204 protein-coding genes, 2 tRNA genes and 1 pseudogene (1 of these 207 running past the window's edge) are annotated in these 229724 nt (G+C 72.2%); 78 read left to right on the top strand and 129 right to left on the bottom strand.

Features of this window, described 5'->3' with window-relative positions:
• Positions 1-521 precede the first annotated feature (521 nt).
• Positions 522-1517 (top strand): tryptophan--tRNA ligase, encoded by a 996-nt coding sequence (trpS, locus tag HW130_RS11965; RefSeq protein WP_177149491.1) that lies wholly within the window; start codon positions 522-524, stop codon positions 1515-1517.
• Positions 1518-1571: 54 nt separating this feature from the next.
• On the opposite strand, the gene proC is transcribed toward trpS, so the two are convergent.
• The 6 genes from proC to HW130_RS11995 form a co-directional block, all read right to left on the bottom strand.
• Positions 1572-2381, bottom strand: coding sequence for a pyrroline-5-carboxylate reductase (gene proC, locus HW130_RS11970; RefSeq protein WP_177149492.1), 810 nt, complete (start codon positions 2379-2381; stop codon positions 1572-1574).
• Positions 2382-2483: 102 nt separating this feature from the next.
• Positions 2484-3221 carry an ABC transporter permease gene (locus tag HW130_RS11975; RefSeq protein WP_177149493.1) on the bottom strand — a complete coding sequence of 246 codons (738 nt, stop codon included), beginning with the start codon at positions 3219-3221 and terminating at the stop codon, positions 2484-2486.
• Positions 3218-3985 carry an ABC transporter ATP-binding protein gene (locus HW130_RS11980; protein ID WP_177149494.1) on the bottom strand — a complete coding sequence of 256 codons (768 nt, stop codon included), beginning with the start codon at positions 3983-3985 and terminating at the stop codon, positions 3218-3220. The genes HW130_RS11975 and HW130_RS11980 overlap by 4 nt, the downstream gene beginning before the upstream one ends.
• A gap of 77 nt (positions 3986-4062) precedes the next feature.
• A complete protein-coding gene (locus tag HW130_RS11985) occupies positions 4063-4818 on the bottom strand; it encodes a class I SAM-dependent methyltransferase (RefSeq protein ID WP_177149495.1) in 756 nt (251 codons plus the stop codon).
• A gap of 25 nt (positions 4819-4843) precedes the next feature.
• Complete coding sequence (locus tag HW130_RS11990) at positions 4844-5371, bottom strand: hypothetical protein (protein ID WP_177149496.1); 528 nt, start codon at positions 5369-5371, stop codon at positions 4844-4846.
• A gap of 31 nt (positions 5372-5402) precedes the next feature.
• Positions 5403-5711, bottom strand: coding sequence for an SH3 domain-containing protein (locus HW130_RS11995; RefSeq protein WP_177149497.1), 309 nt, complete (start codon positions 5709-5711; stop codon positions 5403-5405).
• A gap of 151 nt (positions 5712-5862) precedes the next feature.
• On the opposite strand from HW130_RS11995, the gene HW130_RS12000 reads away from it, so the two are divergent.
• Positions 5863-8016, top strand: a complete 2154-nt coding sequence (locus tag HW130_RS12000; protein ID WP_177149685.1) for a serine/threonine-protein kinase — start codon at positions 5863-5865, stop codon at positions 8014-8016.
• 36 nt (positions 8017-8052) lie between these two features.
• Here HW130_RS12000 and ilvD read toward each other — a convergent pair whose 3' ends face one another.
• From ilvD to HW130_RS12020, 4 genes are all read right to left on the bottom strand, one after another.
• On the bottom strand, positions 8053-9906 hold the full coding sequence (ilvD, locus tag HW130_RS12005; protein ID WP_177149498.1) for a dihydroxy-acid dehydratase: 1854 nt from the start codon (positions 9904-9906) through the stop codon (positions 8053-8055).
• Between the two features lie 129 nt (positions 9907-10035).
• Positions 10036-10662 (bottom strand): TetR family transcriptional regulator, encoded by a 627-nt coding sequence (locus HW130_RS12010; RefSeq protein ID WP_177149499.1) that lies wholly within the window; start codon positions 10660-10662, stop codon positions 10036-10038.
• 30 nt (positions 10663-10692) lie between these two features.
• Positions 10693-11538, bottom strand: coding sequence for a sugar phosphate isomerase/epimerase (locus tag HW130_RS12015; protein ID WP_177149500.1), 846 nt, complete (start codon positions 11536-11538; stop codon positions 10693-10695).
• A 22-nt stretch (positions 11539-11560) separates the two neighbouring features.
• Entirely contained in the window at positions 11561-12493 is a 933-nt protein-coding gene (locus HW130_RS12020; RefSeq protein ID WP_177149501.1) for a Ppx/GppA phosphatase family protein, read from the bottom strand.
• Between the two features lie 40 nt (positions 12494-12533).
• Here HW130_RS12020 and HW130_RS12025 point away from each other — a divergent pair, with 40 nt between their 5' ends.
• Positions 12534-13385, top strand: coding sequence for a hypothetical protein (locus HW130_RS12025; RefSeq protein ID WP_177149502.1), 852 nt, complete (start codon positions 12534-12536; stop codon positions 13383-13385).
• Positions 13386-13495: 110 nt separating this feature from the next.
• Here HW130_RS12025 and HW130_RS12030 read toward each other — a convergent pair whose 3' ends face one another.
• Positions 13496-15169, bottom strand: a complete 1674-nt coding sequence (locus HW130_RS12030; RefSeq protein ID WP_177149503.1) for a hypothetical protein — start codon at positions 15167-15169, stop codon at positions 13496-13498.
• A 205-nt stretch (positions 15170-15374) separates the two neighbouring features.
• Here HW130_RS12030 and radA point away from each other — a divergent pair, with 205 nt between their 5' ends.
• On the top strand, positions 15375-16769 hold the full coding sequence (gene radA / locus HW130_RS12035) for a DNA repair protein RadA (protein ID WP_177149504.1): 1395 nt from the start codon (positions 15375-15377) through the stop codon (positions 16767-16769).
• Positions 16770-16850: 81 nt separating this feature from the next.
• On the top strand, positions 16851-18002 hold the full coding sequence (disA, locus tag HW130_RS12040; RefSeq protein ID WP_177149505.1) for a DNA integrity scanning diadenylate cyclase DisA: 1152 nt from the start codon (positions 16851-16853) through the stop codon (positions 18000-18002).
• Between the two features lie 78 nt (positions 18003-18080).
• Here disA and HW130_RS12045 read toward each other — a convergent pair whose 3' ends face one another.
• Positions 18081-18890, bottom strand: coding sequence for a hypothetical protein (locus tag HW130_RS12045; RefSeq protein ID WP_177149506.1), 810 nt, complete (start codon positions 18888-18890; stop codon positions 18081-18083).
• 176 nt (positions 18891-19066) lie between these two features.
• On the opposite strand from HW130_RS12045, the gene HW130_RS12050 reads away from it, so the two are divergent.
• The 6 genes from HW130_RS12050 (at position 19067) to cseC (ending at position 24340) form a co-directional block, all read left to right on the top strand.
• Positions 19067-19720, top strand: coding sequence for a phosphatase PAP2 family protein (locus HW130_RS12050; RefSeq protein WP_177149507.1), 654 nt, complete (start codon positions 19067-19069; stop codon positions 19718-19720).
• A gap of 175 nt (positions 19721-19895) precedes the next feature.
• Complete coding sequence (locus tag HW130_RS12055; protein ID WP_177149508.1) at positions 19896-20810, top strand: A/G-specific adenine glycosylase; 915 nt, start codon at positions 19896-19898, stop codon at positions 20808-20810.
• A gap of 168 nt (positions 20811-20978) precedes the next feature.
• A complete protein-coding gene (locus tag HW130_RS12060; protein ID WP_177149509.1) occupies positions 20979-21551 on the top strand; it encodes a SigE family RNA polymerase sigma factor in 573 nt (190 codons plus the stop codon).
• Positions 21539-22204 (top strand): hypothetical protein, encoded by a 666-nt coding sequence (locus HW130_RS12065; protein ID WP_177149510.1) that lies wholly within the window; start codon positions 21539-21541, stop codon positions 22202-22204. The genes HW130_RS12060 and HW130_RS12065 overlap by 13 nt, the downstream gene beginning before the upstream one ends.
• Before the next feature lie 66 nt (positions 22205-22270).
• On the top strand, positions 22271-22972 hold the full coding sequence (cseB, locus tag HW130_RS12070) for a two-component system response regulator CseB (protein WP_177149511.1): 702 nt from the start codon (positions 22271-22273) through the stop codon (positions 22970-22972).
• A gap of 36 nt (positions 22973-23008) precedes the next feature.
• Positions 23009-24340 carry a two-component system sensor histidine kinase CseC gene (gene cseC, locus HW130_RS12075; RefSeq protein WP_177149512.1) on the top strand — a complete coding sequence of 444 codons (1332 nt, stop codon included), beginning with the start codon at positions 23009-23011 and terminating at the stop codon, positions 24338-24340.
• A 159-nt stretch (positions 24341-24499) separates the two neighbouring features.
• Here the strand turns inward: cseC and HW130_RS12080 are convergent, their stop codons facing one another.
• Positions 24500-25207, bottom strand: coding sequence for a M23 family metallopeptidase (locus tag HW130_RS12080; RefSeq protein WP_177149513.1), 708 nt, complete (start codon positions 25205-25207; stop codon positions 24500-24502).
• 543 nt (positions 25208-25750) lie between these two features.
• Here HW130_RS12080 and dacB (HW130_RS12085) point away from each other — a divergent pair.
• Positions 25751-27352 (top strand): D-alanyl-D-alanine carboxypeptidase/D-alanyl-D-alanine-endopeptidase, encoded by a 1602-nt coding sequence (gene dacB, locus HW130_RS12085; RefSeq protein WP_177149514.1) that lies wholly within the window; start codon positions 25751-25753, stop codon positions 27350-27352.
• An 80-nt stretch (positions 27353-27432) separates the two neighbouring features.
• Here dacB (HW130_RS12085) and HW130_RS12090 read toward each other — a convergent pair whose 3' ends face one another.
• On the bottom strand, positions 27433-29958 hold the full coding sequence (locus tag HW130_RS12090) for an ATP-dependent Clp protease ATP-binding subunit (RefSeq protein WP_177149515.1): 2526 nt from the start codon (positions 29956-29958) through the stop codon (positions 27433-27435).
• Positions 29959-30389: 431 nt separating this feature from the next.
• On the opposite strand from HW130_RS12090, the gene HW130_RS12095 reads away from it, so the two are divergent.
• Positions 30390-30950: an SCO3374 family protein gene (locus HW130_RS12095; protein WP_177149516.1), complete on the top strand. Its 561-nt coding sequence runs from the start codon at positions 30390-30392 to the stop codon at positions 30948-30950.
• Here HW130_RS12095 and HW130_RS12100 read toward each other — a convergent pair.
• The 10 genes from HW130_RS12100 to HW130_RS12145 all read right to left on the bottom strand — a co-directional run bounded on the left by HW130_RS12100 (position 30929) and on the right by HW130_RS12145 (position 38828).
• Complete coding sequence (locus HW130_RS12100; protein WP_177149517.1) at positions 30929-31264, bottom strand: Lsr2 family protein; 336 nt, start codon at positions 31262-31264, stop codon at positions 30929-30931. The genes HW130_RS12095 and HW130_RS12100 overlap by 22 nt on opposite strands.
• A gap of 144 nt (positions 31265-31408) precedes the next feature.
• On the bottom strand, positions 31409-31936 hold the full coding sequence (locus HW130_RS12105; protein WP_177149518.1) for an amino-acid N-acetyltransferase: 528 nt from the start codon (positions 31934-31936) through the stop codon (positions 31409-31411).
• A 9-nt stretch (positions 31937-31945) separates the two neighbouring features.
• Positions 31946-32341, bottom strand: coding sequence for a BlaI/MecI/CopY family transcriptional regulator (locus HW130_RS12110; RefSeq protein WP_177149519.1), 396 nt, complete (start codon positions 32339-32341; stop codon positions 31946-31948).
• 101 nt (positions 32342-32442) lie between these two features.
• Positions 32443-32616, bottom strand: coding sequence for a hypothetical protein (locus HW130_RS12115; RefSeq protein ID WP_177149520.1), 174 nt, complete (start codon positions 32614-32616; stop codon positions 32443-32445).
• Between the two features lie 14 nt (positions 32617-32630).
• A complete protein-coding gene (locus HW130_RS12120) occupies positions 32631-33287 on the bottom strand; it encodes a hypothetical protein (RefSeq protein WP_256356043.1) in 657 nt (218 codons plus the stop codon).
• Between the two features lie 100 nt (positions 33288-33387).
• Positions 33388-34185, bottom strand: a complete 798-nt coding sequence (locus HW130_RS12125; protein ID WP_177149521.1) for a type III pantothenate kinase — start codon at positions 34183-34185, stop codon at positions 33388-33390.
• Positions 34185-35192: a carboxylating nicotinate-nucleotide diphosphorylase gene (gene nadC, locus HW130_RS12130; protein ID WP_177149522.1), complete on the bottom strand. Its 1008-nt coding sequence runs from the start codon at positions 35190-35192 to the stop codon at positions 34185-34187. Before nadC ends, HW130_RS12125 begins: the two co-directional genes overlap by 1 nt.
• Positions 35189-36889: an L-aspartate oxidase gene (locus tag HW130_RS12135; protein ID WP_177149523.1), complete on the bottom strand. Its 1701-nt coding sequence runs from the start codon at positions 36887-36889 to the stop codon at positions 35189-35191. The genes nadC and HW130_RS12135 overlap by 4 nt, the downstream gene beginning before the upstream one ends.
• Entirely contained in the window at positions 36886-37911 is a 1026-nt protein-coding gene (gene panC, locus HW130_RS12140; RefSeq protein ID WP_177149524.1) for a pantoate--beta-alanine ligase, read from the bottom strand. Before panC ends, HW130_RS12135 begins: the two co-directional genes overlap by 4 nt.
• Complete coding sequence (locus HW130_RS12145; RefSeq protein WP_177149525.1) at positions 37908-38828, bottom strand: Rossmann-like and DUF2520 domain-containing protein; 921 nt, start codon at positions 38826-38828, stop codon at positions 37908-37910. The genes panC and HW130_RS12145 overlap by 4 nt, the downstream gene beginning before the upstream one ends.
• Before the next feature lie 118 nt (positions 38829-38946).
• Between HW130_RS12145 and HW130_RS12150 the strand changes: the two genes are divergently transcribed.
• Complete coding sequence (locus HW130_RS12150; protein ID WP_309140411.1) at positions 38947-40110, top strand: beta-eliminating lyase-related protein; 1164 nt, start codon at positions 38947-38949, stop codon at positions 40108-40110.
• Between the two features lie 35 nt (positions 40111-40145).
• Here HW130_RS12150 and HW130_RS12155 read toward each other — a convergent pair whose 3' ends face one another.
• A complete protein-coding gene (locus HW130_RS12155) occupies positions 40146-40358 on the bottom strand; it encodes a hypothetical protein (protein ID WP_177149527.1) in 213 nt (70 codons plus the stop codon).
• Between HW130_RS12155 and HW130_RS12160 the strand changes: the two genes are divergently transcribed.
• On the top strand, positions 40357-41463 hold the full coding sequence (locus HW130_RS12160) for a DUF5937 family protein (RefSeq protein WP_256356044.1): 1107 nt from the start codon (positions 40357-40359) through the stop codon (positions 41461-41463). The two genes, HW130_RS12155 and HW130_RS12160, sit on opposite strands and share 2 nt — an antisense overlap.
• Positions 41464-41485: 22 nt before the next feature.
• On the opposite strand, the gene HW130_RS12165 is transcribed toward HW130_RS12160, so the two are convergent.
• Together HW130_RS12165 and HW130_RS12170 are read right to left on the bottom strand one after the other, a co-directional pair.
• A complete protein-coding gene (locus HW130_RS12165) occupies positions 41486-42163 on the bottom strand; it encodes a response regulator transcription factor (RefSeq protein WP_177149529.1) in 678 nt (225 codons plus the stop codon).
• 32 nt (positions 42164-42195) lie between these two features.
• Positions 42196-43395, bottom strand: a complete 1200-nt coding sequence (locus tag HW130_RS12170; protein WP_177149530.1) for a sensor histidine kinase — start codon at positions 43393-43395, stop codon at positions 42196-42198.
• A gap of 90 nt (positions 43396-43485) precedes the next feature.
• Here HW130_RS12170 and HW130_RS12175 point away from each other — a divergent pair, with 90 nt between their 5' ends.
• Positions 43486-44517, top strand: coding sequence for an SAM-dependent methyltransferase (locus HW130_RS12175; RefSeq protein WP_375256528.1), 1032 nt, complete (start codon positions 43486-43488; stop codon positions 44515-44517).
• Positions 44514-45656, top strand: coding sequence for an NADH-quinone oxidoreductase subunit D (locus HW130_RS12180; protein ID WP_177149531.1), 1143 nt, complete (start codon positions 44514-44516; stop codon positions 45654-45656). The genes HW130_RS12175 and HW130_RS12180 overlap by 4 nt, the downstream gene beginning before the upstream one ends.
• A 53-nt stretch (positions 45657-45709) precedes the next feature.
• Here the strand turns inward: HW130_RS12180 and HW130_RS12185 are convergent, their stop codons facing one another.
• The 4 genes from HW130_RS12185 to HW130_RS12200 all read right to left on the bottom strand — a co-directional run bounded on the left by HW130_RS12185 (position 45710) and on the right by HW130_RS12200 (position 49227).
• Positions 45710-46726, bottom strand: a complete 1017-nt coding sequence (locus HW130_RS12185; protein ID WP_177149532.1) for a hypothetical protein — start codon at positions 46724-46726, stop codon at positions 45710-45712.
• A gap of 83 nt (positions 46727-46809) precedes the next feature.
• Positions 46810-47787: an ABC transporter substrate-binding protein gene (locus HW130_RS12190; protein WP_177149533.1), complete on the bottom strand. Its 978-nt coding sequence runs from the start codon at positions 47785-47787 to the stop codon at positions 46810-46812.
• A gap of 58 nt (positions 47788-47845) precedes the next feature.
• A complete protein-coding gene (locus HW130_RS12195) occupies positions 47846-48529 on the bottom strand; it encodes an ABC transporter permease (RefSeq protein WP_177149534.1) in 684 nt (227 codons plus the stop codon).
• Positions 48529-49227: an ABC transporter permease gene (locus tag HW130_RS12200; protein ID WP_177149535.1), complete on the bottom strand. Its 699-nt coding sequence runs from the start codon at positions 49225-49227 to the stop codon at positions 48529-48531. Before HW130_RS12200 ends, HW130_RS12195 begins: the two co-directional genes overlap by 1 nt.
• A gap of 141 nt (positions 49228-49368) precedes the next feature.
• Between HW130_RS12200 and HW130_RS12205 the strand changes: the two genes are divergently transcribed.
• Positions 49369-50541, top strand: a complete 1173-nt coding sequence (locus HW130_RS12205; RefSeq protein WP_177149536.1) for an ABC transporter ATP-binding protein — start codon at positions 49369-49371, stop codon at positions 50539-50541.
• 33 nt (positions 50542-50574) lie between these two features.
• Here the strand turns inward: HW130_RS12205 and HW130_RS12210 are convergent, their stop codons facing one another.
• Positions 50575-51684, bottom strand: coding sequence for an esterase family protein (locus HW130_RS12210; RefSeq protein ID WP_177149537.1), 1110 nt, complete (start codon positions 51682-51684; stop codon positions 50575-50577).
• Between the two features lie 188 nt (positions 51685-51872).
• On the opposite strand from HW130_RS12210, the gene HW130_RS12215 reads away from it, so the two are divergent.
• The 6 genes from HW130_RS12215 (at position 51873) to HW130_RS12240 (ending at position 57101) form a co-directional block, all read left to right on the top strand.
• On the top strand, positions 51873-53729 hold the full coding sequence (locus tag HW130_RS12215) for a phosphatidylglycerol lysyltransferase domain-containing protein (RefSeq protein ID WP_177149538.1): 1857 nt from the start codon (positions 51873-51875) through the stop codon (positions 53727-53729).
• A gap of 275 nt (positions 53730-54004) precedes the next feature.
• Positions 54005-54862, top strand: a complete 858-nt coding sequence (gene folP / locus HW130_RS12220) for a dihydropteroate synthase (protein ID WP_177149539.1) — start codon at positions 54005-54007, stop codon at positions 54860-54862.
• Entirely contained in the window at positions 54859-55305 is a 447-nt protein-coding gene (locus HW130_RS12225) for a nuclear transport factor 2 family protein (protein WP_177149540.1), read from the top strand. The genes folP and HW130_RS12225 overlap by 4 nt, the downstream gene beginning before the upstream one ends.
• 195 nt (positions 55306-55500) lie before the next feature.
• The gene (gene folB / locus HW130_RS12230) at positions 55501-55860 is read left to right on the top strand and encodes a dihydroneopterin aldolase (RefSeq protein ID WP_177149541.1); all 360 of its coding nucleotides are present in this window, start codon (positions 55501-55503) and stop codon (positions 55858-55860) included.
• On the top strand, positions 55857-56507 hold the full coding sequence (gene folK, locus HW130_RS12235; protein ID WP_177149542.1) for a 2-amino-4-hydroxy-6-hydroxymethyldihydropteridine diphosphokinase: 651 nt from the start codon (positions 55857-55859) through the stop codon (positions 56505-56507). The genes folB and folK overlap by 4 nt, the downstream gene beginning before the upstream one ends.
• 105 nt (positions 56508-56612) lie before the next feature.
• A complete protein-coding gene (locus HW130_RS12240; protein WP_177149688.1) occupies positions 56613-57101 on the top strand; it encodes a DUF3180 domain-containing protein in 489 nt (162 codons plus the stop codon).
• A 25-nt stretch (positions 57102-57126) separates the two neighbouring features.
• Here HW130_RS12240 and folE read toward each other — a convergent pair whose 3' ends face one another.
• From folE to dacB (HW130_RS12270), 6 genes are all read right to left on the bottom strand, one after another.
• A complete protein-coding gene (folE, locus tag HW130_RS12245; RefSeq protein WP_177149543.1) occupies positions 57127-57732 on the bottom strand; it encodes a GTP cyclohydrolase I FolE in 606 nt (201 codons plus the stop codon).
• A 110-nt stretch (positions 57733-57842) separates the two neighbouring features.
• Positions 57843-59876, bottom strand: coding sequence for an ATP-dependent zinc metalloprotease FtsH (gene ftsH / locus HW130_RS12250; RefSeq protein ID WP_177149544.1), 2034 nt, complete (start codon positions 59874-59876; stop codon positions 57843-57845).
• A gap of 188 nt (positions 59877-60064) precedes the next feature.
• A complete protein-coding gene (hpt, locus tag HW130_RS12255; RefSeq protein ID WP_177149689.1) occupies positions 60065-60604 on the bottom strand; it encodes a hypoxanthine phosphoribosyltransferase in 540 nt (179 codons plus the stop codon).
• 40 nt (positions 60605-60644) lie between these two features.
• Positions 60645-61688 carry a tRNA lysidine(34) synthetase TilS gene (gene tilS, locus HW130_RS12260; RefSeq protein WP_177149545.1) on the bottom strand — a complete coding sequence of 348 codons (1044 nt, stop codon included), beginning with the start codon at positions 61686-61688 and terminating at the stop codon, positions 60645-60647.
• A 211-nt stretch (positions 61689-61899) separates the two neighbouring features.
• Entirely contained in the window at positions 61900-63054 is a 1155-nt protein-coding gene (locus tag HW130_RS12265; RefSeq protein WP_177149546.1) for a zinc-dependent metalloprotease, read from the bottom strand.
• Positions 63055-63224: 170 nt separating this feature from the next.
• Complete coding sequence (gene dacB / locus HW130_RS12270; protein WP_177149547.1) at positions 63225-64625, bottom strand: D-alanyl-D-alanine carboxypeptidase/D-alanyl-D-alanine-endopeptidase; 1401 nt, start codon at positions 64623-64625, stop codon at positions 63225-63227.
• A gap of 97 nt (positions 64626-64722) precedes the next feature.
• Between dacB (HW130_RS12270) and HW130_RS12275 the strand changes: the two genes are divergently transcribed.
• Together HW130_RS12275 and HW130_RS12280 are read left to right on the top strand one after the other, a co-directional pair.
• Complete coding sequence (locus HW130_RS12275) at positions 64723-65217, top strand: inorganic diphosphatase (protein ID WP_177149690.1); 495 nt, start codon at positions 64723-64725, stop codon at positions 65215-65217.
• A 139-nt stretch (positions 65218-65356) separates the two neighbouring features.
• Positions 65357-67024, top strand: a complete 1668-nt coding sequence (locus HW130_RS12280) for a threonine/serine exporter ThrE family protein (RefSeq protein ID WP_177149548.1) — start codon at positions 65357-65359, stop codon at positions 67022-67024.
• Between the two features lie 96 nt (positions 67025-67120).
• Here the strand turns inward: HW130_RS12280 and HW130_RS12285 are convergent, their stop codons facing one another.
• Positions 67121-67813: a VTT domain-containing protein gene (locus HW130_RS12285; protein ID WP_177149549.1), complete on the bottom strand. Its 693-nt coding sequence runs from the start codon at positions 67811-67813 to the stop codon at positions 67121-67123.
• Positions 67814-68015: 202 nt separating this feature from the next.
• Positions 68016-68774, bottom strand: a complete 759-nt coding sequence (locus HW130_RS12290) for a MerR family transcriptional regulator (protein WP_177149550.1) — start codon at positions 68772-68774, stop codon at positions 68016-68018.
• 85 nt (positions 68775-68859) lie between these two features.
• On the opposite strand from HW130_RS12290, the gene HW130_RS12295 reads away from it, so the two are divergent.
• Positions 68860-70278 carry a glutamate decarboxylase gene (locus HW130_RS12295; protein WP_177149551.1) on the top strand — a complete coding sequence of 473 codons (1419 nt, stop codon included), beginning with the start codon at positions 68860-68862 and terminating at the stop codon, positions 70276-70278.
• A 9-nt stretch (positions 70279-70287) separates the two neighbouring features.
• Here HW130_RS12295 and HW130_RS12300 read toward each other — a convergent pair whose 3' ends face one another.
• The 5 genes from HW130_RS12300 to HW130_RS12320 all read right to left on the bottom strand — a co-directional run bounded on the left by HW130_RS12300 (position 70288) and on the right by HW130_RS12320 (position 74359).
• A complete protein-coding gene (locus HW130_RS12300; RefSeq protein WP_177149552.1) occupies positions 70288-70929 on the bottom strand; it encodes a PadR family transcriptional regulator in 642 nt (213 codons plus the stop codon).
• 55 nt (positions 70930-70984) lie between these two features.
• Entirely contained in the window at positions 70985-71203 is a 219-nt protein-coding gene (locus HW130_RS12305; RefSeq protein ID WP_177149553.1) for a hypothetical protein, read from the bottom strand.
• Between the two features lie 42 nt (positions 71204-71245).
• Entirely contained in the window at positions 71246-71797 is a 552-nt protein-coding gene (locus HW130_RS12310; protein ID WP_177149554.1) for a DinB family protein, read from the bottom strand.
• Positions 71798-71910: 113 nt separating this feature from the next.
• Positions 71911-73368 carry an aldehyde dehydrogenase family protein gene (locus HW130_RS12315; RefSeq protein ID WP_177149555.1) on the bottom strand — a complete coding sequence of 486 codons (1458 nt, stop codon included), beginning with the start codon at positions 73366-73368 and terminating at the stop codon, positions 71911-71913.
• A gap of 91 nt (positions 73369-73459) precedes the next feature.
• On the bottom strand, positions 73460-74359 hold the full coding sequence (locus HW130_RS12320) for a helix-turn-helix transcriptional regulator (RefSeq protein WP_177149556.1): 900 nt from the start codon (positions 74357-74359) through the stop codon (positions 73460-73462).
• A gap of 324 nt (positions 74360-74683) precedes the next feature.
• On the opposite strand from HW130_RS12320, the gene HW130_RS12325 reads away from it, so the two are divergent.
• Positions 74684-75178 (top strand): ATP-binding protein, encoded by a 495-nt coding sequence (locus HW130_RS12325; protein WP_177149557.1) that lies wholly within the window; start codon positions 74684-74686, stop codon positions 75176-75178.
• A 45-nt stretch (positions 75179-75223) separates the two neighbouring features.
• On the opposite strand, the gene HW130_RS12330 is transcribed toward HW130_RS12325, so the two are convergent.
• The 5 genes from HW130_RS12330 to rpmG all read right to left on the bottom strand — a co-directional run bounded on the left by HW130_RS12330 (position 75224) and on the right by rpmG (position 77433).
• A complete protein-coding gene (locus tag HW130_RS12330) occupies positions 75224-75460 on the bottom strand; it encodes a DUF397 domain-containing protein (RefSeq protein WP_177149558.1) in 237 nt (78 codons plus the stop codon).
• Between the two features lie 171 nt (positions 75461-75631).
• Positions 75632-75874 carry a 30S ribosomal protein S18 gene (gene rpsR / locus HW130_RS12335; protein ID WP_177149559.1) on the bottom strand — a complete coding sequence of 81 codons (243 nt, stop codon included), beginning with the start codon at positions 75872-75874 and terminating at the stop codon, positions 75632-75634.
• Between the two features lies 1 nt (position 75875).
• Entirely contained in the window at positions 75876-77009 is a 1134-nt protein-coding gene (locus HW130_RS12340) for a GTP-binding protein (protein ID WP_177149560.1), read from the bottom strand.
• On the bottom strand, positions 77009-77263 hold the full coding sequence (locus HW130_RS12345; protein ID WP_177149561.1) for a type B 50S ribosomal protein L31: 255 nt from the start codon (positions 77261-77263) through the stop codon (positions 77009-77011). Before HW130_RS12345 ends, HW130_RS12340 begins: the two co-directional genes overlap by 1 nt.
• A gap of 5 nt (positions 77264-77268) precedes the next feature.
• On the bottom strand, positions 77269-77433 hold the full coding sequence (gene rpmG, locus HW130_RS12350) for a 50S ribosomal protein L33 (protein WP_030361075.1): 165 nt from the start codon (positions 77431-77433) through the stop codon (positions 77269-77271).
• Positions 77434-77494: 61 nt separating this feature from the next.
• On the opposite strand from rpmG, the gene rpmB reads away from it, so the two are divergent.
• The 7 genes from rpmB (at position 77495) to HW130_RS12385 (ending at position 82809) form a co-directional block, all read left to right on the top strand.
• The gene (gene rpmB / locus HW130_RS12355; RefSeq protein WP_177149562.1) at positions 77495-77731 is read left to right on the top strand and encodes a 50S ribosomal protein L28; all 237 of its coding nucleotides are present in this window, start codon (positions 77495-77497) and stop codon (positions 77729-77731) included.
• Complete coding sequence (gene rpsN, locus HW130_RS12360) at positions 77731-78036, top strand: 30S ribosomal protein S14 (RefSeq protein WP_177149563.1); 306 nt, start codon at positions 77731-77733, stop codon at positions 78034-78036. Before rpmB ends, rpsN begins: the two co-directional genes overlap by 1 nt.
• Before the next feature lie 86 nt (positions 78037-78122).
• On the top strand, positions 78123-78584 hold the full coding sequence (locus HW130_RS12365) for a hypothetical protein (RefSeq protein WP_218183442.1): 462 nt from the start codon (positions 78123-78125) through the stop codon (positions 78582-78584).
• A gap of 451 nt (positions 78585-79035) precedes the next feature.
• A complete protein-coding gene (locus tag HW130_RS12370) occupies positions 79036-79785 on the top strand; it encodes a FadR/GntR family transcriptional regulator (RefSeq protein WP_177149565.1) in 750 nt (249 codons plus the stop codon).
• A 53-nt stretch (positions 79786-79838) separates the two neighbouring features.
• Positions 79839-80606: a (Fe-S)-binding protein gene (locus HW130_RS12375; protein ID WP_177149566.1), complete on the top strand. Its 768-nt coding sequence runs from the start codon at positions 79839-79841 to the stop codon at positions 80604-80606.
• Positions 80603-82162 carry a LutB/LldF family L-lactate oxidation iron-sulfur protein gene (locus HW130_RS12380; protein WP_177149567.1) on the top strand — a complete coding sequence of 520 codons (1560 nt, stop codon included), beginning with the start codon at positions 80603-80605 and terminating at the stop codon, positions 82160-82162. The genes HW130_RS12375 and HW130_RS12380 overlap by 4 nt, the downstream gene beginning before the upstream one ends.
• The gene (locus tag HW130_RS12385) at positions 82159-82809 is read left to right on the top strand and encodes an LUD domain-containing protein (RefSeq protein WP_309140412.1); all 651 of its coding nucleotides are present in this window, start codon (positions 82159-82161) and stop codon (positions 82807-82809) included. The genes HW130_RS12380 and HW130_RS12385 overlap by 4 nt, the downstream gene beginning before the upstream one ends.
• A gap of 55 nt (positions 82810-82864) precedes the next feature.
• On the opposite strand, the gene HW130_RS12390 is transcribed toward HW130_RS12385, so the two are convergent.
• On the bottom strand, positions 82865-83986 hold the full coding sequence (locus HW130_RS12390; protein ID WP_309140413.1) for a DUF2786 domain-containing protein: 1122 nt from the start codon (positions 83984-83986) through the stop codon (positions 82865-82867).
• 95 nt (positions 83987-84081) lie between these two features.
• Here HW130_RS12390 and HW130_RS12395 point away from each other — a divergent pair, with 95 nt between their 5' ends.
• Complete coding sequence (locus HW130_RS12395) at positions 84082-84861, top strand: ABC transporter ATP-binding protein (RefSeq protein ID WP_177149568.1); 780 nt, start codon at positions 84082-84084, stop codon at positions 84859-84861.
• Entirely contained in the window at positions 84855-86987 is a 2133-nt protein-coding gene (locus HW130_RS12400; RefSeq protein ID WP_177149569.1) for an ABC transporter permease, read from the top strand. The genes HW130_RS12395 and HW130_RS12400 overlap by 7 nt, the downstream gene beginning before the upstream one ends.
• 47 nt (positions 86988-87034) lie before the next feature.
• Here HW130_RS12400 and HW130_RS12405 read toward each other — a convergent pair whose 3' ends face one another.
• Complete coding sequence (locus tag HW130_RS12405) at positions 87035-87697, bottom strand: lipoprotein (RefSeq protein WP_177149570.1); 663 nt, start codon at positions 87695-87697, stop codon at positions 87035-87037.
• 111 nt (positions 87698-87808) lie between these two features.
• Here HW130_RS12405 and HW130_RS12410 point away from each other — a divergent pair, with 111 nt between their 5' ends.
• Positions 87809-88369, top strand: coding sequence for a sugar O-acetyltransferase (locus HW130_RS12410; RefSeq protein WP_177149571.1), 561 nt, complete (start codon positions 87809-87811; stop codon positions 88367-88369).
• A 48-nt stretch (positions 88370-88417) separates the two neighbouring features.
• Positions 88418-90076, top strand: coding sequence for a bifunctional 3'-5' exonuclease/DNA polymerase (locus tag HW130_RS12415; protein ID WP_177149572.1), 1659 nt, complete (start codon positions 88418-88420; stop codon positions 90074-90076).
• A gap of 171 nt (positions 90077-90247) precedes the next feature.
• Here the strand turns inward: HW130_RS12415 and HW130_RS12420 are convergent, their stop codons facing one another.
• On the bottom strand, positions 90248-91156 hold the full coding sequence (locus tag HW130_RS12420) for a zinc-binding dehydrogenase (protein WP_177149573.1): 909 nt from the start codon (positions 91154-91156) through the stop codon (positions 90248-90250).
• 284 nt (positions 91157-91440) lie between these two features.
• Between HW130_RS12420 and HW130_RS12425 the strand changes: the two genes are divergently transcribed.
• Entirely contained in the window at positions 91441-92160 is a 720-nt protein-coding gene (locus tag HW130_RS12425; RefSeq protein ID WP_177149574.1) for a ScbR family autoregulator-binding transcription factor, read from the top strand.
• A 69-nt stretch (positions 92161-92229) separates the two neighbouring features.
• Here HW130_RS12425 and HW130_RS12430 read toward each other — a convergent pair whose 3' ends face one another.
• Together HW130_RS12430 and HW130_RS12435 are read right to left on the bottom strand one after the other, a co-directional pair.
• Positions 92230-92994: an SDR family oxidoreductase gene (locus HW130_RS12430; protein ID WP_177149575.1), complete on the bottom strand. Its 765-nt coding sequence runs from the start codon at positions 92992-92994 to the stop codon at positions 92230-92232.
• A 97-nt stretch (positions 92995-93091) separates the two neighbouring features.
• On the bottom strand, positions 93092-93790 hold the full coding sequence (locus HW130_RS12435) for a ScbR family autoregulator-binding transcription factor (RefSeq protein WP_177149576.1): 699 nt from the start codon (positions 93788-93790) through the stop codon (positions 93092-93094).
• A gap of 146 nt (positions 93791-93936) precedes the next feature.
• On the opposite strand from HW130_RS12435, the gene HW130_RS12440 reads away from it, so the two are divergent.
• Complete coding sequence (locus tag HW130_RS12440) at positions 93937-94926, top strand: ScbA/BarX family gamma-butyrolactone biosynthesis protein (protein WP_177149577.1); 990 nt, start codon at positions 93937-93939, stop codon at positions 94924-94926.
• A 94-nt stretch (positions 94927-95020) separates the two neighbouring features.
• Here the strand turns inward: HW130_RS12440 and HW130_RS12445 are convergent, their stop codons facing one another.
• The 10 genes from HW130_RS12445 to wrbA all read right to left on the bottom strand — a co-directional run bounded on the left by HW130_RS12445 (position 95021) and on the right by wrbA (position 106914).
• The gene (locus HW130_RS12445; RefSeq protein ID WP_177149578.1) at positions 95021-96409 is read right to left on the bottom strand and encodes an aldehyde dehydrogenase family protein; all 1389 of its coding nucleotides are present in this window, start codon (positions 96407-96409) and stop codon (positions 95021-95023) included.
• The gene (locus HW130_RS12450) at positions 96409-97506 is read right to left on the bottom strand and encodes a phenazine antibiotic biosynthesis protein (protein ID WP_177149579.1); all 1098 of its coding nucleotides are present in this window, start codon (positions 97504-97506) and stop codon (positions 96409-96411) included. The genes HW130_RS12445 and HW130_RS12450 overlap by 1 nt, the downstream gene beginning before the upstream one ends.
• 136 nt (positions 97507-97642) lie before the next feature.
• Entirely contained in the window at positions 97643-98392 is a 750-nt protein-coding gene (locus tag HW130_RS12455; protein ID WP_177149580.1) for a DsbA family protein, read from the bottom strand.
• 207 nt (positions 98393-98599) lie between these two features.
• On the bottom strand, positions 98600-99688 hold the full coding sequence (locus HW130_RS12460; RefSeq protein WP_177149581.1) for an LLM class flavin-dependent oxidoreductase: 1089 nt from the start codon (positions 99686-99688) through the stop codon (positions 98600-98602).
• 278 nt (positions 99689-99966) lie between these two features.
• The gene (gene aroC, locus HW130_RS12465) at positions 99967-101151 is read right to left on the bottom strand and encodes a chorismate synthase (protein ID WP_177149582.1); all 1185 of its coding nucleotides are present in this window, start codon (positions 101149-101151) and stop codon (positions 99967-99969) included.
• A 2-nt stretch (positions 101152-101153) separates the two neighbouring features.
• Entirely contained in the window at positions 101154-102368 is a 1215-nt protein-coding gene (locus HW130_RS12470) for a 3-hydroxybenzoate 6-monooxygenase (protein WP_177149583.1), read from the bottom strand.
• A gap of 133 nt (positions 102369-102501) precedes the next feature.
• Complete coding sequence (aroA, locus tag HW130_RS12475; protein ID WP_177149584.1) at positions 102502-103770, bottom strand: 3-phosphoshikimate 1-carboxyvinyltransferase; 1269 nt, start codon at positions 103768-103770, stop codon at positions 102502-102504.
• Complete coding sequence (locus tag HW130_RS12480; protein ID WP_177149585.1) at positions 103770-104513, bottom strand: SDR family NAD(P)-dependent oxidoreductase; 744 nt, start codon at positions 104511-104513, stop codon at positions 103770-103772. Before HW130_RS12480 ends, aroA begins: the two co-directional genes overlap by 1 nt.
• 289 nt (positions 104514-104802) lie before the next feature.
• Positions 104803-105852 (bottom strand): DUF6081 family protein, encoded by a 1050-nt coding sequence (locus HW130_RS12485; RefSeq protein WP_177149586.1) that lies wholly within the window; start codon positions 105850-105852, stop codon positions 104803-104805.
• Between the two features lie 444 nt (positions 105853-106296).
• Positions 106297-106914: an NAD(P)H:quinone oxidoreductase gene (wrbA, locus tag HW130_RS12490; protein WP_177149587.1), complete on the bottom strand. Its 618-nt coding sequence runs from the start codon at positions 106912-106914 to the stop codon at positions 106297-106299.
• Between the two features lie 426 nt (positions 106915-107340).
• Between wrbA and HW130_RS12495 the strand changes: the two genes are divergently transcribed.
• Positions 107341-108225 carry a shikimate dehydrogenase gene (locus tag HW130_RS12495; protein ID WP_309140414.1) on the top strand — a complete coding sequence of 295 codons (885 nt, stop codon included), beginning with the start codon at positions 107341-107343 and terminating at the stop codon, positions 108223-108225.
• A 162-nt stretch (positions 108226-108387) separates the two neighbouring features.
• On the opposite strand, the gene HW130_RS12500 is transcribed toward HW130_RS12495, so the two are convergent.
• The 13 genes from HW130_RS12500 to HW130_RS12560 form a co-directional block, all read right to left on the bottom strand.
• Positions 108388-109587: a transposase gene (locus HW130_RS12500; RefSeq protein ID WP_309140415.1), complete on the bottom strand. Its 1200-nt coding sequence runs from the start codon at positions 109585-109587 to the stop codon at positions 108388-108390.
• A 400-nt stretch (positions 109588-109987) separates the two neighbouring features.
• A complete protein-coding gene (locus HW130_RS12505; RefSeq protein WP_218183444.1) occupies positions 109988-111106 on the bottom strand; it encodes a 3-dehydroquinate synthase in 1119 nt (372 codons plus the stop codon).
• On the bottom strand, positions 111103-111666 hold the full coding sequence (locus HW130_RS12510) for a shikimate kinase (protein ID WP_218183445.1): 564 nt from the start codon (positions 111664-111666) through the stop codon (positions 111103-111105). Before HW130_RS12510 ends, HW130_RS12505 begins: the two co-directional genes overlap by 4 nt.
• A complete protein-coding gene (locus HW130_RS12515) occupies positions 111650-111982 on the bottom strand; it encodes a hypothetical protein (RefSeq protein WP_177149588.1) in 333 nt (110 codons plus the stop codon). The genes HW130_RS12510 and HW130_RS12515 overlap by 17 nt, the downstream gene beginning before the upstream one ends.
• 195 nt (positions 111983-112177) lie before the next feature.
• Positions 112178-114061, bottom strand: a complete 1884-nt coding sequence (locus tag HW130_RS12520; protein WP_177149589.1) for an anthranilate synthase family protein — start codon at positions 114059-114061, stop codon at positions 112178-112180.
• Positions 114058-114717, bottom strand: a complete 660-nt coding sequence (locus tag HW130_RS12525) for an isochorismatase family protein (RefSeq protein WP_177149590.1) — start codon at positions 114715-114717, stop codon at positions 114058-114060. Before HW130_RS12525 ends, HW130_RS12520 begins: the two co-directional genes overlap by 4 nt.
• A gap of 36 nt (positions 114718-114753) precedes the next feature.
• Complete coding sequence (locus HW130_RS12530) at positions 114754-115539, bottom strand: 2,3-dihydro-2,3-dihydroxybenzoate dehydrogenase (protein ID WP_177149591.1); 786 nt, start codon at positions 115537-115539, stop codon at positions 114754-114756.
• Between the two features lie 218 nt (positions 115540-115757).
• Entirely contained in the window at positions 115758-116936 is a 1179-nt protein-coding gene (locus HW130_RS12535) for a 3-deoxy-7-phosphoheptulonate synthase (RefSeq protein ID WP_177149592.1), read from the bottom strand.
• A gap of 365 nt (positions 116937-117301) precedes the next feature.
• Positions 117302-117838: a hypothetical protein gene (locus HW130_RS12540; RefSeq protein ID WP_177149593.1), complete on the bottom strand. Its 537-nt coding sequence runs from the start codon at positions 117836-117838 to the stop codon at positions 117302-117304.
• Between the two features lie 313 nt (positions 117839-118151).
• Positions 118152-119393 (bottom strand): hypothetical protein, encoded by a 1242-nt coding sequence (locus HW130_RS12545; protein WP_256356045.1) that lies wholly within the window; start codon positions 119391-119393, stop codon positions 118152-118154.
• Between the two features lie 68 nt (positions 119394-119461).
• The gene (locus tag HW130_RS12550; protein ID WP_177149594.1) at positions 119462-119971 is read right to left on the bottom strand and encodes a SigE family RNA polymerase sigma factor; all 510 of its coding nucleotides are present in this window, start codon (positions 119969-119971) and stop codon (positions 119462-119464) included.
• Positions 119972-120048: 77 nt separating this feature from the next.
• Positions 120049-122982 (bottom strand): BTAD domain-containing putative transcriptional regulator, encoded by a 2934-nt coding sequence (locus HW130_RS12555; RefSeq protein WP_177149595.1) that lies wholly within the window; start codon positions 122980-122982, stop codon positions 120049-120051.
• Positions 122983-123515: 533 nt separating this feature from the next.
• Positions 123516-123740, bottom strand: a complete 225-nt coding sequence (locus HW130_RS12560; protein ID WP_177149596.1) for a hypothetical protein — start codon at positions 123738-123740, stop codon at positions 123516-123518.
• A 169-nt stretch (positions 123741-123909) separates the two neighbouring features.
• On the opposite strand from HW130_RS12560, the gene HW130_RS12565 reads away from it, so the two are divergent.
• On the top strand, positions 123910-126462 hold the full coding sequence (locus HW130_RS12565; RefSeq protein ID WP_177149597.1) for a polysaccharide lyase family 8 super-sandwich domain-containing protein: 2553 nt from the start codon (positions 123910-123912) through the stop codon (positions 126460-126462).
• Positions 126463-126483: 21 nt separating this feature from the next.
• On the opposite strand, the gene HW130_RS12570 is transcribed toward HW130_RS12565, so the two are convergent.
• The 14 genes from HW130_RS12570 to HW130_RS12635 form a co-directional block, all read right to left on the bottom strand.
• A complete protein-coding gene (locus HW130_RS12570; RefSeq protein ID WP_177149598.1) occupies positions 126484-127176 on the bottom strand; it encodes a histone deacetylase in 693 nt (230 codons plus the stop codon).
• Between the two features lie 238 nt (positions 127177-127414).
• Positions 127415-131956, bottom strand: a complete 4542-nt coding sequence (locus tag HW130_RS12575; protein WP_177149599.1) for a trypsin-like serine protease — start codon at positions 131954-131956, stop codon at positions 127415-127417.
• A 1-nt stretch (position 131957) separates the two neighbouring features.
• A complete protein-coding gene (locus tag HW130_RS12580) occupies positions 131958-132302 on the bottom strand; it encodes a trypco2 family protein (RefSeq protein WP_309140416.1) in 345 nt (114 codons plus the stop codon).
• A 212-nt stretch (positions 132303-132514) separates the two neighbouring features.
• Positions 132515-132591, bottom strand: a tRNA-Thr gene (locus HW130_RS12585).
• Between the two features lie 130 nt (positions 132592-132721).
• Positions 132722-134251 carry an alpha/beta hydrolase gene (locus HW130_RS12590; RefSeq protein WP_177149600.1) on the bottom strand — a complete coding sequence of 510 codons (1530 nt, stop codon included), beginning with the start codon at positions 134249-134251 and terminating at the stop codon, positions 132722-132724.
• Positions 134252-134359: 108 nt separating this feature from the next.
• Positions 134360-135565 carry a DNA polymerase III subunit delta' gene (locus HW130_RS12595; protein ID WP_177149601.1) on the bottom strand — a complete coding sequence of 402 codons (1206 nt, stop codon included), beginning with the start codon at positions 135563-135565 and terminating at the stop codon, positions 134360-134362.
• A 403-nt stretch (positions 135566-135968) separates the two neighbouring features.
• Complete coding sequence (tmk, locus tag HW130_RS12600) at positions 135969-139136, bottom strand: dTMP kinase (RefSeq protein ID WP_177149602.1); 3168 nt, start codon at positions 139134-139136, stop codon at positions 135969-135971.
• A 140-nt stretch (positions 139137-139276) separates the two neighbouring features.
• Positions 139277-142123, bottom strand: coding sequence for a type I DNA topoisomerase (topA, locus tag HW130_RS12605; RefSeq protein ID WP_177149603.1), 2847 nt, complete (start codon positions 142121-142123; stop codon positions 139277-139279).
• A gap of 223 nt (positions 142124-142346) precedes the next feature.
• Positions 142347-142544, bottom strand: a complete 198-nt coding sequence (locus HW130_RS12610) for a hypothetical protein (protein WP_177149604.1) — start codon at positions 142542-142544, stop codon at positions 142347-142349.
• 271 nt (positions 142545-142815) lie between these two features.
• Positions 142816-144327, bottom strand: coding sequence for a class I SAM-dependent methyltransferase (locus HW130_RS12615; RefSeq protein ID WP_177149605.1), 1512 nt, complete (start codon positions 144325-144327; stop codon positions 142816-142818).
• Between the two features lie 152 nt (positions 144328-144479).
• Positions 144480-145067, bottom strand: a complete 588-nt coding sequence (locus HW130_RS12620) for a small secreted protein (protein WP_177149606.1) — start codon at positions 145065-145067, stop codon at positions 144480-144482.
• A gap of 191 nt (positions 145068-145258) precedes the next feature.
• The gene (locus HW130_RS12625; RefSeq protein ID WP_177149607.1) at positions 145259-147667 is read right to left on the bottom strand and encodes a sodium-translocating pyrophosphatase; all 2409 of its coding nucleotides are present in this window, start codon (positions 147665-147667) and stop codon (positions 145259-145261) included.
• Positions 147668-148100: 433 nt separating this feature from the next.
• Entirely contained in the window at positions 148101-148535 is a 435-nt protein-coding gene (locus HW130_RS12630; protein ID WP_177149608.1) for an ATP-binding protein, read from the bottom strand.
• 93 nt (positions 148536-148628) lie between these two features.
• Positions 148629-148982, bottom strand: coding sequence for an STAS domain-containing protein (locus tag HW130_RS12635; RefSeq protein WP_003967428.1), 354 nt, complete (start codon positions 148980-148982; stop codon positions 148629-148631).
• Between the two features lie 78 nt (positions 148983-149060).
• Here HW130_RS12635 and HW130_RS12640 point away from each other — a divergent pair, with 78 nt between their 5' ends.
• Positions 149061-151754 (top strand): DEAD/DEAH box helicase, encoded by a 2694-nt coding sequence (locus HW130_RS12640; protein WP_256356047.1) that lies wholly within the window; start codon positions 149061-149063, stop codon positions 151752-151754.
• 145 nt (positions 151755-151899) lie between these two features.
• On the opposite strand, the pseudogene HW130_RS12645 reads toward HW130_RS12640, so the two are convergent.
• From HW130_RS12645 to ssd, 7 genes and pseudogenes are all read right to left on the bottom strand, one after another.
• Positions 151900-152160 (bottom strand): annotated as a pseudogene (locus tag HW130_RS12645) (Rv3654c family TadE-like protein); the annotation flags it as partial.
• A complete protein-coding gene (locus HW130_RS12650; protein WP_177149609.1) occupies positions 152157-152660 on the bottom strand; it encodes a TadE family type IV pilus minor pilin in 504 nt (167 codons plus the stop codon). The gene HW130_RS12650 and the pseudogene HW130_RS12645, both read right to left, overlap by 4 nt.
• The gene (locus HW130_RS12655; RefSeq protein ID WP_177149610.1) at positions 152647-152901 is read right to left on the bottom strand and encodes a DUF4244 domain-containing protein; all 255 of its coding nucleotides are present in this window, start codon (positions 152899-152901) and stop codon (positions 152647-152649) included. The genes HW130_RS12650 and HW130_RS12655 overlap by 14 nt, the downstream gene beginning before the upstream one ends.
• 52 nt (positions 152902-152953) lie before the next feature.
• Entirely contained in the window at positions 152954-153748 is a 795-nt protein-coding gene (locus HW130_RS12660; protein ID WP_177149611.1) for a type II secretion system F family protein, read from the bottom strand.
• Entirely contained in the window at positions 153745-154578 is an 834-nt protein-coding gene (locus HW130_RS12665; RefSeq protein ID WP_177149699.1) for a type II secretion system F family protein, read from the bottom strand. Before HW130_RS12665 ends, HW130_RS12660 begins: the two co-directional genes overlap by 4 nt.
• Before the next feature lie 14 nt (positions 154579-154592).
• Entirely contained in the window at positions 154593-155741 is a 1149-nt protein-coding gene (locus HW130_RS12670; protein ID WP_177149612.1) for a TadA family conjugal transfer-associated ATPase, read from the bottom strand.
• The gene (ssd, locus tag HW130_RS12675) at positions 155738-156841 is read right to left on the bottom strand and encodes a septum site-determining protein Ssd (RefSeq protein ID WP_177149613.1); all 1104 of its coding nucleotides are present in this window, start codon (positions 156839-156841) and stop codon (positions 155738-155740) included. The genes HW130_RS12670 and ssd overlap by 4 nt, the downstream gene beginning before the upstream one ends.
• A gap of 473 nt (positions 156842-157314) precedes the next feature.
• On the opposite strand from ssd, the gene HW130_RS12680 reads away from it, so the two are divergent.
• Positions 157315-158205, top strand: a complete 891-nt coding sequence (locus HW130_RS12680) for an HAD family phosphatase (RefSeq protein WP_177149614.1) — start codon at positions 157315-157317, stop codon at positions 158203-158205.
• A gap of 335 nt (positions 158206-158540) precedes the next feature.
• On the opposite strand, the gene HW130_RS12685 is transcribed toward HW130_RS12680, so the two are convergent.
• Complete coding sequence (locus HW130_RS12685; protein WP_177149615.1) at positions 158541-159371, bottom strand: oxidoreductase; 831 nt, start codon at positions 159369-159371, stop codon at positions 158541-158543.
• 103 nt (positions 159372-159474) lie between these two features.
• On the opposite strand from HW130_RS12685, the gene HW130_RS12690 reads away from it, so the two are divergent.
• Complete coding sequence (locus HW130_RS12690) at positions 159475-160461, top strand: ATP-binding protein (protein ID WP_177149616.1); 987 nt, start codon at positions 159475-159477, stop codon at positions 160459-160461.
• 59 nt (positions 160462-160520) lie between these two features.
• Here the strand turns inward: HW130_RS12690 and HW130_RS12695 are convergent, their stop codons facing one another.
• Positions 160521-161813, bottom strand: a complete 1293-nt coding sequence (locus tag HW130_RS12695; protein WP_177149617.1) for a hypothetical protein — start codon at positions 161811-161813, stop codon at positions 160521-160523.
• Between the two features lie 297 nt (positions 161814-162110).
• Here HW130_RS12695 and HW130_RS12700 point away from each other — a divergent pair, with 297 nt between their 5' ends.
• The 6 genes from HW130_RS12700 (at position 162111) to HW130_RS35870 (ending at position 170181) form a co-directional block, all read left to right on the top strand.
• Positions 162111-164450: a bifunctional SulP family inorganic anion transporter/carbonic anhydrase gene (locus HW130_RS12700; protein WP_177149618.1), complete on the top strand. Its 2340-nt coding sequence runs from the start codon at positions 162111-162113 to the stop codon at positions 164448-164450.
• Between the two features lie 252 nt (positions 164451-164702).
• Positions 164703-166658, top strand: a complete 1956-nt coding sequence (acs, locus tag HW130_RS12705; RefSeq protein ID WP_177149619.1) for an acetate--CoA ligase — start codon at positions 164703-164705, stop codon at positions 166656-166658.
• 251 nt (positions 166659-166909) lie between these two features.
• A complete protein-coding gene (gene nhaA / locus HW130_RS12710) occupies positions 166910-168304 on the top strand; it encodes a Na+/H+ antiporter NhaA (protein ID WP_177149620.1) in 1395 nt (464 codons plus the stop codon).
• 40 nt (positions 168305-168344) lie between these two features.
• Positions 168345-168836 (top strand): phage holin family protein, encoded by a 492-nt coding sequence (locus HW130_RS12715; protein WP_177149621.1) that lies wholly within the window; start codon positions 168345-168347, stop codon positions 168834-168836.
• Positions 168837-168912: 76 nt separating this feature from the next.
• On the top strand, positions 168913-169842 hold the full coding sequence (locus HW130_RS12720; protein WP_177149622.1) for an alpha/beta fold hydrolase: 930 nt from the start codon (positions 168913-168915) through the stop codon (positions 169840-169842).
• A 150-nt stretch (positions 169843-169992) separates the two neighbouring features.
• Complete coding sequence (locus HW130_RS35870) at positions 169993-170181, top strand: hypothetical protein (protein WP_256356048.1); 189 nt, start codon at positions 169993-169995, stop codon at positions 170179-170181.
• Between the two features lie 28 nt (positions 170182-170209).
• Here HW130_RS35870 and HW130_RS12725 read toward each other — a convergent pair whose 3' ends face one another.
• The 3 genes from HW130_RS12725 to nth form a co-directional block, all read right to left on the bottom strand.
• Positions 170210-171409, bottom strand: a complete 1200-nt coding sequence (locus HW130_RS12725) for a MarP family serine protease (RefSeq protein ID WP_177149623.1) — start codon at positions 171407-171409, stop codon at positions 170210-170212.
• 116 nt (positions 171410-171525) lie between these two features.
• On the bottom strand, positions 171526-172248 hold the full coding sequence (locus HW130_RS12730) for a CoA pyrophosphatase (protein WP_177149624.1): 723 nt from the start codon (positions 172246-172248) through the stop codon (positions 171526-171528).
• A gap of 58 nt (positions 172249-172306) precedes the next feature.
• Entirely contained in the window at positions 172307-173194 is an 888-nt protein-coding gene (gene nth, locus HW130_RS12735) for an endonuclease III (protein ID WP_177149625.1), read from the bottom strand.
• Between the two features lie 248 nt (positions 173195-173442).
• On the opposite strand from nth, the gene HW130_RS12740 reads away from it, so the two are divergent.
• Complete coding sequence (locus tag HW130_RS12740; protein WP_177149626.1) at positions 173443-174117, top strand: Crp/Fnr family transcriptional regulator; 675 nt, start codon at positions 173443-173445, stop codon at positions 174115-174117.
• Positions 174118-174180: 63 nt separating this feature from the next.
• On the opposite strand, the gene HW130_RS12745 is transcribed toward HW130_RS12740, so the two are convergent.
• The 5 genes from HW130_RS12745 to HW130_RS12765 form a co-directional block, all read right to left on the bottom strand.
• Positions 174181-175065, bottom strand: coding sequence for a prohibitin family protein (locus tag HW130_RS12745; protein ID WP_177149627.1), 885 nt, complete (start codon positions 175063-175065; stop codon positions 174181-174183).
• Positions 175066-175225: 160 nt separating this feature from the next.
• The gene (locus HW130_RS12750; RefSeq protein WP_177149628.1) at positions 175226-176065 is read right to left on the bottom strand and encodes an MBL fold metallo-hydrolase; all 840 of its coding nucleotides are present in this window, start codon (positions 176063-176065) and stop codon (positions 175226-175228) included.
• Entirely contained in the window at positions 176062-176925 is an 864-nt protein-coding gene (locus HW130_RS12755; RefSeq protein WP_177149629.1) for an NUDIX domain-containing protein, read from the bottom strand. The genes HW130_RS12750 and HW130_RS12755 overlap by 4 nt, the downstream gene beginning before the upstream one ends.
• 321 nt (positions 176926-177246) lie before the next feature.
• Positions 177247-177717, bottom strand: coding sequence for a RidA family protein (locus HW130_RS12760; protein ID WP_177149630.1), 471 nt, complete (start codon positions 177715-177717; stop codon positions 177247-177249).
• Positions 177714-177875 (bottom strand): DUF4177 domain-containing protein, encoded by a 162-nt coding sequence (locus tag HW130_RS12765; protein ID WP_005314434.1) that lies wholly within the window; start codon positions 177873-177875, stop codon positions 177714-177716. Before HW130_RS12765 ends, HW130_RS12760 begins: the two co-directional genes overlap by 4 nt.
• Positions 177876-177994: 119 nt before the next feature.
• On the opposite strand from HW130_RS12765, the gene HW130_RS12770 reads away from it, so the two are divergent.
• Positions 177995-178957, top strand: a complete 963-nt coding sequence (locus tag HW130_RS12770) for an ArsA-related P-loop ATPase (RefSeq protein WP_177149631.1) — start codon at positions 177995-177997, stop codon at positions 178955-178957.
• Positions 178954-180264 carry an ArsA family ATPase gene (locus HW130_RS12775; protein ID WP_177149632.1) on the top strand — a complete coding sequence of 437 codons (1311 nt, stop codon included), beginning with the start codon at positions 178954-178956 and terminating at the stop codon, positions 180262-180264. Before HW130_RS12770 ends, HW130_RS12775 begins: the two co-directional genes overlap by 4 nt.
• Before the next feature lie 205 nt (positions 180265-180469).
• On the opposite strand, the gene HW130_RS12780 is transcribed toward HW130_RS12775, so the two are convergent.
• Positions 180470-180814, bottom strand: coding sequence for a WhiB family transcriptional regulator (locus HW130_RS12780; protein ID WP_177149633.1), 345 nt, complete (start codon positions 180812-180814; stop codon positions 180470-180472).
• 392 nt (positions 180815-181206) lie between these two features.
• Between HW130_RS12780 and HW130_RS12785 the strand changes: the two genes are divergently transcribed.
• Positions 181207-183432, top strand: coding sequence for a transglycosylase domain-containing protein (locus HW130_RS12785; protein WP_177149634.1), 2226 nt, complete (start codon positions 181207-181209; stop codon positions 183430-183432).
• 72 nt (positions 183433-183504) lie between these two features.
• On the opposite strand, the gene HW130_RS12790 is transcribed toward HW130_RS12785, so the two are convergent.
• Positions 183505-183969: a GatB/YqeY domain-containing protein gene (locus tag HW130_RS12790; protein WP_177149635.1), complete on the bottom strand. Its 465-nt coding sequence runs from the start codon at positions 183967-183969 to the stop codon at positions 183505-183507.
• Positions 183970-184217: 248 nt separating this feature from the next.
• On the opposite strand from HW130_RS12790, the gene mptB reads away from it, so the two are divergent.
• The 12 genes from mptB to HW130_RS12850 all read left to right on the top strand — a co-directional run bounded on the left by mptB (position 184218) and on the right by HW130_RS12850 (position 196829).
• Positions 184218-185672, top strand: a complete 1455-nt coding sequence (gene mptB / locus HW130_RS12795; protein ID WP_177149636.1) for a polyprenol phosphomannose-dependent alpha 1,6 mannosyltransferase MptB — start codon at positions 184218-184220, stop codon at positions 185670-185672.
• Positions 185669-186907, top strand: a complete 1239-nt coding sequence (locus HW130_RS12800; RefSeq protein ID WP_177149637.1) for a glycosyltransferase 87 family protein — start codon at positions 185669-185671, stop codon at positions 186905-186907. The genes mptB and HW130_RS12800 overlap by 4 nt, the downstream gene beginning before the upstream one ends.
• A gap of 21 nt (positions 186908-186928) precedes the next feature.
• Positions 186929-187867, top strand: coding sequence for a metallophosphoesterase (locus HW130_RS12805; protein ID WP_177149638.1), 939 nt, complete (start codon positions 186929-186931; stop codon positions 187865-187867).
• A gap of 130 nt (positions 187868-187997) precedes the next feature.
• Positions 187998-188071, top strand: a tRNA-Pro gene (locus HW130_RS12810).
• A gap of 168 nt (positions 188072-188239) precedes the next feature.
• Entirely contained in the window at positions 188240-189958 is a 1719-nt protein-coding gene (locus HW130_RS12815) for an alpha/beta fold hydrolase (protein WP_177149639.1), read from the top strand.
• Between the two features lie 337 nt (positions 189959-190295).
• The gene (locus HW130_RS12820) at positions 190296-190787 is read left to right on the top strand and encodes a hypothetical protein (RefSeq protein ID WP_177149640.1); all 492 of its coding nucleotides are present in this window, start codon (positions 190296-190298) and stop codon (positions 190785-190787) included.
• Positions 190788-190829: 42 nt separating this feature from the next.
• Entirely contained in the window at positions 190830-191522 is a 693-nt protein-coding gene (locus HW130_RS12825) for a class F sortase (RefSeq protein WP_177149641.1), read from the top strand.
• Between the two features lie 88 nt (positions 191523-191610).
• On the top strand, positions 191611-192006 hold the full coding sequence (locus HW130_RS12830) for a molybdopterin-binding protein (RefSeq protein WP_177149642.1): 396 nt from the start codon (positions 191611-191613) through the stop codon (positions 192004-192006).
• 124 nt (positions 192007-192130) lie between these two features.
• Positions 192131-192943, top strand: a complete 813-nt coding sequence (gene modA / locus HW130_RS12835) for a molybdate ABC transporter substrate-binding protein (protein ID WP_177149643.1) — start codon at positions 192131-192133, stop codon at positions 192941-192943.
• 100 nt (positions 192944-193043) lie between these two features.
• The gene (locus tag HW130_RS12840; RefSeq protein ID WP_177149644.1) at positions 193044-195056 is read left to right on the top strand and encodes an ABC transporter permease; all 2013 of its coding nucleotides are present in this window, start codon (positions 193044-193046) and stop codon (positions 195054-195056) included.
• Between the two features lie 252 nt (positions 195057-195308).
• Positions 195309-195884: a TerD family protein gene (locus HW130_RS12845; RefSeq protein ID WP_177149645.1), complete on the top strand. Its 576-nt coding sequence runs from the start codon at positions 195309-195311 to the stop codon at positions 195882-195884.
• Between the two features lie 246 nt (positions 195885-196130).
• Positions 196131-196829 (top strand): 4'-phosphopantetheinyl transferase superfamily protein, encoded by a 699-nt coding sequence (locus HW130_RS12850; protein WP_309140419.1) that lies wholly within the window; start codon positions 196131-196133, stop codon positions 196827-196829.
• 78 nt (positions 196830-196907) lie between these two features.
• Here the strand turns inward: HW130_RS12850 and HW130_RS12855 are convergent, their stop codons facing one another.
• A complete protein-coding gene (locus HW130_RS12855) occupies positions 196908-197963 on the bottom strand; it encodes a CdaR family transcriptional regulator (protein WP_177149646.1) in 1056 nt (351 codons plus the stop codon).
• Between the two features lie 224 nt (positions 197964-198187).
• On the opposite strand from HW130_RS12855, the gene HW130_RS12860 reads away from it, so the two are divergent.
• From HW130_RS12860 to HW130_RS12870, 3 genes are all read left to right on the top strand, one after another.
• A complete protein-coding gene (locus tag HW130_RS12860; RefSeq protein ID WP_218183451.1) occupies positions 198188-198889 on the top strand; it encodes a hypothetical protein in 702 nt (233 codons plus the stop codon).
• Positions 198890-199128: 239 nt separating this feature from the next.
• Positions 199129-200958, top strand: a complete 1830-nt coding sequence (locus tag HW130_RS12865) for a prolyl oligopeptidase family serine peptidase (RefSeq protein ID WP_256356049.1) — start codon at positions 199129-199131, stop codon at positions 200956-200958.
• Positions 200959-201165: 207 nt separating this feature from the next.
• Complete coding sequence (locus tag HW130_RS12870; protein WP_177149647.1) at positions 201166-201924, top strand: SURF1 family protein; 759 nt, start codon at positions 201166-201168, stop codon at positions 201922-201924.
• Between the two features lie 161 nt (positions 201925-202085).
• Here HW130_RS12870 and HW130_RS12875 read toward each other — a convergent pair whose 3' ends face one another.
• From HW130_RS12875 to HW130_RS12905, 7 genes are all read right to left on the bottom strand, one after another.
• On the bottom strand, positions 202086-203168 hold the full coding sequence (locus tag HW130_RS12875; RefSeq protein WP_309140420.1) for a hypothetical protein: 1083 nt from the start codon (positions 203166-203168) through the stop codon (positions 202086-202088).
• 71 nt (positions 203169-203239) lie between these two features.
• Positions 203240-203902 carry a SigE family RNA polymerase sigma factor gene (locus tag HW130_RS12880; protein ID WP_177149648.1) on the bottom strand — a complete coding sequence of 221 codons (663 nt, stop codon included), beginning with the start codon at positions 203900-203902 and terminating at the stop codon, positions 203240-203242.
• A gap of 323 nt (positions 203903-204225) precedes the next feature.
• Positions 204226-205278 (bottom strand): aspartate-semialdehyde dehydrogenase, encoded by a 1053-nt coding sequence (locus HW130_RS12885; protein WP_177149649.1) that lies wholly within the window; start codon positions 205276-205278, stop codon positions 204226-204228.
• Positions 205275-206546, bottom strand: coding sequence for an aspartate kinase (locus HW130_RS12890; RefSeq protein ID WP_177149650.1), 1272 nt, complete (start codon positions 206544-206546; stop codon positions 205275-205277). The genes HW130_RS12885 and HW130_RS12890 overlap by 4 nt, the downstream gene beginning before the upstream one ends.
• Positions 206547-206783: 237 nt before the next feature.
• Positions 206784-207443, bottom strand: coding sequence for a DUF5063 domain-containing protein (locus HW130_RS12895; RefSeq protein ID WP_177149651.1), 660 nt, complete (start codon positions 207441-207443; stop codon positions 206784-206786).
• Positions 207436-208035 carry a recombination mediator RecR gene (gene recR / locus HW130_RS12900; protein WP_177149652.1) on the bottom strand — a complete coding sequence of 200 codons (600 nt, stop codon included), beginning with the start codon at positions 208033-208035 and terminating at the stop codon, positions 207436-207438. The genes HW130_RS12895 and recR overlap by 8 nt, the downstream gene beginning before the upstream one ends.
• 92 nt (positions 208036-208127) lie before the next feature.
• The gene (locus tag HW130_RS12905; RefSeq protein ID WP_177149653.1) at positions 208128-208463 is read right to left on the bottom strand and encodes a YbaB/EbfC family nucleoid-associated protein; all 336 of its coding nucleotides are present in this window, start codon (positions 208461-208463) and stop codon (positions 208128-208130) included.
• A gap of 324 nt (positions 208464-208787) precedes the next feature.
• Between HW130_RS12905 and HW130_RS12910 the strand changes: the two genes are divergently transcribed.
• The gene (locus HW130_RS12910; RefSeq protein WP_177149654.1) at positions 208788-209537 is read left to right on the top strand and encodes an SLATT domain-containing protein; all 750 of its coding nucleotides are present in this window, start codon (positions 208788-208790) and stop codon (positions 209535-209537) included.
• A gap of 64 nt (positions 209538-209601) precedes the next feature.
• On the opposite strand, the gene HW130_RS12915 is transcribed toward HW130_RS12910, so the two are convergent.
• The 5 genes from HW130_RS12915 to HW130_RS12935 form a co-directional block, all read right to left on the bottom strand.
• A complete protein-coding gene (locus HW130_RS12915) occupies positions 209602-210483 on the bottom strand; it encodes an SGNH/GDSL hydrolase family protein (protein WP_177149655.1) in 882 nt (293 codons plus the stop codon).
• Positions 210484-210776: 293 nt separating this feature from the next.
• Entirely contained in the window at positions 210777-211724 is a 948-nt protein-coding gene (locus HW130_RS12920) for a class I SAM-dependent methyltransferase (RefSeq protein ID WP_177149656.1), read from the bottom strand.
• A gap of 139 nt (positions 211725-211863) precedes the next feature.
• The gene (locus tag HW130_RS12925; RefSeq protein WP_177149657.1) at positions 211864-212514 is read right to left on the bottom strand and encodes a hypothetical protein; all 651 of its coding nucleotides are present in this window, start codon (positions 212512-212514) and stop codon (positions 211864-211866) included.
• Between the two features lie 121 nt (positions 212515-212635).
• Positions 212636-215068, bottom strand: a complete 2433-nt coding sequence (locus tag HW130_RS12930) for a dolichyl-phosphate beta-glucosyltransferase (protein WP_177149658.1) — start codon at positions 215066-215068, stop codon at positions 212636-212638.
• Complete coding sequence (locus HW130_RS12935; RefSeq protein WP_177149704.1) at positions 215065-215829, bottom strand: GntR family transcriptional regulator; 765 nt, start codon at positions 215827-215829, stop codon at positions 215065-215067. The genes HW130_RS12930 and HW130_RS12935 overlap by 4 nt, the downstream gene beginning before the upstream one ends.
• Before the next feature lie 102 nt (positions 215830-215931).
• Here HW130_RS12935 and HW130_RS12940 point away from each other — a divergent pair, with 102 nt between their 5' ends.
• A complete protein-coding gene (locus HW130_RS12940) occupies positions 215932-216381 on the top strand; it encodes a hypothetical protein (RefSeq protein WP_177149659.1) in 450 nt (149 codons plus the stop codon).
• Between the two features lie 30 nt (positions 216382-216411).
• Here HW130_RS12940 and HW130_RS12945 read toward each other — a convergent pair whose 3' ends face one another.
• Complete coding sequence (locus tag HW130_RS12945) at positions 216412-217425, bottom strand: GlxA family transcriptional regulator (protein ID WP_177149660.1); 1014 nt, start codon at positions 217423-217425, stop codon at positions 216412-216414.
• 113 nt (positions 217426-217538) lie between these two features.
• Here HW130_RS12945 and HW130_RS12950 point away from each other — a divergent pair, with 113 nt between their 5' ends.
• The gene (locus HW130_RS12950; protein ID WP_177149661.1) at positions 217539-218474 is read left to right on the top strand and encodes an NADP-dependent oxidoreductase; all 936 of its coding nucleotides are present in this window, start codon (positions 217539-217541) and stop codon (positions 218472-218474) included.
• Between the two features lie 54 nt (positions 218475-218528).
• Here the strand turns inward: HW130_RS12950 and HW130_RS12955 are convergent, their stop codons facing one another.
• Entirely contained in the window at positions 218529-220292 is a 1764-nt protein-coding gene (locus HW130_RS12955) for a VCBS repeat-containing protein (protein WP_177149662.1), read from the bottom strand.
• A 903-nt stretch (positions 220293-221195) separates the two neighbouring features.
• Positions 221196-222551, bottom strand: a complete 1356-nt coding sequence (locus HW130_RS12960; RefSeq protein WP_177149663.1) for an aspartate aminotransferase family protein — start codon at positions 222549-222551, stop codon at positions 221196-221198.
• 157 nt (positions 222552-222708) lie between these two features.
• Between HW130_RS12960 and HW130_RS12965 the strand changes: the two genes are divergently transcribed.
• The 3 genes from HW130_RS12965 (at position 222709) to HW130_RS12975 (ending at position 225634) form a co-directional block, all read left to right on the top strand.
• Positions 222709-223302, top strand: coding sequence for a DJ-1/PfpI family protein (locus HW130_RS12965; protein WP_177149664.1), 594 nt, complete (start codon positions 222709-222711; stop codon positions 223300-223302).
• The gene (locus HW130_RS12970; RefSeq protein ID WP_177149665.1) at positions 223299-223817 is read left to right on the top strand and encodes a MarR family winged helix-turn-helix transcriptional regulator; all 519 of its coding nucleotides are present in this window, start codon (positions 223299-223301) and stop codon (positions 223815-223817) included. The genes HW130_RS12965 and HW130_RS12970 overlap by 4 nt, the downstream gene beginning before the upstream one ends.
• Before the next feature lie 101 nt (positions 223818-223918).
• Entirely contained in the window at positions 223919-225634 is a 1716-nt protein-coding gene (locus tag HW130_RS12975) for a serine/threonine-protein kinase (RefSeq protein WP_177149666.1), read from the top strand.
• Positions 225635-225725: 91 nt separating this feature from the next.
• On the opposite strand, the gene HW130_RS12980 is transcribed toward HW130_RS12975, so the two are convergent.
• Entirely contained in the window at positions 225726-227066 is a 1341-nt protein-coding gene (locus tag HW130_RS12980) for a S1 family peptidase (protein WP_177149667.1), read from the bottom strand.
• Positions 227067-227200: 134 nt separating this feature from the next.
• Between HW130_RS12980 and HW130_RS12985 the strand changes: the two genes are divergently transcribed.
• The gene (locus HW130_RS12985) at positions 227201-229048 is read left to right on the top strand and encodes a serine/threonine-protein kinase (RefSeq protein ID WP_177149668.1); all 1848 of its coding nucleotides are present in this window, start codon (positions 227201-227203) and stop codon (positions 229046-229048) included.
• 201 nt (positions 229049-229249) lie between these two features.
• On the opposite strand, the gene HW130_RS12990 is transcribed toward HW130_RS12985, so the two are convergent.
• Positions 229250-229724, bottom strand: the final stretch of a protein-coding gene (locus HW130_RS12990) for an NAD(P)/FAD-dependent oxidoreductase (RefSeq protein ID WP_177149669.1). Its footprint extends 728 nt past the window's final position; 475 of the gene's 1203 nt are visible here — the last part of the coding sequence; its start codon lies beyond the right edge, outside the window — the gene reads right to left on this strand; it ends in the stop codon at positions 229250-229252.

Below are 229724 nucleotides of genomic sequence, written 5' to 3' on the forward strand. Positions count from 1 at the left end.
GCGCTTCCCTTTCCGGCGGACCCGACTCTATCAGATCCTTTCGGGCCTGATTCCCAGTCAGAGGGGGTTGCCTTCCCGGCCGTTGGGCCGTTCCGACGAGGTGAGACTTTAGCGGAATCCCAGCCCCCGACGCTAATCGGGGTCTCACTCGTTCGAAGGTCGAACGCGGATTCCTCATTCCGCGAAAACGCACGCAAGAGACGGGCGCCAGAAAGTCTGTCGCTCGCTCGAGTGGGTCTTGCGGAATGGTGTCCGGGGACCAGCCTGAGCCGGTGCTCACGTCGGACAACTCGGAGAACACTACGGATGGCGGATCCCGGTGTCAACTCGGACCCCGGCCGCGTAGGCTGAGCCGCATGACCACGCGCACGTGCCTCAATCTCTGGTGGGCCGCCTGACGGCGGCCGGCACCTGCGCATGCTCTTCAACGGCCGCCGCTTCGGCGGCCGTTCGCGTATCCCCGCTCCGGGGGTCCGGCCGCGGTAGCGGCGGCTCCGACCCGACACGGAGTGGAGTACGGAATGAAGCGGATCTTCAGCGGCGTCAAGCCGACCGGGCACCTGACCCTCGGCAACTACCTCGGGGCGATGCGACGCTGGGTCGAGATCGACCAGCACCGGTCGGACTCCCTGTTCAGCGTCGTCGATCTGCACGCGCTGACCATCGAGCACGATCCGGCGCGGGTGCGCAGGCTCAGCCGGCAGGCAGCGACGCTGCTGCTGGCCGCGGGGCTGGATCCGGAACTGTGCACGCTCTTCGTACAGAGCCATGTGGACGAGCACGCGCGGCTTTCGTACATCCTCGAGTGCACGGCCACCGACGGCGAGCTGCGCCGCATGATCCAGTACAAGGAGAAGAGCGCGCGGGCTCGGGAGTCCGGGCAGAGCGTGCGGCTCTCGCTGCTCACGTATCCGGCGCTGATGGCGGCGGACATCCTGGCGTACCGGACCGACGAGGTGCCGGTCGGTGAGGACCAGACCCAGCATGTGGAGCTGACCAGAGACCTCGCGGTCCGGTTCAACCAGCGGTACGGGCACACCTTCACCGTGCCGCGGGTGACGCATCCGCCGGTGGCCGCGCGCGTCATGGATCTGCAGGACCCCACGTCGAAGATGGGCAAGTCCCACGAGGTCGGCGCCGGGATCGTGTATCTGCTCGACGAGGCGGACGTGGTGCGCAAGAAGGTCATGCGTGCGGTCACGGACAGCGGGTGCGAGGTCGAGTACGACCGGGAGGAACGGCCCGGTGTCACCAATCTGCTGGAGATCATGGCGGCCTGTACCGGGCGCGATCCGAGGGAGCTGGCCGGGAAGTACGGCTCGTACGGCGCGTTGAAGAAGGACGTCGCGGACGCGGTGGTGGAGGTGCTGCGGCCGGTCAGGGTGCGCCACGCCGAGCTGGCGGCCGACCCGGCGTACATCGACGAGGTGCTGCGAAAGGGCGCCGACCGGGCCAGAGGGATGGCGCGTCCGACGGTCGACACCGCCTATCGCGCGATCGGGTTGCTGCCGGCCTGAAGCGGTGAGCGCGGGCCGCCGCCGTTCATGGCGGGCGGCCCGCGTTCGAGGCGGTCAGCCGTTGCCGGAGGCGAGCTCGCGGCTGCGGTCGCGGGCGGCTTCCAGGGCGGCGATGAGGGCCGCGCGAACGCCGTGGTTCTCCAGTTCCCGGATGGCGCTGATCGTGGTGCCGGCCGGGGACGTGACGGCCTCGCGGAGCTTCACGGGGTGTTCGCCGCTGTCGCGGAGCATCACCGCGGCGCCGATGGCGGCCTGGACGATGAGGTCGTGTGCCTGGGCGCGCGGGAGGCCGAGGAGGATGCCGGCGTCGGTCATCGCCTCGACGAGGAAGTAGAAGTAGGCCGGGCCCGAGCCGGAGAGCGCGGTGGCCGCGTCCTGCTGGGACTCGGGGACGCGCAGGGTCTTGCCGACGCCGCCGAAGATCTCCTCGGCGTGCACGACGTGCTCGGTGGTGGCGTGGCTGCCGGCGGAGATGACGGACATGCCTTCGTCGACGAGGACGGGGGTGTTGGGCATGACGCGGACGACGGGGGTTCCCGCGGCCAGACGCTGCTCGATGGAGGAGCACGTGATGCCGGCCGCGGCGCTGATGACGAGCCGGTCGGCGGTGACGTGCGGGGCGAGCTCGTCGAGGAGCTTGCTCATGTCCTGGGGCTTGACGGCCAGGATGAGGGTGTCGGCACGCTTGGCCGCCTCGGCGTTGGTGACCGCTTCGACCCCGTAACGGGTGCGGAGCTCCTCGGCACGCTCGGGACGGCGGGCGGTGACCAGCAGATCGGCGGGGTGCCAGCCGGCGCGGATCATGCCGCTGAGCAGGGCCTCGCCGATCTTGCCCGTACCGAGGACTGCGACTGTCTGGGTCATGGCTCTGTTCACCTCGCCGGTCGGGATGCGTGCGCTCACATCCTTTCACCGGGGGCGGTGACGTGCCGTGGCCGTCCACGTGGCGGGCACGGCCGGGACGGTTCAGGCGGTGCGGCGGCGCAGGGTGGCGGCGCCGAGGGCGAGGACGAGGACGGCGCAGGCGGCGACGACCAGGACGTCGCGGAGGAAGGCGGCGGTGGTGTCGGTGTGGAGCAGGACCTCGTTCATGGCATCGACGGCGTACGACATGGGCAGCACGTTCGAGACGGCTTCGAGGGCGGGCTGCATCTGGTCGCGGGGGGTGAACAGGCCGCACAGCAGCAGCTGCGGGAAGATCACGGCCGGCATGAACTGGACCGCCTGGAACTCGGAGGCGGCGAAGGCGGAGACGAACAGGCCGAGCGCCGTGCCCAGCAGCGCGTCGAGGAGTGCGACCAGGAGCAGCAGCCAGGGCGAGCCGACGACGTCGAGGCCGAGGACCGACAGGGCCAGCGCGGTGGCGAGGATGGACTGGACGACGGCGACGAGGCCGAAGGCGATGGCGTATCCGCCGATGAGGTCGCCCTTGCCGAGGGGCATGGCGAGCAGTCGTTCCAGGGTGCCCGAAGTGCGTTCGCGCAGGGTGGCGATGGAGGACACGAGGAACATCGTGATGAGCGGGAAGATGCCGAGCAGCGAGGCGCCGATGGAGTCGAAGGTGCGCGGGCTGCCGTCGAAGACGTAGCGCAGCAGCAGGAGCATCAGGCACGGCACGAGCAGCATCAGGGCGATGGAGCGCGGGTCGTGGCGGAGCTGGCGCAGGACGCGGGCGGCTGTGGCGAGGGTGCGGGCTGTGCTCATCGGGCGTCCTCCTGGAGGGCGTCGGCCTCGTCGACCAGGTGGAGGAAGGCCGCTTCGACGGTTTCGGTGCGGGTGCGGGCGCGCAGGTCGTCCGGGGTGTCCTCGGCGAGGATCTCGCCGTCGCGCATGAGCATGAGCCGGTGGCAGCGCTCGGCCTCGTCCATGACGTGGGAGGAGACGAGGATCGTCGCGCCGCGGTCGTCGGCGAGGCGGTGGAAGAGGTCCCACAGGTCGCGGCGCAGGACGGGGTCCAGGCCGACGGTGGGTTCGTCGAGGACGAGGACCTCGGGGGTGCCGAGCAGGGCGACGGCGAGCGAGACGCGGCTGCGCTGACCGCCGGAGAGGCGGCCGGCGAGGGAGTCGGCGTGCGAGGTGAGGTCGACGTCGGCGACGGCGCGCGCGACGTACTCCTCGCGGGCGTCCTGGCGGGCCCGGCCGGGGAGCAGGACGGAGGCGAAGTAGTCGAGGTTCTGCCGGACGGTGAGGTCGTCGTAGACGGAGGGTGCCTGGGTGACGTAGCCGATCCGGGAGCGCAGTCCGGCGTCGCCGGCCGGGCGGCCGAGGACCTCCAGGGTGCCGGTGACCTCGGCCTGGGTGCCGACGACGGCGCGCATGAGGGTCGATTTGCCGCAGCCGGAGGGCCCGAGGAGTCCGGTGATGCGGCCGGACAGGACGGTGAAGTCGAGGCCGCGCAGGACGGTGCGGCCTCCTCGTACGACGGTGAGGCCGCGGGTCAGGACCGCGACGCCAGAGGAATTCATCATGTGATGAATAATGCGCCTGGCGGTGTCCGGGCGTCAAGGACAGGGGAAGCTCGGGGTGGGGCCCGTCGGGACGGGGCTCAGGCGGGGCGGCGGGTGACCGTGAGGTCGACGGCGTAGGCCTCCTCGACCGATCCGTCCGGGAACAGCCGCAGCAGCCCGGCCCGCTCGCGATCGAGGAAGGCGCGGGCCGCGGCCTTGCCCGCCACCAGGAACAGCGAGTGGCTGCCGAGGTTGGCGAGGTGGGTGTCGAGGGGGACGCGCCGGGTCCAGTACAGGCGGTGTTCGGCGCAGGGCACGCCGTCGGGCAGGGCGCGGGCGGCGCCGGGCGCGCCGTGTGCCGCGCCGCCGAAGTCACGCCTCAGCCGCTCCTCCTGGGCGGCGATCCAGGGGACGTCCCGGTCCGCGACGTTCCACCACAGGGCGAGCGCGCCGCCGGGCCGCAGGACTCGCAGGGCCTCGGGGAGGGAGCGGGCGGGATCCGTCCAATGGAAAGACTGGGCGTAGGTGAGGAAGTCGGCGCTCGCGTCGGCGAGGGGGAGGGCGTCGCCGACGCCGCGGACGAGGGGCACACCGGGCAGCGACCGGCGGAACCGGTCGGCCATCGCGGCGCCCGGCTCCACGGCGGTGACCCGAGCGCCGCGCTCGCGCAGCAGCCGGGTGGCGATACCGGTGCCGGCGCCGACGTCCACGGTCCGGGCACCGGTGAGCGGGCGGCCGGACAGTTCCTCGACGGCGTCGAAGAGGGCGGGCGGATAACCGGGGCGGGCGGCGTCGTACTGGTCCGCCGCGGTCTCGAAGGAGAGGGCACGCCGGGACCGATCGGAATCCGTCATGCCTCTCATCCTTCCCCGGAGGCGGCTAGTTGCGCCGGGTCCTGCCGTTCCGGCGGGAGCGGGCCGCCGGGTTGCCGGAGCGGCTGCCGCGGCGCTTCTCGTACTGCCGGAGCGCCGTCTCGTACTCGGCGCGGCGCAGCTGCTCGCCGGGGGCTTCCGTCAGGCAGCGCAGGGAGTAGGCGATGAGGGAGCCGATGAAGCCGATCGCCTTGAGGCTGCGCAGCGAGTCCTCGGAGGGGGAGCCGTTCGGCCGCCGGCCGAAGCTCTCCCAGGTCTTGCGGAAGGCGATGGCGCTGCAGACGGCGAACATGACGACGACGAGGACGTTCACGAAGCCGCCGACCTCGGCGATGGCCAGGCCCTGGTAGGCGAAGCGCAGCACGAGCGCGGCGGCGAAGGCGGTGACGAGCGCCCCGGCGCCGACGGCGGCCCGGCGCAGCCCGTAGCCCCCGTCGTGCTCGACCCAGGTGGTGCCGAAGTAACGGATGGGCTCGGGCCGCGGGCCGGTGCCGCTGCCGGTGCTGTCGCCGGGGTTCTCGGTGTGCTCGCTCACGGGTCGATTATCCCCGCGGCGAGGGTGAGGGTCAGGAGCAGCGGATGGTGACGTAGCCGTCGCTGCCCGTCTGGACGTAGGCGTCGGAGACGAATTCGCCGTTGGCGATGTTGTCCCAGATGTTGGTGGTGCCGTAGGGGCCGGTGATCGTCTCGCCCGGCTTCTGGCAGTTGATCGGGACGCTCGCGCCGTACGGCAGCACCCGGATGACCGGGTACTGGGTACCGGGGCCGGAGCGCACGTTCAGCCGCACGCCCGGTGCGACCGGGTAGCGCTTGACCGTGAAGGTCTCCACGGCCTCGGTCCCGGCCTGTTCGCCCTGTACTTCCTCAACAGCCATCGAGTTCTCCCCCGTTGATGCACGTCTGATGCACGTCGTGTGAAAGCGGCGTGGCTCGCCGCGCGCAGGCTAGCAAGCCATGGCCGGATCGTACGCATCATCGACTAGGCTCCGAGCGTCGCGCGTGCGCACCATCAGACGGGGGTGGGAGATGCCACCGCTGCGCAGTACCGGGTGGTTCCCGGAAGCGGAGCATCCGGAGTATGCCGGGCAGTACCGGCTCGAGGCCTGCCTCGGCAACGGCGGCATGGGCGTCGTCCACCTCGCCACCTCCGCTTCGGGCCTGCGGCTCGCGGTCAAGGTCATTCACGCCGAGCACGCCTCGGACCCCGAGTTCAGGGCGCGTTTCCGCCAGGAGGTCGCCGCAGCCCGCCGGGTCAGCGGCGCGTTCACGGCACCGGTCGTGGACGCCGACCCCGACGCCGAACGCCCGTGGATGGCCACGCTGTTCATCGACGGTCCGACGCTGTCGGACCGGGTCAAGCGGAACGGTCCCCTGGCCGCGCCGGAGCTGCGCAGGGCCGGCGCGGGGCTCGCCGAGGCGCTGCGTGACATCCATCGCGCCGGCGTGGTGCACCGGGATCTCAAACCCAGCAATGTGCTGTTGGCGCCTGACGGACCGAAAGTCATCGACTTCGGGATCTCCCGTCCCGCGGACAGCGATCTGCGCACGGAGACCGGGAAGCTGATCGGGACACCGCCGTTCATGGCTCCCGAGCAGTTCCAGCGCCCGCGTGAAGTCGGGCCCGAGGCCGATGTGTTCGCGCTGGGCGCCGTGCTCGTGCACGCGGCGACCGGCCGAGGCCCGTTCGACTCCGACAGCCCCTACATCGTGGCGTACCAGGTCGTGCACAACGAGCCCGATCTGGCGGGCGTGCCGGAGGATCTCGTACCGCTGCTGCGCAGGTGCCTGGCCAAGGACCCGCGGGAGCGGCCCACGCCGTACGAGCTGATGGTGGCGCTGCGCGCGTCGTCGCCGTCGTCGGGGTGCGACACCCAGGCCTACATACCGGCGCAGCGCGGACCGGAGCAGCGGGAGAGGCGGCTCCCCGCGGCGGAGGAGTCCGCCGCTCCCGGAGGGAAAGCCGGTGCCAAGCGCCGCGGCCGGGCCCGGTGGGCGGCCGTCGCCGCCGGCCTGGTGGTGCTGGCCGCCGGTGCGGTCGTGACCGCCACCGCCACGTCGGACGATCCGGGACCGGGCCGCGCGAAACCGCGCGCCGAGCAGTCCTTCCGCCCCTGGAGCGTGGCACTGCACCGCGGCGGCGGCGAGAACCGGACCCCGGTGTGCACCGGGGCCGGCCCTGCCCTCTTCTGCACGGCTCCCGGCACCGGAGCCGTACGGCTCGACCCGGCCGACGGCAGCACCGACTGGTCGGCAAGGAGCGCGGGTCCGCGGACGGCCCGGGGACAGGGCGACGCGGGTCAGGAGCCCGTACTCGCGGGCGGCCTGCTGCACGTCACCACGGCGGGCGGCGACCGCTACGAGGCGCTCGACCCCGCGACCGGCGCGGTGCGGTGGGACCTCGACATCTCCGCGTACGCCACGGTGCGTCCGCTCGGTGACGTCGTGCTGCTGGTCACAGAGGGCGGGCAGGTGCGGGCCGTCGACGCCGCGACGGGCGCGGACCGGTGGCGGAAGCGGCTCGGCGGGCCGGGCACGCAGTGGGTCCGGGCCGCGGACGGCGAGGGTCCCGCGTTCGACGCGACGCTCTCCGCGGACGGAAGGACCACACACGTCGGCGCGATCGACCCGGCGAGCGGCCGGCGGCTGTGGAGCGAGCGGCTCCAGGGCTCGCTGGCCCCGGCGGGGGCCGTGGACGGTTCGCTGTATCTGCTCTCGTCCGACGCGGACGGGTTCACCGACGCCGTGGTCCGTGTGGACACGGCGTCCGAGGACCGCGCCGTCAGCCGTGTCCCGCTGGCCGCCCCGGTCGACCAGGCGCAGGCCACGGTCGCCGGGTCCGTCGTCTACCTGTCGGGCGCGGGCGGTTCGCTCCTCGCGGTCGACACGTCCCGGTCGGCCGGGGACGCGCAGCTGTGGCGCCTGGAGACCGCAGTGACCCACCTGTCACGGCCGGCGGCCGACGACCGCTCCGTGTACGTGTCGGCCGGTGACGGGCGCCTGCTCGCCGTCGACGTCGCCCGCGGCACGCTGACCGGCCAGACCAGGCCCCGGATGGACGACGGACGGTTCACGTACGCGGCCCTGCTGCCCGCCCCCGTCACCGCGCCCGGCACGGTCTTTGCCACCGCCCCCGACGGGTCCGTCTTCGCCGTCGACGCGAAGGACCCGGCGCGCTGGTGAGCGCGCCGGGTCCCCGGTGACTGCGATACGGGCGGGTCAGCCCAGCTTGGAGACGTCCCGCACCGCGCCCTTGTCCGCGCTCGTCGCCATCGCCGCGTAGGCGCGCAGCGCCGCCGAGACCTTGCGTTCGCGGGACTTCGGGGCGTACGCCCCGCCCAGCGCCTGCTCGCGGCGGGCCAGTTCGGCCTCGTCGACCAGCAGCTCGATCGAGCGGCCCGGGATGTCGATGCGGATGCGGTCGCCGTCCTCGACGAGGGCGATGGTGCCGCCGGACGCGGCCTCCGGGGAGGCATGGCCGATCGACAGGCCGGACGTGCCGCCGGAGAAGCGGCCGTCGGTGATCAGGGCGCAGGTCTTGCCGAGGCCGCGGCCCTTGAGGAAGGACGTCGGGTAGAGCATCTCCTGCATGCCGGGGCCGCCCTTGGGGCCCTCGTAGCGGATGACGACCACGTCGCCGTCCGTGACCTGCTTGTTGAGGATCTTCTCGACGGCCTCCTCCTGCGACTCGCAGACGACCGCCGGGCCCTCGAAGGTCCAGATGGACTCGTCGACGCCCGCCGTCTTCACGACGCAGCCGTCGACGGCCAGGTTGCCCTTCAGCACCGCCAGGCCGCCGTCCTTGGAGTACGCGTGCTCCGCGGAGCGGATGCAGCCGCCCTCGGCGTCCTCGTCGAGGGTGTCCCAGCGCTCGGACTGGGAGAAGGCCTCGGCGGAGCGGACGCAGCCGGGGGCCGCATGCCACAGCTCGACGGCCTCCGCGGACGGGGAGCCGCCGCGCACGTCCCACGTCTTCAGCCAGTCGGCGAGCGACGGGCTGTGGACGCTGTGCACGTCCTCGTTCAGCAGCCCGGCGCGGTGCAGCTCGCCCAGCAGGGCGGGGATGCCGCCGGCGCGGTGGACGTCCTCCATGTAGTACGTGCGGTTCTTCGCGACGTTCGGCGCGACCTTGGCGAGGCACGGCACCCGGCGCGAGACGGCGTCGATCTCGTCCAGACCGAAGGGGACGCCCGCCTCCTGGGCCGCCGCCAGCAGGTGCAGGATCGTGTTGGTCGAGCCGCCCATGGCGATGTCGAGGGCCATGGCGTTCTCGAAGGCGGCCATGGTGGCGATGTTGCGCGGGAGGACCGACTCGTCGCCCTGGGCGTAGTAGCGGTCGGTGAGCTCGACGACCGTACGGGCGGCGTTCTCGTACAGGGCGCGGCGGGCGGTGTGGGTGGCCAGGGTCGAGCCGTTGCCGGGCAGGGACAGGCCGATGGCCTCGGTCAGGCAGTTCATCGAGTTGGCGGTGAACATGCCGGAACAGGAGCCGCAGGTCGGGCAGGCGTTCTCCTCGATACGGAGCATGTCCGCGTCGGAGATCTTGTCGTTGACGGCGTCCGACATCGCGTCGACCAGGTCGAGCGTGCGGACCGTGCCGTCGACCAGGGTGGCCCGGCCGGACTCCATCGGGCCGCCGGAGACGAAGACCGTCGGGATGTTCAGGCGCAGGGCCGCGTTCAGCATGCCCGGGGTGATCTTGTCGCAGTTGGAGATGCAGATCAGGGCATCGGCGCAGTGCGCCTCGACCATGTACTCCACGGAGTCGGCGATCAGGTCGCGCGAGGGCAGCGAGTAGAGCATGCCGCCGTGGCCCATGGCGATGCCGTCGTCGACGGCGATCGTGTTGAACTCGCGCGGGATGCCGCCCGCCTCGCTGATCGCCTGGGAGACGATCCGGCCGACCGGCTGGAGGTGGGTGTGGCCCGGCACGAACTCCGTGAAGGAGTTGGCGACGGCAATGATCGGCTTGCGGCCGATGTCCGCGCCCGGTACACCGGAGGCCCGCATAAGGGCGCGGGCGCCCGCCATGTTGCGGCCGTGGGTGACAGTGCGGGACCTCAGCTCGGGCATCGTCGCTCGCTCCTCGTCGTGATGGGTGTACCTCTCTCGAGCGTACGCCGCGGCTCCAAGATCTGGACAGCGTGTCCGGAATGCGGGACGCCCGGCTCAGTCCTCGGTCGGCTCGGTTTCCCGGTCCGCTCAGACCCCGGTCGGGCCGGGGTCCGTGAGGTAGCGCTGCAGCGTGGGCGCCACCATCCGCACGATCTCCTCCGTGTCCACCGAGGCCAGCGGCTCCGCCTTGATCACGTAACGCAGGATCGCGATACCGATCATGTGGGACGCGGCGAGTTCGGCACGGAAGGTCGGGTCCGGTACGTCGAGGTCGCCCGCGACCCGCTCCAGCAGCCGCCGCAGGACGAACCCGCGCAGCACCGTCGCCGCCGCCTCGTGGGTCAGCGCGGAACGGATGATGGCGAGCAGCGGGGCACGGGTCGCCGGGTTCTCCCAGACGCCGATGAAGTAGCGGGCGAGCCGCTCGCCGATGCCCTCGGTGCTCGTGCCGAGGATCACGGGGATGGCCAGCGCGGGCTCGAAGGAGACCTCGATCGCCGCGGCGAAGACGTCGTCCTTGGTGCCGAAGTAGTGGTGCACGAGCGCCGCGTCGACCCCGGCGGCACGCGCGATCCCGCGCATCGTCGTCTTGTCGTAGCCGCGCTCGGCGAACTCGGTGCGCGCCGCCTGGAGGATCCGCTCGCGGGCGCCGGGCCCCTCGTCGGCCGCCTTGCGGGCCGGCCGCCCGCGCCGCCGGGGCGCCGCGCCGGTCATCGGGCCGTACCGGTCATCGCGCCGTGCCCGTCACCGCGTCCTACCGGTCCCGCCGTGGACGCGCGACGAGGCCGCGGAGGCCAGGTGCAGCCGCGTGAAGGCCAGTGCCTCCGCCAGGTCGGCCTCGCGTTCGGCGGCGGACATGGCGCGCCGCGTGTTGACTTCGATGACGACGTGGCCGTCGAAGCCGTTGCCGGCCAGGCGCTCCAGCAGTTCGGCGCAGGGCTGGTCGCCGCGGCCGGGCACCAGGTGCTCGTCCTTGGCGGACCCCTTGCCGTCGGCCAGGTGCACGTGGCCGAGCCGGTCGCCCATCCGGTCCACCATTGCCATCGTGTCGGTCCGCGAGGTCGCCGTGTGCGACAGGTCGATCGTGAAGTGCCGGTAGTCGTCCTTGGTGACGTCCCAGTCGGGGGCGTACGCGAGCATCTCCCGGTCCCGGTAGCGCCAGGGGTACATGTTCTCCACGGCGAACCGGACGTCCGTCTCGTCCGCCATGCGCCAGATGCCGCGGACGAAGTCGCGCGCGTACTGCCGCTGCCAGCGGAACGGCGGGTGCACGACCACCGTGGAGGCCCCCAGCTTCTCGGCGGCGGCCTGCGCCCGCTGGAGCTTGACCCACGGGTCGGTGGACCAGACCCGCTGAGTGATCAGCAGGCACGGGGCGTGGACGGCGTGGATGGGGACCTGGTGGTAGTCGGAGAGCCTGCGCAGCGCCTCGATGTCCTGGCTGACGGGGTCCGTCCAGACCATGATCTCGACCCCGTCGTAGCCGAGGCGCGCGGCGACCTCGAAGGCGGTCGCCGTCGACTCCGGATAGACGGAAGCCGTCGACAGGACAACCTTCGCATCCGGGATGCGCACGACTGGTTCTGCCACGGAGACAGCCTAAAGGCACGCGCTAGGCGGTCGGCAGATGGTCGAGGCGCCGCAGGATGACGCCCTCGCGCAGCGCCCAGGGGCAGATCTCCAGTTCCTCGGCGTCGAAGAGGTCCATCGCCCCCTCCGCGACCAGGGCTCCTGCCAGCAGCTGACGGGCCCGGCCCGGGGAGACGCCGGGCAGGCCGGCGCGCTGCTCCACCGTCATGGCGGCGAGCTTGGGCACCCAGCCGACGAGTGACGAACGACTCAGCACGCGCTGGACGTAGAGGCCCTCGCCGGAGCGGGCCGCACCCGCGATGCGGGCCAGCTGCTTGAAGGTCTTGGAGGTGGCGACGATGTGGTCCGGCGGGCCCAGCCGGCTGAATTCGCCGACGACACGGGCGATCTCGGCGCGCACATGGCGCCGCAGCGACTTCACGTCCCGCGGGTCCGGCGGGTCGCCGGGCAGCAGTCCCACGGTCAGCCGGCTCGCGCCGAGCGGCAGGGAGACGGCGGCGTCGGGCTCCTCGTCTATGCCGAACGCGATCTCCAGCGAGCCGCCGCCGATGTCGAGGACCAGCAGCTTCCCGGCCGACCAGCCGAACCAGCGGCGGGCCGCGAGGAACGTGAGACGCGCCTCCTCCGCGCCCGTGAGGACCGTCAGCTCGACCCCCGTCTCGGCCTTGACCCGGGACAGGACCAAGTCCGCGTTGGTCGCCTCGCGCACGGCGGAGGTGGCGAAGGAGAGGACCTCTTCGCAGCCCTTGTCCTCGGCGGCCTGCAACGCGTCGGCAACGGTGTGGACCAGCCGCTCGATGCCCTCCTCGCCGATGGCACCGCCCTCGTCGAGCAGCTCGGCGAGACGCAGCTCCGCCTTGTGGGAGTGCGCGGGAAGGGGGCGGGCGCCGGGGTGGGCGTCCACCGCCAGCAGGTGAACCGTGTTCGAACCGACGTCGAGGACTCCGAGTCTCATGGACGGAACGCTACTGCGGTCGCACGCATACGCTGGAGCCGTGCCAAAGACGAAAAAGGCGAAGCCGGGCAAAGCAGTGCCCGCTACGAAGTCCGAGCGGCCCGACAACCCCGACAAGCGCTCCACGAAGAAGACCGAGCCCGACGAAAAGGGCCTGGACTTCCCCCGAGCATGGGTGGAGTTCCCCGACCCCGCCGACGACGAACAGGTCTTCCGGTGCGACCTGACGTGGCTCACCTCACGCTGGAGCTGCATCTTCGGCAGCGGGTGCCAGGGAATCCAGGCCGGGCGAGCGGACGACGGCTGCTGCACGCTGGGCGCGCACTTCTCCGACGAGGAGGACGAACAGCGCGTGGCGGAGCACGTGGCACGTCTGACGCCGGACCTGTGGCAGTTCCACGACGTCGGCACCGGGACCGGCTGGGTGCAGCAGGACGAGGACGGTGAGCGCCAGACGCGCCGCTGGGAGGGCTCGTGCATCTTCCAGAACCGCCCGGGCTTCGCGGGCGGTGCGGGCTGCTCGCTGCACATCCTCGCGCTGCGCGAGGGCCGGGAGCCGCTGGAGACCAAGCCGGACGTGTGCTGGCAGCTGCCGGTGCGGCGCACGTACGAGTGGATCGACCGGCCGGACGACACCCGCGTGCTGCAGGTGTCGATCGGCGAGTACGACCGCCGGGGCTGGGGCCCGGGCGGGCACGACCTGCACTGGTGGTGCACGTCGGCGACGTCGGCGCACGGCGCGGGCGAGCCCGTGTACGTGACGTACCGCCCGGAGTTGACCGAGCTGATGGGCAAGGCGGCGTACGACGTGCTGGTGGAGCTGTGCGAGGCACGTCTGGCGTCGTCGCTTCCGCTGGTGGCGCCGCACCCTGCGGACCCGAAGCCCCGCTGACGGGCGGGCCGGGCGGGCGGCGGCCCGCCCTCGGCACCCGGCTGCCGGGCCGCACGCCCCCCGGTGCGCGCAGTGCCGGGCGGACGCCGCGGAGGACCGTTTCGACCGGGTCAGTCCGAAGGCGGCGGGGTCGCCGGCTCGGACGGCGGTTCCGACGCGGGCGGTGACGTGGGCGGGTCGGACGGGTCGGGCGAGGACGGCGGCGGCGAGGTCGGCGGCGTCGGGTCCGGCGAGGACGGCGGCGGGCTGGAGGGCGGCGGACTCGACGGCGGTGTGGGGGTCGGGTCGGGCGAGGAGGGCGGCGGGCTGGTCGCCCCGCGGCCGTGGATCGCCACGACCGCGCCGGCCGGCTCGATGCCGACCTGCGCGCGCCAGTAACCGGACGGCTCCCGCGAGGAGTCGACGGTGAGGTACAGAGTGACCGTTTCGCCGGGGTAAAGAGTGCCGGACGAGCGCGTGGTGCGCAGCCAGGGCACGTCCGTCCACAGCGACCAGTCGACCGGGGCGCCGCCGGAGGCCATGAGCGTGATGACGGTGGTGTCCCCGGCGGGCTGCGCCTCGACCGTGAGCCTGCCCGGGCCCCGCCCGGAAGCGGAGGGCGGGGCGGGGGTGCCCGTGCTGATCACCTCTACGGAGACCTCGGACGTGTGGCGGGCGGCCGTGAAACGGGGGTCGGGCGTCGCGCTCGCGTTGCCCGCGTGCTCGTAATGGCCGTACGGGTCGCCCTCGGCCGAGCCGACCTGGTCGCCGGCGCTGATGGCCGGCCCGCGATGGCCCTCACCGGTCAGCGGCGCCCCCCGGTACGCCGCCCACAGGGCGAGCACCGGTGCGGCCACGACGGTGGCAACGACCGTGGTGGTCACCACGCGGGCGCGCATCCGGTCGCGCCGGGCGGCGTGGTCCTTGGGATCGAGCGGGAAGCCGTCCGGGCCGAAGCGCGGGGCACCGGCGCGGGCGCGGGGGACGTGGCGCATCGCGACGTACGCGGCGGCGCGCGGCGCCTCGACCAGGGGCAAAGCGGCCGGTGTGACGGACGAGCCGGGCCAGGGCCCCCGGGCGCCGGCGCGCTCGGCGGCGCGACGGCAGCGGGGGCAGTCGTCCACGTGACGCACGAGCTCGCGGCGCAGCGCGGCCGAGAGCAGGACGCGGTTGTCGCCGGTGAGCCGGGCGACGGCCGGGCAGTTGCCGGTCTCGACGACGGCGAGCGCGGCCCGGGTGCGCTCCACCTCGCAGGCCGCGGCGGCCAGCAGCTCGCGGGCCGCGACCTCGCCGAGGCCGAGGACCGAGGCGACGGCGGCCGGGCCGAGGCCGTGGCGCACGGCCAGTTCGAGGGCCTCGCGCTGCTCGGGGGTGGTGCCGGCGGCCTCGGGCCAGGCCAGCAGGGCCAGTTCGGCGCGGCGGCGCTCGGCGGCCTCGGGGGCGACGCGGGGCGCGGGCTCGCCGCCCGCGGCGGGCCGTCCGGTGTGGGAGCCCTGGCGCCTGCGGCGCTGCTCGCTGAGCCGGCGCAGACAGGCCCAGCGCGCGAGCGCGTACATCCAGGCCCTCCGCTCGGCCTCGCCGGACGGGCAGCGTCCGTGCTGCCGTTCGGCGATGGCGAGGACGTCACCGAGGACCGCCGTCGCCGCGTCGTGGTCGCACAGCACGGAGAGGCAGTAGGTGAACAGGCCGTCGAGATGCGGCTCATAACGCGCGGGCGGTCGCTCGGCGGACGGACGGGGCGCGCGACGGTGCGCGCGGTGTGCGCCGGTGATGTGGGTAGGGGATTCCAGCCTGCTGCTCGTCACTCCGTGACCGTAGGGGCAGCGCCGGACCCTGTTCGTACCCCTTGAGCACTTTTAATCCATACGGGTGAACCGTTCCTTCTAGGGAGGACAGAAGGGACAGGTTCCGCGCCCCGGGTGCCCACTGTTTCGCGCTGTGCGCCGGGCAGCGGCCCTCCGGCAGCGGGCGCCGGGCAGGGCTGTCAGTGGGCCCCGCTACGGTTTGCGCATGGCTGCCCGTACGAAATCCGCGAAGGACCGGCCGTCCTACCGCTGCACCGAATGCGGCTGGACCACCGCGAAGTGGCTCGGCCGCTGCCCCGAGTGCCAGGCCTGGGGCACGGTCGAGGAGTACGGCGCCCCCGCCGTCCGCACCACGGCCGCCGGCCGGGTCTCCACCGCCGCGCTGCCCATCGGTCAGGTCGACGGCCGGCAGGCGACCGCGCGCTCCACGGGCGTGGACGAGCTCGACCGGGTCCTCGGCGGCGGTCTCGTGCCGGGGGCCGTCGTGCTGTTCGCGGGCGAGCCGGGCGTCGGCAAGTCCACGCTGCTGCTCGACGTCGCGGCCAAGGCGGCGAGCGACGACCACCGCACGCTGTACGTGACGGGCGAGGAGTCCGCGAGCCAGGTCAGGCTGCGCGCCGACCGGATCAGGGCCCTGCACGACCACCTCTACCTGGCGGCGGAGACGGACCTGTCCGCGGTCCTCGGCCATCTGGACGCGGTCAAGCCGTCCCTGCTGATCCTCGACTCCGTGCAGACGGTGGCCTCCCCCGAGATCGACGGCGCGCCCGGCGGCATGGCCCAGGTCCGCGAGGTCGCGGGCGCCCTGATCCGCGCCTCCAAGGAGCGCGGCATGTCCACGCTGCTGGTGGGCCATGTGACCAAGGACGGCGCCATCGCGGGTCCCCGGCTGCTGGAGCATCTCGTCGATGTGGTGCTCCACTTCGAGGGCGACCGGCACGCCCGCCTCCGCCTCGTCCGCGGCGTGAAGAACAGGTACGGGGCGACGGACGAGGTCGGCTGCTTCGAGCTGCACGACGAGGGCATCACCGGCCTGGCCGACCCCTCGGGCCTGTTCCTCACCCGCCGCGACGAGCCCGTCCCCGGCACCTGTCTGACGGTCACCCTGGAGGGCCGCCGCCCGCTCGTCGCCGAGGTGCAGGCGCTGACGGTCGACTCCCAGATCCCCTCCCCCCGGCGCACCACCTCGGGTCTGGAGACCTCGCGGGTGTCGATGATGCTGGCCGTCCTGGAGCAGCGGGGCCGGATCTCCGCGCTCGGCAAGCGCGACATCTACAGCGCGACGGTCGGCGGTGTGAAGCTCTCCGAGCCCGCGGCCGACCTCGCGATCGCCCTCGCGCTGGCGTCGGCGGCGAGCGACACCCCGCTGCCGAAGAACCTGGTCGCGATCGGCGAGGTGGGGCTCGCCGGCGAGGTCAGACGGGTGACGGGCGTCCAGCGGCGGCTCACCGAGGCGCAGCGTCTCGGCTTCACCCACGCCCTGGTGCCCTCCGACCCGGGCAAGATCCCGGCGGGCATGAGAGTCACGGAAGTCGCCGACATGGGAGATGCTCTGCGGGTGCTCCCACGCGTCCGCCGGAAGGCTCCCGACGGCGCCTGAGGCGTACGCCCCCCGGGGCGACGAGGCTCGCCGGTAGACTTTGCCCTGGTCTCGCCCACCCGTACGAGCCGGAGGAGTGCAGTGGCAGCCAAGGACGGGGCAGCAGCACCCGGAAAGTCCGGCCAAGGCACGGGCAACGAAGCGCTGATCCGCGCCGCCCTGAGCGCGGTCGCCCCGGGCACCGCCCTGCGCGACGGCCTGGAGCGCATCCTGAGGGGGAACACCGGTGGACTGATCGTTCTGGGCATGGACAAGACCGTCGAGTCGATGTGCACCGGCGGCTTCGTGCTGGACGTGGAGTTCACCGCGACCCGGCTGCGCGAGCTGTGCAAGCTGGACGGCGCGCTGATCCTCGACAAGGACATCTCCAAGATCCACCGGGCCGGTGTCCAGCTGGTCCCGGACGCCTCCATCCCGACCGAGGAGACCGGCACCCGCCACCGCACCGCGGACCGGGTCTCGCGCCAGTGCGGCTTCCCCGTGGTGTCCGTGTCCCAGTCGATGCGGCTGATCGCGCTCTACGTGGACGGGGAGCGCCGTGTCCTGGAGGAGTCCGCCGCGATCCTGTCGCGGGCCAACCAGGCGCTGGCCACCCTGGAGCGCTACAAGCTCCGCCTCGACGAGGTCGCGGGCACGCTGTCGGCGCTGGAGATCGAGGACCTGGTCACCGTCCGGGACGTCACGGCGGTCGCGCAGCGTCTGGAGATGGTGCGCCGGATCGCCACCGAGATCGCCGAGTACGTGGTGGAGCTGGGCACCGACGGCCGCCTCCTCGCGCTCCAGCTCGACGAGCTGATCGCGGGCGTGGAGCCCGAGCGCGAGCTGGTCGTCCGCGACTACGTGCCCGAGCCGACGTCCCCCAGAGCCGCGCCCGGGAGGGGCGGCCAGCGCTCGCGCACGGTGGACGAGGCGCTGGCGGAGCTGGACGCCCTCACGCACACCGAGCTGCTCGAACTGCCCGTCGTGGCACGGGCGCTGGGCTACAGCGGCTCGCCCGAGACCCTGGACTCCGCGGTCTCGCCGCGGGGTTACCGCCTGCTGGCGAAGGTGCCCCGGCTGCCGGGTGCGATCATCGAGCGGCTCGTGGAGCACTTCGGCGGACTGCAGAAGCTGCTGGCCGCCAGCGTGGACGACCTCCAGGCCGTGGACGGCGTCGGCGAGGCGCGGGCGCGCAGCGTGCGCGAGGGCCTGTCGCGGCTCGCGGAGTCGTCGATCCTGGAGCGGTACGTCTGAGACGTGTACCGGCGAGGGGCCTCACGACCTTGTCGTGAGGCCCCTCGCCCGTGTCCCGGCGGCTCTGCGGCCGGCCGTTCAGTCCTTGTCGAGGCGGAACGACGCGGGCAGCACCTTCACGCCCGGGAACGTGACCTCGACGAGGTAGGTGCCCGGAGCCGCGCCGCCCGGGGACGTCGTCGGGCACTGCGGCGCGCTGCGCTTCCTGTCCCACTGGACGGTGTGCGTGATCGTCCCGTTGCCGGGGACGCTCAGGAACCGGGACGGGGCCGTGCGCGGGCAGTGGCCCGAGGACCACACGTCCTTGTCCTCGCTGTCGGTGACGGTGAACACCGCGGCCTTCGGTCCGAAGTCCGCCTTGCAGGTCGTGGGCGACGAGTTGGCGACGACGAGCCTGAACGCGGGCTTCTCACCCGGCGCGTAGGACACCTCCGTGGTGCTGAGGGTCAACCGCAGTGCGCCGGGCGCGCAGTTGGGGAGTGCCGAACCGGCCGGGACGTGTACGCCGGGGGCACCTGGCGAGGCGCCGCCCGTCGTGCCGGAGCCACTCGTGGTGGCACCGTCCCCGCCGCTCGCGCCGCCGGGGCTCGCGGAGCCGTCGCCGGAGCCCCCCGCACCGCCGGAACCGCTCGTACCGTCGCCCGACTCGTCGCGCCCACCGGGCTGTTGGCTGATGGCGGGGCCGGACTGATCGGGTCCGGGAGTGATCGAGTGGGCGGGGGCCGGGCCCTTGCCGTCCGCGGTGTTCTTGCCGTCGTCGTCCCCGCCGGACGTGACGGCCCACACGATCAGCACCGCGAGCAGCGCGACCAGTGACGCCGCGACTGCCCTCCGTCGCCAGTAGATGGAGGAGGGAAGCGGCCCGATCGGATTGCGCAGAGATCCCACGGACCGAACTCTACGAGAGATCGTGCCCGACTCCCGCCCCACCCGCCGCCCTGGGCACGAAGTTCTGCTGATCATCATCATGGGCCGCGTCCCGCAAGGCCATGACTCGCGTCGGAAGTCGCTCGGGACGATCGCGAAGGGTGACCGAACCGCCTGGGACGATACGGTCCGTGACCATGGACAGCAGCATCACACGCGCTCTCTACCGCGACATCGTCGACTTCGCCCACACCACGCCCACCTGGGTGCGGCACCTCGCCGAACTCTGGACGGAGGCAGGACTGTTGCTCTTCGGCGTGCTGTTACTCGTCGCCTGGTGGCGGTCGCGCACCGGTGAGCTGCGCGCGATAGCCCTCGCCGTCCTCGCACCGCCGGTGACGGCGGCCGGCTACGTGGTCAGCGAATCCCTCAAGTCCCTGGTGGACGAGGAGCGTCCGTGCCGCACGGTCACGGAGGCCGCCGCTTCGCTGGTGCCCTGTCCGCCGTACGGCGACTGGTCCTTCCCGAGCAACCACTCGGCCATCGCCGGGGCCGCGGCCGTGGCGCTCGCGATCGCGTGGCCGCGGATCGCAGTGCTGACGGTGCCGATGGCACTGCTCATGGCCTTCTCCCGCGTCTTCGTCGGAGTCCACTACCCGCACGACGTGCTGACGGGCCTGGTGGTCGGCGCGTTCGTCGCGGCGCTCTGCGCGACGGCACTGCTGCGCCCGGCCCGGGCGCTGCTCGGCGCCATGCGCGCGAGCCGCACGGGAATCGTGCTCTGGTTCGCGGGCCCCGGCCCTGCCCCGCGGCCCGCCCACAAGACGACGCACGCCGTCCGCGTGCCGTGACGCGGGGCGTGCGCGAGGGCGCCCGCTCCCCGCAGGCCCGGCGTGCGCGCTCCCTGGGGTGCCCGATCGCCGCACCCGGCCCGCCGGGCAGGCCCTCCGCGGCCGCCGCGCGGGGCCGCCCGGGGCGGGTGCATGCGTCCCCCGGCCGCCGGGGCATGCCAGGATCGTGCGTGCCATGACTGTCACTCATGATTCCCAGACGCCCGACGCCCTCGACCCCGAAGCCCTCCACGTCCCCGTCATCGCCTGGTTCGACCGGCACGCGCGTGACCTGCCCTGGCGCCGCCCGGAGGCCGGCGCGTGGGGCGTGATGGTCAGCGAGTTCATGCTGCAGCAGACCCCGGTCTCCCGGGTGCTCCCGGTGTACGAGGAGTGGCTGGCCCGCTGGCCGCGCCCCGCCGACCTCGCGGCGGAGGCTCCCGGCGAGGCCGTCCGCGCCTGGGGGCGGCTCGGCTACCCGCGCCGCGCGCTGCGACTGCACGGTGCCGCACGGGCCATAGCGGAGCGGCACGGCGGCGAGGTGCCGCGCGTCCACGCGCAGCTGCTCGCCCTGCCGGGCATCGGCGAGTACACGGCGGCGGCGGTGGCCTCCTTCGCGTACGGCCAGCGGCACGCGGTGCTGGACACCAACGTGCGGCGGGTCTTCGCCCGCGCCGCGACCGGCATCCAGTACCCGCCGAACGCGACGACCGCGGCCGAACGCCGCCTGGCCCGCGCTCTGCTCCCCGACGAGGAGGGCACCGCGGCCCGCTGGGCGGCGGCGTCCATGGAGCTCGGCGCGCTGGTGTGCACCGCACGGAACGAGGACTGCGGCCGCTGCCCGATCGCCTCGCGGTGCGCCTGGAGGCTCGCGGGGAAGCCCGCGCACGACGGCCCGGCGCGCCGCGGCCAGACGTACGCCGGCACGGATCGCCAGGTACGCGGCCGGCTGCTGGCGGTCCTGCGCGAGGCCGCGACACCCGTACCGCAGTCGGCGCTGGACGCGGTCTGGGACGAACCGGTGCAGCGCGCCCGGGCACTCGACGGGCTCGTCGCCGACGGTCTCGTCGAGCCTCTGGACGGCGGCCTCTACCGGCTCCCCCTCGGCTGAACCAAAAGCTGTACCCCGTCACCACCGCATCTCAAACATCGCCTGTTACACAACCGATGGACGGCCGTGCGTCGCCCGAGGGCTGCTCCGCACAGCGCCGTGACAACCCGTCCGTAGCTTCTGTCACGCAACGACACACGGGGTTTCACGGGGACGGAGGCGGTTGGAATGGCGCACGGCGAGGTGCTCGAATTCGAGGAGTACGTACGCACCCGGCAGGAGGCGCTGCTGCGCAGCGCCCGGCGCCTCGTCCCCGACCCCGTCGAGGCCCAGGACCTCCTGCAGACGGCGCTGGTGCGCACGTACGGCCGCTGGGACGGAATCGCGGACAAGTCGCTCGCGGACGCGTACCTTCGCCGCGTGATGATCAATACGCGCACCGAGTGGTGGCGTGCCCGCAAGCTCGAAGAGGTACCCACCGAGCAGCTCCCGGACGCGAGCGTCGACGACGGCAGCGAGCAGCGCGCCAACCGCGCCCTGCTGATGGACGTCCTCAAGGTGCTGGCCCCCAAGCAGCGCAGCGTGGTCGTGCTGCGGCACTGGGAGCAGATGAGCACCGAGGAGACCGCCGCAGCGCTGGGCATGTCGGCGGGTACGGTGAAGAGCACGCTGCACCGGGCGCTCGCGAAGCTCCGCCAGGAGCTCGAGTCGCGGGACCTGGACGCCCGCGCCCTGGAGCGCGACGAGTCGCGGCGTATTCACCAGCAGGGCGAACGGGAGCGGGAGCGGTGCGCGGCCTGACAGGCAGAGGCAGCGGGACACGGGTGGCGGGCAGTACGGCGACGGCCGGGCTGGTCGCCTTCGCCCTGTTGGCCGCCGGCTGTTCCACCGGGGGCTCGGGGGTGCAGGACGAGGGGGCCGCCCCGTCCGACCACGCGGGCAAGGCCACGCCCTCACCGGCGTCGTCCGGGAGCGCCGGACAGTTCACGAAGGCGGTCGACGCGGTGGAGCTGCTCAAGAACGACCCGAAGGTCAGCGCCCGGGTCAAGGCGGACCTGCGGCCGTGCGCCAAGGACTCGTACCCGGTCGACACCTCGTACGGAGTCCTCACCGGCAGCTCCGCCCCCGATGTCGTGGTGAACGTGATGACCTGCGCCGACGCCGTCGGCATGGGCACCTACGTGTACCGGGAGAACGGCGACACGTACGAGAACGTCTTCGCGGTCGAAGAGCCCGCGGTGTACTCGGCGATCGACCGGGGCGACCTGGTGGTGACCAAGCAGGTGTACGCCAAGGGCGATCCGGTGGCCGAGCCGTCCGGCGAGGAGGTCACCACCTACCGCTGGTCCGCCGGAAAGTTCACCCAGCAGTTCTGGGTGCGCAACGAGTACAGCCGGTCGGTCGGCGAGGGAGAGGTCGTGGCCACGGACGTGCCCGCCCCGAGCGACAACTGACCCCCGCCTGCCCGCTGAGACGTGTCCGCAGAGAAACGATCCCGAACGAGAGCTGAGAAAAGACGGATGGCCGAGACCCATGTCCTGTTCGTCGAAGACGACGATGTCATCCGCGAGGCCACCCAGCTCGCGCTGGAGCGCGACGGCTTCACGGTCACGGCCGTGCGCGACGGGCTCCAGGGCCTGGAGGCGTTCCGGGCCGACCGGCCGGACATCGCGCTGCTCGACGTGATGGTGCCGGGCCTGGACGGCGTCAGCCTGTGCCGCCGCATCCGCGACGAGTCGACGGTTCCCGTGATCATGCTGTCGGCGCGCGCGGACTCCATCGACGTGGTGCTCGGCCTGGAGGCCGGCGCCGACGACTACGTGACGAAGCCCTTCGACGGCGCGGTCCTCGTGGCCCGCATCCGCGCGGTGCTGCGCCGCTTCGGACATGCGACCGGCGGTGCGGCCGAGGCGTCCGCCGGGCAGCGGGAGCAGGACGGCGTGCTGGTCTTCGGGGACCTGGAGATCGACACCGAGGGCATGGAGGTCCGCAGGGGCGGCAAGCAGGTCGGTCTGACGCCCACGGAGATGCGGCTGCTGCTGGAGTTCTCGTCGACGCCCGGTACGGTGCTCTCCCGCGACAAGCTGCTGGAGCGGGTCTGGGACTACGGCTGGGGCGGTGACACCCGCGTCGTGGACGTCCATGTGCAGCGGCTGCGGACCAAGATCGGCCAGGACCGCATCGAGACGGTCCGCGGCTTCGGTTACAAGCTGAAGGCGTGACGCAGGCCGTATGAGCTCCGGACAGGACCCCGTCGGATGAGACGCCCCTCCCTGCGCATCGGGCCCCTGCGCACCGGCGTCCGGTGGAAGATCAGCATCGCCATCGCCGGCGTCGGCGCCCTCATCGCCATGGCGCTGAGCCTGGTCGTGCACAACGCGGCGCGCGTCTCCATGCTCCGCAACGCCCGTGACGTGCAGATGGACCGCATCCTGCTCGCCCAGCGCTGGTACGAGACCTCCAAGAACCGCGATCCGCGCTTCAACAGCAAGATCAACGACTCGGCCCTCCCCGACGAGTTGCAGGAGCTGATGCGCGAGAACCGGCGCGGCAGTTACGTCGACGACAGCGGCGAGACGCCCGAGATCTGGGCCGCCGTGCCGCTGGCGAACGGCGACGTGCTCTCCCTGCGCACCGAGTTCACCGGGCGCAGCGCCACCGTGATGAAGGACCTCGACCGGGCGCTGATCATCGGCTCGGTCTCCGTCGTGCTGGTCGGCTCCGCGCTCGGCGTGCTCATCGGCGGTCAGCTCTCGCGCCGGCTTCGCAAGGCGGCCGCGGCCGCCGGCAATGTGGCGCAGGGCAACACCGACGTACGGGTCAGGGACGCCATCGGCGGGCTCGTGCGCGACGAGACGGACGAGCTGGCCCGGGCCGTGGACGCCCTGACCGACGCGCTGCAGTCCCGCATCGAGGCGGAACGCCGGGTCACGGCCGACATCGCGCACGAGCTGCGCACGCCCGTGACGGGTCTGCTGACCGCGGCGGAGCTGCTGCCGCCCGGCCGTCCCACCGAGCTCGTACGGGACCGGGCGCAGGCGATGCGCACGCTGGTGGAGGACGTGCTGGAGGTGGCGCGGCTCGACAGCGCTTCGGAGCGGGCCGAGCTCCAGGAGATCCAGCTCGCGGAGTTCGTCGGGAGGCGGGTGACCACGCTGCACCCCGAGGCCGAGATCCGGGTCGTCCACGAGTCCTGGGTGAACACCGACCCCCGGCGCCTGGAGCGCATCCTGGGCAATCTGCTGACCAACGCCGTGAAGTACGGCAAGGGCCCCATCGAGGTGACCGTCGAGGGCCGTGTGGTGCGCGTACGGGACCACGGGCCCGGGTTTCCCGAGGCGCTGCTGCGCGAAGGGCCGAGCCGGTTCCGTACGGGCGCGAGCGACCGGGCGGGGACGGGCCACGGCCTGGGCCTGACGATCGCGGTCGGCCAGGCGCGGGTGCTGGGCGCCCGCCTGACCTTCCGCAACGCGGCCCCGGAGGGCTCGACGCCGCTGGGCGCCTCGGGCGGGGCGATCGCGGTGCTCTGGCTGCCGGAACACGCCCCGACGAACACGGGCAGCTTCCCGATGCTCCCCCTGGACGCCTGACCGGCACGGATCGGGCGGGGCGGGGCTCCCGCGGCAGGCTGTGGGACCCCGAACGACGGCGAGGGCGACCCCGAGGACAGCGTGATGCCGTCCTCCGGGTCGCCCTCGATCCGATCGCCCGGCCGCGCCATGCCCGGGGCCGAGCCCTTCGGGGTGGCGTCAGATGGTGACGCCGACGGTGCGCAGGAAGGACACCGGGTTGAGCGCCGAGCCGTAGTTCGGGGTCGTACGGATCTCGAAGTGCAGGTGCGGGCCGGACGAGTTTCCGGTGTTGCCGGACTTCGCGATCGTCTGGCCGGCCTTCACGGTCGAGCCGATGGAGACCTTGATCGTCGACAGGTGGGCGTACTGCGAGTACTTGCCGTTGGCGTGCTTGATCACGACGGCGTTGCCGTACGCGGGGCCGTCGCCGCCACCGTTCGGGCCGGCCTTGACGACCGTACCGGCGCCGGCCGCCTTGACGGGGGTGCCGACCGGAACGGCGAAGTCCTGGCCGGAGTGCTTGGCGGACCACATGGCGCCGCCCTGGGCGAAGCTCGCGGTCAGCGTGTACTTGTTGACGGGCTTGACCCACGCGGCCGGCTTCTTGGCGGCCTTCTTGGCCGTGGCCTTCTTCGCGGCCTCGGCCTTGGCCGTCGCGGCCTTCGCCTTCAGCTGCGCGGCGACCTTCGCCTGGGCGTCGGCCTGGGCGGCGACGGCGGACGCGGCGTCCACGACGGCCGGCTTGGCGGCCTTGCCCGCATCGGCGGAGGCGACACCCGCACCGGCTCCGACGACCATCACGGCGCCCATTCCGGCGGCCACGACGGCCCCACGGGTACGGAGCAGGGACGGGCGGAGACGGTGGATCACGGTGCGCTTCGACATACGGGAGAACCTCCGGGCATGAATGGACCCGGCGTGCTCGCCGGGCTGGCTCCACATTGGTAACCCGGCCCCCCAAGACACCTCAAATGCCTCAACTACGACATCACGTCGTAGCGAAGCCCCTGTGAACGGCATCTCTTGACGCCCTTGGAACGCACACACCGAGGCCCGGAACGAGGTCGATATATCCCTATAGGTCGGGGTTTAGCCGCATGTCGGGGCCTTGTCCGCCCCTTGCGGACGAGATTCAGGGGGTCACGGACCGACGAAGGGGCGAAAGTCCCCGCCCGCAGGGGACCGAACACGCACGCTCCGGCTGCCACAACGGCACTATTCCGTCTAGTAGGTCCGATTCGTCCTGTGCGCCTTGTCACGGCCAGGGCCCGTCCGGAACCTCCGGATCGTGACCCAGGCCACGGACTCGGGGTCTCCACGGGGTGGCGAAGAGCGCCCGGAATGCGGCATTTCGCGGTGACCGGGGCCACACGACACGGCCCGAGGCGTCCTTCCGGAGCGGGTGCGCTTGCGGGATCCTCCCGTGGCATGAGCAGACCCGTGAATCCTGTGAACCGCCGCCCCGGTCTCCGCCGCGGCTGGATCTGGACCGCCGTCGCCGGACTCGCCTGCACCCTCACCCTGAGCTCCCCCGCGGGGGCCGGCCCCGCGGACACCGGCCTGGGGAACGCGATCGACACGATCCTCTCCGACGCCCGCCTCGACGGCGGAGCGGTGAGCGTCGTGATCGCCGACGCCACCACCGGGGAGCGCCTCTACCGGCGCGACGCGGCCGACCGCCTGATGCCCGCGTCGAACACCAAGCTCCCCACGTCCGTCGCCGCCATGGCCCTCCTCGGCCCGGACCACCGCTACACCACCGACGTCCTCACCACCGGGACCCGCCTCGGCTCCACCCTGCACGGCGACCTCTACCTGCGCGGCAGCGGCGACCCCACGACGCTCGCGAAGGACTATGACCGCCTCGCCGCCGACCTCGCCGCGAGCGGGATCCGGCGGGTCACCGGACGTCTCGTCGCCGACGACACCCGATTCGACGACCAGCGCCTCGGCCGCTCCTGGGCGGCCGACGACGAGTCCTCGTACTACTCGGCGCAGATCTCCGCGCTCACCCTCGCGCCCGACACCGACTACGACTCCGGCACGGTCGTCGTCGAGGCCGGGCCGGGCGCCCGCCCCGGCGACCGGCCGACGGTGAAACTGACCCCGCCGAACGACTACGTACGCCTCGACGTCCGGGGCACGACCGTGGAGCAGGGCCGCCCCGACACCCTTTCGGTCGAGCGCCGCCACGGCACCAACACCATCACCGTCAGCGGCGACATCCCCCTCGGCGCGAACCCCACCAAGGAGTGGATCACCGTCTGGGAGCCCACCGGCTACGCCGCCGCCGTCTTCGCGGACGCGCTCGCCGCCCACGGCGTACGGATCGCGGGCAGCCCCCGCCTGGGCCGCCCCACCCCGCCCGGTGCCCGCGTGCTCGCCTCGCACCGCTCCATGCCGCTCAAGGAGCTGCTGCACCCCTTCATGAAGCTCTCGAACAACATGCACGCCGAGGCCCTGACGAAGACGATCGGCGCCCGGACCTCCGGCCACGGCACGTGGGACGCGGGCCTGAAGGCCATCGGCGCCCATCTGGCGAAGGAAGGCGTACGGACCGGATCCCTGCGCCAGGCCGACGGCTCCGGCCTGTCCCGGATGAACCTCTTCCCGGCCGAGGAGCTGGCCACCCTGCTGCTCTCCGTGCGCGACGAGCCCTGGTACGCGAACTGGTACGCGTCCCTGCCCGTGGCCTGCGCCCCGGACCGCGCGGTCGGCGGCACCCTGCGCTCCCGGATGTGCTCCACGCCCGCGGCGCTCAACGCCCGAGCCAAGACGGGCTCGCTCACCGGCGCCTCGGCGCTGTCGGGATACGTCACGGACGCGGGCGGCCGGGAACTCGTCTTCAGCGTCGTCCTGAACGACTACCTGGCGTCCTCGGTCAAGAGCATCGAGGACGCGGTCGTCGTGACGCTGGCGTCCTCGGACACCGCGAAGGGCACGATCACGACCGCCCGCCCCACCGGCGCCCGCGCGGTGGAACCGGACGCCGCCCTCGAATGCTCCTGGCGCAAGCCCGCGCGCTGCTGAGCATGCGCGGACGAAAAGGGCCCGGCCCCGGACCTGAGGTCCGGGGCCGGGCCCCACACGTCAACCGGCCCGCAGGGCCGTCACGCGTCCTTCGACAGGTTCGGCCCCGTGCCGCCGGCCGCCTGCTCGATCGGCGGGACGTCCGGCAGAGCCGACTTCTCCTCGCCGCGGAAGGTGAACTTCTGCTGCTCGCCCTCGCCCTCGGTGTCCACGACCACGATGTGACCGGGGCGCAGCTCGCCGAAGAGGATCTTCTCCGACAGGATGTCCTCGATCTCGCGCTGGATCGTCCGGCGCAGCGGCCGGGCGCCCAGGACCGGGTCGTAGCCCTTCTTGGCGAGGAGCGACTTGGCCGTGGAGCTGAGCTCGATGCCCATGTCACGGTCCTTGAGGCGCTCGTCCACCTTGGCGATCATGAGGTCGACGATCTGGATGATGTCTTCCTCGGTGAGCTGGTGGAAGACGACCGTGTCGTCGACACGGTTGAGGAACTCGGGCCGGAAGTGCTGCTTCAGCTCTTCGTTGACCTTGACCTTCATCCGGTCGTAGTTCGACTTGACGTCGCCCTGGGCGGCGAAGCCCAGGTTGAAGCCCTTGGAGATGTCCCGGGTCCCGAGGTTGGTCGTCATGATGATGACCGTGTTCTTGAAGTCCACGACGCGGCCCTGGGAGTCGGTCAGACGACCGTCCTCCAGGATCTGCAGAAGGGAATTGAAGATATCGGGGTGGGCCTTCTCGACCTCGTCGAAGAGGACGACGGAGAACGGCTTGCGGCGCACCTTCTCGGTGAGCTGGCCGCCCTCTTCGTAGCCCACGTACCCGGGGGGCGAACCGAAGAGACGGGAAACCGTGTGCTTCTCGCTGAACTCCGACATGTCGAGGGAGATCAGCGCGTCCTCGTCGCCGAAGAGGAATTCGGCGAGCGTCTTGGAGAGCTCGGTCTTACCGACACCGGAGGGGCCGGCGAAGATGAACGAACCACCGGGGCGCTTCGGGTCCTTCAGACCGGCGCGGGTACGCCGGATCGCCTGGGACAGTGCCTTGATGGCGTCCTTCTGGCCGATGACGCGCTTGTGGAGCTCGTCCTCCATGCGCAGCAGACGCGAGGACTCCTCCTCGGTCAGCTTGAAGACCGGGATGCCGGTGGCCGTGGCGAGGACCTCGGCGATCAGCTCGCCGTCGACCTCGGCGACGACGTCCATGTCGCCGGCCTTCCACTCCTTCTCCCGCTTGGCCTTCGCCGCCAGCAGCTGCTTCTCCTTGTCGCGGAGAGAAGCCGCCTTCTCGAAGTCCTGGGAGTCGATCGCGGACTCCTTGTCCCGGCGCACGCCGGCGATCTTCTCGTCGAACTCGCGCAGGTCCGGCGGCGCGGTCATCCGGCGGATGCGCATCCGGGAACCGGCCTCGTCGATCAGGTCGATCGCCTTGTCCGGCAGGAAGCGGTCCGAGATGTACCGGTCGGCCAGGGTGGCGGCCTGGACCAGCGCCTCGTCCGTGATGGAGACCCGGTGGTGGGCCTCGTAGCGGTCGCGCAGACCCTTGAGGATCTCGATCGTGTGCGGCAGCGACGGCTCCGCGACCTGGATGGGCTGGAAGCGGCGCTCCAGGGCCGCGTCCTTCTCCAGGTGCTTGCGGTACTCGTCGAGCGTGGTGGCGCCGATGGTCTGCAGCTCGCCTCGCGCCAGCATCGGCTTGAGGATGCTCGCGGCGTCGATCGCGCCCTCGGCGGCGCCCGCACCCACGAGGGTGTGGAGCTCGTCGATGAACAGGATGATGTCGCCGCGGGTGCGGATCTCCTTGAGGACCTTCTTCAGGCGCTCCTCGAAGTCACCGCGGTAGCGGGAGCCGGCGACCAGCGCACCCAGGTCGAGGGTGTAGAGGTGCTTGTCCTTGAGGGTCTCGGGCACCTCGCCCTTGACGATGGCCTGCGCCAGGCCCTCGACGACCGCCGTCTTGCCGACGCCGGGCTCGCCGATGAGCACGGGGTTGTTCTTGGTACGGCGGGACAGCACCTGCATGACCCGCTCGATCTCCTTCTCGCGCCCGATGACCGGGTCGAGCTTGGACTCACGAGCGGCCTGGGTGAGATTCCGGCCGAACTGGTCGAGGACGAGGGAGGTCGAGGGAGTGCCCTCGGCCGGGCCGCCGGCCGTGGCGGCCTCCTTGCCCTGGTAACCGGAGAGCAGCTGGATGACCTGCTGCCGCACCCGGTTGAGATCGGCGCCCAGCTTCACGAGGACCTGGGCGGCGACGCCCTCGCCCTCGCGGATCAGGCCGAGCAGGATGTGCTCGGTGCCGATGTAGTTGTGGCCCAGCTGAAGAGCCTCCCGGAGCGACAGCTCCAGGACCTTCTTGGCACGGGGCGTGAAGGGGATGTGCCCGGACGGGGCCTGCTGGCCCTGGCCGATGATCTCCTCCACCTGCTGGCGGACCGCCTCGAGCGAAATCCCGAGGCTCTCCAGGGCCTTAGCGGCGACACCCTCACCCTCGTGGATAAGGCCCAGGAGGATGTGCTCGGTGCCGATGTAGTTGTGGTTGAGCATCCGGGCTTCTTCCTGAGCCAGGACGACAACCCGCCGCGCGCGGTCGGTGAACCTCTCGAACATCGTTAATCGCTCCTCAGAGCGGTCAGGCAGTAAGGGGTCGGTCCCCTCCCTGTCCTTCCGCAGCTTAGTCCCGCAAGCGGGGACCGCTCATTCCAACTGCCGACACCCGTCTGTGGCCTCCTGACCCCTGAACGCCGACAATTGCTCCAACCCGATGGTGCGAGACGATGTTCCCGCAGGCCAGGCAGTTACCCCCACCAGCAGTACGCCGATGGCGAACGTGAGCCGGCCTGGCGAGCGTGTCGCCCCTCCCCACTAGGAATGTCTTACCCGCTGCCACGGACAGTCCATGCGGCGCGCTGCCGTTCCCTCAGCTACGGGCGAACAACCTTGCGCCGGTGCACGCGTCCGGAGAGTGCCGATTCGCCCACGGTGTGCGACGAAACGTCCACGCTGCGTAACTCAGGAAGGCGGTACGCAGTTCCCCGGACATGGTCCTCGCCGTCCCGCATCCCCGCGCGCCCCTCGAAGACGGCGCCGCGCAGTGGTACCGCAGCGCACTCGGCTGGGCGGTGTCCGACGGCTCACCCCCCGAGCTGCTGACCGGACGGGATTTCGACCTGCTGGAGCTGCCCGCGGAGGCCGGGGCCGCCGTGCTGCGGCTGACGGACCGCACCGGGCCCGTGGCCGTGCAGGGGCGCAGGATGCGGCTGCTGGTGGCCGCCGGGAGCGCGGAGGAGCTGCCGGGGCTGCTCGACTGGCTCGAATGGGGCGGGGTCGATCTCGACCTGACCGCCGTGGGCGAGGGCGGGCGCATGGCCGCCCCGCCGCCGCCCGGACGCGGCGACGTCCGGGGAGCCGCCCGCTGGCTGCGCCCTCCGGGGCGCTGGAGCCGGCTGCCGGCTCTCGCCGCATTCGGGGACAGTGGGGATGCCCCCGACCTCGTGCGGCTGGTGGACACGGCGGCCACGGAGTGCCACCGCGTCCGACTGCTGCGTGCCGGACGCGCGCGGGTGCAGCCGACGGGAACTCAGCCGTTCGCCTTCTCGTAGGCCTCGCGGACGGTCGCCGGGACGCGGCCGCGGTCGTTGACCTCGAAGCCGTTCGCCTTGGCCCAGGCGCGGATCTCGGCGGTGTCCTTGTTGCCGCCGGTCGCCGCGCGGCCCTTGCCACGGCCGGTCGCCGCGCGACCGCCGGTGCGCCGGCCGTTCTTCGCGTAGGGCTCGAGGAGGCTCCGGAGCTTGTCCGCATTGGCGGTGGTGAGGTCGATCTCGTAGGTCTTGCCGTCCAGAGCGAACGTCACCGTCTCGTCCGCCTCGCCACCGTCGAGGTCGTCGACAAGAAGGACCTGAACCTTCTGTGCCACCGGATTTCCTTTCATCGAAAATGCAGTACGCGGAAAGGAAACCGCTTTTCCCTGGAAAACACAAACCCTCGGCAGAGGTTCAGAACCGCGAGAACGCGGGAAACGTGCGCGATTCGGACATAGAGATCCGGGCTCTTGCGGCGATCACAGGTGCAGAAGCATCCGGCTGTTGCCCAAGGTGTTCGGCTTCACTCGTTCGAGCCCCAGGAACTCGGCGACACCCTCGTCATAGGAGCGCAGCAGCTCGGCGTAGACATCCGTGTCCACCGGAGTCTGCGTCTCGCCGATCTCGACGAAGCCGTGCTTGGAGAAGAAGTCCACTTCGAAGGTGAGGCAGAAAACCCGGCGCACTCCCAGCCAGCGGGCGGTCTGCAACAGCTTGCCCAGCACCTGATGACCGATGCCGTGCCCCTGGAAGGCCGGGTCCACGGCGAGTGTGCGCACTTCGGCGAGGTCTTCCCACATCACATGGAGGGCGCCGCAGCCGACAACCCTCGCGTCCGCGTCGCGTTCCGCGACCCAGAACTCCTGGATGGCTTCGTAAAGGGTGACCGTCGCTTTGTCGAGCAGGATGCCTTCGCTCATGTACGGGTCCACGAGACGGCGGACGTCCGGCACATCGCTGGTCCGGGCCCGCCGGACGGTGATGGCATTTGCTGCGGCATAAGGCATGGCCCGACGCTATCGCCCCGCGGCTCCGGGGCCGTCGGCAGCCTCGCCGCCCTGAACGATGTGCATGGCGGCTTGCAGCTGCTCGCGCTGCTCGGGCGACATCATCCCGAAGAAGGCGACGAGTGCGGCGGCGGGGTTGTCGCTCTGGGACCAGGCTTCGTTCATCAGTGCGGCCGAGTAGGCGGCCCGGGTCGAGACGGCCGTATATCGATAGGCGCGGCCCTCGACTTCCCTGCGCACCCAGCCCTTCTGATGGAGATTGTCCATTACCGTCATGACGGTGGTGTAGGCGATGGACCGTTCCTGCTGGAGGTCTTCCAGGACTTCCCTGACCGTGACCGGCCGGTTCCATTGCCAGACCCGAGTCATGACGGCGTCTTCGAGCTCTCCCAATTGACGGGGCACATTGCCACCATAGTGGGAGATCTGTGAGTCATCGCCTATTGATGGAGCAAAAAGGACGTACGGCCGTAAATCTGCCGTACGTCCTCGTTGTGCTGCTCGGGTCAGGCGTCGGACCCGGCCTGCTTCGCCGACTCGGCGCGGGCGAGCGCGGCGTCCACCGCCGCGTCCTCCTTGGCCTTGTTCGAACCGCCCTGGCTCTTGACGATCGTCACGACCAGACCGATGAAGAAGGCGGCCATCACCACCGGGGGCACGAGCGCGGAAACGTAGTCCATGCCCTCCAGAGTAGCTATCCGGCGGCGCGCTGCTCCGGCGGGGGCACCGGCTTGCGGCGCGGCGGGAAGACCTCCGAGGGCTTCGGCACCGGCCGCTCGTCCGGGGCGGGCGGCGCGGGCTTCGGCTGCTGGGGCTGCTGGGGCTGCGGCTTGCTCTTCGGGTCCTCGGCGGCACGTCCGCCGGGCAGCGCCATGAGCCGGGCACGCCGGACACCCGTCGGCGCCGGCACGTGCACGGCCGGCGCGGGGACGCCCGGCGCGGGGACGGGCTGCCGGGCGAGCCGGGCCTGCACGGACTGCCCGGCGAGCGCCAGGCAGCGCCGGAGCACGGCGGCGGCCACCGGATGGCCGCGCAGAGCGCGCAAGGCGGCGAGATCGTCGGTCAGGGGCTCGTGGCCGGCGGCCAGCGCTTCCTGGAGGAGCTCCAGATAGCCGGTGGCGGAGCCGGGCAGGGCAGCGCGGTAGCGGGCGAGATCGGCGACGAGGAAGTCCCGCAGCCGGCCCGCCTCGCGCACGGCCTCGTCGACGGAATCGGCCAGTCGCAGGCAGTCCCTGACGTCCTCTTCGGCGAGGGGAGCGGGATGGAGGGCGGCGGCGAGGGCGCGTCGGAGCACTCGCAGCTCGTCAGCGCCGAACGCCATGCCGCCGTGGGATCCGTATGGCGTGGGCATGGCCCGACCATACGAGCCGACGGCACAAATTCCTTTTAATGGTACGAACGCGGGCGTTGCGCCCAGGGTGGTGCCGGTTCCCGGCCACGGCCCCGGGCCGTCACAGGCGCGAGACGTTCCGCTCGTAGACCAGGCGCAGACCGATCAGTGTCAGCCACGGCTCGTGCTCGTCGATCGCCGACGACTCGCCCAGCACCATCGGCGCCAGACCGCCCGTCGCGATCACCGTCACCTCGTCCGGGTCCTCCGCCAGCTCACGCTTCATCCGGTGGACCACCCCGTCCACCTGGCCGGCGAAGCCGTAGACGATGCCCGCCTGCATCGCCTCGACCGTGTTCTTGCCGATCACGCTCCTGGGGCGGACGACCTCGATCTTGCGCAGCTGGGCGCCCTTGACGCCGAGCGCGTCGACGGAGATCTCGATGCCGGGGGCGATCACGCCGCCCACGTACTCGCCCCGCGCGCTCACCGCGTCGAACGTCGTCGCCGTGCCGAAGTCCACCACGATCGCGGGACCCCCGTAGAGGTCGACCGCCGCGGCCGCGTTGATGACGCGGTCCGCGCCGACCTCCTTGGGGTTGTCCGTCAGGACCGGGACGCCGGTCTTGATGCCGGGCTCGACGAGGACCGCCGGGACGTCGCCGTAGTAACGGCGGGTGACCTCGCGCAGCTCGTGCAGAACCGAGGGGACGGTGGAGCAGATGGCGATGCCCTCGATCCCGTCGCCCAGCTCCTCGCCCAGCAGCGGGTGCATGCTCATCAGGCCCTGCAGCAGGACGGCGAGCTCGTCCGCCGTGCGGCGCGCGTCGGTGGAGATGCGCCAGTGCTCGACGATCTCCTCGCCGTCGAAGAGGCCCAGCACGGTGTGCGTGTTGCCGGCGTCGATGGTGAGCAGCATCAGGCGTCGACCTCGCGGAGGTCGAGACCGATGTCGAGGATCGGGGACGAGTGCGTGAGCGCGCCCACCGCGAGGTAGTCGACGCCCGTCTCGGCGTACGCGCGGGCGTTGGCCAGGGTGAGCCGGCCGGAGGACTCGAGGATCGCGCGGCCGGCCACGAGCGTGACGGCCTCCTCGGTCTCGGCCGGGGTGAGGTTGTCCAGCAGGATCAGGTCGGCGCCCGCGTCGATGGCCTCGCGGACCTGGTGCAGCGTGTCGACCTCGACCTCGACCGGGATGTCGGGGAAACGGTCCCGCACGGCCTTGAACGCCGCAGCGACCCCGCCCGCCGCCACCACGTGGTTGTCCTTGACCAGTGCCGCGTCGGACAGCGACATCCGGTGGTTGACGCCGCCGCCGCAGCGCACCGCGTACTTCTCCAGGGCGCGCAGGCCGGGCGTCGTCTTGCGGGTGTCGCGCACCTTGGCCTTCGTGCCTTCGAGGGCGTCGGCCCAGGCGCGCGTCGCGGTCGCGATGCCGGAGAGGCGGCACAGGATGTTCAGTGCGCTGCGCTCGCCGGTGAGCAGGTCGCGCGTGCCCGCGGTGACGGAGAGCAGCTTCTGGCCCGCCTCGACGCGGTCGCCGTCCTCGACGTGCCGCTCGACCTCGAAGTCGGAGGTGCACACGATCGACAGGACGGCCTCGGCTACCCGCAGACCCGCGACCGTGCCGGCCTCACGGGCCGTGAAGTCGCCGGTGGCCACGGCGTCCTGTGGGACGGTCGCCGCGCTGGTGACGTCCACGCCGCCGTCGAGGTCCTCCTCGATGGCGAGATGGGCGATGTCCTCGACCTGCACGGGGTCCAGACCGGCCGCGGCCAGCAGCTCGGCGAGCGCGGGGTCGAGGCCGCTCTCGTACGTCTCGTCGGCACAGCCGCAGCCGTCGCCGCAGCCCGTGCCGGCGGCGGGGGCGCCGATCTGGATCAGCGGTACGTCCACGGGTTCCGGACGTTCTTCGGGCGTGGTCACGGTTGCGGCTCCCTGGGGGCGATGGGCGTTACGGGCGGAAAGGCTTCACTGGGGGTACGCCGTGGGACGAGGCGGCGGTCGGGCGTGAGGCGCACTGTGATGTGACGGCGCCAGCCGGCGTCGTCGCGGTCGGGCTGGTCCTCACGCCAGTGGCACCCGCGGGTCTCGGCGCGCTCGCGGGCCGCGGCGACGAGGACCCGGGAGACGAGGAGCAGGTTGGTGGCCTCCCAGGACTCGACGCCGGGCTCGGCCGCCTTGGGCCCGTCGGCGTCGTGGGCCGCGTTGAGCGACAGCGCCTCCAGGGCGTCGGCCGCGTCGTCGAGGCTGGCCGCTGTCCTGATCACGCCTGCGCCGTGGGTCATGATCCGCTGGACCTCGTGGCGCTCCTCGGGGGCGAGCAGCGGGACGGTGTCGCCGGCCGCCTCCTGGGGCGCACCGGCGCGGGCGTCCGCGCGGGACGCGATGTCGGCCGCGATCCGCTCGGCGAAGACCAGGCCCTCCAGGAGGGAGTTGGACGCGAGCCGGTTGGCGCCGTGGACGCCCGTGCAGGCCACCTCGCCGCAGGCGTACAGGCCCGGGACCGTGGTCCGGCCGTGCAGGTCGGTGCGGACGCCGCCGGAGGCGTAGTGGGCAGCCGGGGCGACCGGGATCGGCTCGGTCACCGGGTCGATGCCGTGGGCGCGGCAGGCGGCCAGGATCGTGGGGAACCGGTTCTCCCACATCTCCGCGCCGAAGTGGCGGGCGTCCAGGTACATGTGCTCGGCGCCCTGCTCCTGCATCCGGCGCATGATGCCCTTCGCCACGATGTCGCGCGGGGCGAGCTCGGCCAGCTCGTGCTGCCCGGCCATGAAGCGGATCCCGTCCGCGTCCACGAGGTACGCGCCCTCCCCCCGGACCGCCTCGGACACCAGCGGCTGCTGGCCCTCGCTGTCCCGGCCGAGGAACAGCACGGTGGGGTGGAACTGCACGAACTCCAGGTCCGAGACCTCGGCTCCGGCGCGCAGCGCGAGCGCCACGCCGTCGCCGGTCGAGACGGCGGGGTTGGTGGTCGCCGAGAAGACCTGGCCCATGCCGCCGGTGGCGAGCACGACCGTGGGGGCGTGCACGGCGCCCACGCCGTCGTGCTGGCCCTCGCCCATGACGTGCAGCGTGATGCCGGCCGTGCGGCCCTCGGCGTCGGTGAGCAGGTCGAGGACCAAGGCGTTCTCGATGGCGCGCAGTCCCTGGTCGCGGACCGCGTCGACCAGGGCGCGGGAGATCTCGGCGCCGGTCGCGTCGCCGCCCGCGTGCGCGATGCGCCGGCGGTGGTGGCCGCCCTCGCGGGTGAGCTCGATCTCGCCGGACGACGGGTCGGTGTCGAAACGCGCGCCGGTGGCGATCAGCCGCCGTACGGCGTCGGGGCCCTCGGTGACCAGGGTGCGTACCGCCTCCTCGTCGCACAGCCCCGCGCCCGCGACGAGGGTGTCGTCGAGATGCTGCTCGGGTGTGTCCCCCTCGCCGAGCGCCGCGGCGATGCCGCCCTGTGCCCAGCGGGTGGAGCCGTCGTCGAGGCGGGCTTTGGTGACCACCACGGTGCTCAGACCGGACGCGGCGCACCGCAGGGCTGCGGTGAGGCCGGCGACTCCGGAGCCGACCACGACGACATCGGCCTCGATGGCCCAGCCGGGGGCGGGGGCGGTCAGCCGTATTCCGGTCACTGCTGGGCTCCGAACGTCAGCGGAATGTTGTCGATCAGGCGGGTCGTGCCGACCTTGGCGGCGACGGCGAGGATCGCCTCACCGGTGTGGTCGTCGGGGACCTCGGCGAAGGTGACGGGATCGACGAGTGCCAGGTAGTCGAGCACGAGCGGCGGGTCTGCCTGGGCGGCCTCGTCCAGCACAGTGCGGGCCGCGGCCCGCACGGCGTCCGCGCCGCCCGGCGGGGCGGCCTGCGCGACCGCGTGGGCGTCGGCGGCGGCCCGGGCCTCGCCCATCGCGGACAGCGCGGCGGCGCGGGCCGGGGCGGCGGGGACCGCCTCGGCACGCGCGTGCAGCGCCTGCTGTGCGGCGAGGCGGTCACGGGCGGCGAACAGCGCGTGGGACAGGGCGAGCGCGGTCCGCCGCTCGGCGGGCGAGAGGTAGGCGTTGCGGCTGGAGCGGGCGAGGCCGCTCTCCTCGCGGACGGTGGGCACGCCCACGATCTCCACGGGGAAGTTCAGGTCGCGGACCATGCGGCGGATCAGGGCGAGCTGCTGGGCGTCCTTCTGGCCGAACAGCGCGACGTCCGGCGAGGTGAGGTGCAGCAGCTTGGCGACGACGGTGAGCATGCCGTCGAAGTGGCCGGGGCGCGTCCGGCCCTCCAGCACGCCGCCCATGGGGCCCGCGGTGATGCGCACCTGCGGCTCGCCGCCCGGGTAGACCTCCTCGACGGACGGGGCGAACACCACGTCGGCCCCCGCCTCCTGGGCCACGGCCAGGTCCGCGTCCAGCGTGCGCGGGTAGCGGTCGAGGTCCTCGCCCGCGCCGAACTGCAGGGGGTTGACGAAGACGGTGACGATGACGAAGCCCTTGTCGCCGACGTGCTCACGGGCGGCCCGGACGAGCCCGGCGTGGCCCTCGTGGAGGGCGCCCATGGTCATCACGACGGCGGTGCGGCCGGGGACGGCGTGGTGCTCGACGACGTACCCGAGGTCCTCCCGCGTCGGCACCAGCTCGACGTCGCGCCTGGTCTTACGGCTCATCGCAGGTCCCCCTCCGCGAGGACGCCCAGCAGGTCTTCGGCGAGCTCCGGCTTGAGCATGCCGTGTGCGAGGGCCCGGTCCGCGGTCGTACGGGCCATGGCCAGATATCCGGCGACGGCGCCGGGAGCGTGCTTGCGCAGCTCGGCGACGTGCGCCGCGACGGTGCCCGCGTCGCCGCGGGCGACGGGGCCGGTCAGGGCGGCGTCCCCCGAACGCAGCGCGTTGTCCAGGGCCGCGCCGAGGAGCGGGCCGAGCATACGGTCGGGGGCCGCGACCCCGGCCGCGCGCAGCAGCTCCATGGACTGGGCGACCAGGGTGACGAGGTGGTTCGCGCCGAGCGCGAGGGCCGCGTGGTACAGCGGGCGGGCCGTCTCCTCGATCCACTCGGGCTCGCCGCCCATCTCGATGACCAGCGCCTCGGCCGCGAGCCGCAGCTCCTCGGGCGCGGTCACGCCGAACGAGCAGCCCGCGAGCCGCTGCACGTCCACGGCCGTACCCGTGAACGTCATCGCCGGGTGCAGGGCGAGCGGCAGCGCCCCGGCGCGGGTCGCCGGGTCGAGCACCTTGGCGCCGAACCGGCCCGAGGTGTGCACGAGCAGCTGTCCCGGCCGCACGGCTCCGGCGCCGGCCAGGCCGTCGACGAGGCCGGGCAGCGCGTCGTCGGGGACAGTGAGCAGCACGAGCTCGGCACGGGCGAGCACCTCGGCGGGCGGCACGAGGGGCACGTCCGGGAGCAGCTCGGCGGCCCGGCGCACGGAGGCGTCCGAGACGCCCGAGACGGCCACCGGCCGGTGCCCTGCCAGCTGGAGCGAGGCGGCGAGGGCGGGGCCGACACGGCCCGCCCCGACCACGCCCACGGTCAGCCGGGCGGGGCGGTCCCGCGGGTCGAGCGGTTCCTGTGGTGGTGTGGCGTTCACGCGGCGGTGCCTTCCGTTCCAGTCCGCGGGGGGTACCGGACGATTTCTCGTCACGATGCTACGCCAGCGTTTCCGCCGCCCCCGCAGTTGTCCACAGGCTGTGGGCGATGATCGGACCGTGACGGATACGAGTGAGCACAACGAGCACGGCGAGCGGCGACGCAGACTGGCGGCGTGGCGCACGTCGGAGCGCGTGCTGTGGCGGACCTCCGCCGAACTGCGCGTGGGGGACGGCCTTGCGGCGCTCACCTCGGGCGCCGCCGACGTGTACGACCCCGACGAGCCGGTCGACATGTACGGCGACGGGGTCGTGGCGGAGCTGGAGCGGCGCACGGCCGCCCTGCTGGGCCTTCCGGCGGCGGTGTACTTCCCGACCGGGACGATGGCGCAGCAGGTGGCCCTGCGCTGCTGGGCCGGCCGCACCGGCAACCAGGCGGTGGCGCTGCATCCGCAGGCGCATCCCGAGGTGCACGAGCGCTCGGCGCTCTCGGTGGTCAGCGGTCTGCGCACGATCCATCCGACGAACCGGCCGCGGCTGCCGACGGCCGACGAGGTGGCCGAGTGCGACGAGCCCTTCGGCACGCTGATGCTCGAACTGCCGCTGCGGGACGCGGGTTTCGTCCTGCCGTCGTGGGACGACCTGGTCACCGTCGTGGAGGCGGCGCGCGCACGTGATGCGGTGGTGCACTTCGACGGCGCGCGTCTGTGGGAATGCGCCCCTCACTTCGGCCGCCCGCTGGACGAGATCGCGGCGCTCGCGGACAGCGTGTACGTGTCCTTCTACAAGTCCCTGGGCGGCATGGCGGGTGCCGTGCTCGCGGGGCCCGAGTCGCTCGCGGACGAGGCGCGCGCCTGGCGCCACCGGTACGGCGGCCAGATGTACCAGCAGTACCCGGCGGTGCTGTCCGCCCTCATCGGCCTGGAGCGCGAGCTGCCGCGCCTGCCGTCGTACGTCGCCCACGCGAAGGTGGTCGCGGCAGCGCTGGCGGACGCGCTCCGCGAGGCGGGCGTCCCCTGGTCGCGCGTCCATCCGCCCGTCCCGCACACGCACCAGTTCCAGGTGTGGCTGCCGTACGGGGCGGACGCGCTGAACGAGGCGGCGCTGGCGCAGTCGGAGGAGACGGGGGTGACGCTCTTCCGCCGTTGGTTCGCGGACGGCTGTCCGCCCGGGGTCGCGATGACGGAGATGACCGTGTCGTCGGAGGGTCTGGAGTGGACGGCCGGGGACGTGGCGGACGCGGTGGGCGAGTTCGTGCGCCGGCTGGGTGACGGCCGGCCATGACCGCGGGGGCGCCGTCGGTCGGGGGAGGACGGACGTCAGCGGCGGGCCGGCCGGGGGCGCAGCAGGCGGGTGACCGCCCGGCGGACGCGGCCCTCGGCCGGACGGCAGGCGGCCACGCGCCGAAAGCGGCGGTACTCGCCGATCTCGCGGATCACCTGCCGGTCGTGCCGTCCCGGCTGGGGCGGGACCTGATCGCCCCGTACGGCGGCGCGGTAGTTGTCGATCATGTACTGGTGCATCGCGTTCATGCCCTCACGCTGCGTCCGCGCCCCGGCATCGTCTTCGAGATCTCCCCCCCTCGCCGAGCTGGGCGTGGCGCTGCACGCGCTCGCTGAGCCCGGTCATCATCCCGGGCTGCACGGCTGGGCCACCGCGACCGCCGCCGGGCTCAAGCCGGACCTCGCCGACCGGCTGCACGACGCCGACTTCCTGTGGCGGACCACGTTCTCGGACGTCTTCATGCCGTTCGCGGGGGTGCCCGGCGGCGCCGGTCGTACCGGCGCGACCGTCGCCGAGGAGCTGGACCTGCTCGACCGGCTGGACGACGAGCGCTTCGTCGCCTCGGCGCTGGAGTTCACCTGCGCCTCCACGTACGGGACAGGCAGCCCGTCCCCGCTCACCGATCCCGCCCGCCGCGAGCGCGCGCTCGACCTCGCCGCCACGCGGGGGCCGCGCCAGCTCGACTTCACCCGGCGGCTGCTGGACGACCCCGTGTCCATGCGCGCCTGGGTGCGGCGGCTGCTGGAGGACTGCGACGAGGCGTTCTTCGCCGACACCTGGCGCCGCGTCGCCCCCCAACTCGCCTCCGACGCCCGCCACAAGACCGACGTGCTGCGCCGCAAGGGCCTCGCCGAGGCGCTGCACGCGGTCTCCCCGGCACTGACGCTGGACGACGCCCAGGGCAGGATCAGCGCGGACAAGCTGGCGGACGGCCGGACGACCGCCGTCGACCCGGCGGTGGGCGCGGGCCTCACCCTCGTCCCGTCCAGTTTCGGCTGGCCGCACCTGATGGTGCTGCACGCGCCGGGCTGGCGGCCCGTCGTCCACTACCCCGTCGGCGCCCCGGACCTGCCCGGCCCGGCCTCGGTCGAGCTGCTCACGAGACGCATGGAGGCGCTGGCCCACCCCCTGCGGATGCGACTGTGCCGCAACCTCGCGCGGGCCGCGTACACGACGAGCGAACTGGCGGACGGGTTCGGCATCACGGCGCCCGAGGTGTCCCGGCACCTCTCCGTGCTGAAGAAGGCGGGGCTCATCTCCACCCGCAGGCGCGGGCGTTACGTGCTCCACCAGCTGGACGTGACCGCCGTGGCCCGCCTCGGCAGCGACTTCCTGGAGACCGTGCTGCGCTAGGGCCTTGGTGACAGCACGGCGCTCAGAACTGTCCGCCGCCGCCCGCGCGCACGAGGCCCGTCTCGTACGCCAGCACCACGACCTGCACCCGGTCGCGCAGGCCGAGCTTGGTGAGGATGCGGCCGACATGGGTTTTCACGGTGGCCTCCGAGAGCACCAGCCGGGCCGCGATCTCGCCGTTCGACAGGCCCTGCGCGACGAGCAGCATGACCTCGCGCTCCCGGTCGGTGAGGCGCTGCAGCTCCTTGTGCTGCGGCTCCGCGCCGGAGCTCGGCAGCATGGGCGAGAACCGGTCGAGCAGCCGGCGCGTGGTGGACGGCGCGACGACCGCGTCGCCGCTGTGCACGGAGCGGATGGCGCCGAGCAGTTCGCCCGGCGGCACGTCCTTGAGCATGAAGCCGCTGGCACCTGCCTTGAGTCCGGAGAAGGCGTACTCGTCGAGGTCGAAGGTGGTCAGGATCAGCACCTTCGGCGCGTTCGGCTCGGCGCAGATGCGGCGGGTGGCCTCGACACCGTCGAGGCGCGGCATGCGCACGTCCATCAGGACGACGTCCACGGCGGTGGAACGCAGGTTCTCGATCGCCTCCGCGCCGTCCCCGGCCTCGGCGACGACCTCCATGTCCGGCTGGGCGGCGAGCACCATGCGGAATCCGGTGCGCAGGAGCACCTGGTCGTCGACGAGCATCACTCGGATCGGCATCACGGTCGGCTCCTCGGCCTGTAGGGGGCTGGTCAGTGGGCGGGCTTGAGCGGCAGCAGAGCACTGATCCGGAAGCCGCCGCCCGGCCGCGGGCCGGCATCCAGCGTGCCGCCGACCATACCCACGCGCTCCCGCATGCCGATCAGTCCGTGGCCGCGGCCGTCCGCGCCGCCGTCCTCGTACAGCTCGTGCGACGAGCCGCGTCCGTCGTCCTCGACGAGCAGGCCGAGACCGTCGTCGAAGTAGACGAGCCGCACGCTGGCACCGGCCTCCGGGCCACCGTGCTTACGGGTGTTGGTGAGGGCTTCCTGCACGATGCGGTACGCGGTGAGCTCGACGCCGCTCGGCAGCGGCCGCGGCGTGCCCTCGATCTTGAAGTCGACGGTCAGCCCTGCGGCTCGGACGTGCTCGACCAGTTCCTGGATCTGCTCGACGTCCGGTTGCGGCACGTATTCGCCGCTCTCCGGGGCGTCCCCGGTGCGCAGCACACCGAGCAGGCGCCGCATCTCGGCGAGCGCCTGCCTGCCGGTGGAGGAAATGGTCTCCAGCGCCTGCTTGGCCTGGTCGGGCGCGGCGTCGAGCACGTAGGCGGCACCGTCCGCCTGGACGACCATGACGGAGACGTTGTGGGCGACGACGTCGTGGAGCTCGCGGGCGATACGGGCGCGTTCGGCCGCGACGGCGACCTTCGCCTGCGCCTCGCGCTCCTTCTCGAGCCGCGTCGCCCGCTCCTCGAGCTGCGCGAAGTAGGCGCGCCGGGTGCGTATCGAGTCGCCGAGGACCCAGGCGAGGGCGAACGGCAGGCTCATGACCACGGTGACGAAGATCCGGCCGAGGGTGCCCTGCTCCTCCGCGGGCCAGCGGATCTGCGCCAGCGTGGCGGCGGACAGGCCGCCGATCAGGGCGAGCCGGGAGGCCCAGCGCGGACCGTCGTGCGCGGCGACCGTGTAGATGATGACCATCATCGCGAAGTCGGCCGGGTTGACCTCGACGTCCAGCACCAGCTGCGCGATTCCCGCGAGCGCCGCGAGGACCAGCATCTTCTCGGGCATACGGCGGCGCAGCGCGACCACGACGCTCAGCACCAGGACGACCCCGACCGCCGTGATCCGGGGCCCCGCGCCGACGGGCTCCTGGACAGCCCACATCATGGCGAACCCGAAGAGCACGACGGCCCAGAAGCAGTCGACGCCCGTCGGGTGTCTGCGGAGGAAGTCGTAGAGGCGCTGCACGTGACCAAGCGTAAGGAAGGGAGATAGGTGCCGGAGTCAACCGGAGGGGCGATCCGGTAGACGAAGGCGTACTCCGCAAGGTGGAGACTGGTGCGCGTGACGTATGAGACCTCTGCCGGGCCCCCTGCCGTGGACTCCGGCCTGCGCGGGTGGCGGGCCGCGACCGAGGCCGCGCTCTACGGGCCGGACGGCTTCTACCTGCGCCCGGAAGGCCCCGCCGGGCACTTCCGTACGTCCGTGCACGCCTCCCCGCTGTTCGCCTCGGCCGTCGCGCGGCTGCTGCTCGACGTGGCGGACGCGTACGGGATCGACGAGCCGGCGCTCGTGGACATGGGCGCGGGCCGCGGCGAACTGCTCACCGGCGTGCTGGCCGCCCTGCCCCCCGGCTACCCGGTGCGCGCCTGCGCCGTGGAGCGGGCGGCGCGGCCCGCCGGGCTCGATGCGCGCATCGCATGGACGGACACGCCCCCGGACGGGGTGCGCGGGCTGCTGTTCGCGAACGAGTGGCTGGACAACGTCCCCGTCGACGTCGCCGAGGCGGACGAGCAGGGCACGGTGCGCCGGGTGCTGGTGGACTCCGCCGGGCAGGAGCGGCTCGGCGACGAGGTCGACGGCGACGACGCCGCGTGGCTGGCCCGCTGGTGGCCGCTGACGGAGCCGGGGTCCCGGGCGGAGATCGGCCGGCCGCGCGACGAGGCGTGGGCGCGGGCGTCCGGCCGGGTGGCGTCGGGCCTCGCGGTGGCCGTCGACTACGCGCACACGGCCGGCGCCCGACCGCCCTTCGGCACGCTGACGGGCTTCCGGGACGGCCGGGAGGTGCGCCCGGTCCCGGACGGCAGCTGCGACATCACGGCCCATGTGGCGCTGGACGCGTGCGCCGCCGCGGTGCCGGCGGCCCGGCTGCTGACGCAGCGCGAGGCCCTGAACCGGCTGGGCGTGAGGGCCGGGCGGCCGCCGCTGGCCCTGGCGTCGTCCGACCCCGCGGCGTACGTCCGCGCCCTGTCGCGGACCGGTGAGGCGGCGGAGCTGACGGCGCGGGGCGGCCTGGGCGACTTCGGCTGGCTGGTGCGGCGGATCGGGCCTGAGCGGCCCGGCGGGCCTCTGTCAGACTGGTGCGCATGACGGAGACCACGGTCGGCATCGGCGGAGCGGCGGAGAGCACCGACATGGTGCTCAACATCGGTCCCCAGCATCCCTCCACCCACGGTGTGCTGCGGCTGCGCCTCGTGCTGGACGGCGAGCGCATCCGGCACGCGGAGCCGGTCGTCGGCTACATGCACCGCGGCGCCGAGAAGCTCTTCGAGGCACGCGACTACCGCCAGATCGTGGTGCTCGCCAACCGCCACGACTGGCTCTCCGCCTTCTCCAACGAGCTCGGCGTGGTCATGGCCGTCGAGCGCATGCTCGGCATGGAGGTGCCGGAGCGGGCGGTGTGGACCCGCACGCTGCTCGCCGAGCTCAACCGGGTCCTCAACCACCTGATGTTCCTCGGGTCGTATCCGCTCGAACTGGGCGGTATCACCCCGGTGTTCCACGCCTTCCGCGAGCGGGAGGAGCTCCAGCACGTCATGGAGGAGATCTCCGGCGGCCGGATGCACTACATGTTCAACCGCGTCGGCGGCCTCAAGGAGGACCTGCCCGCCGGCTGGCTCGGCCGGGTCCGGCACGCGGTGGCCGACGTCCGTTCGCGGATGGACGTCTACGACCGGCTGGTCCTCGGCAACGAGATCTTCCGCGGCCGCACCCGCGGCGTGGGCGTCCTGTCGGCGGAGGCCGTGCACGCGTACGGGGTGAGCGGACCCATCGCCCGGGCGTCGGGCGTCGACTTCGACCTGCGCCGGGACGAGCCGTACCTCGCGTACGGGGAGCTCCAGGACACCCTCTCGGTCGTCACCCGCACCGACGGCGACTGCCTGGCCCGCTTCGAGGTGCTGCTGGAGCAGACGCACAACGCGCTGGACCTGGCGGACGCCTGCCTCGACCGGATCGCCGAACTGCCGCCGGGCCCGATCAACCAGCGCCTGCCCAAGGTGCTCAAGGCGCCCGAGGGCCACACCTACGCCTGGACCGAGAACCCGCTCGGCATCAACGGCTACTACCTGGTGTCCAAGGGCGAGAAGACGCCGTACCGGCTCAAGCTCCGCTCGGCGTCGTACAACAACATCCAGGCGCTGGCCGTGCTGCTGCCGGGGACGCTGGTCGCCGACATGGTGGCGATCCTCGGATCGCTGTTCTTCGTCGTCGGCGACATCGACAAGTAGACGCGGAAGGCCGCCCTGCGCGGGCGGCCTTCCGATCGGGTCTTTCCTCGGCGCTACGAGACGGCGTTGCGCAGGTGGGCCACGTCCAGCTGCTCCGTCTCGTCGTGGGCGGTCAGATCGATGACCTTGCCGATCGCGCGGGGGTCCTTCATGCGCACGGCCGCGAGGGCTTCTTCGCCCACCACGTCGGCCAGGTCCTCGTGCTGCACGGCCTCGATCGCCTTCTGTGCGGGCTGCGGGTCCTCCGGCGCGGAGCCGGTGCCGGTGCCCGCCCCCGTGCCGAAGAAGTCGAAGCCGCCCTCGGGGCGCTTGGCGCGCGCACGCTCGGCACTGTAGGGAACGATCGCCGACGCGGCGGGCACGGAACGGCGCGCGGGCAGGGCGGACGCCGGACGGGCGTGCTGCCCGGTCCCGGCGCCCGCCGCGTGCTTCCCCTGCGGTTCGTCCGCCTCCTGGGACCGCTCGGCCAGATCCCGGGCGCGCGCCTCCTCGACGGTGCGCCTGGCCTCCTGGGCCGCGGCGTTGCGCGACAGTTCCTCCAGCGCCTTGGCGGCCCGCAGGTACGTGGCCGGGGTGGGCGTCGAACCGGCCGGGGGCAGGGCCTTCGAGGGCGCGGCCGCCTCGATCGCGAGCTGCCTGCGGCCCTCCAGGGCGCTGGCCCGCTCCGTCTCGGCGTTCGCGTACCGCCGGAGCAGGGCGGCGTGTTCGCCGCGGAGCCCGGCCAGCTCGACCCGCTTGGCACGCAGCTTGGCGTCGAGCTTGATGCGCAGTTCGCGCGACTCCTCGATGTCCGCCTCGAGCTCCGCTATGCGCTCCTCGGTCTTCCACTGGTCGCCGGCGCGGGCGCGCGTGAGCTCCGCGACCCGGCGGCCGGCACTCCGGTCCCAACTGCGCATGAGGACCGCACCGGTGACAGCGGCGGCAGCGGCGGCCGCCACCAGGGTGCGCAGCACGACGGCATCCCCGACGAGCCACGCGCCGGCGGCGCACAGTACCGACGCTCCGGCCACGGCCGAGGGCGGCAGCAGTTTGTGCAGGGGCGGGGAATGACGGTGGCGTCCACGTGGCATGGCCCGAAATTTACCGTGCGTAGGCAGGGAATGGGGTGTCGGCCCGGCAAATCTCTGGTCGAGAACTCCGGGCCGGCACGCCTCTACTTCTCGATCAAGCCCTTCGACAGGAGATAGCCCTTCGCGGCGTCCTCGGGCTTCGCACGCTCGGCGTCCACCGTGCGGTTCAACTCGGCGAGATCCGCGGTGGTCAGCACCTCGGTGAGATCGCCGAGGACTTCGGCGATCTCCTTGTCCCCGGCATCCCGCGCATTGACCAGCGGAAGGACGTTGTCGGCGTTCTGGAGCTTCTTGTCGTCCTCCAGCAGGACGAGCCCGAAGCCTTCCAGCGTGGCGTCGGTGGTGGTGGTCAGGACGAGCTGGTCCTCACCGTCCTTGACGGCCTGCTTGGCCTGCGGCGTCCCGACCCCCTTGGGGTCCACGCCGGCGACATCGATTCCGTACGTCTTCTTCAGACCGGGGGCGCAGAAAGGCCGGACCTCGCACTCGTCGCCCGCCGCGATCTTCACCTTCAGCTTCGACTTCCCAAGATCCGAAAGCGTCTTGAGCTTGTTCTTCTCGGCGAATTCCCGGGAGACCGCGAACGCGTTCTGGTCGACGGCCTCGCCCGCGTCGAGCACCTTCAGTCCGCGCGGCTCGGCGAGCGCGGTGAGCGCGGCGACGGTGGCGCCGACATCGCTGGAGGCGACGGGCTTCTCCTGCGGCGCCTTCGGCCCGTTCACCTTCGCGTTGAGGAATTCGGCGACGGTGGCCGCGTATTCCGGCACCACGTCGATCTCGCCCTTCTCCAGGGACGGTTCGTACAGCTCGCGGTTCTTCACCGTGGTGACCGACGTCTCGTATCCTGCGTCGGCCAGCAGCTGGGCGTAGAGCTCGGCGAGCACCTTGGACTCGGTGAAGGCCGCCGCGCCCACGACGAGCGTGCCCTTCTCCCCGGATCCGCCGGCCGATGCGGCGCTGTCCTTCTCCTGCTCCAGGCTTTCGCCGCCGCACGCGGCAAGAGAACCCACGAGGGCCACCACACCGAGTACCGCGCCCGCGACGCGCGAGGTCTTGCTCATCAGGTTCTCCGTCCTTGCGACCGACACATCGAAAAAGGGTCCATCCGCTCCCGCCGTATCAGCCGGTCCGCGCCGTCGCGGCCCTGCGCAGCGGGTTCAGCAGCCGGTCGGCGGCGACCAGCAGCACCTCCACGAGGAGCGCGAGCACGGCGGCGAGCAGCGCGCCCGCCACGACCTGAGCGGTGTTGTACGTGTTGAAGCCGGCGGTGATGATCCGGCCCAGGCCGCCTTGGCCCACCATCGAGGCGATCGTCGCCGTGGCCACCACCTGGACGGCAGCCGACCGCAGCCCGGTCATCAGCAGGGGGTAGGCGAGGGGCAGCTCCACCCGGAGGAAGAGCTGGCCGCCCGACATGCCCATCCCCCGCGCGGCCTCGACCACCGCCCGGTCCACCTCCCGCATCCCCACGTACGCGTTGGTCAGCAGCGGGGGCACGGCGAACAGCACCAGCGCGATGATCGTCGGCAGGTAGCCGGCGCTGCGCAGCGGCGTGAGCATGAAGAGCGCGAGGACGGCGAAGACGGGGATCGCCCGGCCCGCGTTCGAGATGTTGACCGCCAGGGCGCCGCCCCTGCCGATGTGTCCCAGCCACAGGGCCACCGGGAGGGCGATCGCGCAGGCCAGGGCGAGCGCCACGCCGCTGACGTACACATGCTCGCCGAGCCGGTGCCAGGCGCCGCTCTCGCCCGACCAGTTGGCCCCCGTGGTGAGCCAGGTCCACGCGTCGGCCGGCACAGCCATCAGACCCTCGCCTCCGCCGCGCGCACGCGGGTCCAGGGGGTGAGCAGCCGCTGCGCGCCGAGCAGCAGCAGGTCCGCGAGCGCCGCCAGCAGCACGCACAGCACGGATGCGGTCAGCACCTGCGCCTTGAAGGTGGTCTGCACCCCGTCGTCTATGAGATTGCCCAGGCCGCCCTTGCCGACGAGGGCGCCGACCGTGGTCAGCGCGATCGTCGACACCGTGGCGATGCGCACGCCCGCCATCAACGCGGGGAGGGCCAGGGGCAGTTCCACCTCCCACAGCAGGCGGACCGGTCCGTAACCCATGCCGCGGGCGGCCTCACGGGCCTCGGCGGGCACCGCCCGCAGCCCGGCCAGGATGTTCCGCACGAGGATGGTGAGGGAGTAGAGCACGAGGCCTGTCACGACCAGTGCCGCGGACAGCCCGAAGAAGGGCAGCAGCAGCGAGAACATCGCGAGCGAGGGGATCGTGTAGAGCAGGGTCGTCAGGCCGAGGACCGGTCCGGCGAACCGCGGCCGGGCGCGCACGAGCAGCGCGAGGGGCAGCGCCACCGCGAGTCCGATCAGCACCGAGGCCACGGTGATCCAGACGTGCTGGACCGTCGCGTCCGTCAGCTCCTCGCTGCGGCTGCGCAGATACTCCGCGCAGAACCAGTCGTTCGCCGCGAGGCAGCTGCTCGCGGACTGCTCCGCACTCATCCCTCCCCAACCTCCCCCGGAACACCGGATCAATGCCGGCGGTCCACGGATTCGACCCTAACCCTCGCCACTGACAATCGCCGGGGACCGGCACATTGCCGCAACATGGCTTTCACACATGCGCCGTCACAATGGGGAGCCATGATCCGTTTCGACAACGTCACCAAGCGGTACGCCGACGGCACGACCGCCGTGGACGACCTCTCCTTCGAGGTCGCCGAGGGTGAACTGGTCACGCTGGTGGGTCCCTCGGGCTGCGGCAAGACGACCACGATGAAGATGGTCAACCGCCTCATCGAGCCGAGCAGCGGCCGCATCCGGGTGGGCGGACAGGACATCTCCACCGTCGACCCCGTCGCGCTGCGGCGCCGCATCGGTTACGTGATCCAGCAGGTGGGCCTCTTCCCGCACCGGACCGTCCTCGACAACACGGCCACCGTTCCCCACCTGCTCGGCACCGGCCGCGCCAAGGCCCGTGCACGCGCCGCCGAACTGCTCGACCTCGTCGGCCTCGACCCGTCCGTCCACGGCGACCGCTACCCCGACCAGCTGTCCGGCGGCCAGCGCCAGCGCGTCGGCGTCGCCCGCGCGCTCGCCGCCGACCCGCCCGTGCTGCTGATGGACGAGCCCTTCGGCGCGGTCGACCCCGTGGTGCGCGAGCACCTGCAGAACGAGTTCCTCAGGCTCCAGTCGCAGGTGCGCAAGACGGTCCTGTTCGTCACGCACGACATCGAGGAGGCCGTACGGCTCGGGGACCGCATCGCCGTCTACGGCCAGGGCAGGATCGAGCAGTTCGACGCTCCCGCCACCGTGCTGGGCGCGCCCGCCAACGACTACGTGGCCGACTTCGTCGGCGCCGACCGGGGGCTCAAGCGACTGTCGGTCACCCCCATCGAGGAGGGCGATCTGGAACAGCCTCCCGTGGTGCACCTGGGCGATCCGCTCCCCCGCGAACTCGGCTCGCGCTGGGCCGTGGTCCTGGACGGGGCGGACAACCTGCACGGCTGGATCTCCGCCGAACAGGCGCGGCACAGCGGTTCGGTGCGCGAGCACGCCCGGCGCATGGAGGCGTGGCTGCCGGTCGGCGCCTCGCTCAAGCATGCGTTCGCCACGATGCTCCAGCACGACGCGGGCTGGATCGCGGTGATCGACAAGGAGGAGACCGGCCGCTTCCTCGGGGTGCTGACCCCGGCCCGGCTGCACGAGGCGCTGCGCCGCTCGATCGACGCGGACGCCCACGACATCGCGCGCGCGGACGTCACCCTGGAGTCGATCGGCACGGTCCCGCCGCCGCTGTCCGTGGACAAGCCCTGACGGCGGCGGGCCGCTGGGCGCGTCGTGCGGGGGTCACGTCGCGCTGAGCCGTCCGCTCAGCCACTCCAGGGCCGGCGGGATCTCCCGCCGCCACGTGTTGAAGTTGTGACCGCCGCTGTCGAGCACGATCGACGACACCCGCGCGGGCGCCTTGACCTTCTCGATGAAGGCGAGGGTCCCCTTCAGGTTGCCCTCGCCCTGCCGGGACGTCGTGACCAGGAACGACGACCTGCCCTGCGGCAGATGGTCCAGGCTCCACAGCAGGTCGGCCCGCTTCCGCGCCCGGTCGTCACCGTGGAAGAGGTCGCCTGTGGTCGGGTCCTCCGCGGCCTTGTAGTACGCGGACAGGCCGGCGCCCGCCGCGAACTGCCCGGGATGGTGCAGCGCGATCTTCAGGGCGCAGTAGCCGCCCGTGGAGTTGCCGATGAAGCCCCAGTTCCGCGGGGCCGTGCCCACCCGGTAGGTCTCCGAGACCGCCTTCGGCAGGTCCGTCGCGAAGAACGTCTCGGCCTTCGGCCCGCCCGGCACGTCCACGCACTCGGTGTCCCTCGGCGGCGCGACGGTCGGCCGCAGCATCACCAGGATCATCGGCTGCATCCGGCCCTGTCCGGCCAAACGGTGTGCCGTGGCGGGGTACTTGAGGCCCTTGAGCAGGTTCTCGGCCGTGCCCGGGTAGCCGGTGAGCACGACGGCCGCGGGGAAGGTGCGTTTCCGGTACTTCTCCTGGAAGTACTCCGGCGGCAGGTAGACGTACGCGGGGCTGTCGATCCCCGACGTCGCGCCCGACACGACGACCTTCTGGATCTGGCCGCCCGTCACCGCACGGGAGGCGCCCGGCACGTCGGGCGCGCGCCTCTCGACGACCTCGATGCTGCTGCCCGCCGCGTGGTCCTCGACCACACCCGTCTCCCGCTCCTGCCCGAAGAGGTCGGCCCAGGAGCCGTAGAAGAGGAAGGAGTTGTTGGCCGTGAGGGCGACGGCGGCGAAGAGCGCCAGCTGCGTGGCGAGCAGCAGCCCGATGCGCCCGGCCACCGGACGCAGCCCCCTGCGGGCCAGCCTGGGCCACAGCCACACGGTGGCGGCGAACAGCAGCACGGCTGCGGCTATGGCGAAGGCCAGGACTTTGTTGCTGGTCAGACCCATGGTGGCGAGTGCTTTCTGCTACGGGCCGGCGTCGGTGATCCGCGCCCGGCACGGCGCCGGTTCGCCGAGAAATTCCCGGCGGCGGATGAACCCGCCTCCGGGAAGTGCCGTCCTAGAGAGCGCACATCGTCCGGGGCCGACCGACCTGTGGCCCGGACGCACGATCTCTCGCGGAGTCACGGGAAGCGATGTCTGCAACGGTAGATGGGGACAAATCAGCATTGGTTCCGAAACGGGCGACGCATCGGGCGATGAACCGGGTACGCCGCGTCCTGCGCGGACCCCGCCCGGAGGCGGTACCCGCGCTCGTCGGCTCGGCCTGCACCCTCGTCGGCCTGATCGACATCGCGGCCGGGGTCTTCCCGCGGTTCCGTCACAGCAGGATGCACACCCTCGCCGAGGTGCTGCCCGGAGCCCTCGGCCCGTTCGCCGCCGCGCTCTCGCTCAGCACCGGAGTCCTGCTGCTCCTGCTGGCACACGGCATCAAACGCCACAAGCGGCGCGCCTGGCGGGCCGCGGTGATCCTCCTGCCGGCCGGGGCCGTCGCCCAGTTCGTCTACCGCCACTCCGTCGTCGGCGTCCTTCTCTCCCTGGGCCTGCTCACCCTCCTGCTGCGCCACAGGGGCGAGTTCGCCGCCCTTCCCGACCCTCGCAGCCGCTGGCGCGCACTGGCCAACTTCGTCGTGATGGGCGCCGGTTCGCTCGGCCTCGGACTGGTGATCGTGAGCGCCCACCCGGGCAGGATCGTCGGCAGCCCCGGCCTCACCGACCGCCTCGAACACGTCATGTACGGGCTGGCCGGCTTCGAGGGCCCGGTCGACTGGACCGGCAACGTCCCGTGGACCGTGGGCTACTCGCTCGGCTCGCTCGGCCTGCTGACCGCCGTCACCACGATCTATCTGGCCTTCCGTCCCGAGCACCCCGCCGCCCGCCTCACGCCCGACGACGAGCGCCGGCTGCGCGCCCTGCTGGCCACGCACGGCGGCCGCGACTCGCTCGGCCACTTCGCGCTCCGCCGCGACAAGGGCGTCGTCTTCTCGCCCAGCGGCAAGGCCGCCGTCTGCTACCGCGTCGTCTCCGGCGTGATGCTGGCCAGCGGCGACCCGATCGGCGACGTCGAGGCATGGCCGGGCGCCATCGAGCGCTTCATGGACGAGGCCAGGGCCCACTCCTGGACGCCCGCCGTCATGGGCTGCTCGGAGACCGGCGGCGAGGTCTGGACGCGCGAGACCGGCCTCGACGCGCTGGAACTCGGGGACGAGGCGGTGGTGGACGTCGCGGATTTCTCCCTGACCGGGCGCGCGATGCGGAACGTACGCCAGATGGTCAAGCGCATCGAGCGAGGCGGCTACGAGACCCGCGTACGGCGCGCCCGTGACCTCACCGACGAGGAGCTGGAACGGATCCGCCGTGCCGCGGCCGACTGGCGCGGCACCGACACCGAGCGCGGCTTCTCGATGGCGCTCGGCCGGATAGGCGACCCGGCCGACGGCGACGCCGTGATCGCCACCGCCCACAAGGCCGACGAGCACGCCCCGTACGGCGATCTGAAGGCGATCATCCACTTCGTTCCCTGGGGGGACGACGGCATGTCCCTGGAACTGATGCGCCGCGACCGCTCCGCCGATCCCGGCATGAACGAACTGCTCATCGTCGCCGCCCTCCAGGCCGCCCCCGCCCTCGGCATCGAGCGGGTCTCCCTCAACTTCGCCATGTTCCGATCGGCGCTCGCCCGCGGCGAGAAGATCGGCGCCGGCCCGGTGCTGCGAATGTGGCGCGGGCTGCTCGTCTTCCTCTCCCGCTGGTTCCAGATCGAGTCGCTGTACAAGTTCAACGCCAAGTTCCGGCCGCGCTGGGAACCGCGTTTCGTGGTTTTCCGCAGCACCCGCGACCTGCCCCGCATCGGCTTCGCCGCGATGCAGGCGGAGGGCTTCGTGCACCTCAAGCCGCCCCGCCCGTTCGCCCGCCGCCGCGCGGCACGCGAGCCGCGCCCCTGCGCCCACCTCACCCGCCGCGCCGAACAGCACGAGGTCCGCGCCGCCTGACCACGCCCGGGTGCGCCCGGCGACGAGGCTGGGCCCTTCGAGCCTGGCGACCGGCCCCCGCGACCGGCCCGGCCACGATCCGCCGGGCAGGCCCAGGTCCTCTCTTTCGGATCAGGCCGGATCAGTGAGTGGGGGTCCCCACGCCCGCAGGGCGTAGGGGGAGCGTGACGAACAACGCTGGGGGCACGCCGTGCCCGAAGGGCTACGGGGGAGAGGTGCGGTGCCAGGGCACGTGAGCCCGACGAGATCCGAAAGAGAGGGCCTAGGCTGGCCACATGAGTACGTTGCGCGGACGGGGTACGGCCGACGGCCTGCCGGAGTGGGATCGCTGTGCGGTCATGGGGGTCGTCAATGTGACGCCCGACTCCTTCTCCGACGGAGGCCGCTGGTTCGACACCACGGCAGCGATCAAGCGCGGCCTGGACCTGGTCGCCCAGGGCGCCGACCTGGTCGACGTCGGCGGCGAGTCCACCAGACCCGGAGCGACCCGCGTCGACGAGGCCGAGGAGCTGCGCCGGGTCGTCCCGGTCGTCCGCGGGCTCGCCGCCGAGGGCGTGGTCGTCTCCGTCGACACCATGCGCGCCTCCGTCGCCGAGCAGGCGATCGCCGCCGGTGCCGTCCTGGTCAACGACGTCAGCGGCGGTCTCGCCGACCCCCGCATGGTCCCCGCCGTCGCCGACACCGGCGCCCCGTTCGTCGTCATGCACTGGCGCGGGTTCAGCGAGGACATGAACAGCCGCGCGGTGTACGGCGACGTCGTCGCCGAGGTGGTAGCCGAGCTGCGGGAGCGCATGGAGGCGGTCGTCGCGGGAGGCATCGCGCCCGAGCGCATCGTCGTCGACCCCGGTCTCGGCTTCGCCAAGATGGCCGAGCACGACCTCGCGCTCGTGGCCCGTCTCGACGAGCTGCGCGCCCTCGGCCGCCCGGTCCTGGTCGCCGCCTCCCGCAAGCGGTTCCTCGGCCGGGTACTCGCCAAGGAGGGCGCGACGCCGCCGGCCAGGGAACGCGACGCGGCCACCGCCGCCGTCTCCGCCATCGCCGCCCACGAGGGCGCCTGGGCCGTACGGGTCCACGAGGTGCGGGCCACGGCCGACGCCGTGCGCGTCGCACGCGCCGTCGAGGGCGCCCGGTGAGCCCTACCGACACGGAGCTGGTCGAGAAGGCCAACACCGCCTTCTACGAGGCGATGGAGCAGGGCGACTTCGAGGAACTGTCCACGCTCTGGCTGGACGAGGACATCTCCTGCGTCCACCCCGGGTGGCCCGTCCTCTCGGGCCGCGGCGAGGTCCTGCGCTCGTACGCGCTGATCATGGCGAACACCGAGTACATCCAGTTCTTCCTGACCGACGTGAAGGTGAGTGTGGTCGGCGACACGGCGCTCGTCACCTGCACCGAGAACATCCTCAGCGGCGGTCCCGCCGAGGAGGCGGGCGAACTCGGGCCGCTCGTCGGCCAGCTGGTCGTCGCCACCAATGTGTTCCGCCGCACATCCGACGGTTGGAAGATCTGGTCACATCACGGTTCCCCCGTACTGACCGAAACCGAGGGCGAAGAGGACGAGGACAGCCCCTCGTAAGTGGGTAAGCGCCCCACAGGAGGTTCATGGCCTCCTCCCCCGGGTATACGCGGCTACCCCAGCCCACGCGGTTCCCCCGGGACCCGTGGGCATGTCGTGTCGGTGCTCGCAGGTAGATTCGAATGCGGGTACCGCGCCATCCGCACGTGGCCGGGAGCCCGCATCCCGCTCGTACAGAAAGCAGGAGTGATTCGCGTGGATCGTGTCGCGCTGCGCGGCCTCAAGGCCCGCGGGCACCATGGCGTCTTCCCCCGGGAGCGGGAGGAGGGCCAGACCTTCATCGTCGACCTGGTGCTCGGCCTGGACACCCGCCCGGCGGCGGCCGACGACGACCTGGCGAAGACCGTGCACTACGGCGTGGTGGCGGAGGAGGTCGTCGCGGTCGTCGAGGGCGAGCCGGTCGACCTGATCGAGACGCTGGCCGAGCGCATCGCCCAGCAGTGTCTGAAGCACGACGGCGTCGAGGAGGTCGAGGTGGTGGTGCACAAGCCGGACGCCCCGATCACGGTGCCCTTCGACGATGTGACCATCACGATCACCCGGAGCCGCGTATGACCAGGCCCACCCGTCACCCGGTCACCGCCCCCCAGGCAGCCGCTGCCCGGCGCCCGGTCCATGGCGACCCCACTGTGCAGCCGGTGCCCACCTCCGTGGTGGATCAGGTGGACGCCGCCGACATCACGCTGTCCAACCCCAAACAGGCGGTGATCTCGCTCGGCTCCAACCTGGGCAACCGCCTGGAGACTCTCCAGGGCGCGATCGACGCCCTCGAGGACACCCCGGGTCTGCGGGTCAAGGCGGTCTCCCCGGTGTACGAGACGGAGCCGTGGGGCGTCGAGCCCGGCAGCCAGCCGTCCTACTTCAACGCGGTCGTCGTGATCAAGACGACCCTGCCGCCGTCCTCGCTCCTGGAGCGCGGCCAGGCCATCGAGGAAGCGTTCGACCGCGTCCGCGACGAGCGCTGGGGCCCGCGCACGATCGACGTCGACATCGTGGCGTACGCGGACGTCGTCTCCGACGACCCGGTCCTCACCCTCCCCCACCCGCGCGCCCACCAGCGCGCTTTCGTGCTCGCTCCCTGGCACGACGTCCAGCCCGGGGCCCAGCTGCCGGGCCACGGCGCGGTCGCCGAACTGCTCGCGGGCATAGGCGTCGCCGGCGTGCAGCCCCGGGCCGACCTGGAACTGCGGCTGCCCGAGTAGTCGTTAGGCTCGTACGGGACGATCGCGTGCGCGGCGTCGTCCCGTACGGGACGACGCGTGCGGGATGCCCCGTACGACACCACAGCTGAAGGGCGGCTCTTAGCGGTGAAGCAACTACGGCTCGGTGTGCTGGCCGGACTCTTCGCCGCGGCAGGAGTCCTCTCCTGGGGCGGCGCCCGTCTGTGGGACTCCCTGGGCACCCTGCCGAGCGTGCCGCTGGCCGCGCCCATCGTGCTCGGGGTGATCGCCGCCGTCCTCGCCGCCACGGCCCTGTCGCTGCGCGCCCGGCTGAAGGCGCAGCGCGAGCGCCGCCCGGGGGCGAAGGGCGTCGAACCGCTGATGGCGGCGCGCGCCGTGGTCTTCGGCCAGGCGAGCGCACTGGTCGCGGCGCTGGTGAGCGGGATGTACGGCGGCACGGGCGTGTTCCTGCTCGGCTCGCTCGATGTGCCCGCCCGCCGGGACCAGGCGATCTACGCCGGGGTCTCGGTGGTGGCGGGCATCGCCGTGATCGCGGCCGCGATGTTCCTTGAGCGCGTCTGCAGGCTGCCCGAGGACGGCGACGACGACACCGACCAGGCGGCCCGGGCGGTGTGATCCGCGGCGCCGGCGGCGAGAGCCGTCAGCGCGCCATGATCAGGCTCATCGCCTCGTTGCGCGTCGCCGCGTCCCGCAGCTGGCCGCGCACCGCCGAGGTGATCGTCTTGGCTCCGGGCTTGCGGATGCCGCGCATCGACATGCACATGTGCTCGCACTCGACGACGACGATCACGCCGCGCGGCTCCAGGATCTCCATCAGCGAGTCGGCTATCTGGGTCGTCATCCGCTCCTGGACCTGCGGGCGGCGGGCGTAGACGTCCACCAGCCGGGCCAGCTTCGACAGGCCCGTGATCTTCCCGGTCGTCGAGGGGATGTAGCCGACGTGCGCCACGCCCCGGAAGGGGACCAGGTGGTGCTCGCACGTCGAGTACACCTCGATGTCCTTGACGAGGACCATCTCGTCGTGGCCGATATCGAACGTGGTCGTCAGCACGTCCTCCGGCCGCTGCCACAGCCCGGCGAAGATCTCCTTGTACGCCCGCGCCACCCGCGCCGGTGTCTCCTGCAGCCCCTCGCGGTCCGGGTCCTCGCCCACCGCCAGCAGCAGCTCGCGTACGGCGTTCTCCGCCCGCTTCTCGTCGAACTCGGCGATCGCGCGCTCGCCTTCCAGCGTCACCGGGTCGGTCATCTGTGCCTCGTTCCTCTTGCTCGGGCTGCGGACATACGAAAATGCCGCGTCCCCCAGGCTAGAACCTGGGGGACGCGGCATTCATTCCGGGGCGGCGCCGAGCCGGCGGCTCAGGCCTCCGGGCGCTCCTCGGGGACCGCCTCGACGGTCTCCGTCGGGACCGCCTTGGTCACGTCCGCCACTGTCGGCGTGCTGCCGTTGGCACCGTTCGTCAGGGCGAGCTCCTTGGGAGAGAGCACCGGCGGACGGGTGGAGGGCGTACGGCGGGAGGAACCGGTCCACGCCGGGCGGGCCGGGCGCTTCACGATCGGGGCGAAGATCTCCGCGATCTCCTCCTTGCCGAGGGTCTCCTTCTCCAGCAGCTGGAGGACCAGGTTGTCGAGGACGTCGCGGTTCTCGACGAGGATCTCCCAGGCCTCGTTGTGCGCCGTCTCGATGAGCTTCTTGACCTCTTCGTCGACGAGCGCCGCGACCTCTTCCGAGTAGTCGCGCTGGTGCGCCATCTCGCGGCCCAGGAAGGGCTCGGTGTTGTCGCCGCCGAACTTGATCGCGCCGAGCCGCTCGGTCATGCCGTACTGCGTGACCATCGCGCGGGCCGTGGCCGTGGCCTTCTCGATGTCGTTCGCCGCGCCCGTGGTCGGGTCGTGGAAGACGAGCTCCTCGGCCGCGCGGCCGCCCAGCATGTACGCCAGCTGGTCGAGCATCTCGTTGCGCGTGGTGGAGTACTTGTCCTCGTCCGGGAGCACCATCGTGTAGCCGAGGGCCCGGCCGCGGGACAGGATCGTGATCTTGTGGACCGGGTCGGAGTTCGGTGAGGCCGCCGCGACCAGGGCGTGTCCGCCCTCGTGGTACGCGGTGATCTTCTTCTCCTTGTCGGACATGATCCGGGTCCGCTTCTGCGGGCCGGCCACGACGCGGTCGATCGCCTCGTCCAGCATGTGGTTGTCGATGAGCTTCTTGTCGCTGCGCGCGGTGAGCAACGCGGCTTCGTTCAGCACGTTCGACAGGTCGGCGCCGGTGAAGCCCGGCGTACGGCGTGCCACGGCGGACAGGTCGACGTCCGGGGCGACCGGCTTGCCCTTCTGGTGGACCTTGAGGATCTCCAGCCGGCCCTGCATGTCGGGACGGTCGACGGCGATCTGCCGGTCGAAGCGGCCCGGACGCAGCAGCGCCGGGTCGAGGATGTCGGGCCGGTTGGTGGCGGCGATCAGGATGACGCCGCCCTTCACGTCGAAGCCGTCCATCTCGACGAGCAGCTGGTTCAGCGTCTGCTCGCGCTCGTCGTGGCCGCCGCCGAGACCCGCGCCGCGGTGCCGGCCGACGGCGTCGATCTCGTCGACGAAGACGATCGCCGGAGCGTTCGCCTTGGCCTGCTCGAACAGGTCCCGGACACGGGAGGCACCGACACCGACGAACATCTCGACGAAGTCGGAACCGGAGATCGAGTAGAACGGGACGCCCGCCTCGCCCGCGACGGCGCGCGCGAGCAGCGTCTTGCCGGTGCCGGGCGGGCCGTAGAGCAGCACGCCCTTGGGGATCTTGGCGCCGACGGCCTGGAACTTGGCCGGCTCCTGGAGGAACTCCTTGATCTCGTGGAGCTCCTCGACCGCCTCGTCGGACCCGGCCACGTCGGCGAAGGTCGTCTTGGGGGTGTCCTTGGTGATGAGCTTGGCCTTGGACTTCCCGAAGTTCATCACTCGGGAGCCGCCGCCCTGCATCTGGTTCATCAGGAAGAGGAAGACCACGACGATCAGGACGAAGGGCAGGAGCGAGAGCAGCACCGAGACGAACGGGCTCTGCTTCGACGGCGAGACCGTGTAGCCCTTCTCGATCTCACCGGCCTCGAACTTCTCCTGCAGCTTGTCGGCCAGGTCGGCGCCCTGGGTACCGATGTAGCTGGCCTGCACCTTGGTGCCGCCGTCGACCTTCTGGCCCTTCTTGAGCTCGATCTTGATGATCTGCTCGTCGCCGGTGGTCAGCTTTGCCTGCTTGACCTGGTTCTTGTCGATCGCCTGGACGACCTCGCCGGTGTCCACCGTCTTGTAGCCGCCGGACGAGCCGACGACCTGCATCAGCACGACCACGGCGAGGACGGCCAGCACGATCCACATGACCGGCCCACGGAAGTATCGCTTCACGTCCATCCATACGGAGCGGATCCGCTCCGTCCCTCCTGCCCGTAGGTAAATGCTGCTGTGGGGACTTGCTATGAGACTGCTATGAGAAAAGACAACTGTTCTTCGGACGGTACCTCAGCATTGTCACCGGAGACCGCCTTCCCATGCTCCAACGGCGGAAAGGCGGCCTGGGTTCCCCGGGACGTGCCGGTGCCTCAGCCCCCGTAGACGTGCGGCGCGAGCGTGCCGACGAAGGGGAGATTGCGGTACTTCTCCGCGTAGTCCAGGCCGTATCCGACGACGAACTCGTTCGGAATGTCGAAGCCGATCCACTTCACGTCGATCGCGACCTTCGCGGCGTCCGGCTTCCTCAGCAGCGTGCAGACCTCCAGGGAGGCCGGCTCGCGCGAGCCGAGGTTGGTCAGCAGCCACGACAGTGTCAGGCCCGAGTCGATGATGTCCTCGACGATCAGGACGTGCTTGCCCTTGATGTCGGTGTCCAGGTCCTTGAGGATCCGGACGACGCCGGACGACTGCGTGCCCGCGCCGTACGAGGACACGGCCATCCAGTCCATCGTGACGGGGGTGGCGAGCGCACGCGCCAGGTCCGCCATCACCATCACGGCGCCCTTGAGGACACCGACGATGAGCAGGTCCTTGCCCGCGTACTCCGCGTCGATCTTGGCGGCAAGCTCGGCGAGCTTGGCGTCGATCTCTTCCTTGGTGATGAGCACCGACTGAAGGTCGCTGCCCATGTCCTTCTCGTTCACCCGCGTCGCTTTCTGTCTCGGCGGTTCAGCCTTGCCGAATGACCAGTCTGCCACCCTGGCGACGCGCCTCGACCCGGCCGGGCAGATTGATGGCCCGCTGACCGCGCCAGCCGGTGATCAGCCGGTCGACCTCTTCGACGTGTCGGGCGAACAGGGAACCGGCCGGCGCACCGGCCTCGATGGCGGCCCGGCGCAGCACCCGGCGCCGTACGGCGGCGGGCAGGTCGAAGAGCTTGGCGCACTCCAGGGCGCCGCTCTCGTCCCGTACCCGGGCGGCCGCGTCCGCGGCCCAGCCGTCGAGCGCGTCCGCGTCGTCGCGGGAGAGGCTCGCGGTACGGGCCAGGGCTTCGACGACGCCTTTGCCGAGCGCCTTCTCCAGAGCGGGCAGGCCCTCGTGGCGCAGCCGGGAGCGGGTGTAGGCCGGGTCGGCGTTGTGCGGGTCGTCCCAGACCGGCAGCGACTGGACCATGCAGGCCTTGCGGGCGGTCTGGCGGTCGATCTGGAGGAAGGGGCGGCGGTAGCGGCCGTTCGTCCCCGAGACGGCGGCCATGCCGGACAGCGAGCGGATGCCGGAGCCGCGGGCGAGACCGAGCAGAACGGTTTCCGCCTGGTCGTCACGGGTGTGGCCGAGCAGCACGGCCGAGGCGCCGAGGCGCTCGGCGGCCTCGTCGAGCGCGGCGTAGCGGGCGTCGCGGGCGGCGGCCTCGGGCCCTCCCTCGCGGCCGACGCGCACGGCGACGGACTCGACGGGGTCGAGGTCCATGGCGGTGAGGCGGGCGACGACGTCGGCCGCGCGCTGCGCGGAACCGTCCTGGAGGCCGTGGTCGACGGTGATGCCGCCGGCGCGGACGGAGAGTTTGGGGGCCTCGAAGGCGAGGGCGGAGGCGAGCGCCATGGAGTCGGCACCGCCGGAGCAGGCGACGAGGACGAGCGGGCGCTGTCGCGTGGCGCGGGCGGCGGCTTCGGCGGTGTCGGTGTCTTCGGTGTGCTCTGCGTGCTGTGCGAGGACTTCGTGGAGTACGCGGCGGACCGCCAGGCGTATCGCCGCGACCGCAGGATGGGGACCCATGTCCGGTGCCCTTCGTGAAGTTCGGGAGGGGTGTCTCGGTCCGAGGTGAACGAGAGCGACGGGAAATCAGTCACTCAGAGTGCGTCGATGGTGACAGAACCGAGCCAATGCCCGAGCATTGCACGCCTGCCCAACACCCCACGGTCCCTCGGACGGGTGATTGGCGGGGCGCCCTTCTGCCCGTCATGGACCCGTCGTTCACGACACTGGCCTACGGTGCACCCTCGGCCTTGCGGTGCACCCGTGCGACCCAGTCCGCCGGTTTGGCGATCTCCGCCTTGGTCGGGAGCGTGTTGGGGGACGTCCAGACCCGGTTGAACCCGTCCATCCCCACCTGGTCCACCACGGAGCGCACGAAACGCTCGCCGTCGCGGTACTGCCGCAGCTTGGCGTCCAGGCCGAGCAGCTTGCGCAGCGCGAGGTCGAGGCGGCTCGCGCCACGGGCCCTGCGCTGCTGGAACTTCTCCCGGATCTCGGTCACGGAGGGCACCACGTCCGGTCCGACGCCGTCCATCACGTAGTCGGCGTGGCCCTCCAGCAGGGACATGACGGCGGTCAGCCGGCCGAGGATCTCGCGCTGGGCGGGCGTCTGGACCAGTTCGACGATGGAGTGGCCGCCCTCGTCGTCCTCGCCCTCGGGGCGGGCGCCGACGAGCGACTGCGCGGCCTCCCGGAACCGTTCGAGGACGGTCATCGGGTCCATCTCGGTCTCGCCCAGGAATGACTGGATCTCGCCCTCGAGATGGTCGCGCAGCCACGGCACGCCGGTGAACTGGGTGCGGTGGGTCTCCTCGTGGAGGCAGACCCAGAGCCGGAAGTCGTGCGGGTCGACCTCCAGCTCGCGCTCGACGTGGACGATGTTGGGGGCGACGAGGAGCAGCCTGCCGCCGCCGTTGCCGTTCGGGTCGGCCGGGTCGCCGGCCGGCAGGTCGCGGGTGGCGGGGGCGAAGGTCTCGTACTGCCCGAGGACCCGCGAGGCCAGGAACGACAGCAGCATCCCGAGCTCGACGCCGGTCACCTTGCCGCCGACCGCGCCCAGCACCGCGCCGCCCGGCGTGCCGGACCGGCGCTCCTGCATCTTGTCCAGCAGGGGGCGCAGCAGTTCGCGGAAGCCCGCGACGTTCGCCCTGATCCAGCCGGCCCGGTCCACGACGAGGACGGGGGTGTCCTGCGGCTGCGAGCCCGCAGGGATCATCGCCGTGAAGCCGCGCACGTGCTCCTCGGAGGCCTTGGCGTGCCGGCGCAGCTCGGCGACGACGGCTCGCGCCTCGTCACGGCTCACGTCGGGACCGGGCCGCACGAAGCGGGTCGCGGTCGCCGCGGCGAGGTTCCAGTCGACCATCTCGGCACCACCGATGCTCGTCATGCGTCAACCGTACGTTCTCGACCGCCGGGACGTGCAGGTGTCGGGTGCCCCGTCGGCCGCGCCCCTGACCGCGCCGGAGTGCGGGCGTCCGCGGTGTCCTGCGCGTGCCGCCCGCCCGCCGGACGCACGCGGAACGAAGGGCCCGCCCGGGGTGGATGCCGGCCGGGCGGCTACTTCGCGAGGGCCGACGCCAGGCGGTCGAGGGCGTCCTGCGCCGCGCCCCGCGAGGGAGTGCCGCCGGCGAGGAACGCGAAGCCGAGCAGACGGCCGCCCGGGGCGACGACGGTGCCGGCGAGGGTGTTGACGCCGGTCAGCGTGCCCGTCTTGGCGCGGACGAGGCCGGAGCCGGCCGAGGAGGGTGCGTAGCGGTCCTCCAGGGTGCCGGTGAAGCCCGCGACGGGGAGGCCGGTCAGGACCGGGCGCAGTTCGGGGTGGGCCGGGTCGCCCGAGCGGGCGAGCAGCGCCGTCAGGAAGGCGGCGGAGACCTTGTCCTGCCTGCTGAGGCCGCTGCCGTCGGCGAACCGGGCACCGGCCAGCGGCAGCTGGAGACGGCGCAGCTGTCCGGTCACGGCCCGTCCGGCGCCGGCGAAGTCCGCCTTCTCGCCGGTGGCTGTCGCGGTCTGCCGGGCGAGCGACTCGGCTATGTCGTTGTCGCTGCTGGTCAGCATCCGCTCGACGACCGCCGAGAGGGGATCGGAGAGGACCTGCGCGAGCGGGACGGCCTCCGCGGCCGCCCGGCCGGGCCGCGGGACGCCGCTCACGTCCACGCCCCGCTCCTCCAGCATCGTGGCGAAGACGCGGGCGGCCTCGCCGGCCGGGTCGGCGGTGCGGGTCGCGGCGCCGGTGCTCCGCGGGTCGTTCCGCCCCTGGTCGACCATCAGGGCGCTGACCGGGGCGATGTTGTCGTTGGGTCCGATGGGGTGCAGCAGGGGGCCGGTGTAGAGCGAGGTGTCGTGGACCAGGCGGACGGCGCCGGCGCCGCGGCCGCGCAGGGCGCGGGCGGTGCGGTCGGCGAGCGTGGCCAGACGGCCCCGGTCGAGAGTGGCGTCACCGCCGCCGACGAGGGTGATCTCCTTCGCCCCGGCGGTCGCGACGACCGTGGTGGCTATGCGGTGGTCGGGTCCGAGCGCGGTCAGAGCGGCGGCGGCCGTGGCTATCTTCACGGTGGACGCGGGGGTCATGGGCGCCGTCGCCCCCTTCCCGTACAGCCGCTCCCCCGTGCCGAGGTCGACGACGCAGGCGGTCGGCGACGGGCCGAGGCCCGGGGCGCCGAGCAGCGGTCCGAGGGCCTTCGCGAGGTCGGCCGGGGCGGTGGGGGCCTTCGCGGACGCGGTGCGCGGGCCGCCGGCGGCGGCGAGCACGACAGGGGCGCTGGGCGCGGGGGCGGGGCGCCGGGGTGCCGGCCGCCCGTGATGTACGCCACCCGTACGCCCGTGGGCCACCGCCCACTCCTTCTCGGCCTTACGCTGGCCCGAGTCCCAAGGACCCGCCGCGGCCACCGCCCCGGCGGCGAGGGCGAGGCCGGCAACGGCGGCGCCCGCTGCGAGCTGCCACGTCGTGACCTTCGGCACCCCGCACCAGCCCCTTTCGCGATCACCCAAGTGCGTGAGGGACACTTAATCACCGTCAATCACGTCTTGCTATGTCTTGATCATGGAGGAGCCACCCGTGGAGTTCGACGTCACCATCGAGATCCCGAAGGGTTCGCGGAACAAGTACGAGGTGGACCACGAGACCGGTCGGATCCGCCTGGACCGTCGACTCTTCACCTCGACCAGCTACCCGGCGGACTACGGCTTCGTCGAGAACACCCTCGGCGAGGACGGCGACCCGCTGGACGCGCTGGTCATCCTCGACGAGCCGACCTTCCCGGGCTGCCTGATCAAGTGCCGCGCCATCGGCATGTTCCGGATGACGGACGAGGCGGGCGGCGACGACAAGCTGCTGTGCGTGCCGGCGTCCGACCCGCGCGTGGAGCACCTGCGCGACATCCACCACGTGTCCGAGTTCGACCGCCTGGAGATCCAGCACTTCTTCGAGGTCTACAAGGACCTGGAGCCCGGCAAGTCCGTCGAGGGCGCCAACTGGGTCGGCCGCGCCGAGGCCGAGGCCGAGATCGAGGCCTCCTTCAAGCGCCTGGAGGCGCACGGCGGCGCGCACTGACGCCGCTTGCACGAACCCCTGACGCGGGCGGGACACCTCGGTGTCCCGCCCGCGTCGCGTAGCAACCCTTGGGCGTGCCCATACTGGGCAGGAGGGCCGGACACAGGGCTGGTACGAGAGGGAGCGAGGACGGCGACATATGGCGGAGCCCGAGGGTCCGGAAGACCGGAAGCCTCAGTCCGACGAGGCGCACAGCGCCTTCGCTCCGCCCACCGGGGTGGAGCAGCCGGGAGCACCGGAAGAGGATCACCCCAGCTCGGAGTTCGCGGTTCCCGAGGGGCTGCTGCCGGAACCGCCGCCGGAGCCGGAGGGGTCGGCTTTCGCGCCGCCGAGCACGTACAGCGCCAGGAACTCCCCGCCGGCCTTCACCCCCGCGCACGGCGTCCCCGTGGTGCGGCTCACCAAGGACGCGCCCTGGCAGGACCGGATGCGGGCCATGCTGCGGATGCCCGTGGGCGAGCGGCCCGTGCCGGAGACCGCGCACCGGCAGGACGAGGCCGGCCCCGCCGTGCCGCGCGTGCTCGACCTGACGCTGCGTATCGGCGAGCTGCTGCTCGCGGGCGGCGAGGGGGCAGAGGACGTCGAGGCCGCGATGTTCGCGATCACGCGCGCGTACGGCCTGGACCGCTGCGAGCCGACCGTCACCTTCACGCTGCTGTCGATCACGTATCAGCCGTCCCTCGTCGACGATCCCGTTACGGCCAACCGCACGGTGCGGCGGCGGGGCACCGACTACACCCGGCTCGCCGCCGTCTACCGGCTGGTCCACGACATCAGCGTCGACGAGTCGGACGTCACGCTGGAGGAGGCGTACCGGCGGCTGGCGGAGATCCGCAGGAACCGGCACCCGTATCCCGGCTGGGCGCTCACCCTGGCCGGCGGCGTGCTGGCCGGTGCGGCGTCCGTGCTGGTCGGTGGTGACGTCGTGGTGTTCCTCGCGGCCGCGGTCAGCGCGATGCTCGGCGACCGCCTGGCCTGGCTGGCGGCCGGGCGCGAGCTGCCGGAGTTCTACCAGTTCGTGGCGGCGGCGATGCCGCCCGCCGCGGTGGGCGTGGCGCTGACGCTGTCGCCGCTGGAGGTGCGGGCGTCGGCGGTGATCACCGGTGGGCTGTTCGCGCTGATCCCCGGGCGGGCGCTCGTCGCCGGTGTGCAGGACGGTCTGACCGGCTTCTACATCACGGCCGCGGCCCGTCTGCTGGAGGTCGGCTACCTGGTGGTCGGCATCGTCGTCGGCGTGCTGAGCGTGCTGTACCTCGGCTTCGCGCTCGACGCCGGGCTCCAGCCGGAGACGGCCATCCACACGGTGGAGCGCCCGGTCGTCCAGACGCTGGCGGCGATGACGCTGTCCCTGTGCTTCGCCGTGATGCTCCAGCAGGAGCGCAACACGGTGTGGCTGGCGGCCCTCAACGGCGGGGTGGCCTGGGTCGTCTACGCGGCTCTCGCCGACACCGCCGGCGTCTCGCCGGTCGCCGCCACGGCCGCCGCGGCGGGGCTGGTGGGCCTGTTCGGCCAGATGCTCTCCCGCTACCGCTTCGCGTCGGCCCTGCCGTACGTCACGGCCGCGATCGGGCCGCTGCTGCCGGGCAGCGCCACGTACTTCGGGCTGCTGTCGATCGCCCGGGGCGAGCTGAACACGGGGCTCGCCTCGCTCAGCAAGGCGGCGGCGCTGGCGCTGGCCATCGCGATCGGGGTGAACCTGGGTGGGGAGATCTCCCGGCTCTTCCTGCGGGTGCCCGGAGCCGCGGGCGTGCCGGGCGCGGAGGCCCCGGGCGGCCGCCGCGCGGCCAAGCGGACGCGCGGCTTCTGACGGCGGATGCGGGGGGGGCGGGCGTCGGGCGGCGGGTGCCCGGGGTACCGGGGTCAGCGCTGGGCGGAACGGGCGGTCAGGCCCGGGGCGCCCGGGTCAGCGCTTGGCGTGGCGCCCGCGCGCGGTCGACGGCGCCTCGGCGGCGTCGTCGGAGGCGGCGGCCTCCTTCTTGTTCCTGGAGCGGGCCCGCAGGAACTCGATCACGATGGGGAGCACCGAGATGAGCACGATCAGGATCAGGATCGCCTCGATGTTCTTGTGGACGAACTCGACCTTGCCGAGCGCGGCGCCGAGCAGCGTCACTCCCGCGCCCCACAGCACACCGCCGACGACGTTGAAGGTGATGAACGAGCGGTAGTTCATCCGGCTCACACCGGCGACGATCGGCGTGAACGTCCGCACGATGGGCACGAAGCGCGCCAGGACCAGGGACTTCGGGCCGTACTTCTCGAAGAACTCGTGCGCCTTCTCCACGTTCTCCTGCTTGAAGAGCTTCGAGTCGGGGCGCTTGAAGAGGGCCGGACCGACCTTGCGGCCGAAGACATAGCCGACCTGGTCGCCGATGATCGCGGCCAGCACGACGAGGGTGCAGACCACCCACAGCGGCTGCTTGATCACATCGGTGGTCACCAGCAGGCCCGTGGTGAACAGCAGCGAGTCGCCCGGCAGGAAGAAGCCGATCAGCAGGCCGGACTCGGCGAAGACGATGACCAGGACACCGATCAGCCCGAAGGTGGTGATCAGATAGTCCGGGTCGAGCCAGCTCGGTCCGAGCGCAAGGGTGTTCACGAGGTCCGGGCTCCTGAGTCGGTAGTCGGGCGATGCGCCGGGCGGCGTACAGCGTGCGGGGACGGGCCAAAGCTATCAACGCACCGGGCCCCGCCGCGTTCCACCGGCCCGCCCAGGATGCACTGTGCCCCGGCCGGGACAAAGTCCCGGCCGGGGCACATGGCCGGCGGGCGACGGCCGTGTGGACGGCCGGCGGTCCGAATCAGGCGCGCCGCGCGGCGTTGGCGATGATCGCCTCGCGCTCGTAGGCGGCCAGGCCCGGCTTCGCCTTGTCGATGTTGCGGGTGAAGCGCTCGTCGGTGACGTACATCTCCGCCAGGCAGGTGTGCATCTCGTGGGTGCACTCGTAGTGGTTGCGGGAGATCCACCGGCGGTGCTCCTCCGCGACGTCCGTCGCGGCCTCGGACCCCGGCTCCTCACCGGCCTCCATCAGCGCCACGAAGCGCCGGGTGATCTCCTCGGCCTCGGCCTGGATCCGCTGCCAGTCCTCCTTCGTGTACGACGCGGTACGCCGCGCCGACTCCTTGTAGGCGTCGGTGCCGCCCCAGCGCTGCTCGACCTCCTCCGCGTAGTCGTCGGGGTCGAAGTCCCCGAACACCTCGAACTTCTCCTCGGGCGTGAGGTTGATGCCCATCTTCTTCGCCTCCATGGCTCGCTCAACGGCGGCCGCCATCTCCTTCAGTCTGGTGATCCGGGCGGTCAGCAGTTCGTGCTGCCGCCGCAGGTGGGCCTGCGGGTCCGCGTCCGGGTCGTCGAGGAGTGCCGCCACCTCGTCGAGCGGGAAGCCGAGCTCCCGGTAGAACAGGATCTGCTGCAGCCGGTCCAGGTCGGCTTCGTCGTATCGCCGGTGACCCGCGTGGCTGCGCCCGCCCGGGCTGAGCAGACCGATCTCGTCGTAGTGGTGCAGGGTGCGCACCGTGACGCCGGCGAAACGGGCGACCTGTCCCACGGAGTAGCTCATCGCCTTCCGCTCCTTCGTTCCGTGACGCGTCCCAGGCTGCTGCCTCACGTTGCGTGAGGTGCAAGCCCGGGTGAGGCTGAGTCCCATGGCACTCCATCAGGGCGCGTCCGGTGACGGCGGACCGGAGCGGCGCAGGCTGTCGCTCAACCCCTTCTTCGGCGAGGCGGATCCGGTCGGCGGCATGACGGCGGCCCCGCCCACGCACCGCCTCCCGGACGGGCCGCTGCCGCCCTCCACCGCGTACCAGCTCGTGCACGACGAGCTGATGCTCGACGGGAACTCACGGCTCAACCTCGCCACGTTCGTCACCACCTGGATGGAACCCCAGGCAGGGGTTCTGATGGGCGAGTGCCGGGACAAGAACATGATCGACAAGGACGAGTACCCGCGCACCGCGGAACTGGAACGCCGCTGCGTGGCGATGCTCGCGGACCTGTGGCACGCCCCGGACCCGGCCACGGCCGTGGGGTGCTCGACGACCGGGTCGAGCGAGGCGTGCATGCTCGCGGGGATGGCGCTCAAGCGGCGCTGGGCGACGAGGAACGCCGACCGCTATCCGGCGAGCGCCAGGCCCAATCTGGTGATGGGCGTGAACGTGCAGGTCTGCTGGGAGAAGTTCTGCGCCTTCTGGGAGGTGGAGGCGCGGCAGGTGCCGATGGACGGCGACCGTTTCCACCTCGATCCGGAGGCCGCCGCCGCGCTGTGCGACGAGAACACCATCGGGGTCGTCGCCGTCCTGGGCTCGACCTTCGACGGTTCCTACGAGCCCGTCGCCGACGTCTGCGCCGCGCTGGACGCGCTCCAGGAGCGCAAGGGCCTCGACATCCCCGTCCATGTCGACGGCGCGTCCGGGGCGATGGTGGCGCCGTTCCTCGACGAGGAGCTTGTCTGGGACTTCCGGCTGCCACGGGTGTCCTCGATCAACACCTCCGGGCACAAGTACGGGCTGGTCTACCCGGGGGTCGGCTGGGCGCTGTGGCGCTCGCCGGCCGAGCTGCCGGAGGAACTGGTCTTCCGGGTCAACTACCTGGGCGGCGACATGCCGACCTTCGCGCTCAACTTCTCCCGGCCGGGCGCGCAGGTGGTCGCGCAGTACTACACGTTCCTGCGGCTGGGGCGGGAGGGATATCGGGCGGTGCAGCAGACGGCGCGGGATGTCGCGGGGAGGCTCGCGCGGCGGATCGGGGAGCTGGGCGACTTCCGGCTGCTGACGCACGGCGACGAACTGCCGGTGTTCGCATTCACGACGGCGCCGGACGTCACGCGCTTCGACGTGTTCGACGTGTCGCGGCGGCTGCGCGAGCGGGGCTGGCTGGTGCCCGCGTACACCTTCCCGGCGAACCGGGAGGACCTGTCGGTGCTGCGGGTGGTGTGCCGCAACGGCTTCTCGGCGGACCTGGCGGAGCTGCTGCTGGAGGATCTGCGGATGCTGCTGCCGGAGCTGCGGAAACAGGCGGGGCCGCTGGACACGGACACGGCGAAGGCGACCTCGTTCCACCACTGAGGGGTCGCGTCAGTGCGAGTCGCCCTCGTGGTGCTCGCCCGTCGCGTAGGGGTTCTCCTCACCCTCGGCGAGGACGCCGGCGAAGGGGGCGCCCTCCCCCGCGAACGTGTACGCGCCGGACTCGATCCGCTCGATCAGGCCCCGGGTCCACTCCGCGCCGGAGTCGGCCTGCGTCACCCACAGGTTCATGATCTCGCCGATGTGGCCGAGGGATTCGGGTCCCTCCTCGGGCGTGTAGTAGTCCGTGACCGACGAGCGCCACTCCTCGATGCTCCGCACCCGCTGTCCGAGCAGCTCCACGGCCTCGGAGCGCGGCAGGTCCACGATGAAACCGAGCGCCGCCGAGAGCACGTCCGGCTTCTGGTCGTAGGCGGTCAGGGACGCGCGCAGGAGGGCGAAGAACTCCTCCGTGCCCTTGTCGGTGATCTCGTACTCGGTGCGTGGCGGGCCGCCCGCTGTCGACGGCGCCGTCTCGTGCGCGTACAGCAGTCCCTGCTTCGCCATGTGCTTGAGCGCGTGGTAGACCGATCCCGGCTTGGCGTTGGACCACTCGTGCGCGCCCCAGTACTCCAGGTCGTTGCGGACCTGGTAGCCGTGCGCCCGCCCGTGCTGGCGCACCGCCCCCAGGACCAGCAGCCGGATCGCCGACATCCGCGTCCCTCCTGTTCAAGTTTGACCAGGGTACGCGGGCGACCCGATCCGCCGGTCAGCGCGTCCACTTGTACTTGCCGCCGCCGACCCACCTCACGACCCCGGGATCGTCGAGGTCGACGTGGGGCAGACCGGCCTCGTGCGCCAGGTGGACCACGTCCAGCAGATCGCGGGCGGTCCCGGCCACGATGCCGTTGATCTCCACCAGGCGGAACGGCGGATCGGCGGGCGTGACGGCGTGGACGACGATCGGGGTCCTCTCGTCATGGGCCATGCTTCCAGGGTGTGCCGACACGACGGCGGGCACATGTCGGGGCTACGCGCCCGGGCCGCCGCCCTGCTCCAGGGCCACCAGGTCGAAGGCGCCCTTGCCGTCCAGGGACTCGCGGATGATGTCGGCGTGGCCGGCGTGGCGGGCGATCTCCTCGACCAGGTGGAGCAGCAGCCAGCGCATCGACACCCGGCCGTCCTTGGGGAACCAGGGCGCGGGCGGCAGCGGGAAGGTGTCGTCCAGGCTCGGCACCGAGCGGACGAACTCCTCGGTCTCCTTCGAGACCGAGTCCCAGAAGGTCAGCGTCGCATCGATCGTCTCGCCGCCCACGAGACGGAAGCTGTCGCCCCAGGTCTCCTCCGAGCGCTGCCTCTCGTTCGGCTTCCGCTGCGCCATGCGCAGCCAGTTGAGCTCCATCTCGGCGACGTGCTTGAGCAGTCCCGACAGCGAGAGCTCGCTGGCGCTCGGGCAGCTGGCGGCCTGCTCCTCGGTCAGTTGGAGCACGGAGCGCCGGATGGCGCCGCGCTGTGCCTCGACGAAGCTCAGCAGCGCGCCGCGCTCGTCGCCGTGGGCCTCCGCGGGAACGTGAGTGACCATGGTGTCCGCCTTCCGGTCCGCGGGGAGAGGGCCTCTCCCCCTTTTGACACCCCTCACGCTACGGACCCTTGAGGACAGCTTCTGTCCTCAAGAGTCCGCGGCAAGGAAAAATGTCAGAAGGGGAACTGCGAGCGGCCGTGCTGCACCGAGATCCACTTCTGGGTGGTGAACGCGTCGAGCATCGAGTCGCCGTTCAGCCGCCCGACACCGGAGTGCTTCTCGCCTCCGAAGGGGACGATCGGCTCGTCGTGCACGGTGCCGTCGTTGATGTGGATCATGCCGGTGCGGACCCGCTTGGCGAGCCGGACACCGCGCTCGATGTCGCCCGTGTGCACGGCGCCGCTGAGGCCGTACGGGGTGTCGTTGGCGATCCGTACCGCCTCGTCCTCCCCGTCGAAGGGGATCACCAGGGCGACCGGGCCGAAGATCTCCTGGCTGAGCACGGGCGAGCCGGCCGGCAGGTCGGTGAGGACCGAGGGCGCGACCAGGTTGCCGTCGGCCGCACCGTGCAGCAGCGCGGTCGCGCCCGCCTCGACCGTCTGCTCGACGAGCGAGGTCACCGCGTCGGCCTGCGAGGCGTTGATCAGGGGGCCGATGTGGGTCGTCGGGTCGGCCGGGTCGCCCACCTTCAGCGTCTTCACCTTGGCGACGAACTTCTCGGTGAACTCCTGCTGCACCGAGCGGTCGACCAGGATGCGGTTGGCCGCCATGCAGACCTGGCCCTGGTGCACGTAGCGGCTGAAGACCGCGGCGTCGACCGCGTAGTCGATGTCGGCGTCGTCGAGGACGATCAGGGCGCTGTTGCCGCCCAGTTCGAGGATGGCGTGCTTGAAGTTGGCCGCGCAGACGGTGGCTACATGGCGGCCCACCTTGTCGGAGCCGGTGAAGGAGATCGCCTTGGGCACCGGGTGCTCCAGCAGGGCGTCGCCGATCTCGGCGATGTCCGTGATGACCACGTTCAGCAGGCCGGCGGGCAGGCCCGCGTCCTCGAAGACCTTGGCGACGAGGGAGCCGCCGCAGATCGGCGTGTTCTGGTGCGGCTTGAGGACGACGGCGTTGCCGAGCGCGAGCGCCGGGGCGACCGACTTGAGGGAGAGCAGGAACGGGAAGTTGAACGGGCTGATGACACCGACGACCCCGACCGGGACGCGGTAGACCCTGTTCTCCTTGCCGTCGATCGGCGAGGGCAGGATGCGGCCCTCGGGACGCAGGGCGAGCTGGATCGCCTCGCGCAGGAACTCCTTGGCGAGGTGCAGCTCGAAGCCGGCCTTCAGATGCGTGCCGCCGAGCTCCGCGATGATCGTCTCGGTGATCTCCTTCTCGCGGTCCTCGATGATCCGCAGGGCGCGCTCGAAGACCAGCCGACGGGTGTACGGGTTGGTCTCGGCCCAGGCTTCCTGCGCGCGCTCGGCGGCGCGGTAGGCCTGATCGACCTCGGCCGCGGTGGCCACGGTGACGGACGCCAGCTTCTCGCCGTCGAACGGGTTGAAGTCGATGATGTCCCAGGAGCCGCTGCCCTGCCTCCACTCGCCGTCTATGTACTGAAGGGCCAGTTCACTGAAGAAGGACATGTGATCGCTCCAGAGGCATACGCGGCTGTGGCCGGCAGAAGCACAGAAGTCAGATGGTCCGGGACTGATGTGGCGTCATCGTACTTGTGTTTCAGGTGAGTTGAAGGAGGCCCCGGAGAAGGTCGCGGGTTTCCGCGGCATCCGGGCTGTCCTCCTCGAGCCGCCTCATCACCCGCTCGTAGTGGGCCACTTCCTCGCGCTTGTCCAGGTAGAGGGCGCTCGTCAGCTGTTCCAGGTAGACGATGTCGGAGAGGTCAGACTCGGGGAAGCGCAGCATCGTGAACGCGCCGCTCTCGCCCGCGTGCCCGCCGAAACTGAACGGCATCACCTGCAGCGTGATGTTCGGCTGCTCGGAGACCTCGATGAGATGCCTCAACTGCGCCTGCATCACCGCACGGTCGCCGTAGGGCCGGCGCAGCGCCGCCTCGTCGAGCACCACGTGGAGACGGGGGGCGTGCTCGGAGACGAGGGCCTTCTGCCTCTCCAGGCGCAGCGCGACGCGGCGGTCGATCTCGGCCGCGGGGGCGTCGGGCATGCCGCGGGTGACGACGGCGTGCGCGTACGACTCGGTCTGCAGCAGTCCGTGCACGAACTGCACCTCGTAGATACGGATGAGGGAGGCGGCTCCTTCGAGGCCGATGTACGTCTGGAACCAGCCGGGCAGTACGTCGCCGAAGCTGTGCCACCAGCCGGCGACGTTGGCCTCCTTGGCGAGGTCGAGGAGGGACCTGCGCTCGGCCTCGTCGGCCACCCCGTAGAGCGTGAGCAGGTCCTCGACGTCCCGCGCCTTGAAGCTCACGCGGCCCAACTCCATACGGCTGATCTTGGACTCGGACGCGCGGATGGAGTATCCGGCGGCCTCCCGGGTGATACCGCGGGACTCCCTCAGCCTTCTGAGCTGGGAGCCCAGCAGGATGCGCCGCACCACCGAGCCTCCGCCCGGACCCTCACCGCCGGGGTGCGCCCACGACGCCGCCTCGTCTGCTGTCACGACTCCAACCCTCCCCAATCCTCGCGCCGTTCGGCGCGGACCGATCCTCCACGAGGGTCCCCCCGAACCCAAGAGCCGGATTCTGCCACCAAAACGCTTCAGCCCGTACTCGTCCGGTTACGGAAATGAGAAGCCGGTGAGCGGCGGAGCGGAAGAAATCCGCAGAAGAAATGGGCAAGAACCGGCACGGGGTCGGACACGTCCGGCGCGTGCACGTGCATCTGCCCTTGCATCTGCCCTGCGCATTGGGAACCATGGTGCTCGCGCACCTGCGTGCTCGTTCGTGTTGTAGCGTCACAGCCGCGATTCCCGGGAGTGCCTCGCATGGGGACGAATGGATCGACCATGCTCGAGCCGTTACGGCAGGGCCTTCCGCCGATCGATCCCTCGGCCGTCTCCAGCTCCGTCTCCTGCGCTCTGCCGGCCCGTTACGAAGCGGTGCGCGGCGCACGCCAGTTCACCCGGGCCACTCTCGGCCAGTGGGAGCTGAACCACCGCTTCGACGACGTCGCCCTGGTCGTCTCCGAGCTCGTGACCAACGCCCTGCGCCACGCGCTGCCCTCCGACACGGCGCCGCGCGAGAACGCCAAGGAGCCGTCGGTGCGGCTGCATCTGATGCGCTGGACGGGCCGGCTGGTGTGCGCGGTGCGCGACCCCAGCCACGACGGGCCCATGGTCCGGGAGTCCGAGGAGGACTTCTCCGCGGAATCGGGGCGCGGCCTGTTTCTCGTCGATTCCTTCAGCGACGGCTGGGGCTGGCACCCGCTCGCCGGTTCGCTGCGCGGCAAGGTCGTCTGGGCGCTGTTCCGCCTGGGCTGACCTCGCGGGGGCGGGCCGGATCGGGGGCCGGCCCGCCCTGGCCACTCACGCGACCAAGTGGTCGAATTCCCCGTCCTTGACCCCCAGAAGCAACGCTTCTATCTCCGCGGGCGTGTATACGAGTGCGGGACCGTCCGGGTGCCGTGAGTTGCGCATCGCCACGTCGCCGCCGGGCAGCTTGGCGAATTCCACGCAGGAGCCCTGGGAGTTGCTGTGTCTGCTCTTCTGCCAGACGACCCCCTGAAGCTCCGTGGCGGTCATGCCGTTGTACACGTGGTGCACAAGTCGCTCCCGGGGTGCAAGGTGCAGGTGTCAACCATCCGGGATCATAGCTGTGTTCATATGCCGGTGCATGGGCGGATGCACCGGCAGATGCACGTGCACGGGCAGTGTTGCCGCGACTACGGAAGCGCTCTCACGCGTCGGGCGGCACACGCGCCACGCGCCGTGGTCTCAGCGCGTGGACGAGTACGGCAGCAGGGCCATCTCCCGGGCGTTCTTGATCGCGCGGGCCAGCAGCCGCTGCTGCTGCGCCGTCACCCGGGTCACCCGGCGGCTGCGGATCTTGCCGCGGTCGGAGATGAACTTCCGCAGCAGATCGGTGTCCTTGTAGTCGATGTAGGTGATGCCGGCGTGATCCAGGGGATTCGGGCGGGACTTCACGGGCTTGCGCGGGTCGGTGCGGCGGGGGGACATGTCAGACCTCCAGGAGGGAGTCGAAGGCGGGCGGCAGCCGCTTCCAGGCCTCGCGGCCCGCGGCGTACTCGGCGTCGGTCAGCAGACAGGATTCGAGGAGCAGTTCCAGGCCGTCCCGGTCGAGGCCCGGCGAGGTGAAGACCAGGTGCTGGCAGCAGTCCCCGTGCTCGGGGTGCCAGTCCAGGGCCGCGGCCGCCCGGCGCACCGGTGGCACCATCTCCCAGGCTGCGTCCGGCAGCGAGGCGAGCCAGGGGCCCGCGCTCTCGACGCACAGCGCTCCGCCGGCGGCGTCCCACGCCAGCAGGGTGTCCGGCCGGTCGGCGAGCCAGAACCGGCCGCGGCTGCGGGCGGCCGCGCAGGTCAGGTCCTCCAGCGCCGCGTACAGCCGCCCCGGGTGGAAGGGGCGTGCGCGGTGCCAGACGTAGGTGGTGACACCGCAGTCGTCCGCCTCCTGCGGCAGCAGCGCGCAGGCGGGGTGCTGGGCGGCGGCGGCCGCCTCCACGTCGAAGCCGGCCGTGGCCGCGGCGGCGAGTTCGTCCGAGCCGACGGGGACGCGGCGGGCGGTCGGGTGCAGCTGCGTCAGCAGCGCGCGGTCCTCCTCGTCGGCGTCCTCGCTCTCGGCCACGGCGATCACGGGCGCGTACTCCAGCTGGCGCGCCCAGGTGTCGGCGATCGTGCGGCAGTCCGTCGCGGCCGCGGCGAGCCCGGCCTCGGCGAGGTCGTCGCCGTTGCCGAGGTACGGCAGGAGCAGCGCCGGGTCGACGGCGCACATCACCGAGGTCACGGCGAGCCGCTCACCGCCGTGCGCGGCGACGACCTCGGCCATGGCCTTGGGCTCCACGGAGTCCCACAGCTCGACGACCGCGAGGCGGGTCGCCCCGTCCTCGGCGAGCCGCACGAGCTCGGGCACCAGGTCCTCGCGCAGCGCGCAGCAGGCACAGTCGTTGACCAGCGACGTCTCACCGGTGTCGCGGACACGGAACGCGTCGCGCACCGTGCGCACGACGGTGCCCCGTTCCGCCGTGGAGAGGTCGTGGTGGAGCGCGACGCTGCCGGGCACCGAGGCGAGCAGCCGCTCCACGGTCTCGCGGCGGGCGTCGGCGTGCAGCCCGGCGACGATCGCGACGGGCAGCATCAGCGGGCCTCGCGCCGGCCGTAGCGGCGCTCGAAGCGCTCGACGCGTCCGGCGGTGTCGAGGACGCGCGCCTGGCCCGTGTAGAAGGGGTGGCTGGCCGAGGAGATCTCGACATCGATGACCGGATAGGTGTTGCCGTCCTCCCAGTCGATCGTCTTGTCGCTGGTGGCGGTCGAGCGCGTGAGGATCGCGAAGTTCGCGACCTTGTCGCGGAAGACGACAGGCGCGTACGGGGGGTGGATGCCGGGCTTCATCGAGCTCAGCGCTCCTCTCGGAAGTCGACGTGGCGGCCCGCGACCGGGTCGTACTTGCGCAGCGTCAGGCGGTCGGGGTCGTTACGGCGGTTCTTGCGGGTGACGTAGGTGTAGCCGGTGCCCGCGGTGGAGCGGAGCTTGATGACCGGACGGAGTTCGTTGCGAGCCATGCAGGTAGTATATGGAAATGGTTTCCATTACCAAATGAGCTCGACGAGAGGTGCATCACCCATGTCCGCCCACTGCATGCTGACCGGGTCGAAGCCCGGCTTCGGCAACCGGATCTCCCACTCCCACCGGCGCACATCGCGCCGCTTCGACCCCAACATCCAGCGCAAGCGCTACTGGCTGCCGAGCGAGGGACGCCATGTGCGCCTCACGCTCAGCGCCCGCGCCGTGAAGACGGTCGACACCATCGGCATCGAGGCCGCCGTGACCCGCATCCGCGCGCGGGGAGTGAAGGTCTGATGGCGAAGAAGAGCAAGGTCGCCCGCAACGAGCACCGCAGGAGCGTCGTCGAGCGGTACGCCGAGCGCCGCGCGGAGCTGAAGGAGATCATCCGCAGGCCCTCCAGCAGCGACGCCGAACGCGCCGCCGCACAGGCCGAGTTGAGGCGTCAGCCCCGGGACGCCAGCGCGACCCGGGTGCGCAACCGCGACAGCGTCGACGGACGGCCGCGCGGCCACCTGCGGAGGTTCGGGCTGTCCAGGGTCCGGATGCGTGAGCAGGCCCACGCCGGCTTCCTCCCGGGGGTGCGCAAATCGTCCTGGTAGCTTGGCGCGGTCTTGCAACCAACCAGGTACGCGGGCGCGTCGGCCCGTGGCCGCAGGGGGACAGATCAGTGCACAGACTCGTACGCATGTCGGCCGCCGCGGCCGGCCTCGTCGCCGCCCTCGCCCTGACCGGCTGCGGCAGCAGTGAGAGCGACGACACCGGCGGCGGCGACAAGGCGTCGGCGGCGCCCACCGAGTCCGGCGACACCGGAGGCGGCGAAGGCAGGCCCCGCGACATCGAGGGCACCTGGACGGGCCTCAGCGACGGCAAGCCGGTCGCCCTGTCCGTCACGCAGGGCAAGGCGGCGCTCCTCGCCGACGGTCACGCCTGCACCGGCGACGTGCAGGACACGGGCAGGCAGACGCTGTCGCTGAAGTGCGCGGACGGGAACACCGACCGCACGACGGGCTCGGTCGAGTCCAACGACGGGACGACGCTGGTCATCTCCTGGGACGCGGGCAGGAAGGACACGCTGAGGAAGAGCGATGCCGGCGAGCCTCCGGAGGGGCTGCCCACCGGTCTGCCGACGGGCGTACCGGCCCCCTGACGCACCGGCCTCGGGGGCCGGGCTGCCGGCCTCCCGACGCGGGGGTCCAGGGGTCCCCGGCCCGAGCTGCCGGACACCCCTGGCGGGCCGCGGACCCTCACGGGTCCGCGGCCCTTCCTCGTCCACGGTGTCCGACACGTCCTCCAGCGCGGTGAGGAGCAGAGCCGCCCCGCGGCGCAGGACGGCGTCGTGCGGGGTGGGGGCGTCGCGGCCGCCGGGCCGCCTCCAGGCCCTGGTCCGGCGGCGTCTCCCGGGCCGCCGACGCGTCGCGGACCGGGCCCCGGGCCCGGGGCCCGGGGCCCGGGGCCCTGCGCTCCCGGGCTGCCTTCGCCGCCTGCCACCTGCGGCGTGACCGGCCGGTTCCCCAGGCGGGGAGCGGGAGCGGTCGGATCATCGGCCGGGTGCCCTAGCGTGGTGGCCGACCCCTGTCACCGAGCCGAGGAGCCGACCGATGACTGCCGAGTGGCGCCCCGTACGGCAGTCCCGCACGCACGAGCTCGTCCTGGAGAGCATCGAGGAGCGGGTACTCTCCGGCGAGCTCAAGGCCGGCGACCGGCTGCCGCCCGAACGCGAGCTGGCTCCCGTGCTCGGGGTCAGCCGGTCCGCGCTGCGGGAGGCCCTACGCGTGCTGGAGACGATCGGCGTACTGTCCGCGCAGGCCGGACGGGGCCCCGACTCCGGCGCCCGGATGGTGCGCAACCCGGACGACGCGCTCGGCCGGCTGCTGCGGCTGCACTTCGCGCTCGGCAGCTACACCCTCCAGGACATGCTGGAGGCCCGGGTCGTCCTGGAGCGTTCCAGTTTCGAGGCCGCGGCGCGGCACGCCTCGCGGGAGGTGCTGGCGGAGGCGGAGGCCCTCCTGGCCCGCCTGCGGGAACCGGGCATCGGCGTCGCGGAGTTCAACGACCTGGACACCCGCTTCCACGTCCTGATCGCCCGTGGCTCCGGCAACCGGCTCACCTCGACGCTCACCGCGGCCGTGCGCGAGTCGGTGCGGCCGCTGATCCTTCGCGCCCTGGAGGCGGTGGAGGACTGGCCCGCCACGGCCGCCGCGCTCAGCGCCGAGCACACGGAGCTGCTGCGACTGGTGCGGGAGGGCGAGGGCGGCGCGGCCGCCGATCTCGCCGAGCGGCACATCCGTGGTTTCCACGGTTCCCTGGTCGACGACTCGGACGAGGGCGGCGCGCGGCTCTCGCCCTGATCGGCCCGTCGTCAGTATGGTCGGACCATACTGCCTACAGGAGGGCTCGCTCGATGCGCATCGGACTGTTCGCCACCTGCCTGGGAGACACGCTCTTCCCCGACGCGGTGCGGTCGACCGCCCTCCTGCTCGCCCGCCTCGGCCACGAGATCGTCTTCCCGCCCGAGCAGACCTGCTGCGGCCAGATGCACATCAACACCGGCTACCAGCGCGAACCCCTCCCGCTCGTACGGAACTTCGCCGACCGGTTCGGCGACTCCTCCATCGACGCCGTGGTCATGCCCTCCGGCTCGTGCGCCGGATCGGTGCGCCACCAGCACGAGACCGTCGCCCGGCGGTACGGCGACCCGGCGCTCGTCACGGCGGTCGCCGGGGTGAAGGCGAAGACGTACGAGCTGTCGGAGCTCCTCGTCGACGTGCTCGGCGTCACGGACGTGGGTGCGTACTTCCCGCACCGCGTCACCTACCACCCCACCTGTCACTCGTTGAGGATGCTGCGCGTCGGCGACAAGCCGCTGCGGCTGCTGCGCGCCGTGGAGGGCATCGAGCTCGTGGAGCTTTCGGAGGCCGACGCGTGCTGCGGCTTCGGCGGGATGTTCGCCCTGAAGAACGCCGGGACCTCCACCGCCATGCTCCGGGACAAGATGCGCCACGTCGTCTCGACCGGTGCGGACGTCTGCACCGCCGGCGACTCGTCCTGCCTGATGCACATCGGCGGCGGGCTCTCCCGTACCGGGGCGGGCACGCGCACGCTGCACCTCGCCCAGATCCTCGCCGCCACCCGCACCTCGCCGTACGCCCCCTCGGAGGCCGCCCGATGAGCAGCACCTTCCTCGGCATGCCCGCCAGGCCGCCGCGCGTCCCCTACGGCGCCGGAAACCTGCGCGGCGACGTCCCGTTCCCCGAGGCTGCCGAGGGCGAGCTGCACAACGCGCAGCTGCGCCGCAACCTCGGCAGGGCCACCCGCACCATCCGGGCCAAGCGGCTCGCGGTCACCGGTGAACTGCCGGACTGGGAGCGGCTGCGCGACGCGGGCTCCGCGATCAAGACCGACACCCTGAACCGGCTCCCGGAGCTGCTGGAGGAGCTGGAGCGGAAGGTCACCGAACGCGGCGGCACCGTCCACTGGGCCCGTGACGGCGCCGAGGCCAACGCGATCGTCACCCGCCTGGTCAAGGCGGCCGGCAGCGACGAGATCATCAAGGTCAAGTCGATGGCCACCCAGGAGATCGGCCTCAACGAGCACCTCGCCGACGAGGGCGTCACCGCCTGGGAGACCGACCTCGCCGAACTGATCGTGCAACTCGGCCACGACCGGCCCTCGCACATCCTGGTCCCCGCGATCCACCGCAACCGCGACGAGATCCGGGACATCTTCCTGCGGGAGATCCCGGGCGTCGACCCGGGCCTCGACTCCCGGCCGGAGCACCTGGCGGCTGCCGCCCGCGCGTATCTGCGGCACAAGTTCATGACGACCAAGGTCGCCGTGTCCGGCGCCAACTTCGGCATCGCCGAGACCGGCACGCTGTGCGTCGTGGAGTCCGAGGGCAACGGCCGGATGTGCCTGACCCTGCCCGAGACGCTGATCACCGTCATGGGCATCGAGAAGGTTCTGCCGCGCCATCAGGACCTGGAGGTCTTCCTGCAGTTGCTGCCGCGGTCCTCGACCGGGGAGCGGATGAACCCGTACACCTCGCTGTGGACGGGCGTGACCGAGGGGGACGGGCCGCAGGACTTCCATCTCGTCCTCCTCGACAACGGGCGCACCGCCGCCCTCGCCGACCAGACCGGCCGGGAGGCCCTCAACTGCATCCGCTGCTCGGCCTGTCTGAACGTCTGCCCGGTGTACGAGCGCGTCGGCGGCCACGCCTACGGATCGACGTATCCCGGCCCGATCGGTGCGGTGCTCACCCCGCAGCTCGCCGGGATGGACGCCGCCGGCGACGACCCGAACGCCTCGCTGCCGTACGCCTCCAGCCTCTGCGGCGCCTGCTTCGACGCCTGCCCCGTGAAGATCGACATCCCGTCGCTGCTGGTCGAGTTGCGCCACCAGAAGACCGAGCAGTCGCGGGACGGCGGGGAGCGGCTGGCGATGAAGGCGGCCGCGGCCGTGATGAAGCGCCCGACGCTCTACACCGCCGCGCAGAAGGCGGCCACCCGGCTCGGCCGGGTGGCCGCCGGACGGGACGGCACGATCCGGCGCCTTCCGCCGCCGTTCTCGGGCTGGAGCGACAGCCGGGACGCACCCGCCCCGCCGAGGCAGACGTTCCGTGCCTGGTTCGCTTCGCAGGAGGGCGGCGAGGCCCTGCGCGAGGCGGCCCGCGAAGGCGAACGGCGGCGGCCGGCCGGCCCCGCCCACCCCGAGGAGGACCGGTGACCGCACCGGCCGGCGGGCCGTCGGCCCGCGACATCGTGCTCGGCCGGGTCCGCGACGCCCTCGCGCTCGCGCCCCGGCGGGAGGTGACAGTGCCCCGGGACTACCGCACCGGCCGCACCCTGCCCGACGGGGAGCGCCTGGCGCTCTTCACCGACCGGCTGACCGACTACCGGGCGCGGGTCCACCCCTGCACGGCCGGCCGGACCGCCGAGGTCGTCGCCCGCGTCCTGCGCGAGCGGGGCGCCCGCGTGATCGGCGTGCCGGCGGGGCTCGACCCGGGCTGGCTGACCGGTCACGACGGGGAGGTGCGCGTCGACTCCGCCGACGTGCCGGCGGCCGGACTGGACGCGCTGGACGCGGTGGTCACGGCGTCCGCCGCCGGCTGCGCGGAGACCGGCACCGTCTTCCTGGACGGTTCGCCCGACCAGGGCCGCCGGGCGCTGTCGCTCGTACCGGACCTCCACGTCTGCGTGGTCGACCTGTCCACGGTGGAGGCGGGAGTCCCCGAGGCCCTCGCCCGGCTCGTGCCGGGACGGCCCACCACGCTGATCAGCGGCCCGTCGGCCACCTCCGACATCGAGCTGGAACGCGTGGAGGGCGTCCACGGTCCACGCACCCTGAACGTGATCGTCCGCACCGACGTCTGAGACGTACGGGGACGGTCCCTGGGCTGCGGGCAGACCCGCCACAGGGAGGGTCCGGCTAGCGCAGCGGCTTGCGGGGCGAGTGCGGCTCCCGACGGGCCCGGTCGGCCGCCGACGTGCCGTCGCGCCAGCCGTCGAGGTCCGTCGCGCCGCGGACGCGGGTCCTGGTCGTCTCCGGGAACATCCGGTCCGCGTGGTCCGCCACCGCCACCTCGCGGGTCGCCAGGACCGGGAGCAGGTCCGCCGTGACCTGTTCCTCGGCCACCGCCGCCAGATGCTCGCCCAGGCGGGACGCGTACGCCGTCCAGAACGACTGCCGGAAGGTCTTCGTGCGCCTGCGCCCGCCGGCCCGCTGGGCGGACTCCGCCTTCGTCATGGCTCCGGCGCCCTGGACGAGCAGCGAGGTGTAGAGCAGTTCCACCGCTTCGAGGTCGCCCTCGAAGCCCACGACGGTGCTGAAGCCGAAGGCGCTGTTCCAGACCGCGCGGCAGCGGTTCGCGGAGGCGACCGCGTCGAGCAGCACCGCCTTGGCCGTCTCGTACGGGGCGTCCACGCCGATGCGGCAGGCGGACGGCGCGTCCTTGCTGTGCGCGCCGTGGGCGAGGACGGCCGCGTCGATGCTGTGGCGGGCCATCAGTTCCTGCGCCTTCGTTGTGAGCGCCTCGGCCTCCTCCGGGTAGCCCGTCGCCTCCGCCTTGGCCAGCAGGGCGCGGACGCGGGTGAGCATGCGCGGCTCGTGCGCGGAGGCGATCGCCGTCAGGGGCGCACCCGGCGGCGGGGCGACGGGCTCGATCGCAGGGAGACGCGCGAGCAGGCGGTACAGCTCCAGGACGCAGGTCGCGTGCGTGAACCGGTCGGCCGGGTTCGGCTCGTGGTCCGCGACGTCGGCGAGCTGAGCCCGCCAGCGCGGTGCGAGCCGGTCGCCGTAGGCCCGCGACTCGGCGATGACCAGACCGGCGGCCAGGCGCTCGTGGGCGTCGTCGAGGTCGCGCCGGACCAGGCGCAGGACGTCGGCGGGCTGCCAGCCGCGCTCCCAGGCGCGGCGCAGCAACTCCTCGCCGCGCCGGCGCAGTTCCGCGTCGGCGGACGGGTCGGCGGCGAGGAGGGAGGCGGCGGTGTCCAGCGACTCGTCGCCGTCCGCGTACAGCGCCGCCGCCAGCGCCTTCTCGACCGTGCTCACACACCAGATGGTGTCACGGGGTAGTGCCTGCCCCACCTCCTGGACGCCCCTTGGTGGCCGTGACCGGCGGGCGGGCGGCCGGAAGCCTTGAGGGCATGCAACCGACTGCCGTACGACTCACCGCGCTCCGCCGCGTCCACCGCGACGTCACCGCCCTCGACGGCGTGGACCTCGCCTTCGCCCACGGGTCCCTCACCGCCGTCATGGGGCCCTCCGGCTCCGGCAAGTCCACGCTGCTGAACTGCGCGGCCGGTCTCGACCGGCCCACGTCCGGACGGGTCGAGATCGACGGGACCGAGCTGGGCGGGCTGAGCGAGCGCCGCCTCACCCTGCTGCGGCGGGACCGGATCGGCTTCGTCTTCCAGGCGTACAACCTGATCCCCTCGCTGACGGCGGCGCAGAACGTGTCGCTGCCGCTCCGGCTGGCCGGCCGGCGGCCGTCGCGTGCGGCGGTGCGGGAGGCGCTGGCCCGGGTCGGTCTCGAGGAGCGCGCCGGGCACCGGCCCGCGCAGATGTCCGGCGGGCAGCAGCAGCGCGTGGCCCTGGCGAGGGCCCTGATCACCCGGCCCGCGGTGCTGTTCGCCGACGAACCGACCGGCGCGCTCGACACCGTCACCGGCCGGGAGGTGCTGACGATGCTGAGGCGGATGGTGGACGGGGAGGGCCAGACGGTCGTGATGGTCACGCACGATCCGGGCGCCGCCTCGTTCGCCGACCGGGTCGTCTTCCTGGTCGACGGCCGGGTCGCCGGGGAGCTCAGGACACCGTCCGCCGAACAGGTCGCGGCCCGACTCGCCGCGCTGGAGCCCACGCGGGGGGCCGGGCCGGATGCCGTGGCCGGGACGGTCGCGGGAACGGGAGCTCGGGCATGCTGATCGTCGCGTGTGCCGCGCTGCGTGCCCGGTGGGCGACCTTCGTCGCCGGTGCCGTGGCCCTCGCGCTCGGCGTCGGGCTGCTCACCACGATGGGACTGGGACTCGCCTCGACCCTCGACCCGCCGGAGCGGGCGCCGCAGCGGTTCGCCGCGTCACCGGTCGTGGTGATGGGCCGGGACAGCCTCACCGTGACGGTGCGGCGCGGACCGGAGACCGCCGAGGTGTCGAAGAAGCTCGACCGTCCACAGCCTGTGGACGCCGCACTGCTGCGGGACCTGCGCAGGCTCGGACCGGTGGTGGTCCGGGGCGGGCCCGATGCCGTCGGCGTGGACGCGCCCGCGGAGGCCGTACGCGAGGTCGTGGGCGGGCGGGCTCAGGTGCTCACCGGCGACGACCGCCGACGGGCCGACCCCGGCGCGGACCGCGACGCGCAGGCGCTCGTCTCGGTCAACGCGCTGCTCGGGACCGCCGGCGGCGTGGCCGTGTTCGTCTCCGTCTTCGTCGTCGCCTCGACGTTCGCGTTCGCGGTGGCGCTGCGCCGCAGGGAGTTCGGGCTGCTGCGGACGGCCGGTGCGACGCCCGGCCAGGTCCGGCGGCTGCTGCTGACCGAGTCGCTGGTCGTCGGCGCCCTCGCCTCGGCCGCGGGCTGTGCGCTCGGCGCCTGGGGCGCACCCCCGCTGGCGCGGCTGCTCGTCGACGGTCAGGCGGCCCCCGAGTGGTTCGCCATCAGGTCCGGTGTGCACTGGCCGTTCCACGCCGCCTTCTGGACCGGTCAGGCCGTCTCCCTCGCCGGGGTGTGGGCGGCCTCGCGGCGGGCGGGACGCGTCGCACCGGCCGAGGCGCTGCGCGAGGCCGACGTCGACACGGGGGTGCTGGGGCGCGGGCGGCTGGTCACCGGCCTCCTCCTGGCCGCGGCCGGAACCGGGCTGCTGCTGTGGGGGCTGGCGACGGACCCGGCCGACCTGCTGAAACGCAAGACGTACACGACCCGGCCGATGGTCCTGATCACCGCCGTGGCGCTCCTCGCCCCGCTGCTCGTACGCCGCGCGGCCCGGCTGCTGCCGGTGCCGGGCGGTGCGGCGGGGCTGCTCGTACGGGAGAACACGGCCGCCTCCGTGCGCCGGACCTGCGCCGTCGCGGCGCCCGTGCTGGTCACCGTCGCGCTCGCCGGGTCGCTGCTCGGTTCGGCGGAGACGGTGACCGCGTCGCGGGCGGCCGAGGCGCGCGCCCGGACCGCCGCCCACCTGGTCGTCACGGGCGAGGAGGTGACCGTGCCCGCGCCACGGGACGGTATGACGCTCTCGGCGACCGCGGCCACGTCCGTCTTCGTACGCGAGGAGGGCACCGCGCTGGTGAGGTCCGCGGCGCGGGCGGTCGCCGACCCGGCGGCGTTCGCGGCTCTGGCGAGGCCGGCGGTCGTGGCGGGCGATGTGCGCGACCTCGACGACCGGTCGATCGTCGTCAGCGAGGAGTGGGAGCGGCACACCGTCGGCGAGAGCGTCGACGTGTGGCTCGGCGACGGGCGGCCCGCCCGGCTGCGGATCGCCGCCGTGCTCGCGGTCGGGGCGGGCGGCGACACGACGTACGTGACCGCCGCGAACGCACCGGGGGCGGCCGTCGACCGCATCGACGTACGGCTCGGGTCCGGCGTGCAGCCCTCGGCCGCGGCCGCGGAACTGCGGCGCGCCACAGGCGGTTCGGTCCGCGACCGGGACGCCTGGGCGGCGGCGGCCCATCCGCGCACGAACCCGCAGACCCGGACGGGCCTGCTCGTCGTCCTCGGCATCGCCCTCGTCTACACGGCGATCGCGCTCGCGGGCACGCTGCTCATGGCCACGTCCGCCCGGACCGGCGAACTGGCCTCGCTGCGCATGGCGGGCGCGACCCGCGCACAGGTGCTGCGCGTCGTCGCGGGCGAGGCGCTGCTCTCGGTCGCCGTCGGCGCGGTGCTGGGAGCGGCGGTCACCGCCGTCGACCTCGCCGGTCTCGCAGTCGCGTTGCGGGCGCTTTCGGCGCCGGTGGCGGTCACGGTGCCGTGGGGGGCGGCCGGGCTCGCGCTCGGTGCGTGCGCCGTGGTCGCGGTGCTCTCGGCGGTGGCCGGCTGCCCGCGGACGGCCCGGCGGTGAGCCGGCCGGACGCGCCTGCGGGGCGATGTTCTGCCCGGCCTCCGGTGTCAGCCCGTGCGCAGGCTCTTCCTGGCCAGCTCGTACGCGGGAAGCATCTCCTCGTGCTCCTGGGTGTCGAGTCCGCCGAGGTCCACGACCACGACGCCCTCGGGCGTCGCCACGGCGAAGGCGCGCTCCTTCTTCGGCTCGTCGAGGAGGTCGTCGGTGTTGACGTACGTGACCTCGACGGCGTCCCGCTCGCCCGCCTTCGTGGCGGTGTACGTCTCCTTCTCGCGGCTCTTGGCCGCATCCGCGACGAACGCCCGCAGCGCCTCACGGGCGTCGTCGCCCGCCTTGCCGCCCGCCCAGACGCGCAGGAAGCCGATGTTCCCGGCGGGCTTCGCGTCGATCTCGCAGACGAGCGTGACGGGACCCTGCCGCAGGAGAGCGCCGAATTCGTCGTCCGCGCCGCCGCTCTCGACCGCTTCGGGCTTCCAGTCGGCCGCGACGTCGAAGGTGACCGGCAGCGGGCACGGCGAGCCGGGTCCGCCGATCGTGGCCCCCTTCTCCGCGGAGCCCGCTGCGGCGGGCGTCGCCGTGGCGTCCGCCGTGCTCCTGGCCCCGGCCTCGGCGTCCGCCGCCGGCTCCGAGGAGCAGCCGGTCACCGCGCCCAGCGCCAGGACCGCCGTCGCCGCCTTGAGGGCCGCGCCGCGCGCACGCCCCTGCCTCACTTCTCGCACCGGAGGATCCCCACCCTGTGAATGTGCTCGCGGCCATGACCGGCCGCGTAGTAAGGATCAATCGTACGGAGACGACGACCGGAGCCGAGGGGCGGACCGCGCATGGGCGTGAACAAGGACCGGATGCTGGCCGGCGAGTGGTACCTGCCCGACGATCCCGAGCTGGCCGAGGACACGGCGCGGCGCTTCGCGCTGTGTGCCGCGTACAACGCGGGCGGCGGCGCGGCGCCCGCGGACCGGGAGCGGATCCTCACCGAACTGCTCGGCGGCCTGGGCCGGGAGGTGCGCGTCCGGCCGCCGTTCCAGTGCGACTACGGCTACAACATCCGCATCGGCGACCGGACGTTCGTCAACTTCAACGCGGTCTTCCTGGACGCCGCCCCCATCACGGTCGGCGCCGACGTGCAGATCGGTCCGAACGTCCAGCTCCTGACGCCCGCCCACGAGCTGGACACCGAACGCCGACGCGCCGGCTGGGAGCGGGCGGACCCGGTGACCGTGGGCGACAACGTGTGGCTGGGCGGCGGGGTGATCGTGTGCCCGGGGGTGACGATCGGCGAGAACACCGTGGTCGGCGCGGGGGCCGTCGTCACCCGGGACCTGCCGGCCGGGGTGCTCGCGGTCGGCAGCCCGGCCCGCGTCGTCCGCCGCCTCACCGGCTGACGGCGGCGGTCGGGCGCATTGTCCGACCCTGCTGCCACACTCGAACCCGTGAGCGAGCGGTGGGCCGTGGCGGCGGACGGGGACGGGGCACGGCTCGTCCCCCTCGGCCCCGACGGCCTGCCCGCGGGGCCGGTCGTCACCGAACCCGACCTCGTCGAGGCGGTCCGCTCCCGTCCCGCCGTGGGCCGGTGGGTGTGGCGGTCCACGGCGGAGATCTATCCCCGCCTGCTCGCTGCGGGCGTGAGGGTCGAGCGGTGCTACGACATCGAGGACGCGGAGCTGCTGCTGCTCGGCCACGAGGGGCGGCTGGGCGAGCCGCGCTCGGCGGCGGCCGCGTGGGCGCGCCTGCGAAACGCGCCCGTGCCTCCCGATCCCCCGGCGCGCGCGGCCGTGCCGGGCTCGCAGGCCCCGCTGTTCGAGCCGCAGCCGGCGCCCCTGCCGCTGGAGGCGCTGCTGGAGGTCTACGCCGGCCAGCAGAGACGGCACGACGCCGCCGGACACCCGGGGCGGATGCGGCTGCTGACGGCCGCCGAGTCGGCGGGGATGCTGGTGGCCGCCGAGATGCACCGGGCGGGCCTGCCATGGCGGGCCGACGTGCACCGCGAGGTCCTCCACGAACTGCTCGGCGAGCGGTACGCGGGCGGCGGCGAGCCGCGCCGCCTCGCGGAGCTGGCGGACGAGGTCTCGGCGGCGTTCGGACGGCGGGTGCGGCCGGATCTGCCGGCGGACGTGGTGAAGGCGTTCGCGGGGGCCGGGATCAAAGTGAGGTCGACCCGCCGCTGGGAGCTGGCGGAGGTCGACCATCCGGCGGTCGATCCGCTGATCCGGTACAAGAAGCTGTACCGCATCTGGACCGCGCACGGCTGGAGCTGGCTCCAGGACTGGGTGCGCGACGGGCGGTTCCGGCCGGAGTACCAGCCCGGCGGCACCGTGTCGGGGCGGTGGACGACCAACGGCGGCGGGGCCCTTCAGATCCCCAAGGTGATCCGGCGGGCGGTGGTCGCGGACGAGGGCTGGCGGCTGGTGGTTGCCGACGCGGACCAGATGGAGCCGCGGGTGCTGGCCGCGATCTCCCGTGACCGGGGGCTGATGGAGGTCGCCGGTCACGACGGCGACCTGTACACCGCGCTGTCCGACCGCGGGTTCTCCGGCGACCGCGCGCACGCGAAGCTCGCGCTGCTCGGCGCGATCTACGGGCAGACGTCGGGCGACGGCCTGAAGAACCTGGCGGCCCTGCGGCGCCGGTTCCCGCGAGCCGTGGCGTACGTGGACGAGGCGGCGAAGGCGGGCGAGGAGGGGCGCCGCGTCCGCACCTGGCTCGGACGGACGAGCCCGGGGGCCGAGGAGACGGGGGTGGAGGAAGCGGGCATTCCCCAGGAGGACGACGAGGACCGCGGCCGCTTCTCCTCCTCGGACGCCCGCGCGAGGGGCCGCTTCACGAGGAACTTCGTGGTGCAGGGCAGCGCCGCGGACTGGGCCTTGCTGATGCTGGCGGCGCTGCGGCGGTCGACGGCGGGGATGCGGGCGGAGCTGGTGTTCTTCCAGCACGACGAGGTGATCGTGCACTGCCCGGTGGAGGAGACGGAAGCGGTGACCCGCGCGATCCGCGAGGCGGGCACCCTCGCGGGCCGCCTCGCCTTCGGCGACACCCCGGTGCGGTTCCCGTTCACGGTGGCGGTGGTGGAGCGCTACGCGGACGCGAAGTAGGTTGCGCTGCGCTCGCGGACCCTGCCGAGGCCAAACCAGCCCGCCGGCGATCGAGGCGCGGGGTCCGGGGCAGGGCCCCGGCGACCCGGCCGAGGTATCGGACCCGGCCGCCACCCGGTGGCACGGCGGGCCCTGCCGGCGCCCCCCGCACGCCGAACGCCGGACGGGGCGTCACGGCACGAGCAGCACCTTGCCCGTCGTGCGCCGCGCGCGCAGGTCCTCGAAGGCGCGGCGCGCCTCGCCGAGCGCGTACGGCGGCGACGTCACCGGCCTCAGACGTCCCTCCGACACCAGGCGCAGCATCTCCGCCAGCGGGCCCGACACCGCGCCCGGCCGCGCCAGCGTCGGGCGGAGCCAGAAGCCGACCACGGCCGCGTTCAGGCGCAGCAGCCGCGCCGGGTCCACCGGCGGCAGCCCCTCCCCCCGCGCGTCCCCGTACGTCACCAGGCGGCCGAAGTCCGCGAGGGACGACAGCGCCTGCTCGAACAGCTCCCCGCCCGTCGCGTCCAGGATCACGTCCGCGCGCTCCGCGAGCGGGTACTCCGCCACCGCGTCCGCCCCCAGTTTCAGGGCGAGTTCACGCTTCTCGGGTGTCGACGCCTGGGCGAGGACCCGGCCGGCTCCGAAGATCCCGGCGAGTTGTACGGCGAGACTGCCCACACCCCCGCCCGCCGCGTGCACGACCACCGTCTCCCCCGGCTGGAGGCGAGCCGCCGACATCAGCAGGTGCCACGCGGTCAGGCCCTGCATCGACAGGGCCAGCGCCTGTCCCGCGTCGAGTTCGTCCGGTATCGCCATGACGGCCGACTCCTTGGCGACGGCCAGCTCGGCGTACCCGTTCGCCACCCGGGCGAGCACCCGGCGGCCTCCCTCGGTGCGGCCGACGACCTCGCTGCCCGGGATGCGCGGCAGCGATTCCGCTACGGCGTAGGAGCCGTCGACGGCAAGGGTGTCGGCGTAGTTCACGCCGGCCGCCTCCACCGTGAGCAACAGCTCGCCCGGTCCCGGTACGGGATCGGGCACCTCGACGGTCTCCAGCACCTCGGGACCGCCGAATCGGCTGAACTGGATCGCACGCACTCTCGATTCCCACCCTTCTGTCCGGTGTGCCCGCCCACCGACGGAGCGCGGGCTCGAATAAACAACCGACTAAACGGTTTCTTTCCTCATGCACGTCTGCGGAGATGACAATGTCTGACTCTCGAGACGGCTCCCACCTCCCGATTCGGGGTAGTTTCAGCGGCCAATGAGAGCGAAATCCAGTCGGACCCCGCCCACCAAGGGCCAGTAAAGAAACCGCATGGTAGGTTTCTGTGGTGGGAGATGTCCCTCGTATTGCGGATCGCGAGGAAGGGGTGGCGGCGGTGGCCAAGCAGGAGCGGGCGGAACAGACCCGGCGGTCCCTGATCCGCGCGGCGGCCCTGACCTTCGACGAGGTCGGCTACGAGCGCTCCTCCCTCACCCGGATCAGCGAGGCCGCCGGTGTGTCCAAGGGCGCGCTGTCGTTCCACTTCGCCTCCAAGGACGAACTCGCGGACGCCGTCCAGGAGTCCGCCCACCTCGCCGCCCGGACCGTCGTCGACGACGTCCGCCGCCGCCCCGGCCCGGCCTTGCAGTCCGTCATCGACATCACGCACGAGCTCGCCGCCCTGCTGGAGAGGGACCCCGTCGCCCGGGCGGGAGCCCGGCTGGCCCGGGAGCGTCCCGCGGGCACCGAGCTCCCGCACCACTGGAACGCGGCCTGGGCGGAGGCCGTACGCCGGCTGCTGCGCCACGCCCGGACCGACGGGTCCCTGATCCCTGATGCGAACGTCCACACGGTCGCCGTACTCGTGGCGTACCTGATGTCAGGTCTGGAGACGACCGTGCGCGACCACGGCGTCCTGGCCGAACTGGTACCGCCGCAGGGAGCCGACGATCCCCCCGAGCCGCCCCGCGCGTGGCTCAGCCGGATCTGGGAGCTCGTGCTGCCGGAGGTCGCCGCCGCCGGGCACCTGCCGGTGCTGATGGCGGACGGCAGCCGTACCAGGGACGGCCAGGACGGGGCCCTGTGCCCGCTGGGACCGCACACGGCGGAGCCCTGAGGGCTCCCGCCGCCGACCGCATCCCCGCCCCTGCCCCTCGGGCCGTGACAGGGGCCTCACGGTCCCGCCTCAGAGCCGTGAGCCGCCCGTGGCGTCGATGTACTGCCCGGTGACCCAGCGGGACTCCTCGGACGCCAGGAAGCCCACGACGTCCGCGATGTCGGCCGGCTGCCCGATGCGGCCGAAGGCGGAGAAGCTCTCCAGGAAGGCGGCGCCCTCCGGGGTCGAGCGCAGCGGCGCGTTCATGTCCGTCTCGACGAACCCGGGCGCCACCGTGTTCACGGTGATCCCGCGTCCGGCGAGTTCCTTGGCCAGGGCCAGGGTGAAGGTGTCCACGGCGCCCTTGGTCATCGAGTACGCGATGGCCTCGGGGAACGCCATCCGGGTCACGCCCGAGGAGATGTTGACCACGCGCCCGCCGTCGCGCAGCAGCCCGAGACCCCGCTGGACCAGGAAGAACGGCGCCTTGACGTTCACCGCGAACAGCAGGTCGAAGTCGGCCTCGGTCACCTCGTCGATCCGGGCCGTCGGCCCGAGCGCGGCGTTGTTGACCAGCACGTCGAGCCCCGGCTCGGCTCCCTGCGCCGCCATGCCCTCGCCGAACCCCTCGTAGAGCGCGGCCACACCGTCGCCGGCGGCCAGATCGGCACGCACGGCGAAGGCTTGCCCGCCCTCCGCGATGATCGACTCGACCGTCTCCTTCGCGGCCGCGTCGTTGCTCCCGTAGTGGACCGCGACGAGGAATCCGTCCCTCGCCAGCCGCTGCGCTATGCCGCGGCCGATCCCCCTGCTCGCTCCTGTGACCAGCGCTGTCCTTGCACCCGAAGCAGTCATGCGACCGCCCTCCCCTTCGAAGTGATCGATTTCGCGCGTGATGTTGTGGCGGCCCTCCGGCCGGCGTGAGCCCGCCGGAAGGCCTGGCCGGAAGGCCCTAGGCGCCCGCCGCCGCCCCCGCCGTGAGGGCCGCGCCCTCGCCCTCCCCCTCGTCCGGTCCGTCCTCCTCGGCGGCCCGGGCGGTCACCCGGGCACCGCGGTCGGGACCGGTGTCCAGCCGGCCGAGGATCCCGGGGACGGCGATGGCGGGCAGCATGTGGTCGTACATCAGGCCCACCTGGCGCTCCAGACACGAGATGTCCGACGACGCCTGCGAGGTGAGCGACAGGCCGGTGAAGGCGCCGACGAGGATCCCGGCCGTCTCCTCGGGCAGCACGTGCGGGAGCAGTTCGCCCTGCGCCTTGGCCTGGCCGAGCAGGCTCGCGATCAGTTCGGTCCACTCGCTGTACGGGGCGCCGAAGAGGTCCCGCGAGCTCTGGTCGGCGGCGAGGCGTGCGGCCGCGCGCAGGACGACCTCGCGCGGCAGCCGGTAGGCCAGCACCATGCTGACGTCCACGACTTCCTGGAGCTTGGACGGCTGCTCGGGGACGCCCTCGGTGGTCACCGCGTAGGCGAGGACCCCTCTGGCCAGGTCTTCCTTGGAAGAGAAGTGGAAGTACAGCGCGCCCTTCGTCACATCGGCGCGGGCCAGGATGTCCGCGATGGTCGCGGCCTCGTAGCCCCGCTCCGCGAAGACGGTGGCGGCTGCCTCAAGGATGGCCGCGCGAGTCCTGGTCGCGCGTTCCTGACGTGCCATCAGGCCTCCTCTCACTCCCCGTTCGCTTTCAAGTTCTTCTTGAGTTTGCCGCGGATCGATTGACAAAACAAACCGGGCAGTCCGTATCTTAGCAGGGGAACGGACGGCCGTTCCCACGTAGAAGGTCTACGAGCCTGGGGGGTTCTATGTCTCAGTTGTCCATCCATGCCCGAAAAAGGACCACGCGCAAGATCCGCAGGTCGGTTTCGTCGCCGACCTCCGCGGTGGTCTCCACGGTCGGCACCCGGCCGAGCGGACCGATCACTCCGAAGTTCGTGCACCGCGTCGCCGAGGACGACATCCTGATCACCTCGTGGACGCGACTGGGCGAGGACCGATTCCACCTCTCCGCCGACTGGACGGTGGCCCACGGGTTCTTCGCCCCCGCACCGAGGGCACGACACAACGAAATGCTCGTGGCGCAGACCATCCGTCAGGCCGGTCTGCTGCTGGCGCACGCGGGGTTCGAGACCCCCACCGCCGACCAGTACCTCATGAACAAGCTCCAGTACTCCTCGGATCCGGGGTACCCCACGGTGGACCGGACCATGGATGCCATCGAGATCGACGTCCGGTGCGTCCCGTCCGGACGCCGCAGCCTGGACATGCACTTCGTGTTCTCGCACGAGGGCACGATCTTCGTGACCTGCAGCGCCGCGTTCAGCTGGGTGCCGGCGAACGTGTACGGACGACTCCGTGGAGCGTACGCCTCCGCCCGGCCGGCCGGTGCCCCGGCCCCCGTCGCTCCGGCACTCGTGGGCCGGAGCGCCGAGGACGAGGTGACGCTCGCCCCCACCGACACGACCAGCCGGTGGGAACTGCGCGGCGACACCGGACATCTGGCCCTGCTGGACCACCCGGTCGACCACGTGCCGGGTCTGGTCCTCGTCGAGGCCGCCCACCAGGCGGCGTTCGCGCACGCGGGGCCCGACGGCTTCGTGCCGACGTCGACCTCCATCGTGCCCACGAAGTACGTGGAGTTCGACACCCCCTGCTGGATCGAGGCGCGCGACGTCCAGGGCGCGCTCCCCGGCAGCAGGGCGATCGAGGTGACCGGGATCCAGCACGGTGAACTCACCTTCCGCTGTGTCCTCACGTCCTGCGTCAACTGGCCGCCCGCCGTGGGCGAGTGGTAGGAGCGCACGACCGTCGGTCGGGTGCGTGACCGACGACAAGGAGGAGGCCCTGTCCGGGGTATGGACAGGGCCTCCCGCCTGTGGAGGGTGCCCCTCAGCCGCGGATGACGGTCTTGGTGCGCATCAGGAACTCGCCCAGGTACCCGTCGTGCGGCACGCTGCGGTCCATCCAGTGGGTCGGGTGGTCCCCCAGGTGGACGTTGCAGATGCTCGGGTCCTCCACCAGCGCGTCGATGAGGCCGGCGTGCGCGTCCACGTCCCCGGTGATCACGCCGAGCACGAGGGTCTCGCGCAGCGACGCGATGCCGTCGGCGGGGCTCCACGGCGCCACCCACACGCACGGGAAGGGCAGTTCGACACGGTGCTGACCGCCCTCGGTGCCGGTGAGTTCGTGCACGGCGGGCCGCAGCACCGCACTGCCGTCCGCAAGTTCCTCGACGACACCGTCCCCGCCGAGGTGCGCGGTGGTCCCGGCGGCCTGGGCCAGCAGGTAGCGCTCGAGGTTCCGCGCGGTCTCGGCCGGCTGCACGGGCAGGACGGCCTTCTCGTCCTCGGGCGGCAGCGACGGCAGCGCGGCCAGCCGCTCGGCGATCGCCGCGGCCAGCGGTGCCGGGTCGCCCTCGACGAACACGGCGGTCGTGTTGACGCACTTGACGCCGCCGTGGTGGGCCACAGAGTCCACGATCGTGTCCAGGTGCTCGCGCCAGTCGGCGTCCGCGGTGACGAGGATCTTGGAACGTCCGGGGCCCTGGGCGAGCACCGTCGTGTCGGCCGCGTACTTCCGGACCACGTCGTCGCCGCCGTAGCTGATGCTCAGGTCGGCCCCCGCCATGACCTCGTCCGCGACCGAGTGGTCCGTGGGCAGCAGGACGACCTGGTCGTCGCCGAAGCCCGCGGCCCGCAGCGCGGTCACCAGCCGGTGGGGGGTGAACGGCTCACGGCGCGAGGGCCGTACGGCGACCCGGTAACCGAGGGCCAGTGCCTCCAGCCACAGGGCGTGCGGCGCAGGGTGGTTGCCCGCCGCGTTGACGGCGAGGACCTCGCCGCGCCGCGTCCACACCGCGCGGCCGATGCGGGTCAGCGGGTGTCGCCAGTCGGAGACGGCGCCCGTGGGGCGCGCGTTGTACGACGGGGTCAGCACGCGCTCGGCGGAGTCGGCGATCTCGTCGGCTGCCGACCGCACGGCCTGCAGGGGCACACCGCAGATCCGCGAGACGGTCCGCTCGTACTCCTCGTACGACAGGCCGCCGACCTCCTGCTCGCGGAAGATGCGGCCCGCGCGGGAGAGGGCGGCGAGCCGCTGCTCCTGCGGCAGCGGACGCGCCTTGCGCAGCGCGACCATGGCACGGCCGACGAACAGCGCGGGGACGAGGCTCAGTTCGGCGGTGGAGGCGCCGGCCACGTCGGGGATGGTGAGCCGCTTGCGGGACCGGTAGGGCCCGTTCGGGCCGAGCGCGTCGAGGGCGACCGGTTCGGCGGTCATCAGTAGACCCCCTCGATGACCTTCTCGTCGTCGAACTCGCGCACCGGTGCGATGTCCGCGACCGAGTCGCCGACCTGGCCCTCCAGCGGGCGGATACGGGTGGCGAAGTCCCGCTCCAGGTTGTTCGGCAGGAACAGGCTCTTGCCGACGTAGTTCATGACGACCCGGCCGCGCTCGCCGTACTCGACGGGCTTGCGGGCCTCCAGGTCGATCACGTTGTAGGTCATGTACGGCGAGAACGGGTCGTAGACGCACGGCTCGTCGTCGCTCAGACCGGGGCGCTCGCTGACGTGGCCGAGGGTCATCGTGTTGCCGAAGCCGCTGTAGAGGGCGATGCCCGGGTACAGCTCGGTGCGGTACAGATGACGGGTGTCGGGGTCGAGCTGGGTGCCGACCCACATGATCGCCTTGACCTTCTTGCGGACCAGCTCGACGAGGTCGTCGCGCCGGCTCAGCCGCTCCAGCACCGGCGGCGTGAGCATCAGGACGCCGATGTCCTGGGAGGCCAGCGCGTGGGAGAGCTGGTCGACCAGGTGGTCGGTGTAGAGGTCGGCCTCGGTCTCGGCGCCACGGGCGATGATCTTCTTCACCCAGCGCGGGTCCACGTCGATCGTGAACGAGAGGCCGCCGCGGGCCGCCACCAGCTGCTGGAAGGTCGCGCCGACCATGTGCGGGCCGGACGGGATCGACAGCAGCCAGTTCACGTCGCGCGGCACGCCGTGGGCGTCGAGCTGCGCGTTGCTGTGCGCGATCAGCATCTCCAGCCACTCCTGGAGCATGACCACGCGCTTCGGCGCGCCCGTCGTGCCGCCGCTGTCGAAGACACCGACGACCTTCGGGCGGGGGCCGTAGCCCCGGGGAATCAGGTCCTCCGCGCGGACGTCGCGCAGCGAGTTCGCCACGTTGGGGAACAGCTTGAGGTCGTCGAACCCGCGCACATCGGCAATGGGGTCGAACTCCAGCTTCTGCGCCTGTGCCAGCCAGAACGGCGAACCGGTCTCCGGCGAGAAATGCCAGCGGAGCGCCGCGCGGAGGAATTCGTCCGGGTCCGGCGTGACACCGTACGGCAGCTCGAGAATGGGATCGATGGCGGACACCGATGTGCTCCCTTCGGGAAACAACAAGAGAAAGAAGAAGTCAGCTTGTCCACATCATTCAAATGCCCGCGCATCGACCCCGCAAAGGCAGCCGTTTTACTCTGTCATGTGACCGGCGAATTGAATTGACGGAGCGTCATCGGTCCTGCGCCGAAAGGGAAACGGAATCGAGCACCCCGTCCGCCCAGTCCGCGGTGTAGGCACGGAAGTCCGGGAAGCCGCCCTGCTGCGGGTCGGCCGTCCAGCGGAAGTCGGCGCCGGGGTTGTGCACGTCGACGCCGGCCGCCGTGAACAGGTGCGGGCTGCCCTGCACCCGCGGACCGCGCGCCACCGCCCAGTCGCGGTACACGGCGGCACGCCCCTCGCCCCGCTCGACGGCCGAGGCGAGGGCCTTCTCGTCGACGAGGGGGCATGCGGCGGCGACGGCGAGTATCTCGGCCGTGAGGCTGATGCAGCGGCCCTCGCCGTAGAAGGCGTGCCGCAGCGCGGTGTCGAGCTGGTCGGACGCGCGCAGCCCGCCGACGGCCGGGTCCTTGGCGGCCTGGACGGCCTCCATCGCCGACAGGGTCGTCACCGGGTAGGTGTACTCGGGCGAGGTCCACAGGCGCCAGCCCAGCGCGGGCACCTTGGCGCCGATCGCGACCACCTCGGCGTCGATGATCGGCTTCGGCGTCGACTGGCTGTTGAACAGCTCCAGCGGGAACACCCGGTGGTCCACGACGAGTTCGGTGCCGCGCCGCTCGGCGGCCGCGTGCAGCGTGTGCAGGGCCAGCGTGGCCCAGGGGCAGCCGATGTCCGACCACACGGTCACGGTGCGGGCGTCGGAGGAGAAGAGCGAGTCGTCCGCCGTCACGGGCAGGGGCGAAGCGTCGGCCAAGGGGTTCATCAGGGGTCCTCTTTCCTGGAGTCCGGGCCGTGCCCAGAGGCCGGGGAGAACCACCGCCGCCGGCCGTGGCGCGGCACCGTCAGTGTGACCGGCGGCACGCCGGGGTACGCAGCGCGCGCGGGGGACTTCGTCACTTCCCCGCGGTGAACAGGCAAGAGGGGCCCGCCGGGTGTCCGGCGGGCCCCTCTCACGCACGGGCGTCGCGGCTCACCGCGCGGCACGCTCCCGGTCCCTGCGGGCGACGCGCTCCGCGTGCGTCGGCCCGGCCGGCACATCGGCGGCGCGGCCCGACGCGAACTCCTTGCGGAGCACCGGGAGGACCTCCTCGCCGAACAGGTCGAGCTGTTCCAGCGCGGTCTTCAGCGGAATCGAGTGCGCGTCGACGATGAACAACTGCCGCTGGTAGTCGCCGAACGTCTCCCGGAATCCCAGCGTCTTGTCGATGACCTCCTGCGGGGAGCCGACGCTCAGCGGTGTCTGCTCCATGAAATCTTCCAGACGGGCGCCGCCGTACAGCGGGGCGTTGTCGAAGTAGGGGCGGAATTCCCGGACCGCGTCCTGGGAATTCTTGCGCAGGAAGAACTGGCCGCCCAGTCCGACGATCGCCTGCTCGGGCGCGCCGTGTCCGTGGTGCGCGTAACGCTCCCGGTACAGGTTGACCAGCCGGACGAAATGGTCCTTCGGCCAGAAGATGTGGTTCGCGAAGAAGCCGTCGCCGTAGTACGCGGCCTGCTCGGCGATCTCCGGGGAGCGGATGGAGCCGTGCCAGACGAACGGCGGCACCCCGTCCAGCGGCCGGGGCGTCGCCGTGAAGCTCTGCAGAGGCGTACGGAACCGGCCCTCCCAGTCCACCGTCTCCTCGCGCCACAGCCGGTGCAGCAGCGCGTAGTTCTCGACGGCGAGCGGAATGCCCTGCCGGATGTCCTTGCCGAACCAGGGGTACACGGGAGCCGTGTTGCCGCGGCCCATCATCAGGTCGACCCGGCCGTCCGCGAGGTGCTGGAGCATCGCGTAGTCCTCGGCGATCTTCACCGGGTCGTTGGTGGTGATCAGCGTGGTGGCCGTGGACAGGATGATCCGCTGCGTCCGCGCGGCGATGTGGCCGAGCAGCGTCGTCGGGGACGACGGCACGAACGGCGGGTTGTGGTGCTCGCCGGTGGCGAACACGTCCAGGCCGACCTCCTCCGCCTTCTCGGCGAGCGCGACCATCGCCTTGATGCGCTCGTGCTCGCCGGGCGTGCGGCCGGTGTGCGGGTCCCTGCCCACGTCCCCGATGCTGAATATGCCGAACTGCATGCTGTCCATCCCATCTCCGCCCGGTCTCACTGAGAGATGCCGCCGGTTCCGGCGGCTGCTTCCTCCGGCTTCCCGGACCGGGCCGGGGCCGCAGGCGCCCGTCCGCCGGCCCGTGCGGTGGCCGGCCTGCCGGTACGGGTACCCGCGGGAGGAAGGGCTCGCCGCCCTTCCTCCGCCGTCTGCCTCACGGCGCCCAGTGTTCCCTCGCGGGTCCCCGCACCGAACCGCGTCGCTGCTACTCCGTCAGGTCCACTGCGAGACCGGGGCGTTGGGCTCGGTCAGCGGACCGCGAGCGCGTCGAGGTACGAGCCGACGTTGCGGCGGGTCTCGGTGACGCTGTCGCCGCCGAACTTCTCGACGACGGCGTCCGCGAGCACCAGCGCGACCATCGCCTCGGCGACGATCCCGGCTGCGGGCACCGCGCACACGTCGGAGCGCTGGTGGTGCGCCTGCGCCGGCTCACCGGTGCGGACGTCGAACGTGGCGAGCGCACGCGGCACGGTCGCGATCGGCTTCATCGCCGCCCGCACCCGCAGCACCTCGCCCGTCGACATGCCGCCCTCGGTGCCGCCCGAACGGCCCGACGTGCGCCGCACGCCCTGCTCCGTGGCCACGATCTCGTCGTGCGCCTTGGAGCCGGGCACCCGGGCCAGCTCGAACCCGTCGCCCACCTCGACGCCCTTGATCGCCTGGACGCCCATCAGCGCGGCGGCGAGCCGGGCGTCCAGGCGCCGGTCCCAGTGGACATGGCTGCCCAGGCCGACCGGCACCCCGTACGCCAGCACCTCCACGACGCCGCCGAGCGTGTCGCCGTCCTTGTGGGCCTGGTCGATCTCGGCGACCATCGCCCTGCTCCCGGCCGCGTCCAGGCAGCGCACGGGGTCGGCGTCCAGCCGCTCCACGTCCCCGGGGACCGGCAGCAGCCCGGACGGGGTCCGCGCCGCTCCCAGCTCGACGACATGGGACAGGATCTCGATCCCGGCCGTCTCGGCGAGGAACGCGCGGGCGACCGCGCCGAGCGCGACGCGCGCCGCGGTCTCCCGGGCGCTGGCCCGCTCCAGCACCGGACGGGCGTCGTCGAAGCCGTACTTCTGCATGCCGGCCAGGTCGGCGTGACCGGGCCGCGGCCGGGTCAGCGGAGCGTTGCGGGCCAGGCCCGCCAGGATCTCCGGATCGACCGGGTCCGCCGACATCACCTGTTCCCACTTGGGCCACTCGGTGTTGCCGACCATGACGGCGACGGGCCCGCCCTGGGTCAGGCCGTGCCGGACGCCGCCGAGGAAGGTCACCTCGTCCCGCTCGAACTTCATCCGCGCGCCGCGTCCGTACCCGAGGCGCCGCCGCGCCAGGGCGTCGGCCACCACGTCCGTGGTGACCGGCACACCGGCGGGCAGCCCCTCCAGCGTCGCGACCAGCGCGGGGCCGTGCGACTCACCCGCGGTGAGCCAGCGCAGACCACCCATGATCAGACCAGTCCGGCGGGCACGGGCGGGGCGACGTGGCCGGCGACGCCGACCTTGCTGCCGTGCAGCCAGGCGACCTTGTCGTACATGTCCTCGGCGCTGAGGGAGGCCAGCATCGCGTTGCGCGCCTTGGCCGCCTCGCCCGCCGGGTGGTACAGCTGCCGGCCCATCTCGCGCGCGACGAGCTGGGTCGCGGCCGTGCGCTCGCGGCGCTCGGCGTTGAACTTCTGGAAGTTCACCTCGAACTCGGACTCCTCGGTGCCGATCAGCTCGCCGAGCACGACCGCGTCCTCGACCGCCTGGCAGGCGCCCTGCGCCGCGTACTGGAGCATCGGGTGGGCGGCGTCGCCGACGAGGACGACCCGGCCGTCGGCCCAGGTGTCGACCGGATCGCGGTCGCACAGGACCCAGCTGCGCCAGTCCTCGCCGAGGTTCAGCAGGCGCCGCGCGGTGTCGCCCAGCTCGGGGAACTCACCGAGCACATGGTCCTTGGCGACCGGCTCGCCGAGGACGGCCTTCGTGGCGCCGTCGTCGCGGGTGGCGGCCAGGTTGAGGAACTTGCCCTCGCCGATGGGGTAGTGGACGAAGTGCCACTTGGGCCCGGCCCACAGCGTGACGGTGTTCCAGCGCAGCTCCTCGGGGACCTGCTCCATCGGGATCACCGAGCGGTAGATCGTGTGCCCGGACACGCGCGGGAAGCCGTCGCCGACGAGCTTCTTGCGGACGAAGGAGTTGATGCCGTCGGCGCCGATGAGCGCCGCGCCGGTGACCTCCTCGCCGGAGGTGAGACGCACGGTGACCGAGCCGTCGTTCTGCTCGTAGCTCACCACCGACGCCTCGGTGCGCAGCTCGATCGTGTCGACGCCGCGGCACGCCTCCAGCAGCGGCGCGTAGAGGTCGATGCGGTGGACGACGGCGTACGGGTTGCCGAACCGGCGGCGGTAGTCGCCGGTGAGCGGCATGGAGGCGACCTTCTCCCCCGTGGTGCCGTCCATGAAGCGCAGTTCGTCGATGTGCACGGCGCGGGCGCGGACCTCGTCGCCGACGCCGAGCTGGTCGAGGGCCTGGAAGGCGTTCGGGCCGAGCTGGATGCCGGCGCCGATCTCGGTGAAGGTGTCGCGGGCCTCGAGGACGGTGACCCGGTGGCCGCGACGGGAGATGCCCAGGGCCGCCGCCAGACCGCCGATCCCGCCGCCCGCAATGATGATGTCCGACATCTCGCTCTCATTTCTCGCTACGTGTGTCTGCTGGTCGTTGGGCGCTGCTGTGCCGTGCAAATGCCGTACGGGCCGTGCCGCGTGCGTGCGTGCCGCGCAGTGCTGCTCGGTGCTGCTCGGTGCTGCTCGGTGTTCAGCCGGCCGGCGGGGGAAAGCTCGCCTGCGGTCCGAAGAGCCTCGACAGCTCCTCGTGGAAGCCGGGGAAGGTCTTGGCGACGCAGCCCGGATCGTCGAGCGTGATGCCCGGGGTGCACAGCCCGAGGACCGAGAAGGCCATGGCGATGCGGTGGTCGCGGTGGCAGGCGATCTCGGTCGGCGCCATCCGTCCGGGGTGGACGGTGATCCGGTCCTCGCCCTCCTCGACCCGGACGCCGCCCGCGCGCAGGTTCGCCGCGATCGCGGTGATCCGGTCGGACTCCTTGAACCGCGCGTGGCGGATGCCGTGGACGGTGATCGGACCGTCGGCGAGCGGGGCCACGGCCGCCAGGGTCATGAAGGTGTCCGAGATGTCGCCCATGTCGACGTCGAAGCCGCCGCGCAGCCGTCCGGTGCCGGTGACCGTGGTGGCGTCCGGACCGATCTCGACCTCGGCGCCGGTACGGGCCAGCACCTCGGCGAAGCGCAGGTCGCCCTGCAGGCTGTCCTTGCCCAGGTGCGGCACGGTGACGGACGTGCCGGTGACGGCGGCGGCGGCGAAGACGTACGAGGCGGTGGAGGCGTCCGGTTCGATGCGCAGCCCGGTGCCGGTGTAGCCCCCGCGCTCCACCCGCAGCCGGCCCTCGGCGTCGATACCGACCTCGGCCCCGAACCGGCGCATCAGCGCCGTCGTCATGTCGATGTACGGGCGGCTGACCAGCCCGTGGGCGGCGACGGTCAGCGGCTCGCGCATCAGCGGCGCCGACAGCAGCAGGCCCGTGAGGTACTGGCTGCTGACGGAGGAGTCCAGTACGAGCTCACCGCCCGCCAGGCCGCGCGCGGTGATGCGCAGCGGCAGTCCGCCGCCCTCGCCCGCCTCCACGCGGGCGCCCAGTTCGACCAGGGCGCGGGTCAGCGGGCCGAGCGGCCGGGCCCGGAGCTGGCCGGAACCGTCGAAGTGGAACTCGCCCTCGCCCGCAGCCGCGAGGACGGGGAGGAAGCGTGCCGCGGTGCCCGCGTCGGCGCACCACACGGCCGCTCCCGTCCGCGGCGCGCGGCCGAGTCCGGTCACCGTCCAGCGGTCGTCGCGCACGTCGACGTGGACGCCGAGGGCGGTGAGCGCCTCGCGGAAGGCGACCGTGTCGTCGCTGACCAGGGGGGCGGTCAGGACGCTGGTCCCCTGGGCGGCGGCGGCCAGCAGCAGGGCCCGGTTGGTCAGCGACTTGGACCCTGGGATACGGGCCGCGCGGGCACGTATCCCGGACATCAGAGGGTCACCCCGCCGTCCAGCACCAGGTCGTGGCCGACGACGAACTTCGACTCGGGGCTCGCGAGCCACGCCACGGTGTCGGCGATCTCCTCGGTGCGCGCGACCCGGCCGGCCGGCGCCGACGTCTTCACGTGCTCCTCCCACTCGGCGCGGCCGTTGGTGGCCTCCACGTCGCCGGGGCTGATGGAGTTGATCCGGATGCCGTCGCCGATGTGTTCCTGCGCGGCCGTGCGGGTGAGCGCGGACAGCGCCGCTTTCGTCGAGGCGTAGGCGCCGAATCCGAGCCGGCGGCCGTTCACGCTGACATTCGTGGAGTGATTGACAATCACACCCCCGCCGTTTTCCCGCATATGGGCGATCTCGTGCTTCATCAGCAGCCAGACGCCGGTGAGATTGGTGGAAAGGACTTCGCCCCATACGGCTTCGCAGGTTTCCGCGATCATATGGGGGTGGGGGACCCAGCAGGCGTTGTTGAACGCGATGTGCAGTCCGCCGTGGCGTTCCACCGTCGATTTCACGAGCCGGATGACGTCCAGTGCGTGCGTCACGTCGGCCATGACGGCGTCGGCCTTGCCGCCCTCCTTCTCGATCAGGGTGACGGTGTCCGTCAGGTCCCGGGGTTCCCGCCCGGCGACCACCACGGTGGCGCCCTCCCTGGCGAAGGCCAGCGCGGTCGCTCTGCCGGTTCCGGAGCCGCCTCCGGTGACGAGTGCGACCTTGCCGGTGAATCGTGCTGTCATCAGGATTCTCCTGGTAGCGGGCTGAAGGGGCGATGCTCGGCGGACGGGAAACATGTCTCCCGTCGATGGATTACCGCGAGCAATTCATTCCGTTCGCAAGAACGCGATGCGAATCACCTCTGGAGTCCCCTTAACTCTGCGCCGCGCCGTGGCCACCGATCAATGCGTGTCCGGCTACTTCGTCAGTTGACGGGATATGCCCGCGGCCATGCGAAAGCCCCGCATTCTCTTTCCCGGGCGGATCGCGGAAAGAGAATGCGGGGCTCGGCGCGGGAGCGGCTGCCCGTCGTCAGAACCGGGCGCCGGTGACGCTCAGATGGCGCACGTCCAGCCGCGCCCCCTGCCCCCAGAGCCGGCTGCCGGGCCGGCTGTCCGGGTCGGCGAAGGTCTGCGGCGCCGGCGCACCCGCATCGGGGTCGTGGTAGGCGGTGGTGTCGGTGAGCTTCACGAGGGCCCCGTCGGCCTGCGGCCCCTCGGCGTCCAGGAGCGTGAACATGCCGAAGCCGGGCGCGAGTTGGCGCGGCGACACGAGCTCTTCGCGGCCGCCCAGGTCGATGACGAGATGGGTCCGGTCGGTGGGTCGGAAACCGATCCTGTCGACCTTGTGGACCTGGTGGCCGTTCACCGTCCACACCACCGTGCCCGCGGCGCGGTCGTAGGAGATGGCCAGGTCGTCGGCCTGGTCGGGGCTGGAGCGCCGGGCCACCGGGAGGGCGTGGGAGAAGGCCGCGTGATCGGCGCCCGGGGTGGGGAGCCTCTCGTAGAGCGCGTAGATCCGGCTGTTGGTGACGAAGAAGTCGAAGACCATGTTCGACTCCTGGTCGATCGTGGTCATCGCGCCCGCCGCGAGCCGCAGGTCGGCGCGCGGGTCGGCCACGGCGTCGCCGAACGGATGCCGCTCGGTCCCGAACGTCCGGGCGCTGAGCGAGGAGTGGAACGTGAGCACGGTTCCGGGAGTGGCGTCGAAGCCCAGGACTCCGCTGGAGGCCCGATGGCTCGCGAGGGCGAACCACTTGATGTGGTCGAGCGCGCCGTCACCGCCGGCGGACTCCTTGGCCGTGGTGTACGCGAAGGCGGGCGCACCGGTCACGGGGTCGGTCCCTGTGGGCACGACGCGCAGCCCCGCCCGGGAGGTGGAGGTCCTGCCGTCGCCGTGGGGGAACGACCCGAGCGGCGTCACGGACCACTTGGCGTCGTCACCGGTGTGGTCGAATCCGCCGCTGAAGTCGTCCCAGGTCGTACGGGTTCCGGTCGCGGCACCGACCGGGCCGGCGGGCACGAGGGCCACGGCGAGGGCGACCGTCAGCACGACCGGCAGGTGGAACATGGCGCGCTTCACTGCGGTGGCTCCCTGTGGTGTGTCGGCCGGAGGGCCGGGACCAGCCGGCCCGAATGCCCGGCAAGGGCGAGGGCGGCAGGGCACGGACGAAGGCCCGGAGCCGGCCAGGCCGCCCGAGGGGTGGTTCGGGCACGAGGCAGGGACTACGGCCGCCTCGCGCACGGCGGCGCGTGTGCGCCCCGAGCCGGAGACCGGCGGAGCCCCTGGGCGTCACAGCGTGCGCGGGGCCGGGGCACGAGCAGACCTCCGGTCGATCACGCCCGGCGAAGCCGGAGAAGCCGCCCCGCCCGAAGGACGGCAGGAGCCCCGGGCCCGTGCCCCGGAGACCCGGGGGCACGGAGGCCGGGGCGCGTGGCCCAAAGGCGCAGGTTCCGGGCGGGGCCCCGGAAGCGGACGTCCGCGCCCCGGAGGGCGCGGGGGCGTGGGGGCGGAGCCCCCGGGAAATCAGGCCGTCGCCTCGAGGCCGCGCTTCAGCGCCGTGCCGATCTCCACCGCGCGACGCGCCTGGAACTCGATCGCCGCCAGGTTCTCCGTGCCGGGGGCCTCGTTGTTGTAGCCCACGTGGCTGGCGCCGTACGGGTTGCCGTTCTTGATGTCGAACTGGATGCCGTCCGCGTAACCGGGGGGAACGATGATCGCGCCCCAGTGGTAGAAGGTGTTGTTCAGCGCCAGGATCGTGCTCTCCTGGCCGCCGTGGGTCTGCGAGGTCGAGGTGAACGAGGAGACGACCTTGTTCACCAGCTTGCCCTTGGCCCAGATGCCGCCCGTGGTGTCGATGAACTGCTTGAGCTGGGCGGCCGGCAGGCCGTAACGGGTCGGCGTGCCGAAGAGGATGATGTCGGCCCACTCGAGGTCGTCCAGGCTCGCCACCGCGATGTCCTTCGTGGCCTCGCGGTGCGCGGACCAGGCCGGGTTGGAGGCGATGGCGGCCTCCGGAGCGAGCTCGGCCACCTGGCGCAGCCGGACCTCGGCGCCCGCCTTCTCCGCCGACTCGGCGGCGGCCAGGGCGAGCTTGTGGACGTTGCCGGTGGACGAGTAGTAAATGACTGCGACGTTCGTCACGGTGGTGCGCTCCTTGTCGGAATGCGGGGCATGGATGGTTCGGAACCGCACCTGACCATCCCGCAGCGGTCATTGAGCCCTCAATCGATTCGCGGCGATTTCGTCACGTGTGGCGCCGGGAGTCCCGGCCGCGCAGGCGGACCGACGCCGTCAAGACGGCACACCGGGCCGGGCACTGGTCATCTGACGAAGTATCGGGTGCTGGATACACGCTCCCGTGTGGCAGGCGTCACCCTGTGTCAGATAACGGAAGCCGGCAATCCGTGCGGTCGCTCCCGCCTCCCGGAAGTGCTCGTACACCCCCGGACCTCGACCGCCGGGTGGTCCCCCCGCGGCCGTTGACCTCGTGATCGCCCGGATCCGGCGCCCCCCACGGCCGCGCCGCCGCCGTCTTCCGCCCCGGCCGATCCGACAAGGAGCCACGAGATGAGCAACGCTCGCCTCTCCCCACGGCAACCCGCAGACCCCGTGCCCCGCAGCGCAATGCGACGCGCGGCCGTCCTGGGGTCGCCCGTCGCCCACTCCCTCTCGCCCGTCCTGCACCGCGCCGCCTACGCCGCCCTCGGCCTGACCTGGTCCTACACGGCCATGGAGTGCGACGAACGGCGCCTGCCCGCGCTGCTCGACTCGCTCGACGGCTCGTGGGCCGGCCTGTCCCTGACCATGCCGCTGAAGCGTGCGGTGCTGCCTCTCGTCGACGAAGTCACGCCGCTGGCGCTCGACGTCGGCGGCGCGAACACGGTGATCCTGCGCGACGGCCGGCGGTACGGTCACAACACCGACGTCCACGGCATCCTCGCCGCGCTGCGCGAGGAGGGCCTGGGCGGCGACGGCCGGCCCGACGCCGTGATCCTGGGCGGCGGGGCGACCGCGTGCTCGGCGCTGGCCGCGCTGAAGGAACTCGGACAGACCGACATCCCGGTCGTCGTACGGGAGAGCAGCCGCGGCGGGCAGGTGTGCGCGGCGGCCACACGGCTCGGGGTGGCCGTGCGGTACCACTCGTTCGACGAGCTGGGCGACGCACTCGACGGCGCGCGCCTCGTCCTCTCCACGCTGCCGGCCGGCGCGGCGGATCCGTACGCCGGGGCGATCGCGCGCAGCGGCGCCGATGTCTTCGACGCCGTGTACGCCGACTGGCCGACGCGGCTCGCGAGGGCCGCCCGCTTCGGCGGTGCGCGGGCGGTCGGCGGGCACGCGATGCTGCTGCACCAGGCGGTGCTCCAGGTCGAGTTGATGACCGGCCGCTCGGACGTGCCGGTGGAGGAGATGCGCCGCGCGGTGCGGGCGGAGATCGGCCTCCGGGCCGCCTAGACCACCCACTGCCGCATTCCGCACGGGAACCTCGGCGCACGGTCGGCTTCGGAAGCGGTGCGGCTTCCGGGCACCGGCGCGTGCTCTCGTGCCGGCGGAGCACGCCGGAGCCGCAGCGCGGGGAACGCCGCGGGCCGGCACGGGGCCGTCGGCCCCGCTCGCTCAGGCGGAGCGGATCAGACCGCGTGCGGTGCGCTCTTCCCGCACGCGTGCGGCCGAGAGGGCCACGATGGCGTGTGCCACGGAGCTGAGCGTGACATGCCGGTGCCAGCCCCCGAACGTACGGCCCTCGAAGTCCCGTACGCCGACGCGCGTGCTGATCTCGGCGAAGTCGCGCTCGACCCGTTCGGTGAGCCTGCCGAGCCGAAGGAGCACGGCGGGTGGGGCCTCGACCAGGTTGGTCAGCCACAGCTCCCCCGGCTGCCGCTCCCATCCCGACCAGGCGCCCGCCAGTTGCAGCGGCAGCCCGCCGCCCGGAGCGGGCAGGCTGACCCGCGTACCGGTCACGAGCGCCGAGCGGTTGATCGAGCTGTGCGGATCGACCCACCCGACCTGCCGGGACGCCTTCTTCACCCATTCGATCAACTGTTGTGCCTGGAGCCGGCGTTCGCCGTGCCCCGTGGACAGCGTCTCGCTCGGCACGAGCAGCGTCGTGCCGCCGATGCGCAGGACGAACGGGACCCCCTTGCGCGCGAAGTTCCGTGCGAGCAGGGTGGCGTCGTGGTCGCGCGCGTCCATCACCACCGGACGGCAGCGAAGCCCCCAGGCGCGCAGCGGTTCCAGGACGGCGTTCAGGGCGACGGCGCCGGGATCGGCCTCGCCCTCGCCCTCGGGTATCTCGGCGCGCTTGCGCCTCTCCTTGTCCTGCAGCCAGTCCGCGGGAAGGATCAGCCGCCAGTTGATGGGTGCGCTCTGCTCCTCGTTGGCCAGCCAGACGCCGTACGACTTCTGGCTGTTGACGACCCGCCCGAGCTGCGGCACGAAGGACTCCTCCACCCCCACCGTGTGCTCGCCGGTCTTGACCACGTACATCGGCCGGACCACCCAGGCGTGCGGCAGCAGCGTGCGGTCCAGGTGGCCGGCCAGTGCTCTGCGCACGGCCAGCCAGTCCCACGAGGACTTGCTGATGAAGTGGTGAAGTCGCTGTTCGGCCGCGCCTCCGCCGATCACCGACGCGATCGACCGCATGGACTTGCGCCCGGGGATCGAGAGCAGTCCGGAGATGTACCACTCACCGCGTTCGCGCTGATCCCGGCGCGGCAGTGACGTGAGCATGCGCTTCGAGAACTCGGTCACGAAGTCGTCGTCGACATCGCCCCAAGCGATGTCCGGTCGTCCTTCCCTGTCCCTGGTCCCTTCCACAGGGCCCCCTTCCCTGGATGCGACCTGGTCCGCCGAAACCGCACAGCTCGCCGCGCGGAGTGCCAGACCTGGCCAACTCGACCACCATACCAAACCACGCAGTCGGTTTTTATTCGAAACAGGCCAACGACACTCCGTCAGGTCAAGGGAGCAAGCCAGTGGCATATGCAGGGGGGAGAAGGTCAACCGCAGCGAAGGGGCAGATGGGAGCCCCGGGAGGACTGCCACCACGGGCACCTCTCGGGGCTCACAAACAAGGAAGATGGTCGGTTTTCTGTCAGCAACTCGTCACCGAAAAGTCGTCGTCGACTGCTTCCGTACCGCGTGCGCTGTGCCCGCGCCGGCCGCTGGTCGGAGGGCGGCGGTCCGGGGGACGGCGGTCGGGGGGCCTGCGCACGGCTCAGGAACCGATCCGGCGGTACGCCTCGTCCTGCAGCGCGCCCTCCGGGTCGTGGAGCAGACCCGGCCTGCCGATGGCGTCGAGCACGACCAGCGGTGCCGCGGCGTCCCCGGAGCCGGCCGTCAGGACCTTCCGCAGCCCCTCCCACGCCTCACGCGGGTGGGAGGTGGGCAGCCCGACGGCGGCAAGGATCTCGCGGTGGCGTTCCACGGACTCGTCGTCCAGCCGGTCCGCGAGCCGGGCCAGTTCGGCGGCGAAGACCATGCCGACGGCCAGGGCGTGCCCCGGCGGTACGCGGTAGTGCCCCACGCGCTCGATCGCGCGGCCGAGGGTGTGCCCGTACGCGAGGATCCAGGACGCATCGCCGTCCGGCCGGTCGAGGGCGGCGGTCTTCACCCGTACCGCGCGCTCGATCAGACCGGCGGCGTCGCAGCCGGCCGGACGGGCGGCCCGCGCCGGATCGGCGGCGATCAGGTCCAGGATCACCGGGTCCCCGACGAAACCCGCCTTGATCAGCTCGGCGAGCCCGCCGAGATGGCCTCCCTCGGGCACCGTCCCGAGCAGGTCCGGATCGCAGACCACCCCGGCGGGCGGACGGCACACGCCGACCAGCTCCCGGCCCTCGGGCACGTTGATGCCCGCGGCGCCGCCGACGGCCGCGTCGACCATGCCGAGCAGCGTCGTCGGCACCAGGATCAGCGGCACACCGCGCCGCCAGGTCGCCGCGGCGAAACCGGCGAGGTCCAGGGTCGCGCCGCCGCCGAAGGCGACCACGGCGTCGGCGCCGGTGATCCCGGCCGCCGCGAACCGGGACCACACACCCGCCAGGACACCGATCTGCTTGGCCGCCTCGCCCTGCGGGATCTGCAGCACGGAGACACGACGGCCGTCGGCGTCCAGAGCCGCGCGGATCGACCGCACCTGACAGCTGAGGGACTCGTCGTGGACGACGGCGACCCTTTGCGCGTTCTCCGGAAGAAGGCCGATCACCGCGGAGGCGGCCTTCTGGCCGATCAGGACGTCGTACGGCCGCTCACCGCCCGCCTTCACGCGCAGCGGATGGCGCCCGCCGAGCGCTTCGGGAGAGGCGGGCACGAGACCTGGGAATATGGTGCTCACACGGGCTCCTTCGCTCGTGGGACAGCCCCTGAGGGCCTGCCCGGCAGCAGGGCGGCGATCCGGCCGGCGACCTCGTCGGGGCGCTCCCCGGGCGCCACCGTCACAATGTGGCGGGCCAGTCTGCGGTAGATCGGTGTGCGTACGCCGAGGGCTGTGCGCAGGCGGCCGCCCGGGTCGTCGGCCAGCAGCGGACGGCTCGCCGCGTCGCCGATCCGGTCGAGCAACTGCTCCAGCGGCACGGCGAGATGGACGACCGTGTGCCGGCGCAGCGCCTGCTGGACGGAGGCGTCCAGGACAGATCCCCCGCCCAGCGCGAGGACCCCTGCGTGCCGCGCGAGCGCGCGGTGCACCGCCGCCCGCTCCAGCAGCCGGAAGTGCGCCTCGCCCGTGCGGTGCAGGATGTCGGCGATCGCCGTGCCCGCCACCGCCTCCAGGTCGGCGTCCGTGTCCCGGAAGCCGACGCCGAGCAGGCCCGCGAGCAGCCGCCCCACCGTGGTCTTCCCCGCGCCGGGCGCACCGATCAGCACGGCGGCCGGCCGGCGCTCAGGACGCGAAGGCAAGGCCGTGTCCGGAGAGCGAGTCCAGGGTGTGCACACCCTGCACGGTGGCCTCCACGTCGAAGGCGTGGCGGTGTCCGGGCGGTGCCCCGATGATCTCGGCCGCGCGGGTGGGGATCGGCTGGGCGGCCGCCTCGGCGGACTCCCACAGGAAGATCGCTCCCCACCGCTCGCCGGCCTCGTCGGAGATCCAGGTCTTGAGCACCAGTCCGGGTACGGCCGCGAACCGGTCCACGGCCTCGTCCCGGAGGAAGTCGCGCAGCTCGGCGATGGTGCGGCCGGTGCCCGCGAGATCCCACCAGACGACTACGGCATGCATGGCTGTCCTCCTCGGCGGTGAACACCCGCCTGTGTCAGGTCTGTTGTGCGGTCTGTGCGCGGTCTTGAGGCAGCGGCCGCGGGCGCGGTGCCAGGGGGAGGGGGACACCGCGCCCGCGGCCCGCCGTCCGTGCCGGTCCGGCGGCGGGGGATGGTGCCGGACCGGCGGGCCGACCGGGGCGTGAACGCCCCTGGATCAGTCGGCCGTCAGCGGGGTGAGCAGATCGCTGATGATCCGCACACCGTCCTCGGTCAGGATCGATTCCGGGTGGAACTGCACCGAGCGGAAGCCCGGTCCGCGCAGTCCGTGCACCTCGCCGGTCACCGCGTCCCGGCTCACTCCCACGGGTGCCCCGATGAGCTCGGACCGCACGGTGTCGGTGGCGCTGCGGGCGGCGAACGTGTTGTAGAAGCCCACCTGCTCGGGCCTGCCGAACAGGTCGATCTTCCGCTGCACGCCCTGGTTGGGCCTGTCCCTGCGGACCAGGTCGAGCCCCAGGACGGTGCTGAGCACCTGGTGGCTCAGGCACACCGACAGGAACGGGATGCCCCGCGCCAGCAGTTCGCGGGTCGCGCCGTGCAGGTGGGCGATCTTCGGGTGGTCCACATCGCGCGGATCACCGGGACCGGGCCCGAGCACGACCAGGTCGCATCCGTCGAAGGTGTACTCCTGGTCGAAGCGGCGGACCGTCACCTCCATGCCGAGCGAGCGCAGTTGGTGCGCCAGCATGCCGGTGAAAGTGTCCTCGGCGTCCACGACGAGGACCTTCCGGCCGGCCAGGGCGGGCACCGCGCGGTGGCGCGCGCCCGGCTCCTGGAGCCAGTACGCCGAGATCGACCGGTTGCGCTGGTCCAGCGCGGCCAGGACGTCGGGGTGCCGGGCGAGCCCGGACTCCGTCGCGCCGAGCGCGGCGAGCAGCCCGGACGCCTTGGCCCGCGTCTCGGCCACCTCCGACTCGGGCCGGGAGTCCCTGACCAGGGTGGCGCCCACGCCGATGGTCACCCGCCCGGTGGCGGAGATCTCCGCCGTCCTGATCATGATGGCCGAGTCGAGGGTCGGGCCGCCCTCCGCGTCCCGGCCGATGAGCGCCAGCACGCCGCTGTAGTAACCGCGGCCCTGGGGCTCGTACTTGGCGATCACCTTCGCCGCGCTCTCCAGCGGGCTGCCGGTGACCGTCGGGGCGAACAGGGTCTCGCGCAGGATCTCCCGCGGGTCGCGGGTGCTGCGGCCCTCGATGAAGTACTCCGTGTGCGCGAGGCGCGCCATCTCCTTGAGGTACGGGCCCACCACGCGCCCGCCGCCGTCGCAGATCCCGGCCATCATCTTGAGCTCTTCGTCGACCACCATGTAGAGCTCGTCGGCCTCCTTGGGGTCGGCGAGGAAGGCGGTCACGCCCTCCAGCGTCGGCCCGGTCGGGGGATAGCGGTAGGTGCCGCTGATCGGGTTCATCACGGCGGTGCCGCCGTGCAGGCTCACGTGCCGCTCCGGGCTGGCGCCGACGAACGTGCGGTCGCCGGTGTGCACGACGAACGTCCAGTACGCGCCGCGCTCGCCCTCCAGAAGCCGCCGGAAGAAGGTCAGCGCGGCGGCCGGCGACCAGTCGCCGATGTCGGCCACGAAGGACCTGCGGATGACGAAGTTGGCGCCCTCGCCGGTGCCGATCTCGTCGGCGAGGATTTCCCGCACGGTCTGCGCGTAGGCGTCGTCGCCGACGTCGAAGTGGCCTTCCGACACGGCGATGGGCCGGTCCGGCAGCCGGTCCAGCAACTCGCCCAGGCTCACCGAGTCCTGGTCGCGCACGGACAGGGTGATCAGCGGGGCGCCGTCGTCGGCCGCCGCGTACCCGCGCTCGGTGATCTGCCGGTAGGGGACGACCACCAGCACCTCGTGCTCGGCGCGCCCGGTGCCGGCCGTCCGCACGCCCCCGCTGGAGGGCACGTCCGCGAGAACGGCCGGCGTGGCCAGATCGCCGACGATCACGTCGACCCGGTCGGCGCCCGCCGCCTCGGGGCGGTGCAGCAGGGCGAAGGGGGGCGGGTCCGCGGCGAGGACCAGGTCCAGGAGTCCGTGGTAGGTCATCGCGTCCCTCGGCTCTCCGCCGGAGCCAGCTGGTCCAGCACGGTCTTGGTGGTCACGGTCATGGCGCAGCGCTGCGCCGCGTACTCCAGCGCCATCCGGTGGTAATCGAGCGAGAAGTCCGCGATGGCGTCGCCCACGAGGAAGGGCTGGATGTCGTGGGTGAAGGCGTCCGTGGTCGTCATGAGGACGCCGACGTGCGCGTACACACCGCAGACGATGAGCTGGTCGCGTCCGCTGCTGCGCAGCAGGTCGAGCAGTCCGGTGCGGAAGAAGGCGCTGTAGCGCCACTTGGTGAAGACGGTGTCCCCTTCGGCGGGGACGAGTCCGTCGACGACCTTCTTGTGCTCCGGCTCCACGGTCATGCCGGGACCCCAGAAGTCCTTGAGCAGGCCGCGCTCCTCGTCGGTCATGCCGCCCGGCTGGGCGGTGTACGTCACCGGGATGCCGAGCTCCGCGCAGCGCTCCCGCAGGGCGGTGGCGTTGCGGACCAGGTCGGTCACCGGTGACTCCCCGGCCGGGAACGGCCGCAGGAAGTACTTCTGCATGTCGTGGACCAGAAGGACCGCTCGTCTCGGGTCCACGGTCCACTGCGCGATGTTCTCCGGCATGTCCCCCTGACCGGGCATCGGATAGGGGCTGATCGTGGGCAGAGCCATCCGGGATCTTCCTCTCGGCTGATGGGTACGGGGCGGTCAGTGGCCGAGCGAGGCACCGCCGTCCACGGTGAGGTCGTGCATGGTGATGTGCGCTGCCCGGTCGGACAGGAGGAACAGCACGGCGTCGGCGATGTGCGAGGGCTGGGCCAGCCGTCCCATCGGGATGCCGACGCGGAAGGCGCCGGGAACGCCGTCGATCGAGGAGCGCGCCGCGCTGCCGTCGTCCCACAGGGAGGTCAGCATCGGGGTGTCGGTGGAACCGGGCGCCACCACGTTGCAGCGGATGCCGTACCGCGCGACCTCGAGGCCGAGGACCTTGGTGAACATGGTGGACGCGGCCTTGGACGCGGAGTAGGCGGACATGTCCACGCGGGCCGTGCCGGCGGCGTTGGAGGCGATCGTGACGATCGCTCCGGAGCCGCGCTCGACCATCCGGTTGACGACCGCGCGGGACATGAAGAACACGCCGCTGGTGTTCACCGCGAAGGTCGTGGCCCAGTCCTGGTCGGTGAGAGCCTTCGCCTTGCCGAGGCGGAGCACGCCGGCGCCGTTCACCAGGTACCGGATGCCGCCGAGCTGCTGCTCGACCGCGTCCACCACGGCATCGACGTCCGCGCTGTCCGTGACATCCGCGGGGTAGGCCTCGGCCACCTGCCCCACCGCGCGCAGTTCCTTGGCCAGTTCCTCCAATGGCTCCAGATTGCGGTCGACCATGGCGACAGCGGTGCCGTCGGCCGCCAGAGCACGCACCACTGCTTCGCCGATGCCACCGGCCGCACCGGTGACGAGGGCTACCTTCTTTTCCGTCTTGTCGACATTCATCGTGGTCCCAAAGCTCGGGGATTGCGGCGGCCGAGGCCGCCGGGATTCCGTGGGCTGTAATTGCCGCACCACGAAATCCCGGCGGCTCGCCGCCATTTCCTGCTGCGGATGTACGGATGTGGCTGCCGCACGAATTCCGGACCCGTGCGGTTTCTCGTGAGGCGTGTCGGCCGTTTCCGTCACGTCGTGCGGGTCGCGCCGTTCCTCGTGCCGTTCGCCTAGACGTGCCAGGCGGCGGCGACCTCCAGGGCCTGCCGGGGGTTGAGCCGCGGGTCGCACAGGCTCGTGTACTTGTCCCCGACCCGGTCCAGCAGCGAGGCGTCGTGGACGCACTCGGAGACCGCGTCGGGCGTGGTCTCCAGATGCAGTCCGCCCGCCGTGCCGCCGGCGTCGGTGACGGCCTTCTGGAACTCCTCGACCTCACGGATCACCGTGGTGACGAGGCGGGTCTTGAAGCCGCCGGGCGATCCGAACGTGTTGCCGTGCATCGGGTCGCACAGCCAGATGACCGGGTGTCCGGCCTCCCGCACCGCGGAGACGAATGCGGGCAGCCGCTCGGCGACCCGGTCGGCGCCCATCCGGGAGATGAGCGTCAGCCGGCCCGGCGTACGGTCCGGGTCGAGCCGCTCGCACAGCGCGAGCAGCCCGTCGCGGTCCATGCTGGGACCGACCTTGCACGCCACCGGGTTGGCGACGGAGGCCAGCAGGTCGACATGTGCGCCGTCCAGCTGCCTGGTCCGGTCGCCGATCCACGGCCAGTGCGTCGAGGTGAGGACCAGGCGGCCCTCCTCGTCGCGGCGCAGCTGCGGGAGCTCGTAGTCGAGCACCAGCGCCTCGTGGCTCGTCCACACCGGTGCGTCGACCGGCGAGAGCGAGCGCACGGACCGCGATCGCAGGGCGTCCATCGCCGTCGCCGCCGCGTCGTGCCCGGACAGCAGCCGGCCCGGGTCGGGCCTGCGCAGTTCCGGGTCGGTCTCCGGGCTGTTGACCAGGTGGCCGCGGTAGACCGGCAGTTCGACCCCGCCGACGACCTCGGTCGAGCTGGAGCGCGGCTTGCCGAACTGCCCCGCCATCCGGCCCACCTGAAGGACCGGACGCAGCGAGTTGAGCGACATGACGCCGGCGAGAGCGTCCAGCAGCGCCGTCTTGCGTATGACGTGCTCGGGCTGGCATTCGAGCGGGTCCTCGGCGCAGTCGCCCGCCTGGACCACCTGGAGCAGCCCCTCGGCCACCTCTGCCAGCAGATAGCCGAGGGTCCGTATCTCCTCCACCGCGACGAGTGGTGGTCGGAGGGAGAGCTCGCGCACGGCCTGGGCAGTGGCCCCGGCGTCCTCCCATTCGGGCTGCTGCAGAGCCGGCAGCCTGCGCCAGCGCTGCGTTTCGCTCTCAGGAAGCACTTCTCCGAATCCGGTCGGCCTTTCCGAGATTGTTTGACTCGTCACCCAGGACCTCCATCGTGAGAATTCCCCATCATTGCTACGGCTCCGGCGTATCGACTCCCATCCCGTCCCGGATTTCCGAGAATCGAACCCCAACTCGAGTTTCGGGGTGGGAATTTGATGGGTCAAAACCGACCTTCGCACTTCGTCACGTGATGCAGGCGCCGTATTTTCACGACAAAGTCGGCCCTTTTTTGTGTCAGGTGGCGGCGAATCCAGAAAGTATCGGCACTACCTGGTCAGGTCGTGCGGGCACAAAAAAGCCGCCCGTCCTTTTTCCTTCGGGAAAGAGGACGGGCGGTATTTTTCGCCGGGAGACCGGGTCAGGCCACCGGCACCGTGGTGCGGCGCATGCGCAGCGCGCCCTGGCCGAGGACGACCCGGTCGGCCGGCAGCACCAGCAGCATCTGGTCGGTGATACGGCCCGTGAGCGTCACACCGATGCGCTCCAGTTCGAGCACAGGCACCTGGTCGCGCAGCCCGAAGCGGGCCCGCTCCTGGGCGTACGGCATCCGGCAGCGCAGGTCGTCGACCAGCTGGAGCGGCTCCTCCCAGCGGCGCAGCGGCCACAGGGCCGGGACCTGAGGCACGGACACCGCCCGCGGCAGCCAGATCCGCGCCGTGCACAGCAGGGTGCCGCCGATCCGGTAGCCGAGGCCCAGCCGCAGGCCGAGTCCGCCCCCGCTGCCGTCCTCCTCGTCGCCGACGGCCCACTCGGGCGCCGGGCCGACCTCGGCGTCCAGCGCGTCGACGGACACGTCGTACCCGGCCGACTCCAGCGCCTCGGCCACCGGGTCCGTCCGTACGGCGCGGATCCACGCCGCCTCGTCGAGCGGCAGCCGGACCGTGCTCTCTTCCATCCGCATCATGTTCTTCTTCCCCTGGACGCGCGGCGGCTGCCGGACGTACCGGAGCCCGGCCGCCCCCGCAGGACGGCCGGACCCCGCGGCCACAATTGGCGACGAACGATCAACATACTGTGGGGCGAGGCGCGTTGGCGAGGAGGATCGACATCCCCTGAGGGCCTGGTCGGCCCCGGCCCGCCCGCGGAATTCGGCGGTGCTTCGTGCGCAGCGACTCTGCCGGTGGCCGCGCGCCGCGGACAACACACGGCGGCCGACCTTGTCATATGCCCGGGCGCGCGGGCGGTCCGCGCGCGCACCCGGGCGGCCGTCACCCCCGGGGCAGCCACTTCTCGTGGAGCGCGATGGCCCTGAGCTGCTCCATCGTCAGCGCCGGCAGTTCCCGGCCGGCGTCCTGTCCCTGACCGGGCGCGTTGAACGCCGTGATCACGACGCGGAACCCGTCGGGCCGCAGCGTGTCGACGGTCCAGCCGACCGTCCCCTCACCGCCCTTCCGGTCGGGATCGGCCTCCTTGCTCTCCAGCACCCGCGTGCCGTCCGGCAGGGGCGTCGCACCGGCGAAGTGCGAGGAGAGGTCACCCATGCCCGGCTGGACGTTGATCTGGACGAAGCTCCTGCCCCTGCCGTCGTCCACGACGACGAAGCCGTACCCCGCGTCACCGCCCTCGTCGGTGACCTCCAGGCCCTTCGGCAGCAGCTCGGTGAGCGTCTTGGTCACGTCCTGGCCGGAGGGCTCCCCTGGCCTGGTCGCCTCGGGCCGCGCGGCGCCCGCCTCGGCGCGGTAGTCCTTCATCAGCGGCTGCCAGGAGGCGTCCGTGACCAGGGCCTTCATCTGCTCGGCGGTGAGCGGCGGCGCCGGCCGGGTGATCTCGCCGCCCTTCTCGGCCGGCGAGTCGTACTCGCTCGCGTCGACCAGGACCCCCTGCGGGGTGATCACGGTCGCCCGCCACTGCTTCGCGCCCTCGTCCCTGCCGTACACGAAGCCCTTGAGCAGCATGTACCGGGAGCCGTCCGCGAGGGTCCCGGCCGTGCAGGAGTCGTGGTCGACGAGCGCCGTGGAGGGGCAGGTCACGTAGTCCGCGCCGCCCTTCGGATCGACGGTGTTCAGGCTGAGCGAGATCCGCGCCTCGCCCTTCCCGTCGTCGAAGACGACGGCGGCGTACGGCATCGAGCCCGGGCCCTTGCTGCTGCCGCGGCCTCCCTCCTGGACGACGTCTCCCTCGGGCAGCAGCGCTTTGAGCGCGGCGATCATCTCCTCGGCGCTGATCACGCCGTCGGTCTTCTCGACCGTCAGGCCGGGCGCCTCCCCCGCGGAGGCGACCGAGCCCTTCCCGCCGCCGGTGTCCCGCTCCCCGAGCACACCGGTGGCGTACGTGCCGGCCAGGCCGACCGCCGCCAGCGCCAGCGCGCCGCCGGCCACGGCCGCGCGGCGCACGGCCAGGCCGCGGCGGCCCCGGCGCAGTCCGCCCTCGACCAGCGCGGGCCGGTCGGCGGGCCGGATGCCCTCACAGGTGCGATGCAGCGCATCGCCGAGTTCGTCCTCGAAAGGCATGGGGAACCACACTCTCTGCTCGACGGTGGGGAGGAAGTGTTCGGGGAGCGCGCCCGCACGTGCGGCGCTCAGCGGGCGGCGAGGTCCACGAGGCTGCCGCCCAGGTGTCCACGGAGCTTGGCGAGCGCGCGCACCGCCCGGGTGCGTACCGCTGCCGGGCTGACGTTCATGGCGTCCGCGGTCTCCTCGATGCTGCGGTCCTGCCAGTACCGCAGCACCACCACCGCGCGGTCCTTCGGGGACAGCCGGCCGAGCGCGCCGAGGAGGGCGAGCCGCAGCTCGGGATCGTCACCGGACGGGCGTGCGCTGTCGGGGAGTTCGCCGACGGGACGCTCGGCGGCGGAGCGCCGGCGCTTGTGCGTGAGGAAGCAGCGCACGAGCACGGTCTGCGCGTAGGCGGCCGGATTGTCGATGCGGGAGACGCGTCCCCAGAGCATGTACATCCGGCCGAGCGTCTCCTGCACCAGATCCTCGGCGAGATGGCTGTCACCGCTGGTCAGCAGGCACGCGGAACGGTAGAGGTGCGTGGCGCGACTCGCCGCGAACTCTCTGTACCCGTCCGCTCGCGACGCTCTCATGTCCCTGACCACTCCCCCTCGGCGACGCCTTCACCCCACTGACGCGACGGCACACGGGATATGTTTCACCGGAGATCTCAGGCCCCGTCCGCGAACCGGTGGTCGGCCTCCGGCTGGGGGGTCCACAGCGCGGGCGCGTCGGGCTGCGACGCCGTCAGGCGCAGCAGTTCGCGCAGCTCGGCGAGTGTCTTCTGGTGCGCGCCGTCGAACGCCTCCAGCGTGCGCACGGCGGCCCGCCACTGCTCCCGTGCCTCGCCCACGCGCCCCGCCGACCGCAGCAGCAGACCCCGCTGGTGCCGGGCGAGGCCCACCATCTGCGCGTCGGCCCGCGCCTGCGCGCTCTCCAGCAGCCGCGCGCACTCGACCGCCGCCTCCTCGTCGCGGCCGAGCCCGCGCAGGGCCCGGACGAGTCCGACACGGCACTGGGACTCGCCGTGCCAGGGCCCGTCGTCGCCGAGGATGCGCAGGCACTCCTCGAAGTGGCGCAGGGCGGCGGCCGGTTCGCCGAGCGTGAGATGCGCGTAGCCGATGTTGCAGTGCGAGGTCTGGACGAGCACGTCGCCGCCGAGCCGCACCCCGATCTCCAGCGCCCGCTCGTGGTGGCCGATGGCGGCCCGGGCGTCCGTGTGCTCGTAGAGGTTGCCGAGCGCGATGAGGACGACTCCCTCGGCGTACGCGTCGTCCATGCGGTGGACGATCTCCAGGCTCTCCCTCAGGACCTCGGCCGCCTCCTCGTACCGTCCCAGGGCCTCCAGCAGGAGCCCCTGGTTGCTGAGGCTGCGCTGCATGCGGCGCTCGTTGCCGAGGGCGCGCCAGGCCGCGAGCGCTCCCTCGTTGAGCGGCAGAGCGCGGTCCGGGCGGCCGCTGAGGAAGTGCAGTCCGGCGAGGTCGCTCAGCGCGTTCGCCTCCGATTCGGCGTCGCCGTGGGCGCGGGCCGCGTCGAGGGCGATCCGGCCCACGACGGCGAGCTCCTGGAGCCGGCCGCGGTGCCGCAGCAGGAGGGACCAGGCGCGGACGAGGAGGGGGACGGTCCGCGAGGCGAAGGCGTACCGCTCGGTCAGCGCGACCGCGTTCGCCACTTCGCAGTCGCACCAGGCCAGCGCCGTGTCGCCGCAGGAGAAAGGTTCCGCCTCGCCGATCGGCTCGGGCAGGCGCAGTTCGGTGTCCGAGCCGACCGGGGACAGCGTCAGCGCCGCCTGCCGTGCCCGTTCGCCGTACCAGCGCAGCACGCGCTCGACCGCCGCCTCCGTACCGCCGGCCCGCTCGGCCAGCTCACGGGCGTAGTCCCGTACGAGGTCGTGCGGGACGAACCGGCCGTACGACACCTCCTGGAGCAGTGCCACCTCGACCAGCCGGTCCAGGGCCGCCGCCGCCCGCGGCTCGTCGGTGTCCATCAGCCGGGCCACGGCGGGCACGCCGTACTCCGGCAGGTCCACCGCGCCCAGGCCGCGCAGCGCGAGCGCCGCGTCGGGGTCCAGGCCGTCGTGGGCGACGGCGAGCGAGCCGCGCACGCTCAGGTCGTCGTAGTCGAGGTGGTCGAGCCGCCCGGCCTCCGCGTCCAGCAGCCCGGCGAGCACGTCGGGGGTGAGCGCGCTGCGGGCGGCGAGCCGGGCGCCGACGACCCGCAGCGCCAGCGGCAGCCGCCCGCACAGCTCGACCAGCCGGTCCAGCCGCTCGCCCGGACCGCGCCCGGAGACCGCCCGCACCAGCTGCTCGCTGTCACCGGCGCTCAGCGGAGCGAGGGGGAAGCGCCGGGCGCCGTCCAGCGCGGTCAGCGGGGAACGGCTGGTGACGACGACCGCACAGCCCGGCCCCGCGGGCAGCAGCGGCCGCACCTGTGCGGCGGACGCCGCGTCGTCGAGCACGAGGAGCGTGCGGGTGGGGGCGAGGACCGAACGCAGCAGTGCGGTCGCCGCGTCGGGCGCCTCCGGCATCTGAAGCGGTCCGACGCCCAGGTCCCTGAGCAGCGCGGCAACGGCCTGAGGCGCCTCCAGCGGAGTCATGCCGGGTGTCGCGCCGTGCAGATTCAGGTACAGCTGCCCGTCGGGGAACTCCTCGCGGAGCGTGTGCGCGACATGGGCGGCGAGCGCGGACTTGCCGACCCCCGCCATACCGGAGACGACGACGACGGCTCCGCCGCCGGCGAGCGCGGTGCGCAGGGCCGCGACGGTCTCCGCGCGGCCGGTGAAGTGGACGGGACCCGGCGGCAGTTGTGCGGGCGGCCGCCGCTCGGGGACCTGCGGCGGGATCGACTGCGGGGGCGGCGACTTCGCGACCGGGCCGCGCAGCACCTCCTCGTGCGCCTGCCGCACGGCCGGCCCTGGGTCCACCCCCAGCTCCTCCACCAGCGTCCGGCGCAGCGAGCGGTACACGTCGAGCGCCTCTGCCTGCCGGCCCGTGCGGTGCAGCACCAGCATCAGCTGCCGGTGGAACGCCTCCCGCAGCGGGAACTCCGCGACCAGTGCCGACAGTTCCGGCCCCAGCCCGTCGTGCCGGCCGAGCGCCAGCTCGGCGTCGTAGCGCCACTCCAGGAGCAGCAGCCGCGACTCCCGCAGCCGCCGCACAAGCGCGGGCTCGGCCTCGTCGGGACCGTAGACGCCGGCCAGCGGGCTGCCCCGCCACAGCGCGAGGCCGTCCCGCGCGGCGGCCACGACAGCGGCCCATTCCCCGCGGCCGTACGCGGCATGCGCGGTGCGCACCTGCTCCTCGAACACCTCGGTGTCCAGCTCGCCGGGCGCCACCCGCAGCACGTACCCGGGCGCCACGGCCCGCAGGCGGCCCTCCTCCGCGAGGATGCGGCGCAGCCGGGTCACGTGGTTGTGCAGGGAGGCGTGGGCGGACGCGGGCGGTTCGTCGCCCCACAGCGCGGCCTTCAACTCGTCGACGGGGACGACCTTGTTCGGGCGCAGCAGCAGGGTGGCGAGCAGCGCGCGGATCTTGGCACTGCCCAGGTGCTGCGGCTCACCCGCGGCATCGTGCACGGCGGGCGCACCGAGCAGGCCGAACCGCATCGTCTTCCTCCCCGTACCCGCCCGTCCGTGGGCGCCGGGCCCATGTTAGCGATCTGTTGGAGAGCGCTGTTTGGATCGGTTCATCGGATCCGGCCCGCTGGTGCTCGGCGTGGGGAAGCCACACTCGGGGGAGTGTCGCCGCCGCGGCCGGATTCGCGGACAGAGAGAGCCCCGGTCACCTCGGGTGCCGGGGCTCTCGTCCGTTCGTCCTCGGCTCAGGGGGGCGCCGGGCCGGGCGGATCGCCCGCGATCCTCATGAGCTCCGCGACGAAGAGCAGGTCGCAGAGCGGCCTCGCGTGGGGCGCCGTACCGGTAAGCGGGTACGAGCGGATTCGCCTCGCCGGGCCGGGGACTGCGCAGTCCCCGGCGCTTGGCCTCGCCCCGTTTCTCCGCGTACGCCCGCACGTCCGCCTGCCACAGCGGCCTGTCGGCCCGGATGACGCCGAGGGCCCGCAGCGGCGCCGCCTCACGGACCTTGCGCGCGAAGTTGTGGAATCCCATGGAGCCGCACCCCCCTCGTGCCGGGTGGCCACCTACGGCAACAGCTCCAGCGGTTCGTACTGGTGCGGCCTGCCGCCCGTCCATTCCACCCACGTCGGGTCCTCCAGCACCACCGCCCCGGTCTCGCCCGAGCGGCGGACGAGCTCCAGGACCTCCTCGTCGGAGTGGGCCAGACCCATGATCCGTCCGCGCACGGTGACACGCCGGCCGCCCGAGGGGGAGATCCGGTGCACGACGATCGGCGGGTTCCCGGCCATGGCTCCAGCGTGCTCCGACCGCCGCACCCACGCCAGGTCCACGCCCACACCAGGTCCGCGGCACCGTGCGCCACTACCGTGGACAGGGGGCCGCCGCTGCCGTTGACAGGGGTGGTCACCGTTGCTTGGATGCGCAGCAAGCGCTTTCCCGGCTGACCCTGGAGCCCAGGTGCATCTTTCGCGTCGCGCCCTGTTGTCCGTGTTCCCCGCGGTGGCCCTGCCGGCCGCGGCACAATCGCGGGCGTCGGCCGCGCCTCGCCGCGCCCCGGGAAGCACCGATGCCGTCTCCGACCACGCCACGCTGCTCCGCAACACCGCCGCGGTGTTCGCCGGAACCGCCGAGTCCAACGCCCGGCCGGAGGTCGCCCCGAAACTCGCCTCCATCGAGTCCACGGCGCGGGCCCGGCTCGCCGCCATGGACGACGCCGGACCGGGCGAGCTCTTCAAGGGCGTCCCGCTCGGCACAAGCGACCCGAACCTGAACAGGTCGTTCCAGTACCTCTACGAGATCGCACTCGCCACCTGCACCCCCGGCCCCGCCGCCTCGGAGCTGCGGGACGATCCGGCGGTGCGGCGGCGGGTGGTCGACGGCCTGGTCCACCTCCACGAGACGTACTACGGCGACCAGTCGAAGGGCTACTACGGCAACTGGTTCACCTGGGAGATCGGCATCTCCGCCCATGTGAGCAAGATCCTCGTCCTCCTCGGTGACGACATCACGGCCCTCACCCCCGGTCTCCCGGCCGCCTACGTCGCCTCGATGGACGCCTATCTTCGCAACGGCAAGGACGGCGACGTCGACCTCGACTCGCGGTTCCACACCGGCGCCAACCTGGCCGACATCACGACGAACCGGATCCTCCAGGGCGCCGTCCTCGGCGACGACGCCCGCATCCGCAAAGCCGTCGCCGACCAGCTGACCGTCTTCGCGACGATCGACCCGTACGACCTGCGGCACGGCGTCACCGACGGGTTCTACGCGGACGGCTCCTTCGTCCAGCACGACTCCGTCGCCTACACCGGCTCGTACGGCAAGGGCCTGCTCACCCGTGTCGTCCAGACCGTCAAGATCCTCGACGGCACGGGCTACGCGCCCGCCGAGGATCTCACCGGCACGGTCCGGCGCTGGGTGACCGACGGCTTCGCCCCGGTGATCTTCGAGGGCTGGATGATGGAGATCGTCAAGGGCCGCGGGGTCTCCCGGACCACGACCGGCTACAGCGACGTCGCCGCGGTCGTCGAGGCCGTCGTCGACCTCTCCTCGTACGCCACCGGCGCCGACGCCGCCGCGCTCGCGGCCTACGTCAAGCACGTCCACCGGTCGTCCAAGTCGCCCCTGGACCCCACGGGTTTCGTGTCGCCCGTCAGCATCGCCCGCCACGCGGACATCCTCGCCTCACCGGTCCCCCCGAAGGACCTGACCCCCGCCGCGCACCACACCGCCTTCAACGCGATGGACCGGACGGTCCACCGCCGGCCCGGCTACGCCTTCGCCCTCGCACGCAGTTCGGCGCGTATCAGCAAGTACGAGTACATGAGCGGCGAGAACCTGATGCCCTGGTTCCAGGGCGACGGCGCACACTACCTCTACCTCTCGGGCGAGGACCAGACCGGGGCGTACGGCGTCGACTACTACACCGCCGTCTCCCCCTACCGCCTCGCCGGTGTCACCGCTCCCGTGGAGGCCCGCCGTACGGTCCCGGAGCTCTACGGCGGCCTCTGGTACGACAACCCGGCCCGCGGCTTCACCGCGTCGTCGACGTCGCAGAACACCTACGTCTACTTCCCCCGCGCCACGAACGCCTTCTCCGGCGGCGCCCGCCTCGGCGCCTACGGCACGGCCGGCATGGTCCTGGCCGACGACGTCCCGTGGACCGCGAAGCAGGCCGGTGCCCTCCCCGACGACTTCGTGGCCTATCGCGGCGCCCGCGCCACGAAGTCGTGGTTCCTGCTCGACGACGAGATCGTGGTGCTCGCGGCGGGCGTGGGCGACCCGGCGGGCCGCGCGGTGACGACCACGGTCGACGCCCGGATCGCGGCCCCGTCGGACACCGTCACCCTCACCGGCGGCCTCCGCGACGGCACCCCGTGGTCGGGCGCCGGCACGGCGCCCCTGGCCTGGCTGCGGTACGCCAACACCACTCGCGGCACCGCGATCGGCTACGCCCTCCTCGACGGCCCCGACCCCACGGCGGCCCTGGAGCCGGTGACCCGCAGCCGCCGCGTGGTCCGCCAGGCGAATCCGGCGGCTTTGGCGACGAAGCAGGTCTTCACGCTCTCGCTCGACCTGCCCGCCGGGACCCCGCCCACGGCGATGGCCTACGCCATCCTCCCCAACGCCACCGCCCGCCGGACGGCCTCCTGGGCACGGGGTCCCCTGACCGTCCTGACCAACACGCCCGAGGCCCAGGCGGTGAAACACGCACACCTGGGCCTCGTCGCCGCGAACACCTTCGCCCCGGGCACCTACCACGTGGAACACCTCGCGATCGACGGTCCGGCCTCGGTGCTCGTCCGCAGGAACCCGGACGGCACGACGGCGCTCGCGGTCTGCGACCCGACGACCGGGCGACGGACGATCACGCTGACACTGCGCGGCCGCACCCTGCGACCGGTCAGCGCGGACGAGGGGGTCCGGGTCGCCCCCGTCCCAGGCGGAACCCGCGTCGAGGTGACGACGCACCAGGCGTACGGGCGCAGCTTCGTGGCGACGCTGCGGTGAGCGGCGCTTGGGGGCGGCGGGCTACGGGATCCTCCGGGACCGGCCGTCGCCGTCGGGACCGATGAGCGCCGCGATGTCCTCGGCCGTCCACTGGCCGGCCGCACCGGGACATGCGGCCAGGTAGGCGGCGATGTCGGCGGCGCACCACGCTCCGGACTCGCCGAGCCCCGCCGCCAGGTGCCGCACATAGGCGGCGGAAGGCTTCCGCAGCACCACGTCGGCCATGCGCCACGGCGCCGTGATCGTGAGGACGGGGACGCCGTGGAGCGTGCCCGGGCACACCAGCGTCTCGTAGCGGCCCGTCCCGAGTTCGGAGCGACCGAGGTCCAGTGCTTCGCTCAGGTCGAGATCGGCCCCGGGCTCCCGGTACATCTCCTGCGCCGCGATGTCGGAGAACTGCTCCGCCGTGACGAGGTGCGCCCGCGCCCAGGCGAGCCCGCCGGCCGACGGATCGTAGAACCCGCGCCCACCCGTCCAGACCGCCGACTCCGTCGCGAAGTACACGGTGCCGGGCAGAGTCACGGGGACGGAGCGCGGGGGCGCGGCCGTGTCCCGGCATCCCGGGTACGTCCGCGCGCCCCCGGAAGGCCGCCCACCCGCGATGTAGCAGTGCAGGCGGGCACCGTGCATGTTGGAGCCGTAGGACGCGTACCAGACGTGCTCCGGCGCCGGCGTGCGGGGAGCGCCCGGAATCAGTACGTGAGGCGCCGCCACGGCATCAACGTGCGATCGGCCCGGGCGCGCACCGCGTCGGTCGTGCGATGAACCCAGGACTCTCGCTGCCCATTTCCGGCGTCCTCACGGTCGTCTGACATGTCGGGCCACGATAGGCCGAATCACCGGCCGCCCCCGCGCACGACCACGCCGAAGCGTCCCTCCGCGCAGGGGCGTTGACGGCTGCGCGGGACACGCTGACGAGGGTTCAACTGCCGCCTGCTCACCCGAAAGGCCATCAGCCGGTGAGCCGATTCAGCAGGTGCTGTGTCTCCTTGATGCGCTCCACGCACAGCACGTGAAACGTGTCCACGGAACGTCCGGCGGCCGACTGGAACAGATCGACGGCCAGTTTCAGCCAGCTCGGCTTGCCTTCCGGCTTCCACGGCAGGGGGTCGGCCGTTCCGGCCAGCCGGGCGGCTTGGCGGATGGCCTCGGCCCGCTGGAAGCAGTTCACCAGGTGCTCCTTGTCGAACCGCGCCTCCAGCAGCACTCGGCACGCGTCGAAGCAGTCGTACGCCCGCCGCGCGGCCACGGCGGCTTCGCGCTGCGCGTCCGGGCCGCCCTCGGGGTCCCACAGCTCGGCCTGCCGCAGATAGAGCTGCCCGAGCCCGTCGATGAGGTCGATGTCGGTGAAGTTGTCGTAGAGCAGCCGCGTGAGGTCCTGCGGCTCGTCGTCCCCTGCGCTCCCCTCGTCCTCGGCGGCCGGTTCCGTGCGCGCGTGGCGCCTGCTGTGCAGGTACCTGCCGATGCTCGTCGCGTAGTCGAGACCGATGAGCTCCTCGAACGCCGCGTCGATGCGCTCCTGGTCGACCGACGCGCCGGACTCCAGACGGACGCGCTCGCGCAGCACAACCACCCGCTGTGACTGGAAGCGATGGTCGAGCGGCTCGACCAGCTGCGCGGCGGCCCGCTCGAGCGCGGCCTCGCGCTCCGACGGATCCGGGGATCCGTAACGGACGTAGCGGAGCAGGACATCCGCCATGTCTATCTGCGCCTGGCGCCGCTCCTGCCCGCTGCGAGTGCTGCGGATCACCGATTCCAGGATCGCGGCCGCCTCGGCGTACTCCCACAGGTAGCGGTGGAGCCGCGCGCGGGCCAGCCGGATCTCGGTGCTGTGCGGCCACAGGCTCTCCGCCCGGTCGAGGACCGCCCAGGTCGGTCCGTTGTCGACGCGGCGTCCCGCCTTGCCGGCTCCGGGCTGGTGCGCCGTCAGGAGGCGCCGGTACTCGCGTTCCAGGTCGCAGCGCAGCACAGCCGTGCCGATGGTCGGCCCGTACCGCTTCTCGTGGCCCTCGAGAGTCCGGAGCCGCTCCGCGTACACCCGCCGCAGCAGATCGAGCCGGACGATGGGATTCCCGTCGTTCGCCTCCACCGCCGCCCGCCACAGGCTGCGCCCGCGCAGGTGCCACTCCTCCACGATGCACAGCCGGGCCAGTTGGGCATGCTGCCCGGTCCTGGCCTCCTGGGTGGCGAGCCACTCCTCAGTCCTGTTGACCGCGCGGCGCAGGTCCCGCCGCGTGGCCGAGTCCTCCGGGCCGTACTCCAACTGCTCGCGATGGCGCAGGCACTCCAGCCACACGCGGTAGGCGTGGGCACTCGGGGCACTGTCCACAGCCCGGACTGCGTACCGCTCGGCTCTCCTGGCCTCCACCGCGGCTTCACGCAGACGCTCGTTCTCCTCCAGCGCCCACGCCGTGAACCCGGACGTCCGGGCGAGCTCCAGCAGCCCGCCGGTGTCGCCGGCCTCGGCCTGCTGCACGAGGGCGTCACCGTACGGCAGCAGCAGGTCCATCGCAGCCTTCGCGCCGTCCAGCCGGAGAGCCGGATCGGCCTGACGCCGGTGGACGCTGCGGAGGAACCTGGCGACGGCCAGGCGAACGGGCAGCCCCCAGGCCGTCACCGGCCCGTACGAGCCGGTGAGGCTGTCCATGACGAGACCCACCAGGGCGGACCGCTCCTCGTCCGTCCGCAGCTCGAACGCGTGGTGCTTCGCCGCCTCCAGGAACCGCCGGGTCCACAGATGCCGCAGTGCGGTGGTGGGCGCGCAGCGCTCGAGGGCCACACGGCCGAGGCGCACGGCCTCCGCCAACGCCTCCAGCCGCTCCGGCCCGTTGTCGACCGCCCTCGCCCGGGCCCGGGCGGCGCGCATGCGCAGCCCGAGCTGCGTGGCCTCACCACCGGTCGTGTTCGGCGGGGGCAGCAGCTCCAGCAGGTCGTGGACGAGTCCGACACTGGACTGGCCTTCGGAGATCTGCTGTCCGTCCAGCTGCAGATCCGCGGTGTTGAGCAGCCATGAGATGGTCCAGGCGAGCCGGCTCACCCGCCCCTTGGCGATCAGTTGGGCGTCCTCGCTCAGCATCCCGGCGGCACCGGCGCGGATCTGCAGCATGTCGGCGTCGCACCCGTAGCGGCGTCCGCCGAAGTACAGGGCGTTGTCGATCGACCGCAGCATCTGCGGGGGAAGGCCCGGCGCGCAGCCGCGCAGGGCGTCCACGGCCTGCTCGCAGGCCGCGACGAACCGGGCCTCGGCCTGTGCCGTCACCGGCTCGCGCATCCTCACGTTCAGCTGCGACACGGCCCGGTACAGGGCCTCGTAGCCGTCGTCCGCACGACTGTCGCCGTTGTTGCCGACGACGGCGGCGACTTCGCGCTTCGGCTCCTCCTCCCGCTGCGCGCTCGGCTCGACCGGCAGGACGATCGCTTCCATGTCCAGCGTGTTGGCGATCTCCTCCACCTGCAGGCTCAGCCGGGGCAGCAGGCCGCCGGCGCGGGCCCGCAGCCAACTGGCCGTGCACTCCACGGCGAACAGGAGCGACCGGTGCTTGTCGTCGCTCTCCTCGTCCTCGAAATGGGAGCGGGCGGCCTCGAAGACCCCGAGCGCCCCTCCTCGCAGCGTCCTGTCCAGCAGCTCCGCGTCACGGGCGGCCGGACCGAGCGCGACGGCCTCCGCCGGCTGAAGACGCCGTCCCACGTCGACGCCCAGGGCAACCAGCGTCATGTTCCGCAGGGCCTCCCGGGTGGCACGGCTCAGTTCATAGTGCGATGGCCCCGATGGACCCACTGACGGCTGCCGCTCCAGGAGCACGCCGTGGGCGGCGAGCCGCCGGAGCAGTGCCGGGCCGACGCCGGCGGCGACGAGGACGTCATGCGGCAGCGGGAGGCGCTCGGCCATCGCCCAGATGATGAGCGGGGCGAGCGGACCGGGAGAGGCCGAGTCGTCGAGCAGCCGGCATTCGGCTTCCTCGAACACCTTGGTGATGGTCACGCGGCAGGCGTCGAGAAGGTCCACGGCGACCGCCACCGGTTCGGGGTCGTGCGGGCCGTCGTCGACGTACTGGCTCACGTGCCGGTCGACGCCGAACAGAAGGATCCCGGGCCGTTGGACGAAACTGTCGTCGGCCTCGTCGATGACCTGGTGGGCATCCACGCGGACCCGGCGCTCGCCCAGCTCGTACGAGAGGAGCCCGGCAGCCTCCTCCCGGGTGAGCGGGCCGAGCCGGACCGGAGGCATGTGGCGCAATTGCTGGCCCCCGCTGGCCGGCAGATGCGTCGCGCTGGCGATCAGGACCACCGACCGCCGGAACGCGGAGTTGCCGAGGACCTCGTCGAGATCCGCCTCGAGATCGGCGGTGTCCTCCCCGAATCGGGCGCAGTCGATGACGGTCACGAGGTCGTGCCCGCGCGCGGCGCCCGAGAGAGTACCCAGCATGTGCTTGATCTTGCGTTCGGTCGAGGTCGTGTCCTCGCCGTACTCCTCCACCGTGAACAGGTTGACGTCGAGCTGCGTGGCCAGCGCCCGGGACACCGGGAACCGGCTGCTGCACCCGGGCACGTCGAGCTCCAGCAGCCCCCAAGGGCGGTTGTCCCCCAGTGCGCGGCGGAAGTCCTCGTCTCCGACCAGCCGCCCGATGAAGGCGGACTTGCCCGTGTGCTCGGGCCCGACGACCGAGAGGACCCTGCCTCCCGAGACCAGGGAGCGCGCGTTCCGCAGCTCCGCCTCGCGCCCCACGAAGCTGCCCGAGTGGCCGGCCGGAAGGGGGGAGAGCCAGGAGGGCAGGGCCGGCCGCGGCGCCGGCGCAGGAACCGGCGCCGGACCGGCCTCGATCACCGCGAGGGTGGCCGGTGGTACCACGTCGTGCCGGCGCAGGAGGTCCCTGAAGTCGCGGTCCGTGACGAAGGTGTGGGTGGGGCAGGCATGCAGGCGATGGTTCCGGAACGCCTCGTCGTCGTGGATGACCACACCGACCAGGTGGTCGTCGCAGAAGACGGCGGCACCGGAGGCACCGGCCCACGCCTGTTTGCCATCGTCGCGTTCAGCCGGGGCGATGTCCTGGTTGAGGACGTACAGGTCATGGACACCGCGACCGCCGGCCAGCGGGGGCAGGGTTCCGTACAGCTGCTCGACCTTGCGGTGCCCGTCGGCCGTCCGCGTCGCGAACGGGAACGCGAGACCGCCGTAGGACAGTACGGACGTTCCACCGGCGCGGCCCCACAGCACCTGTCCGGGCACGTCCACAGCAGAGTCGAGCTCCAGCAGGGCGACGTCCCGCCCGTCGGGATGAGTCCAGCGGACTTCTGCCGTCCGGTGCTCGACGGGACCGGAGGAAGGACGGCCGACATGCACGTTGATGCGCGGCCACAGCAGTCCCGAGCCTTGTTGCCTGGTGACGTGCCAGGCGGTGAGCACCAGGCGGGGCGCAATCAGGTAGCCGCTGCCGTACCCCTGCGTCTGTTCGGCGTCCCCGGCACGGACGTCGACCAGCCTGAGCGGGTCCATCTCAGTGGTAGTCCCAGGAGCCGGCTTCCTCGTGGCTGATCTCTGGGTTGCTGCCGCCGGCCGCCTTGTCCTTGATCTTGAGGTTCAGGGTCAGCTTGTGCGTCCGGGCGGAGGTGGCCGTCCGGTCGAGGCCCGCGTCGGCCACCCCGAAGCGGAGCTTTCCGCCGAGCTTGTTGTCCTTGCGCAGTTCCAGCAGCAGCTCCAGCTGCGCCTCTTCGATCTCGAAGCGGAACTGCTGACCGGCCCCCTTGTCCTGCGCGGCGTACAGCTCCTCGCGCAGCTCCTCGATCGCCGCGGCCAGCCCCATCTCGGCCTTGTCCGCCATCCCCGCCCCCAGCTTCGCCACCGGCTCCGGACCCTCCGAACCCGAAGGGTCAGTAGTGTGCCAACTGCCCACGGATTTGCCAAAACCCTGCACACAGAAGGGTGTTGCTGGTTCAACGGACTTCGGGGGACGGCAGTTCCCGTGCCACGACGTGAGGTGACCACAGGGAGAGGGCCCATGCCCCGCGCAACAGAAAACCCCAGCGTCGGCGACTATCCGACCTGGGGTTTCGATGGAGCCGCCTTCGGGATTCGAACCCGAGACCTACGCATTACGAGTGCGTTGCTCTGGCCAACTGAGCTAAGGCGGCGCGCTACGGGACGAGACACCCGTCCCCGCGGGGACACGCTCTCATCAGCAGCGGCGCCAAGTCTACAGGGTTCTGCTGGGTGCCCCGAACCACCTCCTGCCGCACCCCGGACCGGCGCCCGTCCGCGGGCTCAGCAGCGCTTGCCGTCGGCCGGGGGTGTGCCCTCCAGGAGGTAGGTGTTGATCGCCGAGTCGACGCAGTCGCTGCCCCGGCCGAACGCGGTGTGGCCGTCGCCGTCGTAGGTCAGCAGCCGGCCCGAGGAGAGCTGGCCGGCGAGGCTCCTGGCCCACTTGTACGGGGTGGCCGGGTCGCGGGTCGTGCCGACCACCACGATCGGGGCCGCGCCCTTCGCCTCGATGCGATGGGGCTTGCCGGTGGCCTTCTCGGGCCAGTAACCGCAGTTCAGGGAGGCCCAGGCGAAGCCCTCGCCGAAGACCGGGGAGGCCTTCTCGAACTCCGGGACGGCCGGCTCGACGGCCTCGGGCGTGCGGAAGGCGGCAGGGAGATCGAGGCAGTTCACGGCGGCGTTGGCGAACATCAGGTTCGCGTACGAGCCGTCCGCCTCCCGCTCGTAGTACATGTCGGCCATCGCCAGCAGCGAGGCGCCGTCACCCTCCTGGGCCGCGGCCAGCGCTCCCCGGAGCTGGGGCCACACGCCCTCGTCGTACATGGCCGCGATGACGCCCGTGGTGGCCAGCGACTCGGTGAGCTCGCGGCTCTCGCCGGTCGGGGCGGGGGTGGCGTCCAGCTTCTCGAAGAGCGCCTTGAGGCGGGCGGAGGCGTCCGCGGCGGACTTCCGGCCGAGCGGGCAGTCGGCCCGCTTGACGCAGTCCGCGGCGAAGGACTGGAACGCCGTCTCGAACCCGGCCGTCTGGTCGCGGTTCATCTGGCGTGAGGGCAGCGAGGGGTCCATCGCGCCGTCCAGGACGAGCCGGCCGGTCCGGTCGGGGAACAGCTCGGCGTACGTCGCGCCGAGGAAGGTGCCGTACGAGGCGCCGACGTAGTTCAGCTTCTCGTCGCCCAGCACGGCGCGGACGAGGTCCATGTCCCGTGCCGCCTCGACCGTGGAGACATGCGGCAGGATCGTGCCGGAGCGCTTCTCGCAGCCCGCGGCGAAGTCCTGGTAGGCCGCGGCCAGCTTCGCCGTCTCGTCGGCGTCGTCCGGGGTCTGGTCGGTCTGCGTGAAGGCGTCCATCTCCCGGCCGGAGAGGCACTCGACCGGTGCGCTGCGGGCGACGCCGCGCGGGTCGACGGCGACCATGTCGTAGCGGGCGCGGACCGGCGCGGGGTAGCCGATGCCCGCGTAGCTCTGGAGGTAGCCGATGGCCGAGGCGCCGGGTCCGCCCGGGTTGACCAGGAGGGAGCCGAGCCGCTTGCCCGGGCCCGTGGCCTTCTTGCGGGCGACCGCGAGGTCGACGGACTCGCCCTCGGGGTCCGCGTAGTCGAGCGGGGCCTTCACCGTCGCGCACTGGAAACCGGGGACGCCGCAGGAGCGCCAGGCCGGCTTCTGCGTGTAGTACCGCTCGAGGTCGGCGGAGGGGGCCGCCCGGCCGGACGGCGAGGAACCGGGAGACGAACCGCCGCCGCTGCAGCCGGAGACGAGCAGGCCGAGCGCGGCAAGGGGGAGGGCGAAGGTGCGGAGCAGGCGCCTGGAGTCCATCCCCGGAGCGTAATCCCAGCAGAGCGCCGATGCCCGTCCCTGCTCGTACGGGTGACCTGGTCAACCCACCGGGGAGGTGACGCCCCGGCGCCCGGTCGGCCCACGGCGTCAGCCCGCGCGCAGCGCCATCGTCATCGCCTCGACCGCCAGCAGCGGGGCCACATTGCGGTCCAGGACCTCGCGGCAGGCGACGACCGCCTCTATGCGGCGCAGGGTGCCCTCGGGTGTGGAGCCGCGGGCGATGCGGTCGAGCGCGTCGCGCACGTCCTCATTGGCGAGCTGGACCCGCGAGCCCATCTGGAGCGCGAGGACGTCGCGGTAGAACCCCGTGAGGTCGGAGAGCGCGAGGTCGAGGCTGTCGCGCTGCGTCCGTGTCCTGCGGCGCTTCTGCTTGTCCTCGAGCTCCTTCACTGCACCGGCCGTCCCGCGCGGCATGCGGCCGCCCGCGGACGCGCCGAGCGCCGCCTTCAGGTCCTCGGTCTCCTTGACGTCGATCTCCTCGGCGACCTGCTTGGCGTCCTCCGCCGCCGCGTCGACCAGCTCCTGCGCGGCCTTGAGGCAGCCGCCGATGTCCTCCACGCGCAGCGGGAGCTTGAGGACGGTCGCACGCCGGGCGCGGGCGCGCTCGTCCGTGGCGAGCCTGCGCGCGCGGCCGATGTGGCCCTGCGTGGCCCGCGCCGCCGCCGCGGCGACCTCGGGCTCGATGCCGTCGCGCCGGACCAGCACGTCGGCGACTGCGGAGACCGGGGGCGTACGGAGCGTGAGGTGGCGGCAACGGGACCGGATGGTGGGGAGCACGTCCTCCAGGGAGGGTGCGCACAGCAGCCACACGGTGCGCGGGGCGGGCTCCTCAACCGCCTTCAGCAGGACGTTCCCCGCGCCCTCGGTGAGGCGGTCGGCGTCCTCCAAGACGATCACCTGCCAGCGGCCGCCGGCGGGGGAGAGCTGCGCGCGGCGCACCAGCTCCCGGGTCTCCTTGACGCCGATGGACAGCAGGTCCGTGCGGATCACCTCGACGTCGGCGTGCGTCCCGACGAGCGTGGTGTGGCAGCCGTCGCAGAACCCGCAGCCGGGCGCGCCGCCGAGTGCGCGGTCGGGGCTGGTGCACTGCAGGGCGGCGGCGAAGGCACGGGCGGCGGTGGCCCGCCCGGACCCGGGGGGCCCGGTGAACAGCCAGGCGTGCGTCATCTTCGATGCGGCGGGGGCGGGGGCGCCCTGGGCCTGGGCGGTGACATGGGTGTCGGCGTCCCGCGCGGCGGCGCAGAGCTGCGTCCGGACACGCTCCTGGCCGACCATGTCGTCCCAAACGGCCATGTGCCGTCACCGCCCTTCCGTGCTGCGGTCTCCCATTGTGGAGGAGCCCTCTGACATCCCGCCCCGACCGGGCCCCGGGCAGTCGCCGCCCTCGGGCAGAAGGGCGCGCCGTCACGCCTGGGGGCCGGACCGGGCGCGGGCCCGTCGAGGCACCGGGGAGCCCTGATCACGTCCACAAGCCGGACCGGGCGGGGCAGCGCGTCAGGGGAACTGCGTCGCACCCGCGAGCCGGGGCGTCAGGTCGCCCATCCCGCCCGCAGCAACCCTTGCGCACGGAGGCCGCGTGCCGCGCCTTACCGGCTCGTCACGCGCTGGAACGCCCTGGGCGGAACGGTCATGCCCAGCAAGCGGAACGCGCCGACTTCCAGACCAAGGCCTGCGAGCCGACGCGTTCGCAGCCCTCTCAGCGCCTGCTGCCTCGGCCGTCGTCGTCGTCCTCGTGGGGGCCGAGCAGTTCGTCCGCCAGGGTCGGGAGGTCGTCCAGCGGCGTCTCCTCCGCCCAGTCCGGGCGGCCGCGCCGACGGGCCGGCTGGGGGTCGACCTGAGGCAGCTCCCGGGTGCGCTCGTTCCCGCCTTCGGCACCCTCGGCGTTCTCCGGGCGCTCGTCGCGGAAGAAGCCCGGCGGCACCCGGTCCGCGGGCTCCGCGTCCCGGCGCGCGTCCCGGACCGGCGGCAGCATCGCCGTCTCGTCGGCCGCCCGCCGGTCGTCCACGGCCGGCAGCACGGAGGTCTCCTCCTCGGCCCTCGGGTCCACGGCCGGCAGGACGGACGTCTCCGCCTCGTCCGGGACCTTGCGCAGCAGCCTCGTCTCGTCGTCCCCCGCGACCGCGTCCGGCCTCGGGACCTCCTGCGTGATCTCGTCCGCACCGGCCGCCGGCTCCTCCTCCCGCCGCATGACCGGCGTCGGCACCGTGACCTCGTTCGCCGACTGCGCGGACACCGCGGCCGCTGCCGCAGCGGCCGCCTCCGCGGCCCGCCGTGCCTGCTCGGCCTTCAGCAGCGCCTCTTCCGCCTTGCGCTGCTTCTCCAGCCGGCGCGCCTCGGCCTCGGCCCGCAGCCGGGCCTCCTCCTCGGCCTGGCGGCGCAGCCGCTCCTGCTCCTCCTGGCGGGCCTTCTCCTCGGCCTCGCGACGGCGGCGTTCCGCCTCCGCCCTCCGGCGCGCCTCCTCGGCGCGCTGCCTGGCCTCCTCGGCCTGGCGCTCGGCCTCGCGCTGCCGCGCCTCGTCCTCTTCGCGCCGCTTGCGCTCCTCCTCCTCGGCACGCAGGCGCGCGAGCTGCTCCTGGCGCTCGCGCTCAAGGCGCTCCTCCTCCGCCTTGCGCGCCGCCTCCTCCTCGGCCCTGCGGCGGGCCTCCTCCTCGGCCGCCCTGCGCGCCTCCTCCCGTGCCGTGATCTCGGCCTCGGACAGGGGCAGCATCTGGTCGAGCCGGTGGCGTACGACGGTGGTGACCGCCTCGGGCTCCTGGCCCGCGTCCACGACGAGGTAGCGCCCGGGGGCGGCGGCGGCCAGGGTCAGGAACCCGGCGCGCACCCGCTGGTGGAACTCCGCGGGCTCCGACTCCAGCCGGTCCGGCGCCTCGGTGAAGCGTTCGCGTGCGGTCTCCGGGGACACGTCGAGCAGCACGGTCAGGTGCGGTACGAGTCCGTCCGTCGCCCAGCGGGAGATCCGCGCGATCTCCGTCGGCGACAGGTCGCGGCCCGCGCCCTGGTAGGCCACGGAGGAGTCGATGTAGCGGTCGGAGATGACGATCGCGCCGCGCTCCAGCGCCGGGCGGACGACCGAGTCGACGTGCTCCGCGCGGTCGGCGGCGTACAGCAGGGCCTCGGCCCGGTTGGACAGTCCGGCGCTCGACACGTCCAGCAGGATGGACCGCAGCCGCTTGCCGACGGGGGTGGCACCAGGCTCCCGGGTGACGACGACCTCGTGGCCCTTGGCGCGGATCCACTCGGCGAGCGCCTCGACCTGGGTGGACTTGCCGGCGCCGTCGCCGCCCTCGATGGCGATGAAGAAGCCGTTCGTCGCGGGCGCCTGGGCCGGGTCAGCGCCGCCGCGCACCGCGTCGCGCAGATCGCGGCGGAGCGGCACCCCGGACCGGTCGTCGGTCTTGGCCAGGACGACCGCGGCGACGGGCAGCAGCAGCGCGCCCGCGAGCATCAGCGTGAACGCGGCCCCGCCGTGCGCGAAGACGAAGTCGCCGCTCGCGAGCCGGTGCGGTCCGATCGCCGCCGCCAGCAGCGGGGCCGCGATCACAGTGAGTCCGATGGCGACGCGGACGACCGCCTGGAGGTGCTCGGTGATGCGGGGGCGGCGGAAGTCCTCGGTCTCCTGGTCGATCAGGCCGTGCCCGGTGTTCGCGGCCACACCGGCCGTGAAGCCGGCGAGCGCCGCGATGAACAGCACGGTGGCCGTGTCCGGTACGAGACCCATGGCGAGCAGCGCCACGCCGGTCACGGTGAGCGCGAGGGCGAGCAGCCGGCGGCGCGACAGCGAGGGCAGGACGGCTCCGGCCGTGCGGATCCCGGCTCCGGTGCCGCCGATCAGGGCGAGGACGAGCAGCGCGAACGCCGCCGGGCCGCCGCCTAGGTCGACGGCGTGGAGCACGGCGACGGCCGTCGCGGACGCGATGGCTCCGGTGACGGCGGCGCAGGCGAGCACGAACAGCGGGATGCTGCCGGTGCGGCCCTTGTCCGCGCCGTTCCCGGTCGACGGGCGGCGCAGGCCCTCCAGCGGCGAACGAGGCCGGGGCGTCTGCGCGGCGGGCAGCTCGACGAAGTACAGCGTCGACACGGACGCGGCGAACAGGCCGGCCGCGAGGTAGGAGGCGAGCGCCGCCTGGTGAAGCGTGAACCACTCGATGCCCGAGCCGAGCAGGTTGCCGATCAGCGTGGCGACGAGCAGCACGGCGGCCGCCGCGGGGATGACCGCGAAGCCGGTGCGCAGCCACAGCCGGCGCAGCGCGTCGAGGTGGTCGGGCAGCGGCCGTACCGCCGCGCCCTCCAGCGGCGGCGCGGGCAGCAGCGCGGGAGCGGCGCCGTCACGGGCGACCGTCCAGAAACGTTCCGCGACACCGGAGACGAAGACGGTGATCAGCAGGATCGCGAGTGCGTTCGCGGGGACCCAGTCGATCCACAGCGGCGCGACGACCAGCAGCCCGACCCGCACGCCGTCCGCGCCGATCATGGTCCAGCGCCGGTCCAGCGGGCCGCTCGGCGCGGTGAGCGAAGTCATGGGGCCGAGGAGTACGGCCCCGAACAGCAGCGTGGCCAGCACGCGCGCTCCGAGGACGGCGGCGACGGCGAAGGCCGCCCCGCGGTAACCGGTCCCGAACGTGCCTGACTCGACGGCCGCCTGCAACGCCAGCAGCATCAGGACGAGGACACCCAGTGCGTCCCCGGTCCCGCCGACCACTTGGGCGTTCCAGAGCCGCCTCAGCGGCGCGTGACGCAGGAGGGCGCGCACGGCGCGCTCCCGCGAGTCCGCGGCGAGTGCGTCGGAATCAGATGCGTCGGAAGCAGTCTCTGCAGCGGTACTCATGACCGCCTGCTGCTCGGCTGGCTGCTCGGCTCGCGTCATCCGCCCAGCCTATCCGGAGCGGGTCGCTCCCCGGAGGGGTGTCCGAACACACGGGCGCTTTGTCACACGAGTGTGAAGATCCCCGTGCGCCAAAGCGCCTGTGCCGGTCCGGCCCGGGAGTCGCCTCCCGGCCGGTTCCTCTACTCCTCGCCCGCGGTCGCGGAGGCGTTGGCCGACGCCGCCGTCTTCTTCGTGGTGGCCTTCTTCGCCGGTGCCTTCTTGGCGGCGGCCGTCGTCTTCTTGGCCGCCGTCGTCTTGGCGGCCGTCTTCTTCGCCGCCGTCTTCTTGGCGGGCGCCTTCTTGGCGGGCGCCTTCTTGGCCGTCTTCTTGGCCGGCCCCTTGGCACGCTTCTCGGCGAGCAGTTCGTAGCCGCGCTCCGGCGTGATGTCCTCGACGCTGTCGCCGGTGCGCAGCGTCGCGTTGGTCTCGCCGTCGGTGACGTACGGGCCGAAGCGGCCGTCCTTGACGACGACGGGACGCTCGCTGACCGGGTCGGTGCCCAGCTCCTTCAGCGGCGGCTTGGCCGCGGCCCGCCCGCGCTGCTTGGGCTGCGCGTAGATCGCGAGGGCTTCGTCCAGCGTGATGCTGAACAACTGCTCCTCGTTCTCCAGCGAGCGCGAGTCGGTGCCCTTCTTCAGGTACGGGCCGTAGCGGCCGTTCTGCGCGGTGATCTCGACGCCTTCGGCGTCGGTGCCGACCACCCGCGGCAGGGACATCAGCTTCAGCGCGTCCTCGAGCGTGACGGTGTCGAGCGACATGGACTTGAACAGCGACGCCGTGCGCGGCTTGACCGCGTTCTTGCCGGTCTTCGGCGTGCCCTCGGGCAGCACCTCGGTGACGTACGGGCCGTAGCGGCCGTCCTTGGCGATGATCTGGTGTCCGGTCGCCGGGTCGGTGCCCAGCTCGAAGTCACCGCTCGGCTTGGCGAGCAGCTCCTCCGCGTACTCCACGGTCAGCTCGTCGGGTGCGAGGTCGTCGGGGACGTCGGCGCGCTGGTGGCCCTCCGCGTCCTTCTCGCCGCGCTCGACGTACGGGCCGTAGCGGCCGACGCGCAGAACGATGCCGCTGCCGACGGGGAAGCTGGAGATCTCGCGGGCGTCGATGGCGCCGAGGTCGGTCACCAGCTCCTTGAGACCACCGAGGTGGTCGCCGTCGCCGTTGCCCGCCTCGGAGGCCGCGCCGGCGGCGTCGCCCTCGCCGAAGTAGAAGCGCTTGAGCCACGGCACGGCCTGCGCCTCGCCCCGTGCGATGCGGTCGAGGTCGTCCTCCATCCTGGCGGTGAAGTCGTAGTCGACGAGCCGGCCGAAGTGCTTCTCCAGCAGGTTCACCACGGCGAAGGAGAGGAACGACGGCACGAGCGCCGTCCCCTTCTTGAAGACGTAGCCGCGGTCCAGGATCGTGCCGATGATCGACGCGTACGTCGACGGGCGGCCGATCTCACGCTCTTCCAGCTCCTTGACCAGCGACGCCTCGGTGTAGCGGGCGGGCGGCTTGGTGGCGTGGCCGTCCACCGAGATCTCCTCGGCGGACAGGGCATCGCCCTGCGCGACCTGCGGGAGGCGACGCTCGCGGTCGTCCAGCTCCGCGTTCGGGTCGTCCGCGCCCTCCACGTAGGCCTTCATGAAGCCGTGGAAGGTGATCGTCTTGCCGGACGCGGTGAACTCGGCGTCGCGGCCGTCGGAGGCCCGGCCGCCGATCTTCACCGTCACGCTGTTCCCGACGGCGTCCTTCATCTGGGAGGCGACGGTCCGCTTCCAGATCAGCTCGTAGAGACGGAACTGGTCGCCGGACAGACCGGTCTCGGCCGGCGTGCGGAAACGGTCGCCCGACGGCCGGATCGCCTCGTGCGCCTCCTGCGCGTTCTTGACCTTGCCGGCGTAGGTACGCGGCTTGTCGGGCAGGTAGTCGGCGCCGTACAGCTGCGTCACCTGCGCCCGGGCCGCCGCGACGGCGGTCTCGGACAGCGTGGTGGAGTCCGTACGCATGTAGGTGATGAAGCCGTTCTCGTACAGCTTCTGCGCGATCTGCATGGTCGCCTTGGCGCCGAAGCCCAGCTTGCGCGAGGCCTCCTGCTGCAGCGTCGTCGTACGGAAGGGCGCGTACGGCGAGCGGCGGTAGGGCTTGGACTCGACGGAGCGGACCGCGAAGGACGTGTCCTGGAGCGCTGCGGCCAGGGCACGGGCGTTCGCCTCGTCGAGGTGGAGCACCTGCGCGCTCTTGAGCCGGCCGTCCGGACCGAAGTCGCGGCCCTGGGCGACACGCCGCCCGTCGACCGTGTTGAGACGGGCCGTGAGGGTCGAGGGGTCGGACGTGTCACCGGCGCGGCCGGTGGCGAAGGTGCCGGTCAGGTCCCAGTACTCGGCGGAGCGGAACGCGATGCGCTCGCGCTCCCGCTCGACGACGAGCCGGGTCGCGACGGACTGCACGCGGCCGGCGGACAGCCGGGGCATGACCTTCTTCCACAGGACCGGCGAGACCTCGTAGCCGTAGAGGCGGTCGAGGATGCGGCGGGTCTCCTGGGCGTCGACCATGCGCTTGTTGAGCTCGCGCGGGTTCGCGACGGCGTCGCGGATCGCTTCCTTGGTGATCTCGTGGAACACCATGCGGTGGACGGGAACCTTGGGCTTGAGCACCTCGAGGAGGTGCCACGCGATGGCCTCGCCCTCGCGGTCCTCATCGGTGGCGAGGTAGAGCTCGTCGGACTCGGCGAGCTGCTCCTTGAGCTTCCTGACCTGGGCCCGCTTGTCTGCGTTGACGACGTAGATCGGCTGGAAGTCGTGTTCGACGTCGACGCCGAGGCGGCGCACCTCGCCGGTGTACTTCTCCGGCACCTCGGCGGCGCCGTTCGGCAGGTCGCGGATGTGCCCGACGCTCGCCTCGACGACGTAACCAGGGCCGAGGTAGCCCTTGATCGTCTTCGCCTTGGCAGGCGACTCGACGATCACGAGTCGGCGGCCGCCCTGTGCGGTCTCGCTGGTCGGGGACAACTTCGCTCTTCTCTCCGGTCGACGCTCGATGGGCGCTCACTGCGGTGCGGTACGCGGTGGTGCGGCGTTACGGCACTGCTGTGGCGCTGCTGTCGCTGCGGAGTGTGACGGTACAACCCGCCCCCGTGTCAAACGGCAAAAGACCGCAACGGCCACTCGAACGGTAACCCGACTCCAGCCCTTTATGCCGCCCGGACCGGCACGTCGGCGCCTGTGCGCCGCCTCAGATACGAGTGAAGCACCACACGCCGAGCGTGAGGAAGGCCGCACCGAAGAAGATCCCGAAGGCGCCGGCCGTGGCGGGGCTCACTCCGTGCGCGACGGGTGCGCGGTGCGCGAGACGTGTCCCCGTCCACAGCAGCAGCCCGGCTCCGAACAGCGCGAATGCCGTCCCGGCGAAGATCGCTGGCCCGCTCTCCATGCCCGTGTCCGGTCCTTCCCTGACGCCATGGATGTCCGGGTGCCGAGGCTGGCACGCCTGGGCGTCGTCCGCGCGAATTCCGGGTGAACGGTGCGTGGGTTCACTCACGCGGTCGCGTCGGCACATTTTCCGGAGGGATCTCCTCCCCTTCCTCTGTCCTCATCGATCACTCCCCTTTGATCGTTCTCGGGTCCGGCCGCGGGAGGGGGGAACGCTGACCGAACATTGGCCGGTTTGCCCGTATCGAGCGGCGCAAACCGTGCAGGGCCGCCTATGCCGTCGTGCCCGGATCGGCCGGTTCGAGGAAGCCCTCCTCCACCAGCAGTCGTAGCGCCTGCGGCGTCCGGTCGCGCAGGAGCACCGGGTCCTCGTCGATCAGCTGGGCGATGGCGTCCAGAATCCGTCCGGCGCTCAGTGTCCCGTCGCACACCCCCGCGAAGCCCGCGCCGACGGTGTCGACCTTGGTCGCCCGCCGCATGCCGCGGTTCTGGCGGAGGACCACGTGCTCCGGGTCCTCGGCGCCCGGCAGGCCGACCTGCTCCTGCACCACCTCGGGCGCCAGCCGGAAGTGGTCGGAGAGCAGCGCCGCGTCGTCGTGCGTCCGCAGGTAGTCCTGCCGGTCGAAGTGGGCGCGCACGGCGTCGCCGAGCGGCTGCTCGACGGGGTGCGGCCACTCCTCCGCCACGATCGACGGCCGGTCGGCACCGGACTTGCGCAGCGTGATCCAGCCGAAGCCGACCGCCTTGGTCTTCCGCGCCTCGAACTCGTCCAGCCACGCGTCGTACCGCGCCGCGTACTGCGCGGGATCGCTGCGGTGGTCGCCGCTGTCGCGCAGCCACAGCTCCGCGTACTGCGTGATGTCCTGCACCTCGCGCTGCACGATCCAGGCGTCGCAGCCGCGCGGCACCCAGGAGCGCAGCTGCTCCTGCCAGTCCTCCCCCTCGACGTGCTGCCAGTTGGCGAGGAACTGGGCGAAGCCGCCCTCGTTCAGCCTGTCCCCCGCCTGCTGGACGAGCGAGCGGCACAGATCGTCCCCGCCCATCCCGCCGTCCCGGTAGGTCAGCCGGGCGCCGGGGGAGATGACGAAGGGCGGATTGGAGACGATCAGGTCGTACGTGTCCGAGGCGACCGGCTCGAACAGCGAGCCCTCCCGCAGATCCGCCTCCGGCGCGCCGGACAGCGCGAGCGTGAGCCGGGTGAAGTGCAGGGCGCGGGGATTGAGATCGGTGGCGGTGACCCTCGTCGCGTGCTGCGCGGCGTGCAGCGCCTGGATGCCGGATCCCGTGCCGATGTCGAGCGCGGACGCGACAGGCGTACGCACGGTGATGCCGGCGAGCGTGGTGGAGGCGCCGCCGACGCCGAGGACGACCCCTTCGCCCTGTCCTCCGGCTCCCCCCGCGCCGCCGACCGCGCAGCCGAGGTCGGAGACGATGAACCAGTCCTGGCCCTCCGGCCCCCCGTAGGGCCGGACGTCCACGGCGGCCCGGACCTCGTCGCCGTCGCGCACCACCCAGCCGTCCGCCAGGCACACGTCGACCGGCAGCGCGTCGCGCGCCCGCCCGTACGCCACGGGCCGCTGCAGCAGGAACAGCCGGACGAGCGTCTCCAGCGCTCCCTCCCCACGGGTGGCACGCAGGGCGGGCACGGTCTCGCTGCGGGCGAGCGCCGCGTACGCCGGTGCTCCGAGCAGGTCGAGCAGCCCGTCGGCGGTGAAACGGGCGGCGAGGAAGGCGTCGCGGAGTCGGGGGGCGTGGTCGGGCGCGGGAAGACTGGTCGTACTCACGAACCCATTGTGGCGGCCACCACTGACAATCGCCGCACGGCCCGGCCCGGGTCGGGGCGGGGCCGTGCGGTGTGCCCGTGCGTGGCGGCACGCATCGGCCGCGGGCCGAGTGGGGCCTCACACAATCTTGTTGTCCTGCGAACGGGCGCCGGTCACGCCTTGCTGGGCGACGCGGAGGTGCCCGAGGCGGGGCTCGACGTCTTCGCCCTCTGGCAGCCCGGCTGCTTCGCCATCGCCTGGCCCAACTCCCCCGCCTGGAGCTTGGCCAGCGCGTCCTGGTCCATGCGCTCGATCTTCTTCAGACCGTCCGCGACCTCCTGCAGGCCGTCGGCGAACTTCTGCTGGTCCTTGGCGTCGAGGGCGTCGACCTTCTGCTTGAGCGCCAGGTACTCCTTGGCGGTGGCCTCCAGCTCGTTCACCGCGTCGGTGCGAAGCTTCTCGCCGTTTTCGACCGGCGGGACACCGGCGTCCCTGACGGCCTTGGCAAGTGCCTTGTCCGCTGCGGCGATGTCCGCGAAAGCCTTGGAGTCGGCGGCCTGAATGTCGGCGGGCTTGCCGTCCGCGGCCGTCGAGATGATGGCCTGCTGGGCGTCGGCTCTCTTCTGGATCTGCGGCTGCGCCTGGTCACAGACCTTCTTGGCCCAGTTGTTCACCTTCTCCTCGCTGTCGTCCCCGCATCCCGACAGCGCCAGTACCAGTACCGCACCGCCGGACAGTGCGGCCGCAAGCTTCTTGTTCACCGGATTGGTCCCTTCCAAGGCTCTCTCGGCCCCGGAACATACACGCCAAGTGGGCGACAAACGCGTGTCGTGCGCCCGGTTCATCACCTATTGAAGCCATTTGCACCAAGGGAGACAAGACTCACCCACACGCGCGAATGGGCGGACGCCACGTCACTGCGCAGCGCCCGCCCATGAGTTGATCCGAGACGTCAGGACACCGCCGCGGGATCGGCCGACTTCGCGCCGCGCTCGGCCCGGCTGTCGCCGTCGTCGCCCACCGCGATTCCACGCCGCTTGGAGATGTACACGGCACCCACGATGACCGCCATGGCGATCACCGCGATCAACGCGCGGATGCCGGCGTTGGAGTCGTCCCCGAAGCTGAACTGGACGACCGCCGGCGCGATCAGCAGCGCCACCAGGTTCATCACCTTCAGCAGCGGGTTGATCGCCGGACCGGCCGTGTCCTTGAACGGGTCGCCGACCGTGTCACCGATCACCGTCGCCGCATGGGCCTCACTGCCCTTGCCACCGTGGTGACCGTCCTCGACGAGCTTCTTGGCGTTGTCCCACGCACCGCCGGAGTTGGCGAGGAACACGGCCATCAGCGTTCCGGTGCCGATCGCCCCCGCGAGGAACGCGCCGAGCGCGCCGACCCCGAGCGAGAAGCCGACCGCGATCGGCGTCATCACCGCGAGCAGACCCGGCGTGGCCAGCTCCCGCAGCGCGTCCTTGGTGCAGATGTCGACGACGCGCCCGTACTCCGGCTTCTCGGAGTAGTCCATGATCCCGGGGTGCTCGCGGAACTGCCGCCGCACCTCGTAGACCACGGCTCCCGCGGAGCGGGACACGGCGTTGATCGCCAGCCCGGAGAAGAGGAAGACGACCGCGGCGCCCAGGACCAGCCCCACCAGATTGTTGGGCTGGGAGATGTCCATCACCAGGTTCATCGGGGCGCCGTCGCCCAGCTTCTCGCCGACGTCCCGGGCCGCGGTGCCGATGGCGTCGCGGTACGAGCCGAAGAGCGCGGCGGCGGCGAGCACGGCCGTGGCGATGGCGATGCCCTTGGTGATGGCCTTGGTGGTGTTGCCGACGGCGTCCAGGTCGGTGAGGACCTGCGCGCCCGCGCCGGTGACGTCGCCCGACATCTCCGCGATGCCCTGGGCGTTGTCGGAGACCGGCCCGAAGGTGTCCATGGCGACGATGACGCCGACCGTGGTGAGCAGGCCGGTTCCGGCGAGCGCCACCGCAAAGAGGGCGAGCAGGATCGACGTGCCGCCGAGCAGGAACGCCCCGTAGACGCCGAGGCCGATCAACAGCGCGGTGTAGACCGCCGATTCAAGGCCGATCGAGATGCCGGCCAGCACGACGGTGGCGGGGCCGGTCAGCGACGACTTGCCGATGTCCCGGACCGGACGCCGGTTCGTCTCGGTGAAGTAGCCCGTCAGCTGCTGGATCAGGGCCGCCAGCACGATGCCGATGGCGACGGCGATGAGCGCCAGCATGCGCGGGTCGCCGTCGTGCGCCCGGACAGCGGCGTCGCCGACACCCTCCAACTCCGCGTAGGAGGAGGGCAGATAGATGAACACCGCGATGGCCACCAGGGCGATCGAGATCACCGCGGAGATGAAGAACCCTCGGTTGATGGCGGTCATCCCGCTGCGGTCGGCGCGCCGCGGGGCGACCGCGAAGATGCCGATCATCGCGGTGACCACGCCGATCGCCGGGACAATCAGCGGGAAGGCGAGCCCGGCGTCGCCGAAGGCCGCCGAGCCGAGGATGAGGGCCGCGACGAGCGTGACGGCGTACGACTCGAACAGGTCGGCCGCCATGCCGGCGCAGTCCCCGACGTTGTCGCCCACGTTGTCGGCGATGGTCGCGGCGTTGCGCGGGTCGTCTTCGGGAATGCCCTGCTCGACCTTGCCGACGAGGTCGGCGCCGACGTCGGCCGCCTTGGTGAAGATGCCGCCGCCGACACGCATGAACATGGCGATCAGCGCGGCGCCGAGGCCGAAGCCCTCGAGCACCTTGGGCGCGTCGGCCGCGTAGACGAGCACGACACAGGAGGCGCCGAGAAGCCCGAGGCCCACCGTGAACATGCCGACCACGCCACCGGTACGGAACGCGATCTTCATGGCCTTGTGCGCGACGGCCGTCAGATCCTTTTCCGGCTCTCCTTCCTGCGGTGTCGCTTCCCGCGCGGCCGCCGCCACCCGGACATTGGCCCGCACCGCAAGACGCATGCCGATGTATCCGGTGGCCGCCGAGAAGATCGCGCCCACCAGGAAGAACACCGAGCGTCCCGCACGCTGCGACCAGTCGTCGGCAGGAAGAAGCATGAGCAGGAAGAACACCACCACGGCGAAGACGCCGAGGGTGCGCAGCTGCCGTGCGAGATAGGCATTCGCGCCTTCCTGCACCGCCGCCGCGATCTTCTTCATGGAATCGGTGCCCTCGCCTGCGGCGAGGACCTGGCGCACGAGCAATTGGGCGACGACCAGGGCCGCCAGTGCGACGGCTGCGATGACCACGACGATCATCCGGTTGTCGTCCGTGAGCACCGCCGCCGCGTAGGAAGTGGGATGATCGGTCATTTGTGGGTTGAAGAGCCCCGCCATTCGTCCTCCTTGACGTTCAGAGCTCAAGATGTGGACGGATTGTAGGTAGCGGAACCTGATCAAAACAGGGTGCGGCAAATGCAATTGACCTTCACCGGCTACTCAGCAAATGATCGCGTTCTGAAAATGTGCCCGAAAGAGGTAATGGTGCAAAAGCATTGACTCTTGATCGACGATCTAGAAAATGCGAAAGAGGCCCTGCTCAGCAGGGCCTCTTTCGCAGAACAATGAGATGAGAATAGGAAGATCGATCACCCGGACGGCGGTCAAGCACGGACAGCGCGCCGTCCGTCGAATCTGGCCGATCCGCCACGACGGCCTCCCGGCGCCCGGACAGGCTCCTCGATTCGGTCGGCCCGCGTTGAGCCGAACGGGTCATGGCGAGGCCTGGTCGGCGGAGGAACGGGGCGGAGGGACGGCCGGCCCGGACGGATCAGGTGGCCGCCGCAGGCGGTGCTGCGGGCCAGCTCATCCGGATCACGCCGCCGTCATCGGAGGACAAGACCTCCATGTCGTCGACGAGGCCGCTGATCACCGCGAGCCCCATCTCGTCCTCGCCCTCGGCGTCGGCTTCCTCGTCCGCGGCTCGCCCGCCCGGACCCGCACCGCCGCCCGAGCCGGGAACCTCGTCCCCGACCTCGATCGAGAAGGTCTTCTCCTCCTCGGACAGCAGAACCCGCACGGGCGCCGTGAGGCCGTGGCTGCGGTGGAGCCCGACCGCGCGGCTGCACGCCTCGCCCACGGCGAGGCGGACCTCGTCCAGCACCGCCTCGTCGACCCCGGCCCTGCGTGCCACGGCAGCGGCGACCAGCCGGGCCGTCCTGACGTGCTCGGGCTGGGCGCTGAAGCGGAGCTCAACGGTGGCCATGCAGATCCCCCTCGGACATGTGGGCGTGCCTCTCAGGGGCCCGGGCTGGATGCCCGGTGCCCCTCACTGCTTCCGGCGGTCTCCGGCCGAGTGTCAGTCGGTCGCCGCGACGGCTTCGTCGACCGTGGTGTGAATCGGGAACACCTTGGTCAGACCTGTGATCCGGAAGATCTTGAGAATGCGCTCCTGGTTGCACACCAGGCGCAGGGAGCCCTCGTGCGCGCGCACGCGCTTCAGGCCACCGACGAGCACGCCGAGGCCGGTGGAGTCGAGAAAATCCACGCCCTCCATGTCGACGACCAGGTGGTAGCTGCCGTCGTTCACCAACTCGACCAACTGCTCGCGCAGCTTGGGCGCGGTATACACATCAATCTCGCCACCGACCTCGACGACCGTACGGTCGCCACCAGGGCCGGACACATTGCGAGTCGACAGGGACAGGTCCACGGATCCTCCAGCACCTTGCTATCGAGCGGCCGCCCCTCAGGTCTCCCCGACGGAGCCGGAAGACGGTCGCCAGCCGCGATGGCATTCAATCACTTACCAGCAGCCATGCACGACGCCTTGGGACCATTGTCCGTCACGCCAGTGACACACTCGGTGCCGATGGCCAAGAATCACCGTCCCAGACGACCTCCCGAGAGCGGGGAAACCCGCCCCTCCCCCGGTGCGGTCCTCGACCGGCTCACCACGGGGGCGAACCGGGCTGCGCGCATCACTCATACGGAGCACTTGCCCCCGCGACCGGGCAGGCATGCCGTCTGGCCCGACCGCATCCGCGCGGAAGTGATCGCCGCCGTCCAGGAGGCCGGCATCGAGCACCCCTGGGCCCACCAGGCGGCCGCCGCCGAGCATGCCCTGGACGGCGAGTCCGTGGTCATCGCGACCGGCACCGCCTCGGGCAAGTCCCTGGCGTACCTCGCCCCCGTCCTCAGCACCCTCCTCGACGGCGCCGAGGCCCCGAACGGCCGCGGCACCACCGCCCTGTACCTGGCCCCCACCAAGGCCCTCGCCGCCGACCAGCTCCGCGCCGTCCGGGAGCTCGCCGCGCCCCTCGGCAACCGGGTCCGCCCCGCTGTCTACGACGGCGACACGCCCGTCGAGGAACGCGAATGGGTGCGGCAGTACGCGAACTACGTCCTCACCAACCCGGACATGCTGCACAGCGGGATACTCCCGTCCCACCCGCGCTGGTCCTCCTTCCTCCGCACCCTGCGCTACGTCGTGATCGACGAGTGCCACACCTACCGGGGCGTCTTCGGCTCCCACGTCGCCCAGGTGCTGCGCCGCCTACGCCGCCTGTGCGCCCGCTACGGAGCGCACCCCGTCTTCCTGCTCGCGTCGGCCACCGCCGCAGCCCCGGCAGTGGCGGCCGGCCGTCTCACCGGCCTGCCCGTCCGGGAGGTCGCCGACGACGCCTCGCCCCGCGGCGAACTCGTCTTCGCCCTGTGGGAGCCGCCGCTGACCGAGCTCCACGGCGAGAAGGGCGCGCCGGTCCGCCGCACCGCGACCGCCGAGACCGCCGACCTGCTGACCGACCTGACCGTGCAGGGCGTGCGCAGCGTCGCCTTCGTACGCTCCCGCCGGGGCGCCGAGCTCATCTCCGTGATCGCCAAGGAGCGCCTCGCCGAGGTCGACCGCTCGCTCCCGCAGCGCATCGCCGCCTACCGCGGCGGCTACCTCCCCGAAGAACGCCGTGCCCTCGAACGCGCCCTGCACTCCGGCGACCTCCTGGGCCTCGCCGCCACCACCGCCCTCGAACTCGGCGTCGACGTCTCCGGTCTCGACGCGGTCGTCATCGCCGGATACCCGGGCACCCGTGCCTCCCTGTGGCAGCAGGCCGGCCGCGCGGGACGCTCGGGTCAGGGCGCCCTGGCCGTCCTCGTCGCCCGCGACGACCCGCTGGACACCTATCTCGTCCACCACCCCGAGGCGCTGTTCCGGCGGCCGGTCGAGTCCACCGTCCTGGACCCGGACAATCCCTACGTCCTCGCTCCCCACCTGTGCGCCGCCGCGGCCGAACTCCCGCTCACCGAAGCGGACCTGAAGCTCTTCGGGCCCGCCACCGCGGAGCTCATGCCCCAGCTGGAGACCGCCCGGCTGCTGCGCCGGCGCGCGTCCGGCTGGCACTGGACGCGCCGCGAGCGGGCCGCCGATCTCGCCGACATCCGCGGCGGCGGCGGGCGCCCCGTCCAGATCGTCGAGGCATCCAGCGGCCGCCTGCTCGGCACCGTCGACGAGGCCGCCGCTCACACGACCGTCCACGACGGCGCCGTCCACCTGCACCAGGGCCGCACTTACCTGGTCGAACAGCTCGATCTGGAGGACTCGGTCGCCCTGGTCGAGGAGGCCGATCCGCCGTACTCGACCACCGCACGGGACACCACCTCCATCTCCGTGCTCGACACCGACATCGAGGTCGCGTGGGGGGACGGGCGCCTGTGCTACGGCTCCGTCGAGGTCACCAACCAGGTCGTCTCCTTCCTTCGCCGCCGGCTCATCACGGGCGAAGTGCTCGGCGAGTCGAAGCTCGACCTCCCGCCCCGCACCCTGCGTACCCGGGCCGTGTGGTGGACGGTCACCGAGGACCAGCTCGACGCCGCACGGGTGGGTCCGGAACAACTCGGCGGAGCCCTCCACGCGGCCGAACACGCCTCGATCGGCATGCTGCCGCTGTTCGCCACCTGCGACCGCTGGGACATCGGCGGTGTGTCCGTCCCGCTCCATCCCGACACACTGCTCCCCACGGTTTTCGTGTACGACGGGTATCCGGGTGGCGCGGGATTCGCCGAGCGTGCCTTCCGCACGGCCCGCGAGTGGCTCACCGCGACGCGCGAGGCCATCGCCTCCTGCGAGTGCGAGGCCGGCTGCCCCTCGTGCATCCAGTCCCCCAAGTGCGGCAACGGCAACGACCCGCTGCACAAGCGCGGCGCGGTCCGCCTGCTCACCGAATTGCTCCGTAGCGCTCCTGCCCAGGCGCCGGGCGAATGGGACCCGGGCGAGTCCCGTGATGCGGCTGCCCGGGGGACCGCGGGCGAGCCGGCGAAGGAACAGGCGAACGAACCGACGGGTGACTCGGCGGGCGAACGAGCAGACGGACCGCCCTCCCCGTCGGCGGACGGAACGGCGCAGGCACCGGAGGGCGAGGCCGAGGACCGGCCTGCCTCGGAAACGACCGGACCGGCGGCGCAGGGGCCGCCAACCAGCGACCCGTCGTAGGGAGACCCTGCGGGACCCGGCGGCGGGACGGTGCGCGCGGTCGGGCCTGCGTCGCGTGGATCTTTCCGTCGGCCGCCCCCTCGGGCGGCCCCGCCCTCGACCTGACTTCGGGTGCGTACGGCCCGAAGCGGGAGCGGGCGGTCACGTCGGCGATCTCGCCCCGCACCACGCACCTGGTGACCTCCGCCTCCTGCGCCCGCGCGACCTCGGCCGCCTCGGCGCACGCCGCGGCCCGGCCGCTCAGGGCGTGGTCGGCCGCGGCCAGGGCTGCCAAGTCGGCGGCCCCGCCCGCCCGATGTCGTGCCACGACCGCCTGTCCCATCGCCAGCACCAGCGCGAAGACCGCGCACAGCACCGTGGTGGCGGAGGCCACCCAGACGGTGGCCGAACCCCGGTCCCGGTTCATGGCGCCACCGCCGTACCGCCCGGCACAGCGGCTCCGGCCCTGGCCGCAGCACGCACCGCGGTCGCCCGTACCCGGTCGAGCCGTACGGCTGCGGCACCGCCGACCGAGGCGTCGTCCGTGCCCTGCCCCACTGTGTCCTCGGCCAGGGCCGCCGCCTCCGCGCTCAGCGTCAGCGCCAGCGCACCGGGTCCGGGCGTATCCGCCTGCACCCGCACCCGCCACAGGTCGCCTGCCCTGGACAGGGTGACCCGTGCGCCGGAAGGGGCCGCGGAGCGTGCGGCGGCCAGCGCCGCCGCACGCGGCTCCGACCTGGCCGCCGCCCGTGCCCCGGCCCGCGCCGCGTCCACGCACTGGATCTGCGCGGACGCGGCCATCAGCGCCCAGACCAGGGCCATGGCGAACAGGACCAGCGCAGGAACCGCCACAGCCGCCTCGGCGGTCACCGACCCCCGGTCGCCTCGCCGGTCCGGATGCGCGCCCGGCTTCTCAGAACTGGGCATCGAGGGCCTTGCCGATCAGCGCCTGGAGCCCTTTCGACACGGCGTCACTCGTGACGACCTTGTACAGAACGGCCGCGAAGCCGCAGGCGGCGATCGTCCCCACCGCGTACTCGGATGTGGTCATGCCCTTGTCCGTCCGCAGCCCTGCCAGCCGGCCGCGCAGTCCTGCGAGCCGGCCTCCGAGCGGCCTGCGTCCGTCGGCCCTGCTCTCGCACAGCCGGTGCCACAATGTCTTCCACATGCTCGACTCCCTGGTCTCGTAGTGCTCTTGTACGGGTGAGAAATCGGTGCGGTCAGTCGGCGGCCAGCAGTCCGCCGGCCAGCCCGATCACCACCGGTGCGACGCCGACGGCGAGAAAGGCGGGCAGGAAGCACAGGCCCACGGGTGCCGTGATCAGCACCTGTGCCTTCCGGCCGCGCGCCGCCACCTCTCGGGCGCGGTCCGCGCGAAGCCTCTCCGCCAGCCGCGTCACCTGCTCCGCGGCCGGGGCGCCCGTCAGGTCGGCGCGCTCCAGGCAGCGGGCCAGCGTGCCGGCCCCCGCTGTCGCGCCGAACCAGCCCCAGGCGTGTGCCGGCTCGCCACCGAGCCTGAGCTCGGCCGCGGCCCTGGCGAGCCTCTCCCCGAGCTGACCGCCCAGCGACTCGCCCACGGCCTCCGCCGCCTCACGCGGTCCCGCGCCGGCCGAGATGCAGGCGGCCAGGAGGTCGGCGGCGAGCGGCAGTTGTCGTGCCGCCTCCTTCCCGCCGTCGGCTCCCTCCCTCTCGGCCACCACCGCCGCGGCACGCTCCCGGCGCCGGAGCCAGTGCCGTACGCCGAGTGCCGCAGCGATCCCCCCAGCGGCGCCGACCGCGCCGCCGATGGGGACGTAACAGAGAGCCGCCGCGCCGAACGGCGCCGCCCACCTCCTGGTCCGGGCCGCCAACTGCGCTCTGTTGCGGCGCTGTTCCCGCTCCACCGACAGCAGCGCCTCGATCCGTCCACGCACCGCCCTGCCACGGCGGTGCGCCGCGATCAACGAGCCGACACAGCTCACCGCCGCCAGGCCCGCCAGCACCGCCCCCAGCCTGTGGACGACGTCCGGGCTCATGTCTCCTCACCCGCCCGCACGATCCGCCCCGCCCAGAACAGGCCGGCCGCCTCCAACAGCCCTCCGGCGACCAGGCAGGCGATACCGCCCGGCGTGTGGAACAGCACGTCCAACGGGTCCGCGCCGAGCGCCCAGCCCATCCCCAGCCCGGCGACGGGCAACAGTGCGAGGAGCACGACGGTCGACCATGCGCCCGCCAACTGTGCGGCCAAGTCCTCCCGTTGGTCCCGCTCCGCCCGCAGCGCCGCCTCCAGCCGGTCCAGGCCGGCGGCCAGCCCCGCACCGCTGTCCACGGCGACCCGCCAGCAGGCGGCGAATCCGGCCAGCCCCTGCGCGCCGGGCTGCCGAGCCGCGGCCTTCAGCGCCCCGGGGACATCGCCGCCGAACCGCGCCGCCGCCAGGACGGCGGCCTCCTCCTGACCGAGCGCCCTGGTGGACCGGGCGCCGGACAACAGCGCCTGCCCCGGCTGGAGGCCCGCCCTCAGCTCCCCCGCGACCGCGCCGCACAGCGCGACCACCCTCTCGGCCCTGCGGTCCTCCTCCTTCCTGTGCTCCCGGGCCCGCAACCGCCGCCGCGCCAACGGCACAGCCGCGGCCCCTGCGACGAGGGGCACGAGGGACTTCCCGAGCACGGCGACCATGAGCGCCACCGGCAGGCACAGCCACTCCTTGCGCAGCCGCACCACCGGCAGCAGGCGCTCCCACGCCCACCACGGCGGTTCGGCGACGGCACTGCCGCCCGCCAAGAGCAGCCTCGCCCGGCGCAGTCCCCGGTCCTGGCCCGTGATCAGCCAGGCGGCGGCCCCGGCGCAGACAGCCGCCGCGCACATCGACTCGGCGGCCCTCACAGCGCCTCCCCGATCAGGGCGCGAAGCCGCGGCCAGCCCTCCTCGCGCGCGAATGCCTCCGCGCCCCACTTCAGCGCCGGAACCGTCACCACCAGCCCGGCCGCATCCCGCTCCAGCACGTGCACCTCCGCGATGCGCCGCCGGCCGTCCGCGTCCCGTGCGAGATGGACGACGACGGACAGGGCCGCGGCCAACTGGCTGTGCAGTGCCGCCCGGTCGAGCCCCGCCGCGGTCCCCAGCGCCTCCAGTCGCGCGGGCACGTCCGCCGCCGCGTTTGCGTGGACGGTGCCGCAGCCTCCTTCGTGACCGGTGTTGAGCGCGGACAGCAATTCCGTGACCTCGGCGCCCCGGACCTCTCCGACGACCAGCCGGTCGGGCCGCATCCTCAGTGCCTGGCGAACCAGGTCCCGCAGGGTCACCCGTCCCGCGCCCTCCTGGTTGGCGGTGCGCGATTCGAGCCGCACCACGTGGGGATGGTCGGGCCTCAGCTCGGCCGAGTCCTCGGCGAGCACGATGCGCTCCCGCTCCCCCACCAGACCCAGCAGACTGCTCAGCAGGGTCGTCTTCCCCGAACCGGTCCCACCGCTGATCAGGAAGGAGAGCCGGGCCGCGATGAGCGCCCGCAGCACGCGGTCCCCGTCCGGCGGAACCGTCCCGGCCACGACCAGCTCCCGCACCGAGAACGCCCGCGGCCGCACCACTCGCAGCGACAGGCACGTCGAGCCGACGGCCACCGGTGGAATCACGGCGTGCATCCGCGTCCCGTCCGGCAGCCGGGCGTCCACCCAGGGCCTCGCGTCGTCGAGCCTGCGCTCCGCCACCGCCGCGAGTCGCTGCGCCAGCCTGCGCACGGACGCCGCGTCCGGGAACGTCACCTCCGTGAGCTCCAGGCCCCTGCCCCGGTCCACCCACACCCGGTCCGGCGCGGAGACCAGCACATCGGTGACGGAAGGGTCGGACAGCAAGGGCTCCAGCGGTCCCGTGCCCACCAGCTCGCCCCGTAACTTCTCCGTACCGCCCAGGACTTCGGCATCCCCCAGCAGGCGCCCCTGCGCCCGCAGGGCTGCCGCGACCCTGGCCGGTGTCGGCTCGGCGCCGCTCTCCGCCAGCCGCTGCCGTACGGCCTCCAGCAGTCCGGTGCTCATGAGACCGTCTCCCCGGCGAGCGCCTTCTCCCAGAACGCCGTGCAGAACCTGGCCAGCGGCCCTCGTCCGCTCGCTCCCGGCGGCGCTCCGCCGTCCTGGTCCGCCGACAGCCCCGTCTCCACGGGCAGTTCACCTGCGAGCGGCAGGCCGAGCGCGGCCGCCACCCAGTGCTCGTCCAGCCCGGAGGCGTACGGGCCGCGGGCGACCACGCGCAGGTCCGAGAGGACCATGCCCACCACTGAGGCGACCCGGTTCGCCGCGGCGACCGCCCGGAGCTCGCCAGGCACCACCAGCAGCCCGAGGTCGAGCTGGGCGAGCGCCTCGGCCACGCCCTCGTCGACGCGGCGTGGCAGGTCGACGACGACCACCCCGCCCCGGCGGCGCGCCGCCGCGAGCACCGACCTCATCGCCTCGGGCGGGACGACGACGGAATCCCCGCGGTCCCAGCTGAGCACCCGCAGCGCGTGCAGCTCCGGCAAGGACTCCTCCAGTGCACCGCCGGCGACGCGGCCCTTCGAGGCGGCGAAGTCGGGCCATCGTCTGCCCTCGGTCTGTTCGCCGCCGAGCAGGACGTCCAGGCCACCGCCGAGGGGGTCCCCGTCGACGAGCATGGTGCGCCGGCCGGCGCGGGCGGCCGTCACGGCGAGGGCGCAGGCCAGCGTGGACGCCCCCGCGCCACCCCGTCCGCCGATGACTCCGACCGTCAGGGCCTGCCGTCCGACGCCCTCGGCGACGTCTGCGATCCGGTCGACGAGCCAGCCCTCCCCATCGGGCAGACGAAGAACACTGTCGGCACCGATCTCCACTGCCCGCCGCCAGACGTCCGGGTTGTCCTGGTCGCGGCCCACGAGCACCACCCCGCGCCTGCGGGTGGCCCCGCGGCACCGCTCGGCCGCGTCGTCTCCTACGAGGACCAGCGGCGCGCCCTCCCAGATGCCCTTGCGATCGGGCACCGTGTGGTGGACGTCCGGCTCGGCCCCTGCCGCCGCGCAGAGCCGCAGCAGGTCGTCGAGCAGGTCCACGTCCTCCGTGACGATCAGCGGTCCCGAGCGGCGCTCCTCAGCAGTGCGGGGACTCTCCAATGTGATGGATCCGGCCACGATCTCCACCCCTCTCCCGGCGATCTCGCACACGGCGAGATCCGTGATTCCTTCAGTCCGCGAACTTCGCGGCTGGAATCACGGTGCAGCTCGCCGAAAAACCGTGTGGATCTTGCCGAAAAACTGTGGACAACCGGCCACTTGTGAATATCTCCGTAGCCCAAACCGGTGAGAGACCGAAAGGTCTCGGAGCGCAGCACAACAACTACCCACAGTGACGAATCCGGGGGTACGCCTTCCACGTCTTCCGAGCGCGACAGAGGCGGGCGGCGGGCGGCAACGGCCGCGAAGATGAGGGAAAACCCGCCCGGACATGCGACGACCCCCGCCGGGGGGGAGAGCGGGGGTCGTCTCTCCGGCCGACTCGGGGGGGGAGGAGCCGGACCGGGTTAGCACGGTCGCGAACGATCCGTGACTTCCATGGTGTACCCGAGAGCCTTCTCAGGCAAACCCACGCGCCCAGCGTACGCCGAATGGCGGGCACATATGCTCACCCCGTGGAAAACCACTCCTTGTCGCGCACAGCCGCCTTCTTTGATCTGGACAAGACGGTCATTGCGAAGTCTTCGACGCTGACCTTCAGCAAGTCCTTCTACCAAGGCGGGCTGATCAGTCGGCGTGCCGCGCTGCGCACCGCCTATACCCAGTTCGTGTTTCTCGCGGGCGGCGCCGATCACGACCAGATGGAGCGGATGCGCGAGTACCTGTCCGCGCTCTGCAAGGGCTGGAACGTGCAGCAGGTCCGCGAGATCGTCGCCGAGACGCTGCACGATCTCATCGACCCGATCATCTACGACGAGGCCGCCTCCCTCATCGAGGAGCACCACATGGCCGGCCGGGACGTGGTGATCGTCTCCACGTCCGGCGCCGAGGTCGTGGAGCCCATCGGCGAGCTGCTCGGCGCGGACCGCGTCGTGGCCACCCGCATGGTCGTCGGCGACGACGGATGCTTCACGGGCGAGGTGGAGTACTACGCGTACGGTCCGACGAAGGCCGAGGCGGTCCGGGAGCTCGCCGCGTCGGAGGGCTACGACCTGGACCGCTGCTACGCGTACAGCGACTCGGCGACCGACATCCCGATGCTCTCGGCGGTGGGCCACGCCTACGCCGTGAACCCGGACCGCGCGCTGCGCCGCGAGGCGGCGGTGCGGGGCTGGCCGGTTCTCGTCTTCAACAAGCCGGTGCGGCTGAAGCAGCGGCTGCCGACCTTCTCGATGCCACCCCGTCCGGCGCTGATGGCCGCCGCGGCGGTCGGAGCGGCGGCCGCGACCGCCGGGCTCGTCTGGTACGCCAACCGCCGCCGGGGAGCGGCGCGCGCGGCCCGTGCGACGACCGAGCTCGGCACCCGGTTCGCCCGTATTTGAACCTAAAAGTAAAGAAGTCCGCGCAGACCTTTCCCTTCCCGGCCTGCGGTAGTACAAAGGACTTAACGGCCCGCGAGACCGAGGACATCCGAAAGGATCACCTTTAAACGCAGAGAAGGCCCCACGGACCGAAGCATGGAAGCCGAGCACCCACGCGACGTCGACCCGTCGATTACGGGCCAGCCGCACCAGGTGACGGGCAAAGTTCCCGACCTGATGGGCAACATTCGAGGACGCATGGTAACTGGGCGGACATGCCAGCGGCGGTACCAATTGGTACCGCCGCAACCCTTTTCGGCAGGGATTCGGGCCCTTTCGCCCTCAGGGGCGTCCCCTCAGGCCGCACCGCGCTGCAGCGCTTCGCACACCGCCGTCGACTCCCTGACACCCAGCTCCACGGCCCGCCCGCAGTGGGCGATCCAGGCCGCCATACCCTCCGGCGTGCCCGACAGATAGCCCTCGAAGGCCGCGGTGTAGGCCGCGCGACCCTGCTCGGCGTGCCCGACCTCGGCCGGGCAGATCGACTTCGGGTCGAGGCCGCTGCCGATGAGCACGATCCGCTCGGCCGCCCGCGCGACCAGACCGTTGCGGGAGACGAACGGGCGCAGCGCCAGCAGCTCGCCGTGCACCACGGCCGCCGTCACCAGGGCCGGTGCGGAACTGCCGGTGATGATCAGCTCCGCGAGCCCGTCCAGACGCCCCGCCACCTCGGCCGCGCCGGGCAGAGGCGCCTCGATCAGCGGCTCCTCGACCGGCTCGCCGGACAGGCGCGGCCTGCCCACTGCCTCGGCGGTGTCGCTGCCGCTCGCCGCGACCAGATGCAGCCTGGCCAGCACCCGCAGGGGCGACTGCCGCCAGATCGACAACAGCTGGCCCGCCTCCGCGGTCAGCCGCAGCGCCGCACCCACGGTGCGCGCCTCGGGTTCGCTGCCGAAGTCGGTGCGCCGGCGCACCTCCTCCAGCGCCCAGTCGGCACCGGACAGGGCGGCGGAGGCGCGGGCTCCGCGGAGCGCGGCCTCCGACGTGATCTCGTTGCTGCGCCGCCGCATGACCCGGTGCCCGTAGACCCGGTCGACGGCTTTGCGTACGGAGTCCACGGAGTCGGCGACGCCCGGCAGCGTGCCGAGGGTGGCGAGAGGGTCGGCCGGCGAGGCGTTCGTACTCATAGGTAGCGAGGCTACGCGCCGGCCCGCCGTTGCCCCACCTTGGAGTGGTCTTCCTCACTCACCTTGACAACATCCAGCACTCGTAGCACTACTCTAGGTGAACATGAAGATCGCTTTCGTAGGGAAGGGCGGCAGCGGCAAGACGACGCTGTCCTCCCTCTTCATCCGCCACCTGGCCGCCGCCGAAGCCCCTGTCGTCGCGGTGGACGCCGACATCAACCAGCACCTGGGGGCCGCGCTCGGTCTCGACGACGCGGCGGCTGCCGCCCTGCCCGCGATGGGCGCGCACCTGCCCTTGATCAAGGAGTATCTGCGCGGCACGAACCCGAGGATCACCTCGGCCGAAACGATGATCAAGACCACGCCGCCCGGCGAGGGCTCCCGGCTTCTGCGGGTCGTCGAGGACAACCCGGTGTACGAGGCGTGCGCCCGGACCGTACGGCTCGACGACGGCGAGATCCGGCTGATGGCGACGGGGCCGTTCACCGAGTCCGACCTCGGTGTCGCCTGCTACCACTCCAAGGTCGGCGCGGTCGAGCTGTGCCTCAACCATCTGGTGGACGGGCCCCAGGAGTACGTCGTCGTCGACATGACCGCGGGCTCGGACTCCTTCGCCTCCGGTATGTTCACGCGGTTCGACATGACCTTCCTGGTGGCCGAGCCGACCCGCAAGGGGGTGTCGGTCTACCGTCAGTACAAGGAGTACGCCCGTGACTTCGGGGTGTCGCTGAAGGTCGTGGGCAACAAGGTGCAGGGCCGGGACGACCTGGAGTTCCTGCAGGACGAGGTGGGCGACGACCTGCTCGTCACGGTGGGGCACTCGGACTGGGTCCGTGCGATGGAGAAGGGCCGGCCGCCTCGGTTCGAGCTGCTGGAGGCCGCCAATCGGACGGCGCTGCAGACCCTGCAGGACGCGGCGGAGGACTCGTACGCACACCGGGACTGGGAGCGCTACACCCGTCAGATGGTGCACTTCCATCTGAAGAACGCGGAGAGCTGGGGCAACGCGAAGACGGGTGCGGACCTGGCGGCCCAGGTGGACCCGGCGTTCGTGCTCGGTGAGCACACGCCGGTGCCGCAGCCGGGCTGATCCGCGCGACGGGGGCGGTCCGGCCGGTCGGTCCGGACCGCCCTCGTGTCACGCCGCGTTCAGGGCTGCGAGGCGCGCTGCCCGGTGTCACGCCCGGCGGACGGGCCGGCCGGGGCCACCGGCGGCTTGGAGAGGAAGTCGGACCAGCCGCCCTTGGGCGCCTCACCTACCTCCAGCTGCCGCAGTTTCTCGAGAACCAGCGGGTCCTGGGCGTCCAGCCAGTCGGCCAGCTGTCGGAACGACACGCACTTCACGTCGCTCTTCACGCACACCTTGGCGATCGTCTGCTCGATCGCCTTCATGTAGGTCCCGCCGTTCCAGGACTCGAAGTGGTTGCCGATGATGAGCGGCGCACGGTTGCCCTTGTAAGCGCGGTCGAATGCCTTCAGCAGGCCGTCGCGCATCTGGTTGCCCCAGTACTCGTGCATCGAGGGGCTGCCTTTGGACGTGCCCGACTGGTTGACCATGAAGTTGTAGTCCATCGACAGCGTCTCGAAGGCGCGGCCGGGGACGGGGACCATCTGGAGGGCCAGGTTCCACAGGCCCAGTTCCTTCTTGGGCCAGACCTGCTCGCTGATCCCGCTGGTGTCGTAGCGGAAGCCGAGGTCGCGTGCCGCGCGCAGGAAGTTGTGACGGCCTTCGAGGCACGGGGTGCGGGCCCCGATGAGTTCCTTGTCGTAGTCGAAGGGGAGCGGCTCCGCCGAGGTGAGACCGGCGTTCGTCCTCCAGTTCTTCACAAAGGACTTGGCCTGGCGGATCTCGCTCTTCCACTCCTTGACGGACCAGGTGCCCACTCCCCCCTTCTTGCCGCAGAAGTGCCCGTTGAAGTGGGTGCCCACCTCGTTGCCGTCCTGCCAGGCGCCGCGCAGCTCTCGCACGGTGTCCTTGATTCCCTGGACGTCGTTGAAGCCGATGTCGGAGCTGCCCACCGCGTGCTGGGGCGGGGCGTACAAGTGCCGCTTCTCCTCGGGGAGGAGATAGACGCCGCTGAGGAAGTACGTCATCGTCGCGTCGTACTTCTTGCCGACCTTGCGGAAGCGGGAGAACAGCTTCTGGCTGTCCTCGCCGGCACCGTCCCACGAGAACACCACGAACTGCGGTGGTTTCTCACCGCGCTTGAGCCGCTGAGGCTTGAGCAGGCCCGGCTGGGCGCCGGTGAAGGCGGTGGAACCGTCGCCGATGAGACGGACCTTGGGGGCCGCACCCCCCTTCTTGGGAGCCGGAGCGCCGTGCTCGGTGCCCGCGTCGCCCGAGCCCCGCGCGCCACCGCCCGAGCAGCCGGCGAGTCCTGCGGTCAGTGCTGTGGCGACCGCACCGACGACGGCGGCAGCCTTCTTCGTGGAGGCCAGCATCCGCCCACCCTCTTTCGTATGGCGATACGACTATCTGACTGGGGAATGGAGCCGACACGGTCGCTCGCCAGGAATGAGGGGGCGGCCCGACAGGCCGCAATGAAATGACTAATCACTGCATCGGGTGATTGATTGCACCATTTGCCCAGAAAATCATGCCAGAGTCTTTACTCTGCATTACGATCCATTTACTTACTGTTGAGCGCTCGTGCGATTCGAGCATCCCGCCGCTGCATGCCGTGCCCCACGGCCGCGTCCCCCACGTTCCGCGACCGCGCCACCTTGGAGGAGACGGGAATGTCCTGCGTCCCCACCCGCACCGACGATGCCGATCACCCGCCGATGTCCCCGGCCGCCCGCTTCCAGGGCCCGCACAGTCCGCCTCCCACCGGACCACGTCGGCGCTTCCACATCGCGGGCGCAGACGTGTCCGCATCCGTCTGCGTCTTCCTGATCGCCCTGCCGCTCTCCCTGGGCATCGCCCTCGCCACCGGGGCGCCGCTCCAGGCCGGCCTCGTCGCCGCCGCCGTCGGCGGCATCGTGGCGGGCCGGTTCGGCGGATCCCCGCTCCAGGTCAGCGGCCCGGCCGCCGGACTGACCGTCGTGACCGCGGAGTTGATCCAGCGGTACGGGTGGCGCACCACCTGCGCCATCACGGTCCTCGCCGGTCTGTGCCAACTCGGCCTCGCCGCCCTGCGGGTGGCGCGCTCCGCCCTCGCCGTCAGCCCCGCGATCGTCCACGGGATGCTGGCCGGCATCGGCGTCACCATCGCCCTGGCACAGCTGCACATCGTCCTCGGGGGCACCCCGCAGAGCTCGGCCCTCGCCAACGTGGCTGCGTTGCCCCTCCAGTTGGCGAATCTGCACCCGGCCGCACTGTCCGTCAGCGTCCTGACGGTCGCCGTCCTGCTGGCGTGGCCGCGTATCCCCGGGCGAGCGGGACAGATCCTGCGGACCGTTCCGGCGGCCTTGGCCGCCGTCGCCGCCGCGACCGCGCTCGCGACGTTCGCGCAGCTCCACCAGCCGCGTGTCGACCTGCCCTCCTGGCGCTCGCACGCGCTCCCCGAGCTTCCCGAGGGGCCCGTGCTCGGGCTGCTCGCCGCCGTCCTCACCATCACGCTCGTCGGCAGCGTGGAGTCGCTGCTGTCGGCCGTCGCCATCGACAAGCTCGCTGCCGCCCGCAAGAAGCCGGACGTGCGCATCCCCCGCACGGACCTCGACCGCGAGCTCGCCGGACAGGGCGCGGCCAACGTCGTGTCCGGCGCGCTCGGCGGACTGCCCATCACCGGCGTCGCGGTGCGCAGTTCGGCAAACGTCTCCGCCGGAGCGGTCAGCCGCCACTCCACCATGCTCCACGGACTGTGGATCACGGTGGCCGCGCTGCTGCTGGTGCCCGTCCTCGACCTGATCCCACTGGCCACGCTCGCCGCGCTGGTCATGGTGGTCGGCGTGCAGATGGTCAACATCACGCACCTGCGCAGCGTCAAGCGCAACCGCGAGATCCTGGTCTACGCGGCGACCGTCAGCGCTGTCGTCCTCACCGGCGTGCTCGAAGGCGTGTTGATCGGGGTCGCGGTCGCCGTCACGGTCGCACTGCACCGGCTCACCAGGACCCGGATCACCGTGGAGGAGGACGGCACCTTCCACCGGGTGCGGGTACGCGGGCAGTTGACGTTCCTGGCTGTTCCCCGGCTGAGCCGGGTCCTCGGACAGGTGCCGCACGGCGTCGACTGCGTGGTCGAGTTGGACGGCTCGTTCATGGACCACGCGGCGTACGAGGCGCTGCACGACTGGCAGACGTCGCACAGGCAGCAGGGCGGCACCGTGGAGTTCACCGGTCGGTCCGGGGCGCGGATCAGCGAGCCCGCGCAGGAGACGCACGGCTGCTGCCGACCCTGGACGCCCTGGCGCAACCACCACTGCGGCGAGCGCCCCCAGCCGGCCGAGGCGCATCAACTGGCCACCGGGCTCAGCGCGTTCCAGCGCAACACCGCCCCCCTGGTCCGCGACGAGCTGGCGCGCCTCGCCCGTGAGGGACAGCAGCCGTCACAGCTGTTCCTCACCTGCGCCGACTCCCGGCTGGTCACCAGCATGATCACGGCGAGCGGCCCGGGCGACCTGTTCACCGTGCGCAATGTGGGAAACCTGGTTCCACTGCCTGGCGAGGAGAGCGGCGACGACTCGGTCGCGGCCGCCATCGAGTACGCGGTGGACGTGCTGGGGGTGGAGTCCATCACGGTGTGCGGCCACTCGGGCTGCGGGGCGATGCAGGCCCTGCTGAACAGCCCGCCCGACGGCGCGCCGACCCCGCTGCGCCGCTGGCTGCGGCACGGTCTGCCCAGCCTGGAGCGCATGCGCAGCCGTCGGCATGCGTGGGCGAGGATCTCGGGACGGATGCCCGCGGACGCCGTGGAGCAGCTGTGCCTGACCAATGTGGTCCAGCAGCTGGAGCATCTGCGGGCCCATGAGTCGGTCGCCCGCCGGCTCGCCGAGGGCACGCTGCAACTGCACGGCATGTACTTCCATGTCGGCGAGGCCCAGGCATATCTGCTCACGAGCGCGACCGGCCACGACGTCGAGCAGGTCTTCGACCGGGTCGCACCCACCCCGTCCGTACTGGAGAAGGCCCACGTCTGATCACGTGCAGCCGTGCACGTCGAGCCAGGGATGCACACCGCGTGACCGAGCGCACACCGCGCGGCTGAACCGGCGCTGTGCGGTGTCCGTGGGAACGTGTGGCTCCTCTTCCCTGCCGCCCGGGGTCGAGGAGCCACCCTCCCCACAGGTCTAAACCAATTTCCCGAAGGCCCTTGTCACCCGGCCTTCTGGCTGATGAGCTATGGCCTGGGACACATACGCACAGAAGACGCCCTGAGAAAGGGAGATGTCGTGAGCAACGAAAGCCTGGCCAACCTTCTTAAGGAAGAGCGGCGGTTCGCACCTCCGGCCGAGCTGGCCGCGCACGCCAACGTGACCGCCGAGGCGTACGCACAGGCCGCCGCGGACAGGCTTGGCTTCTGGGCCGAGCAGGCACGGCGGCTCGACTGGGCCACCGAACCGACCGAGACCCTCGACTGGACCAACCCGCCCTTCGCGAAATGGTTCGCGGACGGCACGCTCAACGTCGCGTACAACTGCGTGGACCGCCATGTCGAGGCGGGCCACGGCGACCGCGTCGCCATCCACTTCGAGGGCGAGCCCGGTGACAGCCGCGCCATCACCTACGCCGAGCTCAAGGACGAGGTCTCCAGGGCAGCCAACGCCCTGACCGAGCTCGGGGTCCGCAAGGGCGACCGCGTCGCGGTCTACATGCCGATGATCCCCGAGGCCGCGGTTGCCATGCTGGCCTGCGCACGGATCGGCGCCGCCCACTCGGTCGTCTTCGGCGGCTTCTCGGCCGACGCGGTCGCCTCCCGGATCCAGGACGCCGACGCCAAGCTCGTCATCACCGCCGACGGCGGCTACCGCCGCGGCAAGCCCAGCGCGCTCAAGCCCGCGATCGACGAGGCCGTCTCCCGCTGCCCGCAGGTGGAGCACGTTTTGGTCGTGCAGCGCACGGGCCAGGAGACCGCGTTCACCGAGGGCCGCGACGTGTGGTGGCACGACGTCGTCGGCCGTCAGTCCGCCGAGCACACCCCCGAGGCGTTCGAGGCGGAGCACCCGCTCTTCATCCTCTACACCTCCGGCACCACGGGTAAGCCCAAGGGCATCCTGCACACCTCCGGCGGCTACCTCACCCAGGCGGCCTACACGCACCACGCCGTCTTCGACCTCAAGCCCGAGTCCGACGTCTACTGGTGCACGGCGGACATCGGCTGGGTCACCGGCCACTCCTACATCGTCTACGGCCCGCTGGCCAACGGCGCGACGCAGGTCATGTACGAGGGCACGCCGGACACCCCGCACCAGGGCCGGTTCTGGGAGATCGTGCAGAAGTACGGCGTCACGATCCTCTACACGGCGCCGACCGCGATCCGCACGTTCATGAAGTGGGGGGACGACATCCCCGCCAAGTTCGACCTCTCCAGCCTGCGCGTCCTCGGCTCGGTCGGAGAGCCCATCAACCCCGAGGCCTGGATCTGGTACCGGGAGCACATCGGCTCCGGGAAGACCCCGATCGTCGACACCTGGTGGCAGACCGAGACCGGCGCGATGATGATCTCGCCGCTGCCCGGCGTCACCGAGACCAAGCCCGGCTCCGCGCAGCGCCCGCTGCCCGGCATCTCCGCCACCGTCGTCGACGACGAGGCGAACGAGGTGCCCAACGGGGGCGGCGGCTACCTCGTGCTCACCGAGCCGTGGCCGTCGATGCTGCGCACCATCTGGGGCGACGACCAGCGGTTCATCGACACCTACTGGTCCCGTTTCGAGGGCAAGTACTTCGCGGGCGACGGAGCCAAGAGGGACGACGACGGCGACATCTGGCTGCTCGGCCGCGTCGACGACGTGATGCTCGTGTCCGGCCACAACATCTCGACCACCGAGGTCGAGTCGGCGCTGGTCTCGCACCCCAAGGTCGCCGAGGCCGCCGTCGTGGGCGCCGCGGACGAGACGACCGGACAGGCGATCGTCGCGTTCGTCATCCTGCGGGGCACGGCGACCGAGGACGACGGCCTCGTGAACGAGCTGCGCAACCACGTCGGCGCGACGCTCGGCCCGATCGCCAAGCCCAACCGGATCCTGCCGGTGGCCGAGCTGCCGAAGACCCGCTCCGGCAAGATCATGCGCCGCCTGCTGCGCGACGTCGCCGAGAACCGTGAACTCGGTGACGTCACCACGCTCACGGACTCCTCCGTGATGGACCTGATCCAGTCCCGCCTGCCCAGCGCCCCCACCGAGGACTGACCGGCGCTCAACACCGTCCGAGGGACCGGCTCGCCCCGGATCCACCGGGCACCGCAAGGCCCCGGCGCACCCGCGCCGGGGCCTTGCGCATGCGGTGCGCGGCCGACCGCTGCCCGTACGCCCGCGACGAGCCGCAAAATCTTTAGGTAGAGTAAAGAACGCGTCAATGGCGCAACGAAGGATCTCAGGTGCGCCGGGAAGTCTGGTCGGCAACAGTTTTGTCGTGTCCGACCGACCGGAGGTTATGCACTGTGGCCGCGCCCAAGACCACTCCCAAGCTCTTCGGCCGCCTGTCGCTGCCCGAGCGGAACTTCGTCGCGGACGCGCTGCGCGCGGAGACGGTCGGCGGTGTGCTGCTCCTGCTCGCCGCGGTGGTGGCACTGATCTGGGCGAACACCCCTCTTGGCGAGAGCTACGCCTCCGTGCGCGACTTCCACGTGGGGCCCGCGTCGCTCGGCCTCGACCTGTCGGTCCAGCACTGGGCGGCGGACGGTCTGCTGGCCGTCTTCTTCTTCGTCGCCGGCATCGAGCTCAAGCGGGAGCTGGTCGTGGGAGAGCTCCGCGACCCCAAGGCCGCTGCCCTGCCCGTCGTCGCCGCGCTCTGCGGCATGATCATGCCCGCCCTCGTCTACCTGACGGTCACGACGCTCGGCGACGGTTCCACGGCCGGATGGGCGGTCCCCACCGCCACGGACATCGCCTTCGCCCTCGCCGTCCTCGCGGTGATCGGCACATCACTGCCGTCCGCGCTGCGCGCGTTCCTGCTGACTCTGGCGGTCGTCGACGACCTCTTCGCAATCCTGATCATCGCGATCTTCTTCACGAACGACCTGAACTTCGCGGCTCTCGGCGGCGCCTTCGCCGGTCTCGCCCTCTTCTGGCTTCTGCTGCGCACGGGCGTGCGCGGCTGGTACGTGTATGTGCCGCTCGCCCTCGTCATCTGGGGGCTGATGTACAACAGCGGTGTCCACGCCACCATCGCCGGTGTCGCGATGGGCCTGATGCTGCGCTGCAGCCGCCGGGAGGGCGAGGAGCAGTCCCCGGGCGAGCACATCGAGCACCTGGTGCGTCCGCTGTCCGCAGGCATCGCCGTCCCGCTGTTCGCGCTGTTCTCGGCGGGAGTCATCGTCACGGGCAAGTCCCTCGGTGACGTCTTCACCAGGCCCGAGACGCTGGGCGTCGTGCTGGGCCTGGTGGTGGGCAAGGCACTCGGCATCTTCGGCGGCACCTGGCTGGCGGCGCGTTTCACCAGGGCGGAGCTCAACGAGGACCTGCGCTGGCCGGACGTCTTCGCGCTGGCCTCGCTCGCCGGTATCGGCTTCACCGTCTCCCTGTTGATCGGTGAGCTCGCCTTCACCGGGGACGCCACCCTCACCGACGAGGTGAAGGCCGCGGTCCTGATCGGTTCCCTGATCGCCGCACTCCTCTCCGGCATTCTCCTCAAACTGCGGGTACGCACCTACCAGGCGCTGGCGGCCGAGGAGGAGCGCGACGAGGACATGTCCGGGATCCCCGACATCTACGAGCAGGACGACCCCGCGTACCACTTGAGGATGGCGGCCATCTACGAGGAGAAGGCGGCGGAGCACCGCAGGAGGGCCCAAGCGGCGGGGGCATCGCGCAACGACGGCGACAGTCCGGCATGATCTGACATCGGACCGTAGAACTTTGGAGAGGGAGTCAGCGATGAGCGACCGCGGCAACACCACGGCGAACGCTGCCGGCGCCGACCGCAGTCTCGGTCAGCTGGTCGCCGCGGCGACCGCCGAGATGTCGGCGCTGGTGCACGACGAGATCGCGCTGGCCAAGGCCCAGTTGCGCCGCGACGTGAAGAAGGCGGGCATGGGCGGTGGTGCGTTCACCGCTGCGGGCGCGGTGCTGCTCTTCTCGTTGCCGATGCTGAGCTTCGCGCTCGCCTACGGCTTCCAGTTCTGGACCCACTGGCACCTGTCGGTCTGCTTCCTGCTGTCGTTCGCCGTCAACGTCCTCGTCGCCGGACTGCTGGCGCTGATCGGTCTGGTCTTCGTGAAGAAGGCGAAGAAGGGCAAGGGACCGCAGAAGACGGTCGCCTCGGCCAAGGAGACCGCGGCGGTGCTGCAGAACGCCAAGCCGCATCCGCGCCGCCCCGCGCAGCCCGAGCTCCCGGCCGGCTCACGGCAGGACAAGGTCACGGTGTGACCCGGAGGGCGGGCGCCGGCGCGGCCGGCCGGGGAGTGGTGAACGCCCGGTCCGCGGGTGTGGCACGCTCATCAGCATGACGGCACCTGTTTCCAGCCCCGGCGGCCCCGTACGTCTCGACGGTCCGTGGACCCACCGCGACGTCGCGGCCAACGGCGCCCGCTTCCACATCGCCGAGATGGGCGACGGGCCGCTGGTGATGCTGCTGCACGGGTTCCCGCAGTTCTGGTGGACCTGGCGGCACCAGCTGCCCGCGCTCGCCGACGCGGGCTTCCGGGCAGTGGCGATGGACCTGCGCGGAGTGGGCGGCAGCGACCGTACGCCGCGGGGCTACGACCCGGCCAACCTCGCACTCGACATCACCGGCGTGGTCCGGTCCCTGGGCGAGCCGGACGCCGCACTGGTCGGACACGACCTGGGCGGCTACCTGGCGTGGACGGCGGCCGTGATGCGTCCCAAACTGGTGCGCCGCCTGGCGGTCTCGTCGATGCCGCACCCGCGGCGCTGGCGTTCCGCGATGCTGTCGGACTTCGCGCAGAGCCGTGCCGGGTCGTACGTGTGGGGTTTCCAGCGGCCCTGGATTCCGGAGCGTCAACTGGTCGCCGACGATGCCGCGCTGGTGGGCCGGCTGATCGAGGACTGGTCGGGGCCGCAGCCGCTCGACGAGGAGGCGGTCGACGTCTACCGGCGCGCGATGTGCATCCCTTCGACGGCGCACTGCTCGATCGAGCCGTACCGCTGGATGGTGCGTTCGCTGGCCCGGCCGGACGGCATCCAGTTCAACCGCCGGATGAAGCGTCCGGTACGGGTGCCGACGCTCCATCTGCACGGGTCACTCGATCCGGCGATGCGCACGCGCAGCGCGGCGGGTTCGGGCGAGTACGTCGAAGCCCCGTACCGGTGGCGGCTGTTCGACGGTCTGGGCCACTTCCCCCACGAGGAGGACCCGGTGGCCTTCTCGAACGAGCTCATCAGCTGGCTCAAGGACCCGGAACCCGACCGCTGAGCCGTCCCGCGGCCGCGAGAGGCCGGCGGGGGCCGTCCGGGCGAACCGGATGGAACGGTTGTCCTACGAACGGCCACATGCCCGGCGCATAGGCCAATTGGCGGGTCCCGACACGGTTACCGACCATGGGGCCCGGGCAGACGTCCGGGTATGGGCTGGACGCACGACTACGGTGACACAGCACGCAACCGCCGCTCGGCCAATGGGCCGATCTCGCACGACAGTGGCGGTTCTCAGCACGAGAGCCAGGAGCATCCGGGGCAGGGGATGGGCATTTCGCGCATTCTCCGGCGCCGTGCACGCTGGGTGTCCGCGCGACTGCGGCATCCGCGGGCCTGAGCCGGCGACAGCCCCGGCCGGCGCATCCCTACAAGGCGCATCCCTGGCTGTCGACCTGCTGGTTGGCGGCCCTGCCCCGGGCGATGTCGTCGCGGATCTCGTCGACCGTCAGGGCGTAGCCCGTGTCGGCGTCGTCGAGGGACCGGGCGAAGATGACGCCGTAGACCTTGCCGTCGGTGGTGAGCAGCGGGCCGCCGGAGTTGCCCTGGCGCACGGTCGCGAACAGTGAGTAGACGTCGCGACGGACGGTGCCCCGGTGGTAGATGTCGGGGCCGTTGGCGTTGATCCGGCCGCGGACACGGGCGGAGCGGACGTCGTAGGAGCCGTTCTCCGGGAAGCCCGCGACGATCGCGCTGTCGCCGCTGCGGGCGTCGTCCTCGGCGAACGCGAGCGGACGGGCCCTGAGATCGGGGACGTCCAGGATGGCGATGTCGCGCTCCCAGTCGTACAGCACGACCTTGGCGTCGTAGAGCTTTCCCTCGCCGCCTATCTGGACGGTCGGCTCGTCCACGCCACCGACCACATGAGCGTTGGTCATCACCCGGCGCTCGTCGAAGACGAAGCCGGTGCCTTCGAGGACCTTGCCGCACGTGGGCGCCGTACCGACGACCTTGACGATGGACTGCTTGGCGCGCGCGGCGACGGGGCTGCCGACGAGAGCCGGATCCGGGGGCCGGACCTCGGTGATGGGCTCGTTGGCGAACGGGCTGAAGACCTGCGGGAAGCCGTTCTGCGCGAGGACGGAGGTGAAGTCCGCGAACCACGTGTTGGCCTGATCGGGCATCACCCGGGAGATGCCGAGCAGCACCTTGGAACTGCGCACCTCCTTGCCCAGCGTGGGCAGTGAGGTGCCCGCGAGCGCGGATCCGATCAGCCAGGCGACCAGCAGCATGGCGACGACGTTGACCAGGGCACCGCCGGTGGCGTCCAGGGCGCGGGCGGGTGACCAGGTGATGTGCCGGCGCAGCTTGTTCCCGAGGTGGGTGGTGAACGCCTGGCCGACCGACGCGCAGACGATCACGATCACCACGGCGATGATGGCGACCGTGGTCGACACCTCGGCGCCGTCGGTCAGCGCCGCCCAGATCACCGGGAGCAGGTAGATCGCGACGAGCCCGCCGCCGAGGAAGCCGATCACCGAGAGGATGCCGACGACGAAGCCCTGGCGGTAGCCGACGATCGCGAACCAGACGGCGGCGACCAGCAACAGGATGTCCAGCACGTTCACCGTCAATAGCCTCGCAGTGTCGTCGCCGGGTGCTCCTTCCGGCTGGTCGGTCCGGGTCCGCGGCGCGGCCGCATCGTCTGTGCGCCCCGGGGTGCGCTTCGTACGGGATCAGCGTGTCATGCGCGCCAGTCCAGCGGGACCTCCCTGGTCCGGTCCCATGGTCGCTCCCAGCCCGCGAAGTGCAGGAGCCGGTCGATCACCCCAGCCGTGAAACCCCAGACCAGAGCGCCTTCGACCATGAACGCGGGCCCCGCGTGACCGCTCGGGTGGAGGGCCATCGCGCGGTTGTCCGGGTCCGTGAGATCCGCCACGGGCACGGTGAAGACCCGCGCGGTCTCGGCGGGGTCGACCGCCCCGACCGAGCTCGGGGTGCGCCACCATCCCAGTACGGGCGTGACGACGAATCCGCTCACCGGGATGTAGAGCTTGGGCAGCACGCCGAAGGGCTGGACCCCGGAGGGGTCGAGCCCGGTCTCCTCCTCGGCCTCCCGCAGCGCCGCGCGCAGCGGTCCCGTGGTGGCCGGGTCGCCGTCCTCCGGGTCGAGGGCGCCGCCGGGGAACGACGGCTGCCCGGCGTGCGAGCGCAGCGTGCCGGCCCGCTCCATGAGCAGCAGCTCGGGGCCCCGCGGGCCCTCGCCGAACAGGACGAGCACGGCGGACTGCCGCCCCCGGCCGCTCTCGGGCGGCAGGAAGCGGCTCAGCTGGTGCGGCTGGACGGTGTCGGCGGCGCGCACCACGGGGTCGAGCCAGTCGGGCAGGCCGTCGGTGATGACGGACACCTCTTCGTGCCTGCCGGACTGCTCGTACGTCTTGTAGGTCTCTTCGCCTGCGCGCGTCATGGGCACCCCCTGGTGCTCAACGCCACGGGGCATCCGGATCGTTCCTCGTGGGGGCCGTTCACCCGATCGCGCCCAGGGCCGGGGCCGGTTTTCCCGGATAGTCCGGCGGCGGCTTGAGCCGCTGGCCGGGCTGGCCGCCCATCTCGTACTTCAGGAGCTTCCTGGCCTTCTCGGGATCGGTCTCGCCCTCGCCGTAGGCCGGGCAGAGGTGGGTGATCGGGCAGGCGCCGCAGGCGGGCTTGCGGGCGTGGCAGATGCGGCGGCCGTGGAAGATCACGCGGTGGGAGAGCATCGTCCACTCCGATTTGGGGAAGATCGTGGCCATCTCGGCCTCGATCTTCACCGGGTCGTCCTGGTCGGTCCACTTCCAGCGGCGCACGAGGCGCATGAAGTGCGTGTCCACGGTGATGCCGGGGACTCCGAAGGCGTTCCCCAGGACGACGAAGGCCGTCTTGCGGCCCACTCCCGGAAGGCTGACCAGGTCCTCCAGCCGGCCGGGGACCTCGCCGCCGAAGTCGTCGCGGATGGCCTTGGACAGCCCCATGATCGACTTCGTCTTGGCCCGGAAGAAGCCGGTCGGGCGGATGAGCTCCTCGACCTCCTCGGGCACCGCCGCGGCCAGGTCCTCGGGGGTGGGGTACTTCGCGAAGAGGGCGGGAGTCGTCTGATTGACCCTGAGGTCGGTGGTCTGGGCCGACAGGACCGTCGCTATCAGCAGCTGGTACGGATTCTCGAAGTCGAGCTCCGGATGCGCGTACGGGAAGACCTCGGCGAGCTCGCGATTGATCCGGCGAGCACGGCGGACCATGGCCAGACGCGATTCCGGTTTGACCGATTTCTTCCTTTTGTCCGGACTGGGCGAGAGCTGTTCGCCCACAGCGGAATTCTGGTTTCCGGACACGCTCCCAGCCCCCTTGGCCTGCGCTCTCACCGGCGAATTGGACACCCGGCCAGCCTAAGGGCCGCCACCGACATTCGCGCCGGTCCCCGGGAATCACGACCCAATCGGGCCCCTGCCGCACGGTTGGGCGCGCCAGTGCGTCAAACTTGTTGTGATTGATCGCACGATTGTTTACTACCGGGGTCCCGATCCCCGACGATGCCGCCGCGGGGCACCGAGTCCCGGAACAGCACGGCAACGGTCCGGCATCATGGGGACAACGTCCCCTGAGCAGGTCGACAAGGAGAGAACTCGTGGACGACGTTCTGCGGCGCGCCCCGCTCTTCGCGGCGCTCGATGACGAGCAGGCCGCGGAGCTCCGCGCCTCGATGAGTGAAGTGACGCTCGCCCGCGGCGACGCGCTCTTCCACGAGGGCGAACCGGGCGACCGCCTGTACGTGGTCACCGACGGCAAGGTCAAGCTCCATCGCACGTCCCCCGACGGCCGCGAGAACATGCTCGCCGTCCTCGGCCCGGGCGAGCTCATCGGCGAGCTGTCCCTCTTCGACCCCGGCCCGCGCACCGCGACCGCCACCGCCCTGACCGAGGTGAAGCTCCTCGGCCTCGGCCACGGCGACCTCCAGCCCTGGCTGAACGCGCGCCCGGAGGTGGCCACCGCACTGCTGCGCGCGGTCGCCCGCCGGCTGCGCAAGACCAACGACCAGATGTCCGACCTGGTCTTCTCCGACGTCCCGGGCCGTGTCGCCCGCGCGCTCCTCGACCTGTCGCGCCGCTTCGGCGTGCAGTCGGAGGAGGGCATCCACGTCGTCCACGACCTCACCCAGGAGGAGCTGGCCCAGCTCGTCGGCGCCTCCCGCGAGACCGTGAACAAGGCGCTCGCCGACTTCGCCCAGCGCGGCTGGCTGCGCCTCGAGGCGCGTGCGGTGATCCTGCTGGACGTGGAGCGCCTGGCCAAGCGTTCGCGCTGACACCTGCCACGCATGCGAGAGGGCCGCCCGCATCGCGCGGGCGGCCCTCTCGCATGCGTGGCGTCAGTTCCGGCTGCCGTCCACGATCAGCGGATTGCCGGTGCCGGAGCCGCAGGGCACCGCGTAGACCGGGTTCTTCTCGGCCGCCTCGCGGAACGCCTCGATGCACTGGTTGGTCAGCACCTTGTCGCTCAGCGACTCATTGAGGATGCGGTTCGCCTTGGCAATGCCCTCGGCCTCGATGCGGCGGCGTTCGGCCTCCGCCTTGGCCGTGCGGGCCGCCTCCGTCGCGCGCTCGGTGGCCTGCTGCTGCTGGATCTTGCGGTCGATCTGGTCCTGCAGCTTCTCCGACGGCTTCACGTTGCGCAGGTTGACCGTGGTGACGTCGATGCCGCGCGGGGCGAGCCGCTCCTTGATCAGCTCACCGATCTCGGCGTTGATCTTCTCGCGGGCGGAGGTGTAGCCCTCCTCGCTGGTGTGGCGGGCGAAGACGTTGCGCACGATCTCGCGGCTGTCGGGGAAGACCAGGCGCTGCTGTATCGCGTCCTCGCTGCCCGCGAGGCGGTAGAGCTCGACGGCCTTCGCCGGGGTGACCGCCCACTTCACGGTCAGCTCCGCGTACATCACCCCGCCCTGCGACGAGCGCACCTCGACGACGTCCTTGTCCGAGAGGTTGAGGTCCACCGGCCGGGTGGAGAACGTCGTGACGCTGGTGAACGGCGAGGTGAGGTTCACGCCGGAGGTCATCGGAGAGCCGACCTTGCCGAACGTGACCGGCACGCCGACCTCGTAGGCGCTGACGACGTGAACACAGCTGGCCATGCCGGAGAAGAGCCCGGCGAGCAGGGCGCCCAGGGCGCCGATCTTGAGACCCCGGTTGTCGCCGCCGCGGGCGACGGCGTACATCACCGCGGCGGCGATGACGAGGATGATGAACAGGACGAACACGGCTTGATCCCCCCAGTGACAGATGTCGCGAAGCGCAAAGTAAGCGGAGCGTAAAGCATCACCGGCGGTGGGGACGCGGGAGGGCGGTGTCCGGTTGCGGCCCCCGCGGCCACGGGCCTGTCCGGCGACCGGGCCGGGCTGCGCCGGACACCCCCTGGGGTCAGCCCTGTTCGATCAGACCGTGCTCGCGCAGGTACTCCAGCTGCGCCCGTACCGACAGCTCCGCCGCGGGCCACAGGGACCGATCGACGTCCGCGTACACCTGAGCGACGACCTCTGGTGCCGTCGTGAAGCCGTCCTCGACGGCCGTCTCGACCTGCGCCAGGCGGCTCGCCCGGTGTGCGAGGTAGAACTCGACCGCGCCCTGGGCGTCGTCGAGGACGGGCCCGTGGCCGGGCAGCACCGTGTGGACACCGTCGTCGACGGTGAGCGAGCGCAGCCGCCGCAGCGAGTCGAGGTAGTCGCCGAGCCGGCCTTCGGGGTGGGCGACGACCGTCGTGCCCCGGCCGAGGACCGTGTCGCCGGTCAGCACGGCGCGGTCGGCGGGCAAGTGGAAGCTGAGCGAGTCGGCGGTGTGCCCAGGCGTGGATACGACCCGCATCTCCAGCCCGCCCGTGGTGATCACGTCCCCGGCCGCGAGCCCCTCGTCGCCGAGCCGCAGCGCGGGGTCGAGGGCGCGGACCTTCGTACCGGTCAGCTCCGCGAAGCGTGCGGCGCCTTCCGCGTGGTCGGGATGCCCGTGGGTGAGCAGGGTCAGCGCGACGCGCTTACCCGCCTTCTCGGCCGTCTCGATCACGGCCCGCAGATGGGCGTCGTCCAGCGGCCCCGGGTCGACCACCACGGCGAGGCCCGAGTCCGGCTCCGAGACGATCCAGGTGTTCGTGCCGTCCAGCGTCATCGCAGAGGGGTTCGGCGCGAGGACGTTGACCGCGCGGGCGGTGGCGGGCCCGGAGAGCGCGCCTCCGCGGGGCTGTCCGGGCAGTGCTGCGGCGTCGGTCATCGCGAGCCTCCGGTCGGCACGTGCTTGGTGAACTCGTCGTGCCCAGGCCAGCTCAGGACGACCTCGCCGCCCTCCAGGCGCGCCTTCGCGAGCACGGGCGCCATGTCCTGTCCGGCGGCCGCCTCCAGCGCCTGCGCAGCCGTCCCGTACTGCCGCAGGGTGCGCAGGGTGGCGATGGTGGGCGGCATCATCAGCAGCTCGCCCTTGTCGTAGCCCGCGGTCGCCTCGGCCGGGCGGATCCAAACGGTGCTCTCGGCCTCCGTGGACGCGTTGCGGGTGCGCTGGCCCTCGGGCAGGGCCGCCACGAAGAACCAGGTGTCGTAACGGCGCGGCTCGAACTCCGGGGTGATCCAGCGTGCCCACGCACCGAGCAGGTCCGAGCGCAGCATCAGGCCGCGCCGGTCCAGGAACTCGGCGAAGGACACGTCCCGGTCCACCAGCGCCTGCCGGTCCGCCTCCCAGTCGTCCCCCGTCGTGTCCCCGACGACCGTGCCGGGCGTCGGGCCCGCGAGCAGGACGCCCGCCTCCTCGTACGTCTCGCGGACCGCCGCGCACACGATGGCCTGCGCGGACGCGGTGTCGGTGCCGAGTCGCCGCGCCCAGGTCTCCAGCGACGGTCCGGCCCAGCCGACGGGCCGGTCGTCGCGCGGGTCCACGCCCCCGCCCGGATAGGCGTACGCGCCGCCCGCGAAGGCCATGGACGTGCGCCGGCGCAGCATGTGGACGGCGGGCCCGTCCGCCGCGTCGCGCAGCAGCATCACGGTGGCGGCCCTCTTGGGGGTCACGGGCGTGAGCTCACCGGCCGCGAGCGCGCGGATGCGGTCGGGCCATTCCGGCGGGTACCACTGACCATTGGACATGGGGCGGATGCTATGCGCTCACGCGCGGATGTTCGAGGGGTGGCCGGTGCGGCCGGCCACCCCTCGGCGCCGTGAGCGCCGGGGCCTGCCGTGCTGCCGCCCGGCGCCCGTGCACTGGCTTCATCAGTGGGGGGTGATGTCGAGGGGCGGTTCGCCGTCGTGCCGTTGGGGTGGTGGCGGAACGCGAACCGGAGGACACCCGCCGACGCGTCCACGTCACGAGGTGGCGCGGCGGATTCCCCACCGGCCGCGGCACCACGACGGCCCCGAGCCCGTCGGCGGACCGGCGGACTCGGGGCCGTACACCTACTGATCTTGCGTTCAGTCCTGGACGAGCTCCACCTGGATCTCGACCTCGACCGGAGCGTCCAGCGGCAGCACCGCGACGCCCACCGCGCTGCGCGCGTGCACACCCTTGTCGCCCAGCACCTCGCCGAGCAGCTCGCTCGTCCCGTTGATCACGCCGGGCTGGCCGGTGAAGTCCGCGGCCGACGCCACGAAGCCCACGACCTTCACGACTCGGGCGATGCGGTCCAGGTCGCCGACGACCGACTTCACGGCGGCCAGAGCGTTCAGCCCGCAGATACGGGCGAGTTCCTTGGCCTCCTCGGCGGTGACCTCACCACCCACCTTGCCGGTGACCGGAAGCTTGCCCTCCACCATCGGCAGCTGGCCCGAGGTGTACACGTACGCGCCCGAGACCACGGCCGGCTGATAGGCGGCCAGCGGCGGGACGACCTCCGGCAGCGTCAGACCGAGTTCGGCGAGCCTGCGCTCGACCACGCCGCTCACGAGGACTTCTCCCGCTTCAGGTAGGCCACCAGCTGCTCGGGGTTGTTCGGCCCGGGCACGACCTGGACGAGCTCCCAGCCGTCCTCGCCCCAGGTGTCCAGAATCTGCTTCGTCGCGTGCACGAGGAGGGGCACGGTCGCGTATTCCCACTTGGTCATGGAGCCGACTGTAGCCGCACCCCCCGGCCGCTTCACGAAGCAGCCCGGGGCGGGCACGTGACGCAGCCCGCAGGCAGCCTCGTGCGTAGGCCGGTGCACGACTGGTTAGGCTCGAATACGTGAGCAGGCTCCAGGTCGTCAGCGGCAAGGGCGGCACCGGTAAGACCACGGTGGCCGCCGCCCTCGCGCTCGCCCTCGCGACCGAGGGAAAGCGCACCCTCCTCGTCGAGGTCGAGGGCCGGCAGGGCATCGCCCAGCTCTTCGAGACGGAAGCCCTTCCGTACGAAGAGCGCAAGATCGCCGTGTCGTCAGGTGGCGGCGAGGTGTTCGCGCTGGCCATCGACGCCGAACGCGCGCTCCTCGACTACCTCCAGATGTTCTACAAGCTCGGCAGCGCGGGCCGCGCCCTCAAGAAGCTCGGCGCGATCGACTTCGCGACGACCATCGCGCCCGGCGTCCGGGACGTACTGCTGACCGGCAAGGCGTGCGAGGCCGTACGCCGCCGGGACAAACAGGGGCGGTACGTCTACGACCACGTGGTCATGGACGCGCCGCCCACCGGCCGCATCACCCGCTTCCTGAACGTGAACGACGAGGTCGCCGGCCTCGCCCGGATCGGCCCGATACACAACCAGGCGCAGGCCGTGATGCGTGTGCTCAAGTCCCCCCAGACGGCGGTCCATCTGGTCACGCTGCTGGAGGAGATGCCCGTCCAGGAGACCGCGGACGGCGTCGCCGAGCTGCGCGCCGCCGAACTCCCCGTGGGCAACGTCATCGTGAACATGGTCCGCCCCCACCTCCTCGACGAGGAGGCGGTGCGCGACGCGTCGAACGGCCGCCGCGGCGAGATCGCCGAGGCGCTCACGGCGGCGGGCGTCCCCGGTTCGGCGAAGCTCGTCACCCCGCTGCTGGCGCAGGCCGCCGAGCACGCCCGGCGGGTGGAGCTGGAGCGCGAGCAGCGGCGGGTGTTGAACGCGCTGGCCCTGGGCGCCTATGAGCTGCCCGTGCTCAGCGAGGGCGTCGACATCGCCGGGCTGTACCAACTGGCCAGAGAACTGCGCAAGCAAGGGGCGGGCTCATGACGCTGGACGCATCGGCCCGCCTGGAGGTGGACCCGCTCATCGACGATCCGGCCACGCGCATCATCGTGTGCTGCGGCGCGGGCGGCGTCGGCAAGACCACGACGGCCGCGGCCCTCGGCGTACGGGCGGCGGAGCGCGGTCGCAAGGTCGTCGTCCTGACCATCGACCCGGCCCGGCGGCTTGCCCAGTCCATGGGCATCGACTCGCTCGACAACACGCCGCGCAGGGTCAAGGGCATCGAGGGCGACGGCGAACTGCACGCCATGATGCTCGACATGAAGCGCACCTTCGACGAGATCGTCGAGGCGCACGCGGACGCGGAGCGCGCCCGCGCGATCCTGGAGAACCCCTTCTACCAGTCCCTGTCCGCCGGTTTCGCCGGCACGCAGGAGTACATGGCGATGGAGAAGCTGGGGCAGCTGCGCGGACGTGAGGAGTGGGACCTGATCGTCGTCGACACCCCGCCGTCGCGCTCCGCGCTCGACTTCCTGGACGCGCCCAAGCGCCTGGGGTCGTTCCTCGACGGCAGGTTCATCAAGCTGCTGATGGCTCCCGCGAAGGTGGGCGGCCGCGCGGGGATGAAGTTCCTCAACGTCGGCATGTCGATGATGACGGGCACGCTGGGCAAGCTGCTGGGCGGTCAACTGCTGCGTGACGTCCAGACCTTCGTGGCCGCGATGGACACGATGTTCGGCGGCTTCCGCACCCGCGCGGACGCGACCTACCGGCTGCTGCAGGCGCCGGGCACGGCGTTCATGGTGGTCGCGGCGCCGGAGCGGGACGCGCTGCGGGAGGCGGCGTACTTCGTGGAGCGCCTGGCGGCGGAGGACATGCCGCTCGCGGGCCTCGTTCTCAATCGCGTGCACGGCAGCGAGGCCGCGCGGCTGTCCGCGGAGCGGGCGCTCGCGGCCGCGGAAAATCTTGACGAGTCCGGCATTGTGGATCAGGAGCCCGGGAAGACTGGTGGTCGTGACGCCGCGGCCGTCTCTCCCGAATCCCCGGCCGTGGATCACTCCCCCGAAGCACGTGAGGTTCCCCCCGACACACCCGGATCACCGTCCGAGGTTCCCGAGGTACCCGACGCGCACGATGTCCATGACGTGCAGACCGCGCAGCAGTTGACGGCCGGCCTGCTGCGCCTGCATGCCGAGAGGATGCAGGTGCTGGCGCGCGAGCAGCGCACGCGCGACCGTTTCACGGCCCTGCACCCCGAGGTGCCCGTCACCGAGGTCCCGGCCCTTCCGGGCGATGTCCACGACCTGGCCGGCCTCCGCGCGATCGGCACGCGCCTGGCAGCGGGGTCGTAGCACCGCGCTGCGCGCCCGAACGGCAGGTCGTCCACGCGCGGCCCGGACTTGGGCGCCGCGTTCCCGGTCGCCCCGGTCCTGGACGCAGAGCGACTCAATCGCGCAGCACGCTCCGGTCGTCGGACCAGAGCGGCTCAAAGCGCGCAGGCGCGGCACGTTCCGGCCCGCCGGCGTCATCGCCTGCGCGCTGACGTGCGGGTGCCCGTCAGCCCACCGCCGCGTACGTCTCGTACGTCTCGTCGTCGTCGAGGCCCACCGGCAGAATGCCCGCACTGCGCTCGTACTCCGTGCGCGCGGTCTCGAGCAGTCTCCGCCACGACGTGACCGTGGGGCGCCTGCGCAGCAGCGCTCGTCGCTCCCGCTCGGTCATGCCGCCCCACACGCCGAACTCGACGCGGTTGTCCAGCGCATCGGCCAGGCATTCCGTGCGTACCGGGCATCCGGTACACACCGCCTTGGCCCTGTTCTGCGCTGCCCCTTGTACGAACAGTTCATCCGGATCCGTCGTGCGGCAGGCTGCCTGCGCACTCCAGTCGGTAACCCAGCCCATGCCGGCGCCGTCCTCTCCCGAATCGAGGCTCCCCCACGGCGGCAGCGGCATATTCACCGCTGCCAGTTGAGGACGTTACGGAAGGTGGGCACAGCGCAACACCCCCACGGGGCCCAATCTTGAATGGTCCGAACGGACTATGCGTACGCGGCAGATCACCCAGGGGAGTGACCTGAGGGCATACGCGACAAACCCGACAAAGCGGGGCACTTCCTTTGCCGTGCAACGGACTTCGACGACAAACGCAGGAATTCGGGCATGGCTCCGCCGGATTCGGGGACAGCGGAGTTCTGCCAGGTACTTGATGCGAGACCGCACTGCCGTGACAGTTGAGAGCAGCTTAGGCCAATGCCTTTACGCCTGTCCGGCAAATGAGAACGTAGGCTGCCCTCATGCCAAAGAAGCGCTCGGGCGGCGGTCTGACCGGGACCCAGCAGGCCGCCAAGTTCCTCGGTGTCAGTGTGCTCTCCGGAGCGGTGCTGGCGGGCATCGCTCTGCCCGCCGCCGGTGCGCTGGGACTCGCGGCCAAGGGCACGGTCGAGGGATTCGACGAGATCCCGGCCAACCTCAAGACACCGCCCCTGAGTCAGCGCACCACCATCCTGGACGCCGAGGGCGGCAAGATCGCCACGGTCTACTCGCGCGACCGCACGGTGGTGCCCCTCAAGGACATCTCGCCGTACATGCAGAAGGCGATCATCGCGATCGAGGACGCCCGCTTCTACGACCACGGCGCGGTCGACCTCAAGGGCGTGCTGCGCGCGCTCAACAAGAACGCGCAGTCCGGGGGCGTGTCCGAGGGTGCCTCCACGCTCACCCAGCAGTACGTGAAAAACGTCTTCGTCGAGGAGGCCGGCGACGACCCCGACAAGGTCGCCCAGGCCACCCAGCAGACCATCGGCCGCAAGATCCGCGAACTGAAGTACGCGATCCAGGTCGAGGAGGAGCTGGGCAAGAAGAAGATCCTCGAGAACTATCTCAACATCACCTTCTTCGGTCAGCAGGCGTACGGCGTCGAGGCCGCCTCTCAGCGCTACTTCTCCAAGTCCGCCAAGGACCTGAAGCTGGAGGAAGCGGCGATGCTGGCCGGCCTCGTCCAGTCGCCGAGCCGCTACGACCCGGTCAACGACACCGAAGAGGCCACCAAGCGCCGCAACATCGTGCTCCAGCGCATGGCCGACGTCCGCGACATCTCCCAGGAGGAGGCGGACCGGGCCAAGGCCACGCCGATCGAGCTGGCCGTCAGCAAGCCGGACAACGGGTGCATCACCGCCGTGAACGGCGCGGGCTTCTTCTGCGACTACGTGCGCAAGACGATCCTGAACAACCCCGCCTTCGGGAAGACGGACGAGGAGCGCTCGAAGCTCTGGAACCTGGGCGGCCTCACCATCCGCACGACGCTGAGCCCGCGTGCGCAGGCCGCCGCGAACCAGGCCGCCACGGCGAAGGTCAACAAGACGGACAAGGTCGCCGCGGCCGTGGTGCAGGTCCAGCCCGGCACGGGCAGGATCCTGTCGATGGGCCAGTCCCGCCCGTACGGCCTGGACCAGAAGCAGCACGAGACGGTGCTCAACCTCTCGGTCGGCAGCAAGATGGGCGGCACGACGTACGGCTTCCAGGTCGGTTCGACCTTCAAGCCGATCACGGCGGCCGCGGCACTGGAGAAGGGCATCAGCCCGGCCCAGTCGTTCGCGACGCCGTGGAAGATCTCGCTGCCGATGGACTCCTTCCGGACCTGCGCGGGCGGCCCGTCCGGCGGCGGCCAATGGCCCCTGCAGAACGAGCTGCAGTCCGAGGCCGGCTCCTGGGACATGACCAGCGCCCTCGGCAAGTCCATCAACACCTACTTCGCCCACCTCGAGCAGATGACCGGTCTGTGCGAGACGGTCGAGATGGCGAAGAAGATGGGCTACGAGCGCGAGCTGGGCAAGAAGCTGCAGGAGCTCCCGTCCATCACCCTCGGCGGCCAGGAGAGCACTCCGCTGGACATGGCGTCGGTGTACGCCACGTTCGCCAACCGCGGCACGTACTGCACGCCGGTCGCCATCGAGTCCGTGACGGACGCCAACGGCAAGCGGATCAAGGTGCCGGGCTCCGAGTGCTCGCAGGTGATGAACCAGACGACCGCGGACATGATCAACCAGATGCTCAAGGGCGTGGTCGAGGACGGCACCGGTACGCAGGCCGGTCTCCAGGACCGCGACAACGCGGGCAAGACCGGTACGACCAACGACCGCAAGGACGCCTGGTTCGTCGGCTACACGCCGAACCTGTCCACGGCGGTGTGGGTCGGCGACGACGTCGGCGAGAAGACGTCGATGTACAGGATCACCATCGGCGGCCAGTACTACGACAAGGTCTGCGGCGGCTGTCTGCCCGGCCCGATCTGGAAGATCGCGATGACCGGGGCACTGGACGCCGCCGAGACCCCCGCGTTCAACCCCGTCTCCGTCCCGCGCGGGAAGGAGAAGGAGGACGAGGACAAGGACAAGGGCCGCGACCGTGACGAGAACAGGCCCGGCGACAACGGGCCCATCCCCGGCATCAGCATCCCGCCGGACCTGATCGGCGGCGGCAACAACCGCGGTCAGGGCAACGGCGGCGGCAACTGGCCGTAGGCGCCCGGCAGTCACGGCGAAGGGGGACCCGGTGACCGGGTCCCCCTTCGCCGTGCCGTATGCCGTGCGCGCTCAGCCCGCGAGCAGCTGCTTCACGGCGGTCGCCACGCGCCCGCCCTCGGCGCGGCCCGCCACCTTCGGGTTCACGATCTTCATGACGGCACCCATGGCGCGCGGGCCCTCGGCGCCGCCCGCCCTGGCCTCCTCGACGGCCTGCGCCACGATCTGGTGGAGCTCGTCGTCCGTCAGCTGCTGCGGCAGGTAGGCGTCGAGGATCACGCCCTCGGCCTTCTCGCGCTCGGCCTGCTCGGCACGACCGCCCTGCGCGAAGGCGTCGGCGGCCTCGCGGCGCTTCTTCGCCTCCTTGGCGATCACCTTCTGCACCTCGTCGTCGGAGAGCTCGCGGGCCGTCTTGCCCGAGACCTCCTCCTTCGTGATCGCGGCGAGGGTCAGCCGGAGCGTGGAGGAGCGCAGTTCGTCGCGCGCCCTGATCGCCTCGGTGAGGTCTTCCTGCAGCTTGGACTTGAGCGTGGTCATGCGCTCAAGTGTCGCAGGTGCGGGAGGGGGTGCGCCCGCGCATTTCGTGCGACGCGCACCGGTCGGCGCCGCCGGGTGGTGCTCTTGACCGCCCGGCCGGCCGGGGGCGCGCCGTGCCCGTGCGCGGCGTGCGCCGACGGGATGGGTGCATGCTCCAGGGGAGCCCGTAAGGCCGCGGACACACGACGGCCCCCGCCGGTCGACCGGGACGTCGCCTCCCGGACACCGTCCGTTGACAGCCTGCGCTGGTGTCGTCCCTCCGTCTCCCCGTCGGCCGAGCCGTCGACTTCCGCCACTGTCAGCTGCTCGGGCTCATCGGCTCGACGGCGCTCGCGGCGGGCGGCGTGGGCGCCGGAGCACTGCCCGTGCGGGAGGTGCTCGCTCCGGACTCGGGGGCGGCCGCGCTCGGCCTGGTCGGCGCGTACTTCGGGCTCGTCGTCCTGATAGCGGCATGGGCCCTGGTGGGCCGGGCGGTGCGCGGACCACGGCCGCCCGGGCGGCGCGACCTGCTGGTCACGCTCGTGCTGTGGGCGGCACCGCTCGTGGTGGCGCCGCCCCTGTTCAGCAGGGATGTCTACAGCTACCTGGCGCAGGGCGCGATGGTCGACGCACGGCTGGACGTGTACGCCTACGGCCCCTCCCGCCTCGGCGGTCCGCTCACGGCCGAGGTGGCACCGCTGTGGCGGGACACCCCGGCCCCGTACGGCCCGGTCTTCCTCGCCCTCGCCTCGGCCATAGCGGGGTCCGCGGACTTCGGCACGTTCTCGGCGGACCGGCTGACCGGTGGTGTGCTCGGCATGCGGCTGGTCGCGCTGCTCGGGGTGGCCCTGATGGCGCTGTGCCTGCCGCGCCTGGCCCAGTACTGCGGAACCGATCCCTCCGTCGCGCTCTGGCTCGGCGCGCTCAACCCGCTGGTGCTGCTGCATCTCGTCGGCGGCGCACACAACGACGCCGTCATGATCGGACTGCTGGGCGCCGGACTGGTCGCCGCCCTCGGCCGCAGGCCGGTCGCGGCGGTCGTCCTGGTCACCCTCGCCGCCCTGGTGAAGGCCCCGGCCGCGCTCGGGCTGGTCGCCGTGGTCGTGCTGTGGGCCCGGCAGCCGCCCTGGGCCCGCGCGCCGTGGCTGTCCTCCACCCTCGCGGCTCTGTGCGTGTGCGCGGCCACCACCGCGGTGACCACCGCGCTCGTCGGCACCGGATACGGCTGGCTCGCCGCGCTCGACACCCCTGTGTCCCCGGAGAACTGGTCACTGACCTCGACCCTCGGCCGGATGTCCACCGCTGTGCTGACCGACGCGGGCAGCGGGCTCGCGGAGTTCGCCCGTCACGCGGTACCCGTCTGGCACCTGCTCGGCCTCGCGGCCACGGCCCTGGCCGTCCTGCTCGCCTGGCGCCGCCACCATCTGCTGCGCCCGGTCCACGCGCTGGGCCTCAGCCTGACGGCCGTGGCCCTCCTCGGGCCCGCCATACGGCCCTGGTACGTGCTGTGGGGCCTGTTCCTGATCGCCGCCGCCGGCCCCGGAAGGCCGCTGCGCCGGGCGGCCGCCTGCGCCAGCGGAGTCCTCGCTCTGGCCGTGCTGCCGAGCGGATCCGCCCCCGACGCCACGCAGTTGGCGCTCGCCGTCGGCGGCGGGCTGCTCGCGCTGACGGCGCTGTGGGGCGCACATCGGTTCGCCCACCGGCCCGTCGGGAGTACGGCATGACACAACTGGAGACGACGGAGAGCGCCTGGCAATGGCCGGTGACCACGCGCGGGCGGCTGCTCCTGGTCGCCGGACTGGCCGCCGCCGTCCTGCTGTTCCTCGCGACGGTCCCACTGCACCGTGACTGGTTCGACCTGGGCGTCTACTACGGGGCCGTGCACCACTGGACAGACGGCGGCGCTCTCTACGACTACCTGGTTCCGGGCACGCACTACGGCTTCACGTATCCGCCCTTCGCGGCGGTGTGCATGCTGCCGATGACGCTGACCGGCTGGCAGAGCGCCGTGGCGCTGAGCGTGCTGTTCAACGCGGCCGCCGCGGCCGTGATCCTGCACTGGACCGCCGGCCCCCTCGTCCGCCGGGAGGGCTGGACGCCCTGGTACGCCCTCGCCCTCGCGGGCTGCGCCTTCGCCCTGCTGGAACCGGTCCGCGACACCGTCAGCTTCGGCCAGGTCAACCTGCTCCTGCTCGCGCTCGTGCTCGCCGACGCCCGGCTGCTCGCCGGCGGCCGCGCCTCGCGGTACGCGGGCATCGGCACCGGTCTGGCCGCCGCGATCAAGCTCACCCCGGCCGTCTTCATCCTCCACCTGCTCCTCACCGGCCGGCCGCGCGCCGCCGCCACGGCCACGGCCGTCGCGCTCGGGGCCACCGGGATCGCCGCGTGGGCGGCACCGGACGCCTCCCGCGTCTACTGGACCGAGGCGCTGTGGGACACCGACCGCGTCGGCGCGCTCGCGTACGTCTCCAACCAGTCCTGGCAGGGCCTGGTGGCGCGCCTCTTCGACCCGGCCGAACCGAACCGGACCGTATGGGCGATCGGGGTCGTCGCGCTGCTGGCCGTCTGGGCCGTACGCGTGCGCCGGGCGAGCGCCGCCCGTGATCACGCCGGGGCCTTCGCCCTGACCGGCGTCCTCGCCTGCCTCATCAGCCCGGTCACCTGGGTCCACCACCTGGTCTGGCTGGCCCCCGCCCTCGTGGTGCTGGCCGACGCGGCCCTGCGCGCGCCGGAGGGGCCGGACCGCCGCCGGCTGCTGACCTGGTCCGTGACGCTGCCCGTGGTGCTGAGCAGCAGTGTGGTGTGGCTGTGGAGCAGGGACTCGTCCGGACTCGACGGCTTCCTGGGAGGCAACGCGTACGTCTGGGTCTCGCTCGGGCTGCTCTTCGCTCTGCCGCTGCGCACGTCGCCGGGGGTATGCGTCCCGGCCGGCGACCGGCCGCCGCTCCCCGGGTCCTGAACGGTCTGCAACGATGGGCGTATGCGCGCACGCTACGGGATGCCCTTGAAAATCACCGCAGGAGTCACGGCAGTCGGCGCGGCCGGCCTCGCCTACGCCGCCGGGTTCGAAGCCCGTTCCTTCCGGCTTCGCCGGATCACCGTGCCGGTCCTGCCGCGCGGGATGCGGCCGCTGCGCGTCCTCCAGGTCTCCGACATCCACATGGTGAGCGGCCAGCGCAAGAAGCGCGCCTGGCTGCAGTCCCTGGCCGGCCTGCGCCCCGACTTCGTCGTGAACACCGGGGACAACCTCTCCGACCCGGAGGGCGTACCGGAGGTGATGGACGCGCTCGGCCCGCTGATGGAGTACCCCGGCGTATACGTCTTCGGCTCCAACGACTACTACGGCCCGAAGCTGCGCAACCCCGCCCGCTACCTCCTGGAGAAGGCCCAGGGCCGCCACGGCCTGAACGGCAACGCCCCGGCGGTCGGCGCGGTCCACAACCCGTGGGAGCAGCTGCGCGACGGGTTCGACGCTGCGGGCTGGCTGGACCTGACGAACACGCGGGGCCGCCTGAAGCTGGAGGGCTACGAGATCGCCTTCACGGGCCTGGACGACCCGCACATCAAGCGCGACCGGTACGAGCTGGTCGCGGGGGGCCCGGAGAAGGACGCCGACCTGTCGCTGGCGGTGGTGCACGCCCCCTACCTGCGCAGCCTGGACGCCTTCACGTCCGACGGCTACCCGCTGATCCTGGCGGGCCACACTCACGGCGGCCAGCTGTGCATCCCGTTCTACGGCGCCCTGGTCACCAACTGCGACCTGGACACGGACCGGGTGAAGGGCCTGTCCACGCACACGGCGGAGGGCAGCACCGCCTACCTCCACGTCTCCGCGGGCTGCGGCACGAACCGCTACACGCCGGTCCGCTTCGCCTGCCCCCCGGAGGCGACGCTGCTGACGCTGACCCCGAGGGACTGACCCGGGGGCCACCGTGTCTCCGCCCCTCTGGCCTGCGGAGGGGGCCGCCCGGGGGCCCGGGAAAACCGGATTTCGTCTCAGGGCGCGGGTGGGCTAAAGTAAACGACGTCGCCGGGACAGTGGGCGACATCGGGGTGTAGCGCAGCTTGGCAGCGCGCTTCGTTCGGGACGAAGAGGTCGTGGGTTCAAATCCCGCCACCCCGACAGCTGAAAGACCAGGTCAGGGCCCGGTACTCACATGAGTACCGGGCCCTGCGTGGTTGACCCGTTCGGACGCGTGTCGGTTGCCCTGATGGCCGACCGCCAGTGGTATGGCAAGCGGGCCCGTCGCCACTGGCAGGGCCCGCCCCCTGCCGACCGAAGGGCCCGGCGATGCGAATAGTTGCCCGACAGATACCACTCAGGAGCGCCGCCGGCGCCCTGGCTGCGGCGCTGCTGCTGCCGTCGGCGGGGCCGGTCTCGGCCGGCGGCCCGGGCGGCCAGGGCGGCGTGGTGCTGCGCTGGCGGCCCTGCCCGCAGGAGGCGCAGGCGGGCTTCGAGTGCGCGGTGGCGAATGTGCCGCTGGACCACGCGGATCCCGGGGGCCGCACGATCGAGCTGGCGGTGATCCGTCACCGGGCGGCCGACCCCGCGCGGCGGGCCGGGTCGCTGTTCTTCAACCCCGGTGGCCCCGGCGGCCCCGGGACCGTAGGCCTGCCCCAGCTGTACGGCAAGTTCCCCCAGGAGCTGAAGGACCGCTACGACATTGTCAGTTGGGACCCGCGTGGCGTAGGGGAGAGCACGGCCGTGCGCTGCTTCGACAGCGCCGAACAGGCCGCCGCCTGGCACGAGGACGTCCCGCCTTTCCCGGTGGGCGAGCAAGAGCGCCGGGCCTACACAGCCGCGTACGAGAACCTGGCGGAGCGATGTGAGCTGCGGGATCCGGCGCTGCTGCGCCACGTCTCGACCGCCGACACCGCACGCGACCTGGACCTGCTGCGCGGGGCGGTGGGCGAAGACCGGCTGCGCTACTGGGGCATCTCCTACGGCACGCTGCTCGGCGCGACGTACGCGAACCTGTTCCCTGAGCGGGCCGGGCGGCTCGTGCTCGACGGAAACGTCGACCCGAAGGCGTGGGTGAACCACGGTGCAGGGAGCGAGCCCGGGACGAACACCTTCCTGCGCCTGGGTTCGCACCTCGGATCCGCAGACACACTCGGCCAGTTCCTCGATCACTGCGGACGCGTGCCGGCGTCCCGCTGCGTTTTCTCCGCCGGGAGCCCGGGGGCCACGAGGGCCAAGTACGAGGCACTCCTGGAGCGACTCGCCGAGCGGCCGGTGGGCAGCTGGACGTATGCGCGAGTGGTGAGTGAGGTCCGCGGCGAGCTCTACACCGTGCACCCGGGCTGGACCGGGACGGCCGAGGTTCTGCAGGCCGTCTGGGAGGGCCGGGCTCCCCAGGAACCCCCGGCCCCGGCCGGACCCGCCCGTTACCCCGGGTTCGAGCAGTCGCTCGCGGTCCTGTGCGCCGAGAGCCCCAACCCCGCCCTGCCCAGCCGGTACACGGCGCTGGAGCAGCAGGCAGTGGAGCAGGCCGGGGCCCTCGGGCGCTGGTGGGTCTGGGCGAACGAGCCGTGCACCGCGTGGCCGGCCCGCGCGGCCGACCCGTACACCGGCCCGTGGGACCGCGCCACCGCGGACCCGGTCCTGGTGGTCAATCCGACCCACGACCCGTCCACCCCCTACCGCGCGGGGCAGGCGATGGCCGCAGAGCTCGACGGAGCCCGGCTCTTGACGCTCGACGGCTACGGGCACACCGCGCTGGACAACCCGAGCACCTGCGTGAAACGGCACGTCGTCCGGTACTTCCTCACCGGGGCACTGCCACCGCGGGACGCGCGGTGCGCACAGGACACCCCGCCCTTCGCCGCCCCCGCAGAGCGGGAGCGACCGCCCGCCGGTACCGCGGCGACGGGTCGGAGCACGGGCGCGGGGAAAGCGGGTTCGCCGTCCGGGACCGTCGCTCCGAAGAGCGCTGTGCGGTTCCCGGTGTGGCCGCTGCGTTCGGCGGACCTGTTCCCTGCCTGGCCCACGGGGCCGGACCGTACGTGACGGGCACCCGGAGACCTCCGGGAACGCACTCACGTACCGCTCCGTCGAGTTGCTCCGCGCGCACGGCGACCGGAATCTGCAGGCGCGTTGGCGGCGCGCCCGCTGCTTGAGCGTGAGTATGCCGCCACCCGATCGCCACACTGGTGTGAATTTCCTCCGTCGGGCCTATCGCGGCTCACGCGACCTGCGGAAATTTCCCCGGCGGGAATCCGGCGCGCGCCGACCCGCTCATTTCGGACCGGTCGTCGGACGCCGTGAGCTGCTTGTCTTACCAACGGAGCGCGGCACTTTCGTCGGGACAGTTCGTCCTGCCCCGCGCCGGTCGAAAGGTGGTGAAATGCGCAGCGCACGTATCCTTGCCTGCAGCGCCTTGACCCTGTGCGCCCTGGGTCTCCCGGCGGCAGCGGCAGGCGCCGATGAGTCCGACGTCAGTGTCAGCCCGCAGAGGGCCTTCCCCGGCTCGACCATCACGGTCAGCACGGAGGTCTGCGGGCCTGACGCCACGTACGCCAAGGGGCAGGCGGAGGCCGGTGGCCAGATCAACCTGACCGAGGGTCAGGGCAGCGGTGAACTGGTCGGTGATTTCACGGTCCCCGAGACTGCCGAGGACGGTGTGTACACCATCACGGTCAAGTGCCCCCCGCGAACCCGTGTCGAGACCAGCTTCCAGGTCGTCAGCCGCCCGGAGGGGGCGGTGCGCGGTGGATTCGGCGGCGCCGAGGGGGTGAACGGCACTCAGATCGCGGTCGGCTCCCTGCTGATCGCCGGCGCGGCGGCCGGCGGCGCGTTGACGATGCGGCGGCGTCGCTTCGCCGGCATCGCCTCCTGAACAGTCGGCCCGGCCTACGCCCCTACCGAAACCCGGACCGTCATGGGACACAAACGGCCCGCCCCCGTCGTGTCGACGAAGACCCTCGCCGTCGTCATGATCACCGGCATCGTTCTGCTGTACACCGGCCTGCGCGGCGAAACGGCTCCCCAGCCGTCCGCCGCGCAGGCCCATGCCGTATCCGCTCCGCGGTCCTCTGCCGCTGCCGGTGGCGCGTCACCGGATCCCGTCCGGCAGACCGCGGATCCCACGCCGCCGAACGGCCCGACCGGCTCGCGGTCCCTTTCCGCCCCGATCAGACTGCGCATCCCCGCCATCGGTGTGGACACCCCGATGATGGAACTCGGGCTCGACCCCGACGGCGCGCTCGAAGTGCCACCGGCGGACAACCCCAACCTCGCCGGCTGGTACGCCGACGGTCCCGCCCCCGGTGAGTCCGGCACGGCCGTCGTGGCCGGCCATGTCGACACCCCCACCGGCCGCGCCGTTTTCTACCCTCTGGGTGCCGTCACCCAGGGCAGCACGGTCGAGGTCGTCCGCCGTGACGGGCGGATCGCGCGGTTCGCCGTCCAAGCCGTCGAGGCGTACTCCAAGAGCGAGTTCCCGAGCCGGAAGGTCTACCGCAGTACCGCCCAGCCCCAACTGCGGATCATCACGTGCGGTGGCGGTTACAGCAAGGACACCGGTTACCTCGGCAACGTGGTCGTCTACGCGAGCCTGATCGGCCTCGACTAGCGGCCGATCGCACAAGCATCTCGCACCTGCCATGTGTATTGATCCAGAGATTCGCAGGTGCCAGCGGAATGGCCGTATCCTGACGCACATGCAGTCCTACACCATCGGACAGGCGGCTCGTCTGCTCGGCGTCAGTCCCGACACCGCGCGCCGCTGGGCGGATGCCGGCCGGGTCGCCACCCATCGCGACGAAGGCGGACGCCGTCTCATCGACGGCCGCGATCTGGCCGCCTTCTCCGTCGAGCTCGCGCAGAGCGGCACCGACGAGGACGAGGGCTCGTACACCTCGGCACGCAACGCTTTCCCCGGCATCGTCACCGCCGTCAAGCTCGGCGACGTCGCGGCGCAGGTGGAGATCCAGGCGGGGCCCCACCGCCTGGTGTCCCTGCTCACGCGGGAGGCGGTCGAGGAGCTGGGTCTGGAGGTCGGTGTGGAGGCGACCGCCCGGGTGAAATCGACCAGCGTGCACATCGACCGCACCTGACCGGCCGGCCCCGATCCATCCGGAACGGGCCGCAGATCGCCGACCAGCGGCGTCGCCCGTCACCGGCGCGGCTTTCGACCATCCGCCCGGGCGGCGACCGCCTCCCCTGCAAGGAGCCCCTGCCATGTCCCTGGCCTTCCGCTTCACCCGGCGCCGTGCCGCTGCCGTCGTCGCGACCCTCGTCCTGACCTGCCCGCTCGCCGCCTGCGGTGGCGGCGGCGACCAGCAGGACCGGGGCGCGACCGGCTCCGGGTCCGGTACGCACACACAGGACGTCGACCTCACTGTGCTCGCCGCGTCCTCGCTCACCGACGTCTTCGAGAAGGCCGGCGCCGCGTACGAGAAGACCCGTCCGGGCACGGAGATCACCTTCTCCTTCGCCGGGTCCCAGGAGCTCGCTGCCCAGGTGCGGCAGGGCGCACCCGCCGACGTCCTGGTCACCGCCGACACCAGGACCATGGACGGGCTGAAGGACGAGACGGGCAAACCCGTGGTCGTCGCCAGGAACCGGCTGGTCATCGCCACCCTGGAGGGCAACCCGGAGAAGATCGCCGAGTTGAGGGACCTCGCGGGCCCGGCGGTCAAGGTGGTCCTCGCCTCCCCCGAGGTCCCGGTGGGCCGGTACAGCCGGCAGATCCTCGACGCCCAGGGCGTGACCGTGCGACCCGTCTCGGAGGAGCCCAGCGTCCGCGCCGTCCTCGGCAAGGTCGAGCTGGGCGAGGCGGACGCGGGCCTCGTCTACAAGACGGACGCCGCGACCGCCACCGACAAGGTCGACGCGGTCGAGATCCCGGACGAGCAGAACGCGCTCGCGCAGTACCCGGCCGCCACCCTGAAGACCTCCCGGCACGCGGAGGCGGCCGACGCGTTCGTGCGGTGGCTCGCCACCGCCGAGGCGCAGAAGCTCTTCCGGGACGCCGGGTTCCAGCAGCCGTGACGGACGCGGGTGGGCATCCGGCCGTCGTACCGGGTTCGGTGACGGACGTGGGCCGGCCACCGGTCGCCGTACGTCCTCACAGCGAACCGAGGGATCTCCGATGAAACGCCCCCAGAGCCCCAGCCACAGCCCCCGGACTTCGGGCGAGACGGAAGGCCGCGACAGCCCCGACGCGCCGGGGGGCCGTGCACCACGGGCAGGCGCGCCGGTCGCACTCGCCGTTCCCGCGCTGCTCGCCGTCGCCCTTCTGCTGCTGCCGCTCGTCGGCGTGCTCGCCCGTACGGAGTGGGGCAGGCTCGGCAGTCACCTGACCAGTCCCGGGACCACGGAGGCGCTGCGCCTCTCGCTGGTGGTCTCGTTCTGGGCGCTCGGCCTGTCGCTCGTCCTGGGGGTGCCACTGGCCTGGCTGCTGGCCCGGGTGGACTTCCCCGGCAAGGTTCTCGTGCGCTCCCTGGTTCTGCTGCCGATGGTGCTGCCGCCGACCGTCGGCGGCGTCGCGCTGCTGCTGGCCTTCGGGCGTCGTGGCCTGCTCGGGCCCTGGCTGGAGGACACGTTCGGCGTCACCCTGCCGTTCCACACCTCGGGCGCGGTGCTCGCGGCGACGTTCGTCGCCATGCCGTTCCTGGTGATCAGCCTCGAAGGGGCGCTCGGCGGTCTGCGGCCCCGTTACGAGGAGACCGCCGCGTCCCTGGGGGCCTCGCCGGTACGGGTGTTCTTCACGGTCACGCTGCCGATGGTGATGCCGGGGCTGATCGCCGGCGCCGCCCTCACCTGGGCCCGTGCGCTGGGCGAGTTCGGCGCGACGATCACCTTCGCGGGGAACCTGCCCGGGACCACGCAGACCCTCCCCCTCCAGGTCTACCTGCTGCTCCAGGAACAGCCGGACGCGGCGACGTCCGTGTCGCTCCTGCTGCTCGCCATCGCCATGGTGGTCCTCGTGGCCCTGCGGGGCCGGTGGGCGGGAACCCCGCGCGGCGGCGACCGGCCCCCCGCGCCTGTCGCACACGGCACGGAGGGATCGGGTCCGGAGGCTCCGACGCCCGGCGAAGGCGGGCCGGACGTCCTGGTTCCGCAGGACGGCTGGGCGCTGCACGCCGACGTCACGGGCTTCAACCGGCTCACCTTGGACGCCGAACCCGGCACCACCATCGCCGTCGTCGGCCCCAACGGCGCCGGAAAGACCACCCTGTTGCGCGCCCTCCTCGGCCTCACCGCCCGCTCGCACGCCGCGCTGCGGCTCGGCGACAAGGACGTCTCCCGGCTGCCCCCGCACCGGCGCGGTGTCGCCTGGGTGCCGCAGGACGGCGCGCTGTTCCCGCATCTGAACGCGCTCGCCAACACCGCCTACGGGCTGCGCGCCCAGGGTGTGCGCCGCGCCGAGGCGCGGCGCAGCGCCCAGCAGTGGCTGGACCGGCTCGGCGTCGGGCACCTCGCCCACCGCAGGCCCGCGCAGCTCTCGGGAGGACAGGCCCAGCGCGTCGCGCTGGCCCGTGCGCTGGCCGCGCGGCCCCGGCTGCTGCTCCTCGACGAACCGCTCGCCGCGCTCGACCAGACCGCCCGGGCTCGTGTGCGCCACACGCTGCGCATGCACCTCGACGGTTTCGGCGGCGTCTGCCTGATCGTCACGCACGACCCCGTGGAGGCCGTCTCGCTCGCCGACAGGGTGCTCGTGCTCGACGGCGGCCGCGCCCTCCAGGACGCGCCGCCGGCCGAGGTCACCCGGCACCCGCGCTCGCCGTGGGTGGCCCGCATGCTGGGGCGCAACGCGTGGCCCGGCACGGCATCGGCCCACGGGCTCGACCTGGCCGGGGGCGGCACGCTGGTGGCCGCGGAACCGCTGCCGGCCGGCACCGACGCGCTGGCGGTCATCGCGCCGGAGGCCGTCTCCGTGCACCGGGAAAGGCCGGAGGGCAGCCCGCGGAACGTCTGGCCGGGCACCGTGCGCGAGATCACCGTCTCCGGCAGCCGGCTGCGCGTTCTGATCGTCTCGGACCGGGTGCCCGACCTGGTCGCAGAGATCACCCCGCAGGCCGCCGTTGAACTGGGCATCGTGGACGGGGTGTCCGTGTGGACGAGCGTCAAGGCGACGGAAGTGACCACCGTGCCGCGCTGATCGCCGAGGTCGGGAAGGGACCGCCTCACGCAGGCGCGCGAGGAGTCACAGCCGGTCATGCCCGTAGGCGCGCGACGGCGTCACCGCCGGACCTGCCAGACAGGCACGCGGCCGTCAACGCGGCGGGCAGAGTCACCCGAGCGGGTTCCTCTGCGGGGGAAGGGAACCGGCTCGGGGGCCCGCTCGTTGGCTCGGTCGGGCAAAGGAATCGTCAAGAGGCGCGGCCCGCGCCGGATTGCGCAGGGGATTTCCATGGGTGTCAGCCTTTCCAAGGGCGGCAACGTCTCGCTCACCAAGGAGGCCCCGGGCCTGACCGCGGTCATCGTGGGTCTCGGCTGGGACGTCCGCACCACCACCGGGACCGACTTCGACCTCGACGCCAGCGCCCTGCTGGTCGATGCGAACGGCAAGGTCCTGACCGACCAGCACTTCGTCTTCTTCAACAATCTCAAGAGCCCCGACGGCTCCGTCGAGCACACCGGTGACAACCTCACGGGTCAGGGCGAGGGCGACGACGAGCAGATCAAGGTCGATCTGGCGGGCGTGGCCGCCGAGGTCGACAAGATCGTGTTCCCGGTCTCGATCCACGAGGGCGAGAGCCGCAGCCAGTCCTTCGGCCAGGTGCGCAACGCCTTCATCCGCGTCGTCAACCAGGCGGGCGGTGCCGAGCTGGCCCGCTACGACCTGAGCGAGGACGCGTCCACGGAGACCGCGATGGTCTTCGGCGAGCTGTACCGCAACGGCGCGGAGTGGAAGTTCCGCGCCGTCGGCCAGGGGTACGCCTCCGGACTGCGGGGCATCGCGCAGGACTTCGGCGTCAACATCTGAGCCCTGCTGGGCTCGGGAGCCGCCCCCAATCGCTCTTAATCGTTATCAACCGTCCTGAGTCGTCCTGAGCGGCTCCGGCGTTCGGAGTGCGGCCCGCGCCACGGGCCGCACCCGCGCCGGGCGGCGTACTCGGCCGCAGCGGTGCACGGAGGGCTGTACGCGTACGCGTCGGCATCGGGGCCGGCGCGGTGTGCTCTGGGCCCAGGCGTAGGGGGTGCGGCGCTCGGTGCAGTACGGTCACAGCCGGTGCACCGTGCGACCGATGCGGAGGACGTGATGGCGGGGGACATAGCGCAGCCGTTGCCCGGGCTGGAATTGGTGTGGTCCGGCCGGGTGCCCGAGCACGCGCAGGAAGCCGCGGCGCTCGCGCATGTGCTGGATGCCGAGGAGTCCGCGCGCCTCGCGGTGTTCCGGCGCCCTGAGGACCGGGACGCCTTCGCCGTCGCGCACGTGACGCTGCGTCGGCTGCTCGGACAGCGGTTGGGGCAGGCGCCCCAGGACGTGTCGATCGTGCGGGAGCCGTGCGCGCACTGCGGCGGGGCGCACGGCCGTCCCTATGTCCCGGGCAGGGCCGTCCACTTCTCCTTGTCGCACACCAGCGGCATGGTGATGATCGCGCTCGCCTCCGTCCCCGTGGGCATCGATGTCGAGATCATGCCGTCGGCCGGGACCGCCGAGGACGTCGCGACACAGCTGCACCCGCACGAGCGTGCGGAGCTGGCCGCGCTTCCCGCGGGGGACCGGACCACCGCGTTCGCCCGCTGCTGGACGCGCAAGGAGGCGATGCTCAAAGCGATGGGCGTCGGTCTGAACGAGGACGTGGCGCTCGCCTACGTGGGCAGCGGTGCCCGACCGGCCCCACAGGACCTCTGGCTGATCGCCGACCTGCCCGCCGACCCGGGCTATGCGGCGGCAGCCGCCGTGCGCCGTCCCGGCACCCTTTAGGGCCGGGGCAGTGGCGCGTCAGGACCGCCCTTCCGCAGGACTCCGAGGCCCGAGGCGAACCTCGGTCGAGGGACGCGCTCAGAGGTCCTTCGCCGGCCAGTCCAGCAGGCGCGCGCCGATCGCCGCCGTCTGCAGCGTGTACCGGTGCACCGGGTCCGTGGGGTCGGAGCCGGTCAGCCGGTGGATGCGCTCCAGCCGGTACGTGAGCGCGCGGACGCTCAGGTTCAGTCGGCGGGCGGCCTGCGCCGCCACACATCCGGCGTCGAAGTAGGCGTGCAGCGTGTCCAGCAGGGGCTGCGCTCCTCCCCTCGCCTGCTGCAACGGCCCCAGGGCACTTTGCACGAGGTCGGCCATCGCCTCCCGGTCACGCGCGAGTACGGGGAAGACCAGCAGGTCGGCGGCGTGCAGTACGGGTTCGTCGAGTCCGATGCGGTCGGCGAGGTCGAGGGCGTTCAGGGCCTCCTCGTACGAGCGGACGACACCGCCTGCCCCTTGGTGGGGGCGGCCGATCGCCGCCCGGCCGCCGCCGGTCGCCGCGTACGCCTGCTTGGCGAAGTACCGCACGACCTCCTCCTGGTCGGCGGGGACGACGCAGATCAGCCGGCCTTCCTTGGTGGTCAGCAGAATCCGGCGGTCTCCGAAACGGCTGAGGAGAGCGGCCTCGACCGTGCGGGTCACCGGGTGCGTGTCGTCATAGGCCTCGGGAGCCTCGGCGACGCCGACCGCGTGCGCGTGGGCGAGCCGCAGCCCGAACCGCTCGGCACGCTGCGCCAGCCGGCCCGGGTCGCTGCGCCCGTACAGCAGGTCGTCGACGAACTCCCGCCGGGCCGCCTCCTCTTTGCGCACGGCCAGCCGCTGCGCCCGCTCGTACCCGCCCGCGAACGCGTCGACCGCCTGCTCGACCGCGGCCAGCACACTCTCGGGCGACGTGGTCACGGGCCAGGCGGTGCGCGTCTTCGCCAAGTACTGGATGACCAGCGGTCGCAGACCGTGTCCCGCCTCAGCGGCCTGTTCGCCGAGGGAGCGCCGTCCGTCGAGTTCGTCGCGGGTGAGCCGGCGTCCGGTCCGGCCGACCTCCGCAAGAATCTCGGCGTACCCGGCGACGTACGCGTCCGGTGTCTCCGTCGTGCCCAAGTCGGCTCCCCCACTCTGCGTTGCGCCGTCCACGGCCGCTTCTGCTTCCGCCGCGGCCCCACTCACCCACGCCGTACCGCACGCCCGCTCCTGCGCGTGCGGCGGAGGGCTCGCCTCCGGCGGCCCGGCATCAAGAACGCGTCAAGGCTGCCGGAATCCGGCAATGCGAGCAAGCTCGCGAGGCTGCCACCATGGGGTCGCGCCGGAGCCGAGGGTTGCGCCGGATGCTGCGAATCGGCAACGGGGGAACGGGGGTCGCGCCGGTGAACGAGTTCGTCGCGGCCGCGGTTGCCTTTCCCGCAGTGTTCTTCAGCGCCGCTCTCGTCGTGGTCGTCGCCTTCTGGGTGCTGGTGCTGTGCCGAGCCGTCGGTCACGACATGTTCGACTCCGACGTGGAGCTCCGGGGCGGCGTCGCCGGGCTCGGCGGCGTGCCGGTCGCCGTCGTCGTGTCCCTGCTGGTCGCCGTCGCCTGGTTCACCAGCCTCGCCGGCTCGGTGCCGCTGCGCCGCTCCGGCCTGACGGGCGTCCCGTACGCCGCCCTCGCCTGCGCGGTCCTCGCCGCCGCCGCGCTGGCCGCCTGGGCCGTCACGCGACGGCTGGTCCGGGTGCTGGCGAAGCTCTTCCCCGACGAACCCGGGCCCTCCCGGCAGGACTTCGTCGGCATGACGTGCACCGTCCGCACCGGACGGGTGGACACGCGCATCGGCCGGGCGGAGGTCACCGCTCGTGACGGCTCCACCGCCGTCGTACAGGTCAGACAGCTCGGCCCCCGGAACGGGAAGGAGACCGGCATTGTCGAGGAGCCGCTGACCCTGGGCGCGACCGGGCTGCTCTACGCGTACGACGAGGCGGGCGATTTCTTCTGGGTCACCCCGTACGCGCCGTTCGGCGAACGGCCCGGCGTCGGCCGCTCGACCGCGGCCTGAGCCTCCCTGCCCGGAACGGTGGGGCGGCCCGCAGCCGCCACGCCGCGTCGTCGGTCGGCCCGTAGTGAACCGGTGGGCGGCGGCGGCCCCTTCGGCAGCGGCGTGACACCAGCCGGGCGGGAGGGTTCCGGTGGGCGGCGAGGGTGATCCCCCGCGGGATCGCGGCTCGATTGTCAGGTACGCACAGAAGTTGTCCACAGGCTGAGGAGAGTGTCGGCGGTTTCCGGTTTGATGGGGGCATGGACGACGCACTCAGCACACCCGACATGCCCGGCATGCCCGACTGGGAGAAGCGCTTCCGGGCGCCCCGTGTCTCTCTGCCCGACTGGGCCGAGGACGCCCCCGACCGCTCCCTTTTCGTCTCCAACGCGACGGGGACGTACGAGCTGTACGCGTGGGACCGTGCCACGGGCACCCAGCGGCAGGTCACCGACCGGCCGAACGGCACCACCGACGGCGTGCTCACGCCGGACGGCGAGGCCGTCTGGTGGTTCTCGGACACCGACGGCGACGAGTTCGGGGTCTGGATGCGGCAGCCGTTCGGCGGCGGGGAGGACGTGCCCGCCGCGCCCGGGCTCGAGCCCTCCTATCCCGCCGGGCTCGCCATAGGCCGCGACGGCACCGCCGTGATCGGCCGCTCGACGGACGAGGACGGCTCGACCGTCCACGTCGTGCGGCCGGGCACGGAGCCCGTGGAGATCTACCGGCACCGGGAGTCGGCGGGCGTCGGCGACCTCTCCCACGACGGGACGCTCCTCGCCATCGAGCACACCGAGCACGGGGACGCGATGCACTCCGCGCTGCGGGTGCTGAAACTGGACGGCGACGTGGTGGCGGAGCTCGACGACACCGAGAACGGCACGGCGGAGCTCGGTCTCGAGGTGCTCGGCTTCGCACCGGTCGACGGCGACACCCGGCTGCTCGTCGGTCACCAGCGGCGGGGACGCTGGGAGCCGATGATCTGGGACGTGATGACCAGCGAGCAGACCGGCCTCGCGATCGACCTCCCGGGCGATGTGAACGCCGAGTGGTACCCGGACGGCTCGGCCCTTCTCGTCGCGCACGACTTCGAGGCGCGCGGCGAACTGTGGCGCTACGACCTCGCCGCGCACGAGCTGACGCGGATCGAGACGCCCGCCGGTTCGGTCTCGGGCGCCACCGCCCGCCCCGACCGCACCGTCGAATACCTGTGGTCGTCCGCCGCCCGGGCGCCGCAGGTCCGCTCGACGAAGGGTGGTGTGGTGCTCGACCCGCCGGGGATGAAGGCGCCGTCCTCGGTCCCTGTCGAGGACGCCTGGGTGGAGGGCCCCGGAGGCCGCATCCACGCCCTGGTCCAGAAGCCGGCCGGCGCGGGCGGCCCGCTGCCGACGGTCTTCGAGATCCACGGCGGCCCGACCTGGCACGACAGCGACGCCTTCGCCGCGGGCCCGGCGGCCTGGATCGACCACGGGTACGCGGTGGTCCGCGTCAACTACCGCGGCTCGACCGGCTACGGGAGGGAGTGGACGGACGCGCTCAAGCACCGTGTGGGGCTGATCGAGCTGGAGGACATCGCGGCGGTCCGCGAGTGGGCGGTCTCCTCCGGTCTCGCCGACCCGGACAAGCTCGTGCTCGCGGGCGGATCGTGGGGCGGGTATCTGACGCTGCTCGGGCTCGGCACCCAGCCGGACGCCTGGGCCGTCGGTCTGGCCGCGGTACCGGTCGCGGACTACGTCACGGCCTACCACGACGAGATGGAGGCCCTGAAGGCCATGGACCGCACGCTCCTGGGCGGCACACCGGAGGAGGTGCCGGAGCGTTTCGAGGCGTCGTCCCCGCTGACGTACGTCGACGCGGTCCGCGCGCCGGTCTACATCTCGGCGGGGGTCAACGATCCGCGCTGCCCGATCCGTCAGGTGGAGAACTACGTGGACCGCCTCGCGGCGCGCGGCGCGGTCCACGAGGTGTACCGATACGACGCGGGGCACGGCTCGCTCGTGGTGGAGGAGCGCATCAAGCAGGTGCGCCTGGAGATCGCCTTCGCGGACCGGCACCTGAACGGGGGTGAGGCGCAGGCCGACGGACGGTAGGCCACGGCAGGCCCTCCGGACGCTGGGCCAGCGCAGGGCCGGCGGACCCTGGGCCACGTCAGCTCCTGTGACGGCAGGTCGGGCGGACAGCAGGCCGGTGGCGGTGGGCCGCGGAGGCGGTCGACGGCAGGCCGCGGTGGACCGGCGGACGGCCCGAGGTCCGGCCCCGGGACGAGGGAGCGCGGGCACATTCCGTACCGTGGAGGCGTGTACCGATTCCTGCTGACGCCCCGCTGGTGGGGGATCAACGTCTTCGTCCTGCTGGCGATCCCGTTCTGCGTCTTCATGGGCTCCTGGCAGCTGGGCAGGTTCGAGGACCGCGTCGACAGCCACCGGGAGGCCGAGCGGCGGCCCGGCCAGCAGGAACGGCTCGCGGCGGCCCCCCTCGACGAGCTGCTGCCCGTCGACAAGGAGACGTCGGGACGGCAGGCGACGGCGACGGGCCGGTACGGGGAGCAGTTCCTCGTTCCGGACCGTGAGCTGGACGGCAGGCGAGGCGCGTACGTGCTGACGCTGCTGCGGACGGAGAGCGGCAAGACGCTGCCGGTGGTCCGCGGCTGGCTGGCCGAGGGTGAGCGCGCGCCGGCGGCTCCTTCCGGCGTGGTGACGGTGACGGGCGCACTGCAGGCGTCCGAGACCGTGGGCACCGACGGGGTGCATGCGGCGGGTGGCCTGCCGCGCGGCCAGCTCGGCATGATCAGCGCGGCGTCGCTGGTGAACCTGGTGCCGGACGACGTGTACGACGCGTGGGTCACGCTGACGAAGGCGGACAGCGGCCTGACGGCGGTGCCGGCGTCGGCCCCGCAGAACAGCGGCCTGGACCTGAAGGCGTTCCAGAACCTGGGCTACACCGGTGAGTGGTTCGTGTTCGCGGGCTTCGTGCTGTTCATGTGGTTCCGCCTGGTCCGCCGTGAGGCGGAGGCGGCACGCGACCGCGAACTCGGGCTGACGCCCGAGATGTCCTAGCCCGGTCCCGCCACACCCGGCGGCGCCCTGACGTCCTGGTGTCCTGAGCCACGGCTGCTGCCCGCCCCCAGGGATGGGCTCGCCCGCCCCGGGTTGGCCGCGCCCCGCCCATCACCGGCGCGGCCGCTCACAGCATCGGGGCCGCGCGCCCGCGCGGACCGTCACTGGCCCGGGAGCAGGCCCGTGCGGTAGATCGTGCCGGCGCAGGCGTTGGTGATCGTCGCCTGGGCGTTCGGGGAGCCCGCCTCCGCGATGTGGGTGACCGTCACGCTGCCGTCCTGCGTGCCGCCGTCCTCGGAGGCCAGCTGGGCCTCGGTGTTGTTCTCCGCCGAGGTGCCCGCGCTCGTGCCCGTGCCCGCCGATCCGCCGTCCGTGGGCGACGGGTCGGGCGAGGCGGTGCTGGGGCAGCTGTCGGACGGCACCCAGGCGAACTTCACCTCATAGGCGGACGACGGCTTCAGCAGCAGCGACGCCTGCTCCGCCGACGGATCGGGCAGACCACCCGCCGCGTCGCCCGAGGTGTGCGCGACCACGCTGATGCGGGCCTGGTCGGCCGCGCCGGCGGTCTGGAAGACGACGGTGCCGCCTCCGCCGACCGTGCAGTCCGACGCGGAGACATTGGCGACGCGGAAGGTGCCGTAGACCTTGCCGTCGGGGTCCGGCGGATTCGTCTCCGCCGAGAGGACCCCGAGGTCGGCGCCGCCGCACACCGGCACGGTGTCGCCCCCGCTGCCCGGCGGGACCGGCTCGCCCGAGGCGCCGTCGCCCGCGCCCGGCTGCTCGCCCGGTGCCGCGCTGGTGGGGTCCTTGACCTCGGGATCCTGGCCAGTGCCCTTCGAGGGGGCCAGCGGGTCCTTGTCCCCGCCGGTCGCGCCCGGCTCGTTGCCCGTGCCGCCCTGGGCCTGCTCGCCGTGCCCGGCGTTGACCGGGTTGGCCTGGTCAACGCCGCCGGAGTTCGCGACGTGGACGAAGGCGGGCACCGCGGTGCCGATCAGCAGCACCGCCGCCGCGGCGCCGACGAGCGCCTGGCGCTTGCGGGCGCGCCGCGCCGGGACCGCCCGGCGCAGATGGTCGAGCGCGCCTTCGGAGGGCTCGAGTTCCTCGACGACGCCGTGCAGCATTCTGCGCAGGGCTTCCTCGTCCCCGCCCAGTCCCGCCCCCGGTCCCTCTCCGAGGCCCGCGAACAGGTCCTCGTCGGGGCCCCTGCCAAGGCCGCCCAGTTCGTTCTCCGGCCTGTTGCTCACTTTTCCGTTCCCAGTCCGGTCGTCAAACGGCCCGTCCGGCCCGTAGTGCTCATACCTGTCCGTGTGCCTGCTCATGCCGTGGCCTCCATGGCGACGCGCAGCGCCGCGATGCCCCGGGAGCCGTACGCCTTCACCGAGCCGAGGGAGACCCCCAGCGTCTCGGCCACCTGCGCCTCGGTCATGTCGGCGAAGTACCGCAGGACCAGCACCTCGCGCTGGCGCCGCTGCAGCCCCCGCATCGCCTTGATCAACGCGTCCCGCTCCAGCTGGTCGTACGCGCCCTCCTCCGCGCTCGCCATGTCGGGCATCGGCTTGGAGAGCAGCTTCAGGCCGAGGATGCGGCGGCGCAGCGCGGAGCGGGAGAGGTTGACGACGGTCTGGCGCAGGTAGGCGAGGGTCTTCTCGGGGTCCCGTACGCGCGAGCGCGCGGAGTGGACCCGGATGAACGCCTCCTGGACCACGTCCTCGCAGGACGCGGTGTCGTCCAGGAGCAGGGCGGCGAGACCCAGCAACGACCGGTAGTGGGCGCGGTAGGTCTCGGTGAGGTGATCGACGGTCGTGCCGGCGGCCATGGCGTCGTCAGCGCCCTGCCGCGGGGCCGGGATGCGCGTGGTCCGCGGTGCGGGCATAGGTGCGATCACCGGCATGCCGCCGGCCGGACGAGGTCTGCGGAGCGGACGCACCGAAGCGCCGCGGACCGGGACCACCCCTGCGATGTCGAGAACCTCTGCCACGCCTGTTGGACACGCTTCCCCCCGTCAGGGTTGTACGCGTACGCCACCGCTTTTGGCGGTGAACCAAATGCCCTCATGCGCACTCGCTCATCCCTAATGCCCCATTTTTACGGCACCGTTCCGAGGCGACCGCAAAGACGCTTCCCCCCAACTGCCGCTTGCAGCAAGGAGGGAAGCGAATAATCGAACAGGCTCACGCCCCAGTTCAAGTGGTACAGACCTTGAAAGTTCACAGGGCACGTACAGATCCTACAAAGCCCCACGGACAATCCGTTCCCATTATCGGTTCGGCCGTCTGCGGCCGGTCCCCCGGTCCCCCGGGCTCAGAACTCGGCGGCCACCGTCTCCGCGATCTGCGCGGAGTTCAGCGCGGCTCCCTTGCGCAGGTTGTCGCCGCACACGAAGAGCTCCAGCGCCGACGGGTCGTCGGGCGCCCGGCGCACACGCCCCACCCACGTCGGATCGGTGCCCACCACGTCCGCGGGCGTCGGGAAGTCGCCCGCCCGGGGGTCGTCGTAGAGCACGACCCCCGGCGAGGTCGCCAGGATCTCGTGCGCCCGGTCCACCGTGACCTCGTTCTCGAAGCGCGCGTGCACCACCAGGGAGTGCGTGGTCAGCACGGGTACACGGACGAATGTCGCCGCGACCTTCAGCGACGGCAGGTCCAGGATCTTGCGGGTCTCGGCACGCAGCCCCAGCTCCTCGGACGACCAGCCGCCCTCGCGCGGCTCACCGGTCCAGGGCACGACGTTCAGCGCCAGCGGCGCGGGCAGCGGGCCGAGCCCGTCGTCGCCCACCGCACGGCGTACGTCGCCGGGCCCCGTGCCCAGCTCCGTGCCGGCCACCAGGGACAGCTGGGCACGCAGGGCGTCCACCGCGTCCCGGCCGGCGCCGCTTGCGGCCTGGTACGAGGACACGACCAGTTCCCGCAGGCCGAACTCGGCGTGCAGCGCCCCCACCGCGGGCACCAGCGTCAGCGTGGTGTCGTGGGGGCTGGCGACGATGCCGCGCGGCCGCACCCGTACACAGTGCGGATTGACCTCGGGCACGACGAGCGGGACGTCCGGGTCCATGCGGAAGGCCGGGGAGTTGTCCACGACCACCGCGCCCTTGGCGACGGCGACCGGCGCCCACCGCTCGGACACCTCGCCCGGTACGAGGAACACCGCGACGTCGATGCCGTCGAAGACCTCCTCGCCGAGCGGCACGACCTCGCACTCCTCCCCGCGCACAGCCAGCTTGCGGCCGGCCGATCGCGGGGAGGCGGCGAGTCGGATCTCGCCCCAGATGTCGGCGTGCTGCGACAGGATCCGGAGCATCACCGCACCGACGGCTCCGGTCGCTCCCACGACCGCGAGCGCCGGTTTGGGCTTCATCGCCCGGTGCCTCCGTAGACGACCGCCTCGTCGGAGTCGGAGTCGAGCCCGAACGCGGTGTGCACGGCGCGCACGGCCTCGTTGACGTCGTCGGCGCGGGTGACCACCGAGATGCGGATCTCGGAGGTCGAGATCAGCTCGATGTTCACGCCCGCGTCGGACAGCGCCTCGAAGAAGGACGCGGTCACACCGGGGTTGGTCTTCATACCGGCGCCGACCAGGGAGATCTTGCCGATCTGGTCGTCGTAGCGCAGCGAGTCGAAGCCGATCGCCGACTTCTGCTTCTCCAGCGCGGCCATGGCCTTCGCGCCGTCGGTCTTCGGCAGGGTGAAGGAGATGTCGGTCAGCGCCGTGGTGGCCGCCGAGACGTTCTGCACGACCATGTCGATGTTGATCTCGGCATCGGCGATGGCACGGAAGATGGCCGCGGCCTCGCCCGGCTTGTCCGGGACGCCGACGACGGTGACCTTGGCCTCGGAGACGTCGTGGGCGACTCCGGAGATGATGGCGTGCTCCACCTTCTGATCCCCTTGCGGTTCGTTGCTGACCCAGGTGCCGCGCAGTCCGGAGAAGGACGAGCGCACGTGGATCGGGATGTTGTAACGGCGTGCGTACTCGACGCACCGGTGCAGCAGCACCTTGGAGCCGGAGGCGGCGAGCTCCAGCATGTCCTCGGAGGAGATCCAGTCGATCTTCCGGGCCTTCTTGACGACCCGCGGGTCGGCGGTGAAGACGCCGTCGACGTCGGTGTAGATCTCGCAGACCTCGGCGTCCAGCGCGGCGGCCAGCGCCACCGCCGTGGTGTCGGACCCGCCACGCCCCAGCGTGGTGATGTCCTTCTTGTCCTGGGACACACCCTGGAAGCCGGCGACGATCGCGATGTTGCCCTCGTCGAGCGCCGTGCGGATCCGGCCCGGCGTCACATCGATGATGCGCGCTTTGTTGTGGACCGAGTCGGTGATGACGCCTGCCTGGCTGCCGGTGAACGACTGGGCCTCGTGGCCCAGGTTTTTGATCGCCATGGCCAGCAGGGCCATGGAGATCCGCTCTCCTGCGGTCAGCAGCATGTCGAACTCACGCCCGGCAGGGATCGGAGATACCTGCTCGGCGAGATCGATCAGCTCGTCCGTCGTGTCACCCATCGCCGACACCACGACGACCACCTGGTGGCCGTCCTTCTTGGCATCGACGATTCGCTTGGCGACCCGCTTGATGCCTTCGGCATCGGCAACGGAGGAGCCTCCGTACTTCTGCACGACAAGGCCCACGTGCGCTCCTCGCTCGGTCTTCTGCAGTCACTACTGCGGTCGGCTCAGTCTATCGAGCGGCCGCGATACGCCCCTGTGATGTCACATGGTGAGATGTCCCGCTCACCAGGTGATCATCCAGGAAGGGGCCAGGGACGTTCGCGGCCGCTCGGATGGCTGCTGCCCAGGGGACGGCTGCGTACGCGGGATGTGGCCCGCTTCACAGCCGGGCGGCACGAGCGCGGAGCCCGCCGGACGTCAGCGCGCCCGGCGCAGCCCCAGCGGGGCGGCGATCTCCTCGACCATCACCTTGCCGGCCTCCTCGGCCAGCAGCTCCTCGGCGAGGTCCTCGTCCGTGTCCAGGCCGTCCAGCTCGGCCAGCGGCTGGTCGAGGCGGACGTGGGCCACGAGGGACTGGAGCGCGCGCAGGGTGGCGGAGGCGGTCGGGCCCCAGTTGGAGAAGTACGAGAACTGCCACCACCACAGCGCCTCCGTGGTGCGGCCCGCGCGGTAGTGGGCGAGGCCGTGGCGCAGGTCGGTGACGATGTCCGCGAGGCTGTCGGAGATCCGCGAGGGCACCGGGGCCTTGCGGGGCTCGTACGGGTCGAAGACCTCGGAGAAGACGTCCACCGGGTCGAGGAGCACGGCGAAGCGCTCGCGCAGGTCGTCGACGTCCTGGTCGGGACCGGTGTCCGGCTCGTACCGCTCGTCCGGGAGGATGTCCTCGTGCGCGCCCAGGCGGCCTCCGGTCAGCAGCAGCTGGGACACCTCCAGCAGCAGGAACGGGACCGCGCTGTCCGGCTCGTCGCCCTTCGCGACCTCGGTCGTCGCCACGATGAAGGATTCGATCGAGTCGGCGATCTGGACCGCGAAGTCGTCCGGGTCCTGACCTACGGCGTGCAGCATGGCGTCAGACATCGAGCAGTCGTCTCCCCTCGAAGGCACGCCCGAGCGTGACCTCGTCGGCGTATTCCAAGTCTCCCCCCACCGGGAGGCCGCTGGCCAGCCGCGTGACCTTGAGTCCCATCGGCTTCACCATGCGTGCGAGATAGGTGGCCGTCGCCTCGCCCTCGAGATTCGGGTCCGTGGCCAGGATCAGCTCGGTGACCGTGCCGTCCGCGAGCCGGGCCAGCAGCTCGCGGATGCGCAGGTCGTCCGGGCCCACACCCTCGATGGGGCTGATGGCGCCGCCCAGAACGTGGTACCGGCCGCGGAACTCACGCGTCCGCTCGATCGCGACGACGTCCTTCGGCTCCTCCACGACGCAGATGACGGCCTGGTCGCGGCGGGGGTCACGGCAGATGTTGCACTGCTCCTGCTGTGCGACGTTGCCGCACACGGCGCAGAAGCGCACCTTGTCCTTCACCTCCAGCAGCGCGTGCGCGAGCCGGCGGACGTCGGTCGGCTCCGCCTGGAGGATGTGGAAGGCGATCCGCTGCGCGCTCTTGGGACCGACGCCGGGCAGCCTGCCCAGTTCGTCGATGAGGTCCTGAACCACGCCTTCGTACAACGGAACGCCTTTCCTTGCGTGCTTGCTGCTTACGGTAGTTGGTGAATATGACGCTTAGAAGGGCCTGACGGGACCGGCGGGAGAAGCCGGGGTCAGAACGGCAGGCCCGGCATGCCGCCGAGGCCCTGCGCGAGCGGTCCGAGCTTGTCCTGCTGGAGCTGCCGGGCGTTCTCGTTGGCGGCGTGGACGGCGGCGACGACGAGGTCCGCGAGGGTCTCGGTGTCCTCCGGGTCGACGGCCTTCGGGTCGATGACGAGGTTGCGCAGCTCGCCGGAGCCTGTGACGGTGGCCTTCACCAGACCGCCGCCCGCCTGGCCCTCGACCTCGGTCTGCGCCAACTCCTCCTGCGCCCGGGCGAGATCCTGCTGCATCTTCTGGGCCTGCTGGAGCAACTGCTGCATGTTGGGCTGGCCACCACCGGGAATCACGGTCACTCCTGTCCGTACGTTGCTTCGATACGGCCGAGCCTACGTGGTCACCGGGCGCGATGCCCCACCTGGAGGTGACCAACTCTTTCGAGTGAGAGCCACGGGCCCCGACCGGGATCCGCTACCTGATCAAGGCCCCCGTGCGGGCGGAAATACGGGCATCGGGGGCGCACAGCCCACCATTCGGCGGTATGAAGGGCGTGCGCATTCGCGGGCCCATCAGAACGAACGCGCGCACCGTACGTCACACGGTGTAACGTCAGCACCTTTTGAGCACCTTTTCAGCGAAGCCGCTGAAGCCGTAGAGGGTAGAGGAGCGCACCGGTGAGCCAGCCGGAGATGCAGCCCGGGGGGCCGGCCCGGGAGGAGGGCGGCACCGCGCCGCTGGGTGATCTGACCGGACGGGCGTTCCCGCTCGGCGACTGGGGGGAGCCCGCGGTCCGCCTCGACGAGCTCTACCGGTGGGTGGAGGCCGACGCCCTGCGGACGGCCGAGTGGTACCTCGCGGACCGCGCCCGCAAGCGCCGCTGGGCCCGGCTGCTGCGCCTCGGTACGGCGCTGGGCGCCGTCACCGGGGCAGCCCTGCCGATGCTCGACCTGACCGGCGCGGTGGCCGGGGCGGCCCCCTGGGGGTACGTCTGTCTGCTGCTCGCCGCGGCCTGCGTGGCCTGCGACCGGTACTTCGGCCTCACCGCGGGCTGGATGCGCGACGTCGCGACGGCCCAGGCGGTGCAGCACCGCCTGCAGTCGCTGCAGTTCGACTGGGCGTCCGAGAGCGTGCGGGAGGTGCTGGGCCCGACGGAGGGCACGGCGAGCGAGGCGGCCGAGCGCTGCCTGGGAGTGCTGCGCCGCTTCTCCGAGGACGTCTCGGAACTGGTCCGTACGGAGACGGCGGACTGGATGACCGCCTTCCGCGCGGGCCCGGCGCCGCTGCGGCTGACAACCCAGTCCCCCGCCCGCGCGGAGGCGGGCCCCCCGCCGCAGTCCGCGGGCGTGATCCAGGGCCGCTTCCCGCTGCCTCCGGGCACCCGCCCGAACATGCCCCGGCAGCGGCCCCCGGAGCCGCCGCGCTGAGGCCCGCACGGGGCCGGCCGCCCGGCGGCATGCGGGCAGCACGGGCCCCGGGGGGCGTCCTTCGTCAGTCGAGGTTCAGCACAGCGGCCGCCTGGTCGGCCATCGCTGCCTCGCCCGCCGCGTTCGGGTGCACCGGAACCACATTGGTGCCGAACAGGAGCGGTTCGATCCAGCGCGTTCCCCTCGGGCTGCAGGCGTCGTGGCCGTTCGACACCTCGGCCATATCGACGAAGGTGGCACCGGCCTCGCCGGCGGCCTTCTCGACGGCCGCGTTCAGGTCCGTCTGCAGCTGGTGCAGGTAGGGCACATCGCCCTTGGCGACCGGCATCTTGAGGAAGCAGCCGGGGACGGCCCGCTCGGGCAGGATCCACGGATAACCGAGGATCGCGACCTCCGCCTTCGGCGACCTGGCCCTGATCTGGTTCAGTGCCGTCCTGATCGCGGGATACGTCTTCTCGGCGATGTCGTCGGAGAAGCTGCTGCCGTAGGCGTCCTTGCACGGGCTGCCCTGGCCGGCCGTGAGCGCGCCCAGGGTGCCGCAGGCGAGGATGGCGCTGATGAAGGTGTTGTTGTCGTTGCCGCCGATGGTCAGCGTGACGAGGTCGGTGTCGCTCCCGAGCGCGTCGAACTGCGGGGCGACACCCGGGTACTGGGCCCGCGTGAAGTGCTCGGTCCTCGCGGCGCCACAGGTGACGTCCGTGAGTCTCGCCCCGGTCCGGGCGGCGACCAGGCGCGGGTAGTTCCTGGTGGTGCGGAAGCACAGGGGGGATGCGGCCGGGTCGAGCGGGAGGACGCCCGAACCGGCGCTGTAACTGTCCCCGAGGGCGACGTAGTTCATCGGTTCGGCGGTGGCCCGGGCGGGGGCGGCGGTCCCCAGCCCGAGTGCGGCGGTCCCGGCGGCCGCGAGGACCACCGACAGGGCTCTGTTCTTGGCGCGGAACGGCATGGGGGGCGGCTCCTTCAGGCGAATGGTGCGGCTCTGGCATGCTCCGGCGCTCCGGGCGCCGGCTCGCGGAGCCACGACCTGTTCGCCGGGGCGCGTTCACCCGATCGGTGCGAGAAGCGTAGGAGGACCCGGGCCCGCCGCCCCTGTGACGGAATCCCAACCCTTGACAGTTTTTTCGTGAGCCGTCACCAACGCCCGCCCGACGATGTGTGCTTGGCGCACGCACAGAACGGCTCCGGGGCGCGTGCCCCGGAGCCGTCGTGTGCGATGCCGTCGTCGGCCGGTGAATCCCCTCAGCGGCTGCGGCCGGACGTCAGTGCCCGCGTCAGGATCGGCGGGAGCAGGTCCCGGGCCAGACGGCGGGCGAGGGAGCGGCGGGCGGGAGCCGCCGCCGGGGACGGTGCGGGAGCGGGTGGCGGGGTGGCGGGATCCGGCTCGGGGGCGGGCCGCGGGAGCGGCTCGTTGCGCGAGACCGGCGGGGCCGGCGGCTGCGCCTTGGGACCCTTGATACGGATCAGGGGCAGGCCCGCGACCTCCTCCACCCCGTGCCACACGTCCGTCCGCGTCGCCAGGAACTCCAGCAGCTCCTCGGTGAACGGGGCGGGATCGCCCCACGTCCCGTACAGCTTGCTGCCCGTGATCACGATCGGCTTGAGGCCGGTCGTCGACACCGCGCCCCACACCGCCGCCGAGACCCCTGGGCAGTGCTCGGCCCGGAAGTCGTCGAAGGCCACGATCCCGTCGGGGAGCAGGAGTTCCCGCGCCGCGGCCACGTCGCCGTGGACGTGCTCGTACAGGTGGGACGCGTCGACGTGGACGAAGCGGCAGGTGGCGGCCTCGACGCGGGAGGTGATGACGGACGTCGGCGCCTGCACCACGGTCGGCAGCTCGTCGTGGAAGGAGAGGTAGTTGGCCTCGAAGGCCCGGCGCGTCAGCGTCGCGTAAGAGCGGTCCATCTCCGCGCTGTTGGGGTCGTCCGGCGCCTCGGAGTCGAACAGGTCGCAGACGGTGAAGGTCTCCCCTTCCCGCAGATAGCCCCCGAGGAAGATCGCACTCTTGCCCATGTAGGCGCCGAGCTCCAGAAGGTCACCCTTCATGTCCGTGTCTCTCTGACGGGTCAGGAACCAGTCGAAGATCAGCTGATCGACCGGCCAGAACCAGCCCTTGACGTCCGCGAACCGCTCCGGCCTGGGAAGTTCTTCCGCGGCCGTCCCCTCGGCGGGGGTACTTGTCTGCGACATGCACCGGTCCTACAGCAGGAAGGTGTCCGGCATCCGTCCGCCACGTGTCCGGAATCCTTCCGCCACGCGTCCGGCGGCTGTCGGGCACGCGTGCGGCACCTCCCTCCAGGGCGCGACGCGGACCCCGGCGACGTCTGCGTCAGCTAAAGATGATCATCGAGCCCTGCCCGAGGCTCCGTGTCGCCGCCGCATGCAGCCCCAGCCACACGTGCCGCTCCCGCGCGAACGGACTCTCGTCGTACGGGATCGGACCGGCGGGCTCCTCCAGGGCGGTGGGACGCTCCGGCGGCTCCGGCGCGGCCGGCGGGTTCGCCGGGTCGATGCCGATCGCGCAGGCCACGTACTCCAGTTCGCGCAGAAGACCCTGAGTGGAACCCAACGGGCCGCCGCCCTCCAGCAGTTCGTCGTTGAACAGCGGCGCGGGGAAGTCCACCGGGACGTACGCGCCCGCGTGGTCGTAGTGCCACACCAGGTGCGACTGCTGCGCAGTCGACTCGAACATCTCCAGCAACTGCTCGTAGTCGCCGCCGAGTTCGTCGACGGGCGTCACCGCGAGACCGCACAGCTGAAGCAGGTAGGCGCGCCGCAGGAAGTGCAGCGCGTCGTAGTCGAAGCCGGCGACCGGTGCGACGTCGCCCGACAGGCCCGGCATGTAGGCGAAGACGGGCACGGTGGGCAGACCCGCGCCGGTCAGGGCCTTGTCGTAGGAGGCGATCTCTTCGGCGAAGGGGTTGTCGGGGCTGTGGCACAGCACGTCGACAAGGGGGACCAGCCACAGGTCACAGGCCAAGGGAAGGCTCGCTCTCAGCGGTTCGGACGGGTTCTCCCCCTGGCTGCGCCAGGAGGGCGGTGGGTCGCGGACGGTGGCCGGGACAGCGTAATGCCGTGCGGAGGACCGGCGAAGAGGGCCCTCATCGCGTACCGCCTTCCGCCCCCACGTCCCATACCCATACCCCGGCCACGCGCTCTCCCGGCCTGCCCAGCAGTTTCGTGACCGTCTCGTAGAGCGCCTGCTCGTGGTACTGCGGCGGCAGCACCACCACGCCGGCCCTCCAGGCGGCGAGGTCCGCGCGGGCCTGCGCCTGCCAGTTGGGACCGATCACGGGGACCCGGCCGGTGTTGCGGACGTCGGAGAGCAGGTTGGAGGTGTGGCGGGGTGTCGCACCGTAGATCCCGATGCGGTCGGGGCCCCAGGGGCCGTTGAAGTAGCCGCCGGCGACCGGGAATCCGAGGCCGTTCGCCGACTGCCAGTGCAGGGCGTCCGCGCTGCCCGGCGTCGGCAGCGGCACGGTGACCAGCGACTCGCCCTCGCCGAGGTAGGAGCGGTACGCGCCGTGGGTGATGAAGCCCGGCACCTCCGCCCGCTCCCGTACCGGGTAGGGGGTCGGGAGCACCGGGATCAGCGCCGCCGCCAGCGCCGCGAAGCCCGCTGCCCGCAGGCCCCGGGGGCGGTTCTCCGCAGCCGCGAGACGGTCGGCGGCGAGTGCGAGCAGCATGCCGAGCACGGGCGCGCACACCATCGCCACCCGCGACTCGATGACCGACTCGAACAGCGGCTGGTGCGCGAGCGCCCGCCAGGGCCCGGTCAGCACGATGTCCGTGTACGGGATGCGGAACCTCGGTCCGAGCGACAGGAACGCGGCGGCCGCCGCCGTGAACGCCAGCGCCTTCACCACCGCCAGCCGCCACCACTGGATCACCAGTGCGGCGCTCAGCGCGATCAGCGGCCAGCCGAAGAAGGCGTTCTGCTCGGTGCGGTTCATCGCGAGCGGATCGGCGCCCGCGTCCGAGCCGAGCAGGGCACGACCCGAGAACTGCAGGAACGCGAGCGGGCTGTTGCCCGCGTTGTCGCCGTGCAGCACGCTCTTGTAGCTCTGCGGCCCGAAGAACTGCCAGCCGAGCGGGAACGCCACCAGCGGCAGGCACACCAGCAGCGCGATCCCGAGCCCGCGCAGCAGCGGCCGCCACGCAGCCCGGGCCACGTCGCGCCGCGCGAGCGCGTACGAGAGGGCGAACAGCAGCATGCCCACGGCGGCGAGCAGCAGCGGCTCCTCGCCGAGGAAGATCTGGTACGTCGCGAACAGGCCGAGCAGCACGCCGTCGCGGACCACGTTCCGGCCCTCGCACAGCCGCAGCGCCCGGTCGACGATCAGCGGCAGCATGAACAGGACGAGGAAGTTCGGGTGTGCGTTCCCGTGCGAGATCATCGGCGGCGCGAAGGCGGCGAAGGCGCCGCCGAGCGCGGCGGCGGCTCTGTTGCGGACGAGCCGCCGGGCGATCAGCCAGTACCAGGAGACGGCGGTCGCGGTCAGGCCGAGGGTGAGGACGAGCGCCCAGGTGACGGTCGGCCCGAAGGCCAGCGTGACGGGGGTCAGGGGGACGGACAGGCCCAGCATGACCGTGTTGGCCATCAGGTTCACGCCCTCGGGATATCCCTGGAGGGTGGTGAACAGCGGATTGCGCAGATGCGTGACGTTGTCGGCGGTGACCGCGAAGAACCACTCCCACTGGTTCTGGTCCTGGCCGGCGTCGCGCAGGTAGCCGCGGTCGAGGTCCGCCCACAGGCCCTGGTAGAGCAGGACGGACGCGAGGAGGAAGAGCCCGGCGACGGCGAGGTCCGCGCGCCGCACGGCACGGGTCCGCAGCCGCAGCAGCTCCAGCAGCACCTTGCCGTAGTCGGCGGGCCTGACCTTGGATCCGGCGACGTGCGACCAGCGCACCGGGACCTCGGTCACGGGCCAGCCCTCGCGGCGGAAGAAACGCAGGATCTCGACGTCGATGCCCCACCCGGTGAGCCGCGAGTCGGCGAACGCGGCGCGTGCCTTGTCGCCGTCGAAGAGTTTGAAGCCGCACTGGGTGTCGCGGATGCCGGGCACCGCGACGAGGCGTATGAGCCGGTTGCCCATGCGGCCGAGCCACTCGCGCAGGCGCCGCTGGTGCACCTCGATCCGGGCCTCGGGGTGGGCGCGCGAGCCGATGGCGGCCGCGGCGCCGGTGGCGGCGAGCTCGTCGTCGAGGTGGGCCAGCTCGTCGACGGGGGTGGCGAGGTCGGCGTCGGTGAACAGCACCCGCCGCCCGTAGGAGGCGAGGACGCCCATGCGCAGGGCATGGCCCTTGCCGCGGTTGGTCCTGCTCGACACGAGCTGGATGCGGGGCTCCTCGGCCGCCGCCTCCTGGGCGATCTTCGCGGTCGCGTCGGTGGAGCCGTCGTCGACGACGATCAGCTCCCACTCGCCCCAGCGCTCGGGGTCGGCGCGCAGGAAGGCGCAGACGGCGTGCAGCGTCGGGCCGAGGCGTTCCTCCTCGTTGTACGCGGGTACGACGACGCTCAGGTCCACGCTCACCGCTCGGGCCGGGCGTCGGGGATCCGGGCCGGGGCCGGGCGGTCGTCCGTGGCGAAACCGGACCCGGCAGCGGGGACCGGTCCGCGTTCGAGCCGGTCCGCCCAGGCGAGCGCGTGCGCGTTGTAGGCGTGGATCTCCCGGCGCACCACCTCCGCGTCACCGTGGGTGACGGCGTCCACCACCTTCTCGTGCCCGCTCCACAGCCACTCCGACAGCTCCGGGTCGGACCGCAGGTACGGCACGGCGAACACCCACGCCTGTACGCGCAGCCGGTGCAGGAACTCGGAGATGTAGTGGTTGGTCACGAGCGCTCCGAGCTCGCGCCAGAACCGCAGGTCGTAGCCGATCAGGATGTCGAGGTCACCGGCGCGTGCCGCGCGTGCGGCCTCCTCGGCCCGGCGGCGCACGGACAGCAGGGCCGAGACGCCCGGGGCCGCGGAACCGCGCTCCGTGCGCTGCCGGAAGACGCCGTCGACCACCATCGAGCGCGCCTCGACCATCGTGCGGTAGTCCTCGACGGAGAACCGGTGCACCTTGAAGCCGCGGTGCTGGTCCGATTCGAGCAGCCCCTGCGCGGACAGGTCCACGAGCGCCTCGCGCACGGGTGTCGCGGAGACGCCGTACTGGTCGGCGATCTGCTTGACCGTGAACTCCTGCCCGGGCTGGAGACGCCCGGCGAGCACCTCGTCACGCAGCGCGTCCGCGATCTGCTGCCGCAGGGTGCTGCGTGTGACGGCGGTGGCGCTGGCGTTGCCGGGCATCGTGGTGGCCTTCTCCTTCTGCTTCGTCCCGGACACGATAGGCCAGGGGTCGTGACGGGGTCGTGGGCATGGGGCCCGCACCGTGACGGAAGCGAGGCGGATGTGACGGATGTGTTCGAACCGGCCGACGGCGACGGCGCCCAGGTGTCCGGGGCCGGCCGGGCCGCCGAGGTCCGCACGGCGTTCGAGGGGCTGCTCCAGATCCGCCGTGTGACCAACGCGACGGCCGCGGACCCGGCGGCCGTCCCCGCGCCCTGGGAGCTGAACCGCATGGTGCGCGCGGTGTCCCTGGCCCTGGAGGCGGCCGGCTTCCCGCCGTCGGCGGTGGGCGCCGACGGCACGAGGACGGCGACCGGCTACCGCGTCCGCCCCGGAGAGCGTCCGGCCACGGTGTACGTGGAGTGGCTGGGCCCGCCGGGCGGCGGCGCGGCGCAGGCGGAGGAGGCCGAGCTGACGGCGTGCGCGGCGGCCCTGGGGCGCCTCGGCTGGGAGGCGCTGCTGTACCGGGGCCCGCGGCGCCGGCGCTTCCTGGAGGTGGAGCGGGGGGTGTGAGCGGCCGCCGGGGCCCCTGGCACCGATGGGCTACGAGGGGACGGGCTCGCCGCGCCCCGTGGCCGGCTCGCCCGCCCGGGCGCGGAACGTCTGGCGGTACGCCATCGGCGACACCCCGATCGCCGCGGCCATGTGCTGGCGCAGCGACGCCGCCGTGCCGAAGCCCGACTCCGCCGCGACCCGGTCCACGGGGAGGTCCGTCGTCTCCAGCAGGCGGCGGGCGTGCTCGACGCGCTGGCGGGTCAGCCACTGGACCGGCGTCGTGCCGACCTCCTCGCGGAAGCGGCGGGAGAACGTGCGCACGCTCATCCGGGCGTGCGCGGCCAGTTCCGCAAGGGTGAGCGGGCCGCCCAGCCGGCCGAGTGCCCACGCGCGGGTCGCGGAGGTCGACGCCGCGGACGACGGCGGCACCGGCCGCTCGATGAACTGGGCCTGGCCGCCGTCCCGCCACGGCGGCACGACGCACCGCCGCGCCACCCGGTTGGCGACCTCGCTGCCGTGGTCGCGGCGCAGCAGGTGCAGGCACAAATCCACCCCGGCCGCGACGCCCGCCGCCGTCAGCACGTCCCCGTCGTCGACGAACAGCACGCCCGGGTCGACCTCGACCCCGGGGAAGGCGCGCTGGAACTCCTCCGCCTCGTTCCAGTGCGTGGTGGCGCGGCGGCCGTCGAGCAGGCCGGCGGTGGCGAGGACGTACGCGGCGGTGCAGATGGACACGACGCGGGCGCCGGGGCGGAGCGTCGTGAGGGCGGCGGCGAGCGGCGCGGGCAGCCACTCCTGGGGCCGGTCCGGGCCGCAGGTGAACGGCGGGACGACGAGCGTGTCCGCCGTCGCGAGCACGTCGAGCCCGTGCTCGACGGTGACGGAGAAGTCGGCGCTGGTGCGCACCGTGCCGCCGTCGATGCCGCAGGTGATCACCTCGTACAGCGGTTCGCCGCCGGGCCCTCGGGCAGTGCCGAAGATCCGGACCGGGATGCTCATCTCGAAGGGGTAGACGCCGTCGAGCGCGAGGACGACGACGCGGTGCGGGGCGGAGGAGACCATGGCCGGATCCTTGCACATCATGGCCATCCGGCCACTCGAATGCGGCTTTCCGCTGCCGCAGGGTTGATCACGGCCCCGATCGGGGCCGATTCCCCTGACGAGGAGCGGACATCATGCGGGCCATCAGGCAGGACACACTCGGCGGACCGGACGTGCTGAAGCTCGTCGAGACCGACCGCCCGGAGCCCGGTCCCTCGGAGGTCCTGGTGCGGGTCCACGCCGCCGGGGTCAACCCGACGGACTGGTGGCACCGTTCGACGGGCGGGCTTCTCGGCGACGGACGTCCGGTGCCGCTCGGCTGGGACGTGTCCGGCGTCGTGGAGGCCGTCGGTCTCGGCGTGACGATGTACCGGCCGGGCGACGAGGTGTTCGGCATGCCCCGGCTGCCCGAACCGGCGGGCGCGTACGCGGAGTTCATGACCTCACCGGCCCGCCATCTGGCCCGCAAGCCGGCCGGGATCTCGCACGTGGAGGCCGCCGCCCTGCCGATCGCCGCGCTCACCGCCTGGCAGTCGCTGGTCGACACCGCCGGCGTACGCCCCGGGCAGCGCGTGCTGGTGCACGCGGCGGCCGGCGGCGTCGGACACCTGGCCGTCCAGATCGCCAAGGCACGGGGCGCGTACGTGATCGGCACGGCGAGCGCGGCCAAGCACGCCTTCGTGCGGGGGCTCGGCGCCGACGAGGTCGTCGACTACCGGACGACTGACTTCACCGAGGCCGTCGAGGACATGGACGTGGTCCTGGACGCCGTGGGCGGTGAGTACGGGCCGCGGTCCCTGGAGGTGCTCCGGCCGGGCGGCACGCTGGTCTCCCTCACCTCGCCCGCCGAGGCGTACCTCGCCGGGGAGGCCGAACAGCGCGGCCTGCGCGCCGGGTTCACGATCGTGGAGCCCGACAACGGCGGGCTGCGGGAGATCGCCGCGCTGGTCGAGTCGGGCAGGCTGCGCGTGCACGTGGACACGGTGCTGCCACTGGAGCAGGCCGGCAAGGCGCACGAGATCGGCGAGACGGGCCGGACGCAGGGAAAGATCGTGCTCACTGTCGTGTGAGCGGGCGCCCGAGGGGCGCCGCCGCGCGGGCGGCGCCCCTCGGGGCCGTGGTGCCTAGTAGAGGCCGGTGTACGTGTTCCAGCCGGTTCCGATCTTCGCCTTGGGCTTGAAGCCGCCCTTGCCGTCCGAGTCGTAGCGGTAGAGCACGCCGTCGCTGGTACGCGCGACGAGGTCCGCACGTCCGTCGCCGGTCATGTCACCGGGCGCCGCGAACTTGTTGTACTGGTTCCAGCCCGTGCCGATCAGCTTCTTCGCCTTGAACGGCGCGGAGGCCACGCCTGTGCCCTGGTAGAGGTACAGGCTGCCGTCCTTGGCGCGGGCGATCAGGTCCGCGCGGCCGTCGCCGGAGATGTCGCCGGCACCGACGAGCACGTTGAACTGGCCCCAGCCAGAGCCGATCCGCTGCTTCGCGGCGAAGCCGGTGCCGGTGCCGTTGCCCCGGTAGAGGAACAGTTCGCCCGCCGAGTTGCGGGCCAGCAGGTCGCCCTTGCCGTCGCCGGACAGGTCACCGGGACCGACCAGGGTGTTGTAGACGCCCCAGCCGCTGCCGATCGCCTGGACCTCTTCCGACTTGTGGCTGAGGTTGTAAAGGGTGCCGTTGTAGACCTCGAGGAGGTCGGAGTAGCCGTTGTCGTCGAGGGACGAGGCGTGGGTGAGCTTCGCGCCCGCCCAGCCGCCGTCGTCGCCGATCTTGAATCGGGGCTCGAACTGGCCGTTGTTCAGGTCCCAGTAGTAGTAGAGCGTTCCCCGCGTGTCGAGACCGTACAGCTCGTCCTTGCCCCAGGCCGAGACGTTGCCCGCGTTGGCGAATTGGAAGACGGGATTCCAACCCCCGCCTTCCTTCACGCGTGGCAGGAAGGCACCCGTGCCCGTGGAGGTGTACCGGTACAGGTCACCATTGTTCGCACGCGCGTACAGTTCCGCGTTTCCGTCCTCGTCGAGGTCGTCGAGGCTGAACAGCGTGTTGAAGATGTTCCACCCGCTGCCGACCTTGACCCTGTCCTTGAAGGGACGGGTGGGCTCGCCGGTGCCGCTGTAGAAGAACAGGTCACCCGCGGTGTTGCGGGCGAAGAGGTCGGCGATGCCGTCATTGTTGACGTCGTTCATACCGACCAGCTGGTCGTACTGACCCCAGCCGGAGCCGACCTTCACGCGCGGGGCCAGCGGCTCCGCGCCGGCGGGCGTGGCCCGGTACAGGTAGAGGTCGCCCGCGAAGGTGCGGGCGAGGACGTCGCCGACTCCGTCGCCGGTCAGGTCACCGGGCGAGAAGACCTTGTTGAACTGCTGCCAGCCCGTGCCGGACCAGTAGATGGACGCGTGGTCGGCGGAGTTCGCGTACGCCGAGAGGCGGCCGGTGGACGTCAGGGTGAAGTGGACGGGGCCACCCTCCCTCAGGCCCGCCACCGAGAAGACGTCCTTGTAGAACTGACCGATCGACTCATGGATGCCGTCGTCGAAGCGGTACTCGTACGGTTCACCGTTGCCGGTCGAGACGAACACCCGTCCGGCGACATTCTGGAACAGCATGTCGGACCAGCCGTCGCCGTCCACGTCGCTGCGCGGTGCGGCGAGCGGCGCGCCCTCCTCCTGGGCGCTGAACGCACCGCGGTTCACCTCGGGGCGCGGGAGGTCGAGGCTGGGCAGTTGTCCCGCGTCGCGCGCGGGCTGCTCGACGGTGGCGCGGGGCGCCGGCGGTTCGTCCGCGAACGCGGGCGCCGGGGAGGCGAGCAGGGCACCTGCCGTGACGGACAGGGCGAGTGCGGTGCATGCCGCCAGACGGCGGGTGGCCGCCGGGCGGCCGGTTCTCTTCGAAGACAAGGTCCCCCCAGGGAGTGATGCCACAGGTGCGGGCACCAGGTCAGACGCACGAGGTGGGGGGAGGGATGTACGGCAGCGGTGATGTTTCGGGTGGGCGGGGGTGGCCGCTGCGCGGGGCGCTTCCCCACCCCGCCCTTTCCCGAAACCGGGGCAAGCCCCGGACCCCGCACCGCGCTGCGCGCGGGTGTGCCAAGCTGCCCCCTACGGCCTGGCGGCCGTGGGGCCCCGGACGGGCGGATTTCGTGCGGCGAAATCAGCCCCGCTGGGGGCCACGGCCGCCAAGCCGTAGGGGAGTCGGGGCACTGGGCCCCCACGCCCGCAGGGCGCAGGGGGCAGGGGGCAGGGGGCAGGTACGTGGGTTCCCCACACCCACAGGCGCAGGCGGAGAATCCATGGGTCCCCAACGCCCGCAGGGCGCAGGGGGCGGGGAGGGTCCGTGGGATCCCCACGCCTACATGGCGCAGGCGGAGGGTCCATGGAGTCCCACACGCCCGCAGGGCGAGGGGGAGGTCCGTGGGGCCCGCCACGCCCGCAGGGAGCAGGGGGCAGGTCCGTGGGATCCCCACACCCACAGGGGCAGGCGCAGGCGGAGAGTCCATGGGTCCCCCCGCCCACAAGCGCACAGGGAGAGGTAGGGGGTCCGTGGGGTCCGCCACGCCGCAAGGCGCAGACGGAGCGTCCATGGGTCCCCCACACCCGCAAAGGCGCACGGGGCGGGCCCATGGGATCCCCCACGCCCGCAAGGCGCACGGGGCGGGACCATGGGACCCCCACATCCACAGCGCACAGGGCGCAGGTCCACGGGATCCCCCACGCCGCAAGGCGCAGGGGAAGGGGGAGGGTCCGTGGGGCCCGCTACGCCCACAAGGCGCAGGCGGGGGGTTCCGGGGGCGGAGCCCCCGGCTAGGCCACCCACTCGTCGGCCACCGACAGCGCCGCGTCCAGGGCCGCCAGGCCCTCCTTGGCCTCGGACTCCGTCACGTTGCACGGCGGCACCGCGTGCGTACGGTTCATGTTGACGAAGGGCCACAGGCCGTTCTTCTTGCAGGCCGCCCCGAACGCCGCCATCGCCGCGTTCGCCTCCCCCGTCGCGTTGTACGGCACCAGCGGCTCGCGCGTCTCGCGGTCGCGGACCAGGTCCAGCGCCCAGAACGCGCCCGTGCCGCGCACCTCGCCCACCGACGGGTGGCGCTCGGCCAGTTCGCGCAGGCCGGGCCCGAGGACCGTCTCGCCGATGCGGGCGGCGTGCTCGACGACCTTCTCCTCCTCCATCACCCGGATCGTGGCGACGGCGGCCGCGCAGGCCAGCGGGTGGCCGGAGTACGTCAGGCCGCCCGGGTACGGGCGCTTGTCGAACGTCGCCGCGATCTCGGCCGAGATCGCGACACCGCCCAGCGGTACGTAGCCGGAGTTGACGCCCTTCGCGAACGTCATCAGGTCCGGCACCACGTCGAAGTGCTCGGCCGCGAACCACTTGCCCGTACGGCCGAAGCCCGCCATGACCTCGTCGAGCACGAAGACGATGCCGTAGCGGTCGCAGATCTCACGGACGCCCGCGAGGTAGCCCGGCGGCGGGGTCATGATTCCGGCCGTGCCGGGGATGGTCTCCAGGATGATCGCCGCGATGGTCTGCGGGCCCTCGAAGGCGATGGTGTCCTCGAGGTGCGTCAGGGCGCGCTCGCACTCCTCCGCCTCCGTCGAGGAGTAGAACGGCGAGCGGTAGAGGAACGGTCCCCAGAAGTGGACGACGCCCGCGGTGCCGTTGTCGTTGGCCCAGCGGCGCGGGTCGCCGGTGACGTTGATCGCGGTCGCCGTGCCGCCGTGGTACGAGCGGTACGCCGAGAGCACCTTCGGGCGGCCCGTGTGCAGACGGGCCATGCGGATGGCGTTCTCGACGGCCTCGGCCCCTCCGTTGGTGAAGAAGATCTTGTCCAGGTCGCCCGGGGTCCGCTCGGCGATCAGCCGGGCCGCCTCGGAGCGCGGCTCGACCGCGAACGCGGGCGCGAAGGTGGCGAGCCTGCCCGCCTGCTCCTGGATCGCGGCGACGACCTTCGGATGCTGGTACCCGATGTTGGTGTAGACGAGGCCGCTGGTGAAGTCGAGGTAGCGGTTCCCGTCGTAGTCCCAGAAGTACGAACCCTCGGCGCCGGCGACGGCGAGCGGGTCGATCAGTCCCTGGGCGGACCAGGAGTGGAACACGTGCGCGCGGTCCGCCGCCTTGACGGCGGCGCCGGCCTGGGGATCGGCATGAGGGGTCATGCGGGCCAGCGTAAGGAGGAGCAGGTGAGAGCCGACATGGCCACCTTGTATGACCTCGGCCTCCTTGTCTGGGCAGGGTGTCGGGCCGCCGCCCTCTGTCATTGACAGTATGCTGTCGATATGACAGGCTACTGTCATTGAAATCGAGGAGGGCACCATGACCCGCAAGACCGTTCATCTGGCCGTGTACGACACCTACGCCGACTGGGAGACGGGCCACGCCACCGCCCACCTGGTGCAGAACGGCTTCACCGTGCGCACGGTCGGCCTCACGGCGGATCCCGTCACCACCATGGGCGGCGTCCGCATCCAGCCCGACCTGGCGCTCGACGCGCTGGACCCGGCCGACAGCGGGCTGCTGATCCTCACCGGCGCCTCGCTGTGGGAGACCGGCGACAAGCTCGCGCCGTTCGCCGGGGCGGCGCGCACGTTCCTCGACGCGGGCGTCCCGGTAGCCGCCATCTGCGGCGCGACCGCCGGTCTCGCCCGCGAGGGCCTGCTCGACGACCGCGCGCACACCAGCGCCGCGTCCTTCTACCTGGAGGCCACGGGCTACCGGGGCGGCGCGAAGTACGTGGAGGCGGACGCCGTCACCGACGGCGACCTGATCACCGCGGGCCCGACCGAGCCGGTCGCGTTCGCCCGCGAGGTCTTCGCCCGGCTCGGGGTGTACGAGGGCCCGAAGCTGGACGCCTGGTACCGGCTCTTCCACGACTCGGACCCGGCGGCGTACGAGATCCTTTCAGCATGAGCACGCACAGACCCGACAACCACCCGCAGGAACTGCTGACCCGTACGGCGCTCGGCGTCTTCCGGCTGAACGGCCAGTTCATCACCGTCTCGGACGGCCTGGCCCAGGAGGCAGGGCTGACGGCGGCCCGGTGGCAGGTCCTCGGCGCCGTGCTGCGCGAGCCGCAGACCGTGGCCGGGATAGCCCGCACGATGGGCATCACGCGACAGAGCGTGCAGCGTATCGCCGACCTGCTGGCCGAGCAGGGGCTCGCTGAGTACCGCCCCAACCCGGCCCACCGCCGGGCGAAGCTGCTGCACGCGACGGATGGGGGACGCGAGGCGATACGCAGGATCGACCCGGGGCATGCGCGGCTCGCCCGCCGGCTGCTCGGTGAGCTCGGGGCGGAGGGATTCGCGGAGACCGTGCGTGTGCTGGAGCGGCTGTCGAGGGCGATGGACGCCATCGAGCAGGAGACGGCGAGTGCGCCGCAGGGGGCCGATGCGGAGGAGACGGCGGTCGCCACGAGCGGCTGAACCGCAGCCGAGTCCGCACTTCGCGCGCCCCCCGCTGCCCCCGGCGCACGGCACTATCCTCGGTCCGTCGAACCATCGGACACGGGGGAGGGCCACGCGCCATGGAGCAGCTGGCACCGGGGGATCCACGGCACATCGGCGAGTACCGGCTTCTGGCCAGACTCGGCGCGGGCGGCATGGGCCAGGTGTACCTCGCCCGCTCCGACCGCGGGCGGACCGTGGCCGTCAAGCTCGTACGGCAGGAGCTGGCCCAACAGGAGCAGTTCCGAGGCCGGTTCCGCCTGGAGGTGCGCGCCGCGCTGCGGGTCGGCGGCCGGTGGACCGCGCCCGTCCTCGACGCCGACACCGAGGCGCCCGTCCCCTGGGTCGCGACCGGCTACATCGCCGGGCCCGCCCTGCACACCGTCGTCTCCGGCGCACACGGCCCGCTGCCCGAACGCAGCGTCCGCCTCCTCGCCTCCGGTCTCGCGCACGCCCTGACGAGCATCCACGCGGCCGACCTGGTCCACCGCGACCTGAAGCCGTCGAACATCCTGATCACCATCGACGGCCCGCGCGTGATCGATTTCGGCATAGCACGCGCGCTGGACACGGTCACCGACGGCGGACTCACCCGTACCGGCGTGCTCGTCGGCTCCCCGGGGTTCATGTCCCCCGAGCAGATCCGCGGCGACCGGGTCACGCCCGCCGGCGACGTCTTCTGTCTGGGCTCGGTCCTCGCCTACGCGGCCACGGGCCGGCTGCCGTTCGGCACGGGCGACAGCGGGGTGCACGCGCAGATGTTCCGCATCGCCCAGGAGGAACCGTCGCTGGACGGCGTCCCCGAGGGCCTGCGGGACCTGGTGCGCGACTGCCTCCACAAGGATCCGTCGGCCCGGCCGACCCCGGCGCAGATCCTGGAGCGCACGGGCGGGGAAGCGGACGGGGAGCCGTGGCTGCCGGCCGCGCTCGTCGCCGAACTGGGACGTCACGCCGTGGAGTTGCTGGAGTACGAGCAGCCGGCAGCCGCTGCGGAACCGGCCCCCGTGCCCGCCGAGCCCCCTGCTCCCTCCCCCGCGCAGCCGCCCACGATGACGGCCCCGCAGACGCCGCCCCCGCCCGCACCCGCCCCGCAGCCTCCGCCGCCCGGCCCGGCGGGACCGGCCGGCCCGCCGTACGGCTACCCGCACGCGCCGCCCGCCCCGGCCCTGTACGCACCGGCCGCATACACGCCCGCCCCCTACACGCCCGTCCTGGCTCCCACACCGCCGCCCGCTCCCCAGCCGCGCACCTCACGCGGCAGCACGCTCGCCCTGATCGCCGTCGCCCTGGTCGTGGCCGTCGGCGCCGGCGGCGCGGTCTACACGTTCATGTCCAAGGACAAGGGCGGCACGACGGCGAAGCCCGAGCCCGGTCCCGCCTCCTCCTCGGCGTCCGGCTCCACGACGCCGTCCGACGACGCCAAGGGGCCGTCCCCCTCCTCGTCGCCGTCCACGGCCACGGGCGGGGTCCCGCAGGAGTACATCGGCAGCTGGCGCGCGTCGTTCGACACCGCGGACGGCACCAACGTCCGGGAAATGACCATCACCCAGGGCGAGAGGGGCGAGCAGGTCATGACCCTGTCCGGCACCGGCCCGAACTACGACTGCCGCTGGTCCGCCACGCTGCGCGCACCGGGACCGCCGCTCGAACTGGGGCCGACCACGGTCACCTTCGGCGATCCGGTGTCGTGCGCACCGGGCCAGTGGAGCCGCCTCGCCATGCCGGACGACTCCACGATCGTGCGCGAGCTGGTCGGCTCGGGCGGCGAGCCGCTCACGTACACGAAGACGGGCTGAGCCTCGCCCGCACGAAGACGGGCCGAGACGTGAACGCGGAGGGGCCGAGGCGTACACGAGGAGGGGCCGAGCGAAGCCGGGACGGGAAGGCTCAGCTCCAGCTCGCGGAGTGGAAACTGCGGAACTCCCGGCGCTCCTGGACCGACACGATCCAGCGCGCGGACACGAGGAGGGCCAGGCTCAGGGCGATGACGCCCAGTCCGAGGCGGGGGTTGTCGAAGTCCACGATGCTCGTGATCTCCCGGGAGCCGCTGACTGCCGCACCCGCACCGCCGGACCCCGCGGGCCCGGACGGCCCGGCGTCCCCGCCCGCCTGGCCGGATGCTTCCGCCCCTGAGCCGCCCGTGCCGCCGCCGGCGCCCGGCGGGGGCGGCGGCCCGCCCGTCAGGTCCACGCCCAGCGCCTCCATGGCCGCGGGCACCGGCTGGAAGTACGTCGTGCCGCCGCTCGTGCAGTCCCCGTCGCCGCCCGACGTCACGCCGAGCGCCAGCCCCTCCGAGAACAGCGGGCCCCCGCTGTCGCCGGGCTCCGCGCACACCGTGGTCTCGATCAGGCCGGTGACCGTGCCCTCGGGATAGTTCACCGTCGCGTTCACCGCGGTCACCTCGCCGGACCGGAAGCCGGTCGTACTGCCGCTGCGGAACACCCGCTGCCCGACGACGGGATCGGCCGACCCGACGATCCGTACGCCCTGGCCGCCGCCGATCGAGGCGACGTTGGTGCGGTCGAGCGTGTCGGTGCTCTCGTACCGGACAAGGGAGTAGTCCTTGCCCGGGAAGGCCGCGTCGGTGGTGGTGCCGACCAGTTCGGCGCCCTGCCGGTCCCGGAACCAGGACGTGCCCTCGGGTCCGCAGTGGCCCGCCGTCAGGATGTAGGTGTCCGTGCCGTCGGTGACGTTGAAGCCCGCCGAACAGCGGCGCTGCTCACCGAAGATGGGGGACGCGCCGCCGACCCTGGTGGTGAAGGTGCCCGGCGTGCGCTCCATGCGGACGTGGCCGCCGATCCGTTCGGCGAGGCCGGACAGCCGCGACCAGTCGGCGGCGGAGACCGTGTTGTCGGCACGCACGGTGACCTCGTTGGACGCGTAGTCGACCGCCCATGCCGTCCCGGCGACGCGGGGCGCGTCACGCAGCGCCTCGGTGGCGGAGCGGAGCCGGTCCATGCTGTGGGGCACGATCCGGGCGTCCGCGCCGGCCGCGCGGACCTCCGCGGCCGCTTCGGCGTCGGTCACCGCGACGACCGTCCGGCCCTCGTCGGTCGTCCAACTTCCCGCGGTACGCGACGTGCCGAGCCGCGCGACGGCGTCCGCCACCCCCCGGCGTTCGGCCGGTTCGCCGGCCATGGCGTCCGTGACCATCAGAACGCCGCAGACCAGCCCGCCCGCGGCGGCCAGCCGTACCAGCCGCCGCAGCTTCCGTCGTGCGTGCCTCATACGCGGCCCCAAGGTCGTGACGTCCCGGTGTCACCCGCTCTATACGTGGCCGCGCGCCGTGCCGTTCACCGGCGCCCCGCCGAACGGGCCGTGAACATGGCACCCGTGGCCCTGGCCTGTGGAAGGATCGCCGCGTGGACGCCCTGACCTCCGACGACCCCACCCGGATCGGCCCCTTCCGCCTCATCGGCAGGCTCGGCACCGGTGGCATGGGCCGCGTGTACCTGGCCCGGTCCGAGGGCGGCCGGACCGTCGCCGTGAAGGTCGTGCACGCGCAGCTCGCCGAACAGGACGAATTCCGGCGGCGGTTCGCGCGCGAGGTCGCCGCGCTGGAGCGTGTCGGCGGCGCGGGGACCGCGCCCGTGATCGACTCCGACACGGCGGCCGACGCGCCCTGGGTGGCCCTGACCTACGTGCCCGGCCCCTCCCTGCGGAACGTGGTGGGCGAGGAGTACGGCCCGCTGCCCGCCGAGACCGTGCTGGCGCTCGCGAGCAGGCTCGCCGACGCGCTCACGCACATCCACCGGGCCGGTCTGGTGCACCGGGACCTCAAGCCGTCCAACATCCTGCTCACCGTCGACGGTCCCCGCATCATCGACTTCGGCATCGCGCGCGCCGTGGACACCGTCACCGACGGCGGACTGACCAGCACCGGCGCGGTCGTCGGCTCGCCGGGCTTCATGTCGCCCGAGCAGGTGCGCGGCGAGAAGCTGACCCCCGCGTCGGACCTCTTCTGCCTCGGCGCGGTCCTCGCGTACGCGGCGACCGGGGTGCCGCCGTTCGGTTCCGCGGAGAGCGGCGCGCACGCGACCATGTTCCGCATCGCACACGACGAACCGGACCTCACCGGACTGCCGTGCGAGCTCGAACCGCTCGTCCGGGCCTGCCTGGACAAGGACCCGCACTGCCGCCCGCCCGCCTCCGTGCTCGCCGCGGCCGACCACGGCCCCACCGGCGCCTGGCTGCCGGCCGACGTGCTGGCCCGCCTCGGCAGGAGCGCGGCACGGCTCCTGGACGCCGACACCCCGGTGCCGGGCGCCGGTGACCCGACCCCCGCAGAGGACCCTGCGCCACCGCGCCGCCCGCGCAGGGGACGGGTGCTCGCGGCCGTCCTGGCGGCGGTGCTGCTCGCGGCCGGGGGCGTGGGCGCGGCGGCGTTCTGGCCCGAGAAGAAGCAGGCGGGCGGCGACAAGCGCCCCACGTCCTCGGGATCGGGCGCGGACGATCGCCCCGCCGGGGACGTGCCGCAGTCGTTCGTCGGCGCCTGGGAGGGTGTGCTCGACGGCACGGCGGACGCCCCCTACTCCACGGGCCGCATCGAGATCGCCCAAGGGCGTACGGGCGAGAAGACGGCCGTGTACGTCACCGTCACCGGCGAACGGCTGTGCATGGGGCGGTCCGTGCTGGTGTCGGCGGACGCCGACCGGATCGTGTTCGGCGAGAGCGACGTGACGCTGAGCGTGCCGGAGAAGCAGTGCACCCCGGCCGCTCACCAGACGCTCACCGTCCGCTCGCCCGACGTCCTGGAGTGGACCTCGGGCGCGGCGACGGCGACGTTCCGCAAGGCGGGCTCCGGCCCGGAGGCGGTGCCCTCGAAGTTCCTCGGCACCTGGACCGAGGACGAGTCCGGCGCCGAATGGGGACCCGGCCAGGCGGAGTTGTTCGAACGCCGGGTCACCGTCACCCAGGGCCCGGTCGGGTCCGCCGTCGTCCGCTACGAGTCCGCGTCCCCGCGAACGGACGAGACGACGGGCGAGCCCGTCGGCGGCACCGTCAACTGCGCCTCCACCGCCGTTCTCGGCGGCGTCGGCGGCCTGGTGGTCGTCGGCCCGCCCGTCCGCGACGCGCAGGCCTCCGACCCGGAGTGCACGACGGACACGTCGTCGCAGAACCTGCGGACCGACCGCTTCGAGGGCAAGGAGCGGCTCCTGGTGTACGGGATGAGCGCGGACGGCGAGCCGGGCACGTACCTCCGGAACTAGAGCGTTCTCCACGGACCACCGCGCGGCCCCGAGGGCGGCACGCCGAGCCGACCCGGCTCTTCCGGGACCCGTACCGCGACAGGCGGCCCTCTTGCCGTGCGGGGGTGGTCAGTGAGTGTCGGGGGCCCGTGAGCCGAACCGCCGGTATCGGCCGACGCGGGCACCACGTCGGCCGGTACCGGCAGTTCGGGATCGGCGGGGTCAGGCCGCCGCCTCCGCCTGTGCACGGCTCCGGGCGTCCTGCCGTACGACGCGCCGGCGCCTGGACGGCATGCCCACTGTCGGGTTGGCGACGCCCCAGGCCGCGCCCTTGCAGATCAATTCCTTGTAGAGGGCGGCCACGCGGCCCGTCAGGGCGCTGTCCTTCGCCCGGTCGTCGGCGGTGACGAACTGGACCACGCCCTCCTTGCGGCCGAGGGAGATGCACTGCTGGAAGTAGCGGATGGAGACGTGGGGGACCTTGGTGCCGGCGAGGCGGGCGGCGATGGCGTCGGCGGCCTGCCAGGCCATGGGGACGCCCGAGGCGCAGGACATCCGAAGGGGCTTGTCGTTCGGGCCGATCGCCATCGCCGCGTCGCCCACGGCGTACACGTCCGGGTGGGAGACCGAGCGCATCGTGCTGTCGACCACGATCTGGCTGCGCTCGGTGACCTCCAGGGTGGTGGCCCGGGCGATC

Origin of the sequence: Streptomyces sp. PKU-EA00015 (genome assembly GCF_013387495.1) — a bacterium.
Classification (GTDB): Bacteria; Actinomycetota; Actinomycetes; order Streptomycetales; family Streptomycetaceae; genus Streptomyces.

Excerpts from the sequence above, each read along its gene's own strand:
- trpS (WP_177149491.1), top strand. The coding sequence starts at position 522 with ATGAAGCGGATCTTCAGCGGCGTCAAGCCGACCGGGCACCTGACCCTC.
- proC (WP_177149492.1), bottom strand. The coding sequence starts at position 2,381 with ATGACCCAGACAGTCGCAGTCCTCGGTACGGGCAAGATCGGCGAGGCC.
- HW130_RS11975 (WP_177149493.1), bottom strand. The coding sequence starts at position 3,221 with ATGAGCACAGCCCGCACCCTCGCCACAGCCGCCCGCGTCCTGCGCCAG.
- HW130_RS11980 (WP_177149494.1), bottom strand. The coding sequence starts at position 3,985 with ATGATGAATTCCTCTGGCGTCGCGGTCCTGACCCGCGGCCTCACCGTC.
- HW130_RS11985 (WP_177149495.1), bottom strand. The coding sequence starts at position 4,818 with ATGACGGATTCCGATCGGTCCCGGCGTGCCCTCTCCTTCGAGACCGCG.
- HW130_RS11995 (WP_177149497.1), bottom strand. The coding sequence starts at position 5,711 with ATGGCTGTTGAGGAAGTACAGGGCGAACAGGCCGGGACCGAGGCCGTG.
- HW130_RS12000 (WP_177149685.1), top strand. The coding sequence starts at position 5,863 with ATGCCACCGCTGCGCAGTACCGGGTGGTTCCCGGAAGCGGAGCATCCG.
- ilvD (WP_177149498.1), bottom strand. The coding sequence starts at position 9,906 with ATGCCCGAGCTGAGGTCCCGCACTGTCACCCACGGCCGCAACATGGCG.
- HW130_RS12010 (WP_177149499.1), bottom strand. The coding sequence starts at position 10,662 with ATGACCGGCGCGGCGCCCCGGCGGCGCGGGCGGCCGGCCCGCAAGGCG.
- HW130_RS12020 (WP_177149501.1), bottom strand. The coding sequence starts at position 12,493 with ATGAGACTCGGAGTCCTCGACGTCGGTTCGAACACGGTTCACCTGCTG.
- radA (WP_177149504.1), top strand. The coding sequence starts at position 15,375 with ATGGCTGCCCGTACGAAATCCGCGAAGGACCGGCCGTCCTACCGCTGC.
- HW130_RS12050 (WP_177149507.1), top strand. The coding sequence starts at position 19,067 with ATGGACAGCAGCATCACACGCGCTCTCTACCGCGACATCGTCGACTTC.
- HW130_RS12055 (WP_177149508.1), top strand. The coding sequence starts at position 19,896 with ATGACTGTCACTCATGATTCCCAGACGCCCGACGCCCTCGACCCCGAA.
- HW130_RS12060 (WP_177149509.1), top strand. The coding sequence starts at position 20,979 with ATGGCGCACGGCGAGGTGCTCGAATTCGAGGAGTACGTACGCACCCGG.
- cseB (WP_177149511.1), top strand. The coding sequence starts at position 22,271 with ATGGCCGAGACCCATGTCCTGTTCGTCGAAGACGACGATGTCATCCGC.
- cseC (WP_177149512.1), top strand. The coding sequence starts at position 23,009 with ATGAGACGCCCCTCCCTGCGCATCGGGCCCCTGCGCACCGGCGTCCGG.
- HW130_RS12080 (WP_177149513.1), bottom strand. The coding sequence starts at position 25,207 with ATGTCGAAGCGCACCGTGATCCACCGTCTCCGCCCGTCCCTGCTCCGT.
- dacB (WP_177149514.1), top strand. The coding sequence starts at position 25,751 with ATGAGCAGACCCGTGAATCCTGTGAACCGCCGCCCCGGTCTCCGCCGC.
- HW130_RS12090 (WP_177149515.1), bottom strand. The coding sequence starts at position 29,958 with ATGTTCGAGAGGTTCACCGACCGCGCGCGGCGGGTTGTCGTCCTGGCT.
- HW130_RS12095 (WP_177149516.1), top strand. The coding sequence starts at position 30,390 with ATGGTCCTCGCCGTCCCGCATCCCCGCGCGCCCCTCGAAGACGGCGCC.
- HW130_RS12105 (WP_177149518.1), bottom strand. The coding sequence starts at position 31,936 with ATGCCTTATGCCGCAGCAAATGCCATCACCGTCCGGCGGGCCCGGACC.
- HW130_RS12115 (WP_177149520.1), bottom strand. The coding sequence starts at position 32,616 with ATGGACTACGTTTCCGCGCTCGTGCCCCCGGTGGTGATGGCCGCCTTC.
- HW130_RS12120 (WP_256356043.1), bottom strand. The coding sequence starts at position 33,287 with ATGCCCACGCCATACGGATCCCACGGCGGCATGGCGTTCGGCGCTGAC.
- HW130_RS12125 (WP_177149521.1), bottom strand. The coding sequence starts at position 34,185 with ATGCTGCTCACCATCGACGCCGGCAACACGCACACCGTGCTGGGCCTC.
- panC (WP_177149524.1), bottom strand. The coding sequence starts at position 37,911 with ATGAGCCGTAAGACCAGGCGCGACGTCGAGCTGGTGCCGACGCGGGAG.
- HW130_RS12160 (WP_256356044.1), top strand. The coding sequence starts at position 40,357 with ATGCCCTCACGCTGCGTCCGCGCCCCGGCATCGTCTTCGAGATCTCCC.
- HW130_RS12155 (WP_177149527.1), bottom strand. The coding sequence starts at position 40,358 with ATGAACGCGATGCACCAGTACATGATCGACAACTACCGCGCCGCCGTA.
- HW130_RS12165 (WP_177149529.1), bottom strand. The coding sequence starts at position 42,163 with ATGCCGATCCGAGTGATGCTCGTCGACGACCAGGTGCTCCTGCGCACC.
- HW130_RS12180 (WP_177149531.1), top strand. The coding sequence starts at position 44,514 with ATGACGGAGACCACGGTCGGCATCGGCGGAGCGGCGGAGAGCACCGAC.
- HW130_RS12185 (WP_177149532.1), bottom strand. The coding sequence starts at position 46,726 with ATGCCACGTGGACGCCACCGTCATTCCCCGCCCCTGCACAAACTGCTG.
- HW130_RS12190 (WP_177149533.1), bottom strand. The coding sequence starts at position 47,787 with ATGAGCAAGACCTCGCGCGTCGCGGGCGCGGTACTCGGTGTGGTGGCC.
- HW130_RS12195 (WP_177149534.1), bottom strand. The coding sequence starts at position 48,529 with ATGGCTGTGCCGGCCGACGCGTGGACCTGGCTCACCACGGGGGCCAAC.
- HW130_RS12200 (WP_177149535.1), bottom strand. The coding sequence starts at position 49,227 with ATGAGTGCGGAGCAGTCCGCGAGCAGCTGCCTCGCGGCGAACGACTGG.
- HW130_RS12205 (WP_177149536.1), top strand. The coding sequence starts at position 49,369 with ATGATCCGTTTCGACAACGTCACCAAGCGGTACGCCGACGGCACGACC.
- HW130_RS12210 (WP_177149537.1), bottom strand. The coding sequence starts at position 51,684 with ATGGGTCTGACCAGCAACAAAGTCCTGGCCTTCGCCATAGCCGCAGCC.
- HW130_RS12215 (WP_177149538.1), top strand. The coding sequence starts at position 51,873 with ATGTCTGCAACGGTAGATGGGGACAAATCAGCATTGGTTCCGAAACGG.
- folP (WP_177149539.1), top strand. The coding sequence starts at position 54,005 with ATGAGTACGTTGCGCGGACGGGGTACGGCCGACGGCCTGCCGGAGTGG.
- folK (WP_177149542.1), top strand. The coding sequence starts at position 55,857 with ATGACCAGGCCCACCCGTCACCCGGTCACCGCCCCCCAGGCAGCCGCT.
- folE (WP_177149543.1), bottom strand. The coding sequence starts at position 57,732 with ATGACCGACCCGGTGACGCTGGAAGGCGAGCGCGCGATCGCCGAGTTC.
- ftsH (WP_177149544.1), bottom strand. The coding sequence starts at position 59,876 with ATGGACGTGAAGCGATACTTCCGTGGGCCGGTCATGTGGATCGTGCTG.
- hpt (WP_177149689.1), bottom strand. The coding sequence starts at position 60,604 with ATGGGCAGCGACCTTCAGTCGGTGCTCATCACCAAGGAAGAGATCGAC.
- tilS (WP_177149545.1), bottom strand. The coding sequence starts at position 61,688 with ATGGGTCCCCATCCTGCGGTCGCGGCGATACGCCTGGCGGTCCGCCGC.
- HW130_RS12265 (WP_177149546.1), bottom strand. The coding sequence starts at position 63,054 with ATGACGAGCATCGGTGGTGCCGAGATGGTCGACTGGAACCTCGCCGCG.
- HW130_RS12280 (WP_177149548.1), top strand. The coding sequence starts at position 65,357 with ATGGCGGAGCCCGAGGGTCCGGAAGACCGGAAGCCTCAGTCCGACGAG.
- HW130_RS12290 (WP_177149550.1), bottom strand. The coding sequence starts at position 68,774 with ATGAGCTACTCCGTGGGACAGGTCGCCCGTTTCGCCGGCGTCACGGTG.
- HW130_RS12295 (WP_177149551.1), top strand. The coding sequence starts at position 68,860 with ATGGCACTCCATCAGGGCGCGTCCGGTGACGGCGGACCGGAGCGGCGC.
- HW130_RS12300 (WP_177149552.1), bottom strand. The coding sequence starts at position 70,929 with ATGTCGGCGATCCGGCTGCTGGTCCTGGGGGCGGTGCGCCAGCACGGG.
- HW130_RS12305 (WP_177149553.1), bottom strand. The coding sequence starts at position 71,203 with ATGGCCCATGACGAGAGGACCCCGATCGTCGTCCACGCCGTCACGCCC.
- HW130_RS12310 (WP_177149554.1), bottom strand. The coding sequence starts at position 71,797 with ATGGTCACTCACGTTCCCGCGGAGGCCCACGGCGACGAGCGCGGCGCG.
- HW130_RS12315 (WP_177149555.1), bottom strand. The coding sequence starts at position 73,368 with ATGTCCTTCTTCAGTGAACTGGCCCTTCAGTACATAGACGGCGAGTGG.
- HW130_RS12325 (WP_177149557.1), top strand. The coding sequence starts at position 74,684 with ATGGGGACGAATGGATCGACCATGCTCGAGCCGTTACGGCAGGGCCTT.
- rpsR (WP_177149559.1), bottom strand. The coding sequence starts at position 75,874 with ATGTCCCCCCGCCGCACCGACCCGCGCAAGCCCGTGAAGTCCCGCCCG.
- HW130_RS12340 (WP_177149560.1), bottom strand. The coding sequence starts at position 77,009 with ATGCTGCCCGTCGCGATCGTCGCCGGGCTGCACGCCGACGCCCGCCGC.
- HW130_RS12345 (WP_177149561.1), bottom strand. The coding sequence starts at position 77,263 with ATGAAGCCCGGCATCCACCCCCCGTACGCGCCTGTCGTCTTCCGCGAC.
- rpmG (WP_030361075.1), bottom strand. The coding sequence starts at position 77,433 with ATGGCTCGCAACGAACTCCGTCCGGTCATCAAGCTCCGCTCCACCGCG.
- rpmB (WP_177149562.1), top strand. The coding sequence starts at position 77,495 with ATGTCCGCCCACTGCATGCTGACCGGGTCGAAGCCCGGCTTCGGCAAC.
- rpsN (WP_177149563.1), top strand. The coding sequence starts at position 77,731 with ATGGCGAAGAAGAGCAAGGTCGCCCGCAACGAGCACCGCAGGAGCGTC.
- HW130_RS12365 (WP_218183442.1), top strand. The coding sequence starts at position 78,123 with ATGTCGGCCGCCGCGGCCGGCCTCGTCGCCGCCCTCGCCCTGACCGGC.
- HW130_RS12370 (WP_177149565.1), top strand. The coding sequence starts at position 79,036 with ATGACTGCCGAGTGGCGCCCCGTACGGCAGTCCCGCACGCACGAGCTC.
- HW130_RS12375 (WP_177149566.1), top strand. The coding sequence starts at position 79,839 with ATGCGCATCGGACTGTTCGCCACCTGCCTGGGAGACACGCTCTTCCCC.
- HW130_RS12380 (WP_177149567.1), top strand. The coding sequence starts at position 80,603 with ATGAGCAGCACCTTCCTCGGCATGCCCGCCAGGCCGCCGCGCGTCCCC.
- HW130_RS12395 (WP_177149568.1), top strand. The coding sequence starts at position 84,082 with ATGCAACCGACTGCCGTACGACTCACCGCGCTCCGCCGCGTCCACCGC.
- HW130_RS12400 (WP_177149569.1), top strand. The coding sequence starts at position 84,855 with ATGCTGATCGTCGCGTGTGCCGCGCTGCGTGCCCGGTGGGCGACCTTC.
- HW130_RS12410 (WP_177149571.1), top strand. The coding sequence starts at position 87,809 with ATGGGCGTGAACAAGGACCGGATGCTGGCCGGCGAGTGGTACCTGCCC.
- HW130_RS12430 (WP_177149575.1), bottom strand. The coding sequence starts at position 92,994 with ATGACTGCTTCGGGTGCAAGGACAGCGCTGGTCACAGGAGCGAGCAGG.
- HW130_RS12435 (WP_177149576.1), bottom strand. The coding sequence starts at position 93,790 with ATGGCACGTCAGGAACGCGCGACCAGGACTCGCGCGGCCATCCTTGAG.
- HW130_RS12440 (WP_177149577.1), top strand. The coding sequence starts at position 93,937 with ATGTCTCAGTTGTCCATCCATGCCCGAAAAAGGACCACGCGCAAGATC.
- HW130_RS12445 (WP_177149578.1), bottom strand. The coding sequence starts at position 96,409 with ATGACCGCCGAACCGGTCGCCCTCGACGCGCTCGGCCCGAACGGGCCC.
- HW130_RS12455 (WP_177149580.1), bottom strand. The coding sequence starts at position 98,392 with ATGAACCCCTTGGCCGACGCTTCGCCCCTGCCCGTGACGGCGGACGAC.
- HW130_RS12460 (WP_177149581.1), bottom strand. The coding sequence starts at position 99,688 with ATGCAGTTCGGCATATTCAGCATCGGGGACGTGGGCAGGGACCCGCAC.
- aroC (WP_177149582.1), bottom strand. The coding sequence starts at position 101,151 with ATGGGTGGTCTGCGCTGGCTCACCGCGGGTGAGTCGCACGGCCCCGCG.
- HW130_RS12470 (WP_177149583.1), bottom strand. The coding sequence starts at position 102,368 with ATGTCGGACATCATCATTGCGGGCGGCGGGATCGGCGGTCTGGCGGCG.
- aroA (WP_177149584.1), bottom strand. The coding sequence starts at position 103,770 with ATGTCCGGGATACGTGCCCGCGCGGCCCGTATCCCAGGGTCCAAGTCG.
- HW130_RS12480 (WP_177149585.1), bottom strand. The coding sequence starts at position 104,513 with ATGACAGCACGATTCACCGGCAAGGTCGCACTCGTCACCGGAGGCGGC.
- HW130_RS12495 (WP_309140414.1), top strand. The coding sequence starts at position 107,341 with ATGAGCAACGCTCGCCTCTCCCCACGGCAACCCGCAGACCCCGTGCCC.
- HW130_RS12515 (WP_177149588.1), bottom strand. The coding sequence starts at position 111,982 with ATGCATGCCGTAGTCGTCTGGTGGGATCTCGCGGGCACCGGCCGCACC.
- HW130_RS12520 (WP_177149589.1), bottom strand. The coding sequence starts at position 114,061 with ATGACCTACCACGGACTCCTGGACCTGGTCCTCGCCGCGGACCCGCCC.
- HW130_RS12525 (WP_177149590.1), bottom strand. The coding sequence starts at position 114,717 with ATGGCTCTGCCCACGATCAGCCCCTATCCGATGCCCGGTCAGGGGGAC.
- HW130_RS12530 (WP_177149591.1), bottom strand. The coding sequence starts at position 115,539 with ATGAATGTCGACAAGACGGAAAAGAAGGTAGCCCTCGTCACCGGTGCG.
- HW130_RS12540 (WP_177149593.1), bottom strand. The coding sequence starts at position 117,838 with ATGGAAGAGAGCACGGTCCGGCTGCCGCTCGACGAGGCGGCGTGGATC.
- HW130_RS12545 (WP_256356045.1), bottom strand. The coding sequence starts at position 119,393 with ATGCCTTTCGAGGACGAACTCGGCGATGCGCTGCATCGCACCTGTGAG.
- HW130_RS12550 (WP_177149594.1), bottom strand. The coding sequence starts at position 119,971 with ATGAGAGCGTCGCGAGCGGACGGGTACAGAGAGTTCGCGGCGAGTCGC.
- HW130_RS12555 (WP_177149595.1), bottom strand. The coding sequence starts at position 122,982 with ATGCGGTTCGGCCTGCTCGGTGCGCCCGCCGTGCACGATGCCGCGGGT.
- HW130_RS12560 (WP_177149596.1), bottom strand. The coding sequence starts at position 123,740 with ATGGCCGGGAACCCGCCGATCGTCGTGCACCGGATCTCCCCCTCGGGC.
- HW130_RS12575 (WP_177149599.1), bottom strand. The coding sequence starts at position 131,956 with ATGGACCCGCTCAGGCTGGTCGACGTCCGTGCCGGGGACGCCGAACAG.
- HW130_RS12590 (WP_177149600.1), bottom strand. The coding sequence starts at position 134,251 with ATGGACTCCAGGCGCCTGCTCCGCACCTTCGCCCTCCCCCTTGCCGCG.
- HW130_RS12595 (WP_177149601.1), bottom strand. The coding sequence starts at position 135,565 with ATGGCCGTTTGGGACGACATGGTCGGCCAGGAGCGTGTCCGGACGCAG.
- tmk (WP_177149602.1), bottom strand. The coding sequence starts at position 139,136 with ATGACGCGAGCCGAGCAGCCAGCCGAGCAGCAGGCGGTCATGAGTACC.
- HW130_RS12610 (WP_177149604.1), bottom strand. The coding sequence starts at position 142,544 with ATGGAGAGCGGGCCAGCGATCTTCGCCGGGACGGCATTCGCGCTGTTC.
- HW130_RS12625 (WP_177149607.1), bottom strand. The coding sequence starts at position 147,667 with ATGGCGGGGCTCTTCAACCCACAAATGACCGATCATCCCACTTCCTAC.
- HW130_RS12630 (WP_177149608.1), bottom strand. The coding sequence starts at position 148,535 with ATGGCCACCGTTGAGCTCCGCTTCAGCGCCCAGCCCGAGCACGTCAGG.
- HW130_RS12640 (WP_256356047.1), top strand. The coding sequence starts at position 149,061 with ATGGCATTCAATCACTTACCAGCAGCCATGCACGACGCCTTGGGACCA.
- HW130_RS12650 (WP_177149609.1), bottom strand. The coding sequence starts at position 152,660 with ATGCCCAGTTCTGAGAAGCCGGGCGCGCATCCGGACCGGCGAGGCGAC.
- HW130_RS12655 (WP_177149610.1), bottom strand. The coding sequence starts at position 152,901 with ATGTGGAAGACATTGTGGCACCGGCTGTGCGAGAGCAGGGCCGACGGA.
- HW130_RS12660 (WP_177149611.1), bottom strand. The coding sequence starts at position 153,748 with ATGAGCCCGGACGTCGTCCACAGGCTGGGGGCGGTGCTGGCGGGCCTG.
- HW130_RS12665 (WP_177149699.1), bottom strand. The coding sequence starts at position 154,578 with ATGTGCGCGGCGGCTGTCTGCGCCGGGGCCGCCGCCTGGCTGATCACG.
- HW130_RS12670 (WP_177149612.1), bottom strand. The coding sequence starts at position 155,741 with ATGAGCACCGGACTGCTGGAGGCCGTACGGCAGCGGCTGGCGGAGAGC.
- HW130_RS12680 (WP_177149614.1), top strand. The coding sequence starts at position 157,315 with ATGGCGGGCACATATGCTCACCCCGTGGAAAACCACTCCTTGTCGCGC.
- HW130_RS12685 (WP_177149615.1), bottom strand. The coding sequence starts at position 159,371 with ATGAGTACGAACGCCTCGCCGGCCGACCCTCTCGCCACCCTCGGCACG.
- HW130_RS12690 (WP_177149616.1), top strand. The coding sequence starts at position 159,475 with ATGAAGATCGCTTTCGTAGGGAAGGGCGGCAGCGGCAAGACGACGCTG.
- HW130_RS12695 (WP_177149617.1), bottom strand. The coding sequence starts at position 161,813 with ATGCTGGCCTCCACGAAGAAGGCTGCCGCCGTCGTCGGTGCGGTCGCC.
- HW130_RS12700 (WP_177149618.1), top strand. The coding sequence starts at position 162,111 with ATGTCCTGCGTCCCCACCCGCACCGACGATGCCGATCACCCGCCGATG.
- HW130_RS12715 (WP_177149621.1), top strand. The coding sequence starts at position 168,345 with ATGAGCGACCGCGGCAACACCACGGCGAACGCTGCCGGCGCCGACCGC.
- HW130_RS12720 (WP_177149622.1), top strand. The coding sequence starts at position 168,913 with ATGACGGCACCTGTTTCCAGCCCCGGCGGCCCCGTACGTCTCGACGGT.
- HW130_RS35870 (WP_256356048.1), top strand. The coding sequence starts at position 169,993 with ATGGGCTGGACGCACGACTACGGTGACACAGCACGCAACCGCCGCTCG.
- HW130_RS12730 (WP_177149624.1), bottom strand. The coding sequence starts at position 172,248 with ATGACGCGCGCAGGCGAAGAGACCTACAAGACGTACGAGCAGTCCGGC.
- HW130_RS12750 (WP_177149628.1), bottom strand. The coding sequence starts at position 176,065 with ATGACCGACGCCGCAGCACTGCCCGGACAGCCCCGCGGAGGCGCGCTC.
- HW130_RS12755 (WP_177149629.1), bottom strand. The coding sequence starts at position 176,925 with ATGTCCAATGGTCAGTGGTACCCGCCGGAATGGCCCGACCGCATCCGC.
- HW130_RS12765 (WP_005314434.1), bottom strand. The coding sequence starts at position 177,875 with ATGACCAAGTGGGAATACGCGACCGTGCCCCTCCTCGTGCACGCGACG.
- HW130_RS12775 (WP_177149632.1), top strand. The coding sequence starts at position 178,954 with ATGACGCTGGACGCATCGGCCCGCCTGGAGGTGGACCCGCTCATCGAC.
- HW130_RS12780 (WP_177149633.1), bottom strand. The coding sequence starts at position 180,814 with ATGGGCTGGGTTACCGACTGGAGTGCGCAGGCAGCCTGCCGCACGACG.
- HW130_RS12785 (WP_177149634.1), top strand. The coding sequence starts at position 181,207 with ATGCCAAAGAAGCGCTCGGGCGGCGGTCTGACCGGGACCCAGCAGGCC.
- HW130_RS12790 (WP_177149635.1), bottom strand. The coding sequence starts at position 183,969 with ATGACCACGCTCAAGTCCAAGCTGCAGGAAGACCTCACCGAGGCGATC.
- HW130_RS12800 (WP_177149637.1), top strand. The coding sequence starts at position 185,669 with ATGACACAACTGGAGACGACGGAGAGCGCCTGGCAATGGCCGGTGACC.
- HW130_RS12805 (WP_177149638.1), top strand. The coding sequence starts at position 186,929 with ATGCGCGCACGCTACGGGATGCCCTTGAAAATCACCGCAGGAGTCACG.
- HW130_RS12815 (WP_177149639.1), top strand. The coding sequence starts at position 188,240 with ATGCGAATAGTTGCCCGACAGATACCACTCAGGAGCGCCGCCGGCGCC.
- HW130_RS12820 (WP_177149640.1), top strand. The coding sequence starts at position 190,296 with ATGCGCAGCGCACGTATCCTTGCCTGCAGCGCCTTGACCCTGTGCGCC.
- HW130_RS12825 (WP_177149641.1), top strand. The coding sequence starts at position 190,830 with ATGGGACACAAACGGCCCGCCCCCGTCGTGTCGACGAAGACCCTCGCC.
- HW130_RS12830 (WP_177149642.1), top strand. The coding sequence starts at position 191,611 with ATGCAGTCCTACACCATCGGACAGGCGGCTCGTCTGCTCGGCGTCAGT.
- modA (WP_177149643.1), top strand. The coding sequence starts at position 192,131 with ATGTCCCTGGCCTTCCGCTTCACCCGGCGCCGTGCCGCTGCCGTCGTC.
- HW130_RS12840 (WP_177149644.1), top strand. The coding sequence starts at position 193,044 with ATGAAACGCCCCCAGAGCCCCAGCCACAGCCCCCGGACTTCGGGCGAG.
- HW130_RS12845 (WP_177149645.1), top strand. The coding sequence starts at position 195,309 with ATGGGTGTCAGCCTTTCCAAGGGCGGCAACGTCTCGCTCACCAAGGAG.
- HW130_RS12860 (WP_218183451.1), top strand. The coding sequence starts at position 198,188 with ATGCTGCGAATCGGCAACGGGGGAACGGGGGTCGCGCCGGTGAACGAG.
- HW130_RS12865 (WP_256356049.1), top strand. The coding sequence starts at position 199,129 with ATGGACGACGCACTCAGCACACCCGACATGCCCGGCATGCCCGACTGG.
- HW130_RS12885 (WP_177149649.1), bottom strand. The coding sequence starts at position 205,278 with ATGAAGCCCAAACCGGCGCTCGCGGTCGTGGGAGCGACCGGAGCCGTC.
- HW130_RS12895 (WP_177149651.1), bottom strand. The coding sequence starts at position 207,443 with ATGTCTGACGCCATGCTGCACGCCGTAGGTCAGGACCCGGACGACTTC.
- HW130_RS12915 (WP_177149655.1), bottom strand. The coding sequence starts at position 210,483 with ATGCCGTTCCGCGCCAAGAACAGAGCCCTGTCGGTGGTCCTCGCGGCC.
- HW130_RS12920 (WP_177149656.1), bottom strand. The coding sequence starts at position 211,724 with ATGTCGCAGACAAGTACCCCCGCCGAGGGGACGGCCGCGGAAGAACTT.
- HW130_RS12935 (WP_177149704.1), bottom strand. The coding sequence starts at position 215,829 with ATGCCCGGCAACGCCAGCGCCACCGCCGTCACACGCAGCACCCTGCGG.
- HW130_RS12945 (WP_177149660.1), bottom strand. The coding sequence starts at position 217,425 with ATGGTCTCCTCCGCCCCGCACCGCGTCGTCGTCCTCGCGCTCGACGGC.
- HW130_RS12950 (WP_177149661.1), top strand. The coding sequence starts at position 217,539 with ATGCGGGCCATCAGGCAGGACACACTCGGCGGACCGGACGTGCTGAAG.
- HW130_RS12960 (WP_177149663.1), bottom strand. The coding sequence starts at position 222,551 with ATGACCCCTCATGCCGATCCCCAGGCCGGCGCCGCCGTCAAGGCGGCG.
- HW130_RS12965 (WP_177149664.1), top strand. The coding sequence starts at position 222,709 with ATGACCCGCAAGACCGTTCATCTGGCCGTGTACGACACCTACGCCGAC.
- HW130_RS12970 (WP_177149665.1), top strand. The coding sequence starts at position 223,299 with ATGAGCACGCACAGACCCGACAACCACCCGCAGGAACTGCTGACCCGT.
- HW130_RS12975 (WP_177149666.1), top strand. The coding sequence starts at position 223,919 with ATGGAGCAGCTGGCACCGGGGGATCCACGGCACATCGGCGAGTACCGG.
- HW130_RS12980 (WP_177149667.1), bottom strand. The coding sequence starts at position 227,066 with ATGAGGCACGCACGACGGAAGCTGCGGCGGCTGGTACGGCTGGCCGCC.